Source organism: Cupriavidus sp. FW216-B1, from assembly GCF_058789195.1.
Genome location: NZ_JBYTEL010000010.1, coordinates 70,470 through 257,677, shown reverse-complemented (window position 1 = coordinate 257,677; position 187,208 = coordinate 70,470). Strand labels below are relative to the sequence as shown.

The 187,208-nt window shown below is 70.4% G+C and carries 160 protein-coding genes and 1 pseudogene; 77 read left to right on the top strand and 84 right to left on the bottom strand.

Annotated elements, in window-relative coordinates:
- Window positions 1–73: 73 nt before the first annotated feature.
- A pseudogene (gene fusA, locus AC3WXD_RS21570) lies at window positions 74–349 on the top strand (elongation factor G); the annotation flags it as partial.
- Window positions 350–464: 115 nt separating this feature from the next.
- Here fusA and AC3WXD_RS21565 read toward each other — a convergent pair.
- The 3 genes from AC3WXD_RS21565 to AC3WXD_RS21555 all read right to left on the bottom strand — a co-directional run bounded on the left by AC3WXD_RS21565 (window position 465) and on the right by AC3WXD_RS21555 (window position 2,755).
- Entirely contained in the window at window positions 465–1,217 is a 753-nt protein-coding gene (locus AC3WXD_RS21565; RefSeq protein WP_492324666.1) for a glutathione S-transferase C-terminal domain-containing protein, read from the bottom strand.
- A 107-nt stretch (window positions 1,218–1,324) separates the two neighbouring features.
- Entirely contained in the window at window positions 1,325–1,594 is a 270-nt protein-coding gene (locus AC3WXD_RS21560; protein WP_020204790.1) for a type II toxin-antitoxin system HicA family toxin, read from the bottom strand.
- A 369-nt stretch (window positions 1,595–1,963) separates the two neighbouring features.
- Complete coding sequence (locus tag AC3WXD_RS21555; protein WP_492324665.1) at window positions 1,964–2,755, bottom strand: crotonase/enoyl-CoA hydratase family protein; 792 nt, start codon at window positions 2,753–2,755, stop codon at window positions 1,964–1,966.
- Window positions 2,756–2,944: 189 nt separating this feature from the next.
- On the opposite strand from AC3WXD_RS21555, the gene AC3WXD_RS21550 reads away from it, so the two are divergent.
- The 6 genes from AC3WXD_RS21550 (at window position 2,945) to AC3WXD_RS21525 (ending at window position 9,151) form a co-directional block, all read left to right on the top strand.
- Window positions 2,945–3,742, top strand: coding sequence for a PaaX family transcriptional regulator (locus AC3WXD_RS21550; RefSeq protein WP_492324664.1), 798 nt, complete (start codon window positions 2,945–2,947; stop codon window positions 3,740–3,742).
- Between the two features lie 107 nt (window positions 3,743–3,849).
- Window positions 3,850–5,298 (top strand): glucose-6-phosphate dehydrogenase, encoded by a 1,449-nt coding sequence (gene zwf / locus AC3WXD_RS21545; protein WP_020204793.1) that lies wholly within the window; start codon window positions 3,850–3,852, stop codon window positions 5,296–5,298.
- A 107-nt stretch (window positions 5,299–5,405) separates the two neighbouring features.
- Window positions 5,406–6,086: a 6-phosphogluconolactonase gene (gene pgl / locus AC3WXD_RS21540; RefSeq protein WP_454733969.1), complete on the top strand. Its 681-nt coding sequence runs from the start codon at window positions 5,406–5,408 to the stop codon at window positions 6,084–6,086.
- A gap of 14 nt (window positions 6,087–6,100) precedes the next feature.
- Window positions 6,101–7,096, top strand: coding sequence for a glucokinase (gene glk, locus AC3WXD_RS21535; RefSeq protein ID WP_492324663.1), 996 nt, complete (start codon window positions 6,101–6,103; stop codon window positions 7,094–7,096).
- A 19-nt stretch (window positions 7,097–7,115) separates the two neighbouring features.
- Window positions 7,116–7,823, top strand: a complete 708-nt coding sequence (locus tag AC3WXD_RS21530) for a response regulator (protein ID WP_492324662.1) — start codon at window positions 7,116–7,118, stop codon at window positions 7,821–7,823.
- Entirely contained in the window at window positions 7,823–9,151 is a 1,329-nt protein-coding gene (locus AC3WXD_RS21525) for a sensor histidine kinase (protein WP_492324661.1), read from the top strand. Before AC3WXD_RS21530 ends, AC3WXD_RS21525 begins: the two co-directional genes overlap by 1 nt.
- A gap of 12 nt (window positions 9,152–9,163) precedes the next feature.
- Here AC3WXD_RS21525 and AC3WXD_RS21520 read toward each other — a convergent pair whose 3' ends face one another.
- Complete coding sequence (locus AC3WXD_RS21520) at window positions 9,164–10,099, bottom strand: 2-hydroxyacid dehydrogenase (RefSeq protein WP_492324660.1); 936 nt, start codon at window positions 10,097–10,099, stop codon at window positions 9,164–9,166.
- Between the two features lie 172 nt (window positions 10,100–10,271).
- On the opposite strand from AC3WXD_RS21520, the gene AC3WXD_RS21515 reads away from it, so the two are divergent.
- From AC3WXD_RS21515 to AC3WXD_RS21465, 11 genes are all read left to right on the top strand, one after another.
- A complete protein-coding gene (locus tag AC3WXD_RS21515; protein ID WP_492324659.1) occupies window positions 10,272–10,460 on the top strand; it encodes a hypothetical protein in 189 nt (62 codons plus the stop codon).
- 547 nt (window positions 10,461–11,007) lie between these two features.
- Window positions 11,008–12,081 carry a 4-hydroxyphenylpyruvate dioxygenase gene (gene hppD, locus AC3WXD_RS21510; protein ID WP_029043984.1) on the top strand — a complete coding sequence of 358 codons (1,074 nt, stop codon included), beginning with the start codon at window positions 11,008–11,010 and terminating at the stop codon, window positions 12,079–12,081.
- Between the two features lie 90 nt (window positions 12,082–12,171).
- On the top strand, window positions 12,172–13,371 hold the full coding sequence (locus AC3WXD_RS21505; RefSeq protein ID WP_059411981.1) for an amino acid aminotransferase: 1,200 nt from the start codon (window positions 12,172–12,174) through the stop codon (window positions 13,369–13,371).
- Window positions 13,372–13,902: 531 nt separating this feature from the next.
- Window positions 13,903–14,358, top strand: a complete 456-nt coding sequence (gene bcsD / locus AC3WXD_RS21500; protein ID WP_029043985.1) for a cellulose biosynthesis protein BcsD — start codon at window positions 13,903–13,905, stop codon at window positions 14,356–14,358.
- A gap of 60 nt (window positions 14,359–14,418) precedes the next feature.
- Window positions 14,419–15,024, top strand: a complete 606-nt coding sequence (gene bcsP, locus AC3WXD_RS21495; RefSeq protein WP_492324658.1) for a cellulose biosynthesis protein BcsP — start codon at window positions 14,419–14,421, stop codon at window positions 15,022–15,024.
- Window positions 15,021–15,794, top strand: coding sequence for a cellulose biosynthesis protein BcsQ (gene bcsQ / locus AC3WXD_RS21490; protein WP_020206412.1), 774 nt, complete (start codon window positions 15,021–15,023; stop codon window positions 15,792–15,794). Before bcsP ends, bcsQ begins: the two co-directional genes overlap by 4 nt.
- Entirely contained in the window at window positions 15,791–18,046 is a 2,256-nt protein-coding gene (bcsA, locus tag AC3WXD_RS21485; RefSeq protein WP_492324657.1) for a UDP-forming cellulose synthase catalytic subunit, read from the top strand. Before bcsQ ends, bcsA begins: the two co-directional genes overlap by 4 nt.
- Before the next feature lie 57 nt (window positions 18,047–18,103).
- On the top strand, window positions 18,104–20,449 hold the full coding sequence (gene bcsB / locus AC3WXD_RS21480; protein WP_492324656.1) for a cellulose biosynthesis cyclic di-GMP-binding regulatory protein BcsB: 2,346 nt from the start codon (window positions 18,104–18,106) through the stop codon (window positions 20,447–20,449).
- On the top strand, window positions 20,446–21,654 hold the full coding sequence (gene bcsZ / locus AC3WXD_RS21475; RefSeq protein ID WP_492324655.1) for a cellulose synthase complex periplasmic endoglucanase BcsZ: 1,209 nt from the start codon (window positions 20,446–20,448) through the stop codon (window positions 21,652–21,654). The genes bcsB and bcsZ overlap by 4 nt, the downstream gene beginning before the upstream one ends.
- Complete coding sequence (locus AC3WXD_RS21470; protein WP_492324654.1) at window positions 21,627–26,021, top strand: cellulose synthase subunit BcsC-related outer membrane protein; 4,395 nt, start codon at window positions 21,627–21,629, stop codon at window positions 26,019–26,021. Before bcsZ ends, AC3WXD_RS21470 begins: the two co-directional genes overlap by 28 nt.
- A gap of 71 nt (window positions 26,022–26,092) precedes the next feature.
- Window positions 26,093–26,422 carry a hypothetical protein gene (locus AC3WXD_RS21465; protein ID WP_020206407.1) on the top strand — a complete coding sequence of 110 codons (330 nt, stop codon included), beginning with the start codon at window positions 26,093–26,095 and terminating at the stop codon, window positions 26,420–26,422.
- A 68-nt stretch (window positions 26,423–26,490) separates the two neighbouring features.
- Here AC3WXD_RS21465 and AC3WXD_RS21460 read toward each other — a convergent pair whose 3' ends face one another.
- Window positions 26,491–28,482, bottom strand: a complete 1,992-nt coding sequence (locus AC3WXD_RS21460; RefSeq protein WP_020206406.1) for a sensor domain-containing diguanylate cyclase — start codon at window positions 28,480–28,482, stop codon at window positions 26,491–26,493.
- A 291-nt stretch (window positions 28,483–28,773) separates the two neighbouring features.
- On the opposite strand from AC3WXD_RS21460, the gene AC3WXD_RS21455 reads away from it, so the two are divergent.
- The 4 genes from AC3WXD_RS21455 (at window position 28,774) to AC3WXD_RS21440 (ending at window position 36,068) form a co-directional block, all read left to right on the top strand.
- Window positions 28,774–31,950 (top strand): bifunctional diguanylate cyclase/phosphodiesterase, encoded by a 3,177-nt coding sequence (locus AC3WXD_RS21455; RefSeq protein WP_082079524.1) that lies wholly within the window; start codon window positions 28,774–28,776, stop codon window positions 31,948–31,950.
- A 206-nt stretch (window positions 31,951–32,156) separates the two neighbouring features.
- A complete protein-coding gene (locus AC3WXD_RS21450; protein WP_492324653.1) occupies window positions 32,157–33,257 on the top strand; it encodes a putative 2-aminoethylphosphonate ABC transporter ATP-binding protein in 1,101 nt (366 codons plus the stop codon).
- Window positions 33,254–34,987, top strand: coding sequence for a putative 2-aminoethylphosphonate ABC transporter permease subunit (locus AC3WXD_RS21445; protein ID WP_059411975.1), 1,734 nt, complete (start codon window positions 33,254–33,256; stop codon window positions 34,985–34,987). Before AC3WXD_RS21450 ends, AC3WXD_RS21445 begins: the two co-directional genes overlap by 4 nt.
- Before the next feature lie 61 nt (window positions 34,988–35,048).
- Window positions 35,049–36,068, top strand: a complete 1,020-nt coding sequence (locus AC3WXD_RS21440) for a putative 2-aminoethylphosphonate ABC transporter substrate-binding protein (protein ID WP_020203810.1) — start codon at window positions 35,049–35,051, stop codon at window positions 36,066–36,068.
- A gap of 160 nt (window positions 36,069–36,228) precedes the next feature.
- Here the strand turns inward: AC3WXD_RS21440 and AC3WXD_RS21435 are convergent, their stop codons facing one another.
- Window positions 36,229–36,546 (bottom strand): PadR family transcriptional regulator, encoded by a 318-nt coding sequence (locus AC3WXD_RS21435; RefSeq protein WP_029043783.1) that lies wholly within the window; start codon window positions 36,544–36,546, stop codon window positions 36,229–36,231.
- A 356-nt stretch (window positions 36,547–36,902) separates the two neighbouring features.
- Here AC3WXD_RS21435 and AC3WXD_RS21430 point away from each other — a divergent pair, with 356 nt between their 5' ends.
- Complete coding sequence (locus tag AC3WXD_RS21430; protein ID WP_059411974.1) at window positions 36,903–37,820, top strand: DMT family transporter; 918 nt, start codon at window positions 36,903–36,905, stop codon at window positions 37,818–37,820.
- Between the two features lie 37 nt (window positions 37,821–37,857).
- On the opposite strand, the gene AC3WXD_RS21425 is transcribed toward AC3WXD_RS21430, so the two are convergent.
- From AC3WXD_RS21425 to AC3WXD_RS21335, 19 genes are all read right to left on the bottom strand, one after another.
- On the bottom strand, window positions 37,858–38,658 hold the full coding sequence (locus AC3WXD_RS21425) for a MipA/OmpV family protein (protein WP_492324652.1): 801 nt from the start codon (window positions 38,656–38,658) through the stop codon (window positions 37,858–37,860).
- Window positions 38,659–38,770: 112 nt separating this feature from the next.
- Window positions 38,771–39,046, bottom strand: coding sequence for a hypothetical protein (locus AC3WXD_RS21420; RefSeq protein WP_020203806.1), 276 nt, complete (start codon window positions 39,044–39,046; stop codon window positions 38,771–38,773).
- Window positions 39,047–39,131: 85 nt separating this feature from the next.
- Window positions 39,132–39,578 carry a ferric iron uptake transcriptional regulator gene (gene fur, locus AC3WXD_RS21415; RefSeq protein WP_020203805.1) on the bottom strand — a complete coding sequence of 149 codons (447 nt, stop codon included), beginning with the start codon at window positions 39,576–39,578 and terminating at the stop codon, window positions 39,132–39,134.
- 736 nt (window positions 39,579–40,314) lie between these two features.
- Complete coding sequence (locus AC3WXD_RS21410) at window positions 40,315–40,899, bottom strand: NADPH-dependent FMN reductase (RefSeq protein ID WP_492324651.1); 585 nt, start codon at window positions 40,897–40,899, stop codon at window positions 40,315–40,317.
- Between the two features lie 25 nt (window positions 40,900–40,924).
- A complete protein-coding gene (locus AC3WXD_RS21405) occupies window positions 40,925–41,419 on the bottom strand; it encodes a 4-hydroxylaminobenzoate lyase (RefSeq protein ID WP_020203803.1) in 495 nt (164 codons plus the stop codon).
- A gap of 43 nt (window positions 41,420–41,462) precedes the next feature.
- The gene (locus AC3WXD_RS21400; RefSeq protein ID WP_492324650.1) at window positions 41,463–42,485 is read right to left on the bottom strand and encodes an amidohydrolase family protein; all 1,023 of its coding nucleotides are present in this window, start codon (window positions 42,483–42,485) and stop codon (window positions 41,463–41,465) included.
- Between the two features lie 47 nt (window positions 42,486–42,532).
- Window positions 42,533–43,297 carry a 2-keto-4-pentenoate hydratase gene (locus tag AC3WXD_RS21395; protein WP_492324649.1) on the bottom strand — a complete coding sequence of 255 codons (765 nt, stop codon included), beginning with the start codon at window positions 43,295–43,297 and terminating at the stop codon, window positions 42,533–42,535.
- A complete protein-coding gene (gene dmpG / locus AC3WXD_RS21390; RefSeq protein ID WP_492324648.1) occupies window positions 43,294–44,337 on the bottom strand; it encodes a 4-hydroxy-2-oxovalerate aldolase in 1,044 nt (347 codons plus the stop codon). The genes AC3WXD_RS21395 and dmpG overlap by 4 nt, the downstream gene beginning before the upstream one ends.
- Window positions 44,338–44,348: 11 nt before the next feature.
- On the bottom strand, window positions 44,349–45,305 hold the full coding sequence (locus AC3WXD_RS21385) for an acetaldehyde dehydrogenase (acetylating) (RefSeq protein ID WP_492324647.1): 957 nt from the start codon (window positions 45,303–45,305) through the stop codon (window positions 44,349–44,351).
- Window positions 45,302–46,105, bottom strand: coding sequence for a 2-keto-4-pentenoate hydratase (locus AC3WXD_RS21380; RefSeq protein ID WP_020203798.1), 804 nt, complete (start codon window positions 46,103–46,105; stop codon window positions 45,302–45,304). The genes AC3WXD_RS21385 and AC3WXD_RS21380 overlap by 4 nt, the downstream gene beginning before the upstream one ends.
- 23 nt (window positions 46,106–46,128) lie before the next feature.
- Window positions 46,129–47,619, bottom strand: a complete 1,491-nt coding sequence (locus AC3WXD_RS21375) for a 2-hydroxymuconic semialdehyde dehydrogenase (RefSeq protein ID WP_020203797.1) — start codon at window positions 47,617–47,619, stop codon at window positions 46,129–46,131.
- 116 nt (window positions 47,620–47,735) lie between these two features.
- Window positions 47,736–48,818 (bottom strand): porin, encoded by a 1,083-nt coding sequence (locus AC3WXD_RS21370; protein ID WP_492324646.1) that lies wholly within the window; start codon window positions 48,816–48,818, stop codon window positions 47,736–47,738.
- Between the two features lie 235 nt (window positions 48,819–49,053).
- Window positions 49,054–50,016, bottom strand: coding sequence for a LysR family transcriptional regulator (locus tag AC3WXD_RS21365; RefSeq protein WP_492324645.1), 963 nt, complete (start codon window positions 50,014–50,016; stop codon window positions 49,054–49,056).
- 68 nt (window positions 50,017–50,084) lie between these two features.
- Entirely contained in the window at window positions 50,085–50,735 is a 651-nt protein-coding gene (locus tag AC3WXD_RS21360) for a flavin reductase family protein (protein ID WP_020203794.1), read from the bottom strand.
- Between the two features lie 31 nt (window positions 50,736–50,766).
- Window positions 50,767–51,291 carry a 3-hydroxyanthranilate 3,4-dioxygenase gene (locus tag AC3WXD_RS21355; protein ID WP_020203793.1) on the bottom strand — a complete coding sequence of 175 codons (525 nt, stop codon included), beginning with the start codon at window positions 51,289–51,291 and terminating at the stop codon, window positions 50,767–50,769.
- Between the two features lie 27 nt (window positions 51,292–51,318).
- On the bottom strand, window positions 51,319–51,753 hold the full coding sequence (locus AC3WXD_RS21350) for a RidA family protein (protein WP_059411966.1): 435 nt from the start codon (window positions 51,751–51,753) through the stop codon (window positions 51,319–51,321).
- 51 nt (window positions 51,754–51,804) lie between these two features.
- On the bottom strand, window positions 51,805–53,406 hold the full coding sequence (locus tag AC3WXD_RS21345) for an MFS transporter (protein ID WP_492324644.1): 1,602 nt from the start codon (window positions 53,404–53,406) through the stop codon (window positions 51,805–51,807).
- Between the two features lie 257 nt (window positions 53,407–53,663).
- The gene (locus AC3WXD_RS21340) at window positions 53,664–53,864 is read right to left on the bottom strand and encodes a hypothetical protein (RefSeq protein WP_155888123.1); all 201 of its coding nucleotides are present in this window, start codon (window positions 53,862–53,864) and stop codon (window positions 53,664–53,666) included.
- 59 nt (window positions 53,865–53,923) lie between these two features.
- On the bottom strand, window positions 53,924–54,685 hold the full coding sequence (locus AC3WXD_RS21335; RefSeq protein WP_492324643.1) for a sulfite exporter TauE/SafE family protein: 762 nt from the start codon (window positions 54,683–54,685) through the stop codon (window positions 53,924–53,926).
- A gap of 92 nt (window positions 54,686–54,777) precedes the next feature.
- Here AC3WXD_RS21335 and AC3WXD_RS21330 point away from each other — a divergent pair, with 92 nt between their 5' ends.
- Together AC3WXD_RS21330 and AC3WXD_RS21325 are read left to right on the top strand one after the other, a co-directional pair.
- Window positions 54,778–55,680, top strand: a complete 903-nt coding sequence (locus AC3WXD_RS21330) for a LysR family transcriptional regulator (RefSeq protein WP_492324642.1) — start codon at window positions 54,778–54,780, stop codon at window positions 55,678–55,680.
- A 354-nt stretch (window positions 55,681–56,034) separates the two neighbouring features.
- Window positions 56,035–57,000, top strand: coding sequence for a Bug family tripartite tricarboxylate transporter substrate binding protein (locus tag AC3WXD_RS21325; protein ID WP_020203788.1), 966 nt, complete (start codon window positions 56,035–56,037; stop codon window positions 56,998–57,000).
- Window positions 57,001–57,026: 26 nt separating this feature from the next.
- Here the strand turns inward: AC3WXD_RS21325 and AC3WXD_RS21320 are convergent, their stop codons facing one another.
- Complete coding sequence (locus AC3WXD_RS21320) at window positions 57,027–57,986, bottom strand: LysR substrate-binding domain-containing protein (RefSeq protein ID WP_020203787.1); 960 nt, start codon at window positions 57,984–57,986, stop codon at window positions 57,027–57,029.
- Between the two features lie 118 nt (window positions 57,987–58,104).
- Here AC3WXD_RS21320 and AC3WXD_RS21315 point away from each other — a divergent pair, with 118 nt between their 5' ends.
- The 6 genes from AC3WXD_RS21315 to AC3WXD_RS21290 all read left to right on the top strand — a co-directional run bounded on the left by AC3WXD_RS21315 (window position 58,105) and on the right by AC3WXD_RS21290 (window position 64,980).
- Window positions 58,105–59,718 carry a hydantoinase B/oxoprolinase family protein gene (locus tag AC3WXD_RS21315; protein ID WP_454733953.1) on the top strand — a complete coding sequence of 538 codons (1,614 nt, stop codon included), beginning with the start codon at window positions 58,105–58,107 and terminating at the stop codon, window positions 59,716–59,718.
- Window positions 59,719–59,820: 102 nt separating this feature from the next.
- Window positions 59,821–61,995 carry a hydantoinase/oxoprolinase family protein gene (locus AC3WXD_RS21310; protein WP_020203785.1) on the top strand — a complete coding sequence of 725 codons (2,175 nt, stop codon included), beginning with the start codon at window positions 59,821–59,823 and terminating at the stop codon, window positions 61,993–61,995.
- Window positions 61,979–62,773 carry an enoyl-CoA hydratase gene (locus AC3WXD_RS21305; RefSeq protein WP_020203784.1) on the top strand — a complete coding sequence of 265 codons (795 nt, stop codon included), beginning with the start codon at window positions 61,979–61,981 and terminating at the stop codon, window positions 62,771–62,773. The genes AC3WXD_RS21310 and AC3WXD_RS21305 overlap by 17 nt, the downstream gene beginning before the upstream one ends.
- A 10-nt stretch (window positions 62,774–62,783) precedes the next feature.
- The gene (locus AC3WXD_RS21300; RefSeq protein WP_020203783.1) at window positions 62,784–64,049 is read left to right on the top strand and encodes a CaiB/BaiF CoA transferase family protein; all 1,266 of its coding nucleotides are present in this window, start codon (window positions 62,784–62,786) and stop codon (window positions 64,047–64,049) included.
- 40 nt (window positions 64,050–64,089) lie between these two features.
- Window positions 64,090–64,527 carry an acyl-CoA thioesterase gene (locus AC3WXD_RS21295; protein ID WP_020203782.1) on the top strand — a complete coding sequence of 146 codons (438 nt, stop codon included), beginning with the start codon at window positions 64,090–64,092 and terminating at the stop codon, window positions 64,525–64,527.
- Window positions 64,528–64,566: 39 nt separating this feature from the next.
- Window positions 64,567–64,980: a VOC family protein gene (locus tag AC3WXD_RS21290; RefSeq protein ID WP_059412046.1), complete on the top strand. Its 414-nt coding sequence runs from the start codon at window positions 64,567–64,569 to the stop codon at window positions 64,978–64,980.
- A 67-nt stretch (window positions 64,981–65,047) separates the two neighbouring features.
- On the opposite strand, the gene AC3WXD_RS21285 is transcribed toward AC3WXD_RS21290, so the two are convergent.
- Window positions 65,048–66,604 (bottom strand): methyl-accepting chemotaxis protein, encoded by a 1,557-nt coding sequence (locus tag AC3WXD_RS21285; RefSeq protein WP_020423826.1) that lies wholly within the window; start codon window positions 66,602–66,604, stop codon window positions 65,048–65,050.
- 382 nt (window positions 66,605–66,986) lie between these two features.
- Between AC3WXD_RS21285 and AC3WXD_RS21280 the strand changes: the two genes are divergently transcribed.
- From AC3WXD_RS21280 to AC3WXD_RS21260, 5 genes are all read left to right on the top strand, one after another.
- Window positions 66,987–67,622, top strand: a complete 636-nt coding sequence (locus AC3WXD_RS21280) for a PepSY-associated TM helix domain-containing protein (protein ID WP_059411961.1) — start codon at window positions 66,987–66,989, stop codon at window positions 67,620–67,622.
- Window positions 67,623–67,732: 110 nt separating this feature from the next.
- A complete protein-coding gene (locus tag AC3WXD_RS21275; RefSeq protein WP_029043772.1) occupies window positions 67,733–68,257 on the top strand; it encodes a DUF2271 domain-containing protein in 525 nt (174 codons plus the stop codon).
- Window positions 68,258–68,323: 66 nt separating this feature from the next.
- On the top strand, window positions 68,324–69,151 hold the full coding sequence (locus AC3WXD_RS21270) for a DUF4198 domain-containing protein (protein WP_492324641.1): 828 nt from the start codon (window positions 68,324–68,326) through the stop codon (window positions 69,149–69,151).
- A 115-nt stretch (window positions 69,152–69,266) separates the two neighbouring features.
- Window positions 69,267–70,277 (top strand): FAD:protein FMN transferase, encoded by a 1,011-nt coding sequence (locus tag AC3WXD_RS21265; protein ID WP_492324640.1) that lies wholly within the window; start codon window positions 69,267–69,269, stop codon window positions 70,275–70,277.
- Window positions 70,274–71,986 (top strand): sulfite reductase subunit alpha, encoded by a 1,713-nt coding sequence (locus tag AC3WXD_RS21260; protein WP_492324639.1) that lies wholly within the window; start codon window positions 70,274–70,276, stop codon window positions 71,984–71,986. The genes AC3WXD_RS21265 and AC3WXD_RS21260 overlap by 4 nt, the downstream gene beginning before the upstream one ends.
- Window positions 71,987–71,998: 12 nt before the next feature.
- Here AC3WXD_RS21260 and AC3WXD_RS21255 read toward each other — a convergent pair whose 3' ends face one another.
- The 9 genes from AC3WXD_RS21255 to AC3WXD_RS21215 form a co-directional block, all read right to left on the bottom strand.
- Window positions 71,999–73,333, bottom strand: coding sequence for a hypothetical protein (locus tag AC3WXD_RS21255; RefSeq protein ID WP_492324638.1), 1,335 nt, complete (start codon window positions 73,331–73,333; stop codon window positions 71,999–72,001).
- Window positions 73,326–74,729, bottom strand: a complete 1,404-nt coding sequence (locus AC3WXD_RS21250; protein ID WP_492324637.1) for an McrB family protein — start codon at window positions 74,727–74,729, stop codon at window positions 73,326–73,328. The genes AC3WXD_RS21255 and AC3WXD_RS21250 overlap by 8 nt, the downstream gene beginning before the upstream one ends.
- A gap of 149 nt (window positions 74,730–74,878) precedes the next feature.
- A complete protein-coding gene (locus AC3WXD_RS21245; protein WP_492324636.1) occupies window positions 74,879–76,984 on the bottom strand; it encodes an acetate--CoA ligase family protein in 2,106 nt (701 codons plus the stop codon).
- A gap of 38 nt (window positions 76,985–77,022) precedes the next feature.
- Window positions 77,023–78,018 (bottom strand): tripartite tricarboxylate transporter substrate binding protein, encoded by a 996-nt coding sequence (locus AC3WXD_RS21240; RefSeq protein ID WP_020423824.1) that lies wholly within the window; start codon window positions 78,016–78,018, stop codon window positions 77,023–77,025.
- 56 nt (window positions 78,019–78,074) lie between these two features.
- Window positions 78,075–78,443 carry a Zn-ribbon domain-containing OB-fold protein gene (locus AC3WXD_RS21235; RefSeq protein WP_020203770.1) on the bottom strand — a complete coding sequence of 123 codons (369 nt, stop codon included), beginning with the start codon at window positions 78,441–78,443 and terminating at the stop codon, window positions 78,075–78,077.
- 94 nt (window positions 78,444–78,537) lie between these two features.
- Window positions 78,538–79,680, bottom strand: coding sequence for a thiolase family protein (locus tag AC3WXD_RS21230; RefSeq protein WP_020203769.1), 1,143 nt, complete (start codon window positions 79,678–79,680; stop codon window positions 78,538–78,540).
- Between the two features lie 11 nt (window positions 79,681–79,691).
- Window positions 79,692–80,942 (bottom strand): ABC transporter substrate-binding protein, encoded by a 1,251-nt coding sequence (locus tag AC3WXD_RS21225; protein WP_156173798.1) that lies wholly within the window; start codon window positions 80,940–80,942, stop codon window positions 79,692–79,694.
- 67 nt (window positions 80,943–81,009) lie between these two features.
- Window positions 81,010–82,065, bottom strand: coding sequence for a cyclase family protein (locus tag AC3WXD_RS21220; RefSeq protein WP_020203767.1), 1,056 nt, complete (start codon window positions 82,063–82,065; stop codon window positions 81,010–81,012).
- Window positions 82,066–82,068: 3 nt separating this feature from the next.
- Entirely contained in the window at window positions 82,069–82,905 is an 837-nt protein-coding gene (locus AC3WXD_RS21215) for an IclR family transcriptional regulator (RefSeq protein WP_492324635.1), read from the bottom strand.
- A gap of 287 nt (window positions 82,906–83,192) precedes the next feature.
- Between AC3WXD_RS21215 and AC3WXD_RS21210 the strand changes: the two genes are divergently transcribed.
- A complete protein-coding gene (locus AC3WXD_RS21210; protein ID WP_492324634.1) occupies window positions 83,193–85,661 on the top strand; it encodes a penicillin acylase family protein in 2,469 nt (822 codons plus the stop codon).
- Between the two features lie 40 nt (window positions 85,662–85,701).
- Here the strand turns inward: AC3WXD_RS21210 and AC3WXD_RS21205 are convergent, their stop codons facing one another.
- Genes AC3WXD_RS21205 through AC3WXD_RS21190 form a run of 4 tightly spaced genes read right to left on the bottom strand, consistent with a single transcriptional unit; the run spans window position 85,702 to window position 89,314 of the window.
- Window positions 85,702–86,988 carry a M20/M25/M40 family metallo-hydrolase gene (locus AC3WXD_RS21205; RefSeq protein WP_492324633.1) on the bottom strand — a complete coding sequence of 429 codons (1,287 nt, stop codon included), beginning with the start codon at window positions 86,986–86,988 and terminating at the stop codon, window positions 85,702–85,704.
- Between the two features lie 2 nt (window positions 86,989–86,990).
- The gene (locus AC3WXD_RS21200; RefSeq protein WP_059411953.1) at window positions 86,991–87,653 is read right to left on the bottom strand and encodes an amino acid ABC transporter permease; all 663 of its coding nucleotides are present in this window, start codon (window positions 87,651–87,653) and stop codon (window positions 86,991–86,993) included.
- A 12-nt stretch (window positions 87,654–87,665) separates the two neighbouring features.
- Complete coding sequence (locus tag AC3WXD_RS21195) at window positions 87,666–88,487, bottom strand: ABC transporter substrate-binding protein (RefSeq protein WP_020203762.1); 822 nt, start codon at window positions 88,485–88,487, stop codon at window positions 87,666–87,668.
- Between the two features lie 50 nt (window positions 88,488–88,537).
- Complete coding sequence (locus AC3WXD_RS21190) at window positions 88,538–89,314, bottom strand: amino acid ABC transporter ATP-binding protein (protein ID WP_492324632.1); 777 nt, start codon at window positions 89,312–89,314, stop codon at window positions 88,538–88,540.
- Between the two features lie 118 nt (window positions 89,315–89,432).
- On the opposite strand from AC3WXD_RS21190, the gene AC3WXD_RS21185 reads away from it, so the two are divergent.
- Both AC3WXD_RS21185 and AC3WXD_RS21180 read left to right on the top strand, forming a co-directional pair.
- Entirely contained in the window at window positions 89,433–90,326 is an 894-nt protein-coding gene (locus tag AC3WXD_RS21185) for a LysR family transcriptional regulator (protein WP_063826850.1), read from the top strand.
- Between the two features lie 167 nt (window positions 90,327–90,493).
- A complete protein-coding gene (locus tag AC3WXD_RS21180) occupies window positions 90,494–91,102 on the top strand; it encodes a helix-turn-helix domain-containing protein (protein ID WP_454733938.1) in 609 nt (202 codons plus the stop codon).
- Between the two features lie 66 nt (window positions 91,103–91,168).
- On the opposite strand, the gene AC3WXD_RS21175 is transcribed toward AC3WXD_RS21180, so the two are convergent.
- The 3 genes from AC3WXD_RS21175 to AC3WXD_RS21165 all read right to left on the bottom strand — a co-directional run bounded on the left by AC3WXD_RS21175 (window position 91,169) and on the right by AC3WXD_RS21165 (window position 95,372).
- Window positions 91,169–92,110, bottom strand: a complete 942-nt coding sequence (locus AC3WXD_RS21175) for an electron transfer flavoprotein subunit alpha/FixB family protein (protein WP_492324670.1) — start codon at window positions 92,108–92,110, stop codon at window positions 91,169–91,171.
- Window positions 92,110–92,859: an electron transfer flavoprotein subunit beta/FixA family protein gene (locus AC3WXD_RS21170; protein ID WP_492324631.1), complete on the bottom strand. Its 750-nt coding sequence runs from the start codon at window positions 92,857–92,859 to the stop codon at window positions 92,110–92,112. Before AC3WXD_RS21170 ends, AC3WXD_RS21175 begins: the two co-directional genes overlap by 1 nt.
- A gap of 62 nt (window positions 92,860–92,921) precedes the next feature.
- Window positions 92,922–95,372 (bottom strand): GcvT family protein, encoded by a 2,451-nt coding sequence (locus AC3WXD_RS21165; RefSeq protein WP_492324630.1) that lies wholly within the window; start codon window positions 95,370–95,372, stop codon window positions 92,922–92,924.
- 264 nt (window positions 95,373–95,636) lie between these two features.
- Between AC3WXD_RS21165 and purU the strand changes: the two genes are divergently transcribed.
- Entirely contained in the window at window positions 95,637–96,527 is an 891-nt protein-coding gene (purU, locus tag AC3WXD_RS21160) for a formyltetrahydrofolate deformylase (RefSeq protein ID WP_059411949.1), read from the top strand.
- Between the two features lie 96 nt (window positions 96,528–96,623).
- Here the strand turns inward: purU and AC3WXD_RS21155 are convergent, their stop codons facing one another.
- The 4 genes from AC3WXD_RS21155 to AC3WXD_RS21140 form a co-directional block, all read right to left on the bottom strand.
- Entirely contained in the window at window positions 96,624–98,381 is a 1,758-nt protein-coding gene (locus AC3WXD_RS21155; RefSeq protein WP_492324629.1) for a gamma-glutamyltransferase family protein, read from the bottom strand.
- Between the two features lie 81 nt (window positions 98,382–98,462).
- On the bottom strand, window positions 98,463–99,410 hold the full coding sequence (locus AC3WXD_RS21150; protein ID WP_492324628.1) for a Bug family tripartite tricarboxylate transporter substrate binding protein: 948 nt from the start codon (window positions 99,408–99,410) through the stop codon (window positions 98,463–98,465).
- A 500-nt stretch (window positions 99,411–99,910) separates the two neighbouring features.
- A complete protein-coding gene (locus tag AC3WXD_RS21145; protein ID WP_492324627.1) occupies window positions 99,911–100,897 on the bottom strand; it encodes a LysR substrate-binding domain-containing protein in 987 nt (328 codons plus the stop codon).
- Between the two features lie 69 nt (window positions 100,898–100,966).
- Window positions 100,967–102,838: a CocE/NonD family hydrolase gene (locus tag AC3WXD_RS21140; protein ID WP_492324626.1), complete on the bottom strand. Its 1,872-nt coding sequence runs from the start codon at window positions 102,836–102,838 to the stop codon at window positions 100,967–100,969.
- 48 nt (window positions 102,839–102,886) lie between these two features.
- Here AC3WXD_RS21140 and AC3WXD_RS21135 point away from each other — a divergent pair, with 48 nt between their 5' ends.
- Both AC3WXD_RS21135 and AC3WXD_RS21130 read left to right on the top strand, forming a co-directional pair.
- Window positions 102,887–103,198, top strand: a complete 312-nt coding sequence (locus tag AC3WXD_RS21135; protein WP_492324625.1) for a hypothetical protein — start codon at window positions 102,887–102,889, stop codon at window positions 103,196–103,198.
- Window positions 103,199–103,226: 28 nt separating this feature from the next.
- Complete coding sequence (locus AC3WXD_RS21130; RefSeq protein ID WP_029043416.1) at window positions 103,227–104,201, top strand: Bug family tripartite tricarboxylate transporter substrate binding protein; 975 nt, start codon at window positions 103,227–103,229, stop codon at window positions 104,199–104,201.
- Window positions 104,202–104,269: 68 nt separating this feature from the next.
- Here the strand turns inward: AC3WXD_RS21130 and AC3WXD_RS21125 are convergent, their stop codons facing one another.
- The 11 genes from AC3WXD_RS21125 to trhA all read right to left on the bottom strand — a co-directional run bounded on the left by AC3WXD_RS21125 (window position 104,270) and on the right by trhA (window position 115,299).
- The gene (locus AC3WXD_RS21125; protein WP_020202177.1) at window positions 104,270–105,055 is read right to left on the bottom strand and encodes an IclR family transcriptional regulator; all 786 of its coding nucleotides are present in this window, start codon (window positions 105,053–105,055) and stop codon (window positions 104,270–104,272) included.
- Between the two features lie 10 nt (window positions 105,056–105,065).
- A complete protein-coding gene (locus AC3WXD_RS21120; RefSeq protein WP_197090347.1) occupies window positions 105,066–105,809 on the bottom strand; it encodes a sulfite exporter TauE/SafE family protein in 744 nt (247 codons plus the stop codon).
- Window positions 105,802–107,082: an amidase gene (locus tag AC3WXD_RS21115; RefSeq protein WP_492324624.1), complete on the bottom strand. Its 1,281-nt coding sequence runs from the start codon at window positions 107,080–107,082 to the stop codon at window positions 105,802–105,804. Before AC3WXD_RS21115 ends, AC3WXD_RS21120 begins: the two co-directional genes overlap by 8 nt.
- Before the next feature lie 7 nt (window positions 107,083–107,089).
- Window positions 107,090–107,908, bottom strand: coding sequence for an ABC transporter ATP-binding protein (locus AC3WXD_RS21110; protein ID WP_492324623.1), 819 nt, complete (start codon window positions 107,906–107,908; stop codon window positions 107,090–107,092).
- A gap of 3 nt (window positions 107,909–107,911) precedes the next feature.
- Complete coding sequence (locus AC3WXD_RS21105) at window positions 107,912–108,679, bottom strand: ABC transporter permease (protein ID WP_020202181.1); 768 nt, start codon at window positions 108,677–108,679, stop codon at window positions 107,912–107,914.
- Window positions 108,680–108,713: 34 nt separating this feature from the next.
- On the bottom strand, window positions 108,714–109,697 hold the full coding sequence (locus AC3WXD_RS21100; protein ID WP_231586459.1) for an ABC transporter substrate-binding protein: 984 nt from the start codon (window positions 109,695–109,697) through the stop codon (window positions 108,714–108,716).
- Between the two features lie 477 nt (window positions 109,698–110,174).
- A complete protein-coding gene (locus AC3WXD_RS21095; RefSeq protein ID WP_020202183.1) occupies window positions 110,175–110,954 on the bottom strand; it encodes a DeoR/GlpR family DNA-binding transcription regulator in 780 nt (259 codons plus the stop codon).
- Window positions 110,955–111,031: 77 nt separating this feature from the next.
- Window positions 111,032–112,033 carry a 4-hydroxythreonine-4-phosphate dehydrogenase PdxA gene (pdxA, locus tag AC3WXD_RS21090; protein ID WP_020202184.1) on the bottom strand — a complete coding sequence of 334 codons (1,002 nt, stop codon included), beginning with the start codon at window positions 112,031–112,033 and terminating at the stop codon, window positions 111,032–111,034.
- Window positions 112,034–112,105: 72 nt separating this feature from the next.
- Window positions 112,106–113,335 (bottom strand): four-carbon acid sugar kinase family protein, encoded by a 1,230-nt coding sequence (locus tag AC3WXD_RS21085; RefSeq protein ID WP_492324622.1) that lies wholly within the window; start codon window positions 113,333–113,335, stop codon window positions 112,106–112,108.
- Window positions 113,332–114,318, bottom strand: coding sequence for a 2-keto-3-deoxygluconate permease (locus tag AC3WXD_RS21080; RefSeq protein ID WP_029043417.1), 987 nt, complete (start codon window positions 114,316–114,318; stop codon window positions 113,332–113,334). Before AC3WXD_RS21080 ends, AC3WXD_RS21085 begins: the two co-directional genes overlap by 4 nt.
- 363 nt (window positions 114,319–114,681) lie before the next feature.
- Window positions 114,682–115,299: a PAQR family membrane homeostasis protein TrhA gene (trhA, locus tag AC3WXD_RS21075; protein WP_020202187.1), complete on the bottom strand. Its 618-nt coding sequence runs from the start codon at window positions 115,297–115,299 to the stop codon at window positions 114,682–114,684.
- A 193-nt stretch (window positions 115,300–115,492) separates the two neighbouring features.
- On the opposite strand from trhA, the gene AC3WXD_RS21070 reads away from it, so the two are divergent.
- From AC3WXD_RS21070 to AC3WXD_RS21045, 6 genes are all read left to right on the top strand, one after another.
- Window positions 115,493–116,323: an ABC transporter substrate-binding protein gene (locus AC3WXD_RS21070; protein ID WP_059411940.1), complete on the top strand. Its 831-nt coding sequence runs from the start codon at window positions 115,493–115,495 to the stop codon at window positions 116,321–116,323.
- Between the two features lie 42 nt (window positions 116,324–116,365).
- Window positions 116,366–117,118 carry an ABC transporter permease subunit gene (locus tag AC3WXD_RS21065; RefSeq protein ID WP_020202189.1) on the top strand — a complete coding sequence of 251 codons (753 nt, stop codon included), beginning with the start codon at window positions 116,366–116,368 and terminating at the stop codon, window positions 117,116–117,118.
- The gene (locus AC3WXD_RS21060) at window positions 117,111–117,926 is read left to right on the top strand and encodes an amino acid ABC transporter permease (RefSeq protein WP_492324621.1); all 816 of its coding nucleotides are present in this window, start codon (window positions 117,111–117,113) and stop codon (window positions 117,924–117,926) included. Before AC3WXD_RS21065 ends, AC3WXD_RS21060 begins: the two co-directional genes overlap by 8 nt.
- Window positions 117,927–118,208: 282 nt before the next feature.
- Entirely contained in the window at window positions 118,209–119,066 is an 858-nt protein-coding gene (locus AC3WXD_RS21055; RefSeq protein WP_020202196.1) for a mechanosensitive ion channel family protein, read from the top strand.
- A 132-nt stretch (window positions 119,067–119,198) separates the two neighbouring features.
- The gene (locus AC3WXD_RS21050) at window positions 119,199–120,284 is read left to right on the top strand and encodes a Zn-dependent alcohol dehydrogenase (RefSeq protein ID WP_492324620.1); all 1,086 of its coding nucleotides are present in this window, start codon (window positions 119,199–119,201) and stop codon (window positions 120,282–120,284) included.
- Window positions 120,285–120,388: 104 nt separating this feature from the next.
- Window positions 120,389–121,309, top strand: a complete 921-nt coding sequence (locus AC3WXD_RS21045) for a LysR family transcriptional regulator (RefSeq protein ID WP_492324619.1) — start codon at window positions 120,389–120,391, stop codon at window positions 121,307–121,309.
- Between the two features lie 73 nt (window positions 121,310–121,382).
- Here the strand turns inward: AC3WXD_RS21045 and AC3WXD_RS21040 are convergent, their stop codons facing one another.
- The 4 genes from AC3WXD_RS21040 to AC3WXD_RS21025 form a co-directional block, all read right to left on the bottom strand.
- Entirely contained in the window at window positions 121,383–121,892 is a 510-nt protein-coding gene (locus AC3WXD_RS21040) for a DUF6630 family protein (RefSeq protein ID WP_454733924.1), read from the bottom strand.
- Window positions 121,893–122,351: 459 nt separating this feature from the next.
- Window positions 122,352–123,407: a carbon-nitrogen hydrolase family protein gene (locus tag AC3WXD_RS21035; protein ID WP_492324618.1), complete on the bottom strand. Its 1,056-nt coding sequence runs from the start codon at window positions 123,405–123,407 to the stop codon at window positions 122,352–122,354.
- A gap of 21 nt (window positions 123,408–123,428) precedes the next feature.
- The gene (locus tag AC3WXD_RS21030) at window positions 123,429–125,282 is read right to left on the bottom strand and encodes a solute symporter family protein (protein ID WP_492324617.1); all 1,854 of its coding nucleotides are present in this window, start codon (window positions 125,280–125,282) and stop codon (window positions 123,429–123,431) included.
- A 9-nt stretch (window positions 125,283–125,291) separates the two neighbouring features.
- On the bottom strand, window positions 125,292–125,642 hold the full coding sequence (locus tag AC3WXD_RS21025; RefSeq protein ID WP_492324616.1) for a DUF485 domain-containing protein: 351 nt from the start codon (window positions 125,640–125,642) through the stop codon (window positions 125,292–125,294).
- A gap of 261 nt (window positions 125,643–125,903) precedes the next feature.
- On the opposite strand from AC3WXD_RS21025, the gene AC3WXD_RS21020 reads away from it, so the two are divergent.
- On the top strand, window positions 125,904–126,827 hold the full coding sequence (locus AC3WXD_RS21020; protein WP_492324615.1) for a LysR family transcriptional regulator: 924 nt from the start codon (window positions 125,904–125,906) through the stop codon (window positions 126,825–126,827).
- Window positions 126,828–126,933: 106 nt separating this feature from the next.
- Entirely contained in the window at window positions 126,934–128,049 is a 1,116-nt protein-coding gene (locus AC3WXD_RS21015; RefSeq protein WP_492324614.1) for an extracellular catalytic domain type 1 short-chain-length polyhydroxyalkanoate depolymerase, read from the top strand.
- On the opposite strand, the gene AC3WXD_RS21010 is transcribed toward AC3WXD_RS21015, so the two are convergent.
- Both AC3WXD_RS21010 and AC3WXD_RS21005 read right to left on the bottom strand, forming a co-directional pair.
- Window positions 127,982–128,338, bottom strand: coding sequence for a 2Fe-2S iron-sulfur cluster-binding protein (locus AC3WXD_RS21010; RefSeq protein ID WP_059411917.1), 357 nt, complete (start codon window positions 128,336–128,338; stop codon window positions 127,982–127,984). The genes AC3WXD_RS21015 and AC3WXD_RS21010 overlap by 68 nt on opposite strands.
- Window positions 128,335–128,970 (bottom strand): IMPACT family protein, encoded by a 636-nt coding sequence (locus AC3WXD_RS21005; RefSeq protein WP_492324669.1) that lies wholly within the window; start codon window positions 128,968–128,970, stop codon window positions 128,335–128,337. The genes AC3WXD_RS21010 and AC3WXD_RS21005 overlap by 4 nt, the downstream gene beginning before the upstream one ends.
- A 308-nt stretch (window positions 128,971–129,278) precedes the next feature.
- Between AC3WXD_RS21005 and AC3WXD_RS21000 the strand changes: the two genes are divergently transcribed.
- The gene (locus AC3WXD_RS21000; RefSeq protein ID WP_059411916.1) at window positions 129,279–131,306 is read left to right on the top strand and encodes a PhoX family protein; all 2,028 of its coding nucleotides are present in this window, start codon (window positions 129,279–129,281) and stop codon (window positions 131,304–131,306) included.
- A 153-nt stretch (window positions 131,307–131,459) separates the two neighbouring features.
- A complete protein-coding gene (locus AC3WXD_RS20995; protein ID WP_454733904.1) occupies window positions 131,460–132,077 on the top strand; it encodes a DUF938 domain-containing protein in 618 nt (205 codons plus the stop codon).
- A gap of 372 nt (window positions 132,078–132,449) precedes the next feature.
- Here AC3WXD_RS20995 and AC3WXD_RS20990 read toward each other — a convergent pair whose 3' ends face one another.
- From AC3WXD_RS20990 to AC3WXD_RS20980, 3 genes are all read right to left on the bottom strand, one after another.
- On the bottom strand, window positions 132,450–132,929 hold the full coding sequence (locus AC3WXD_RS20990) for a hypothetical protein (protein WP_020202209.1): 480 nt from the start codon (window positions 132,927–132,929) through the stop codon (window positions 132,450–132,452).
- Between the two features lie 191 nt (window positions 132,930–133,120).
- Window positions 133,121–133,711: a DUF1439 domain-containing protein gene (locus tag AC3WXD_RS20985; protein ID WP_492324613.1), complete on the bottom strand. Its 591-nt coding sequence runs from the start codon at window positions 133,709–133,711 to the stop codon at window positions 133,121–133,123.
- Between the two features lie 80 nt (window positions 133,712–133,791).
- Window positions 133,792–133,995 carry a SlyX family protein gene (locus AC3WXD_RS20980; protein ID WP_454733902.1) on the bottom strand — a complete coding sequence of 68 codons (204 nt, stop codon included), beginning with the start codon at window positions 133,993–133,995 and terminating at the stop codon, window positions 133,792–133,794.
- Window positions 133,996–134,187: 192 nt separating this feature from the next.
- Here AC3WXD_RS20980 and AC3WXD_RS20975 point away from each other — a divergent pair, with 192 nt between their 5' ends.
- Both AC3WXD_RS20975 and AC3WXD_RS20970 read left to right on the top strand, forming a co-directional pair.
- Window positions 134,188–134,343 carry a hypothetical protein gene (locus AC3WXD_RS20975; protein ID WP_155888019.1) on the top strand — a complete coding sequence of 52 codons (156 nt, stop codon included), beginning with the start codon at window positions 134,188–134,190 and terminating at the stop codon, window positions 134,341–134,343.
- 157 nt (window positions 134,344–134,500) lie between these two features.
- Window positions 134,501–135,367 carry a DMT family transporter gene (locus tag AC3WXD_RS20970; protein ID WP_029043421.1) on the top strand — a complete coding sequence of 289 codons (867 nt, stop codon included), beginning with the start codon at window positions 134,501–134,503 and terminating at the stop codon, window positions 135,365–135,367.
- 25 nt (window positions 135,368–135,392) lie between these two features.
- On the opposite strand, the gene AC3WXD_RS20965 is transcribed toward AC3WXD_RS20970, so the two are convergent.
- Window positions 135,393–136,043 carry an HAD domain-containing protein gene (locus tag AC3WXD_RS20965; RefSeq protein WP_492324612.1) on the bottom strand — a complete coding sequence of 217 codons (651 nt, stop codon included), beginning with the start codon at window positions 136,041–136,043 and terminating at the stop codon, window positions 135,393–135,395.
- A 682-nt stretch (window positions 136,044–136,725) separates the two neighbouring features.
- Here AC3WXD_RS20965 and AC3WXD_RS20960 point away from each other — a divergent pair.
- A complete protein-coding gene (locus AC3WXD_RS20960) occupies window positions 136,726–137,211 on the top strand; it encodes a GFA family protein (protein ID WP_059411912.1) in 486 nt (161 codons plus the stop codon).
- A 30-nt stretch (window positions 137,212–137,241) separates the two neighbouring features.
- Here the strand turns inward: AC3WXD_RS20960 and AC3WXD_RS20955 are convergent, their stop codons facing one another.
- Window positions 137,242–138,006, bottom strand: a complete 765-nt coding sequence (locus AC3WXD_RS20955) for a sulfite exporter TauE/SafE family protein (protein WP_020202217.1) — start codon at window positions 138,004–138,006, stop codon at window positions 137,242–137,244.
- Window positions 138,007–138,665: 659 nt separating this feature from the next.
- Here AC3WXD_RS20955 and AC3WXD_RS20950 point away from each other — a divergent pair.
- The 3 genes from AC3WXD_RS20950 to AC3WXD_RS20940 are packed head-to-tail and all read left to right on the top strand — an operon-like array spanning window position 138,666 to window position 144,367.
- Window positions 138,666–139,967 (top strand): TolC family protein, encoded by a 1,302-nt coding sequence (locus tag AC3WXD_RS20950; RefSeq protein ID WP_052165838.1) that lies wholly within the window; start codon window positions 138,666–138,668, stop codon window positions 139,965–139,967.
- A gap of 37 nt (window positions 139,968–140,004) precedes the next feature.
- The gene (locus tag AC3WXD_RS20945) at window positions 140,005–141,228 is read left to right on the top strand and encodes an efflux RND transporter periplasmic adaptor subunit (RefSeq protein WP_052165833.1); all 1,224 of its coding nucleotides are present in this window, start codon (window positions 140,005–140,007) and stop codon (window positions 141,226–141,228) included.
- 13 nt (window positions 141,229–141,241) lie between these two features.
- Window positions 141,242–144,367, top strand: a complete 3,126-nt coding sequence (locus tag AC3WXD_RS20940) for an efflux RND transporter permease subunit (RefSeq protein ID WP_020202220.1) — start codon at window positions 141,242–141,244, stop codon at window positions 144,365–144,367.
- A gap of 619 nt (window positions 144,368–144,986) precedes the next feature.
- Here the strand turns inward: AC3WXD_RS20940 and AC3WXD_RS20935 are convergent.
- The gene (locus tag AC3WXD_RS20935; RefSeq protein WP_492324671.1) at window positions 144,987–145,274 is read right to left on the bottom strand and encodes a hypothetical protein; all 288 of its coding nucleotides are present in this window, start codon (window positions 145,272–145,274) and stop codon (window positions 144,987–144,989) included.
- On the opposite strand from AC3WXD_RS20935, the gene AC3WXD_RS20930 reads away from it, so the two are divergent.
- The 5 genes from AC3WXD_RS20930 to AC3WXD_RS20910 all read left to right on the top strand — a co-directional run bounded on the left by AC3WXD_RS20930 (window position 145,159) and on the right by AC3WXD_RS20910 (window position 151,932).
- Window positions 145,159–145,677, top strand: coding sequence for a fimbrial protein (locus tag AC3WXD_RS20930; protein WP_441602038.1), 519 nt, complete (start codon window positions 145,159–145,161; stop codon window positions 145,675–145,677). The genes AC3WXD_RS20935 and AC3WXD_RS20930 overlap by 116 nt on opposite strands.
- A 59-nt stretch (window positions 145,678–145,736) precedes the next feature.
- Complete coding sequence (locus AC3WXD_RS20925; RefSeq protein ID WP_029043423.1) at window positions 145,737–146,501, top strand: fimbria/pilus periplasmic chaperone; 765 nt, start codon at window positions 145,737–145,739, stop codon at window positions 146,499–146,501.
- A 221-nt stretch (window positions 146,502–146,722) separates the two neighbouring features.
- Window positions 146,723–149,287, top strand: coding sequence for a fimbria/pilus outer membrane usher protein (locus AC3WXD_RS20920; RefSeq protein ID WP_020202223.1), 2,565 nt, complete (start codon window positions 146,723–146,725; stop codon window positions 149,285–149,287).
- Window positions 149,288–149,388: 101 nt separating this feature from the next.
- On the top strand, window positions 149,389–150,351 hold the full coding sequence (locus tag AC3WXD_RS20915) for a fimbrial protein (RefSeq protein ID WP_155888021.1): 963 nt from the start codon (window positions 149,389–149,391) through the stop codon (window positions 150,349–150,351).
- Between the two features lie 309 nt (window positions 150,352–150,660).
- Window positions 150,661–151,932, top strand: a complete 1,272-nt coding sequence (locus AC3WXD_RS20910; protein ID WP_492324611.1) for an EAL domain-containing protein — start codon at window positions 150,661–150,663, stop codon at window positions 151,930–151,932.
- 130 nt (window positions 151,933–152,062) lie between these two features.
- Here the strand turns inward: AC3WXD_RS20910 and AC3WXD_RS20905 are convergent, their stop codons facing one another.
- Complete coding sequence (locus AC3WXD_RS20905; RefSeq protein ID WP_043366050.1) at window positions 152,063–152,767, bottom strand: LuxR C-terminal-related transcriptional regulator; 705 nt, start codon at window positions 152,765–152,767, stop codon at window positions 152,063–152,065.
- A gap of 489 nt (window positions 152,768–153,256) precedes the next feature.
- Window positions 153,257–153,928 carry a response regulator gene (locus AC3WXD_RS20900; protein WP_043366056.1) on the bottom strand — a complete coding sequence of 224 codons (672 nt, stop codon included), beginning with the start codon at window positions 153,926–153,928 and terminating at the stop codon, window positions 153,257–153,259.
- A gap of 100 nt (window positions 153,929–154,028) precedes the next feature.
- Between AC3WXD_RS20900 and AC3WXD_RS20895 the strand changes: the two genes are divergently transcribed.
- Window positions 154,029–157,121 carry an ATP-binding protein gene (locus AC3WXD_RS20895; protein WP_492324610.1) on the top strand — a complete coding sequence of 1,031 codons (3,093 nt, stop codon included), beginning with the start codon at window positions 154,029–154,031 and terminating at the stop codon, window positions 157,119–157,121.
- On the opposite strand, the gene AC3WXD_RS20890 is transcribed toward AC3WXD_RS20895, so the two are convergent.
- Complete coding sequence (locus AC3WXD_RS20890; RefSeq protein WP_492324609.1) at window positions 157,118–157,465, bottom strand: type 1 fimbrial protein; 348 nt, start codon at window positions 157,463–157,465, stop codon at window positions 157,118–157,120. The two genes, AC3WXD_RS20895 and AC3WXD_RS20890, sit on opposite strands and share 4 nt — an antisense overlap.
- A gap of 534 nt (window positions 157,466–157,999) precedes the next feature.
- Here AC3WXD_RS20890 and AC3WXD_RS20885 point away from each other — a divergent pair.
- Window positions 158,000–159,484: a metal-dependent hydrolase family protein gene (locus tag AC3WXD_RS20885; protein ID WP_492324608.1), complete on the top strand. Its 1,485-nt coding sequence runs from the start codon at window positions 158,000–158,002 to the stop codon at window positions 159,482–159,484.
- 77 nt (window positions 159,485–159,561) lie between these two features.
- On the top strand, window positions 159,562–161,196 hold the full coding sequence (locus tag AC3WXD_RS20880; protein WP_492324607.1) for a Na+/H+ antiporter: 1,635 nt from the start codon (window positions 159,562–159,564) through the stop codon (window positions 161,194–161,196).
- A 44-nt stretch (window positions 161,197–161,240) separates the two neighbouring features.
- On the opposite strand, the gene AC3WXD_RS20875 is transcribed toward AC3WXD_RS20880, so the two are convergent.
- Complete coding sequence (locus tag AC3WXD_RS20875; RefSeq protein ID WP_492324606.1) at window positions 161,241–161,564, bottom strand: antibiotic biosynthesis monooxygenase family protein; 324 nt, start codon at window positions 161,562–161,564, stop codon at window positions 161,241–161,243.
- A 100-nt stretch (window positions 161,565–161,664) separates the two neighbouring features.
- Complete coding sequence (locus AC3WXD_RS20870) at window positions 161,665–162,450, bottom strand: AraC family transcriptional regulator (RefSeq protein ID WP_059411905.1); 786 nt, start codon at window positions 162,448–162,450, stop codon at window positions 161,665–161,667.
- 202 nt (window positions 162,451–162,652) lie between these two features.
- Here AC3WXD_RS20870 and AC3WXD_RS20865 point away from each other — a divergent pair, with 202 nt between their 5' ends.
- The 7 genes from AC3WXD_RS20865 to AC3WXD_RS20835 all read left to right on the top strand — a co-directional run bounded on the left by AC3WXD_RS20865 (window position 162,653) and on the right by AC3WXD_RS20835 (window position 171,535).
- Window positions 162,653–164,107, top strand: coding sequence for an SLC13 family permease (locus tag AC3WXD_RS20865; RefSeq protein WP_492324605.1), 1,455 nt, complete (start codon window positions 162,653–162,655; stop codon window positions 164,105–164,107).
- 111 nt (window positions 164,108–164,218) lie between these two features.
- A complete protein-coding gene (locus AC3WXD_RS20860; protein WP_052165841.1) occupies window positions 164,219–165,442 on the top strand; it encodes an MFS transporter in 1,224 nt (407 codons plus the stop codon).
- Window positions 165,443–165,828: 386 nt separating this feature from the next.
- Window positions 165,829–166,869 (top strand): DUF535 family protein, encoded by a 1,041-nt coding sequence (locus AC3WXD_RS20855; protein ID WP_492324604.1) that lies wholly within the window; start codon window positions 165,829–165,831, stop codon window positions 166,867–166,869.
- Window positions 166,870–167,108: 239 nt separating this feature from the next.
- Window positions 167,109–167,927 (top strand): GntR family transcriptional regulator, encoded by an 819-nt coding sequence (locus AC3WXD_RS20850; protein WP_059411902.1) that lies wholly within the window; start codon window positions 167,109–167,111, stop codon window positions 167,925–167,927.
- A 113-nt stretch (window positions 167,928–168,040) separates the two neighbouring features.
- Window positions 168,041–169,579, top strand: a complete 1,539-nt coding sequence (locus tag AC3WXD_RS20845; RefSeq protein ID WP_492324668.1) for an acetolactate synthase large subunit — start codon at window positions 168,041–168,043, stop codon at window positions 169,577–169,579.
- A gap of 433 nt (window positions 169,580–170,012) precedes the next feature.
- Window positions 170,013–171,410, top strand: a complete 1,398-nt coding sequence (locus tag AC3WXD_RS20840) for an AAA family ATPase (RefSeq protein ID WP_492324603.1) — start codon at window positions 170,013–170,015, stop codon at window positions 171,408–171,410.
- Window positions 171,407–171,535 carry a hypothetical protein gene (locus AC3WXD_RS20835; RefSeq protein ID WP_492324602.1) on the top strand — a complete coding sequence of 43 codons (129 nt, stop codon included), beginning with the start codon at window positions 171,407–171,409 and terminating at the stop codon, window positions 171,533–171,535. The genes AC3WXD_RS20840 and AC3WXD_RS20835 overlap by 4 nt, the downstream gene beginning before the upstream one ends.
- 8 nt (window positions 171,536–171,543) lie before the next feature.
- On the opposite strand, the gene AC3WXD_RS20830 is transcribed toward AC3WXD_RS20835, so the two are convergent.
- On the bottom strand, window positions 171,544–172,671 hold the full coding sequence (locus tag AC3WXD_RS20830) for an acyl-CoA dehydrogenase family protein (protein WP_492324601.1): 1,128 nt from the start codon (window positions 172,669–172,671) through the stop codon (window positions 171,544–171,546).
- A gap of 29 nt (window positions 172,672–172,700) precedes the next feature.
- Entirely contained in the window at window positions 172,701–173,903 is a 1,203-nt protein-coding gene (locus AC3WXD_RS20825; RefSeq protein ID WP_020202243.1) for an acyl-CoA dehydrogenase family protein, read from the bottom strand.
- 343 nt (window positions 173,904–174,246) lie between these two features.
- On the opposite strand from AC3WXD_RS20825, the gene AC3WXD_RS20820 reads away from it, so the two are divergent.
- From AC3WXD_RS20820 to AC3WXD_RS20810, 3 genes are all read left to right on the top strand, one after another.
- Window positions 174,247–175,227 carry a tripartite tricarboxylate transporter substrate binding protein gene (locus AC3WXD_RS20820; RefSeq protein WP_492324600.1) on the top strand — a complete coding sequence of 327 codons (981 nt, stop codon included), beginning with the start codon at window positions 174,247–174,249 and terminating at the stop codon, window positions 175,225–175,227.
- A 73-nt stretch (window positions 175,228–175,300) separates the two neighbouring features.
- Window positions 175,301–176,854, top strand: a complete 1,554-nt coding sequence (locus AC3WXD_RS20815; protein WP_492324599.1) for a class I adenylate-forming enzyme family protein — start codon at window positions 175,301–175,303, stop codon at window positions 176,852–176,854.
- 37 nt (window positions 176,855–176,891) lie between these two features.
- Window positions 176,892–177,854: a Bug family tripartite tricarboxylate transporter substrate binding protein gene (locus AC3WXD_RS20810; protein WP_454733881.1), complete on the top strand. Its 963-nt coding sequence runs from the start codon at window positions 176,892–176,894 to the stop codon at window positions 177,852–177,854.
- Window positions 177,855–178,084: 230 nt separating this feature from the next.
- Here AC3WXD_RS20810 and AC3WXD_RS20805 read toward each other — a convergent pair whose 3' ends face one another.
- The 7 genes from AC3WXD_RS20805 to AC3WXD_RS20775 all read right to left on the bottom strand — a co-directional run bounded on the left by AC3WXD_RS20805 (window position 178,085) and on the right by AC3WXD_RS20775 (window position 185,630).
- Window positions 178,085–179,068 carry a tripartite tricarboxylate transporter substrate binding protein gene (locus AC3WXD_RS20805; RefSeq protein WP_492324598.1) on the bottom strand — a complete coding sequence of 328 codons (984 nt, stop codon included), beginning with the start codon at window positions 179,066–179,068 and terminating at the stop codon, window positions 178,085–178,087.
- Between the two features lie 85 nt (window positions 179,069–179,153).
- Window positions 179,154–180,008 (bottom strand): HTD2 family dehydratase, encoded by an 855-nt coding sequence (locus AC3WXD_RS20800; RefSeq protein ID WP_492324597.1) that lies wholly within the window; start codon window positions 180,006–180,008, stop codon window positions 179,154–179,156.
- Window positions 180,005–180,880: an HpcH/HpaI aldolase/citrate lyase family protein gene (locus AC3WXD_RS20795; protein WP_492324596.1), complete on the bottom strand. Its 876-nt coding sequence runs from the start codon at window positions 180,878–180,880 to the stop codon at window positions 180,005–180,007. Before AC3WXD_RS20795 ends, AC3WXD_RS20800 begins: the two co-directional genes overlap by 4 nt.
- A gap of 25 nt (window positions 180,881–180,905) precedes the next feature.
- Window positions 180,906–182,291: an MmgE/PrpD family protein gene (locus AC3WXD_RS20790; RefSeq protein WP_020202250.1), complete on the bottom strand. Its 1,386-nt coding sequence runs from the start codon at window positions 182,289–182,291 to the stop codon at window positions 180,906–180,908.
- Between the two features lie 588 nt (window positions 182,292–182,879).
- Window positions 182,880–183,203 (bottom strand): hypothetical protein, encoded by a 324-nt coding sequence (locus AC3WXD_RS20785; RefSeq protein ID WP_492324595.1) that lies wholly within the window; start codon window positions 183,201–183,203, stop codon window positions 182,880–182,882.
- 46 nt (window positions 183,204–183,249) lie between these two features.
- Window positions 183,250–184,449: a CaiB/BaiF CoA transferase family protein gene (locus AC3WXD_RS20780; protein ID WP_492324594.1), complete on the bottom strand. Its 1,200-nt coding sequence runs from the start codon at window positions 184,447–184,449 to the stop codon at window positions 183,250–183,252.
- 11 nt (window positions 184,450–184,460) lie between these two features.
- A complete protein-coding gene (locus tag AC3WXD_RS20775; protein WP_020206536.1) occupies window positions 184,461–185,630 on the bottom strand; it encodes an acyl-CoA dehydrogenase family protein in 1,170 nt (389 codons plus the stop codon).
- A 500-nt stretch (window positions 185,631–186,130) separates the two neighbouring features.
- Here AC3WXD_RS20775 and AC3WXD_RS20770 point away from each other — a divergent pair, with 500 nt between their 5' ends.
- The gene (locus tag AC3WXD_RS20770) at window positions 186,131–187,129 is read left to right on the top strand and encodes a tripartite tricarboxylate transporter substrate-binding protein (protein WP_029044358.1); all 999 of its coding nucleotides are present in this window, start codon (window positions 186,131–186,133) and stop codon (window positions 187,127–187,129) included.
- Window positions 187,130–187,208: the final 79 nt, after the last annotated feature.

Genomic DNA, 187,208 nt, shown 5'->3' with positions numbered 1-187,208 from the left:
CCCCCCCCCCCCCCCCCCCCCCCCCCCCCCCCCCCCCCCCCCCCCCCCCCCCCCCCCCCCCCCCCCCCCCGCGCCCGTGGTGCTGGAGCCGGTCATGGCGGTGGAAGCGAGCGCGCCCGCCGACCACGTCGGCGACGTGATCGGCGACCTGCACCGCCGCCGCGGCGTGGTGCGCGCTCAGTCGCAGCAGGGCGGCGGCGGCGCCGTGATCGAGGCGCACGTGCCGCTGGCCGGCATGTTCGGCTACATCGGCAGCCTGCGCGCGCTGACCTCGGGACGCGGCAGCTTCGGCATGCAGTTCGACCACTACGCGCCGGTGCCGGTCAAGATGGCGCAAGCGGTCGCATAGCGGCCAACGCGAGGTGAACGAAAAGCCCGCCCGGCATGACGCCGGCGCGGGCTTTTTCTTGGGGCGATGCCGGGGTCCGGCGGGTCAGTCTTCCTGCGGCATGCCGAGCGCCTGCCTAATCCCGCTTCGGAATATTCAGCCCCCGCGCCACCGCCGGCCGTGCCACGAACGCTTCCAGCACGCGCGTGACATTCGGGAAGTCCTGGATGCCCACCAGATCGCCCGCCTCGTAGAAGCCGATCAGGTTGCGCACCCACGGAAACGTGGCGACGTCGGCGATGGTGTACTGGTCGCCCATGATCCACGCGCGGCCCGCGAGGCGGGTTTCGAGCACGCCCAGCAGGCGCCGGGCCTCGGCCACGTAGCGGTCGCGCGGGCGCTTGTCCTCGTAGTCCTTGCCGGCGAACTTGTTGAAGAAACCGAGCTGCCCGAACATCGGGCCGATGCCGCCCATCTGGAACATCAGCCACTGGATGGTCTCGTAGCGGCCCGCCGCGTCCTGCGGGATCAGCTTGCCGCTCTTGTCGGCGAGGTAGAGCAGGATCGCGCCGGACTCGAACAGCGCCAGCGGCTTGCCGTCCGGGCCATCGGGGTCGAGGATCGCGGGGATCTTGTTGTTGGGATTGAGCGAGCGGAATTCCGGCGACATCTGGTCGTTGGCGTCGAAGCGCACGAGGTGCGGTTCATACGGCAGGCCGGTTTCCTCCAGCATGATGGACACCTTCACGCCGTTGGGCGTCGGCAGCGAGTAGAGCTGGATGCGCCCGGGATGCTGCGCGGGCCATTTGCGGGTGATCGGGAAATCGGACAGGGTGGCGGGCAAGGTAGCGGGCAAGGCGGCGGACGAGGAAGCGGAATGCTCGGTCATGAAGGGGGAAGATCCGGTTGGCTGAAATGGTGAGATGGTGAAATGCGATGCGCGGCGCGGGGAGGGCCTGCGGTGGTCCCATCCCGCGCTTGTTGTTTTTCCCGATGCTATTTGTCGTCGCCGGGCGGGCTCACGCCCGCGGCCGTGAGGCAATCGCGCAGGTGCTTGATTTCCTGCTTGGCGCAGACGTTGCCGTGGTGCGGATGATGCAGGTAGAACTCATGCTCGTTGAGGACCACCCGGAAGCGCGCGCCCTGGATGGGCTCGACCGTCGCGCCAAGCTGCTGCAGCAGGGTCTCCACTTCGCGCCAGTGGATGTTGTTGCTGAGCGGGTGGCTGAAGATCGACTGCAGCAGGGTCCGGGATTTGTGGCTCATGAGAGGCTCGATCGGCGTCGGCGGCAATAGCCGTAGCATACAAGAGCGGGTCGGTCAGCGCTTGGCGTCACATGACGGCGGGCGTGCCGCGGTTCACCGCCGGCATGACGCGATGTCGGCATGTGCCCGGCGCGCCGGCGCACGATGCCGCCACCTCGCGCCGAGGGCGCTTACTTGCGGTTTACCTGCGTATACCCAGCGTATACGTCATGCGGCGTTCACCGGGCACAGCGGCCGTGCGCGGGCCGCGCCGCGCAGACAGGTCCAGGCGTGGCGGCCGTCACGGGCTGGTTTCTTCGCCGTTGTTTTCATGGATCTTTTTGCGCAGAAACGGGTACGCCCGGGTTTGCGCGCGGGCGCCGCGCGCGCTCAGTCCGCGAACTTGCCGTGCCGCCCGGCGCCGCCGGCGAAGCGCGCCGCGCCGGGTATACCTTCCGCGAACACGACCGGCACGCCGCCCGCGCCTTCGGCGCGCAGCGCGTCGGCCAGCGGCAGGTCCCACTGCGCGTGGGCGGAGGCGCGGTCGGCCAGCATGCAGCGCTGCGGGAACGCGGCCAGCTCGCGCGCCAGTGCCTCGGCCGCCGCGCGCGCCTGGCCGTTTTCCACCACACGGTTGGCCAGGCCCATCGCCAGCGCTTCGCCGGCCGGCACCGCGCGCCCGGTCAGGATCATGTCGAGCGCCCGGCCCATGCCGACGATGCGCGGCAGCCGCACCGTGCCGCCGTCGATCAGCGGCATGCCCCAGCGCCGGCAGAACACGCCGAACACGGCATCGCGCTCGGCCACGCGCAGGTCCGCCAGCAGCGCCAGCTCCAGGCCGCCGGCCACCGCGTAGCCGCTCACCGCGGCGATCAGCGGCTTGGACAAGGCCATCCGGCTCGGCCCCATCGGCCCCGCGCCGCCGCCGCGCGGGTCCAGCTCGTGGCGGCGCGCGGGGTCGCCCACCGCGCCCAGGTCGGCGCCGGCGCAGAAGTGGCCGCCCGCGCCCCACAGCACCGCCACGCGCAGCGCCGGGTCGGCCTCGAAATGCGCGAAGGCCGCGCGCAGCGCCAGCGCCATCGGGCCGTCCACGGCGTTGCGCTTGTCGGCGCGGTCCAGGATGACGGTGAAGACCGGGCCGTCGGTCTCGGTCCTGACATGGGGGCTGGCGGTGCTGTCCATGCGCGCATCCTCGATGGGTGAAGTTAGCAAAGTTGTGCCAAAGTGGCGGTTTCCGTGTTTTGTCGAGCAAACCAGATATTTCGTTGAATCATATTTGTATGTCAGGCGAAGAAATATTTCTCGTATACCCCACGGCCCCACGACCCCGAGCGACCGCCAATGCCCGCTCCATCGCCGCCTTTTCCGTCCATGCATGAGATAGAGATCCGCGAGCCCTCGGCCACCGACCTGGTGATCGACCTGCTGTTCGGCCATCCGGAGCGCACGCTGCCGGTCCAGGCGCTGGCGCGCGGCGCCGAGGTCATGGGCATCGGCACGCCCAGCGTGCGGGTGGCGCTGACGCGCCTGCAGCGCCAGGGCCGCATCGTCAAGACCGAACGCGGCTGCTACGCCGCGGTGCCGGAAGGCAACCCGGTCTACAACGAGGTGGAGCACTGGTTCGAGAAGGAAAGCCGGCTGGAGCAGTGGAACGGCGGCTGGCTGGTGGTGCAGGACGCGGCCGTGGCGCGCGCCGAGAAGACCGCCTGGCGCCACCATGCGCGCGCGCTGGCGCTGTGCGGCTTCCGGCCCCTGGCGGCGGCCATCAACGTGCGGCCCGACAATCTCGCCGGCGGCGCCACCGCGATGCGCGCCAAGCTGGCGCGGCTCGGCATGGCCGGCGCCAGCCTGCTGTTCGTGGGCCGCGAGTTCGACGTGGACGCCGCCACGCGCATGGTGCAGTTGTGGGACGTGCCGGCGCTGCAGTCGGCCTACCGCCGCGCGCTCGCGCAGCTCGACCGCAGCCGCGCCAAGCTCGCGCGCATGGCGCCCGACGCCGGCGCGCGCGAGAGCATGCTGGTGGGCCGCGCCATCATCCGCGCCATCGTGCGCGACCCGCTGCTGCCCGAGGCCATCATGGATCCGGCGCCGCGCCGCGCGCTGATCGAGGCCACCCGCAGCTACCAGCTGCACGCGCGCACGCTGTGGGTGGACCTGCTGGGCACCTAGCCCCGGCCAGCCTCGCCAAGCGGCGGCGACTCACGTAAACTTGCCGGAACTCACGCGGTGCCGCGCGCCGCCATCACGCTGGTCACGACAAGGAGCTCAGGGTGAGCATGCCCGATTTCGACATGGTGCTGTTCGGCGGCACCGGGGACCTGGCGCGGCGCAAGCTGCTGCCGGCGCTGTTCGACGCGCATTGCGCCGGACTGCTGCACCCCAATGCCCGCATCCTCGCCACCGGCAGCCATCCGCTGAGCACCGCGGACTACGCCGGCTCGCTGGAGCAGAGCGTGCGCCCGGGCCTGGAGCACGCGCCGCCCGAGGCCTGGGCCGCCTTCCTCGCGCGCATCGCCTACGTGCAGGTCGACGCGCGCGAGCCCGGCCACTTCGACACGCTGGCGCGCACGGTCCTGCAGCGCGCGCCCGAGGTGGTGGTCTGCTATCTCGCCACCGGCCCGCACATCTTCGTGCCCATCTGCGAGCAACTGGCGCGAACCGGGCTCAACCAGCGCAATGTGCGCATCGTGCTGGAAAAGCCGCTGGGGCACGACCTGCAATCCTCCGACGCCATCAACTCGGCGGTGGCGCAGTTCTTCGCCGAGGACCAGATCTACCGGATCGACCACTACCTGGGCAAGGAGTCGGTGCAGAACCTGATGGCGATCCGCTTCGGCAATGCGCTGTTCGAGCCGCTGTGGCGCCGCGAGTGGGTGCAGGACGTGCAGATCACCATCGCCGAGGAGCTCGGCGTGGAGACGCGCGGCGACTTCTACGACGGCACCGGCGCGCTGCGCGACATGGTGCAGAACCACCTGCTGCAACTGCTGTGCATGGTGGCGATGGAGCCGCCCACCAGCCTGTCCGAGGACAGCATCCGCGACGAGAAGATCAAGATCCTCAAGGCGCTCAAGCCCATCCTGCCGCAGGACGTGGCCGAGAAGACCGTGCGCGGCCAGTACCGCGCGGGCGCCGCCGGCGGCAAGCCGGTGCCGGGCTACCTCGAGGAAAAGGGCATCGCCGCCGACAGCCGCACCGAGACCTTCGTCGCCATCAAGGCCGAGATCGCCAACTGGCGCTGGGCCGGCGTGCCGTTCTACCTGCGCACCGGCAAGCGCATGCAGTCGCGCGTGGCGGAGATCGTGATCCACTTCCGCGACGTGCCGCACGCGATCTTCCCGCGCCCGCTCACGCTCTCGCCGCAGAACCGGCTGGTGATCCGGCTGCAGCCCGAGGAGAGCATCCGCCTGTACTTCCTGGTCAAGCAGCCCGGCGACACGGTGGCGCTCACGCCGACCTCGCTCGACCTGGACTTCGCCAACTCGTTCAAGGTGCGCCGCGCGGGCGCCTACGAGCGCCTGCTGCTCGACGTCATCCGCGGCCGGCTGGGCCTGTTCGTGCGCCGCGACGAGCAGGCGCAGGCGTGGCGCTGGGTCGAGCCGATCCTCGACACCTGGGAGGAAAGCACGGTGCCGCCCAAGCCCTACACCGCCGGCACCTGGGGCCCGGCCGCGTCGTCCGCGCTGATGTCGCGCGACGGCGCGCTGTGGCACGAGGAGGTGTGAGCACCGCGCAGGACGGCGGCAGGAGACAGGCAGCCGACGACAGGCAGGCGCGGCCGCGCGGCAACCCGCCGCCGCGCCGCAGGCAGACCAACCCACGGGAGACCCGCATGCGACGCTTCGAACATACCTCCGAGATGGACCTGGCCGAAGCGCTGGCGATCTCGGTCGGCCATGCGCTGGAACTGGCCATCGGCGTCAACGGCTGGGCGGTGCTGGCGGTGTCGGGCGGGCGCTCGCCGGTGGCCTTCTTCGAGCGGCTGCGCTACCGCACCATCCGCTGGGAGGCGGTCACCGTCACGCTGGTCGACGAGCGCGCGGTGCCGCCGGACCATGAGGACAGCAACGGCGCGCTGGTGCGCCGCCACCTGCTGCGCGAGGCCGCCGCCAGCGCCGCCTTCGTGCCGCTGGTAAACAGCGAGGCCGAGGCGGCCGATCCCGCCAGCGCCGTGGCGCGCCTCGACGCGGCCTGGCGCCAGCCCGACGTGGTGGTGCTGGGCATGGGCGAGGACGGCCACACCGCTTCGCTGTTCCCGGAGGCGCCGGAACTGGAGCACGCGCTGTCCGAGCCGCGCCCGGGCTATCTCGTCACCCATCCGCGCGCGGCGCCGCACGCGCGCATCACGCTCAACCTCGCGGCGCTGCTGGCGGCCGAGCGCGTGTTCCTGTCGTTCGCCGGCGCGGCCAAGGCCGCCGTGTTCGCGCGCGCCTGCCAGGGGCCGACCCCGGCGTTGCCGGTCAGCCTGGTGATGAGCCGGCACCGCCACGGCACCGATGTCTTTTCCGCCTGATGCCGCCCGATACCATGCCCAGCTTCCCACGCCTGCTCGGCGACGTCGGCGGCACCAACGTGCGCTTCGCGCTGGAAACCGCGCCGCAGCGCATCGGCCCCGTGACCGCGCTCAAGGTGGCCGACTTCGCCTCGCTCGAAGCCGCCATGCGCCACTACCTCGACCGCGTGCCGCCCGGCACCGCGCGCCCGCGCCATGCCGCGGTCGGCCTCGCCAACCCGGTGACGGGCGACCGCGTCAAGCTGACCAACCACGCCTGGGCGTTCTCGATCTCGGAGATGCAGCGCGCGCTCGGGCTGGACCTGCTGGTGGCCCTCAACGACTTCACCGCGCTCGCGCTCGGCCTGCCGCACCTCGGCCCGCAGGACGTGGCGCCGCTGCGCGCCGGCACGCCGGTGCCGCACGCGCCGCTGGCGCTGGTCGGGCCCGGCACCGGGCTGGGCGTGTCCGGCCTGGTGCCGGCGCGCGCCGGCCCGGCCGTGGCGCTGGCCGGGGAGGGCGGCCACATCGAGCTGATGCCCGACACCGACGACGAATGGATCGCCTGGCGCGCCGCGCATCAGGCCTTCGGCCGCGTGTCGGCGGAGCGCCTGCTGTCGGGCATGGGGCTGTCGCTCACGCATGCCGCGCTGCACGCAGAAACGGGTACGCCCCCGGCGCGCCGGCTCGATCCGGCCGAGGTCACGGACGGCGCGCTGGTGCGCGGCGATCCGCTGTGCCGGCGCGCGCTGGCGGTGTTCTGCGGGCTGCTCGGCTCGGTGGCGGCCGACGTCGCGCTGGTGCTCGGCGCGCGCGGCGGCGTCTACCTCGGCGGCGGCATCGTGCCGCGCTTCGTGCCGGCGCTGCGCGCGTCGGCCTTCAACGCGCGCTTCGTCGCCAAGGGCCGCATGGGCGCCTACCTCGAGAGCGTGCCCGTCTACGTGATTACCGCCGGCTTCCCCGCGCTGCCGGGCCTGGCGCAGGCGCTGGCCGACGCGCTGGCGCACGGCGCGCGCGCCGACCCGGCCTGATGCTGATGCGGACCTGAACATGCGTGTATTGCTGGTGGAAGACGACGCCATGATCGGCGACAGCGTGAAAGTGGCGCTGCGCCAGGAAGGCTTTGCGGTGGACTGGGTGCAGGACGGCGAGGCGGGCCTGGCCGCGGCGACCCAGCAAGGCGGGCCGGACGGCGAGGACTGCTACGCGCTGATCCTGCTCGACCTGGGCCTGCCGCGCCGCTCCGGGCTGGAGGTGCTGGCCGCGCTGCGCGCGCGCGGCGTGGCCACGCCGGTGCTGATCCTGACCGCGCGCGACGCTGTGGCCGACCGCGTGGCGGGCCTCAACGCCGGCGCCGACGACTACCTCGTCAAGCCGTTCGACCTGCAGGAACTGGCCGCGCGCATGCACGCGCTGGTGCGCCGCGCGCAGGGCCGCGCCGAGCCGCTGCTGCGCTACGGCGAGATCGTGCTCAATCCGGTCACGCGCGAGGTCACGCTCGCCGGCGAGCCGGTCAGGCTGTCCGCGCGCGAGTTCGGCCTGCTGTCCGCGCTGCTGGCACGCCCCGGCAAGGTGTGGTCGGTGACGCAGCTCGAGGAGCGCCTGTACGGCTGGGGCGACGAGGTCGGCAGCAACACCGTGGAGGTCTACATCCACGCGCTGCGCAAGAAGTTCGGCGCGGCGCTGATCCGCAACATCCGCGGCGTGGGCTACGTGGTGCCCAGGCCGGAGGCCGCCGCGCCCGGAGACCCGGCCTGATGCGCTCCATCCAGAAGACCCTGCTGTGGTGGCTGGCGCTCGGCCTGCTGGCGGGCATCCTGATGGCCACCGCGCTGATCTACGGCCAGGCGCGCCAGGAGGCCAACGCGCTGTTCGACTACCAGATGAAGCAGGTGGCGGCGGCGCTGCCCAGCCAGTTCGCCGATCCGGTGATGCCCTCGTTCGCGCAGCCCGAGCCGGGTGCGAGCCTGTTCCACGCCGACGAGGACGTGGTGATCCACATCTGGGACGGCTCGGGCCGCAGCCTGTACCTGTCGCAGGCGCATCCGCGCCTGCCGCAGCGCGCCGAGCTCGGTTTTTCCAACGTGCGCACCGACGAGGGCGAATGGCGCATCTACAGCGTGCAGCTCGGGCCGGCCGTGGTGCAGATCGCCCAGCCCATGTCGGCGCGCAGCGAGGTGGCCGCGCGCATGGCGCTGCGCACCGTGACGCCGCTGCTGTTGCTGCTGCCGCTGCTGGGCTGGCTGGTGTGGGTGGCGGTGGGGCGCGGCCTGCGGCCGCTGCGCGAGATCGCCGCCGGGGTGCGCCAGCGCGACGCCAACGCGCTCTCGCCGCTGGCCGTGACCAGCATGCCCGACGAGATCGCGCCGCTGACCGAGGCGCTCAACCAGTTGCTGGCGCGCCTGTCGCACGCCATCGACACCCAGCGCGCCTTCGTCGCCGACGCCGCGCACGCGCTGCGCACGCCGCTGGCCGCGCTGCAACTGCAGGCGCAACTGGTGGAGCGCGCCGATTCCGCCGAGGCGCGCCGCGAAGCCGTGGGCAAGCTGCGCCAGGGCCTGGAGCGGCTCACGCACCTGGTGGCGCAGCTGCTCACGCTGGCCCGGCAGGAGCCGGGCGCGGCAGCGCCGGCGCACGAGCCGGTGGACCTGCGCGCGCTGGCCGGCGGCGTGGTGGCCGAGATGACCCAGGCCGCGCTCGACCGCGGGATCGACCTCGGCGTGGATGCCGACGGCGCGGCCGGCCCGGCGCTGGTGCGCGGCGACGCGGACGCGCTGCGCATCCTGCTGACCAACCTGGTGGACAACGCGCTGCGCTACGTGCCGCCCGGCGGCAAGGTCGACGTGGCCGCTACCGGCGGCGCCGGCTTGGTCGAGCTGGTGGTGCGCGACGACGGCCCCGGCATCCCGGCCGCCGAGCGCGAGCGCGTGTTCGACCGCTTCTACCGCGTGCCCGAGGCGCCCACCGGCGGCAGCGGGCTGGGCCTGGCCATCGTCGCCGAGATCGCGCAGTCGCACGGCGCGCGCGTCTTGCTGGAAGACGCGGCGCCGGGCCTGCGCGTGCGCGTGGTGTTTCCCGCGGCCTGAGCGGGGCCGGCTTCAGCCGACCGGCGTGAGCACCGGCTCGCCGGCGAAATGGCGGCGGCTGTTCTCGACGAACTGCCGCACCGACGCATCGATGGCCTCCGGCGACCAGCCGGCCACGTGCGGGGTCAGGACCACGTTGGGGCAGTCGAACAGCGCCACCGGCGGTTCCGGCTCGGTCTCGTAGACGTCGAGGCCGGCGCCGCCCAGCTGGCCCGCGCGCAGCGCCGCCGCCAGCGCGGCGGTATCGAGCACGCTGCCGCGCGCGATGTTGACCACGAAGCCGTGCGGCCCGAGCCGCGCCAGCACCTCGGCGCCCACCAGGTGGCGCGTGCCGGCGCCGCCGGGCGTGGCGATCACCAGGTAGTCGGCCCACTCGGCCAGCGCGCCCACGTCGCCGAAATAGCGGTAAGGCACGTCCTCGCGCGGCGAGCGGTTGTGATAGCCCACCTCCAGGTCGAAGCCCAGGCCGCGCTGCGCGATGCGCCGGCCGATGGTGCCCAGGCCCACGATGCCCAGGCGCTTGCCCGACACGTTGGGCCGCAGCGGCAGCTCGGTGCGCCACTGGCCGGCGCGCGTGGCGCGGTCCAGCGCGGGCAGCGCGCGCACCGTGGCCAGCAGCAGCGCCACGGCATGGTCCGCCACGCAGCTGTCGTTGGTGCCGGCGCCGTTGGCGACCACGATGCCGCGCGCGCGGGCATGCGCCACGGCGATGTTCTCGTAGCCCGCGCCCAGCGCGCAGACCAGCTCCAGCGCCGGCATCGCGTCGATCTCGGCGGCGCTCAGGCCGACCGAGCCGATGGTCAGCACGGCGCGGATGCGCGCGCCGTCCGCGCGGATGCGCGCGGCGCGGGCCGCGTCGTCGGGTGCGTACAGCACATCGTATTGCTCGGCGATCCAGCCGAGGTGTTCGTCTTGGACGTGGTTGAGGACCAGCAGGAGGGGCTTCATGGCGGAAGGGAGTCTTGGAGCGGTCGAGGCGATGCGCCAGCGGCCCCGGACGGGACCAAGCTGCACCGCAGCATTGTAGCGGCGGCGCGGCGTGCGTGCTGGCGCGGGCCGTGCCTGGACGCGCCGCGCCGGCCCATTATCAAATCCCTGCCAACAGTGCTTCCAATCCGGCATGGATGATCGGCCGCCGCGCAATGGCCATAATCGACGGCATGCGATTGCGATTGCGATGCGCCACGCCGCGCATCGGCGCGCTTTTTCCTCGTCTTGCTTTCGTCTTGCTTTCTCAAGGAGCCATGCCATGTTTCCCGATTTCAAGAACGCCAGGGTGCTGGTGGTCGGCGGCGGCGCGATCGGCTGAGCACGCACCGACCGCACGCAGAAACGGGTACGCTTTGCCGCCGGCGCGGGCGCGGCGCGGTCCGTTTCGGCCCCCGGCGCGCAATGCGCCACCCGCGCAGGTGGCCATGCGGGCGGTCTGGCGCCGCGCGTTCGCGCGATCCGGCGCCGCGCGCGGCGGCGCAAGACCAGCACGCAGAAACGGGTACGCTTCGAGGTTTCCGGAGCGGGCGCGGAGGGCTGCCCGGCGTTCGTCCGGCGCGGGCCATGCGCGCAGGCGCGGACCGCGGGCCGGGACAGGACGCGCATTTCCATGCTCAAATCGAAAATATCGGCGCTATTTCATGGCGGACAATAGGGTTATCCCTTCCCGATTTCGCTATTACATTCCCCGGGCTAGCCAATAAACTCTCTGCAACCTATGGTCCTGTTGACGGCGTTGCAGTCTCCGGCGCACCGGCAGGAACATGGACCAAGACAGAGACGTCCCGCGGGCCCGCGCGGCAGCCACGCCGCCTTCGCCGCTTGCCGGACGCCGCCCCCTTCCCCCGTTCATCTGGCCCCCGATCATGGCAGACCTCTTTGAAAACCCGATGCAGTTGATGGGCTTCGAATTCGTGGAATTCGCCTCGCCCACGCCCAACCTCCTGGAACCGCTGTTCGAGCAGATGGGTTTCAGCCTGGTGGCGCGCCACCGCTCCAAGGACGTGCTGCTGTACCGCCAGAACGAGATCAACTTCATCGTCAACCGCGAGCCGCACAGCCCGGCGGCGTACTTCGCGGCCGAGCACGGCCCGAGCGCGTGCGGCATGGCCTTCCGCGTGAAGGACTCGCACAAGGCCTACAAGCGCGCGCTGGAGCTGGGCGCGCAGCCGGTGGAAATCGCCACCGGCCCGATGGAGCTGCGCCTGCCCGCGATCAAGGGCATCGGCGGCGCGCCGCTGTACCTGATCGACCGCTTCGAGGACGGCAAGTCCATCTACGACATCGACTTCGAATTCGTCGAAGGCGCGGAGCGCCGCCCGCCGGGCCACGGCCTGCGCCTGATCGACCACCTGACGCACAACGTCTACCGCGGCCGCATGGCCTACTGGGCCCATTTCTACGAGAAGCTGTTCAACTTCCGCGAGATCCGCTACTTCGACATCCAGGGCGAATACACCGGCCTGACCTCCAAGGCGATGACGGCGCCGGACGGCAAGATCCGCATCCCGCTCAACGAGGAATCGTCCAAGGGCAGCGGCCAGATCGAGGAATTCCTGATGGCCTTCAACGGCGAGGGCATCCAGCACATCGCCTTCCTGACCGACAACCTGATCGAAGTCATCGACAACCTGCAGATGGCCGGCGTGCCGCTGATGACGGCGCCCAACGACTACTACTACGAAGCGCTCGACAAGCGCCTGCCGGGCCACGGCCAGCCGGTCGAGCAGCTCAAGGCGCGCGGCATCCTGCTCGACGGCACCACCGAAGGCGGCAAGCCGCGCCTGCTGCTGCAGATCTTCTCGAAGACCGCGCTCGGCCCGGTGTTCTTCGAGTTCATCGAGCGCAAGGGCGACGAAGGTTTCGGCGAAGGCAATTTCAAGGCGCTGTTCGAGTCGCTGGAGCGCGACCAGATCGAGCGCGGCACGCTGAAGGTCTGAGCGCGAGCGCCGGGGCGCCCCGCCCCGGCTGCCCGGCGCCTGTCCTACAATGCCGGCTGCATCTTCGTCGCACCACCCACTGAGCGCACCATGTTCGAACACATCGAGGCCTTCCCAGGCGATCCCATCCTCTCGCTGAACGAGAGCTTCCAGTCCGACCCCCGCACCGACAAGGTCAACCTGAGCATCGGCATCTATTTCGACGATGCGGGCCGGCTGCCGGTCATGAAGGCCGTGGCGCAGGCCGAGGCCGAACTGCTGGCCGACCTCGGCCCGCGCCCCTACCTGCCGATGGCGGGCAACGCCGCCTACCGCGACGCGGTCCAGGCGCTGGTGTTCGGCGAGCAGTGCGAGGCGCGCAAGGCCGGGCGCATCGCCACGCTGCAGACGCTCGGCGGCTCGGGCGCGCTGCGCGTCGGTGCCGATTTCCTCCGCCGCGCGTTCCCGCAGGCGCAGGTCTGGGTCAGCGACCCGAGCTGGGAAAACCACCGCGTGATCTTCGAGCGCGCCGGTTTCACCGTCAACACCTATCCCTACTACGACGACGCCACCGGCGGGCTGCGCTTCGACGCGATGATGGCGGCGCTGCGCGAGCTGCCGCGCCGCAGCATCGTGCTGCTGCACGCGTGCTGCCACAACCCCACCGGCGTGGACCTGGACCAGGATCAGTGGCGCAAGGTGATCGCGCTGCTCAAGGCCAACGACCTGCTGCCGTTCGTCGACATGGCCTACCAGGGCTTCGGCGCCGGCCTCGACGAGGACGCGTTCGCCGTGCGCGAACTGGCCGCGCAGGAAGTGCCGTGCCTGGTGGCGAATTCGTTCTCCAAGAACTTCTCGCTGTACGGCGAGCGCTGCGGTGGCCTGAGCGTGGTCTGCCGCGACGCCGACGAGGCCGGCCGCGTGCTGGGCCAGCTCACCGGCACCGTGCGCGCCAACTACAGCAACCCGCCCACCCACGGCGCCCGCGTGGTGGCCCGGGTGCTGGGCTCCCCCGCGCTGCGCGCGCAGTGGGAGGAAGAACTCAAGGCCATGTGCGGCCGCATCGCCGCCATGCGCGGGCTGATCCACGACAACCTGCGCCCGCACGTCGGCGGCGAGGCGCTGTCGCGCTACCTGACCCAGCGCGGCATGTTCACCTACACCGGCCTGACCGCGGAGCAGGTCGACGTGCTGCGCGACAAGCACGGCGTCTACCTGCTGCGCTCGGGCCGCATGTGCGTGGCGGGGCTGAACCAGGGCAACGTCGCGGCGGTGGCGCAGGCCATCGCCAGCGTGCTGGCGACCGCCTGATTCCGCCGCGGGAGGGCCGGCCTTTCCTGCCTTCCACGCCGCGCCTTCCACGCCGCGCCGCCCGCGCGCGGCTCCCCGGGGCCAGTCCGCGCGACTGGCCTCGTCGTTTCCGCCGCGCGCGGGTCTTCCCGCCGGCGGTGGCTCCGGCGGCGCAGGGTCCCGCCCGGCGTCCTTCCCGCCGCGATCCCGCTGCAATCCCGCTCCCCACCCCAAAAACACCGCCGGCCGGTGCCTTCCAGATCACCGGCGAGGCTTTCCCCGCTTCGGCGGGGGGAGACTTCCCGGGGCGTTCGTAAGCTGTCAGTCTGCTAAGACTGTTCCGATGTGGCGGGCGCCCGGGCCGTCCGGCCCGGCCCGTGACCGGGATGGCATGGACCCTAAGGGGCGGTTCGTTTGTTGTAGAGATGAAACATGGTTCGCTCCAGGGAGGCCGTTGCGCGCGCAGCATTTGCCGCCGGACATGCCTTGGACTGAAAATGGGCTTCACAATACAAAAAACGATAATTGGGAATCTGAACGGGGTTTTTGGGTGTGAATCAGGCAATTCTGCAGTATCTGAGCGAGCGGCATTGCTCCTCGCAATGGCGTGACGTTTTGTCCGCACTCGCCGAAGAACTGGCCGAGGTGACGGATCCTGCCACCCTGCGCGCGATGATGCGGCGCGTCGGTGTGCGTTTCGCGCAACGTTTCGACCCGGGGGCCTGCGCCACGCTGGCCGAATTCGAGCGGGCGATCGCCCAGATCTGGCTGGACGTGGACTGGGGCTGGGCCAGCATCGAGGACGCCGGCGGCGCGCTGGTGATCCGGCATTACTGCGCGCCGCTCAGAGTAGCGCTGGGCGAGTCAGCCGATGGCTGGTCTGCCGCGTTCCTGGAAGGGGCGTACCAGCAGTGGTTCCGCATGCTGGGCTCATCCGAATCCCTGAAAGTCAGCCAAAGCACGCCGATGGACGCGACCGGAAGCGTGGAATTCCGCTTCGGCCGCTGACGCGCGCCCGGGCCCGGAACGCAGGCGCCGGGCCACTTTCTTTCCGTGTGAGCAACAATCATGAGTCAGTCAGACGACCTGTCAAAGCTGTTCGAGCGCTTTGGCGGCAAGGCGGAAGCCTACCAGGAGATCGTGCGCGACGACGAGGCGGCGCAGGCGCGCGAGCGTTGGCCGCTGCTGTCGTCCGTGCGGGTGGACCGCGCCGCCGCGGTGCCGCCGGTGCAGCCGGCCGGCGCGCCGGCGCAGGACGGCGCCGCGGCCGCGCCGTTCTGGCGCGCCCCGGCCGAGCCGCCGGTCGCTGCCGTGGAAAAAGTGATTGGCAAGCCTCCCGTGCTGGCGCCTGCCGCGGCGATGGAGCCGCGCTTCCGCACCCCCGGCGGCACGCCGCCGCCGGCGCGCGCGGCCGATGCGGCGCCGGCCGTGGCCGCGCCGCTTCAGCCGCCGGCCTGGGAGCCTGCGCCGCCGCCCGCCCCGCCTGCGCCGCTCTTGTCGTCCATACCGTCCATATCGTCCGTGCCGTTCGCGCCCGCTGCCTCGCCGGCGCCCGCCGCGGGCACCGAGCTGTCGCGGATCTTCGCACGGCTCGAAGGCCGCCCGGAACCGGCCCCGGCTGCCGAACGCGCGCCCGGACGACGCTCATTCCTAGACCGGCTGAACCGCTCGTGAAAATCATTGCCGTCGTATCGGCCAAAGGCGGCGTGGGCAAGACCACGCTGTCGGCCAACCTTGCCGAGGCGCTGGCCGCCGCCGGCGAGCGCGTGCTCGCCGTCGACCTGGACCCGCAGAACGCGCTGCGGCTGCATTTCGGCATGCCGCCGCAGGAAGTCGGCGGCCACGCGCGCGCCACGCTGGCGGGCGAGCCCTGGGAGCCCAGCCTGTACCGCGGCCGCTCGAGCGCGCTGGTGATGCCGTTCGGCGCGCTCAACGAGGCGGACCGCTCGGCGTTCGAAGCGCATCTCGTCACCCATCCCGGCTGGCTGCGCGCGCAGCTCGGCGCGCTGGGCCTGGGCCACGACGACATCGTGGTGATCGACACCCCGCCCGGCCCCTCGCCCTACATGCGTCAGGCGCTGTCGTGCGCGCAGGTGTGCGTGATGGTGGCGCTGCCGGATGCCGCCTCCTATGCCGCGCTGCCGCTGATGGAAGACCTGATCCGCACGTATTGCGAAGGCCGGCCCGACTACGTGGGCCACGTGCTGGTGATCAACCAGGTGGACGTGAGCCGCCAGCTCGGCAAGGACGTGGTGCAGACGCTGCGCGCCCAGCTCGGCGAGCGCGTGCTCGGCGTGGTCCACCAGGACCAGGCCGTGGCCGAGGCGCTCGCCTACGACCGCAGCGTGCTCGAATACAACCCCCACAGCCAGGCCACGCACGACCTGCTGCGCTGTGCCGACCGGCTGCGCCAGGCGCTGGCCGCACATGGAGAAGCCGCGTGAAGCCCGCCAGATCCCGCAAGACCGCTGCCCGCAAGGCCGCCGCCGCCGCCGGCAAGGCCGCGGCGCCGGCGGCCACCCGCCCCAACGCGCTGTCGGCCACGGCGCGGCGCCTGGGCCTCGCCTTCGTCGAGATGCCGCTGTGGGACAGCATCCCGATGCGCGTGCTGGCGCTGGTGGTCGCGCTGTGCCTGTTCGCGCTGGTCGCCACCGTGCCGCTGGACTTCTGGCAGCAGGTGGGCTTCGCCGCGGTGTGTTTCGCGCTTGCCGTATGGCTCAACCGGCTCAAGGGCCATCTCGCCACGCTGGTGATGGTGGTGCTGTCGGTGATCGCCTCCAGCCGCTATATGTACTGGCGGCTGACCGAGACCGTGGGCCTGGGCGGCCTGTTCGACGCGGTGTTCGGCATCGGGCTGGTGCTGGCCGAGCTGTATGCCTTCACGGTGCTGATGCTGGGCTACTTCCAGACCGCGTGGCCGCTGCAGCGCCGCCCGGTGCCGATGCCGGCGGACAGCGCTACCTGGCCGACCGTGGACGTCTTCATCCCCACCTACAACGAGCCGCTCTCGGTGGTGAAGCCCACCGTGTTCGCCGCCATGTCGCTGGACTGGCCGCGCGACAAGATCAACGTCTACGTGCTCGACGACGGCCGGCGCGAGGAATTCCGCGCGTTCTGCGAGAAGGTCGGCGTCACCCACGTGACCCGCAACCACAACCGCCACGCCAAGGCCGGCAACATCAACGAGGCGCTCAAGGACACCAGCGGCGAGTACGTGGCCATCTTCGACTGCGACCACATCCCCACGCGCTCCTTCCTGCAGATCTGCATGGGCTGGTTCCTCAAGGACCGCCGGCTGTCCATGCTGCAGACGCCGCACTATTTCTTCTCGCCCGACCCGTTCGAGAAGAACCTGCAGACGTTCCAGGAAGTGCCCAACGAGGGCGAGCTGTTCTACGGCCTGGTGCAGGACGGCAACGACCTGTGGGACGCCACCTTCTTCTGCGGCTCGTGCGCCATCATCCGCCGCGCGCCGCTGCTGGAGGTGGGCGGCATCGCGGTGGAGACCGTGACCGAGGACGCGCACACCGCGCTCAAGCTGCACCGCAAGGGCTACGGCACCGCCTACCTGGCGATCCCGCAGGCGGCGGGGCTGGCCACCGAGAGCCTGTCCGGGCACGTCGGCCAGCGCATCCGCTGGGCGCGCGGCATGGCGCAGATCTGCCGGCTCGACAACCCGCTGCTCGGCCCCGGGCTGACGATCTGGCAGCGCATGTGCTACCTCAACGCCATGCTGCACTTCTTCTACGGGCTGCCGCGGCTGGTGTTCCTGACCGCGCCGCTGGCCTACCTGCTGTTCGGCGCGCACGTGATCCAGGCCTCGGCGCTGACCATCGCCACCTTCGCGCTGCCGCACCTGCTGCACGCCAACATGACCAACTCGCGCGTGCAGGGCCAGTTCCGCCATTCGTTCTGGAACGAGGTGTACGAGTCGGTGCTGGCGTGGTACATCATGCGGCCGGTGCTGGTGGCCTTCTTCAACCCGGCCGCGGGCAAGTTCAACGTCACGCCCAAGGGCGGGGTGATCGAGGAAGCCTACTTCGACTGGGAGATCTCGCGGCCCTACCTGGTGCTGCTGCTGCTCAACCTGCTGGGCATCGGGGTGGGCTTGCTGCGGCTGTTCCTGTGGAACCAGTTCGAGGCCACCACGGTGGTGCTGAACCTGATCTGGACCTGCTACAACCTCGTCATCCTCGGCGCCTCCATCGCCGTGGCCAGCGAGACGCGGCAGATCCGCGTGGCGCACCGCGTGGCGATGACGCTGCCGGCCACGCTGCATTTCGCCGACGGCCGCACCACCGTGTGCGAGACCATCGACTTCGCCGAAGGCGGCATCGGCATGCGCCTGCCGCCGGGCGTCACGGCGACGGTGGGCGAGCCGGTGCAGATCTCGCTGTACCTGCAGGACGACGAGCACATGTTCCCCGCCAAGGTGGTGTTTCAGGGCGAGTCGCACACCGGCCTGGTGCTGGGCGAGATGAGCCCGCGCGACGAGATGGCCTTCATCCAGTGCACCTTCGCGCGCGCCGACGCGTGGGTCGGCTCCTGGGGCCGCAAGCGCCTGGACGCGCCGGGGCTGGCCGCGGGCCAGATCCTGCGCATCGGCATGCTCGGCTTCCACAACATGATGTTCCATCTCGGGCGCGAGATGCGCCGGCTGCTGCGCCGCCCCGAGCCCGGCGCCTCCACCAACTGACCATCTGCCCGGGCCCGGCCCGGCACACACGCCACGGACCACCGGCTCAAGAGACGAATGCGCCTGAACCATAAACCACGCCTGCCCGCGCTGACCCGCCTGGGCGCCATCCTCGCCTTCACCCTGCTGGCGGCGCATCCCGCCGGCGCCCAGCGCGCCACGCTGCCGGACACCAGCCGCGACACCGTGGTCCCGCCGGCGCCCGCGGCGGCCACCGCCATCCCCGCCGGCGCCGCAGGTGCCGCCACCGCGCCGCGCGCGGCCAGCCGCACGGTGCAGTTCACGCTCAAGCAGCTCGGCGCCGACGCGCCGTTCCAGCTGCGCGGCGTGGACGCCATCAACGGCGTGCCGTTCTCGATCCGCGCCGACGAAGTGGTGACCGCCGCCCGGCTCAAGCTGCGCTACACCTATTCGCCGGCGCTGATCCCGGCGCTGTCGCACATCAACGTGATGGTCAACGGCGAAGTGGCCGCCAGCGTGCCCGTGCCCAAGGAGGGCGCGGGCACCAGCCAGGAGCGCGACCTCGCCATCGAGCCGCGCCTGATCACGGAATTCAACCGTCTCAACCTGGAGCTGGTCGGCCACTACACCACCGACTGCGAGGACCCGTTCCATTCCAGCCTGTGGGCCACGGTGGGCAACAGCAGCGTGCTGGAGCTGACCGTGGCGCCGGCGGCGCTGGCCAACGAGCTGTCGCTGCTGCCGCTGCCGTTCTTCGACCGCCGCGACGTCGGCCGCCTGCGGCTGCCGTTCGTGTTCGCGGGCGCGCCGTCGGCGGCCACGCTGGAGGCCGCGGGCGCGGTGTCGTCGTGGTTCGGCGCGCTGGCCGGCTACCGCGGCGCGTCGTTCGGCGCGCTGCTCAACCAGGTGCCGGCCAGCGGCAACGCGGTGGTGTTCGTCACCGGCGAGGAAAAGCCCGCCGGCGTGGCGCTGCCCGCCATCGGCGGCCCGACGCTGGCCGTGGTGCCCAATCCGGGCGACGCCAACGCCAAGCTGCTGCTGGTGATGGGCCGCGACAGCGCCGAGCTCAAGACCGCCGCGCGCGCGCTCACGCTGGGCGCGCGCGCGTTGTCCGGGCAGAGCGCCACCATCTCGCGCTTCGACGAGGTCGCGCCGCGCGTGCCCTACGACGCGCCCAACTGGATCCGCAGCGACCGCCCGGTGCGCTTCGGCGAGCTGACCGAGGTGCGCGACCTCAACGTCTCGGGCTACAACCCGGACCTGGTGCGCGTGAACTTCCGCCTGCCGCCGGACCTGTTCGGCTGGCGCGACAAGGGCATCCCGATCGACCTGCACTACCGCTACACGCCGCGCCCGGTGGTGGACAAGTCCACCCTGAACGTCAACGTCAACCGCCAGTTCCTGCGCGCCTATCCGCTGCGCGCGCTCAAGAACCAGGACGGCCGCGCCAGCCAGCTGCTGGCCAAGGTGCTGCCGGACGGCTCCGTGCCGGTGCACGAGCGCATCGCGCTGCCGCTGTTCATGCTGCCCGCGCAGTCGCAGCTGCAGTTCCATTTCTACTACGACTACCTCAAGCAGGGCGCCTGCAAGGACGTGATGCTCGACAACGTCAAGGGCGCCATCGACCCGGACTCGACCATCGACATCACCGGCCTGTCGCACTTCATCGCGCTGCCGGACCTGGCCGTGTTCGGCAACAGCGGCTTCCCGTTCACGCGCCTGGCCGACCTGTCCGAGACCGCGGTGATCCTGCCGGACAAGCCCGGCGCCGAGGATTACACGGCCTATCTCACGCTGATGGGCCGCATGGGCGAGTCCACCGGCTATCCCGCCACCGGCGTGGCCGTGTCTGGCGCGGCGCAGGTCGCCCAGCAGGCCGCGCGCGACCTGCTGGTGATCGGCACCACGCAGAACCAGCCGCTGTTCACGCAGTGGGCCGAGCGCATGCCGGTTTCGCTGGCGGGCAACGAGAAGCGCTTCACCATGTCCGACATCGTGTCCACCGTGGCGGGCTGGTGGAACGGCGCCGACGTCACGCGCGACCGCCCGGTCGAGACGCGCCTGTCGCTCACCAGTGCCGGCACCGACGCCGCGCTGAGCGCGTTCGAGTCGCCGCTGGCCTCCGGGCGCAGCGTGGTGGCGCTGGTCAGCAACGCGCCGCAGGGCCTGCAGGCGATGACCGAGGCGCTGCTCGACCCCGACCAGGTGGTCCACGTGCAGGGCAGCCTGGCGCTGGTGCACGGCAAGGACGTCGACAGCCTGGCCGCCGAGCAGAACTACTACGTGGGCAGGCTGGCGCCGTGGACCTACGTGGAATGGTGGCTGTCGCGGCGCCCGCTGGCGCTGGTGCTGATGACCGGCGCCGCCGCGCTGCTGCTGGCGACGCTGCTGTTCCTGACGCTGCGCGCGCGCGCCAACCGGCGCAACCAGGGGGTGCAATGATGGTGAACCGGTCGCGCCGGCGCTGGCTGGCGGGTCTGCCGGCGCTGGGCGCGCTGGGCGCGCTGGGTGGTTGGGCCGGCGCCGCGGCGGCCGCGCCCGCGGCCTGCCCGTGGCCGCTGTACCAGCAGTTCCTGGCGCGCTTCGTGCAAGCCGACGGCCGCGTGCTCGACCCGTCCACGCGCGAGCAGCACAGCACCTCGGAAGGCCAGTCCTACGGCATGGTGTTCGCGCTGGTCGCCAACGACCGCGCCACCTTCGACCGCCTGTGGCAGTGGAGCATCGCCAACCTCGGCGCCGGCAGCCTGCAGGACAAGCTGCCCGCGTGGCAGTGGGGCCGCCGCGGCGACGGCTCGTGGGGCGTGATCGACGCCAACGCCGCCTCCGACGCCGACCTGTGGTTCGCGTTCGCGCTGCTGGAGGCCGCGCGCCTGTGGCGCGAGCCGCGCTACGCCACGCAGGCGCGCGCGCTGCTCAAGCTGGCGGCGCAGCAGGAAGTGGCGTCGCTGCCCGGCTTCGGCGCCATGCTGCTGCCCGCTCCGCAGGGGTTTGCCGAGGGCAGCGAAGACGGCCCGCGCCAGTGGCGCCTCAATGCCAGCTACCTGCCGGTGCCGCTGCTGCGCCGGCTGGCCGGCGCCGACCCGTCCGGGCCGTGGGGCACGCTGGCCACGCAGGCCGGCCGGCTGGCCGAAGCGGTGGCCAGGCAGGGCATCGTGCCGGACTGGTCCGCCTACCGCGCCGACCAGGGCGGCACCGGCTTTCTCACCGACCCGGTCAAGGGCGACGTGAGCAGCTACGACGCCATCCGCGTCTACCTGTGGGCCGGCATGACGCCGCGCGGCGACGCCGCGGGCCGCGCGCTGATGAAGGCGCTGGCGCCGCACGCGCAGCGCATGGCGGGCCGCGCCGCGCCGCCCGAGCGCATGCACGCCGACGGCGGCGCGCTCGAAGGCGACGGCCCGGCCGGCTTCTCCGCCGCGCTGGTGCCGTTCCTGCAGGCCGCCGGCTCGCCGGCCGCGGCGGTGCAGCGCGCGCGCGCCGAGACCATGCTCGACGCCGCCGGCGGCAAGTCCGCGGCCACGTACTACGACACCGTATTGGGATTATTCGGCCTCGGCTTTGCCGAAGGCCGCTACCGGTTCGCGCCCTCGGGCCAACTGGAGCTGGAGTGGGAGAAGACATGCAGAACCGCAAGCGCCCGGCCATGAACGGACGCACGATGCCCGCGGCGCGCGGGCAGGCCGCCGGCAGGCGGCGCGCGAAGACGCTCGCGCTGAGCCTGCTGGCCGCGTTTGCCACCGCTGCCGCCGCGCAGGAAGACCCGGTCAAGCTGCTGGTGGACCAGGGCAAGTACTGGCAGGAGCGCGGCCGCGGCGACCGCGCCGCCGAAGCGTGGCAGAAGATCCTGCGGCTCAACCCGAGCCAGCCCGAGGCGCTCTACGGCATGGGCGTGTCCGAGGCCGAGGCCGGCCGCGCCGACGGCGCGCGCGCCTATCTCGAGCGCCTGAAGAAGGCCCAGCCCGGCTCGCCGCAGATCGCGCGCCTGACGCAGATCATCAGCGGCGGCGGCACCAGCCAGCAGATCGAGCAGGCCCGCCAGCTCGCGCGCAGCGGCCAGGGCGAGGAAGCGGTCAGGCGCTACCAGCAGGCCGCCGGCGGCGCCGTGCCGCAGGGCGATCTCGCGCTGGAGTATTACCAGACCCTGGGCGGCACCGCGCAGGGCTGGGAAGCGGCGCGCAAGGGCCTCGAGCAGCTGGCGCGCGCCAACCCCGCCGACAACCGCGCGCAGCTCGCGCTGGCGCAGCACCTCACCTACCGCGAGTCCACGCGCCGCGAAGGCATCCGCCAGCTCGAGGCGCTCTCGAAGGGCACCGACGTAGCCGGCCCCGCCGCGCAGAGCTGGCAGCGCGCGCTGACCTGGCTGGGCGGGCGCCCGGCCGACGCGCCGCTGTACCAGGCCTGGCTGGCCGGCCATCCGGACGACGCCGCCATCCGCGCCAAGCTCGACGCGGTCAAGGCGCAGCAGCAGCAGGAGTCCACCCGCGCGGCCGGCGCCGGTGCCGGCGCCGCCGCCAACCCGGCGCGCCAGATCGTGCAGCAGGGCTTCGACGCGCTGGACGCCGGCGACCTGGAGCGCGCCGGCGAACGCTTTCAGGCCGCGCTCGCGCAGCGCCCCGAGGATGCCGACGCGCTCGGCGGCATGGGCGTGCTGCGCCTCAAGCAGGAGAAGTTCGCCGAGGCGGTGGATTTCCTCGACCAGGCCGCCCGGCGCGGCGCCGGCACGCGCTACCGCAGCGCGCAGAACAGCGCCACCTACTGGCTGCTGTCCGAGCAGGCCACCGCCGCGCGCAACGGCGGCAACCGCGCCGAGGCGCGCCGCCTGCTCGAGCGCGCCGTCAAGCTCGACGCGCGCGAGCCGTCCGCGCAGGTGGCGCTGGCCGACGTGATGGCCGAGGACGGCCAGTACGCGCAGGCCGAGGCCGCCTACCGGCGCGTGCTCAAGCAGCAGCCCGACAACCCCGACGCCACGCGCGGGCTGGTGGGCGTGCTGTCGGCGCAGAACAAGGGCGCCGAGGCGCTCGCCATCGTGCAGGACCTGACGCCGGCCCAGCAGGAGAAAGTGGGCTCGCTCGGCAGGCTGCGCGCCGACGAGGCGCGCGGCCAGGCGCGCGCGGCCCTGCAGCGCGGCGACACCGCCGGCGCGCGGCGCGCGCTCGAAGACGCGATGGCGGCCGACCCCACCAACCCGTGGGTGCGCCTCGACGCGGCGCGCGCCTATGCGTCGATGGGCCTCAAGGAGCAGGCCCGCAGCATCATGGACGGCCTGCTGCTGTCCAACCCCAACATGCCCGACGCGCTCTACGCCAGCGCGCTGCTGAGCGCCGAGACCGGCGAATGGCAGGCCGGGCTCGACGCGCTCGAGCGCGTGCCGCCGCAGAGCCGCACGCGCGACATGGGCACCCTGCAGCGCCGCCTGTGGGTGCATGCCGAGGCCGAGCGCGCCAGCGGCCTGGCCGCCGCCGGCCAGCAATCCGCCGCGCGCGCCGTGCTGCAGGACGCCGAACGCTACGCGCAGCAGGACGCCGACCAGCTCGGCGCGCTGGCGCTGGCCTATGCCGACGCCGGCGACGAGCCGCGCGCGCTGGCGCTGATGCGCAGCGTGATGAGCCGCACGCCGCGGCCCGACACCGGCATGCAGCTGCAATACGCCGCCATCCTGCTCAAGACCCGCCAGGACGTGGAGCTGGCCGGCGTGCTGCGCCAGCTCGCCGGCGCGGCGCTGAACCCGCAGCAGCGCAAGGACTACGACGACCTGCGCGTGGCCTACATCGTGCGCCAGGCCGACGCGCTCACCGAGAGCGGCGACCTCGTGGCCGCCTACGACATGCTGGCCCCGGCGCTGTCCGAGCGCGGCGGCAACGGCGCCGTGCGCGCCAGCCTGGCGCGCATGTACGCGCAGGCCGGCGACAACAAGCAGGCGCTCGCGCTGTACGAGAGCGTGCTGGAAAAAGACCCGCGCAACCTCGACCTGATGCTGGCCGCGATCGGCACCGCCACCGCCGCCAAGGAATTCAGCTGGGCCGAGGGCACGCTGCAGATGGCGCTGGCGCAGGCGCCAAAGTCGCCCAAGGTGCTGACCGCCGCCGGGCGGCTCTACCGCGCCGAGGGCAAGACCTCGCGCGCGGCGGACTACTTCCGCGCCGCGGTGGCGGCAGAGGCCGCCGCCGGCGCGCCGCCGGGGGCGCGCGCGGGCGCCCCCGGGTTCGACCGCGTGCCGTCCAATCCCTTCGTCGGCCTGCCGGGCCAGCGCGCGGTCTCGCAACTGCCGCCGCCCGGCTCGCAGGCGCCGTATCTCGCGGTGCCGGCGCCCACGGTGGCGCAGGCCGCGCCGGCGGCGAGCGCCGGCGGCCAGGCGTATGGCCAGCCCTATATCCCGGTGCCGGCCGGCAGCGCGCCAGCCGCGGCGCCCATGCCCCAGCAGCCGCAGGCCTACTATCCGCAACAGGCGCCCGCGCCGCTGCGCGCGCGCGCAGCCACCACCGCCACGCGCGGCAAGGCCACCGCGGCCAGCCGCGCCACCGCGGCGGCGCAGGATGCCCAGTACGCGTCTCCGGCTCCGGCGCAATACCCGGTCCAGTATCCGGTGCCATATCCGGCGCAATATCCGGCGGCCCAGTACCCGAACCAGTATCCGGCGCAGGCCGCGCCCGCCGCCGTGGCCGCTGTCGCCGAACCCGCTGCCGCCGTGCCCGCGCGCCAGCCGTTCGGCGCGCAGGCGCGCGCGCCGTGGCTGGCCGACGCGGACTCGCAGGCCAGCCCGACCGGCCCCCGCACCGCGCAGCAGGAACTCGGCGAGATCGAGGCGCAGCGCGCCAGCACGCTCGCCGGCGGCCCCATGCTGCGCGGGCGCACGGGCGACTCCGGCATGAGCCAGCTCACCGAGATGCAGGTGGTGGCCGAAGCCAAGATCGCCGCCGGCAACGGCAAGCTGGCGGCGCGCGTGACCCCGGTGGCGCTGGACAGCGGCTCGGTCGGCGCCGACTTCAACAGCGCCTCGCGCTTCGGCGGCGGCCCGCTCGCCTACGGCGTGAACGGCGCGCCCGTGAACCTGGCCGGTGCGCCGCTGCGGTCGGCCTCGGCCGGCCCGCAGAACGCCTTCGGCGTGGCGCTCGGCGTGGCCTACGAATCGGAGCGCTTCACCGCCGACGTCGGCAGCACGCCGCTGGGTTTCCGCTACACCGACGTCAATGCCGGCGCCAGGCTCAACCTGCCGCTCACGCAGCGCGCCACGCTGTCGCTCGGCGCCTCGCGCCGGCCGGTGACGGACAGCCTGCTGTCCTACGCGGGCGTGCGCGACGAGCGCACCGGCCTGCAATGGGGCGGCGTGATGAACAGCAGCGCGCGCGCCGACCTCGGCTGGGACGACGGTTTCTTCGGCCTGTACGGCTACGGCGGCTATGGCCTGCTGACCGGCCACGACGTCAAGCGCAACACGCGCTGGGAGGGCGGCGGCGGCTTCTACCTGCGCGTGATCGACAAGCCGGACCAGCGCCTCATGAGCGGGGTGAACTTCACCTCGATGGGCTACGCGGACAACCTGCGCTATTTCACCTTCGGGCAGGGCGGCTATTTCAGCCCGCAGACCTATTTCGCGGTGACGGTGCCGCTGTCGCTCACCGGGCGCAGCGGCCGGCTGGCCTACCATGTGCGCGGCGCGCTGGGCATGCAGGCCTTCCGCGAGGACGATTCGAACTACTTCCCGACCGACGCCGCGGCGCAGTCGGCGGCCAACGCGGCGATGGCCACGGCCAACAGCCGGAACCTGACCAGCTCGTCCAGCGCGGTCTACCAGGGCCAGTCGAAGACCGGCCTGGCCTACAATCTGGTCGGATCGGCCGAGTACCAGGCGGCGCAGCAGCTCTACGTGGGCGGCCTGCTCGGGCTCGACAACGCGCGCGACTACCGCCAGTGGTACGCCGGCGTCTATGTGCGCTATGCGCTGCAACGCCAGACCGCGCCGATCGCGTTCCCGCCGGTGCCGCCGCAATCCGCGGTCGGCCCGCTGCCGTTCTGAGCGGCGCCGCCGGCCACAGTCAATGCTTGGAGAAAGCGCGCGCCAGCCGGCGCGCGCGAAGGAAGTGAATCATGGGTGAAGCAAAACGCCGGGGCAGCCAGGCGGAGCGCGCGGAGCAGGCCCGCGCAAAACTGGCGGCCCTGCGGCCCGCCCAACTGGTGTGCGGCGCGTGCAAGACCGCCTTCGGCACCTTCGACGCCATCGACGCGCCCAACCTGCGCGGCATCGACGCCGTGTTCGGCGGCCAGTGCCCGAATTGCGGCAACGACGTGCTGGTGTTCAAGGGCGAGCCCAACGCCGTGGCCGACGCGATGGTGGCCTGGGAAAAGATGATGGGCGCCGACACCAAGCTCGGCTACCAGTCGCGCGACGGCAAGCACGTGCCGTTCGAGGGCGAATAGAGGCCACAGAAGCCACAGAAGCCACAGAGGCCGCGGAGGCCAGAGACGCGGGAGAGAGGCCGCCGCGCCTAGAGGTCCGGCGTATCCTGCGGCCACGCGCCGCCCGCGTCCTGCGGCAGCAGCTCGGGCGGGCCGATCTCGAAGCGCCCGCGGCCCGCGGCCTTGGCGCGGTAGAGCAGGGTGTCGGCTTGGCGCATCAGCTCCTGGTCGGGCATCGGCGCGCCCTGGTAGAGCGCCACGCCGATGCTCACGTCCACGTCGGCGAACACGCCGTCGATGAAGAAGCGCCGGCTGACCGACATCACGATGGCGTTGGCGATGCGCCGCGCGTTGGCCGCGGCGCCGATATCCTCCAGCACCACGGCGAACTCGTCGCCGCCGAGCCGGGCCACCGCGTCGCGCTCGCGCACGCAGCGCTGCAGGCGCCGCCCGAACGCCTGCAGCAGCAGGTCGCCGGTGATGTGGCCGTGGAAGTCGTTGACGGCCTTGAAGCGGTCCATGTCGAGGTAGAGCAGCGCCATCAGCCGGCCGCCTTCGCGGCTGCGCGTCATGGCCGCCTGCAGCAGCGACTCGAACGCGCTGCGGTTGAGCAGCTGCGTGAGGTGGTCCAGGCGCGAGATGCGCGACAGCCGCATGGTCTCCAGCTTGCGCTGGGTCACGTCCTGCACGTGCACGTGCACGCCGATCACCTGGCTGCCGTCGGCATTCCATTCCGGGCGCAGGCTGGTTTCCATGCAGCGGTACTCGGGATCGCTGTCCTCCACCTCGAAGGTCACGGCGGTGCCCGCCAGCGCCTTCTGCAGGAACGGCCGCGCGCGCGTGTAGCGGGTCTCGCCCACGACCTCGCGCACGGTCATGCCGCGCAGCTTGTCGAGCGGGATGCCGAAGGTGCGCTCGTAGGCCGCGTTGTTGAACAGGTAGCGCTCCTCGGTGTCGATGAAGCCGAGCAGCGCGGGCAGCGTGTCGGTGACGGCGCGCAGCTGGCGCTCACTCAGGTCGAGCTGCTCGCGCCGCTCGCGCAGGTCGCGCATGAGCTGGCCGAAGGCGCGCGCGAGGTCGCCGATCTCGTCGTGCTGCTGGGCCGGCAGGCGCTCGTAGGCGGCCAGGTCGTGGGCGCTCTCGCGCACCACCTGGCGCAGGCGCGTGAGCGGCGCCAGCAGGTGCCGCACGGTCAGCCAGATCATCAGCGCCACCCCCGCCAGCGCCAGCAGCGCCAGGCACAGGAAGCGCGCCTGCATGGCGTGCAGCGGCTCGAAGGCCTCCTGCGCGGGCAGCACGGCCACCAGCTCCCAGCCGGTGCTCTCCATCAGGTAGCGCGCGATCAGCGGCCGCTCGGGCCAGAGGAACTCGATGCGCCCGTTGCGGTTGTCCGCGCCGCAGGTGTCGCCCAGCGCGCGCGCCGGCTGCATGGCGCGGGCCGGGTCGGGGTGGCGCACGTAGACCGGCGCGCGCCCGGACGAGACCAGGCAGTAGAAGCCGGTGGTGCCGAGCCGGTTGTGGGTGATCTCGACCAGGAAGTTGGCGCTGGCCAGGTTCAGCCAGCCGCCCAGCAGGCCGCGGAACTCGCCCTGCGCCGAGAGGATCGGCACCGTCACCAGCACGCCGGTGGTGCCGTTGGTGCGGGCGCGGATCGGCGCCGAGACCACCGGCTCCAGCGTGCGCGCGGCCTCGCGGAAGTAGTCGCGGTCGGCGATGCTGACCGGCACGCCAGGCTGGCCCAGCATGCGGCCCTGGGCGTCGGCGATGATGTAGGAGTTGAAGGTGCCGGGGATCGGGATGCGGCTGTCCAGCAGGCGGCGCAGCGCCGGGGTGGGCAGCGTCAGCTGGTCCGCCAGCTGCGGCGCGAGGTGGGACAGCAGCGTGATGCGGTCTTCCATCGCGGTGTCGAGCTGGCTGGCGGCCAGCTTGACGATGGAATCCTGCTGGTCCTGCAGCGCGGCGCGCAGGTCGTTGTGGGCGTAATGGAGCGAGGCCAGCACGATGCCGGTACCGAGCACGGCGGCCAGCGCCGTGGTGATCAGCGCGAGACGCGCTTTCAGGGAAAGCGAAACGAATGACATGCGAGCCGGCGGAGTCGGGGGGCGGCACGCGCCTTGCGGCCGGCCGGCCCCGCTGGGCTGCCGGGAAATCCGGCTACGACAGGGTTGCGGGTGCGGCAACCCTACCACAAGCGCCGGCCGGGCGCGAGTCCGGCATGCGCGCGCGCCGGCCGCCGCGCGTGTGCGTGTGGCGCCGCACGTTGCGCGGGCGCGCCGGGGCTGGGCGAGGCCCGGCCGCCAAGGTATAGTGCCTCGTAGCCCTGCAGCGGCAGGGCGAGGCTCCGAGGGCTTCCATCCGCGCCAGGACCATACATGAAACTGCCCTCACTTTCGCCCGTGCTGCTGTCCCTGCTGGCGGCGGCCGCCGGCGCGCTCGCCACGGGCGGTGCCTGGCACGCCATGCGCGCGCTCGAGCGCGAGGCGGCGCGCGCCGACTTCGACGGCTATTACGCGCCGGTCCACGCCGCCCTGCAGCGCCGCCTGCAGGAGAACGAGCAACTGCTGCGCGGCACCACCGGCCTGTTCGCGGCCGATCCCAACGCCACGCGCGCGCAGTGGCGCAGCTACCTGTACACCGCCCAGATCGACGACCTGCCGGCCGGCACCCATTCGATCGGCTTCGCGCGCCTGACCGCGGCGCGCGACCTCGAGCGCCTGGGCGAGACCATGCGCCGCGAGGGCCTGCCGGTGTTCGAGGTCTACCCGCGCGGCGCGCGCGAGCTGTACGCCCCGATCGTCTTCGTCGAGCCGTTTGCCGGGCGCATCACGCGCGGGCTGGGCTACGACATCCTGTCCGATCCGGCGCGCCGCGCCGCGGTGGACGCCGCCCGCGACAGCGGGGAGGCGCGCCTGACCACGCGCCTGGAACTGGTGCGCGAGAGCGAGGCGCAGATGCCGCAGCGCGGCGCCGTGCTCTACATGCCGGTGTACGCCAACGGCATGCCGCTGAACACCACCGCGCAGCGGCGCCAGGCGGTGGCCGGCTACGTCTACGCCTCGCTGCGGCTCGACGACCTGCTGCGCGGGGTCAGCCTGCCGGCGGCCGGCGCGCTCTCGCTGGCGCTCTACGACGGGCGCGACGCCACGCCGGCCGCCTTCCTGGCCGGCGACGCCGAGCCCGAGGCCGGCGCGCCCGCGCCGCAGATCGCGGCCGACCGCGACCTGGCCTTCGGCGGCCGGGTGTGGACCCTGCACGGTGCCACCACGCCCGCCTTCGAGGCCGCGCACCGGCCGCGCCGCGCCTGGCTGGTGCTGGCCGGCGGCGTGCTGGTCTCGGCACTGCTGGCCTGGCTGGTGCTGGTGCTGTCGCGCCAGCAGCGCCGCGCCTGGCAGCTGGCCGCGCGGGCGCGCCAGGCGCGCCAGTCCGACGGCGCCCTGCAGCGCGCCGGGCTGGCCAGCGCCACCGACGCCTTCATCGTGTGCGATGCCGGCGGCCACATCCAGACCGCCAGCGCCGCCGCCGCGGCGATGTTCGGCAAGGCGGCGGACCAGTTCGCCGGCGTCGCCATCGCCACCTTGCTGCCGGACGCGGCGGCGCTGGCCGCGGGCGCCCCCGAGGGCCGGCTCGACGCGGCCGCGCGCAAGGCCGACGGCACCGTGTTCCCGGCGCGCGTGACCGCCACGCCGGTGCCGGCGGCCGGCGCCGGCCGCGTGCTGTGGACGGTCACCGACCTGAGCGCGGTGCGCCGCGCCGAGCTGGCGGCGGCCGAGCAGGCCGAGCGCACCTCGCGCGTGCTCGACCACACCGCGCTGTGCGTGATTACCTTCGACCGCGACGGGCTGGTGACGGGCATCAACCGCGCCGGCCAGCGCATGCTGTGGTACCAGGCCAGCGAGGTGGCCGGGCGCATGCGCTATCTCGATTTCCTCGACGCCGACGAGGTGGCCGCGCGCGCCGCGGCGCTCACCAGCGAGCTGGGCGAGCCGGTCGCGGCGGGCCTGCCGGCCGTGACCGGCAAGGCGCGCCTGGGGCTGGCCGACGAGCAGGAATGGACCTACGTGCGCAAGGGCGGCTCGCGCCTGCCGGTGCAGCTGACGCTCACCGCGCTGCCGGGCGCGCCGGCGCCGGGGCCGGGCGCGGCGCTGGACGGCGGCGGCTATCTGGCCATCGCGCACGACCTGACCGAGCGCAAGCGCGCCGACGAGTACATCCGCCACCTGGCGCACCACGACGCGCTCACCGGCCTGCCCAACCGCGCCCAGCTGCACGCGCGTACCGAGCTGGTGCTGCAGCGCGCGCTGCGCAAGGGCGAGCGCATCGCGCTGCTGCTGCTGGACCTGGACCAGTTCAAGCGCATCAACGAGTCGCTCGGCCACCATATCGGCGACGAGGTGCTGCGCATCGTCGCCGACCGCCTCAAGGCCGCCGTGCGCCACGCCGACCTGGTCGCGCGCATGGGCGGCGACGAATTCGTGGTGGTGCTCGACGCCATCGCCCAGGACAGCGAGGCCGAGCTGGTCGCGGCCAAGATCCTGGCGCGCCTGTCGGAGGAGCTGCGCCTGGGCAGCCAGCGCCTGCGCCTGACGCCGTCGATCGGCATGGTGCTGTGCCCCGACGATGGCGACAACCTCGCCGACCTGCTCAAGAACGCCGACGCCGCCATGTACGCCGCCAAGCGCGGCGGCGGCGCGCAGTTGTGCCGCTTCTCCAGCGAGATGGCGGAGGCGTCGATGGCGCGCTTCACCATCGAGGGCCTGCTGCGGCGCGCGCTGGCCGCGCGCGCGTTCCGGCTGCGCTACCAGCCCATCGTCGATGCCGCCACGCTGCGCATCACCGGCGTGGAGGCGCTGATCCACTGGGACACGCCCGAGCGCGGCGTGATCCCGCCGGCCGAGTTCATCCCGATCGCCGAGCAGAGCGGGCTCATCATGCCGCTGGGCGAATGGATCCTGGCCACCGCCTGCCGCGAGATCCAGCAGCTGCGCGGCAAGCTGGGCCGCGAGCTGGAGGTGGCGGTCAACATCTCGCCGCTGCAGCTGCGCCAGGCCGGCTTTCCCGCGATGGTCAAGCAGTGCCTAGAGGCGGCGGGGCTGCCGGCGCGGGCGCTGACCATCGAAGTCACCGAGGGCATCCTGATCGAGGGCGGCAGCAAGACCATCGAGACCTTCGAGCGCGTGCGCGCGCTCGGCGTGGGCCTGTCGATCGACGATTTCGGCACCGGCTATTCCGGCCTGAGCTACCTGACGCGGCTGCCGATCGACAAGCTCAAGATCGACAAGTCCTTCGTCGACGACGTGGCGCACGACGAGCACCACCAGGCCGTCGCCGCCGCCATCATCGCGCTCGGCCATCAACTGCACCTGCAGGTGGTGGCCGAGGGCGTGGAGTCGCCGGCGCAGTTCGCCTTCCTGCGCGAGCGCGGCTGCGATGCCGTGCAGGGCTACCTGTTCTGCCAGGCGGTGCCGCTCGGTGGCCTGATGGAGATCTGCGCGGCGGGCGGCGAGGCCACCATGCAGGCGCGCCCGGCGCGCGTGGCGTCGAACGGGTAGGGCGCCGGCCAGCCGATCCGTTCGCCGATCCGTTCGTCAATTCGTTCGCCAGTCCGTTCGTCGATTCACCCGTCAATCCGCCCGCAAATCCGCCCCGCAAATCCGCCAATACCCGCATCGGCATTCTTTGCCCGGCTGCCACATGACTGGCACGCGCCGTCCCTAACATGCCCCCCTGTCATCATGGCATCAAGGGTTGGGCATTCATGCAAGCAGGTGAGTCCGCGCCGGGCCGCGCGTTCCTGGCGGTCGAGCAGGTCAGCAAGCGTTTCGGAGGGGCGGGCGGTTTCCAGGCGCTGGACGGCGTGTCGCTGTCGGTGGCGCAGGGCGAGCTGCTGTGCCTGCTGGGCCCGTCGGGCTGCGGCAAGACCACCCTGCTGCGCATCATCGCCGGCCTCGAGCGCGAGGACGCGGGCCGCATCCATGCCGGCGGGCGCGAGCTGACCGGTCTGCCGCCGCAGTCGCGCGACTACGGCATCCTGTTCCAGTCCTACGCGCTGTTCCCCAATCTCACGGTGAGCCAGAACGTGGCCTACGGCCTGCCGGGCCGCGGCATGGGCCGCGTCCACCGCGACGCGCGCGTGCGCGAGATGCTGGCGCTGGTGGGCCTGGACGGCAGCGAGCGCAAGTTCCCCGGCCAGCTCTCCGGCGGCCAGCAGCAGCGCGTGGCGCTGGCGCGCGCGCTGGCGCCGGCGCCTTCGCTGCTGCTGCTCGACGAGCCCATGTCCGCGCTCGACGCGCGCGTGCGCGAGCATCTGCGCCTGGAGCTGCGCCAGCTGCAGCGGCGCCTGAACGTCACCACCGTGATGGTCACGCACGACCAGGACGAAGCGATGGCGATGGCGGACCGCATCGCGGTGATGGACGGCGGGCGCATCGCCCAGGCCGGCACTCCCGGCGAGATCTACGAGCGCCCGGCCTCGGCCTTCGTCGCCGAGTTCATCGGGCAGGCCAACTGGCTCATGGGCCGGCGCAGCGGGCGCGACACCTTCCGCGTGGGCGAGGTGGAGCTGGCGGTGTCGCCGGCGTGCGCCGGCGCCGCGCCCGAGCATGCGACGCGGCTGTGCTGCCGCCCCGAGGCGGTCAGGCTGCAGCCGGCCGAGGGCGAGCCCAACCGCCTGCTGGCGCGCATCGTCGACGAGACCTATCTCGGCAGCCGCTACCGGCTGATGCTGGCCGCGGACCGCCTGCCCGGCATCACGCTGTTCGCCGACGTGCTGCGCGAGCAGCGCCACCTGCTGCCGGCGCCGGGCAGCCACAAGTTCTGGGTCGCGCTGCCGAGCCAGGCATTGCAGGTGTTCGCATGACGCGCGCGGCACCCGTGGCCGCCGCCGCGGCCGCGCCTGCCGGGCGCGCCGGCGGCGCCGGGCTGGCGCGGCGCCTCGCGCATGGCGCGCCGGCCGGCATGAAGTGGCTGTGGCTGGCGGGCCTGGCGGTGGCGCTCGCGCTGCCGCTGCTGGCGCTGTTCGGGCAGGCGTGGTTCGACCAGGCCGGCAACTGGGCCTTGCCCGCGCGCATGGCGGAGCTGGCCGCCAATCCCAATTTCGTGCCGCTGCTCGGGCGCAGCCTGGCGGTTTCGCTGACCGTGGCCGCGCTGGTGGTGCCGCTGGCGTTCGGCTTCGCCTACGCGCTGCAGCGCTCGCGCGTCGCGCTCAAGCCGCTGTGGCGCGGCATCGCGCTGCTGCCGCTGTTCGCGCCGTCGCTGCTGCCGGGCATCGCGCTGGTCTACCTGTTCGGCAACCAGGGCATCTTCAAGGGCGCCTTCGGCGCCGGCGGCATCTACGGCTTCTGGGGCATCGTGCTGGGCGAGGCCTTCTACACGTTCCCGCACGCGCTGATGGTGCTGATGGCCGCGCTCTCGCTGGCCGACGCGCGCCTGTACGAGGCCGCGCGCGCGATGGGCGCGTCGCCGTGGCGCACCTTCCTCACGGTGACGCTGCCGGGCGCGCGCCACGGCCTGTTCGGCGCGGCCTGCCTGGTGCTGACGCTGGTGGTGACGGATTTCGGCGTGCCCAAGGTGGTGGGCGGCGGTTATCCGGTGCTGGCGCTGGAGGCCTACAAGGCGGTGGTGGGGCAGCAGCAGTTCGCGCGCGGTGCGCTGATCGGCATGCTGCTGCTGTTGCCGGCGCTGCTGACCTTCGGCGTGGACGTCGCCATGCAGCGCCGCCAGCGCGCGCAGATGTCGAGCCGCGCGCAGGTCTACGTGCCGGGCCGCGACCGCCTGCGCGACGCGGCCTGCCTGCTGGTGGTGCTGGCCGTGGGCGGCGCGCTGCTGCTGGTGCTGGCCGCGGCGGTGGGCGCCTCGCTGGTCAGGCTGTGGCCGTACAACCTGCAGCTCACGCTGGCGCACTACGACTTCGACAACATGGACGGCGGCGGCTGGCTGGCCTACCGCAACAGCCTGAAGATGGCGGCGCTGACCGCGCTGGCCGGCACCGCGGCGATCTTCCTCGGCGCCTGGCTGACCGAGCGCACGCGCGGGCCGGCCTGGCTGCACGGCGCGCTGCGCGCCGGCTTCATGCTGCCGATGGCGGTGCCCGGGCTGGTGCTCGGCCTCGGCTACGTGTTCTTCTTCAACGCGCCGGCCAATCCGCTGCACGCGCTGTACGGCACCATGACGCTGCTGGTGCTCTGCAACGTGGCGCATTTCTACACCACCGGCCACCTCACCGCCGCCGCCGCGCTGCGCCAGCTCGACGGCGAGTTCGAGGCCGCGGCGCTGTCGCTCGGCGTGGCGCCGCTGGCGACCTGCTGGCGCGTCACGGTGCCGGTCTGCCTGCCGGCGCTGCTCGACATCTTCCGCTACCTGTTCGTCTCGGCCATGACCACGGTGTCGGCGGTGGTTTTCCTCTACAGCCCCGACACCGTGCTGGCCGCGATCTCCGTGCTGAACATGGACGACGCCGGCGACACCGCGTCCGCCGCGGCCATGTCCACGCTGATCCTGCTGACCTCGGCGCTGGCCTGCCTGCTGCTGCTCGGCGCCGCGCGCGGCTGGCTGCGCCGCACGCAGGCGTGGCGCGCGCCGGCGCACTGACCGGCCGGCCCGGATTTCCGAACCCGCAACACCGCATCCGCACGCATCCCAAGGAGAAACCATGCCTCATCCGTTCCGCACCGCCACCGCCGTGGCCGCCTTCGCGCTGCTGGCCGGCGCCGCCCATGCCAACACCGTGCTGACCGTCTACACGGCGCTCGAGGCCGACCAGATTGCCGCCTACAAGGCCGCCTTCGAGAAGGCCAACCCGGACATCGAGATCAAGTGGGTGCGCGACTCCACCGGCATCGTCACCGCCAAGCTGCTGGCCGAGAAGGCCGCGCCGCGCGCCGACGCGATCTGGGGCCTGGCCGGCTCCAGCCTGGCCATCCTCGACAAGGAAGGCATGCTGCAGCCGTACGCGCCGAAGAACCTGGCGGCGGTGGAGGCGCAGTACCGCAGCGCCGCCAACCCGCCGGCCTGGGTCGGCATGGACGTCTGGGGCGCGGCGATCTGCTTCAACACCGTGGAGGCGCAGAAGCAGGGCCTGCCCAAGCCGGCCTCGTGGGCAGACCTGACCAAGCCGGTGTACGCCGGCAAGATCGTCATGCCGCATCCGGCCTCGTCCGGCACCGGCTACCTCGACGTGAGCGCGTGGCTGCAGATGATGGGCGAGCAGAAGGGCTGGTCCTACATGGACGCGCTGCACAAGAACATCGGCCTGTACACGCATTCGGGCTCCAAGCCGTGCAAGATGGCCGCGCAGGGCGAGTTCCCGATCGGCATCGCGTTCGAGTACCGCGCCATGAAGACCAAGAAGGAAGGCGCGCCGATCGACATCGTGCTGCCGTCCGAGGGGCTGGGCTGGGACATCGAGGCCACCGCCATCGTCAAGGGCACCAGGAACCTGGAAGCCGCGCGCAGGCTGGCCGACTTCTCCGCCTCCGGCGAGGCGATGGCGCTGTACGAGAAGAACTTCGCGGTGCTGGCCATTCCCGGCATCGCCAAGCCCGATGCGCTGCTGCCGGCCGACTACGAGAAGCGCCTGATCAAGAACGACTTCGGCTGGGCCAGCACCAACCGCGACCGCATCCTGGCCGAGTGGAGCAAGCGCTACGAAGGCAAGGCCGAGAAGAAGTAAGGCGGCCTGACCGGCCCGCCGACGACAAAGCCCGGAGGCGCTGCCGCGTCCGGGCTTTTTTCGTCGGAGGCGGGCCGGCGCCGGCGGGCGTGGCCACGCAGAAACGGGTACGGACGGTATCGCGGCAAACGCGGCGCGGCAGGGGAGAACGGCCGGCGGGTCAGCCGTTGGAGGCTTCGGAGGGATCGTTGCGCGAGTGCAGGCGGCGGTAGAGATCGTCCACGTGCGCGCGGCTGGCGCGCAGTTCCTCGCGCCCGCGTTCGGTGATCAGGTAGACCCGCCCGATGCCGTCGCGCAGCACGCTTTCGATGTAGCCGTCCATCTGCAGCGCGCGCAGCAGCGGGCGGACGGAGCCGATATCCACCTGGAAGCCGTACTCCATCAGCATTTCGGCGAGCATGGCCACGGTGGCCGGGACCTCGACGGCGAACTGGAGGACGTAGATGCGGGCGAGCAAGCCAAGGAACTGTCGTTTCATGACGGTGCAAACGCGGGATCTCGCATTGCGGTTGACGTTGATTTATAGTTGTGGTCCACGCGCCGCAAAAAAAAGAAGCCGCCACGAGCGTGGCGGCTTGTCGGGAATGCGTCGGAGGGGTCAATTAACTCTGGCGCAGATCAGATTTTAAAATAACTTAACGCGGCTTGTCACGCCGGATTTGCGTCACCCCCCTTCCGAGGGGATCGAGAGGCTCTCCCGCCTCTAAAGTCGCGCAAATTGTGTTCAATAGATAACTTCACGCCGTCTTTTCCGGACAGGAACATGTCCGAAAGCAGCTTGCGGCCGGCCGCGGCCCCGCGTCTAATCCGGGCATCCCGGCCTTCCACCCCGCCATGAAACCCACCGATCTGCTTCGCCTGCTGTCCCTGGCCGCCATCTGGGGCGCCAGTTTCCTGTTCCTGCGCATCGGCGCGCCGGTGCTGGGGCCGTTCACGACGGCCTTCCTGCGCGTGCTGATCGGCGCGCTGACGCTGCTGGCCTGCCTGGCCCTGATGCGCGTGCGCTGGGACATGCGCGGCAAGTGGCGCGCGGTGATGGCGCTGGGCGTGATCAACTCGGGCATCCCCTTCGTCATGTATGCGTTCGCGGCGCTGTGGCTGCCGGCCGGCTATTCGGCGGTGTTCAACGCGATGACGCCGCTGATGGGCGTGCTGATCGGGGCGGTGGGCTTCGGCGAGCGCCTGACGCTGAACAAGGCCGGCGGCGTGGTGCTCGGCGTGGCCGGCGTGGCGGTGCTGACGCGCACCGGCCCGGTGGCGTTCACGCCGCAGGTGCTGCTGGGCGCCGCCGCCTGCCTGGTGGCGACGGCCTGCTACGGGCTGGCCGGCTTCCTGGCGCGGCGCTGGATCACCGCGCAGGGCGGGCTCGACAGCCGCCTGGTGGCCACCGGCAGCATGTTCGGCGCGGCGCTGTTCCTGCTGCCGTTCTGCGCCGCCGCGCTGTGGCGCGAGAACACGCTGCCGGCCGCCGGGCCGGGCGTGTGGCTGGCGATGCTCGGCGTGGGCATGTTCTGCACCGCCATCGCCTACATCCTCTACTACCGGCTGATCGCGGACCTGGGGCCGGTGCGCTCGCTGACCGTGACCTTCCTGATCCCGCCGTTCGGCATCGTGTGGGGCGCGCTGTTCCTGCACGAGCAGCTGTCGTGGGCGCATGCCGCCGGCGGCGCGCTGATCGGCGTGGCGGTGTGGCTGGTGCTGCGCCCGGCGCCCGCCGTGGCGGTGGCGCCCGCGGTGCCGGGGCGGCCCTGACGGCCCTGACGGTCCCAACGGCCCGCGCGGCGCCGCGTCAGCGGAACCGGTAGGTCAGCGCCGCCATCGCGGTCCATTGCTGGCGGCGCTCGGTGACGGGGCTGCTGGCCGCGTCGCCCTCCAGCCGGGCGAAGGTCAGCGAGCCGAGCGCGGACCAGTTGTGCGAGATCTCGTAGGTGACGATGCCGTTGGCGTGCCACTCGCGCAGCCCCGCGCCCACCGCGTGCGCGGGCAGGCCCGAGCGCGCGCTCTGGTCCGCCGTCACGCCGAAGAAGGTCTGCATGTACTTGCCGTTGGTCCAGGTCACGCCCGGGCCCAGCGTGAACAGCCACTTGCCCGCCGGCAGGCTGAACAGCACGTCGCCGTTGGCGACCAGGCCCTGCCCCTGGCCGGCGATGTCCTGCGCCACGTCGGCCGAGAAGGTGATGAACGACACCTGCGCCTGCGCGAACGCGCGCGCGCGCATGGTCATGTTGACGTTGCCGAGGCCGTCGAGCCGGTGGTCGTTCTTGCTGCGCCGCCAGGTCGGGTCGAACTGGAAGTCCGCGCCGATCTGCCAGACGTCGTTGTTGAGCGCATACACGCCGAGCAGGTCGAAGCCGCGCGAGAAGAAGCGGCCGCCGTAGTCGATGTCCTGGTAGACGATCGGGTAGACCAGCGTGCTGCGCGCGCCGGGGAAGTCGGGGGCCACGTAGACGCCGGGGCCGGCGGAGATCTTCCAGTTGCTGGCGGGAGCGGTCTGGTCCGCGGCGGCGCCGTCCGCCGCCCAGCCGGCCGGCATGCTGAGCGTGAGGGCGAGTGCCAGGAGCGCGCGGCGCGGCGCATGGATGGTGGGCATTGGTGGTCCGGCTCGATATTGTGGATCCCGTCCTGCACGCACGGGGCAGTGCGGGATTCTAGCCGGACGCGGCGCGCGTGGGCGGCGCGCGCCGTGCAAAAAAACGCGAAGGCTACGCGGTCGGCGTCAGCCGGCCGGCGCCGATGCCCTCGACGTTGAAGCGCTCCCGCACCCTGACCACCACTCGCCGCGCCAGCGGCAGGCTCCTGACCGCTTCTTCGTCGCTGCGGTCGGGGAAGTCGACCTCGGCGCTCCAGTTGCAGCCGGTGTGGTCGGGGCGGTGCACGCAGACCGCGCGCAGCTGGCAATCCTGGCAGCCGGGCTGCTCGCGCAGCCAGTGGCTCAGCAGGCGCTTGAGTTCGGGCAGGGGTTTGATCTGGCGATCCATGTCGGACTCCGGTTACGGCCCGGCGGGCGCAGCCGGGCAGGGGCCGAGGTTCCGGGTGACGGAGGACGGGGAACCGGCGGCCGTGTCAGTTGATGGCCTTGTCGGCCCGGCATCTCGGGCACAGGCCGTACAGCACCAGCATGTGTTCGCGCAGCACGAAGGCGTTGGCGGAAGCCACCTCGCGCTGGCGGGCTTCGATGGCTTCGTCGCGGAATTCCTCCACGTGGCCGCACGCCACGCAGATCAGGTGATCGTGGTGGCCGCCCTCGTTGAGCTCGAACACCGCGTGGTCGGCCTCGAAGCTGTGGCGCAGCAGGATGTTGGCCTGCACCAGCTGGTTGAGCACGCGGTAGATGGTGGACAGGCCGGCATCCACGTCCTGCGCCAGCAGGATGCGGTAGACGTCTTCGGCGCTGAGATGGCGGCGCTCGCTGGCGCGGAAGACTTCCAGCACGCGCACGCGCGGGGAAGTCGCCTTGAGGCCGGCGCGCTTCAGGTCAATCGGGTCGGTACTGTCTGGAGGCATCAGCATGCTGCGGCTTCGCGCCCATGCGGGCGCATCGATCGGAAATGGTGGTGCTCCGGCCGGCCGCGCCGCGGCGCGCTTCGCGCGAGCGTACGCTGTCCAGACCGCAGGAATGCAGCGGGCGGCATCCTGCACGGAAGGCCGCCCGCTGGCTGCAAGACGTGCTGGCACGGCTTGCGGAATAAAAAGATGGCTTGGCTTGTCGGCCGAAGACGCGATCGGGAAAGCGGGGTCTGGTTGCTTTCCCGATCTTCCGGTGACTGGCTACTGCCAAACGCTCCGCGGTACGGAGCGGTCCCCACAAAAGACGGTGATGGATGCCGCGCTTGCGCGCCACATCGAAAATTCGGTTGGCCGCGGACTTGCCGCCGGCCTTGCTGCTTGCTGCTACTTCCTGCTGCTGCTTCTGCGGTGTTCCTACTGCCTGTCGGGCCGGTGCTGCTTGCCTCGCGTCAGACAGTGATGCCATAGTAAATGGGAATTAATCTCATTACAAGAAGAATTTGCGGCTTGTCTGAAAAAAGGCGGGCGAGGCCGGGTGGGACCGGGGTCCGCCACCTCTGGCGCGTGTCGCGGGCGATCGTGGAAATGCTCGAAGCCGCGCTGACCCGCCACGGCGCCTCGGTCCGCCGGCCCGGCGCACGGCTGGCGGCCTTCGTCGTGGAGTCCACGGCCGAAGCCGCGACGCGCAAGGCGCCGATGTACGCGCCCGGCGGCATCGGGAGTGGCCAGGGCGGGCGGACTAGCCCCCCGCCGCCAGGCGCCGCGCGGTCCGGCACAGCGCCGCGCCGACATGGAGGACGGCCTTCTCGGCCGCCTTGTCCTTGAGCTCCGCCGCGTCGTCGAATGCTTCGTGCGCGAGTCCGAGCGCGAACGCATCGGGGAGCACCAGCACGCCGAGCTTGTCCAGCACCGTGCGCAGCGCCAGTTGGGAGCGCAGTCCGCCCAGCTGGCCCGGCGATGCCGAAACGAGCGCCGCGGCCTTGCCGGCGAGCAGCGCGACGCCGGAGGTGCCGTCCTGCCGCGGGCGGCTCACCCAGTCGAGCGCATTCTTCAGCGCCGCGGCATAACCGCCGTTGTATTCCGGCGTGGCGATCAGCAAGGCGTCATGCGCGGCAAAGTCCGCCTGCAGGCGCCGGGCCGCGGCGGGCACGCCCTGGTCGGCCTCGAGGTCGCCGTCGTAGAGCGGCAGCGCGTAGTCCGCCAGCCGGACCGGCGTCACGGCGGCGCCCGCGGCGCGCGCGCCGCGCGCCGCGACGTCGAGCAGTTTCTGGTTGAGCGAGCCGCGCCGCGAACTGCCGCTCACCGCAAGAATTCTGATGGTCACGAATACTCCTGGACAAAGGTTGCCGTCATCGGGCCGGCGGCGGCCGGTACTCGATCTCGCCGCCCGGCAGGAAATACATCATCAGGGCCAGGCCGTCGACGGTGGGAAAGTGCTCGCTCATCGGCGCGAAGACGCGCCATCCCGCGCCGTGCCCGCAGAACTGCGCGTCGGGCTCCAGCGGGATGATCATGTTGATCTCGCCGCGCGTGTGGCAGTGGTACTGGCCCTTCACGTCGCGCAGCAATCCGCTCTCCACGCTCATCCCGGCGGTGTCGGGCGAGGGCTCGGCGATGCGCCCGCGCCGGTACGCGGCGCCGTCGATCTCGACGTAGCCCGCCCAGCCTTCCTCGACGCCCAGCTTCAGCAGCCGGCACATCGCCTCGTATGGCGCGGTGCCCGCGCCGAACGCCTTGTTGAGGTCCGCTTCGAGGGACTCGTCGAGCGGGCGTGAACGCATCGCGTCGCACAGGCGACGCACCCATTGCAGCAACTCCTCCTTGTGTGGACCGCGCGGCAGCATGTGGCTCTCCTTGTCTGAATGAATCGGTCTGGGTCGGTCTGGATCAGCCGCCCGCGCGCGCCGGCGCGGGCAGGCCGAAGAATGCGGCGGCATTGCCGCCGAGAATGCGGCGCCTGGCCCGCTCGCTCAGGCCGCCGTGGTTTTCCACCAGCGCCCCGATCGACTGCTCGCCGAGCGGATACGGGTAGTCGGACCCCAGCAAGACCCGTTCCTCCCCCATGACGTCGACCAGCAGCGTCAGCGACTTTTCGTCGAACACCGCGCTGTCCACCGAGAAGCGGTCGACGTAGGACGACGGCAGGTGCGGGCAATCCTCCCGCACGATGTCGCGATGGCGCCAGGCATTGTCGACCCGCCCGAGCAGGAAGGCGAAGCTGCCGCCGCCGTGCGCGAAGCACAGCTTGAGCGAGCGCGGGATGCGCTCGAACGCGCCGGAGAGAATCAGCGAGAGGATGCCGAGCTGGGTCTCGGCCGGCATGGCCACGAGCCACGGCAGCATCCAGCGCTTCATGCGGCCGTCGGTCATCATGTCCCACGGATGCACGAGCACCGGGATGCCCTCGTGCGCGCAATGGCAGAGAAACCGCACCAGCGCGTCGTCGTCGAGGTCGCGCGGGCCGACATGGTTGCCGATCTGCACGCCGCGATGGCCCTGCGCGAACGCGCGGGACGCCTCCCGGCAGGCGAGGTCCACGTCCTGCAGCGGCACCTGCGCGAGCGCCATCAGCCGCGCCGGCGCCGCCGAGCAGAGTTCGAGCGCCTTGTCGTTCATGCGCTGCGCCCATTGCAGCGCCGTCGCCGCGGCGTAGCGGTAGCCGAACATGACGGGCGTCGCGCACATCAACTGGATGTCGATGCCCTGCCGGTCCATCTGCTCGAGGCGCCGCGCCGGATCCCACAAGGGCCGCTCGACGGGCCGGAAGGCCTGGTCGCCGAGCATGATCATGCCGGTCTCGCCGCCGTCGTCGACCGCCAGCCAGGGAACGCCCGGCTGGTCGATCCGTGCCGCCTCCTCCCGCGAGATGGCCGGGAAGAAGTGGGAGTGCATGTCAATTCGCAAGGTCATGGTCAGGCTATGCCTTCACTGGTGATGAGGCTACACAATCGAATCGTCTACCGGGTCGTGAACTCGACCTCGCCGACGCCGTTCACTACCGCCTGCACGTGGCTGCCCCGCGCGAGCGCGTGCGCGGCGGTCGCCGCGCCGGCCATGATGAGCGAGCCGGCCGGCAGCGCCGTCTCCGACTCGCTGGCCAGGCGCGACGCTTCCACCACGGCACGCACCGGATGGCCGAGGATGGCGGCGGTCGAGCCGACCTGCACGTCCCGGCCGTCCACGCGCAGGATCACGCCGGCGTTGCGCAGGCCGTCGAAATCGCGCGCCCAGGCGCCGACCACGAGGCCGGCGCTGGAGCAGTTGTCGGCCACCACGTCTTCGAGCGTGAAGCGGAAATCCTGGTAGCGCGAATCGATGATCTCCATGGCCGGCGCGACGGCCTCCAGATAGTCCTTCGCCTCGAGCGCCGTGAGCGGCCGGTCGATCGCGCGCCGCGTCAGGAAGCAGACCTCGGGCTCGACGCGCGGATGGATGAAGCGGCTCAGGTCGACCCCGCCGCCGTCGGCTTCGAGCATGGCGTCGGTGACCCAGCCCCAGATCAGGCTGGACACGCCCATCTGGATCATCTTGGCGCGGCTCGTGAAGCCCAGCTTGATGCCGATGCGGCGCTCGCCGCGCCGCACGCGGCGTTCAACCGAGGCGCGCTGGATGCGATAGGCGTCCACCACGGAAAAGTCGTCGCCCGCGGTCAGTTGCCGCACGGCCGTCGCGTTCAGCGCCGCCTCGTCCACCAGCCGCGCCGCGTTTTCGATGTCGATCATGCCGCCCTCGCCGGTTGCTGTTCGTTGCGTTGGGCGAGGTCGAGCGCCACGTCCACGATCATGTCCTCCTGGCCGCCCACCATGCGCCGCCGTCCGAGCTCGACGAGAATGTCGAACGCCGCGATGCCGTACTTCGCCGAGGCCGCCTCCGCATGGCGCAGGAAGCTCGAGTAGACGCCGGCGTAGCCGAGCGCGAGCGTTTCGCGGTCCACGCGCACCGGCCGCTCCTGCAGCGGGCGCACGAGGTCGTCGGCGGCGTCGATCAGCTTCCTGACGTCGCAGCCGTGCGGCAGGCCCATGCGGTCCACCGCGGCGATGAACACCTCCAGCGGCGCGTTGCCGGCGCCGGCGCCCATGCCGGCCAGCGAGGCGTCGATGCGGTCGCATCCTTCCTCGAGCGCGGTCATCGAGTTGGCGACGCCGAGCGAGAGATTGTGGTGCGCGTGCATGCCCGTCTGCGTGGCCGGGTCGAGCACCGCCTTGAGCGCGCGGAACCGCTCGGCCACGCCGCGCATGTCCAGCGCGCCGCCGGAGTCCACCACGTAGATGCACTGCGCGCCGTAGCTTTCCATCAGCCTGGCCTGCGTGGCGAGATGTCCGGGCGTGGTCATGTGGCTCATCATCAGGAAGCCCACGGTATCCATGCCCAGCGCCCGCGCGTGCTCGATGTGCTGGCGCGAGATGTCGGCCTCGGTGCAGTGCGTCGCGACCCGGACCACGCGCGCGCCGGCCTCGTAGGCCTCGCGCAGGTCGTGCACGGTGCCGATGCCCGGGATCAGCAGCGTCGCCACCCGTGCCTTGCGCACGGCGCCTGCCACGGCGGCGATCCATTCGTAGTCCGTGTGCGCGCCCAGCCCGTAGTTGAAGCTGGAGCCGGCCAGGCCGTCGCCGTGCGCGACCTCGATGCTGTCCACGCCGGCCTCGTCGAGCGCGCGCGCGATGTGCACGGCCTGGTCCACGGTGTAGCGGTGCCGGACGGCATGCATGCCGTCGCGCAGCGTCACGTCCGAGACGTAGATGTTCCTGGTGTTGTCGGTCATGGTGTGTTCCTTCAGGCGGCCAGCCGCCTTGCCGCGATCTGGTCGGCGGTGCGCAGCGCGGCCGACGTCATGATGTCGAGATTGCCGGCATACGCGGGGAGGTAGTGCGCCGCGCCCTCCACCTCGATGAATGCGCCGACCTTGATGCCGGCCGCCGGCGCGCCGGTCCTGGCGAAGCGCGCCGGCAGCTCCACGCGGTCGAACTGCACGGCCTGCTTGAGGCGGTAGCCGGGCACGTAGGCCGACACGCGCCGCACCTGGGCGTGGATCGAGGCTTCGATGCGCGCCGTGTCCGCGTCCGCGTCGACCAGGCAATAGACCGTGTCGCGCATGAGCAGCGGCGGCTCGGCCGGGTTGAGGATGATGATGGCCTTGCCGACCGTGGCGCCGCCGATGATCTCGATGGCACGCGAGGTGGTTTCGGTGAACTCGTCGATGTTGGCGCGCGTGCCCGGCCCGGCCGAGCGGCTCGAAATCGACGCGACGATCTCGCCGTAGTGGACCCTGGCCACGTCGGAGACGGCGCGCACGATCGGGATGGTGGCCTGCCCGCCGCACGTCACCATGTTGACGTTGGTCGAATCGAGGTTCGCGTCGAGGTTGACCGACGGCACCACGAACGGCCCGAGCGCCGCCGGCGTCAGGTCGACCACGGTCACGCCGTGGCTGGCCAGCACTTGCGCGTGGCGCGCGTGCGCGCCGGCGGAGGTCGCGTCGAACGCGATCCGCACGCCGCGGAATTCCGGCATCGCGACCAGGCCGTCGATGCCGCCCGCCGTCGTGGCCACGCCCAGGCGCGCGGCGCGGGCCAGGCCGTCCGAGGCGGGGTCGATGCCGGCCATGGCGGCCATGCTGAGATGGCGCGCATGGCGCAGCACCTTGATCATCAGGTCGGTGCCGATGTTGCCGGAGCCGATAATGGCAACGGGTAATCTGGTCTTGTCGTTCACGATAGCTACTCCGGTCATTGCGAGAAAGCCGCGCGCACTTCGCCCAGGCCTTCGATCCGCGCGGTGAACACGTCCCCTGGCGCGGCCGCGACCATCGGGCCGAGCGCGCCGGTCAGCACGATGTCGCCGGCCTGCAGCGGCTCGCCGGCGCGCGCCATCGTGTCGGCCAGCCAGACCGCGGCATTGAGCGGGTTGCCCAGGCACGCGGCGCCCGCGCCGACACTGACCTGTTCGCCCCCGCGCTCCATGCACATGCCGCAGCGCACGAGGTCGAGCGCGTGAAGGCCGGCCGGGCGCGTGCCGAGCACGAACAGCCCGCCCGAGGCGTTGTCAGCCACCGTGTCGAGCAGGCGGATGTTCCAGTTGGCGATGCGGCTGCCGACGATCTCGAGCGCGGGCAGCGCGTAGGCGGTGGCGCCGATGATGTCCGCCACCGTGTGGCGCGCGTGCGGCAGGTCGCGCTGGAGCACCAGCGCGATCTCGGCCTCCACCTTGGGCTGATGCGCGCGGGCGAACGGGATCTCCTCGCCGTCGCCGTACGCCATGGTGTCCAGCAGCGTGCCGAAGTCCGGCGTGTCCACGCCGAGCTGGGCCTGCACGGTCTTCGACGTCAGGCCGATCTTGCGCCCCACGCGGCGCGCGCCCGCGGCCACCTGGCGCGCGATGTTGATCTGCTGGACGCGGTACGCATTGTCGAGCGCGATGCCGCCGATTTCCGCGATTGCCTCGCGCACGGGCAGCGCGGGGCTGAACGGACGGCTGGCGTGGGCCTGCCAGAGCGCGTCGGCGATGCCTTGCAGCGGTTGTTGATGTGCCATGGTTATTCGACCTTTGTTCGACCTTATTCCACCGTCACGCAGATGTTGGTCAGCTCCGAATAGAAGTCCATCGAGTGGCGTCCGCCTTCGCGCCCGAAGCCCGACAGCTTGGCGCCGCCGAACGGGGTGCGCAGGTCGCGCGCGTACCAGGCGTTGACCCAGACGATGCCGGTCTCGATCTGCTGCGCGACGCGGTGGCCGCGCGCCAGGTGCGTGGTCCACACGCTCGCCGCCAGGCCGTACTTGCTGTCGTTGACGCGCGCCACCACCTCGTCCTCCGTGTCGAACGGCGCGACGTGGCAGACGGGACCGAACACTTCCTCGGTGACGCACCGCGCGCTGTCGGGCAGTCCGGTCCAGATCGTCGGCTGCACGAACGCGCCGCGGTCGCAGTCGTCGCCGAAGTCGGGCACGCCGCCGCCGGTCACCACGCTCGCGCCTTCCTCGCGCGCGAGCCTGAAGTAGCCCAGCACCTTGTCGCGGTGCGCCGCCGAGATCATCGGCCCGGTGGTGTTGCCGGCCACGTAGGGCGAGCCGACGCGCAGCGCCTCGGCGCCCGCCTTCAGCCCGGCGACGAAGCGCTCGAAGATCGGGCGCTCGACGTAGACGCGCTCGGTGCACATGCAGACCTGGCCCGCGTTGGTGAAGCTCGAGCGCAGCACGCCCGCCACCGCGGCGTCGAAATCCGCGTCCGCGAACACGACCGCGGCGTTCTTGCCGCCCAGCTCGAACGACACGTTCTTCACGCCGTCGGCCACGGCCTTCATGATCGTGCTGCCGGTGCGCGATTCGCCGGTGAAGGTGATGGCGTCGATCTCCGGGTGCCTGGTCAGCCATTCCCCGGCCGCGTTCGGGCCGTGGCCGTGGATCAGGTTGAACACGCCGCGCGGCAGGCCGGCGTCGCGGATGACCTCCGCGAGCAGCGTCGCGCTGGCCGGCGACTCCTCCGACGGCTTGGCCACCACGGCGTTGCCCATCGCCAGCGCGGGCGCGACCTTCCAGGTCAGCAGCAGCAGCGGCAGGTTCCACGGCGAGATCACGCCGACCACGCCCAGCGGCTTGCGCGTGACGTAGTTCAGCAGATGCGTGCCGTCGGCGCCGGTGGACTCGAAGCACTCGCCGTGCGCGGTGCTGGCGAGATCGGCGAAGGTGCGGAAGTTCGCGATGCCGCGCGCGACGTCGAGCGTCCTGGCCTGTTCGACCGGGCGGCCGGTGTCGGCCACCTCGGCGGCGACGAATTCGTCGAAGCGGCCCTGGATGCCGTCGGCGATGCGGTGCAGGGCTTCGGCCCGCTGCGCCGCCGTGAACCTGCGCCACGGCCCGCGCTGGGCGCGCCGGGCCGCGCGCACCGCGGCGTCGACCGTGGCGGCGTCGGCCTCGGCGACGCGCCAGAGCTCGCGCCCATCGACGGGGCTGAGCTTGGGAAACGAACTGGCCGGATCGACGAACTCCCCGTCGACGAAATTGCGCAATTGCCTGGGCAATTTCTCCGCGACCGCTGCGTAGTCTTCCATGGATACTCCTGCGAACTGGTGGTGAGGCAAGTTTAGGAGCGCCGCCCGGCGTTGAATAATCAATCGTTGGGCGGCTGATATAAGGGCGTGGAATAACGGGCCGGCCAGGGCCACGCTCAGAAGATGTGCTTGATGCCGACCATCGCGCCAAGCTGGTTGCCGCCGGCCCCCGGGGTGGCGGCCGGCGTGGCGCCGGAGCTGACCGACAGCGCGAGCTGCCCGCCGTTGTCGATGAAGCCGGCGGTGGCATAGACCGAGGTGCGCTTCGAGAATGCGTAGTTGGCCCGCGCGGCGTACAGCCAAGCCTTGTTCGCGCTGTCGTGGTAGCGCAGGAACAGGACTTCGCCGTCGATGCTGAAGGCCGGCGTCACGGCGTAGGACAGCCCGCCGTACCAGAGGTCGCTGCGCGGCGTGGCCGGGTTGCCGTCGTTGTCCCGCCGTATCCAGCCGCCGCCGAGCTTGGCCCGCCCGACGTTGGCAAAGCCGCTCAGCGAGAGGCGGTCGTCCTTCCTCGCGCTGCTGGTCAGGCCGCCAGCCGCGCCGGCGCCGCCGCGCAGCGAGTCGTAGGCGGCGAAGACGCCCCAGTCGCCGGTGCCGTAGCCGATTAGCGCCGACCATTCGCGGCAGGCATTGCGGTCGCCCGCGTTCTCGCCCGCGCACGGCGTGCCGGCCGGAGCCGCGTCGCGGCCGAAGCTGTAGGTGGCGCCGAGCGTCAGCCCGCCGAAGGTGCCTTTGTAGGAAATGGCGTTGTCCGTGCGCGGATTGGCCATGTAGCTGTCGAGCGACGAGGTGCCGAACGTGTTCGGGCCGAGCGTGTCGGGGTCGAGCGTCGCCCAGAACAGCATGGTGTACTGGCGGCCCAGCGCGACCTGGCCCCAGGGGCCGCTGAGCCCCACCCAGGCCTGCCGGCCGAACAGCCGCCCGGCCTGGTTCGACACGCCGGAATCGGGCGCGAAACCCGATTCCAGCACGAACGCGGACTTCAGCCCGCCGCCCAGATCCTCGGTGCCGCGCATGCCCCAGCGCGACGGCACGGTGCCCGACAGGTTGTTCATCCGCGCCAGCCCGTGGCCGCCCGCGTCCGCGTGGTTGACGTATTCGATGCCGGTGTCGATCACGCCGTACAGCGTGACGGACTGCGCGAGCGCGACGGCCGGCGCAAGCGCGAGACCCGCGCAGATGGCTTGCTTGAGTTTCACTTTCTCTCCTTCTTGGTATGGGGGCCGGTGTGGCTCCGGATGGCTCCGGATGGCTCCGTGTGGCTCGGGTGTGGACTTGCGCGAGGCGCGGCGCGCCCCGGTGTGGTCCCGGGTGGCGGGCGGTCGCTTCGGTACTGCGGGAAAAACGGGCAAAGCGCGGCCCTTCCTGCCGGCCGGGAATGGCACGTTCAAGATCGGTATCGCGGCCGCCGCCGCGGGAAGGGCGGGGGGGGCGTCAGCCGGCTTCGTCGTGTCCGGAGACTTCCCTCAGGCACTGGATGAAGACCTCGCAGGCCGGCGTGAGGTCCTTGTTGGCGCGCACCGAGTAGCCCACCGTCCCGAAGGCGCCCAGCTCGGCGATGGACAGCGTGCGCAGCAGGCCGGCCTGCACGAATTGCCGCGCCGCCACGCACGGCATGACGGCGATGCGGTTGGTGGTCAGCAGCAGCCCGAGGTTGGTCAGCACCGACATGGACTCCACCAGGTCGCGCGGCAGCTCGATGCCGGCATTGCGGAACATGCGGTCCACCGAGTAGCGCAGCGGCGAATCCGGCGTCGGCAGGATCCACGGATGCCGGCCCAGCTCGTGCAGCGAGGTGACCGACGGCCCGACGGCGTCGTTGGCGCTGCCCACCACCACGTCGAGCAGGTCCTCGAACAGTGCCTGGTGGGCCAGTGGGAACGCCTCGGAAATCGGCAGCTCCCGCTCCGGCAGGCGGCCGACGACGATATCGACCTCGCCGGTGGCCAGCGCCGGAAAGAGCTGGGCCGTGGGCCCTTCGCGCACCGTGACGACCACGTCCGGCGAGCGCTCCTTGAGCCTGGCGATGGTCGACGGCAGCAGATGGGCCGAGGCGGCGATCATGGTCCCCACCACCACGCGCCCGGCCGTGCCGAAGCGGAACTGGTCGATCTCCTCGGTCATGTAGCGGAACTCGGCCAGCAGCGACTTCACGCGGCGCGCGAGCAGCAGCCCGAGGTCGGTGGGCACCACGCCGCGGTTCGAGCGCGCGAACAGCGCGCCGTCGACGCCGGCTTCCAGCTCCTGGATGATCTTGGTGACCGCGGGCTGGGTCAGTCCCATGTCGTTGGCCGCGTGCAGGATCGAGCCGGTCTCGATGACCCGGTCGAACACCAGCAACTGGCTCAGCTTCAGGCTGCGGCTCAGCCGGATTTGCGTCAGCGGATGAATGTGCATGGCATCGCCACCTCGGACGTCACCTCAGGGAAATGCCGCGGCGGGCCTGGCCCGTTCGCGGCCGGCGTTCATTCTCTTGCCGCGCCGACCGACGGCAGGTAGGTCGGCACCGGAATGCGGATGCGGTCGGACGTGCGGCAATAGTTCGGTCCACCCAGCCGCCCGACCGGGGCGAACTCGTCCACCCGGATGCGCAGCCGCTGCTCGTCGAAAAGCGCGTCGCGCACGTACATCGCCACGATCTCGCCGAACACGATCGAGCGTTGCGCGGAAAACGCGAAGACCTTGTACAGCCTGCATTCCCAGGCGATGGGCGCCTGCGCGACGCGCGGCACCGCCACCGCCTGCGACGGCGCGAGCGACAAGCCCACCGCCTCCGCCTCGGAGAGATGGGCGGGGAAGTCGCTGCCGCACCGCACGGCCTGTTCCACGATGGGTTCGTCCACCATGTTGACGACGAATTCCTGCCGCGCCAGGATGTTCGTGAGCGTATCCTTGGCCTCGCCGGGCCGGTGGCTTTCGTCGCCGTAGCGGTCCACCGCGATGGCGAACAGCGGCGGGTCTTCGCCCATGTAGTTGAACGCGCTGTAGGGGGCGGCGTTGCACACGCCGTCCCCGCCCAGCGTGGTCACCAGCGCGACGGGGCGCGGGCCGACGCTGCCGGTGATGAGCCAGTACTTCTGCCTGGTGGTCAGGCCGGCCATCGCGATGCTTGTCATGGTGATATGCCTTGGTCCGGAGTTGTGGGGGCTAGGCGCCGCGGCCGGGGTGGAGGGTGCCGCAGCTGCGGCAATGCCGCTTTTCCTCCGATGCGTAGAACGCCTCGAACAGGGGAGGCAGGTCTTCGACGATGCTGCGCAACTGCACCTCGACGCGGTGGATCAGGCTGTCGCAGCGCGGGCAGTACCATTCGAACCCGTCCAGCGCGCCCTGCGGGCGCTGGCGCTCGATCACCAGGCACACGCTGCGCTCCTCGGGCCGCTGCGGGGAATGGCGCACGTGCGGCGGCAGCAGGAACACGTCCCCTTCGCGCAGGTCGACGCGCTCGCGCCGGCCGTCCACCATCAGGTTCAGGTGGGCGTTTCCCTCGATCTGGTAGAAGAATTCCTCGAGCGGATCGTCGTGATAGTCGGTCCGCAGGTTCGGGCCGCCGACCGCCGTCACGATGAAGTCGGCGTCCTGCCAGACCTGCCGGTTGCCGACCGGCGGCCTCAGCAGATGCCGGTGTTCGTCGATCCACCTGCCGAAATTGAAGGGCGCACCATACTGCAGCATTGTCTTCTCCGGTTCTTCCTGGCTTGGTCACTGCGCCTGCGCGCGCGGGGCGTAGGCGATGGCTTTGATCTCGATGGTCAGCAGCGGGTGCGGCAACTGATGCACGGCCACCGTCGTGCGCGTGGGGCCGCCCTCGTCGAAGTACTCGGCATACACTTCGTTATAGCCGCCGAAGTCGTGCATGCTGACCAGGAAGGCGGTGATCTCCACCACATTGCGCAGGTCGGCTCCTTCCGCGCGCAGGATGTCGCGGATGTTCTCGATCACCGCGCGCGTCTGCTGCCGGATGTCGACCGACGCGGTGCCGAATTCGTCCGCCGACGCCCCGGCGAAACTGTTGTCCGGCCGCCGCGAGCTGGTGCCCGAGACGAAGAGGAAATCGCCGGCGCGCACCACGTGCGGGAATCGCCCGCGTGGCGTGGCCTTACCTTGCACTAGTCGTGCCTGACTGGACTGCGTCATGGAGTTGCTCCGATGGGTTGAATGCCGGGAATGCCGCTTCACGGGTTCGCGTCACTGGTTCACGTCGACGTCCTTGGTCTCCTTCAGCAGGAACATGCCGAGGACCACCGAGACGCCGCCGACGACGATCGCGTACCACAGGCCGCCCAGCACGTCGCCCGACCTGACGGCGAGCGCGGTCGACATGAAGGGGGCCAGCCCGCCGAAGTAGCCCGCGCCGATGTTGTACGGAATGGAGATCGAGGTGTAGCGGATGGCCGCCGGGAACAGCTCCACGTAATAGGCGGACATCGGGCCGTAGGCCATCGCGCCCCAGATCATCAGCAGGAACAGCAGCGCGTACATCGCCGGGCGGTCGATCGCCTTGTCGTCGGCGGCGCCCGGATAACCCGCGGCCGCCAGCGCCTCCTTGTAGGCTTTCGCGTCGAAGCCCTTGAGCGGCGCGTCGCCGACGTACGTGACCAGCGGCTCGCCGGCCAGGCCGGGCTCCACGCGGTAGGACAGGCCGGCCTGGGTCAGGAAGTCGCGCGCCTTGTCGCACGGCGTGCCGGCATCGGAGAACAGGCCGCCCGAGCAGTCCGAGGCGACCACGCGGATGGCGACGGACTGCCGGAACTGCGCGAGCGCGGGATTCACGGCCTTGCTCAGTTGCGAGAAGATCGGCATGAACGTCAGCACCGCCATGCCGCAGCCGATCAGCACGATCCACTTGCGCCCGACCTTGTCCGACAGCCAGCCGAAGAACACGTAGAGCGGCAGCGAGAAGATCAGCGCGACGACGAGATAGCCGTAGGCGTCGCTGGCCGGCACCTTCAGCGTGGACGTGAGGAAATACAGCACGTAGAAGTTGCAGGTGTACCAGACCACGCCGACGGCGGCCTGCGCGCCGAACAGCATGGCCAGCATGCGCCGCACGTTCTGGCCGACCATCAGGCTGTCGCGCAGCGGCGCGCTCGAGGTCCGGTTCTCCGCCTTCATGCGCTTGAAGACCGGCGATTCCGACAGCGTCGTGCGGATGTAGGTCGACACGGCCAGCAGGAGCAGCGAGGCCAGGAACGGCACGCGCCAGCCCCACGCGGCAAAGTCTTCCGCCGAGATCCAGCCGCGGCAGATCTGCGTGACCGCGAGCGACAGCAGGAAGCCGAAGGTCGCCGTGGTCTGGAGCCAGCCGGTCGCGTAGCCGCGGCGGCCCGAGGGCGTGTGTTCGGCGATGTAGGCGGCCGCGCCGCCGTACTCGCCGCCCAGCGCCAGCCCTTGCAGCAAGCGCAGCACGACGAGGATGGCGGGGGATGCCCAGCCGAGGGTTTCGTAGGAAGGCAGCAGGCCGATGCCCGCCGTCGAGATTCCCATCAAGACCACGGTGGCGAGAAAGGTGGCCTTGCGCCCGGCTTTGTCGCCGAAGCGGCCGAATACGACGGCACCGAGTGGCCGGATAATAAAGCCGATGCCAAATGTCGCCAGCGATGCCAGATAACTGGCAGTCGAATTACCGGCCGGAAAGAAATGTGACGAAAAGAAAATCGCCAGGCTTCCGTAAAGGAAAAAGTCGTACCATTCCAGCACGGTGCCGACGCACGCGCCTGCGACTACCTTGATCTCTTCCCGCCTGGCGGTGCCGCGCGTTCGCACGTCCGCTGTCAGTTCGCTGCTCATTCGAATCTCCTCCACTATCGGCCACGGACTACGGAGCGCCGTTGCTACCGTTGAGGGAGAGTCTAAAAGCTGCATTTGGACGGCCATAATCAATCCTGCGGCCGCTGATATTCCATGCCGTTATATCAGTTCGCCGGCGGCGATGCCGGCCGTATTTCCACGCACTTCCGCGATGCGCCGCGCTGGTGCGGATAAGGGAAATCCCTCCCCCGCGCTGCACCCGAAAAATGCCCGCGCTGCCGTGCGGCGGTATTGCGTCACGCCAATGGTGCAAATTGGCCTTTTACCGGCGCATCGAAAATGAAAATAAAAAAATGGTTGCGGGAATCCGGAAAAAGAAAAACATAAAGACGGCGCTGGAAAAAACGATCCGATTTCCCGCGCGAGGCAGTCGTCTTTTTACGAGCCGGCCGGCGCCAGGCATCGTGCCCGGACAGCCGAGGTAGCGCGGAAGGCATTTTTCCACTGCCGGGCGTCCTTGCTCGCGCAGGCGCCCGACCCCCCGCGCCGATCCCGCTTACAAATACCCGGGCAGGTAAGCCCGCGCGAAAAACGCCACGGTGATGCCGGCGGTGAGCGCCAGCGTGACCGCGCGCACCACGCGGGCCGGCGCCCGGCGGCCGATCTGCGCGCCCACGTAGCCGCCCACGGTGGCCGCGGCCAGCATCACCAGCGTGCTGGGCCAGTGGACCGCGCGCGCGGCCATGAAGATCACCACCGCCATCGCGTTGGCGGCGCTGACCAGCAGCGTGCGCGGCGCATTCAGGCTCTTGAGGTCGCGGCTGTCGAGCAGGCCCCAGACGGCCATCATCATGATGCCGACGGCGCCGCCGAAGTAGCCGCCGTAGACCCCGAGGCCGAACTGGACCGCGAGCACCGCCGCCGGGCGGATGCGCGCGCGCCGGCGCAGCCATTCGCCGAGCCGGCGCCCGCACGACAGCGCGAGGCTGGCCACCAGCAGCAGCCACGGCAGCACGAAGTCGAAGGTCTTCGCGGGCGTGTACAGCAGCAGCACGGCGCCGGCCACGCCGCCGGCGAGCGTGGCCAGCAGCAGCGGGCGCAGCGGCACCGTGCCCACCGGCCCGAGGTCGTCGCGGTAGGCCCACGCGCTGGCGAGGCCGCCCGGAAACAGCGCGACCGTGCTCGAAGCATTCGCCTGAACCGATGGCACGCCGGCCGCGATCAGGGCCGGCAGGCTGACGAACGAGCCGCCGCCGGCGAGGGCGTTCATGGCGCCGGCGGTCAGGCCGGCAAGCGAGAGCAGCAGGGTAGCGTCCATGCCAGGCATCGTAGGCGGGCGCCGGCGCGCGCGCAATCTGGCAATTCCGGTGCTAGGCTTCGGTTCAACCGAAATCCGGAAAGGCAACGACGATGCGCTTCGATCTCACCGACATGCGCCTGTTTCTCAGCGTCGTGGAGCACGGCAGCCTGACCCGCGGCGCGCGCGCCACCAATCTCGCGCTGGCCTCCGCGAGCGAGCGCGTCTCCGGCATGGAGGCCGCGCTGGGCGCGCCGCTGCTGGAGCGGACCCGGCGCGGCGTGCACACCACCGCGGCCGGCGACGCGCTGGTCCGGCACGCGCGCCTGATCCTGGGGCAGGTGGAGCAGATGCGCGGAGAGCTGCGCAGCTACGCCACCGGCCTCAAGGGGCGCGTGCGGCTGCTGTCCAACACGGCGGCGCTGGCCGCGCTGCTGCCGAGCCGCCTGCGCCGCTTCCTGGCGGCGTATCCCGATCTGTCGGTCGACCTCGAGGAGCAGCCCAGCGGCGAGATCGTGCGCGCGCTTGCCGACGGGCGCGCCGACCTGGGCATCGTGGCGGACATCGCCGACCTCGCCGCGCTGCAGACGCGCCTGCTCGCGCAGGACCAGCTGGTGGTGGTGGCCAGCGGCGCGCACCGCCTCGCCCGGCAGGCGCGCGTGGCGTTCGCCGACCTTGCCGGCGAGCCTTTCGTGGGACTGGCCGATGCCGCGCTGGAGATCCACCTCGGCGAGCGCGCGGCGCGGCTCGGGCGCCAGCTTGCCTATCGCGTGCGGCTGCGCAGCGTGGCGGATGTCGGCGCGATGGTCGAGGCGGGCGTCGGCATCGCGGTTCTTTCCGAAGCTTCCGCCGCGGAACTGCGCCGCCCGGGGCTGGCGCTGCTGCCGCTGTCGGAGCCGTGGGCGCTGCGGCAGCTGCATCTGTGCGCGCGCGACTTCGCCGCGCTGACGCCGCACGCGGGCCTGCTGGCGCGCCACCTGATGGCGGGCGACGCCACCGCGCCGGCGTTGCCGTAACCTCGCCGCGGGCCGCGCAAAGCGGCTTTCCCGCCGCGCCGGCGCGTGTTCCGGCGGCACCTATTGCGGGCGCGGGCCGCCCGCGCCGCCCTCTCCTGGTGCGGTATTTCCGGCGCGCCGCACCGCATGCGGGCAGCGCGCCGGAGCGCATATCCGCGCGACATACCCTGCGCGCCTAAAAGAATTGGGCAGCCACCGGGTGCGTCCATATATTGCTTCGCAGATCGCGAGATACCGGACCGAATCCGGAAGCCGCGTGCCGCCGGCCCGCGCCAGATCGATCGCATCCGAAGCGGAAATCCCGCCGCGCCGCGCGCGGGTTTTCCCCGGCAACTCACACATCAAGGCGAAACCATGAAGAAGATAGCGCTGGCCCTCATTGCGTCGATCAGCATTCTCGCGTCCTGTCCGGCATCGGCGCAGGGCTACCCGAACAAGTCCATCCGGCTGGTCGTGCCGCTCGCGCCGGGCGGCTCGGCCGACGTGCTGGGCCGCCTGCTCGCGCAGAAGCTCAGCGAGAAATACGGCCAGACCGTGGTGGTGGACAACCGGCCCGGCGTGGGCGGCAACATCGGCGCCGAGAACGTGGCGCGCTCGGCGCCGGACGGCTACACGCTGCTGTTCGGCACGATGGGCATCCACTCGACGTACCAGGTCTATCCGAAGCTGAACTACAACCCGTCGACCGAGCTCAAGCCGATCGTGATCCTGGCGGCCATGCCCAACGTGCTGGTGGTCTCGAAGAACGTGAAGCTCAAGGACACCGGGGCCATCATCAAGGACAGCGTCTCGCACCCGGACACGCTGTTCTTCGGCTCGGCCGGCTACGGCTCGTCGACGCACATGGCGGGCGAGCTGTTCAAGTACCAGTCGGGCGCGAAGATCTCGCACGTGCCGTACAAGGGCAGCGGCCCGGCGCTGACCGACCTGGTCGGCGGCCGCCTGCAGATGATGTTCGAGAACCTGCCCACCGCGCTGCCGCTGATCAACTCGGGCGCCATCCGCGCGGTGGCGGTGACGGGCCCCAGCCGCGCCGCCAGCCTGCCCAACGTGCCGACCATCGGCGAGGACGGCCTGTCGAGCTACGTGTTTACCGCGTGGTTTACGATCGCCGCGCCGGCCGGCACGCCCGACGACATCGTGCGCAAGCTCAACCACGACATCCGCGAGATCATGCAGGCGCCCGACATGCAGCCGCGCCTGGCGGAGATGGGCGTGATTCCCGGCAACAAGGACGTGAGCGCCACCAATGCCTTCATCGCCGCCGAGACCGCCAAGTTCGGCAAGGTCATCAAGGAAGCGCACATCGTGGCGAACTGATGCCGGCGCCGCGCATCATGCCGGTGTCAGCCCCAGACTTCCTCGAAGCGGTCGAGCGAGCGGTGCATGCGCTCGATGAAGCGCGCCGCGATGCGCGACGGCGAGGTGTCGAGCGCCGTGAGCAGCAGCAGCTCGACCGGAATGCGCGGCACGAAGCGCTTGACCACCAGGCCGGCCTTGCGCAGGTGCATGGCGGCGAACGGGCTCACCAGCGCCGCGCCGTTGCCCTGCATGGCGAGCAGGCACATGGTCATCGCATACGAGGTCTCGGCGATCACGCGCGGCGTGATGCCGGCCTCGCCGAACACCTGGTCGATGGCCGCGCGCGACGCGCTGTCGCGCGACGGCAGGATCAGCGGCTGGCCGCGCAGGTCCGCCACGCCGATCTCGCGCCTGGCGCCGAGCGGATGGCCCTTGCCCATCACGCACACGGTGTTGACCGAGACCAGCGGCTCGGCGCGCACGCCGGCGGTATCGACCGACTTCAGCGCGATGCCCAGGTCGACCTTGCCCGACACCACGCTGTGGCGGATCAGGCTGGAGTTCACGGTTTCGATCAGCACCTCGAGATTGGGCTCGGCCTGCAGGAATTCGGCGGTGATGCCGGCCAGCGGGCCCATGCCGAACGAGGGCAGGCTGCCGATGATGAGGCGCCCGCTGTGGCCGCCCTGCAGCTCGGCGATGGCCTGCGCCACGTGGTCCAGGCCCACGTAGGTGCGCTCGATGGTCTTGAACAGGATGTGCGCCTCGGGCGTCGGCACCAGCCGGCTCTTGCGCAGCTCGAACAACTGGATGCCGATGCTGTGCTGGAAGCGCGCGATCAGCTTGCTGATGACCGGCTGGGTGGTGTGCATGAGCACGGCGGCCTCGGTGGCGGTGCCGCGCAACATCACGGCGCGGAACGCCTCGAGCTCGTGGATCTTGAGCGTGGCGGTAGTGACCGGCCTGGCGGGGGCGGCGCGGTCGGGCGGCGAGTCTATGTTCATCTGGAATACCGTACCGGCAAAACAGCATTGGGAATACATAGTCTAAATCGGTACATTCGATTTGTGTCAACCAACCTGCGGCGGCACCACGATGGCGCCGCCGCGCCAGGGGAAAAAAATGAGTCAACGCTTTGACGCGGTCACACTGGAGCTGCTGTGGACCCGCATGATCTCGATCGTCGACGAGGCCGCCGCCGCGATGGTGCGGACTTCGTTCTCGACCATCGTGCGCGAGTCCAACGACTTCGCGTGCGTGCTGACCACCGCGGACGGCGCCTCGATCGCCCAGGCGACCAACAGCATTCCGTCGTTCATGAACACGATGCCGCGCACCATCCGCCATTTCCTGGCGGCGTTCCCGCTGCACACGCTGGAGCCGGGCGACATCCTCATCACCAACGACATCTGGCAGGGCACCGGGCACCTGCCCGACATCTCGGTGGCCAAGCCGATCTTCCGCGACGGCGTGGTGGTGGGCTGGGCCGGCTCGGTGGCGCACGCGCCGGACATCGGCGGGCGCATCCGCTCGGCCGACGCGCGCGAGGTGTTCGAGGAAGGCCTGCAGATCCCGATCATGAAGGTGGTGCGCAAGGGCGAGATCGACGCCACCTTCGAGGCCATCCTGCGCAAGAACGTGCGCGAGCCGGACCAGGTCATGGGCGACCTGTTCGCGCAGTTCACCGCGCTGCGCATGATCGAGACCCGCGTGCTCGACCTGATGGCCGAGCGCGGGCTCGATTCGCTCGGCGAGCTGGCCGGCGAGATCCACGCGCGCTCCGAGCAGGCCATGCGCGAGGCGATCCGCCGCCTGCCCGAGGGCGTGTACCGCCGCACGGCGATCAGCGACGGGCTCGACCAGCCGGTGCGGCTGGAGTTGACCATGACGGTCAAGGACGGCGAGATCACGGTCGACTACACCGGCACCGACGCGCAGGTGCCGCGCTCGATCAACGTCTGCCTGGCCTACACCATCGCCTACACCTGCTACGGGCTGCGCGCGGTGCTGCTGCCGAACGTGCCCAACAACGAAGGCGTGATGGCGCCGATCCGCGTGACCGCGCCCGAGGGCTGCATCCTCAATTCGAAGCCGCCCGCGGCCGGCGGCGCGCGCGCGCTGATCGGCCACTTCGTGCCGATGATGGTGATCGGCGCGCTGGCCGAGGCCATGCCCGAGCGCGCCATCGCCGCGGTGGGCTCGCCGCTGTGGTGCGTGAACCTGTCCGGCGTGCGCGAGAGCGGCACGCCCTTCACCAACCTGTTCTTCATGAACGGCGGCTACGGCGGCTCGCACAAGCAGGACGGCGCCAACGTGCTGTCCTGGCCGAGCAACATCTCGTCCACGCCGGTGGAGATGATCGAGCGCATGTCGCCGCTGCGGGTGCTCAGGCGCGAGCTGCGCGCCGACGGCGGCGGCGCCGGCAAGCATCGCGGCGGCACCGGCCAGGTGATCGCCTTCGAGAACCGCAACCGCACGCCGATCGTGGTCAGCTTCATGGCCGAGCGCACGCGCGCCGAGGCGGCGGCGCAGGGCCTGGACGGCGGCGAGCCGGGCAAGCCCGGCGCGGTGCTCATCGACGGCGTCGCGGTCAACCCGAAGGTGCAGCACGTGCTCGCGCCGGGGCAGGTGGTGGAGCTGCTCACGCCCGGCGGCGGCGGCTTCGGCCCGCCCGCCGAGCGCGACGACGCGCTGCGCGAGCGCGACCGGCTCGACGGCTACGTCAGCGCGCCGTGAGGCGTGTCCCGAGGCGCGCCCCGAAGCGTGCCACGCCAGGCATCCAAAGCATACGAAGCACATGAAGTACCTGAAGCACCTGAAGCAAACAGGGGAAACTCAATGACAGCAGCAAGCTACTCCCTCGGCATCGACATCGGGGGTACGTTCACCGACATCGTGGTCTACGACAGCGTGGGCAAGACCTCGGTCTCGCACAAGGAGCTGACCACGCCGAGCGCGCCGTACGAAGGCGTGATCCGCGGCGTGAAGACGCTGTTCGGGCGCGAAGGCATGGCGTTCGCCGACGTCCATCGCGTGATCCACGCCACCACGCTGTTTACCAACGCGCTGATCGAGCGCAAGGGCGCGCTCACCGGGCTCATCACCACCGCGGGCTTCCGCGACACGCTGGAGATGGCGCGCGAGCACAAGTACGAGCTGTTCGACCTCCACATCGAGCTGCCCAGGCCGATCGTGCCGCGCAGCCTGCGGCTCGAAGTCGACGAGCGCCTGGGCCCGGACGGCAGCGTGGAGCTGGCGCTCGACCCGGCCCAGGCGGTGGCGCAGGCCGGCCGGCTGGCGGCCGCGGGCGTGACCTCCATCGCCGTCGTGTTCCTGCACGCCTATGCCAATCCGGTCCACGAGGAAATGGCGCGCGCCGCGATCCAGGCGGCGTACCCCGAGCTGTTCGTGTCGATCTCGTCCGAGGTGTCGCGGCAGATCCGCGAGTACGAGCGCACCTCCACCACCGTGGCCAACGCCTACGTGAAGCCGCTGGCCGACGGCTATCTCGACCGGCTGACCAGCGAGATCGGGGCGCTCGGCATTGCCGCGCCGCTGTTCATGATGCTGTCCAACGGCGGCCTCACGCACGTGATGGAAGCCAAGCGCGTGCCGATCCAGCTGCTCGAGTCGGGCCCCGCGGCGGGCGCGCTGGCCGGCGCGTTCTTCGGCGCGCGCTCCGGCATCGGCGACGTGCTGGCGTTCGACATGGGCGGCACCACCGCCAAGCTGGCGGTGATCGACGGCGGCGTGCCCGTGATCGCCCACCACTTCGAGGCCAGCCGCGAGAAGCGGCTGACCGAGGGCAGCGGCCTGCCGCTGTCGATCTCCACCATCGAGCTGATCGAGATCGGCGCGGGCGGCGGCAGCATCGCGCACCTCGACGCGCTGGGCCTGCTCAAGGTCGGTCCCGAGAGCGCCAGCTCCACGCCGGGGCCGGCGTGCTACGGGCGCGGCGGCACGCAGCCGACCGTGACCGATGCCAACCTGGTGCTCGGCTTCCTCGACCCGGCTTCGTTCGCGGGCGGCACCATGACCATCGACGTGGCCCGCGCCGAGGACGCGATGCGCCCGCTGGCCGAGGCCTCGGGGCTGTCGGTGGCAGACTTCGCCTGGGGCATCTACTCCATCGTCAACGAGAACATGGCGGCGGCCGCGCGCGTGCACGTGGCCGAGCGCGGCCACCACGCCGGCAGGTTCGCGCTGCTGCTGACCGGCGGCGGCGGCCCGCTGCACGGCTGCGAAGTGGCGGCCCGGCTCGGCATCGAGCGCGTGCTGTGCCCGCCGGGCGCGGGCGTGGCGTCGGCGCTCGGCCTGCTGATGGCGCCGGCCCGCATCGACCGCATGCTCAGCGTGGGCTGGACGCTCGAGCGCGTCGACTGGGACGCGCTCGAGCAGGCCTACCGCGGCATCGAGCAGGACGCCTGCGCCGTGATCGACGCCACGCTGCCGGGCCAGAGCGGCGGCGCGGCCAGGCAGCGCGCGGCCGACCTGCGCTTCGCCGGCCAGGGCTTCGAGGTCATCACCGACCTGCCGGCCGGCCCCTACGGCGCCGCCACCTACCAGGCCATCCGCGATGCCTTCCTGCGCAGCTACCTGCAGACCTTCGGCCAGGTGCCGCCGGCCGGCGACATCGAGATCGTCAACATCCGCGTGGCGGTGTCGGTGACGCCGCAGGAAAGCGAGCTGAACGTGAAGATGGCGTCGATCTCGGGCGCGCAGGCCGCGCGCGGCACGCGCCGCATGTACCTGGGCGGGCGCGGCCAGTACGCCGAGGTGCCGGTCTACGAGCGCGAGGCGCTCGGCGTCGGGCAGGCCATCGCCGGCCCGGCCATCGTGCAGGAAGCCAGCTCCACGCTGATCCTGCCCGAGGGCGCGCGCGCCAGCGTGGACGCCAGCCTCAGCCTGCTGGTGCAGCTGGCCCAGCCCGCGCCCGCCGGCAAGTCCGAACCGCAATCCGCCGCCGGCGCGCCGGCGGCCAGCCACGAGAGGCAACATGAACACGCAGACTGAAAAGATCGTCGCCAGCAAGCGCGGCGCCATCGGCTGGCTGGTCTTCAACGACCCGCAGAAGCACAACGCCATCTCGATGGACATGGCCGAGGCCGTGCCCGGCGTGATGCGCGCGTTCGAGGACGACGACGAGATCCGCGCGGTGATCGTGCAGGGCGCCGGCGAGCGGGCCTTCGCCGCGGGCTCCAACATCTCGGCGTTCGGCGCCGTGCGCGACAGCGCCGCGCAGAACCACCACTACCACCAGACCAGCGAGCGCGCCTACGACGCGATCTACCAGTGCGCCAAGCCGACCATCGCGCTGATCAAGGGCTATTGCATCGGCGGCGGGCTCGACTTCGCCGCGAGCTGCGACATCCGCATCTGCTCGGACACCGCCAGCTTCGCCATTCCGGCGGGGCGCCTCGGCGTGGGCTACGGCTATGAAGGCCAGATCCGGCTCAACCGCATCGTCGGCCCCGCGCGCGGGCGCGACATCTTCTTCAGCGCGCGCCGCTACAACGCGCAGGAAGCGCTGGCGATGGGCCTGGTGCACGAGGTGGTGCCGCTGGCCGACATCGAGCGCCACGCGCTGGCCTACGCCGAGACCGTGGCCGCCAACGCGCCGCTGACGCTGCGCGCGATCAAGCGCGCCTACCTGGAGCTCGAGGCGGCGGCGCGCGCCACCGACATGACGGCCGCGCAGGCGCTGATCGACACGTGCTTCGGCAGCGACGACTACAAGGAAGGCCGCGCCGCGTTCGCGCAGAAGCGCGCGCCGGCCTTCACCGGAAAATGAGGGCAACGAGATGAACGCGAATGCCGAAATCAAGCCACATGCCGCGCCGCAGTCGGCCGGCCAGCCAGTGGATCAACCCGCCGGCCAGTCCGCGGGCAGGGAAGGGCCGCTGAAGCGGTTCCGCGTGCTGGACCTCACGCGCGTGCGCGCCGGCCCTACCTGCGTGCGCCAGTTCGCCGACTGGGGCGCGGACGTGATCAAGATCGAGAGCCCCGAGCACATGGAGGTCAGCGACGGCTGGGGCGGCCTGCGCGACGGCCCCGATTTCCAGAACCTGCATCGCAACAAGCGCTCGCTCACCATTAACCTGAAGGAGCCGAAGGGCCGGGAGATCTTCTACGAGCTGGTCAAGAATGCCGACGTGGTGGCCGAGAACTTCCGCCCGGACGTGAAGTTCCGGCTCGGCATCGACTACGAGTCGCTGCGCAAGATCAATCCGCGCATCGTCTACGCCAGCATCTCGGGCTTCGGCCAGGACGGCCCCTACGCCCGCCGGCCGGGCTTCGACCACATCGTGCAGGGCATGGGCGGGCTGATGTCCGTCACCGGCGACCCGGCGCACGGGCCGATGCGCACCGGCATCGCGGTGGCCGACGTGGGCTCCGGGCTCTATTGCGCGATGGCGATCATGACCGCGCTGCTGGAGCGCGAGTCGTCCGGGCAGGGCCAGTGGGTGCAGGTGTCGCTGCTGCAGTCGATGATCGCCATGCTGGATTTCCAGGCCGCGCGCTGGCTGTTCCTCGGCGAGATCCCGACCCAGCCCGGCAACAACCATCCGACCTCGATCCCCACCGGCGTGTACCCGACCCGCGACGGGCACATCAACATCGCGGCCGGCGAGCAGGCCATGTTCCTGCGGCTGTGCAAGGCGCTGGGGCGACCCGACCTGATGGAGCGCGAGCCGTACAGCACGGAGCAGGGGCGCTCGGACAACCGCGACGCGCTCAACGCCGAGCTGTCCGAGATCACGCGCCAGCGCACCTCGGCCGAATGGCTGGCGGCGATGGAAGAAGGGCAGGTGGCGGCCGGGCCGATCTACACGATGGACGAGGTGTTCGCCGACTCGCAGGTCCGGCACCTGGGCATCGCGCAGCCGGTGGAGCACAAGCGGCTCGGCACGGTGGAGGTGGTCGGCCAGCCGTTCACGCTCAGCCGCACGCCCAGCCGCGTGCGGACCTCGGCGCCGGACCGCGGCGAGCACACCGACGCCGTGCTCGGCGAGCTGCACTACGGCGCGGCCGAGATCGCCGCGCTGCGCGAGGCGGGCATCGTATGAGGCGGCGCCGCGCCATGCCGGCGGCGGCGCCGGGCGCGCCATGCTGAAGCTGGCCGACGATGGCGCGCCGCCGCCGCCGGCCCTGTTCACGCTGCGGCTGGCGGCGCGCTGGGGCGACCTCGACGCCGACGGCCGCGTCAACAACGTCACCATCCTGCGCTATGTCGAGGAAGCCCGCATGCAGCTCGCCGCGCGCCTGGCGCTGGCGCGCGAGGCCCCCGGCATGATGCCGGTGGTGGCGAGCCTCGGCTGCGTGTACCGCGCGCCGGTCGGCTATCCGTGCGAGCTCGACATCCGCGTCGGCTGCGGCCACGTCGGCCGCAGCAGCGTCGGCCTGACCTTCGAGATCGCCGACGCGGGATCGGGCGCGGCATACGCGAGCGCCTGCGTGACCTGGGTCTGGGTCGACAAGGTCTCGGAAAGGCCGGTCGAGATGCCCGCGGCCCTGCGACAATTCTGTCTGAACCATTCCACTTGATGAGCTTGCCCGACCATGCCTTCCGATAACGTCACCGCGCTGCAAAGCGTATTCCACCTGGCCCTGAACATCCGCGACCTCGACGAGGCGCGCCGCTTCTACGGCAAGGTGCTGGGCTGCACCGAAGGGCGCAGCACCCAGACCTGGGTCGACTTCGACTTCTTCGGCCACCAGTTGTCGCTGCACCTCGGCGAGCCGCTGACCACCGCGTGCACCGGCCGCGTGGGCGACAAGCTCGTGCCGATGCCGCACTTCGGCATCGCGCTGCTGCTGCCCGACTGGCGCGCGATGGCGGACCGCCTGGAAGCCGCCGGCATCGACTTCGTGCTCAAGCCGCAGGTCCGCTTCGCGGGCGAGCCCGGCGAGCAGTGGACCATGTTCTTCTACGACCCGTTCGGCAACCCGATCGAAGTCAAGGGCTTCAAGTCGTTCGAGGCCGTCTACGCGGCCTGATTGCGTGGCCTGATTGCGTGGCTTGACTACGCGGCCCGATTTGCCGCCCGATCCGCCGCCGCTGCCGTCAGGCCCCCGCCAGCCGGAACGCGCCGACCGCCTTGTGCAGGGCGTCGGCCTGGTCCTCGAGCGAGGCCGCGGCGGCGGCGGCCTGCTCCACCAGCGCCGCGTTCTGCTGCGCCATCTGGTCCATCTGCGTGACCGCCTGGTTGACCTGCTCGATGCCGCCGGTCTGCTCCTCGGTGGCCGCGCGCATCTCGCCCATCAGGTCGGTCACGCGCCTGACCGCTTCCACGATCTCGTGCATGGCCTGGCCGGCAGTCTCCACCAGCGCCGCGCCGTCGTCCACGCGCTGCGCCGAGTTGCCGATCAGCCCCTTGATCTCCTTGGCGGCGGTGGCGCTGCGCTGGGCCAGGCTGCGCACCTCGCCGGCCACCACCGCGAAGCCGCGGCCCTGGTCGCCGGCGCGCGCCGCTTCCACCGCGGCGTTGAGCGCCAGGATGTTGGTCTGGAAGGCGATGCCCTCGATCACGCCGATGATGTCCACCACCTTGCCCGAGGCCGCCTTGATCTCGCCCATCGTGCTGACCACCTGGCCGACGATCTCGCCGCCGCGCACCGCGATCTCCGAGGCGCCCTCGGCCAGCCGGCTGGCCTGGCGCGCGTTGTCGGCGCTCTGGCGCACGGTGCCGGTGAGCTGCTCCATGCTGGCCGCGGTCTGCTCCAGCGAGGCCGCCTGCTCCTCGCTGCGGCGCGACAGGTCCGAGTTGCCGGCGGCGATCTCGCGCGCCGCGTTGGCGATCGAGTCGGCCGAGCCGCGGATGCTGCCGATGGCGCCAGTCAGCCGGCCCTGCATCTGCTGCATGGCGAACAGCACGCTGTGGCGGTCCCCCTGCGCGGTGCGCACCTCGCCGGCGAGGTCGCCTTCGGCGATGCGCGCGGCGATCTGCGAAGTCAGCGCCGGCTCACCGCCAAGCTGCCTGTGCAGACCGTTGGCGATGCGCATCACCACCACCGTCATGACGGTGCCGATGGCCAGCAGCAACAGCAGCGACTTCAGCAGCGCATGGCGGAAGGCCGCGTCGATGTCGTCCAGGTAGACCCCGGCGATGAAGTTCCAGTCCCACGGCTTGAACATCGCCACGTAGCTCAGCTTGGGCTGCGGCGCCTCGGCGCCGGGCTTGGCCCACAGGTAATGCACGTAGCCGTGGCCCACGCCCTTGCCGATGGCGGCGATCTCGCGGAACAGGTAGGTGCCGTCGGGGTCCTTGAGGTCGCTCATGTTCTTGCCGTTCATCTCCGGCTTGAACGGGTGCATCGCCACCACCATGTCCGAATGCATCAGCGTGAAATAACCGTCCTCGCCGAAGCGCATCGCGCGCACGCGGTCCAGCGCCTGCTGCCGCGCTTCCTCCATCGGCAGCTTGCCGCTGCGTCCCAGCGCCTCGTATTCCTGCACCACCGACAGCGCGGTATCGGTCACATGGACCAGGTCCAGCTTGCGCTCCTCCAGGCGCAGGTCGCGCATCTGCCAGGCATCCCACAGCGTCAGGCCGAGCAGGCACAGCCAGCTCAGCAGCAACGGCAACAGCAGTTTCTTCCTCAGGCTAAGACGCGCCAGCATGTTTTCCTCTCCTCGTCTTTTTAGATATCGACTCACTCCACAGACGCCATAACGGCTGCTGCAAAGCCAAACTTGACGCGGCGCGACTAGGTGGTTTCCTCAAGTGCATCAAGCCTCGCGGCGGGGTACAGGGTAAGTGTGCACTGCCGCACAAACGATCCCGATGTGTTCTCGCCGGCACCCTGTAAGCTCCTGTAATCCGGTTGTCGCCGATCCTGTCCCGCCAGCCATTGCGGTTTCAAATGAGAACCATTATCCTTTCGGCTTGTTTGCCTGAAGCGTCACCTTGCATGGCGGCGCGACGCGCGCACGCTGGACGAGGCGGCCCCACGGGCGCCACCCAGGAAGGCACGGGGAGCTTGCCGCGCGCCGGAACACCGATATGACCGAAACCACGCTGGGCGCGGGCCAGCAACGCCGGGCCTTCTGGCTCAAACACCTGCATCAGTGGCACTGGATCAGCTCGGCGCTTTGCCTGATCGGCATGCTGCTGTTCGCCGTGACCGGATTCACGCTCAACCACGCCGGCCAGATCGAGGCAAAACCGAAGGTGGTCACGCGCACGGCGAACGCGCCGGCCGCGCTGACCGACGCGCTGCGCCAGGTCAAGCATGGCGACAAGGGCCCGGTGCCGCCGCAGCTGGCGGCGTGGCTGGCGGGCACGCTGGACATCGACGCCGCCGGCCGCGAGGCCGAGTGGTCGGGCGACGAGGTCTACGTGGCGCTGCCGCGCCCGGGCGGCGACGCCTGGGTCAGCCTGGCGCTGGACAGCGGCGAGGCGCAGTACGAGCAGACCAGCCGCGGCTGGATCTCCTACCTGAACGACCTGCACAAGGGCCGCAACACGGGCCGCGCCTGGAGCCTGTTCCTCGACGTGTTCGCCGCGGCCTGCCTGATCTTCAGCGTCACCGGGCTGTTCCTGCTCAAGCTGCACGCGGGCGGGCGCATGGCGACGTGGCCGCTGGTCGGCCTGGGGCTGGCGGCGCCGCTGGTGCTGGCCCTGCTGTTCATTCACTGAACGCGCGGGCCTTCCAGCCGCCTGTCATCGCCCGCAACCGGATTCAACCGCTTTCAACGCTTTCAACGCTTTCCATCTTCACCTTCAGCAGCTAACAACGAGGTTTCGCTATGCGCCGATTGCTCACCGTCACTCTCACCGGCCTCGCCGCGGCACCGTTCGCCGCGCCGGCCGTGGCGGCCGAAATGAACGTCAAGGTCGAGATCCCGCGCCTGAACGTCGCGGAATACCACAAGCCCTACGTCTCGATCTGGATCGAGCGCGCCGACCAGAGCCCGGCCGCCACGCTGGCGGTCTGGTACGACGTCAAGCACAAGGACGGCGAAGGCACCAAGTGGCTCAAGGACATGCGCCAGTGGTGGCGCAAGGCCGGGCGCGACATGCAGATGCCGGCCGACGGCATCTCGGGCGCCACGCGCGCCGCCGGCGAGCACACGCTCACTTTCACCGACGGCAAGGCGCCGCTGGGCAAGCTGCCGGCCGGCGACTACCAACTGGTGGTCGAGGCCGCGCGCGAAGTGGGCGGCCGCGAACTGCTGCGCGTGCCGTTCGCGTGGCCGCCCAAGGCGGCCGCCTCGGCCAAGGCCGCGGGCGCGCACGAGCTCGGCACCGTCACGGTCGACCTCAAGCCCTGACGCGCCCGCGCGCCCGCCCGCCTTATTCCGTTTCCGATCTCTGGCCGCACTTCTAGGAGCATGACGATGAAGACTATCGCCACCAAACTGTCCGTCCGCGCCGCCGCGCTGGCCCTGGCCGCGCTGATGCCGCTGGCCGCCCACGCCCACCGCCAGTGGCTGCTGCCGTCGGCCACCGTGCTGTCGGGCAGCGATCCGTGGGTGACCGTGGACGCCGCCGTGTCGAACGACCTGTTCTACTTCGAGCATTTCCCGCTGCGCCTGGACAACCTCGCCGTGACCGCGCCCGACGGCGCCGCCGCCAAGGTCGAGAACGCCGGCACCGGCCGCTACCGCAGCACCTTCGACGTGCACCTGACCCAGCCCGGCACCTACAAGGTGGCGGTGGTCAACCGCGGCCTGTTCGCCAGCTACAAGGACGGCAACGGCCAGACCAAGCGCTGGCGCGGCACGGCCGAGACCTTCGCCAAGGAAGTGCCGGCCGGCGCCCAGGACCTGCAAGTGACGCAGGCCGACAGCCGCGTGGAAGCCTTCGTCACCGCCGGCAAGCCGAGCGCCAGGGTGCTGCAGACCACCGGCGTCGGCCTCGAGCTGGCGCCGGTCACGCACCCGAACGACCTCGTCGCCGGCGACGCCGCCAGCTTCCGCCTGCTGCTCGACGGCAAGCCCGCCGCCAACGTCAAGGTGGCCGTGGTGCCGGGCGGCATCCGCTACCGCGACCAGTTGCAGGAGATCGCGCTCACCACCGACGCCGACGGCAAGTTCAGCGTCAAGTGGCCGGCGCCGGGCATGTACTGGATGGAAGCCGAGGTGCGCGACGACAAGGCCGCCGTCAAGGAAGCCAAGATCCGCCGCGCCAGCTACGCGGCCACCGTGGAAGTGCTGCCGCAGTAAGCAGCGCCCCGCCCGAGCGGGCCGCCCGGCGCAAGTCCGGCGACCCGCGCAAGCCACAGGCCCCCAGCGGGCTTTTTGCGTTTTTCGCAGTCCCGTCTCGAGCAAGTTCACCCGCATGCAGCGTGTCCTGATTCCCGTTTCGCTCGGCGCGGCGCCGCCCGCGCCCGATGCCGCCGCGCGCGTGCAGCGGCTGCACGGCGAGAGCATGGGCACCACGTGGTCGGTGGCGTGGGCCGCGCCGGCGCGCGCGCCGGACGCCGCCGCGCTCGGCGCCGGCATCCGCGCGGTGCTGGCGCAGGTGGTCGCGCAGATGAGCAACTGGGAAGCCGGCTCCGACCTCAGCCGCTTCAACCGCGCCGCGCCTGGCACCTGGCAGGCGCTGCCCGAAGACTGCTTCGCCGTGCTGCAGGCCGCGCTGCAGGTGGCGCGCGACAGCGGCGGCGCCTACGACCCCAGCGCCGGCCCGCTGGTCGACCTGTGGGGCTTCGGCCCGGCGCCGCGCCGCGACACGGCGCCGGCGCTGGCCGAGATCGAGCAGGCGCGCGCGCGGTGCGGCTGGCAGCGCATCGCGCTCGACGCGCGGCACCGCCGCGCGCGCCAGCCCGGCGGCGTGCGGCTGGATTTCTGCGCCATCGCCAAGGGTTTCGGCGTCGACGCGGTGTCGCGCTACCTGGACGCGCAGGGCGTCGCCAGCCACCTCGTGGAAGTCGGCGGCGAGCTGCGCGGCCACGGCGTCAAGCCCGACGGCCTGCCGTGGTGGGTCGAGCTCGAAACGCCGCCCGCCGAGACCTCGGCGGGCACCACCGCCACGCTGGTCGCGCTGCACGGCCTGGCCGTGGCCACCTCGGGCGACTACCGGCGCTATTTCGACAGCGGCGGGCGCCGCTATGCCCACACGCTCGACCCGCGCACCGGCTATCCCGCCAGCCACGCGCTGGCCTCGGTCACGGTGCTCCATGCGCAATGCATGATGGCCGACGCGCTGTCCACCGCGCTGACCGTGCTCGGCCCCGAAGCCGGCATGGTGTTCGCGCGCCGCCACGCGCTGGCCGCGCGCTTCCTGGTCCGCCGCAGCGGCGGCTTCGATGAACGACTCTCCCCGGCCTTCGCGGCCATGCTGGCATGACCACGCCCGATAGCGCCTCCTCCCTGCCGATCGACGCGCCCGCTGGCGCGCCGCCCCGGCGCCATCCCGCCGACGGCGCGGACGGCGCCGACAGCGCCAGCCGCGCCACCCGGCGGCTCCGCGTGCTGCGCGCCGCGATCGCGCTCGGCGCGGCGGCCGGGCTGGCCGGCATCGCGCTGGGTTTCCTTGCCCCCAGCCGCGCCGGCATGGCGGCCGGCGTGGCGCTGGCCTACCTCGGCCTGAGCACCGCCGTGATCGGCCGGCACCGCGCGCGCCTGGCGCGGGCGCTGCCGGCGCCGCGCGAAGGCGCCACGCTGGTGATCTACGCCAGCCAGAGCGGGTTTGGCGGGCAGGTCGCGCAGCACACCGCGCAGGCGATGCAGGACGCCGGCGTGCCCGCGCAATGCCTGTCCTTCGACCAGGTGGAAGCCGGGCGCCTGGCCCGCTGCCCGCAGGTGCTGTTCGTGGTCAGCACCACCGGCGAGGGCGACGCGCCCGACAGCGCCGCCGGCTTCGCGCGCCGCCTGAGCGCCGCCGCCGGCGCGGGCGGCCTGCGCGAGCTGCGCTACGGCATCCTCGCGCTCGGCGACCGCAGCTACGCCAGCTTCTGCGCCTTCGGCCACGCGCTCTCGGCGTGGCTGCAGCGCCAGCACGCGCAGGCGCTGTTCGACATGGTGGAAGTCGACAACGGCGACCCCGGCGCGCTGCGCCACTGGCAGAACCACCTCAGCGCGCTCGGCGGCGGCGTCGAGATCGCCGACTGGGACAAGCCGCGCTACGCCGACTGGCAACTGGCCGAGCGCCGCCTGCTCAACGCCGGCAGCCCCGGCGCGCCGGCCTTCCACCTCGCCCTGGCGCCGCCCGCCGGCGCGCCCGCGCCGGGCTGGCAGGCCGGCGACATCGCCGAGATCGGCCCGCGCCTGTCGCCGGCCGAGGTCGCGCGCGTGCTCGGCAAGCTCAGGCTCGACGGCGCCACGCCGGTGCGCTGCGACGGCGCCGACGCCACGCTGGCGCAGGCGCTCGCCACCCGCATCGTGCTGCCCGAGCCGCACCTCGCCGCGCTCGCCGGCGTGGCGCCGCAGCGGCTGGTCGACACGCTGCCGCCGCTGCCGCACCGCGAATACTCGATCGCCTCGCTGCCGGCCGACGGCCGCCTCGAACTGCTGGTGCGCCAGACCCGCCACGACGACGGCCGCCTCGGCCTCGCCTCCGGCTGGCTGACCGAGCACGCCGCGCCCGGCGCCGCCATCGCGCTGCGCATCCGCGCCAACCGCGGCTTCCACCCGCCCGCCGACGACCGCCCGCTGATCCTGATCGGCAACGGCACCGGGCTGGCCGGCCTGCGCGCCCACCTCAAGGCGCGCGCCGCCGCCGGCCGCCACCGCAACTGGCTGCTGTTCGGCGAGCGCACCGCGCAGCACGACGCCTTCCACCACGGCGAACTCGCCGCGTGGCAGGCGGGCGGCGTGCTGGAGCGCATGGACCTGGTCTACTCGCGCGACGGCGGCGCGCTGCGCTACGTGCAGGACGCCGTGCGCGCCCACGCCGGCACGCTGCGCGAGTGGGTGGAAGACGGCGCCGCCATCTACGTGTGCGGCAGCCTCAAGGGCATGGCCGGCGGCGTCAACGACGCGCTGGCCGAAGTGCTGGGCGAGGAGGCGCTGCTGCGCCTGGGCGAGGAAGGCCGCTACCGGCGCGACGTGTATTGACGCCGCGCGCGGCTACCGCCGCGCGGGCTGCACGCGGAACAGCTTCGCGTAGTCGTCCAGCAGCGCCGCGACGGGCTGGCCCACCACGCGCAGCGGCGGCGACCACGCCGGCGCGCGCGTGAAGGCGCGCTCGTGGCGCGCCGCCGCCGGTAGCCAGAATTCCAGCGCCACCCGCGCCGCGCCGGGCTGGCCGGTGCGATGCAGATGGTCGCGCAGCAGCAGCCCGTAGAGCTCGATATTGTCGAAGTCCGCCACCTGCCTGGCCGACGCGGCGCCGTCCGGCTTCGGCCGGCGCGCGGCAAGCTCCGCATAGTATTTGAAGTCGGCGATGCGATAGCCGCCGTCCCGCCGCACCACCAGGTCCGGGCGGCGCCGGTATTCGTTCCGCGCGAAGACCGCCTCGCGGCTGGCCTGCCACGCCTGCTCGCGCTCGCGTGTGAGCAATGCCGCGGGCAGGTGCTGGTAGTCGCAGGTGAAGATGTCCCCGGGCGCATGCCGCGCGAGCGCGTGCGCCAGGCAGGCCGACTCCCACACCGACCAGAAATCCCCGATGCCCCACACCATGCCGTCGTCGCGGTCGGCCAGCCAGCCCTGCTCGAGGTAGCGGCGCAGGCCGTCGAACAGCGTGAGGAAGACCTGGCTCTTGAACGGGGTCTGCCGCTCGATGCGGAAGAGGATCTCGCGCAGGCGCTCGCGCGTGTCGGTGGCGACGAAGGCGTCGCCGCCGAACAGGCCGCTGTCCGCGTGCAGGAAGCGGTGGCGGAAATCGGCGGCCTGCGCCAGCGCCTCGCCGCTGAAGTCGCCCCATGCCTGCCCGGGCGCGAGGCCGAGGAAGCCGGTGTAGAAATCGCCGGCGACGAAGCAGTACAGCCCGACCAGATCGTGCGCGGCCAGCCGCAGCTCGCGGCGCGGGCCGCTCGCGTATTCGACGAACGGCGCGCCGTCGTCGAGATAGACGGCGCGATGCAGATGCCGGTGGAGCTTGCCGTAGTCGACGCGGCTGGTGCGCCCGCGCCGCTCGACCAGGCTCAGCAGGCCGAGCGGATCGAAGGCCTGGAACAGCGCCTCCAGCCCCAGCGTGTCATGGAACGACACGCCTTCGTCCCGCGTGCCCCGGGCCGAAGCGCCGTTGTGCTCGATGCCGTCCACGGGCGCCAGCCGCCCGGCCGCCTTGTCCGTGGTCCTGAACACGCCGAGCACCTTGTAGAGCATCGCCAGCGCGCGCACCGGCTCGCGCTCCAGGTGCGACAGGTGGTACGGCAGGCGCAGCACGGCCCGGCCCTGCCTGCGCTCCAGCCCGACGTAGCCGCCGGCCGCCTCGACCGTCAGCGTGGAGAAATCAAGCATCGGCCGCCGCTTCCGCCTCGCCGTCCTCGCCGTCCTCGTCGTTCCCGCGGTCTTCGTCGTTGCTGGCGCTCGTGGCGCCGGCGGCGGCGGCCGTCTCCGGCCGCTCGCCGTAGTCGCGCATGATCCCGCCCACGAAGGCGTCCACCTTGCCGGCGAAATCGCCGAAGGTGCGCAGCGCTTCCCGGCCGCAGCCGATCACCTCGCACAGCGGGCGGCGGTCGCGGTCGAACACGTTGTCCCACAGGTACAGGCACAGCTTGCCGGCGATGTCGTGGCGGCTGATGCGGGGCGCCAGCGCGAGCTGGCCCAGCGCCTCGACGAAATCCTCGATGACGAGCTGGCCGTCTTCCATCGTCGCGGGCTTCGTTTCCCGCGCGTAGTAGTAAGCGGACTCCAGATTGAACGGGATCCTGCCGATCTTGCGCACCTCCTGGTTCTCGTAGCGGGCGAATTCCAGCACGGCGTCGCGCATTGGCTGGGGGAGCTGTTCCGCAAACGCATGGAATTGCTCGTCGAAGGCGCGGCTAAAGTCGGCACCCCTGCGCAGCGTCGTCACCTTGGGCGCCAGCACCTTCAGTTCGCCTAGCGCGGCCGGATACTTGTCCACCAGCCGCCCCGCGCTGCGCGCCTTGATGAACCACGGCCCGACCAGCTTGTCGTCGAGCTTGGCCGCCTGGCATTTGGCCACGATGAAGCGGTTGAGCGCGGTGAGAAACGCCTCCCAGTCCGGCGCCGGCATGGTGCCGTTTTCCAGCAGCGCGGCCTTCTGCGTTGCCGGCACCGTGGCAAAATCCACGGGCACGAACTGGAAGTGCCAGCGCCGCTTGAATGCCGTGTCCATGAAATACACCGATTCGTCGCTCGAATTCATGGTGCCGACGAGATGGAGATTCGGCGGCAGGCGCAGCTTCTTCTTCCCGTACACGGCCGCGAGGTTGCCGTCGCCGCTGCCGGCGCCGTCGAACTTGTCGCGCAGCGCCTGCATGACGATCTCGGACGCCATCACCTCGTAGCTGGACCAGGCATCGTCATTGCGGTCGAGCAGCTGGAACACGTCGCCGAAGATCTCGGCGCAGTTGCCGCGGTTGATCTCGTCGATCAGCAGCAGGATCTTCCTGTCGGGCGCCGCGTATGCCCGGCCCAGCGCCTCGATGAAGGGCCCGGCGTGAACGCTGTATTCGATCCGGCTGACTCCGCCGTCGTGGCGCGACATGGGCATCAGCCTGGCGACGAAATCGCCGTAGCCGAACTCGGGGTGGAAGGTGACGGGGAAGATGTCGTCCTTGTCCACGCCCAGCACGCCGGCCAGCACGTGCAGCGCGGTATGGCTCTTGCTCGTGCCCGGCGGGCCGAACAGGATGAGTTGGTGGGGAACTTCCCCGGCGGTGAATTCCATTGCGTGCATCCGGACTGAATCGTCCGCTCATTCTAATGAGCGGACGCGGCCCGATGCACGCGGCAAGCAACGGAAAATCCGGTCTGTTCGCATTTGACAATGGCCGGAATCGGATTGCTCCGATGCGGGCCTGCCGCCCGCATCGCGCCTCAGCCCGCCACCTCCATCAGCGCGTCCACCACCACCGCCCCGCCCGCGCTCACCATCACCGGGTTGAGGTCGAGCGCGCGGATGGCGCCGCCGGCCTCGTGCATCAACCGGCCGACGCGCGCGGCGATCCGGCACAGCGCGGCCACGTCCACGGCGCTCTCGCCGCGCACGCCGGCCAGCAGCGGCGCGATGCGCAGGCCGGCCACGGCGCGCGCCACCGCGGCTTCGCTGCAGGGCGCGAGCAGCACGGCGGTGTCGCGCAGCACCTCGACGTACTTGCCGCCGTCGCCGACCACCACCACCGGCCCGAACACCGGGTCCCAGTGCGCGCCGACCATGCATTCGCGCTGGCCGCGCTCCATGCGCGCGACCACCACGCCTTCGCAGGCGGCGCCCATCTTGCGCAGGATGTCGGTCTGGACGATGTAGGCGTGCGCGACGGCGTGCTCGTCGTTGCAGTTGAGCGCCACCAGGCCGTGCTCGCTCTTGTGCGGCACCTGCGGCGAGCTGGCCTTGACGGCCACCGGGCCTTTCAATTCGCGCCAGGCCGCCACCGCTTCGTCCACGCCGTGGCACAGCTTGTGGGCCACCACCGGGATGCCGGCCGCGGCCAGGCGCGCCAGGCTGGCGGCTTCGCTGAGGGTTTGCGCCGGTGTGTTCGCCGCCGCGCGGGCCCTGGCGCGCGCGGGCGGCCGGTGCGCGGCCGCCGCGCCGTCTTCCTGCGCGGTCTCGCGCAACTGCCGCTGGTGCGTGGCCAGTTGCGCGAAGGCGGCCAGCGCGTCGGCCGCGCTGGCGTAGGTGGGCACCCCTGCGGCGCGGAACGCGGCCGCCACCGGCGCCTGCCACGCGGCCACGGCGATCGGCTTGCCGGCGCTGTCGGCAAAGCCGGCGGCGTCGCGCGCGAAGCGCGGCAGGTCGTAGCCCATGCCCGCCACCGGGATGTCGAGCAGCACCAGATCGGCGGCGGGGTCGGCGGCGACCACCGGCAGCACGTCGCCGAACAGGCCGCTGTTGGTCAGCAGCGCGGCGGTCACGTCGACCGGGTTGGCGGTGGCGGCGAAGCCGGGCAGGCGCTCGGCCAGCGCGGCCTGGGTGGCGGCCGACAGCGGCGCCAGCGCGAGGCCGAGCGGCTCGGCGGCGTCGGCGGCCATCACGCAGCTCGCGCCCGAGTTGCTGACCACCACCAGCCGGCGCCCGGCGGCCTGCCAGCCGCGCAGGTAGAGCGGCGCGCAGCGCGCCAGCGCGTGCGCGTCGTCGACGCGGAAGATGCCGTGGCGCGCCAGGAAGGCGCCCACCGCGCGGTCCTCGTTGGCGATGGCGCCGGTGTGCGAGGCCGCCGCGCGCTGGCCCGCGCTGGAGCGCCCGGCCTTCACCGCCACCATCGGCACGCCGCGCCGGCGCGCCACCGCCGCGGCCTCGGCCAGCACGGCGGGGTCGGTCAGGCTTTCCAGGTACAGCAGGATCAGCTTCACGTCGGGGTCGTGCGCCACGGCCAGCGCCAGTTCGCTGACGGTGAGGTCGGCCTCGTTGCCGGTGGCGTGCATGTGGCGCACGCCGATGCCCTGCCCGCGCAGCAGGCCGTAGACCATCGCGCACACGCCGCCGCTCTGGCTGACCACGGCCACCGGGCCGTCCTGCGGCGGCACCTCGATGAACATGGTGGAGAAGCTGGCGATGGTGCCGGTGCCGAAGTTGGCCAGCCCCTGGCTGTTGGGGCCGACCAGGCGCAGCCCGGCGCCGGCGGCCACGCGCACCATTTCGTCCTGCTGGCGGCGGCCTTCCGCGCCGGCCTCGCCGAAGCCCGAGGCGATGACGATGGCCGCGGCCACGCCCAGGCGCGCGCAGTCGCGCACGGCGGCGACGGCCGCCTCGCCGCCCACCACGATGATGGCCAGTTCGGGCACCTCGGGCAGCGCGTCGAGCGAGGCGAACGCGGGCAGGCCCTGGATGGTGTCGCGCTGCGGGTTGACCGGATAGAGCTTGCCGGCGTAGCCGTGCTCGCGCATGTAGTAGATGGGCCGGCCGCCGATCTTGTGGATGTGGTCGGAGGCGCCGATCACCGCGATCGAGCGCGGCGCCAGCAGGGCTTGCAGGGTCTGGTTCATGGTGGATTGCGGCGTGGCAGCAAAGAGAAGCGAAAGAGTCAGTCGATGGTGGCGCCGGAGGCCTTGACCACCTTGCCCCATTTGTCGATTTCGCGGGCGAGGAACTGGCCGGTGGCGGCGGGCGAGGTCCACTCGGCGGCAAAGCCCTGCGTGGCGAACTTGGCGCGCACATCGTCCTGCTCCAGCACGGTCTTGAGCGCGCTGCTGAGCGCGCCGACCACCGCGGGCGGCGTGCCGGCCGGCGCCAGCAGCGCATTCCACGCGGTGGCCTCGTAGCCGGGCAGGCCGGCCTGCGCCACGGTGGGAAGGTCGGGCGCGGCGGGCGAGCGCGCCGCGCCCGTGATCGCCAGCGCCTTGAGCCGGCCGTCGCGCACGAACGGCATGGCCGAGAGCATGGTGTCGAACATCACCGTGGCCTGCCCGCCCATCACGTCGGTCAGCGCGGGCGCGCTGCCCTTGTACGGCACGTGGGTCATGCGCGTGCCCGCCATGCTGTTGAACAGCTCGGCGGCAAGATGGGTGGACTGCCCGTTGCCCGAGCTGGCGAAGCTGACCTGTCCCGGCTTTGCCTTGGCCAGCGCGATCAGCTCGGCCACGCTGCCGGCCGGCGTGGCCGGCGCCGTCACCAGCACCAGCGGCCCGCGCGTGAGCAGCGAGACCGGCGCGAAATCCTTCTGCGTGCTGTAGCCGGGCTTGCTGAACAGCGTCATGTTGATCGCGTGCGCGGTGGTGGCCACCAGCAGCGTGTAGCCGTCGGGCGCCGACTTGGCGGTCGCTTCCGCGCCGATGTTGCCGCCCGCGCCGGGGCGGTTCTCCACCACCACCGGCTGTTTGAGCTGGTCGGCCAGCTTCTGCCCGACCACGCGCGCCACGATGTCGGTGGGGCCGCCCGGCGGGTAGGGCACGATCAGCCGCACCGGCCTGGCGGGCCAGGCCTGCGCCCGCGCCGGCGGCGCGGGCAATGCGCCCGAGAGGGCGATGGCGCCCGCCAGCAGGGCGAGCGCGGGCCGCCGAAGCGGCAAGGTTCGGTTCATGTCGGTCTCCTCGGTTGTGATGGAAGCGCCGCGCGCCGGCCGGCGCGCGCCGCGTGCTATTCGCGCAGGAAGCGCAGCAAGGTGTGTTCGCCGTGCCGCAGGAAACCGGCGCGCACGCGCTCGCCGATGGCCACGCCGGGCTCGGCATGCGCCATCACGCGCGGGCCTTCGTCGAGCGTGGCCAGCACCAGCGTGTAGGGCGCCAGCGCGCGGAACGCATCGGTCGGCGCGCGCGCGACCTCCGTCACCGAGTGGATGGTGGCGGTGCCCGCCGCGTCGCGCCAGCCCAGGCGCGTGCCGCCGCACGCGCGGCAGGCGTGGCGCTGCAAGGGCTGCCACGCGCCGCAGTCGTCGCAGGCCTGGTAGCGCACGATGCCGGCATCGAGGCCGGACTGGTAGGGATGGTCGGCTTGGTCGGTGGTCATGGCTGGTTCCGCGATGGCGCCGTGCGTTGCAGGGGGTTTGCTTCCCTCTCCCGCGAAGTGGGGGAGAAGACAAGGGGACTGGCGAGTGGCGTGGTCATTGCGCCTCCAGCACCAGGCTCACGTGCGACGACAGCACGCCGCCGTCCGCGTGGAACAGCGCGCGCCTGCGCGGCGGGAGTTGCCGCGCGCCGGCCTTGCCCGCGAGCTGCCGCCCGGCTTCGGCAAGATGCATCAGCCCGCCCGCCACGCCCGAGTGGCCGAACGCGAGCAGCCCGCCGTGCGTGTTGAGCGGCAGTGCGCCGTGGCGGCCGAAGTCGCCGGCGGCCAGCCGCCCGGGCGATTCGCCGCGCCCCGCCACGCCGAGTTCCTCGAGCAGCATGGCCAGCGTGATGGTGAAGGAGTCGTAGATCGCCAGGTAGTCGACCTCCGCGACCGTGCTGCCGGCTTCGCCGAGCGCGCGCCGCGCCGCGTCGGCCGCGCCGGTGGCGAGCACGCTGTCGAGCGTGCTCAGGTGCTGGTGGCGGTGCGCCTGCCCGGCGCCGGCGATGCGCACCGGCCGGCCGCCGCCGGGCTCGGCGGAGATCACCACCGCCACCGCGCCGTCGGAGATCGGGCAGCAGTCCGACAGCCGCAGCGGCGAGGCGATGGGCCGGGCGGCGCGCGCCGCCTCCGGCGTCATCGGCTCGCGCAGGTGGGCGTCGGGATGCCCGGCCGCGTGCTCGCGCATCAGCACCGCGAAGCCGCTCAGGTCGTCCGCGCGCAGGCCGGTCTCGAACAGGTAGCGCGAGGCCAGCAGCGCGTAGTACGCCGGCACCGAGGCGCCGTTGGGCACCTCCATCTCCGGCTCGCCGACCTGGGCCAGGGTCTGGATGGACTGGTCGCGGCTCTGGCCGCTCAGGCGGTTCTCGCCCGCCACCACCAGCACGTGGCGGCAGCGCCCGGCGCGCACCAGCTCGCGCGCCAGCATGGCCATCACGCCGCCGGTGGCGCCGCCCGAGGCCACGCCGTGCGCGTAGGCGGGATCGAGCGAGGCGTACTCGCAGAAGCGCGTGGCCAGCATCAGGTGCGGCAGCGTGGTGGCGTAGCCGCACAGCACGCCGTCGATGTCGGCGCGCGCCAGGCCGGCGTCGGCCAGCGCGGCATCGGTGGCGGCGGCCATCAGCGTCAGCGGCGTGCTGCCTTCGATGCGGCCGAAGCGCGTATTGCCGGCGCCGCGCAGGTAAGCGGGATTGAGCATGGGCGTTCCGTTCAGCGCTTCATCAGCGGGCATTGCGACCTGGCCGGCGGGATGAAGGCCTGGTCGCCCGGCACCGTGGCCAGCAGCTTGTAGTAGTCCCACGGGTACTTGGACTCGGCCGGCGTCTTGACCTCGAACAGGTACATGTCGTGGATCATGCGGCCGTCCTCGCGGATGCGGCCGTTCTTCGCGAAGAAGTCGTTGATCGGCATGGCCTTCATCTGCTTCATCACGGCGGCGGTCTCGTCGGTGCCGGCGGCCTGGATGGCCTTGAGGTAGTGCATGACGGAGGAGTAGGTGCCGGCCTGGCTCATGTTCGGCATCTTCCTGAGCTTGTCGAAGTAGCGGCGCGACCATGCGCGCGTGGCGTCGTTCATGTCCCAGTAGAAGCCTTCGGTCAGCAGCAGCCCGGAGGCGGTCTTCAGGCCGATGGCGTGGATGTCGTTGATGTACAGCAGCAGCCCGGCCATGCGCTGGTTGCCGCCGCGGGTCAGGCCGAACTCGCTGGCGGCCTTGATGGCGTTGACCGAGTCGCCGCCGGCGTTGGCCAGGCCCACCACCTGCGCCTTGCTGGCCTGCGCCTGCAGCAGGTAGGAGGCGAAGTCGCTGGCGCCGATCGGGTGGCGCGCCGCGCCCAGCACCTTGCCGCCGGTCTCGTTGATGACGGCGGTGGCGGACTCCTGCAGCGTGTGGCCGAAGGCATAGTCGGCGGTCAGGAAGAACCAGGTCTTGCCGCCGCGCTGCACCACCGCGCGCGCGGTGGAGTTGGCCAGCGCGTAGGTGTCGTAGGCGTAGTGCACCGACACCGGCGTGCACAGGTCGTTGGTGATGCGCTCGGTGCCGGGACCGGAGAACACCACGATGCGGTTCTTCTGCCTGGCCACTTCCAGCACCGCCAGCGCGGGCGCGGAGGCCGCCACGTCGAGGATGGCGTCGACGTGGCCGGTGTCGAACCACTCGCGCGCCTTGCTGGCGGCGATGTCGGCCTTGTTCTGGTGGTCGGTCACGACCAGCTCGATCTTCTTGCCGAGCACCTTGCCGCCGAAGTCGTCGATGGCCATCTGCGCGGCCACGGCGCTGCCGCGCCCGGTCACGTCGGCATACAGGCCGCTCATGTCGAGGATCAGGCCGATCTTGACTTCGTCGTCGGAAATGCCGGGTTTGGCGGCTTGCGCCACGGCCTGGCCGGCGCCGCACAGCAGGGCGGCGGCCAGCGCCAGCGCGCCGAGCGGCCGGCGCAGCCACGGATGGTTGCGGTTCATGGTTGTCTCCTCCAGCGTGGGGCCTGCATGGCCCGTTTTTTCTTGATTTCTTGAGGCGCGGGTCCGGTCAGACCGTCGCGATCGGCGTGGCGGGCGAGCCCACCGCGCCCGGCAGCCGCAGCGGCGGCGCCGTGAGCAGGAAGCGCGCGCGCCGGTTGGCGCGCAGCCAGGCGGCCAGCTCCTGCAGGTACCACAGTTCGCCCAGCGGCAGGCCGAGCTTGAACAGGCAGTGATGGTGCAGCGGCAGCAGCGGGTGGTGCGTCTCGCCGGCCGGCGCGGGCAGCGCCGGGTAGCGCTCCACCGCGTAGTTGTCGGCGATCAGCGCGGCGATGCCGGAATCGGTGATCCAGTTCAGCAGGCGGTTGTCGCGGCCGTCGAGCGCGCAGCAGGCGTGGTGCAGCACGTTCTCGTCGGGCTCGCGCCGCATCGACAGCACCACCTCGGCGAAGCCGGTGCGCAGCAGCAGCATGTCGCCGCGCTCCACCTCCACGCGGTCGGCTTCGAGCACGCGCATCAGGTCGTCGTAGCCGACGTTGCGGAAGTCCAGCCCGTAGTGGTGCGCCAGGTCCGCCAGCGCGCCGCGGCCCTGCATGCCCTTCACGGCGAAGTTCTCGATGCCGAGCGCGCGCGCCTCGCTGTGCTCGTGGCCGCAGGCGTGCGCGGCGAAATGGTCGTCCTCGGCGTAGTCCACCGGGCCGACGATGTGCTCGTTGGCGCGGTAGCCGTTGTAGTAGACGCGCTCGGCGCGGCCGTCGCCGTCGGCGTCGAACAGCGCGCCCACGTGCGCGAGCGAGTCCCACTGCGTGGAGTATTGCAGCGACAGCAGCACCTGGTCGTCGCTGATGACGTCGGTGGCGGCGGCATCGACCTTGGCCAGCGGGAAGTTCACGTAGGGGATGTCGTCGCGGAAGGTCGGGCGCAGCACCGGCGGGTGGCGGCGCGGGTTGAGCTTGTTGCCGCCCGGGTAGTCGAGCGGCAGCGACAGGCAGAACGACAGCCCGGCCTGCACCTCGAGCGCGCCCTTGCGGACCTGCTCGGGGCCGATCAGGTTGACGCGGCCAAGCTGGTCGTCGGGCCCGAAATCGCCCCAGTTGGATCCCTGCGGTCGTTGTTTCCAGCGCATGCGCTATGCCTCCGGTTGTGGTTGGACGCGCGCGGCGCCGGCCTTGCGTGGCCGCCGCGCGGTGGATGATCCGGCCGGGCCGCCCTGCGCCGCCGGCAGCCAGGCCGCGCACACGGCCTCGGCCTCGCGCCGCAGCGCGCGCGCCAGCGCCGGCTCGCGTTCGGTGATGCGCTCGTTGAGCGCGGCGATGCTGATGGCGCCGAGCGGGTGGCCGTCCGGGCCGGGCAGCGCGATGGCGATGCCACCCATGCGCTCCACCACCACGTCGAGCAGCACCGCGTAGCCGCGCGCGCGCGTGGCCTGCACCTCGCGCAGCAGCAGCGCGCCGTCGATGCGCGGATAGCGCCGCAGCGCCGGCGCGATGGCGCGCACGGTGGCTTCCACCTCGGCATCGGGCAGCGCCGCCAGCAGCGCCAGGCTGCCGGCGCCCACGCCGAGCGGACGGCGGCTGCCCACGTCGAGATAGTTGGCGCGGATCGGGAAGGTGCCCGGGCGCAGCTCCAGGCAGACCGACTCGCAGCCGCTCGGCACCGACAGGATGGCAGTGTCCTCGAACGCCTGCGCCAGCCGGATCAGCGCGGGCCGCGCGGCGGCGCGCGGGTCGATGCGGCGCACGCTGGTCGCGCGCAGCGCCAGCCATTCGGGGCCGAGCGAGAATGCCTTGGTGTCGGCGTCGCGCGCGATGAAACCCTCCGCCGCCAGCGTGTCCAGCAGGCGCAGCGCCGAAGCCTTGTCCACGCCCGTGACCGCGGCGAGGTCGGTCAGCCGCGTATTGCGCGGGTCGGACAGCGCGCGCAGCAGCTTGCAGGCTTTCTGGAGGGAGGTCGTGGGGACCGTCACGCACAGGCTCCGGGATGGGTAGTTTCGGGGAGTGAAACCGGTTCCCAGGTTATAGACGCCCGGACGCGGGGCGTCATTCTGCGCTGCATCAAAGTTTTGCGGGATAAAACATCGCGCACAAGCCGCGCACAAGCCGCGCGCAAGGCCCGCCGGGGCCTGCCGCGCGGGCCCGGCACCGCGCCGGATTTCGCCCGCGCGTGCCGTCTTCCGCTATCCTTGGCGACATTTCGCCGCGCGCCGGGCGCGCCGCCCCGCATGCAGTTCCCGCCATTCCGAGGAGATTCCAGATGGTCCGCCGTGCCCGCCGCCTTGCCGCCGTCCTTGGCCTGAGTGCCGTCCTGGGCGCCGGCGCCGCGCAGGCCGTGCCGGCGGCGGCCAACAACGCGGCCGCGGCATCCGGCACCGAGCGCTACCAGGTGGCCGGGCTGGAGAAGCCGGCCAGCATCCTGATCGACCGCTGGGGCGTGCCGCACATCTACGCGGGCACGCTGTACGACGCCTTCTACGTGCAGGGCTTCATGGCCGCGCGCGACCGCCTCTGGCAGATCGACCTGTGGCGCAAGCGCGGCCTGGGCGAGATGGCGAAGGACTTCGGCGCGGCCTACGTGGAAGGCGACCGCATGGCGCGCGCGGTGCTGTTCCGCGGCGACATGTACCGCGAGTGGCTGGCCTACGGCTCCGACGCCAAGCGCGTGGCCGAGGCCTTCGTGGCCGGCGTGAACGCCTTCGTGGCGCAGACCGAGGCGCGCCCCGAGCTGCTGCCGCCCGAATTCCGCATCCTCAACTACAAGCCCGCGCGCTGGCGCGCCGAGGACATCGTGCGCATCCGCCACCACGGCCTCACGCTCAACCTCACCGGCGAGATCGACCGCGCGCAGATCTACTGCCACGTGAAGCCCGACGCGGTGCGCGCCGACTGGGTGCGCCGCGAGCTGGACCCGCCGGTCACGCCCCGGCTGCCCGAGGGCCTGGACCCGTGCGCGCTGCCGGTGGCCGAGCTGCGCCGCGCCTACGACCTGGCCACCGCCGCGCCGCGCTTTCCCAAGGAGTGGTGGACCTCGGCCGCGGCCGGCGACATCCCGCACGAGGCGCTCTACGCGGTGCTCGACGGCAACAGCGACACCGCGCGCAGCCTCGGCTCCAACAACTGGGTCATCGCCGGCGCGCGCACCGCCACCGGCCGCCCGATCCTGGCCAACGACCCGCACCGCGCGCAGGGCGCGCCGAGCCTGCGCTACATCAGCCACCTGAACGCGCCCGGCCTGTCCGTGATCGGCGCCGGCGAGCCGTTCCTGCCCGGCATCTCGATCGGCCACAACGACACCGTGGGCTTCGGCCTGACGCGCTTCTACATGGACCAGGAAGACCTCTACGTCTACGAGACCAACCCGGCGCAGCCGCGCGAGTACCGCTACCGCGGCCGCTGGGAGCCGATGGAGACCGTGACCGAGGACATCGCCGTCAAGGGCGAGGCCGCGCCGCGCAAGGTCGGCATCGACTTCACCCGCCACGGCCCGGTGCTGTACGCCGACGCCAAGAGCGGCCGCGCCTACGTGCTGCGCGCCGCGTGGCTGGACTTCGGCATGGCGCCGTACTTCGGCTCGATGGACTACATGCGCGCCCAGAACTGGGACCAGTTCCGCGCCGCCATGAACCGCTGGGGCGCGCCCGGCGAGAACCAGGTCTACGCCGACCGCGACGGCAACATCGGCTGGCTGCCCGGCGGCCTGACGCCGATCCGCCCGAACTGGGACGGCCTCATGCCGGTGCCCGGCGACGGCCGCTACGAATGGGCCGGCTACCGCAACATGGACGAGCTGCCGTGGGCCTTCAACCCGAGCGCGGGCTACGTGGTGACGGCCAACGAGAACAACATCCCGCCCAGGCATCCCGCCGCCCGGCTCGGCATCGGCTACGAGTGGAGCGACACCGCGCGCGCGCGCCGGCTCAAGAGCCTGGTCGCGGCCAACGCGCATTCGTCGCTGGCCGACAGCATGGCCTGGCAGAACGACACCGTCTCGCTGCCCGCGCTGCGCGCGGTGGCCGTGCTGGCCAACGTGCGCAGCGACGACGCGCAGGCGCAGCGCGGCCTCGACCTGCTGCGCGGCTGGGACGGCAACGAACGCGCCGACAGCGCGCCGGCGGCGCTGTTCGAGGTGTGGTTCAGCAAGTACCTGCGCCCGGCCGTGGTGCGCGCGGCGCTCTCGCCGGACGGCGCGCGCCTGGCCGGCTACGGCGACGCCAGCCGCGTGCTGGCGGTGCTCGAGCGGCCCGAGCCGTGGATGCCGCTGGAGCGCCGCAACGAGGCCATCGTGAGCTCGCTCAAGAGCGCCATGACCGAGGTGGAGCGCAAGCTTGGCCCCGACCCCAGGGCCTGGCAATGGGGCAAGCTGCACGCCGCCGTGTTCGACCACCCGCTGCACCCGATCCTCGACGCGGCCGCGCGCCAGCGCTACGACGTCAACGCCGGCCCCATCGGAGGCTCGTCCTTCACGCCGATGAACACCAGCTATCGCAACAGCGATTTCCAGCTCACCGCCGGCGCGTCGTTCCGCATGGTGCTGGACGTGGGCAACTGGGACGCCTCGCGCGTGATCAACACGCCGGGCCAGTCGGGCAACCCGGCCAGCCCGCACTACCGCGACCTCGCGCCGCTGTGGGCCAGGGGCGAGTATTTCCCGCTGGTCTATTCGCGCAAGGCGGTGGAGAAGGAGAGCCGGGAGCGGGTGGAGCTGGTGCCGCTGGCGCCGCAGTAGCGGGGACCGCGGTTCGTGCCGCCCCCGGCCGCGGCAGCGGCTATGCCGCGGCGGCCTGGCCCAGGTAGCCGAACGCGATCAGCGTGTGGATCTGCGCGACGCTCACCAGCTCGTCGATGTAGACGTGCTCGTCGGGCCCGCCCATGCCATGCGGCGTGCAGCCCAGCACGACGGTCGGCACGCCGGCCGCGCGGTACAGGCGCGCATCCGAGGCGCCCACGCGCATGTTGGCCACCGGCGCGCCGCCCGTCACCCGCGCGGATGCCGACAAGGCGCGCCGGACGATTTCGTGGTCCGGTGAAGTGAAGCTCGGCTCGTAGCGCTGGACCACCTTCCAGCTGACGCCTTCCATCGGACCCAGCCACTGGTCCAGGCACTCGATGACCTGCCGCGTGCTGACGCCGACCGGCAGGCGGATGTCTCCCTGCGCCCGGGCCAGCGTGGGCACGAGGTTGGGCGAGACGCCGCCGTCGATGGTGCCGATGTTCACGGTGACACGCTGCAGCACCTCGCTCTCGCCGGCCCCCGACATCGGCTCGGACACGGGGGCCGCCACCGCGATGGCCGCCCCGATCTCGGCGGGCGCGTCGACGGCCAGCGACTCCAGCCGCTTGACCGCGTCCAGCGCGACGCGCAGCCGGTCGATGGCATTGACGCCCTTGTGCACGTGGGCGCCGTGGGCCGGCTCGCCGGTGGCGCTGATCTCGATCCAGAACAGGCCCTTCTCGCCGAAGCGAACCACCAGCGGGGAGCCCACGTCGCCGCTGACCATGACGTCGCCGCGGCCTTCGGGCACGTTGTCCAGCAGCCACTGGGTGCCGAGGACGCCCATGCTTTCCTCGTCGCCGGCGAGGGTCACGACGGCCTCGCCGCACCAGTCGCCGCGGCGCTCGGCCAGCACCGTGGCGGCGGCGATGGACGCGGCGATGCCGGCCTTCATGTCCGACACGCCGCGGCCGTACAGGCGCCCGTTGCGCACCACGCCGCCCAGCGGCGGGACGGTCCAGCCGAGGTCCTCGCCGATGGGGAAGGTGTCCAGGTGCCCGTTGAACACCAGCCGGCGCCCGGGCTTGCCGCTGTCGATGCGGGCCACCAGGTTGACGATGCCGGGCGCGGTCTCGTGGCGCGAGATCGCCACGCCCGGGATCGCGCTCAGCAGGCCGAAGGCCGCGTGCGCCGCGGCGGACACGTCGCCCGGGGGATTGGGCGACGCCGCCGCCACCAGCGCGCGGGTCATGTCGACCAGCAGGTCCCGGCGCGCCGCGACGGCGGCGAGCAGTTCGCTCTCCAGCGCTTGGGCAGCCTGGATTTCCGATTGATTTTGCATGTTCATTGATGCGCGAGGCGCCGTTCCCAGAGCCGGATGGCCATGGCCAGCGGCCAGCAGATGACGAAATAGACGACGGCGATGAAGGTGAAGATCTCCAGCGGCCGGAAGGCGGTGGCGGACAGCTCCATGCCCCGCCGCGTGATCTCGCTGACCGAGATCACCGAGGCCAGCGACGAGTACTTGATGAGCTGCACGAAGTTGGCCGCGATGGCCGGCAGGGTCAGCCGCACCGCCTGCGGCAGCACGATGCGGTGGAAGGTGTGCCAGGGGCTCATGCCCAGCACGAGCGCCGACTCCCGCTGGCCCAGCGGCACCGCCTGGATGCCGGCCCGGTACGCCTCCGACAGGAACGCCGAGGAGTAGACCGAGAGCGCGATGATGGCGGCCGGCAGGGCGTCGATGGAGATGTCGAACACCATCGGCAGCACGTAGTACACCCACAGGATCTGCACCAGGATCGGCGTGTTGCGGATGACCTCGCCAAAGCCCATGCCGAACCAGCGCAGGGCGCGGTGGCGCGACATGTCCAGCAGCGCGATGGCCAGCCCGCCGAAGATGGAGGCGAGCAGCGTGCACGCGCAGATCAGCAGCGTCTGGCCGAGGCCGGAGAGCAGGAAGTCCAGGTTGTTGGGGATGACATCCCAGCGGAATGCGTAGTGCATGGCCGGCTTGCCTCAGGGCGCGACGTTGCCGTCGAGCTGGTACTTCCTGGCGATGGCCGCCAGCCGCCCGTCCATCTTGGTGATGTCGATGAACTGGTTGACGAAGTTCAGCCAGATCTGGTCGCCCTGCGGAATGGCATAGGCGACCGGGGTCGGGGCCAGCTTTTTCGGCGGCTCCACGCTCTGGGCCCAGTCGAACTCCTGCTTCACGCGCAGGACCGTCGGGTAGTCCACCAGGATCACGTCGGCGCGGTTGGCCGACAGCTCGGCCTCGCGGGTCGCCGGCGGCTGGATGGAGACGATGGTGGCCTTCTTCAGGTACCCCTTCATGTAGGTCTCGATGTAGCTGCCCAGGAGGACCGCCACCTTGACGCCGGGCTTGTCGATGTCGGCCCAGGTCTTGACCTTGCCGCCCTTGCGCACCACGCCGTAGACCGACGCGTTCATGTAGGGCTTGCTGAACTCGACCGCCTGCGCGCGCTTGGTGGTCACGCCGAGCGCGAACATGCCGATCGCGCATTTGTTGGATTGCAGGTCGGCGATGAAGGTGCCGAAGCCGGACTCGACGAACTCGACCTCGGCGCCGAGCTCCTTGCCCAGCTCCCTGGCCATGTCGATGTCCAGCCCGGTCAGCGCGTTGGTCTTCGTGTCGCGAAAGGAGATGGCGTAGTACAGCGGGTAGATGCACACGGGAAGCTTCCTGCTCTTGGTGATCTCGAACAGGCGCGACTGCGTTTGCTGGGCCGACGCCGGCGCGGCGGACAGCGCGGCGGCGCCCGCCAGCAGCACGAGGGCCGTCTTGCGCAGGAAGGAGACTGGGGAGGAGATGGACATGGCGAAGCCTTTTCGGGAAGAAATTCGGTAGGAAATTCGGGCGGAAGAATTCAGGAGGAAAGCTGGCTGAGGAACCTGCGGGCGCGCTCGGTGGTGGGCGCGGAAAAGAACTGGCCCGATGGCGCGTCTTCGACGATGCGCCCGGCATCCATGAAGACCACGCGCGAGCAGACGTCGCTGGCGAAGCCCATCTCATGGGTGACCACCAGCATGGTCATGCCCTCGCGGGCCAGCTCGCGCATCACCAGCAGCACCTCCTGGCGCAGCTCGGGGTCGAGCGCGGAGGTGGGCTCGTCGAACAGCAGGATCTTGGGCGTCATGGCCAGCGCGCGGGCGATGGCCACGCGCTGCTGCTGGCCGCCGGACAGGCGCCTGGGGTATTCGTCGCGCTTGCCCAGCAGGCCGACCTTGTCGAGCAGCGGCTCGGCCTTTTTCACGGCGGCGTCGCGGTCCATGCGGCGCACGCGGATCAGCGCCTCGATGACGTTTTCCATCACCGACAGGTGCGGCCACAGGTTGAACTGCTGGAACACCATGCCGACGTCGGCCCGCACCGCCCTGGCGGCCCGGGCGATGTCGCGGCCGGGTTTGGGGCAGGCGACGCGCTGGCCTTCGACGAACACCTCGCCTTCGGTCAGCGTCTCGAGCATCGCCAGGCAGCGCAGCAGGGTCGTCTTGCCGGAGCCGCTGGGGCCGATCAGCGAAACGACTTCGCCGCGGGCCACGGAAAAGTCGATGCCATGCAGCACCGGCTTGCCGCCGGGAAACGTCTTGACGACGCCGCGGGCCGACATGAGGAGGTTGGGGAAATCTGCGTCGGACGTCATCACGGCTCACATATTGAAGTTGAATCTACCTTGCAATCTGCGTGCCATCCTCGCCGCGCCGTGTTTTTCGATCCATTGATTTTGCTGGGTTTTCAATCCATAATCGATTCATATGGATATGCTCGAAATCAGGCAGCTTGAGGTCTTTCGCACCGTCATGGAGCGCGGCTCCGCCACCCTTGCCGCACAGGTTCTGGGCATCAGCCAGCCCGCCGTCAGCACCCTGCTCAACAAACTGGAAGAGGCCGTGGGCTATGCGCTGTTCGTTCGCGAGCACCGCCGGCTGACGCCGACGGCCGAAGCCATCGCGCTGGTCGGGGAGGTCGCCGAGGTGCTGGACCGGCACGCCCAGCTGTCGCGCACGGCGCACGACATCCACGAAACCCGGGCCGGCTCGCTCACCATCGCCAGCCACCCGGGGCCGAGCATTTCCTGGCTGCCTCCGGTCATCGCGCGCTTCGTGGCGACGCGGCCGGGCGTCACGGTCAAGCTGATCTCGCGCCAGTCGCAGGGCGTGCGCGACCTCATCCCCTCGCGCGCATTCGACCTCGCCGTGGCCGAGCTGCCGGTCGAGCATCCGCTGGTCGCCGTCAATCGCTACCAGATGTCGTTCGTGGCGGTGCTGCACCGTGACAATCCGCTGGCGAAGCATCCCGTGCTCACCCCGCGCCTGCTCGACGGCACGCCCTTCATCGGCATGTTCCGGGGCCATGCCGCCCAGCTGGGCGCCAGCAAGGTGTTCGACGAGGCGGGCGCGCACCTGCGCATCGTCGCCGAGTGCGACTACTTCGCCAGCGCGATCTCGCTCGCGGCGCGCGGCGTCGGCGTCGCGCTGGTGGACCCGATCAGCGCCGAGGACATGAAATCGGATGCGCTGCTCGTGCGCCCGTTCTCGCCGCCGCTGGCCTATCACTTCGCGGTCTTCCATCCGCACGACCGGCCGATGTCGAAGCTGGCCTACGCCTTTGCCGCCGAGTTCGACGAATATCTGCTGGCGCACGGCGCCTTGTGATCCGGCGAATGTGACCGAGGCGAGGCCTGGCGGCCGGGCGCGAATCGAGCGGGCAGACGTCGGGAAGGCGCCAGGAATCTTTGTGGGTAAAAAAATGGAGTAGAATTTTTCCATCCGAAAAAATGGAAAAATTCAGGGTGGCTCTCTCCGTGGGGCTCGAACGAACCATGCCAGAACATCCGCAAGCCATGAATGTCGTTGAACAGGCCGACGGGCCCGTGCTGGATACCGCTGCGCTGGGCGCGGAGATTCGCAAGCTGCGCAAGGCCAGGGGGAAGACCCTGGCGGACCTCGCCGGAGCGGCGGGCCGCTCGACGAGCTTCATGAGCCAGCTGGAAAGAGGGCGCGCCGAAATGTCCATCTCGGACCTCAAGCGGGTGGCGCTGACGCTGGGGGTGCCGCTCGGCTGGTTCTTCGTGAGCGAATCGAAGCCGGCCGCGGAAGTGGGGCGGGTCCAGCGCGCCGGCTCGCGGCGGCGGCTGGGCACCGTCACGGACGGCCTTGTCGAAGAACTGCTGTCGCCGAACATCGGCGGTTCGTTCGAGACGTTCCTCAGCACGTTCGAGCCGGGAGCGATGCTGCTGGAACCGAGCCTGCGCGATACGGAGGAAGAGGGCTATCTCGTGAAGGGACGGCTCGACGTCTGGATCGGCGAGCACTTCTTCGAGCTCAATGCCGGCGACAGTTTCCGCATCGAGCGCGAGCCGTTCCGCTGGGCGAATCGCGGCAGGATCGAGGCGGTGGTGGTGTGGGTGATCGCGCCACCCACGTACTGAACCGGCATTTCCAGGGGGCCACCCCACGTCCCTTCTGCGCCCCTTCCCCGCCCCTTCCCCGCCCCGCTAGCCCGCGGCGTCCAGCGCCTGCGTCAGGGCAGGCAAGACGTCAAACAGATCGCCCACCAGGCCGATGTTGGCCACCTGGAAGATGGGCGCGTCGGCATCCTTGTTGATGGCCACGATGGTCTTCGAATCCTTCATGCCGGCGAGGTGCTGAATCGCGCCTGAGATGCCGACGGCAATGTACAGGTCCGCGGCGACGACCTTCCCGGTCTGCCCCACCTGCGCGTCGCTGGGTGCGAAGCCGGCATCGACCGCCGCGCGCGAAGCGCCTATCGCCGCGTTGAGCTTGTCCGCGAGGGACTCCAGCAGCCGGAAGTTCTCCCTGGAGGCCATGCCGCGTCCCCCGGACACCACGACCGAGGCCGTGGTGAGTTCCGGACGGCCGCTCGTCGTCGCGGTGCCGCGGATGAACTTCGCGAGTCCCGGGCCTTCGTTCCACGACAGCGGGACGATCTCGGCGGCGACGTCGGACTGGCCCGCCGGGGCGAATCTGGTGGCGCGGACGGTGACGACCTTTTTCGCGTCGGCCGAGCGCACCACGGCGTTGGCATTGCCCGCGTAGACCGGGCGCTCGAACGTATCGGGAGAGACGACCGCGCTGATCTCCGAAATCTGCGAGACGTCGAGCAGCGCGGCCGCCCTGGGAAGGACATTCTTGCCGGCGCTGGTCGCGGCGGCGACGATGTAGTCGTAATCGGCGGCAAGCGTCACGAGCAGCGGCGCCACGTCCTCGGGAAGCTGGTTCGCCAGCGACGGGGCCTGCGCCTGGAGGACGCGCCGAACGCCCTGGAGATGCGCCGCCTGCCCGGCCGCCGCGCGGCAGTCCGCGCCGCAGACCAGGATATCGACGTCGGCGCTCATCTGCCGCGCGGCAGTGACGGCGTTGCGCGCGGCGGGATTCAGTCCTCCCGCGCCGGTCTCGGCAAAGACGAGTGCGGCCATCATGCGTCCTCCAGAACGGCGCTGATTTCACTGGCCAGTTCGGCAACGCCGCGGACTTTCCGTCCGGCCTTGCGTTCTTCCGGCGGGCGCACTTCCAGGACGGACAGGCGCGGCGCCACGTCGACACCGAGGCTGTCCGGCGTCACGGACGCGATCTCTTTCTTCCTGGCCTTCATGATGCTCGGCAGCGACGCATGCCTGGGATCGTTGAGGCGCAGGTCCACGGAGACCACCGCCGGCAACGCCAGTTCGAGTTCCTCGGTGCCCGCGTCGACCTCTCGCGTGACCTGCAGGACATCCCCGGCAAGGCGCAATGCCGAGGCCGACGTGCCTTGAGGCCATCCCAGCAGCCCGGCCGCCATCTGCGCGGTCTGGTTGCAGTCGTCGTCGATGGCCTGCTTCCCCAGGAGCACGAGCCGCGGCGCTTCCCGCGCCACCAGGGCCGCGATCACCTTCGCCACGGCCAGCGGTTCCGTGGCCTGGTCCGTCTGCACCAGGATCCCGCGATCCGCGCCCATCGCCAGGGCCGTGCGTATCGTCTCGGCCGCGCGGTCGGGGCCCACGGAGAAGACGATGACCTCGGCGGCGGCGCCGGCCTCCTTGAGGCGCACGGCCTGCTCCACGGCCACTTCGTCAAACGGGTTGATGGACATCTTGACGTTGTCGGTGTCCACGCCGGAGCGGTCGGACCTGACACGGACGTTCACGTTGAAGTCCACCACCCTCTTCACGCCAACCAGGACTTTCATCTGTTGCACCGTCATACGTGGAATACGTTGAGTAGGTTGAGTACGTGGATCGAGGCTGTTCCCTAGCACTTGATGCGCAGGTTCCTGGGGTCGTAGAAGGGCGACAGGCTCGCCTGTGCGGGGATGCGCTGCCACGCCACTTCGATCTCGAAGGTGTTCCGCGCGAGCCAGTCCGCGGTGACGCCGTCGGGGTTCGTCACATACCCCATGCCCAGCGAGGCGCCGAGGCGGTGTCCGAACATGCCGGAGGTAATCGAGCCGACGATCCTGCCATCGCACCAGATCGGTTCTTCGTGATGGAGAAGCCTGCCCGGGTCCGCCAGCTGGAACTGGACCAGCCGCCTCTTGAGCGGACCGGCCGCCCTGGCCTGCCGCAGGGCGTCGTCGCCAATGAAGCCGCCCGGCTTTTCCCATGCCACGCAGAAGCCGAGACCCGCTTCGAGCGGGTTGTCCTCGATGGTGAGGTCATGCCCCCAATGCCGGTAGCCCTTCTCCGTGCGGCAGCTGTTCATGGCGTGGTAGCCGGCCAGGGTGAGGCCGAATTCGCCGCCCGCGGCGCTGAGCGTCTCGAACACATGCAGGGCGAACTCGGTCGGGATATAGAGTTCCCATCCGAGCTCCCCGACGAACGTGATCCGGCTGGCCCGCACGCGCGCGTATCCGATCTGGATTTCCCGGGAGGTGGCGAAGGGGAACGCCTCGTTGGAGAGGTCCTCTTCCGAAACCTTCTGCAACAGCGCGCGCGCGTTCGGTCCCATGACGCCAAGGACCGCCATGCCGGAAGACACGTCGGTGGCGACGCAGCGGCAGTCGGCGGGAATGTTCCGCTCGAGCCAGGAGAAGTCCCTGGTCTGCGTGGCGCCGGCGGTCACGACGAGGTAGGACTGGAGGCCGGTGCGGGTGATGGTCAGGTCCGCCTCGATGCCGCCGTGCGGGTTGAGCCACTGGGTGTACACCATCTTGCCCACGGGGACGTCGACATCGGACACCGAGATCCGGTTCAGCGCCCGCGTCGCATCGGGACCCTGCACGAGGAATTTGGCGAACGACGTCTGATCGAACAGCGCGACCGCGTCGCGGACCGCGCGGCATTCGCGCGCGGCGTTCTCGGACCAGTTCTGCGGTCCCCACGAGTACGCGTACTTCGCCCGCGCGCCCGGCTCGGCGTACCAGTTCGCGCGTTCCCAGCCGGACACTTCGCCCATGACCGCGCCCGCCGCCACGAGGCGGTCATGCAGCGGCGAGCGGCGGGCGCCGCGGGCGGTCTCGAACTGGCGGAACGGCCAGTGCATCGCGTAGAGCAGGCCGAGGGTCTCGGTCGTGCGCTCGCGAAGATAGGTTCGCGTGCCCTGGAAGGGATGCATGCGGCGCACGTCCACGTCGGACAGGTCGACCGGCGGCCGGCGGTCGCGGATCCATTCGGCGAGCGCCTTGCCCGCGCCGCCGGAGCTCTGGATGCCGATGGAGTTGAATCCGCAGGCAACGAACAGGTCCTTGACCTCCGCGGTTTCGCCCAGCAGATACCGGTCGTCGGGCGTGAAGCTCTCCGGGCCGTTGAAGAAGGTCTTGATCCCGGTGGTCTGCAGGACGGGAACCCGCTCCGCGGCGCTCGTCAGGATCGGCTCGAAGTGGTCGAAGTCGTCGGGCAGGGCATCGAAGCAGAAATCCTCGGGGATGCCCTTCATCCCCCAGGGCTTCGCCACGGGTTCGAACGCGCCCAGCAGGAGTTTCCCGGCGTCTTCCTTGTAGTAGGCGCATTCGTCGGGCACGCGCAGGACCGGAAGGTTGCCGGGCAGGCCGTCGATGGCTTCGGTCACGATGTAGAAGTGCTCCGCGGCATGGAGCGGGATCGACACGCCGACCTGCGCCGCCAGCTCCCGGGACCACATGCCGGCGGCAAGCACCACGGTGCCGGCCTTGATGACGCCTTCTTCGGTCTGCACGCCGACCGCCTTGCCGTTCTCGACGAGCAGCTTCTCGACCTTCAGGTTCTCCACGACCTTGGCGCCGCGCATGCGGGCCCCCTTGGCGAAGGCCTGGGTGATGTCGGTGGGGTTTGCCTGCCCGTCCTTGGGCAGGAACACGCCGCCCACGGCGTCCTTGAGGTCGAGCATGGGCCACAGCCCCTTGATGTCGGACGGGCCGACGACCTGCACATCGAGGCCGAAGTTCTTCGCCATCGACGCGCCGCGCCTGAGCTCTTCGAAACGGGCCGCATTGAGCGCCAGGCTGATCGAGCCATTCTGCTTGAAGCCGGTGGCCTGCCCGGTTTCGCGCTCGAGCTCGTAGAGCAGGTCGGACGTGTACTTTGCCAGCTCCGTCATTTGCCGGCTGTTCCGCAGCTGGCCGATGAGGCCGGCGGCGTGCCAGGTCGTGCCGCAAGTCAGTTGCCTGCGCTCGAGCAGGACGACATCGGTGATGCCGAGCCTGGTCAGGTGGTATGCGATCGAGCATCCCACGATACCGCCACCGACGATGACGACTTCTGCCTGGGCAGGAACTCTGTTTGCCATGAATGGATCCTTGTGGTTCCGAGAAGTCCCGACGCAAGGCTTCACCACGCCGCGCTCCCGGAAGATGCCTTGCCGGGCACCGTTCCACGCGGTCCCCGGGCGCATGCCGCGGGCGCGGATGTTGCGATGGTCAGGTCCAGAATTTCTTTTGATGACTATAAATCTACAAAAAACTTCTCGCAAGAAAAATTTAGTGATATATTTTTTTCACACAAGGAATCAGAAAAATCCGGCCGACCAACCCTCTTTCATCCGCCAACGCCCATGCAATCCCATTCCCCAGCACGCCAAGCGTCCGTCCCCAGCTCCTATGTGCTCAAGGTGGCGTGTCCCGGCACGCGCGGCATCGTCGCCGCCATCGGCAACTTCCTTGCGGACCGGGGCTGCAACATCACGGAGATGGCCCAGTACGACGACGAGAACCAGGGCCGCTACTTTTCCCGGGTCGTGTTCCGCACGGACACCACTCCGGCGCCCTCGCTGGAGGAGCTGCGCGACGCGTTCAAGGCGACCGCGGCACGTTTCGACATGGAGTGGAACCTGCGGTCCCGGGACGAGCGGGCGCGGGTCCTCGTGATGGTGTCGAAGTTCGACCACTGCCTGGAAGATCTGCTGTATCGCCAGCGGACGGGAGAGCTGCCCATGACCATCACCGCGGTGGTGTCGAACCACGAGGCCCTCAGGCATCTCGTGGAGCGGCACGACATCCCGTTCCACGTCCTGCCCGTGACGCCCGAGACGAAGTCGGAACAGGAAGCCAGGCTGCTGCAGCTCGTCGCGCAGACGCGCAGCGAGCTGGTGGTGCTGGCGCGCTACATGCAGGTGCTGTCGGACGAGCTGTGCCGCGCGCTGTCCGGCAAAGCGATCAACATCCACCACTCGTTCCTGCCCGGGTTCAAGGGCGCGAAGCCGTATCACCAGGCATACGAGCGCGGCGTGAAGCTGATCGGCGCAACGGCGCACTACGTCACCGGCGACCTCGACGAGGGTCCCATCATCGAACAGGTCGTGGAGCGCGTCGATCACGTCTTTGGCCCCGACCTGCTGGTCGCGGCCGGACGGGACTCCGAAAAGGTGGCGCTCGCGCGCGCCGTGAAATTCCATATCGAGAGCCGCGTATTCCTGAACGGCAACAAGACGATCGTCTTCAGGTAAGCGACGAACGGGCCGCGGTGGCTGCCGCGCCCCGGCGTCGGGAAGCCAGCCCGAAGGGTTGACCTCCCGAAGCCCCGCGCGCGTCCGGTCCCGGCCTTACCAGCCGAGCGCCGACGAAGCGGCCCGCCGGGGATCCGCGCCGGCTTCGTACACGCCGCGCTCGAGGTCGTGCCGCACCGTGCAGACCCCGCCCGCGCGCCAGAGGCGGTCCGGCCAGATGACCACCTCATGCCCCAGGTCCGAAAGCGCCTGCGCCGTGGCCTGCGCGATGCGGCCCTCTAGGCAGAGCCGGCCGGGAAAGGCCTTGTGCGGGGAAAACGAGTCCGGATGGCTGTACGTGATGAAGCGCGGGGCTTCGATGGCGGTCTGCGGATCCATGCCGAAGACTTCCATATTGAGAAGGACCTGGATATTGGCCTGCGTCTGGCTGTCGCCGCCCGGGCTGCCGATGGGCATGACCATTTTTCCGGGCCGCATGACCAGGGCCGGACTTGGCGTGAGCCGGGGCCGCTTCCCCGGGGCGAGGCAGGAGGCGTGCCCGCTCAGCGCCCAGGACTGCGAGCCGCGCGAAGATGGCGCGAGGCCCGTTCCCGGGATGACCGGGGTGTCGCTGCACACGTCGCTCGGGGCGATGCAGATCGCGTTGCCGGCGTGGTCGACCACGGTGACGCAGGACGTATCGAACGGGCCGCCTGCCTGGCCACCGGGGTCGCCGCTGGCGGCCGGCCGGGTGTTCGCCCCCGATGGCGGAAGACCGGGCCAGGCGCGGTCCTCGCGGATGAGCTTGCGCCTTTCGTCGGCATAGCGGTCGGACAGCAGCCAGTCGGCCGGCGTGTCGTTGAATCGCGGATCGCCATAGAATGCCTCCCGGTCCGCGAAGACCAGCTTGAGTGCTTCGGCGACGTGGTGGATATAGGCCGGGGTGTTGTGCCCCATCTGCTTGAGATCGAAACCCTTGAGCAGGTTCAGCGCCTGGCCCAGCGTCGGTCCCTGGCACCAGAAGCCGCACGCATGGATTTCCAGGTCGTGGTAGCGCGTCACCACGGGCCGTTCGAACTTCACCTCGAAGTTCGCCATGTCCTCGGGCGTGAGCCAGCCCCCGTGGGCGGCATGGTAGCCGGTTATCTTCTTCGCGATGTCGCCCTTGTAGAAGGCGTCGCGCGCGGCCTGCAATCCCGCCAGCCGGCTGCCGCCACGCGCCAGCGCGGCATGCTCTTCGTCGATCAGATACTGGATGCTGCCGGCAAGGTCGCTCTGGACGAAAAGCGCCCCCACCGCGGGGACGTCCCCGCCGGGCAGGTAGATGTCGCGGTTGGACGGCCATCGCTCGAGCTTGTGCTTCACCATCTGCAACTGCTCGTGCATGAACGGATACATCAGGAAGCCTTCGCGGGCGAAGCGCAGGGCGAAAGAAGCGACCGTGCCGAACGAAAGCGTGCCGAAGTCGCCGAGCGCCTTGATGAATGCCGCGGGCGCGGCCGGCACCACGGTTCTGAGGAGGCCCTCGGGGATCTCGCCGCCATGCGCCTTCCTGATGTGCTCGAGGCTCGCGGCCGCGGGCCACACGCCAAGGCCGTCGATCGTCACCACTTCGCGGCGGTTGGCGAGGTAGATGATCATCGGCGCGACGCCCGCGATGTTCACCTGGTCGCTGTGCACCACGCCGAGCACCAGGCCCGCGGCGACGCCGGCGTCTATGGCGTTGCCTCCCGCCTCGAGTATCTGGAAGGCAGCCTGGGTGGCGAGGTAGTGGCCGGTCGACACGCAATGGCGGCGCGCGGCAATGACGGCGCGGCCCGCCTTGTACGCGCTTTCGACACTCGAGCCCGACTGGGAAACGGAATCAACCGACATAGCTCCTCGATCCTTTGCATGCTGCCCGCATCGGGCTTCGATGACGGGAATTCGAACAGGAAAAACAGCCGGTGACGGCCATCATTCGATCTTGATACCCGCGCTCTTGATCAGGGTACCTTGCTGGTCAAACTGCTGTTTCACGAACGTCTCGAAATCGCTGCCGTACCGGTTGGCGGGCTCCGTGCCGAGCGCGCGGAGCTTCTGCTGCACCTCGGGCTGGGTCAGGGCTTTCTGCAGCGCGTCGACCAGGCGTTTCGTCACGTTGGGCGGGAGGCCCGCGGGGCCCCAGATGCCCTGCCAGTTCGAGTAGCTGAAATCCTTGAGGCCGAGTTCCGCCAATGTGGGAAGCTCGGGATTGTTCAGCGTGCGGGCGGGGCTCGTGACGGCAAGCGCGCGGAGCTGGCCGCTCTTCAGGAAGGGCGCGACCGAGGGGCCCTGCTCGAACATGATCTGCACCTGGCCACCCACGAGGTCGGTAAGGGCCGGGGCGCTCCCCTTGTAGGGAATGTGCCGCATCTCGATGCCCGCGGCCCGCGCGAACAGCTCCGCGGCCATATGCGAGGCAGACCCCGCGCTGTTGGTGGCGAAGTTGATCTGCCCCGGATGCGCCTTTGCGTAAGCGATGAGCTCCGGCACGGTCTTGTATGGCAGATCCTTGTTTGCGACCAGCACGAACGGAATGCTGTTGACCTGCGCGAGCGGCGTGAAGTCCTTGATCGCGTCGTTCGGCACCTTGGTCAGATGCGGAAGGATGGTGTGGATCGAGGTGTTCAGGAGCAGCGTGTTGCCGTCCGGGGCCGAGCGCACCACCGTGCCGGCCCCGATCGAGCCGCTCGCGCCGGCGCGGTTGTCGATGATCACCGTCTGGTCGAGCGCCGCGCCCAAGGCCGGCGCGACGGTCCGGGCAACGATATCGGTGGGTCCCCCGGCGGGGTAGGGCACGATGAGCCGCAGCGGCACGCCGCTTGCCGACCACGCCTGGCCCGCGAGCCCGAGGGTGAGGCCTAGGAGAATGCTGGACAACATCTGGAAAACTGGGGACCGCATCGTGAAGCTCCTTCAACGTAGCCAATCTGAACGGACGCAGCCAGGTGTGAGCTACCTGGAAGTACAAGAGAAATTCTGTGTACTCAAGTTTTCTGTGCAAAAATTATGCCACGTTTTTTTCTCGAATAGCGTGCTGATATGTTAGTTTTTTTCGTCATGCCGCACCAAACCGGGGCCGGGGGACGTGCGCGGGCGCCCGCCGCCGTGCGGCAATGGCGGAACGGCGCCCGTCGGGCGCGGGCGTCGTGACGGCCGGCGGGCATGTCCGCGCGGCATGTGGCGCGGCATGCGGCGCGCGCGATTCTCTTGCGGATCATCGGCGGGGCGAACCGGTTCACCGCGCGTGGGCGGGAAGGTCTTGCGCCGTGGCTATGGCACGAATGGCGTCCCCATGCGCGCGGCCGGGGCGGAGATGCGGGGCGCGAAGCGCGCGCTTTCGCTGCGCGGCGAGGCCGGCGCATCCGCGGCAACGCGCCGGGCTAGCCGCCCCCGCCGTCCCCGTTGCCCTCGCCGCCCTCGCTGCCCTCGTCGCGCTGGCCCAGCAGGCGGCTCAGCGGGCTGACGCCTTTCCAGGTGCGCGTGGCGATGGCCTCGCCGATCAGCCGGAGCAGGGCGTCTTCCACGGTCTTGCAGGCCAGGCTCAGGCGCGCGGAGCCCGCCACGCACAGGAACACGCGCCGCACCAGCGACGAATCGGAAATCGGCACGCAGGCGAATGCGTCCGGGTGCTCGGTCGCCAGCGCGCTCCACGGCAGGATCGTCCATCCCATGCCGGCGCGGACCGCGGCAAGCAGGACCGAGGTCGCGCTGGTTTCCGCCACGAGTTTGAGTTCGAGTCCGGCGGCGACGAACGCCCGGTCCGTCAGCACCCGGATCGAATTGGGAAAGCTCGGCAGCAGCAACGGCAGCGCCGCCATTTCAGCCAGCGTCAGCGCCGTGTCGCGCTGCGCCGGGGCGGGGCCGACGGCCATGAGGTCTTCGTCGAGCAGCGGCACCAGATGCATGTTGGGACGCTGCTGGGCATCCATCGCGATGCAGAGATCGAGCTTCTGCGCCGTCACCAGTTCCGCCAGGTCGGCGCTGCTGCCCTCGACGATCTCGACGGTCACGTCGGGGACGCTGCCGCTGACGAATTGCAGCAGCGGCACGGCCAGCACGCGGGAGGTGCTGGTGGGCAGGCCGACCCGGACGTGGCCCGACGGCACGTCGCGTCCGTGGCGCACGGCGGCGTGCGCTTCCTCCATCTGGCGCAGGACCATCTTGGCGTGCCGGTACAGGATCTGGCCGGTCTCGGTGGGGCGCGCGCCGAACGGTCCGCGCACCAGCAGCTTCGCGCCCAGTTCGGCTTCGAGGTTGACCACGTGCTGGCTCAGCGACGGCTGGGCGATATGCAGCGCATCGGCTGCCGCGGTGATGCTCTCGAGTTCGACGATGCGCGCGAAATAGCGAAGCTGCCGGAAGTCCATGACGGGGGCGGAGGGAAGGACGGATGCCCACTCTAGCACCTCGGGTGGCGGGCGGGCATCGGGCCGGCGCTAGCGCCCGCCGGCAGGGTCGTCGGCGGGACCCGCGGCAGGATCCGCCACCGGCACGTCGAGATGGCAGCCTTCGCCGCCGCCCATCGTCAGGGTCAGCAGCGGCGGGCGGCCGAGCGGAACCGGCGGGAAATGGCCGCGGTCGGCCCCGGCGACGGACACGCGCAGGCGGCTGCCGGCCGCCAGCGTCCACGCCACCGGCAGGAGCGCGAACGTGAGCGGCACGGCGGCGCCGGGCGTCAGGAGCTCGGCCTCGGCGCGGCGGTGCGCGCGATATGGCCACGTGGTGCGGTACTCCGCGGGGCACGGCTCCAGCTTCCGGTGGGACGCGCGCAGCATGCCCTCGGTGATGTAGCGGACCGCGCCGTTCGCTTCCACCTCCGACAGGTAGACGAAGAGCGCCGCGTCGGGCTGCGACGACGCCACGCGGAGATGGGCCACCACGTGGCCGGCGATCGCCAGCGGCGACGCCAGCGGCGCGGAATCGAAGTGGGGCAGCGCGGCTTCGCGCCGGCCCCAGTCGGCGTAGTAGTCCTCGATGTTGAGCGCGCCCAGGCGCTCGTAGCGCGTCTGCCGGCCGGTGGTCCAGTCGAAGCTGACCTGGACGCGCACTTCCGTCGGCGCGGGCGCCGGCGTGTCGGCAAGCGTGCCGTCCCCGGCCAGGTAGAGCCGCGTGGCATCCGGCGCCGGCGGCCACGTGTCCGCCGGCTGCCAGCGGTCGTCGTGGATGCTGTGGTAGTGCACGGGGGCTTCGCGTTCGAGGCCGGTCGGCAGGCCGAGCAGGTGGTGATCGAAGAATCGCAGGACTTCGCCCAGCAGCGGGAAATCCGACGCGGCGTGGTCGCGCCACGGCGAGACGTTGGTGCGCGCCCCGTGGTCCCACGGGCCCAGCAGCAGGCGGCTGTCGTTCGACGGCAGCGACAGGAAGCGCGTGATGGCGCCGTTGGCGTAGCCGCCGCCGTCATACCAGCCCGAGATCGAATACACCGACACGTCCGGCGCGATGCCGTCCAGGTAGCGATAGGGGCTGCAGCTTCCCGAGTCGAGCGACGCATCGTGGAACGCCGCGCCGTCGCGGAAGGCGAATTCCGGCGCCAGGTCGGCCAGCGTGAAGTTGTTGCGGTGCTCGGCGATGGCCGCCGCGACGAGCGTGCCGTCCACGTCCTCGTCGCAGCGCTCGGGGCCCGCGAAGCGCGGGTCGTCGAAATAAGGGAACCCGGCCACCAGGTCGCGGCGGTCCTGGTCTAGCGCGAGCATCAGCTCGTCGTAGGCTTCCACCCAGACCTTGGACAGCATGCCGCCCGGATAGAGCTGCTCGCTGTAGATGTCGGACACCGAGAACAGCGGCGCGATCGCCTTGACCGCGGGGTGGCCCGTGCTGGCGAGAAAGCACGCGGCGGCGCCCAGGTAGGAAATGCCCGTGGAGCCGATCTTCCCGTTCGACCAGGGCTGGCCGGCGATCCATTCGGCCACTTCGTAATAGTCGTCGCGTTCGGTGGGCGAGCGCAGCGCGTCGCGCGTGCCGAAGCTCGCGCCGGTGCCGCGCACGTCCACCACCACGACCGCATAGCCCCTGGGCACGAACGCATCGCGGTACTTCGCGGTGTTGGGGCTGGGCTCGGCGCCCGCGCCCGACAGGCGGAAGCGCCGGTAGTACGGCGTGAAGATGACGACGGTCGGGAACGTCCGCGGCGCGGCTTGGCCCGGCAGCGGCTGCGGGACGTAGATGTCGGCGGCGAGGCGGCAGCCGTCCCGCATCGGCAGGTAGCGCGACGCCGGGCGGGCCGGAACGGAGAAGGTGGACGGGCGGCTTGCCAGGTAGGCGGACGGTGGCGTCTGCCACGCGTTGCCGCGGGTATCGATGTCGGACATGACTTGTGCGCTCTTGCGTGAGGGCCGAGGGCCCGGGGAGGGCCCGGGATGACGGCAGTCATGGTACGGAGCGCGGCGCGCCATCCGGAAAGACGAAATTCCGATCCGGTCATAGGCTGGTCCTATGACGATACGGTTTCGTGGGCGCCCGCGCGCCGGAGCATGACTGGCCTCGCGCATTCGCGCACTCGTTCTGTGCGCCGCGCCGCGGGGCTGCATTGCAATGGCGCGTCCGTGCCCCACCGCCGGGCAGGCGCGTCATGGTTTCCCGGGGGCATAGCCTTTGCCTATGTTGGCATCGACAATCCGTATTGGTTGTTCGGCGTGCGTATCCATACCATCGCTATGAAAATTCCGTGATTGGCTTCGCTTCGATGGGAGAGTGTTGATGTACCGACGTTTGATTGCTTCTGCGTTCATTGCCTCGGCGGCCATGTGCCATGGCGCCGCGCAGGCCGAGGATGCGTTTCCGAGCCGGCCGATCCGGATGATCGTGCCGCAGTCCGCGGGCTCGGGCGGCGACGTCGTGGCGCGGCTGCTTTCCGACCGCCTGTCGCAGGACCTCGGGCAGACCATCGTCGTCGACAACCGGCCGGGCGCGAACGGCATCGTCGCCATGAGCACGGTCGCCAAGGCGCAGCCGGATGGCTATACCGTGCTGCTCACGGGCGTGTCGCAGATCAGCTTCAACCCGCACCTGTATGCGTCGCTGCCGTACAACCCGCAGAAGGACTACACGTTCATCTCGCCGGTCGTCGACACGCCGTTCGTGCTGGTGGCCAGCAAGGCCAGCGGCATCACGTCGGCGCGGAGCTTCATCGACAAGGCCCGGCAGAAGCCGGGCGGGCTGACGTTCAGCAGCGCCGGTGTCGGCAACTCCACGCACCTGGCGATGGAAGTCGTGGCGGACAAGCTGGACCTGAAGATGACCCACGTCGCCTACAAGGGCTCCGGTCCGGCGCTGACCGGCGTGGTGGCGGGCGAGGTGGATGCGATGGTCAGCGTGCTCGGCGCGGCGCTGCCGCAGGTGACGGGAGGGACGGTGGTGCCGGTCGCGATCGTCGGGCCGCACCGCGTCAAGGAGCTGCCGAACGTGCCGACGCTGAAGGAGGCCGGCATCGACGCGCCGCTCATGCCGAGCTGGTACGCGCTGGTGGGCCCGGCCGGCATGGACCCGAAGGTCGTGACCCGCCTGAACGCCGCCGTGCAGTCCGCGCTGGCGGACCCGCAGATCAAGGCGAAGCTGGCTTCGCTCTACCTCTTCCCGGTCGTGGGCTCGGCCGAGGCCATCAGGCAGCGCGCCGTGTCCGAGTCGAAGGTCTGGGGCGACTTCATCCGCAAGCGGGGCATCCAGAGTTCGTGACGCGGCGCGCGGGGGGCGCCCGCGCTTCGCGTCGACGCGCGCCGCCTCGCGTCGCGCGCGCCGGGCGCTCAGGCGTTGAACAGCACCGACGCCACCCGGCCGGCCGCGGCCTCCAGCAGCGGGCGCCGGGCCAGCATCTCGTCGAGCGGCAGCCGCGCGCTGGGCGCGTGGACCGCGAGCCCCGCCAGCACCTTGCCCGCCGCGTCGCGCACCGGCACCGCCATCGCGTTGAGGCCGAGCGAGTCTTCCTCCTGGTTGATGGCGTAACCCTGGCTGCGGATCTGCGCCAGCGCGGCTTCGAGCGCCGGCACGGTGGCGAGCGTATTGCGCGTGTAGGCGGTCAGCGCGAGGCGCGGCAGCAGCTCGCGGCGCTGCGCGCCGGACAGGTGGGCGAGCAGCAGCTTGCCGATCGCGGTGCAGTGGGACGGCACGCGGCTGCCCGGGCGCAGCTGCACGCGCAGCGGCCAGTGGCATTCGACGCGGTCGACGTACAGGACTTCCTCCCCGTCGAGCACGCCGATGTTGCAGGTCTCGCCGATCTCGTCCACCAGCTCGGTGAGGATCTGGCGCGTGGCCAGCGACTGGCGCGGCGCCGACAGCGCCGCCACGCCGAGCTGGCGCAGGCGGGCGCCGAAGATGAAGCGGTCGCCGCCGGCCTCGCGCGCGAGCAGGTCCAGCTCCTCGAGCTGGCGCACGATGCGGTGCACGGTCTGCTTCGGCATGCCGGTGAATTCGGCCAGTTCGGCCAGGCTCAGGCCGCGCACCTGCTCTCCCAGCGTCTCCAGGATGCCCACCGCCTTTTCGAGCGCCGAACCCGTGGTGCGGGCGCGCTCCTGGTCTTCCATATCCATCATCAACAAGATCCTATCGCCACAAAGGCGCCAGCGTCAGCAGCGCGGACGCGAACAATACCAGCAATACGTAACGGCGGAAGCCGGCCGCGCCGGCCAGCGCGAACAGCCGTTCCCCGGCCAGATGGCCGCCCACCATGCCCGCGGTGGCGATCGCGTAGCTGCCCGGCGCCATGACGCCGAAGGCGCCATGCCACCCCAGCGTGGCGACCGACACCAGCCCGAGGATCAGGAACACCGAGGTGGCGGTGAGCCGGATGGTACGCGGGTCGAGCCCGGGCATCGCCATCAGGCCCGCCATCAGCGGCGGCCCCGACACCCCGGCCATGCCCTGCGCGACGCCGGCGCACAGGCCCACCAGCAGGATGCGCGCCGGCGTCATGTTGCGGATCAAGCGCCGCCCCACCACGATGAGCGCCACCGACAGCAGCAGGATGGCCGCCAGCGCCACGCGCATCGCGGGCTCGGGCAGCCATTGCAGCAGGGCGAGCCCGGGCAGCATGCCGGCCAGCCCGCCCGCGCAGATGCGCGCGAGCAGGCGCCAGTCGATGTCGCGGTATTCGGCCGCGACCAGCGGCAGCGCGCTCAGCGTCTGGAACAGCACGGCGATGGCCACGGCCTGGGCCGGCGTCCAGACCAGCGACAGCAGCGGCACGGCGACGAGCGAGAAGCCGAGCCCCGAGACCGCCCGCACGAGCGTGCCCGAGAACACGATCAGGGTGGTTGCCGCCAGCGGCATCCAGGCCGGGCTAGCCATGAGACGCGGCGCCGAGCACGGCTTCGATGCGCGCGGCGGCGGCCAGCAGCGCGGCATCCTCGCCACGGCGGCCGATCAGTTGCAGGCCCACCGGCAGGCCGCCGTGCGTGCCCGCCGGCAGCGTCAGCGCCGGCATGCCGGCCAGCGTCCACAGCCGCTGCGGCGCGCGCGAGCCGGAGCCCTCCGGCAGCAGCGGCGCGGTGCCCACCGTGGCCGGCGCCAGCGCGATCTCGCCGGGGCGCAGCATGGCGTCGAGGCGCGCCGACAGCGCGGCCTGCTCGCGCACGGCTTCGTCGAAGCGCGCCTCGCTCACGCGCGCGCCGCGCTCGGCCATAGCCAGCAGCTTCGCCGACACCTTGTCGGGTGCCGCGCGCAGCGCGGCGCCGTGGCGCCGGGCCAGCTCGAAGGTCAGCAGCGTGTCGGTCAGGCCGGTCTCGGCGGCGGCGATGCCGGCGTCCACCGACAGCGGCGCGAGGCCGAAGCCGGCGCCGCGCAGGCGCTGGTATGCGCCGTCGAGCGTCGACGACACCGCCGCGGACACCTCCTCGCCGAACCACGGCTGGAGCACGCGCAGCGCGGGGGTGGCGCCATGCGCTGCCGCTAGCAGTGACGCCGGCGCCGCGATGCCGGCCAGCACCGCGTCCGCGGCGATCACGTCGGCCACGCGCGCGGCCAGCACGCCGGCGTGGTCGAGCCGCGCCGAGAGGCAGAGGATGCCATCGGTGGGATAGCGCCCGAAGCTCGGCTTGAACCCCACCACGCCGCAATAGGCCGCGGGGCGGATGACCGAGCCAATGGTCTGCGTGCCGAGCGCGAGCGGCACCAGCCCGGCGCCGACCGCCGCGGCGGAGCCGCTCGAGGACGCGCCCGGCGAGCGCCGCGCGTCGCGCGGATGCACGGTCGCGGCGGCCGCCGCCAGCGCGTATTCGGTGGAGGCGGTGACGCCGACCGGCACCGCGCCGGCCGCGGCCAGGCGCTGTACCAGCAGCGCATCCCGCGCGGGCCGGCGCCCCGCGTGCAGCGGCGAGCCCCACGCGCACAGCGCGCCGGCCATGTCGATGATCTCCTTCACGGCCACGGGCATGCCGTGCAGCGGGCCGCGCGCGCGCGGCGGCAGGGCGTCGAGTTCCGCCGCGCGGCGCGCGGCGCGCGCCGCATCGAGCTCGATGAAGGCGTGCAGCGTGCGGTCGCGCTGGCGCGCGCGCACCAGCGTGGCGGCGATGCGCTCGCGCACGCTGGCCGGCGCGGGCTGGAATGAATCTTGGGAAAGCATGTCGTGGTCAGTCCGATACCATCGCCGGCGCGCTGCCGTAGGTCTTGCGCAGCTCGTCGTCGAGCGCGGTCAGGATATTGGCCTCCAGTTCGCGGAAGCCGGGCGTGGCGAGCGTGCGCGGGTAGGGCAGGTCCACGCGCTGGTCGAGCTTGATGCGCCCGGGCCGGCTGGTCATGACCACCACGCGCGTGGCCAGGAACAGCGCTTCCTGCACCGAGTGCGTCACCAGCAGCACCGTCTTGCGGTGCTCGCGCCAGATGCGCAGCAGTTCCTGCTGCAGGAAGCCGCGCGTGAGCGCGTCGAGCGCGCCGAACGGCTCGTCCATCAGGATCGTGCTCGGCTCGGTGGCGAACACCCGCGCCAGCGCCACGCGCTGCTTCATGCCGCCGGAGAGCGCGTCGGGGCGCGCGTCGCCGAACTCGGCCAGCCCCACCAGTTCGAGGTAGCGGTTGGCCACCGCCTCGCGCTCCTTGCGCGGCATGCCCTGCTGGCGCAGGCCGAAGGCGATGTTGTCGCGGATGCTGAGCCACGGGAACAGCGCGTACTGCTGGAACACCATGCCGCGCCGCATGTCGGGCCGCACGACCTTGTCGCCGTCGACCAGCACCGAGCCGGCGCTGGGCGCCTCGAAGCCGGCCACGATATTGAGCAGCGTGCTCTTGCCGCAGCCCGACGGGCCGATCAGCGCGACGAACTCGCCCGCGGCGATGTCCAGCGAGACCGGGCGCAGCGCCTCGACGGCGTCGCCCGCGCGCGTGTAGTACAGCTTGGAAACGTTGTTGATGGCCACGCCCTCGCGGGGCGCGGCGGCCGCAGTGCGGTCCATGTCTTACTCCTTGAAGCCCAGCCGCTGGCCGAGAATGCGAAAGCCGGTGTCGATGAGAATGCCCAGCAACGCGATGATGACCATGCCCGCCAGCACCTGGTCCGAGCGCAGGATTTCCATGCCGTTGGCGATCAGGTAGCCCAGCCCCTTGTTGGCCGCGACCAGCTCCGCGGCGATGATCGCGGCCCAGCCGATGCCGAACGAGATGCGCAGGCCGACCAGGATGGTCGGCATGGCGGCGGGCAGGATCACCTGCCAGAACAGCCGCGCGTCCGAATTGCAGCCCAGCACGCGGCCGGCGCGCACCAGCACCGGATCGACCGCCTTGACGCCCGACACCGTGTTGAGCAGGATCGGGAAGAAGGTGGCGATGAAGATGATGAACACCTTGCCCGCCTCGCCGATGCCGAACCAGAGGATCGCCATCGGGATCCACGCCAGCGGCGAGATCGGCCGGAACAGCTCCACCAGCGGCTCCAGCACGCGCGCCAGCCGCGGCCGCGTGCCCTGCAGCAGGCCGAGCGGAATCGCCAGGCACGCCGCCAGCAGCCAGGCGGCCAGCACCCGGCCGAGGCTGGCGCCGATGTCGCGGAAGATCGTGCCCGACGCGAACAGGCCGTACAGCGTGCGCGCGGTCAGCTCCGGCGACGGCAGCACCGCCGGACTCGGATGGGTCAGCACGACCACGAGCTCCCACACCAGCACCACCGCGAGCATCGCGGCGAGGTAAGGGAACACGCGGCTCGCCGCCGACCGGAAAAACGAAGCCATCGGCTTCTCCTCTGAAGGAAAGTGGAAAGGGGAATCAGGGCTTCTCGGCCGCCAGCGCCTGGCGCGCGGGCTCGGGCGCGAGCTTGGGCTCGTCGCCGTCCTGCAGGATCGCCGCCTGCTTGAGGAACGAGGCGTAGACCTTCATGGTCTGCGCGTCAGGCACCATGTCGGTCGAGTACACCGAGATGCCTTCCTTGAGCGAATACTCGATCACCTTGGGCGGGAAGCCGATTTCCTTGCTCCACATCTCCACGGCCTTCTGCGGCGTCTTGTTGATGAGCTTGATGGCGCGGATCTGCGCGGCCATGATGTCGCGCACCAGGTCGGGATGGGCATCGATGAACTCGGTGCGGCCGTAGAAGCCGTCGCCGACGTAATGGCCGTTCTTGAGCGGCAGGATCTTCTCGGCCTTCAGCAGCACGCGGGTCTTGCCGCCGGCGAGCGCCACCGAGATGTGCGGGTCCCAGGTGATGCCGGCGTCCACGCTGTGCTGCTCGACCAGCGTGCCGACCTGCGAGCCGGAGGTCTTGAACAACTGCACGTCCGCCACCTTCAGGCCCGCCTTCTGCAGGGCGTTGAGCAGGAGCGGATATTGCTGGGAACCCTCGCCGGGGTAGGCGATGCGCTTGCCCTTGAGATCGGCGATCGTGTGGACCGGCGAGTCGGAGGGGACCACGATGGCGGTCTGCTCCAGGATGGTGATGCCGAGCAGCTTGACCGGCAGCCGCGCCGACGCGACCACCGCCGGCCCCATGCCCGCCGAGGCGAGGTCGAGATTGCCGGCCGCCATCGCCTGGTTCTCCGGCGCGCCGTAGGGGAAGCTGTGGAATTCGAACTTGACGTCGTACTTGGCCTCCAGCGGCGCCAGGTAGCCGGCTGCCTTGGCGATGTAGATCGGTTGGGTGGCGGGCTGGACGCCGATGTTGACGACCTGGGCGGCGCCGGCCGACAAGCTGGTGGCGGTCAGCGCCAGGCCCAGAACGGCACGTGCGCGGCGGGTCATGGAACGGAGAAACATGCGGACTCCTGGCGCACGGTTTCTGGGGCGTGCGCAAATGTTGAGTGGAAATTCAAATTTTCGGGACGATACGTCTCTAAAATTTGAATTTCAATACGCAAGAGTCGGGCCAACCCGAGAAAATCGCCGGAACGGCGGGGGAAACCGGCGCCGTGCGCCGAAAGCGGGAATGCGGGCCCGTCCGCAGGCCCGTTTCTGGGGCGGGATGCTGGCGCGTGGGGCGCGGCGGGCCGTGGCGCGCCGCGAAACGGGCGCAATGGGTGAAACAGGCGCAATGGGTGGAACAGGTGGAACGGGCAGAACAGGCGATCCTGCCGGTTGGGTTCTGGTTGGGTTCTCTACGCGGATGAGCGGGCCGCGCGGGCGGCGGCCATCGGGAAGAAGCGAAGAAGGGAAGAAAGGAAGACGCGCCGGGACTGCCCGCGCCAGCCGCGGCGCGGGCGGACGCGAAGCGGACCGGCCGTGGACCGGCCGCCGTCAGGCCGGCGCGAGCGCCACGCGCACGTGCTTGAGCGCGCGGAACGCTTCGAGCTGCGCCGCGGAGGCGCCGTCGTCGGTGACGAGCGTCCACGGCCGCTCGAGCGGCGTCCAGTGCTGCTGGCGCGCGCGGCCGAGCTTGGTGGCGTCCGCCAGCACGAAGATCTCGGCCGACTGGCGCACGATGCATTCTTTCAGGTAGGCCTGCTCGGCCGTGGCCTCGCACAGGCCGACGCCCGCCACCACGCCGTCGGCGCCGAGGAAGGCCTTGTCCACGCTGATGCGCGCCAGCGTCATCTGCGCCAGCGGGCCGATGGTGCCCATGCTGGACGGGCGCACGTCGCCGCCGACCAGCGTGATGCGCATGCCGGGCACGCCGGCCAGCGCGCCGACCACCAGCAGGTTGGTGGTGTAGACGTGCAGGTCCGCGCGCGCGGCCAGCTGCCGCGCCAGCGCGGTGGCGGTGCTGCCGCTGTCGAGCAGGATGGCGTCGCCGTCGTGGACGAAGCCGGCGGCGACGGCCGCGATGGCCTCTTTCTGCGCGCGCTGGATGACGTTGCGCTCTTCCAGCGGGGTTTCCGGCTCGTGCGCGCCGATCTGCGTGAGCGCCGCGGCGCCGCCGTAGGTCCGCACGATGCGGCCCTCGCGCGCGAGCGCGGCGAGGTCGCGGCGCACCGTGGCCTCGGACACGCCGAGGCTGCCGGTAAGCTGCTCGACGCTCGATTCGCTGCCTGACAGCACGAGTTCGAGGATGGCACGGCGGCGATCGGCGGCGTTCATTGGCAGCGGGGGCATCGGCAAGGTGGCGGGCAAAGCGAAATCATACAGCCACCGGCGCCACCCGCCCGCGCCGCCGCTCAGCCCCGGCGCGTGGCCAGCTCCGCGCCCTGGCGCAGCGCCTCGAGCAGGCTGCGCTCGTCGGCGATGCCCTTGCCGGCGATGTCGAACGCGGTGCCGTGGTCGACCGAGGTGCGGATGACAGGCAGCCCCACGGTGATGTTGACGCCCGCTTCCAGGCCCAGCACCTTGACCGGGCCGTGGCCCTGGTCGTGGTACATCGCCACCACCAGGTCGAAATCGCCGCGCCCGGCGCGGAAGAACAGGGTGTCGGCCGGCAGCGGGCCTTCCACGTTCCAGCCGCGCTCGCGCAGCGCCAGCACCGCGGGAATGATCTTCTCTTCTTCCTCGCCGCAGCCGAACAGCCCGTTCTCGCCCGCGTGCGGGTTGATGCCGCACACGCCGATGCGCGGCTCGGCGATGCCGGCGCGCACCAGCGTCTCGTGGCCGCGCTCGATGGTCCGCTGCACCAGCCCGGTGTCGATCTTGCGGATCGCGTGGAGCAGGCCGATGTGGGTGGTCACGTGGATCACGCGCAGGTTCGGCGCCACCAGCATCATCGACACTTCCGGCGTGCCGGTCAGGTGCGCCAGCATCTCGGTGTGGCCCGGGAACTTGTGGCCGCCCGCGTGCAGCGCTTCCTTGTTCAGCGGCGCGGTGCAGATGGCGTCGATCTGGTCCTGCTGCGTCAGCGCCACGGCCCGCTCGATATAGCGGAACGCGGCGTCGCCGGCGACCGGCGAGAGCTTGCCGAACGGCAGGTCGGCCGGAATCAGGCCGAGGTCGATGCAGTCCACCGTGCCTTGCGCGTATTGCGCCTGGGCCGGGTTGTCGATCGCGCGCACGGCGAGCGGGCTGCCGACCAGCTTGCCGGCCAGCTCGAGCCGCCTGGCGTCGCCGATGACGAGCGGGCGCGACTGGGCGTAGACGCTGGCGTGCGCCAGGCTCTTCATGATCACTTCAGGCCCGACGCCACTGGCATCGCCCATGGTGATGCCGATGATGGGGAGGTAATCGCTCATGTTTCGCTTCAGGTTCGTGGTTGGCGTCGACGCCAACCGGGGGTCATTGTCTGGTCGTCCCGCGCGCGCGGCTCAGGCCTCGCGCACGGCCTGCCATGCGAGCCACAGCGCGGCCTCGCTGCCGAATGCGCCGGCCTTGGTCACTACGCGCCGGGCCGGCCCGCCGAGCGTCTTCGAGAGCGGCACGCCGGGCTCGATCTCGCGCACCAGCGCCAGCGCGCGGATTCCGGCGGCTTCCAGCATCGCGCGCGCGGTCTCGCCGCCGGTGGCGATCAGGCTGCCCACGCAATGGAAATGCGGCGCGATCAGGCTGGCCAGGGCCGCGCTCAGGCGCGGGCCTTCGTCCGCGCTGAAGTGCTCGTCGCGGCCGATGCCGGCCAGCACGTCGTGCCCCGCGAGCAGCGGCAGCGCCACGCGGTCCTGCCAGCGGGCCCAGTCTGCATGCGCGGGGCCGGCGCGCAGCACCTGCGGCGGGATCACCACGCTTTCGACCTGGCCGCGCTCGCACAGGCACGCCGCCTGCCGCGCCGAGACGCCCGACAGGCTGCCCACCAGCGTCAGCACCGGGCCGCGCACGGGCGGCAGCGGCGCGTTGCCGTGGCCTGCCTGCGCCGCCCGCGTGTGCGCGTCGCCGGCCGACAGCGCGCGCGCCATGCCGCCCGAGCCGACCCAGAAGGCCGGCACGCCGAGGTCCGCGCTGGCGGCCGCGAGCCTGTCGAGATCGTCCTGCGTCTGCGCGTCGCAGATCACCGCCTGCACGCCCTGGCGGGCCAGCGCGGCGAGGCGGTCGCGCAGGGCGTCGGCGCAGCGCATGGCGCCACCGGTCTCCAGCCGTTCGGCGCGCAGGCCCTGCGCGGCCAGCAGCGCGGTGACGTCCGCGCGGCCGGCGAGCCCTTCCAGGCGCCAGATGTCGGTGGTTTCGAGCGGCTCGCCATGCACGTACACGCAGCCGTCGCGCAGGGTGCGGCCGGCGTCCGGGAACGCCGGCGCGACGATGGCCAGCCCGGCGACGCGCTGCAGCGCCGCGGTTTCCGCCGCCCAGTTGCCGCGCAGCGTGGAATCGATCTTCTTGTACAGGCGCCGGCCGGCGCCGCCGAAGCGGTTCCAGGCGGCGACGTTGCGCGCCGCGGCGGTGGCCGGGTCCTGGCGCCGGCTGTCGACGTCGGCCGCGATCACGTCGGCCTGGAACGCGGGGCCGGCGTGGGCGTCGAGCGTCACGACCGTGCTGGTGCTGGGCGACGTGAACCCGATTGCGCAGTCGGCCGCGCCGGACAGGTCGTCGGCGATGACGAGCCAGCTCACGGCGCGCTCCGCGCGGCGCCCGCGGGTGCCGCCAGCGCGCCGCGCCGGGCCACCCAGGCGGTCAGCACCGGGGTCAGGATCGCCGTCACCACCACGCACGCGGCAACCAGCAGCGTGGCGCTCTTGGCGGCCTCGGTGTAGACCGGATTGGCCGCCGCGATCAGGGTCGGCACCGCGGCGGCGTTGCCGGCCGTGCTGGCCGCCGCCACGCCCGCCACGCCGTTGCCGCCGCTCAGGCGGTCGGCCAGGTAGAGCGTGGTCCCGGTGATGGCCACCACCGCGATGCCCAGGCCGATGCCGAGCATGCCGGCCTGCCACACCTTGTGCAGGTCGAGGCTGGCGCCGAGGGCCAGCGCGAAGAACGGGATCATGACCGGCACCGCGCGCGAGAGGAAGTCGCGCATCTCGCGATCCAGGTTGCCGAGCAGCATGCCCAGCAGCAGCGGCAGGATGCTGCCGACCATCGTCGGCCAGGGGAACGCCGCCAGCCCGGCCACGCCCAGCGTCACCATCGTCAGGAACGGCCCCGATTCGAGCGACATGATGCTGTAGGCGCCCACGTCCTCGGGGCGCCCGTATTGCCCCATCAGCGCCATGTACAGGCCGCCGTTGGTGTCGTTCATGGCGGCCACCACGGCGAGCGTCGACAGGCCGGCGAACACGCCCGCGGAAACCGGCGATTCGCCGAGGAAATGGCCCAGGATCACGCCGAGCAGCACGGCGGTGCCGACCTTGGTGCCGAACAGCACGCCGCCCTTCTTGAGGATGTAGGGCGTGGCCTTGATATTGATGCTCGCGCCCATGCAGACGTAGAACACCGCCAGCACCGGCAGCGCGCCGGTAAACAGCGCGCCGGTGAACGAGCCGAAGAACTTGGGTGTGTCGGGCGCGAACGTCGCCACCAGGGAGCCGATCAGCAGCGGCACGATCATCATGCCGCCGGGAACGCGCTCGATCGCGCGCTTGATTCGTATCTGCATCATTGTCTCCTGTCGCTTTTTGTGCGTATCAGTCGTGTTGACGATGATCGATTCAATCATCGTGTGACCGGAATTCTAGGACAGTGCGCGAATTTTGACTAGTTCAATCACAAATTGTGATTGAATCGATCATCTTGGCCGGGTGATGCGGACGGCGCCCGGAGCCAAAACGACTGCGTCCGTCTGGGGAACGTCCACCCGGGGCAGCGGATGGCAGGGAAGGGAATCGACCGCCGCGGGCGGGGAGCCGGCGCGCCGGGCTGGCCGGCAAGCGGCTGGCCGCATGTTATTGGGCGGCGGCGGCGGGGGCGCGGCACGCGCGGGCAAGGCGGGCCGCCCTGCCCCGGCATCGGGAAGGCGGGCGCCCTAGCCCACGTACCAGAAGATGCTCACGAACTGGCAGGCGCTCCCCGCCAGCACGAACAGGTGCCAGATCCCGTGAAAGTGCCGCACCTTCTCGTCGAACAGGAAGAACCCGATCCCCGCCGTGTACAGCGTGCCGCCGGCCACCAGCCAGTACAGCCCTCCGGCGGGCAGCGCGGCCACCAGCGGGCCGAACGCGAACAGCACCAGCCAGCCCATCAGCACGTAGATCAGCAGCGAGAAGATGCGCGTGCGCTTGCCGATCCACAGCTCCTGCGCGATGCCGATCACCGCCAGCCCCCAGTTCACGCCGAACAGCGTCCAGCCCCACGGCCCGCGCAGCGTGACCAGCGCGAACGGCGTGTAGCTGCCGGCGATCAGCAGGTAGATGGCGCAGTAGTCCAGCCGGCGCAGGATGTCCTTGGGCCGGCCGCGCAGGCTGTGATAGAGCGTGGAGATGGTGTAGAGGAACACCAGCGTGCTGCCGTAGACCACCGAGCTGACGACCTTCCAGGCGTCGTGGTACAGGGCGGAGGAGGTGACGAGGACGGCGGAGCCGGCGGCGGCGAGGATGGCGCCGGCGAGGTGGCTGTAGCCGTTGAAGCGCTCTCCGTGATACATGGATTCTGGCTCTCCTGTTGGTCGCCGCGGCATCCGCGGCGACGGTCTTCAGGGACATTCTTGCGCCACACAGTGTTTGCTGCGGTGCGCCAAGCTAGTATTTTTGCACGGAATAACCATCTGCAAAACCCTTCGTTCCCTTGGGGTCAAGGGATCGCTATCGTCTCGCCAACACAACCATCGCGAGACATCCATGCGAATTTCCTCCCCGCTGATCAAGGCCGCGCTGAGCCTGGCGCTCGGCATCTCGGTGCTGGCCTCGGGCGCGGCCCGCGCCGACCGGCTCGACGACATCAAGAAGGCCGGCGTGCTGCGCGTGGGCGTGTTCGACGCCAACCCGCCGTTCGGCTTCGTCGAGGCGGGCAGCACCACGCCGGCGGGCCTCGACGTGGACTACGCCACCGAGATCGCCAGGCGCCTGGGCGTGAAGACCGAGTTCCGCGCCACCAACCCGGCCAACCGCATCCCGCTGCTGGCCTCGCAGAAGGTGGACATCGTCGCCGCCAACTTCACCATCACCGACGAGCGCCGCCAGCAGATCGGCTTTTCCACGCCGTATTTCGCCAGCGGCCTGCAGCTGATCGCCAGGAAGGGCACGCTCAAGCAGCCGGACGACCTCAAGACCTGGCGCCTGGGCGTGGACAAGGGCACCACGCAGGAAACCACGCTGCGCCAGAAGTACCCGGACGCGCGCGTGATCGCCTATGACGACTCCCCGCTGGCGCTGACCGCGCTGCGCAGCGGCGCGATCCAGGCCTTCGCGCAGGACGGCGCCAAGCTCGGCGCGCTGCTGGCCACCCTGCCCAACAAGGACCAGTTCGAGATTTCCTCGTTCACGCTGACGCGCGAGTACATGGGCGTGGGCGTGCCCAAGGGCGAGGACCGCCTGACCGCCGAGATCGACCGCATCCTGCTGGCGCTGGAAAAGGACGGCACCGCCGCGCGCATCTACGACAAGTGGTTCGGCCCCAAGAGCGCCGCGCCGCTGGCGCGCGACTTCACCATCGGCAGCACGGTGAAGTGACGCGGCCGGCTTGCCCCTGCCGCGTGACGGATGGCGTGAAGGATGGCCATGCCGGTGCTTGACATCCTGATGCAGCCCCTGCCGGCGAAGTACGTCGGCTGGATCGTCTCCGGCTTCGGCCTCACGGTGGCGCTGTCGGCCGCCGTGTTCGCGCTTGGCTGCGTGCTGGCCGCGGTCTGGCTGGCACTGGCGCTGGTGCCGTTCGCGCCGCTGCGGCTGGCCGCGCGCGGCGCGGTCGGCTTCCTGCGCCGCACGCCGCTGCTGGTGCAGTTGTTCTTCTGGTATTTCGGCGCGGCGCAACTGCTCGGCGACGCCGCCATCGGCGCCTTGTACGACTGGCAGGGCGTGCGGCTCGGCGCCATCCACCTGCCCGCGCCGTCGCTCGAGGCGCTGGCCAGCCTGATCGGCATCGGCCTGTATGCCAGCGCGTTCTACGCGCGCGAGCTGGAGGCCGGGTTGGCCAACGTGCCCGCCGGGCAGGGCGCCGCGGCGCTGGCGCTGGGCTTCACGCCGGCGGCGGCGTTCTGGCGCGTGGTTCTGCCGCAGGCGCTGCGCATCGCCGCGCGGCCGATGGTGGGGCAGCTCTGCCAGACCATCAAGAACACCTCGCTGGCGATGGCGATCGGCTTTGCCGAGATGTCCTACGCCGCGCGCCAGGTCGAGACCGACAGCCTGATGACCTTCCAGGCCTTCGGCCTGGCCACCTTGCTGTACGCGGCGCTGATCCTGCTGCTGCAGGCCGCCGCGCCGCCGCTGCTGCGCCGGCTCGGCTGGACGGAGGCGGCCCGTGCCTGACGCGCTTGCCGGCGGCTGGGCGGTGGTGCTGGCCCAGCTGCCCTACCTGCTCAAGGGCACCTTCCCCGACGGCCCGCTGGCCGGCGCCGCGCTGACGCTGTGGATCGCCGTGCTGGCCTGCGCCGGCGCCACCGTGCTCGGCATCGGGCTGGCCATGCTGCTCGAGCTGATGCCCGCCGCGCCGGCGCGGCCGCTGCGCGCGCTGCTCGCCGGCCTGCGCGCGATCCCGGTGCTGATGCTGATCTTCTGGACCTACTTCCTGCTGCCGATGCTGGCCGGCGTGCACGTCGGCGAGGTGCGCACCGTGGTGCTGGCGCTCGCGCTGATCGGCGCGGCGTACATCGCCCAGGTCATGGAAGCGGGCTTCGACGCGATCGGGCGCGGCCAGCGCCAGGCCGCGCTGGCGCTCGGCATGACGCCGCCGCAGGCACTGTGGCAGATCGTGCTGCCGCAGACGCTGCGCGCCATGCTGCCGTCGCTGGGCAACGTGTGGGTGTCGCTGGCCAAGGACACGTCGCTGGCCTACATCGTCGGCGTGGTGGAACTGTCCACGGCGGCGGCGCAGGTCAACGGGCGCAGCATGGGCTACGCCGCGCAGGTGTTCGGCGCGGTGGCGCTGCTGTACTTCCTCATCTGCATGGGCATCGAAGGCGTGGCCGCGCTGCTGCTGGCCGCCGCGCGCGGCCGGCATGGCTTGCCGCGCGCGTCGCGCGCGGCGCGCATGCCCCGCTTGTTCCGCGCGCGCGCCGGCCGGCCTCCGGTCGCGGCGCCGCGCGCGTCTTCACCGTCCCGTCCGGCGCCGCCCTGACAGGCCGCGCGCGTCCGGCGCGCGGAAACCCACGTCAGGCAGGCTTTGCATCCGTCGCCTGGTACGGAGCGGCATCCCAGGAGAGAAAACGTCCGCCGGGGAACGTCTCGCCATGCCGCGCCATGCCGCGCCATGCCACGACGAGGCGCGCTCGCGCCGGCCCCGCCACGCGCGGCGGCCGGGTTTTGCGGCCCGGCCACGCGGCATGGCTAGAATCGGGGGTTTGCTCATGGCGCGCCGCCTTGCCGGCGGTGCCGCCCGGCCGTATTCGGACATGTCTCAATGAATCTGCCCTTCAACGACAGTTATCTGCTGCATATCGGACTGAGCGCGGCCATCGTGCTTGCCGGCATGGTGGTGGTGAAGTTCGTCAACCGCTTCTTCCAGGGCCGCCAGCTCGCCGACAAGGAGAACCGCGGCAGCTACCGCACCTGGACCGTGGCCACGCGCAATGCCATCGCGGCGGTGGTGTTCCTGCTGCTGCTGGGCATCTGGGTGTCGGAGCTCAAGAGCGTGGCGATCTCGCTGACCGCCTTCGCGGTGGCGCTGGTGATCGGCGGCAAGGAACTGGTGATGTGCTTCCTCGGCGCGTTCCTGCGCATGATGGCGCGCCCGTTCCAGCTCGGCGATCTGGTGGAGATCGGGCCGCACTCGGGCGAGGTGGTGGACATGGACGTGCTCACCACCACGCTGGCGGAGATCGCCGGCACGCGCCAGTTCACCGGCTCCACCGTGCAGGTGCCCAACAGCATGCTGCTGACCGTGGCGGTGCGCAATCACTCGCAGGCTGGCAGGTACACGCAGGACACGCTGCGCATCCCGCTGCCCGAGAAGTCCGACCCGGACCGCGTGGAGGCCGAGCTGCTGGCGATCACCGAGGCGGTGTGCGCGCCGTTCCTGGCCGAGGCGCGGCACAGCCTGCAGGAATATGGCGGCTCGCGCTTCATGGACCTGTCGCAGTTCGAGCCGCGCGTGCTGTTCGAGCCGGTGGCCGCCGACAAGCTCGACGCGCTGGTGCGCTTCCCGGTGCCGGTGGCCTCGCGCATGACGGTCGGGCAGCAGATCCTGCGCCGCTACCACCGCCAGCGCAGCGAGGTCCTGGCGGCGCAGCAGGACGGCAAGGCGGCGGCGCGGTCCTGAGCACAGCGGGGTGGGCCGGGCGCTTCACCGAATCGCGTTTCGGCGGTATGGTAGGCGCTGCCGCGCAGCGAGACACACCGCGGCCACAGCGAGACCACAGTGAGGCCACAACGAGACCAGCCGAGGAGACCCATGAAAGCCGCCGTCATGCATCAACCCAGGACCCCGCTCGTGATCGAGGACGTCGCCATCGGCAAGCCGGGGCCGCGCGAGGTGCTGCTGCGCACGGCGGCGGTGGGCGTGTGCCACTCCGACCTGCACTTCCTCGACGGCGCCTACCCGTTCCCGACGCCGGTGGTGCTCGGCCACGAGGCCGCCGGCATCGTCGAGCAAGTTGGCTCCGAGGTGCGCACGGTCAAGCCCGGCGATCACGTCATCACCTGCCTGTCGGCCTACTGCGGCCATTGCGAGCACTGCCTGACCGGCCACCTGTCGCTGTGCGTGGAGCCGGACACCAAACGCCGCGAAGGCGAGGAACCGCGCCTGCTGGCCAGGGGCGCGCCGATGAACCAGTTCCTCAACCTGTCGGCCTTCGCCGAGCAGATGCTGGTGCACGAGCACGCGCTGGTGGCGATCCGCCCCGAGATGCCGCTCGACCGCGCCGCGCTGATCGGCTGCGCCGTGACCACCGGCGTGGGCGCCGTGGTGCACACCGCGCGCGTGCAGCCGGGCGAGACCGTGGCGGTGATCGGCTGCGGCGGCATCGGCCTGGCCACCATCAACGGCGCGGCCATCGCCGGCGCGGGCCGCATCATCGCCATCGACCGCGTGCCCGGCAAGCTGGCGCTGGCGAAGCAGTTCGGCGCCACCGACGTGGTCGACGCCGCCGACGCCGACGTGGTGGACGCCGTGCGCGCGCTCACGCGCGGCGGCGTGCACCACGCCTTCGAGGCCATCGGCCTCAAGCAGACCGCCGAGCAGGCCTTCTCGATGCTGCGCCGCGGCGGCACCGCCACCGTGATCGGCATGATCGCGCCGGGCGTGAAGATCGAGCTCAAGGGCACCGACTTCCTCGCCGAGAAACGCATCCAGGGCTCGATGATGGGCTCCAACCGCTTCCCGGTGGACATGCCGCGGCTGGTGGACTTCTACCTGTCCGGCAAGCTCAAGCTCGACCAACTGATCTCGCGGCGCATGCCGCTGCAAAACATCAACGACGCCTTCGACGAACTGCGCCGCGGCGAGCTGGCGCGCTCGGTGATCCTGTTCGGGGATTGAGCGGGGGACGCCCGCGTGCAATCGCTCGTTATTGTTCGCCCTGTGGGACAATGGCCCGGCGCGCGCGCACGGCGCGCCATCGGGCACGGAGAGCGGAACGGCGCATGAAGACGATCGAGTGGAAGGACTGGGAGATTTTCTGCCGCGTGGTGGAAGGCGCCGGCTTCACCAGGGGCGCCGAGCTGGCCGAGGTGCCGAAGTCGTCCGCCAGCGCCGCCGTGTCCCGCCTCGAGACGCAGCTCGGCGTGCGGCTGTTCGAGCGCACCACGCGCCGCGTGCGCGTGACCGAGCGCGGCCAGCAGCTTTACGACCGCGTCGCGCCGCTGTTCACGGAGCTGCGCGAGATCAGCGCCGAGGCGCTGTCCGTCAGCGAGCAGGTCAGCGGCACCCTGCGCATCTCCACGCCCTACGAGGTCGGCTCGCTGCATCTTTCGCCCAGCCTCACGCGGCTGCTGCGGCTGCACCCGGACCTGCGCGTGGAAGTGGACGTGACCTGGGACCAGCCCGACCTGATCGAGCGCGGCTACGATCTCGCCTTCGTCATGACCAACACCGGCCTGCACGACAGCTCCTTCGCCAGCAAGCGCGTGGTGCTGATCGAGCGCGGTTTCTTCGCCGCGCCTTCGCTGATCCGCGCGCGCGGGCTGCCGCGCACGCCGCAGGACATGGGCGGCTGGCCCACGCTGGGCAACGCCGAAGACCGCCGCTGGGAATTCCTGCGCGACGGCAAGGAGGTGTTCAGCCTCCAGGTGGACCCGCGCATGCGCACGCAGAACGCCGAGATCCGGCTCAAGGCGGCGATGGACGGGCTGGGCGTGGCGCGGCTGTCGCCGCGCTACGTGCAGGAGGAACTGGACCAGGGGCGGCTGGTGCGGGTGCTGCCCGGCTATACCACGTCGCCGCTGAAGGTCTTCGTGCTGATGCCGGCGCGCAAGCTGATGCCGGCCAGCGTCAGGGTGTTCCTCGACGTGCTGGAAGAAACGCTGGGCCGGATCGACCCGCGGCTGTCGCCGCCGCGGGTCTGACATGCCCGTGCCGGGGGGATGAAGCGGCAAGCCCGGCGGATTCCGCGATGCCGGCATCGGATGCCGGCGGTCATCAATACGGCTGGTCCCCGGGCCGGATGTCCAGCCCCAGCACTTCCGCCACCGTCATCATCTCCTCGTCGTCCTCGCCGCGGGCGATCCATCCCGCGTAGGCATCGCCTTCCGTGTTCCAGTTCCACAAGGTGAAGCCCGCCACCCGCAACTGCTCGAACGCCAGCTCCATCAGTTCGGGCACGCTGGTGCTCTCGAGGAAATCCTCGTCCTCCGGGTCCTCCGCGCCCCAGTCGAGCGTGACGTCGACGCGCGCGCACAGCGCGTCCATGCAGCCGATGAAGGACGCGCAGTCCTTCCAGTCCACGTAGAAGCCCGATTCCCAGTCGATCACGTCCTTGAGGATCCACAGCAGCTCCTGGCCCTCGATCTCGTCGGCATCGTCGGCGTCGGCCAGCTCCTCGTCGAACAGCGTCTGCTGCTTCTCGATCATGGCCGCGTCGTCGAAGTTGATCAGCTCGATCAGGCGCCAGAGTGCCTGGCGCGCTTCGTCGTTCAGTCCGTCGCTCATTGCATCTGCCTCCTTCGGTGCGGCGCCTCGCGGCGCATGGCTGGGGAAAACAACGTGGCTGGCGCCGGTTTGCGCTCAACCGGCGCTCAACCGGCGCTCAACCGGCGGCGAGCTGGCTGATGCCGGGTGCGTATTCGATCGTTCAGCCCGCAGTGAAATGATGATCGTAGTATAGGGCGGGCTGGGGGTGGCTGACCTCGGACATCGAAGATCCTGCAGAACATCGATGCGCTTGCGAAATGTACTCTCAGGTGTCGCGTCCCAATTCCCCGGGCCGTCCTTGGAATGCACTCCCCACGCGCGGCCCCTCGTTCCGGGGGCCGCCAGTTGCAGTGTGTTCTCCTCCGCGCGAATACCGCTTCGTCCTGGCCGCCTTGGTCGCCTGCCGCTCCCCGATGTTCTTCTTGCCATACCGGAGCGTCGAATCACATCGGCGGGGAATTTCCGGGCAGGCGCCAATCAGGCCATGTCTTCCATCGTTGCCTCAGGCGCGCCGGTCCGTTCGCCGTTCGATTGCGCGCGGGGTGCGCTCGCCGTCTCGGCCGAGAATTTCGCCGGGCTCAGGCGGCGACGGTCGATTTCGATGTTGAAGACATCGAAGCGATTGTAGTAGCCCACGATGTCGTGAAACTGTTTGGGTTCGATGCAGGCGTTGATGTCGAATGTCGCATAGGCGATGCCTTCCTCCGTTTGCAGCGTATCGCCGATCACGGCCCCCGTCGGATCCAGGAATTGCGTGGCTGCGCGAGGCGTGTTCTCCAGGACCTCGATGGCCTGGCGATCGCCACTGGCCGCGAGTTGATCGAACATGGTCTTATCCATGAATCCGGCATTGAGAATGCCGAATGCCTTGGCTTCGAACGAGTGGCCGCCTGCCCGGATGCGATTGGCTGCGAGATTGTCGAAGTTCTGACCCGAGCCAGGCATGCGGGTCGGCCAGATTGCCGGCCACGCGGAGATATGAATCTGCTCCCCTTGAGCCGCGAGCGCGTATCGGGCCAACGGGTTGGTGTTCTCGCCGCAGATCAGCGCGCCGATGCGTCCGATGCGCGTGTTGCTCACCCTCAGGCCGTGACCATCGCCAGGCGCCCAGACCATTTTTTCGTAGAAGGTGGGAACGAGCTTTCGATGATGGTTGAGGAGTGTGCCGTCGTCGCCGATGAGGGCGTTGGAGTTCCAGATGCAGCCCACGCTGGCCTCCGTGCTCTCGCTGAACCCGATCGAGACGAAGACGCCGTTGCGCCGGGCCGCCGCCTGAATCTGCGCCATCTCGGGGCCATCGACGAGGATGCTGTTCAACACCATGCGGCGGAACCAGTCGTGATTGTAGATGGGTGCCCACAATGCAGCCCAGACGGGAAAGCCCGGGATGAACGACTCGGGAAAGGCGACAAGTTCCGCCCCCTGGCGGGCGGCTTCGTCGATCAGCGATACGGCTTTGGATACCGTTGCCGCCGCATTCATGTAGACGGGGGCGGCGTGTACGGCCGCGACTTTGACGATGGGAAGATTCATGATTGTTCGTTCCAGACCAGATTAGTGCGATACGGCTTGCGCCGCGCCGATGCCGGTTTCACGGCGCACGGAAAGCTCGGCCCAACGCGCCTCGGAAAGGCGGCTGCGGCTGAGCAGGGAGAAGAGGAAGACAAGAAGAAAGCCAAACGGGATGGAGATGATTCCGGGGTTGCGCAGTTCGATGAGCGGCCTGCGCAGCCCAACGATGCTGCGGGCGTCATCCGGGATGGAAGCCGTGAGCGCCTGCTCGGTCGCAAGTCGGCTGCCGAGCTTCTGGCGAACGTTCTCATCGTGCGCATCGGCGATCTGCCTGGACAGCGCTGTCACGGTTTTCATCGCCGCTTCCTTTTGCAGAAGCGGGTAAGTCATATTGGGCGATACGAGCACCAGGCCGATGGAGAGAATCGTTCCACCCACCACGCCGGCCACGACACCGGCGGTGTTGCAGCGGCGCCAGTACAGCGTGCAGACCAGCGCGGGCAGATTTGCCGAAGCGGCGACCGCGTAGCCCAGCCCCACGAGCTGGGCGACGTTCTGGCCCTTGGCGGCAATGCCGGCCCCCACCGAGATGGCGGCCATGAGCAAGGTGGCGATGCGGGCCGCCGCGACCTGCTCCCGTTCGGTCGCGACGCCATTCTTGATCGCGCCGACATAGACGTCGTGCGCGAGCGCCGACGCCGCCGCCAGGGTCAGGCCAGCCACCACCGCCACGATCGTCGCGAATGAAACGGCGGCAACGATGGCGAGCATGAAGTTCCCGAGCAGGCTGTCGGGACCGCCGCCAAGGAACTGCGCCAGCATCGGCGCGGCAAGATTTCCCCCCTTGTCCATCGCCAGGATGGCCTTGGGTCCCACGTTCAGTGCCGCGGAGAAGCCGATGACGACAATCAGGAGATGGCACATGCCAATGGCGAACATTGCATATAGTGCCGACTTGCGCGCCGCTTTCGCGTCGGGCACCGTGAAGAAACGCATCAGGATGTGGGGCATCGCCGCTGTCCCGAGAACGAGTGCCATGCCGAGGGACACTTGCTCCAGAGGATTCTTCAGGTACAGGCCGGGTGCCAGCAGTCTCTGGCCGGCATCCGCGACGCTCAACGCCGACGTGCCGGCGAGCAACCCCTGGACGTGCTGTCGAATGGCGGCATCGGAGACCACGCCGTGGAAGAATCCTTCGATATTGAATCCGTAGGGCAGCCAGGAAAGGATGACGAGGATCAGGCAGAAGGCGATCAGAAGCAGGGCCTTGAGAACCTGCACCGATGTGGTTGCGCGCATGCCGCCGAACAGCACGTACATCAGCATCAAGGCACCCACGGCGATGACCGACATCTCGTAAGGAATGCCGATCAGCGCCCGCACGATCACGGCGCCGCCGACGATCTGCGGCACCATGTAGAAGAGCGCGACCAGGATGCTGGACACCGCCACCACCAGCTTGGTGGCCCGGAAGTGGTTGCGGAACGCGAGCACGTCGCCGAGCGTGAACTTTCCAAGGTTGCGGCAAGGCTCGGCGATGAGAATGAGCACCGGAATGAAGGATACGAAGAAGCCAACCACGTAGCTGATGCCATCCAGGCCGTACAGCGCGATAAGCCCGGAGACACCAAGGAACGCCGCCGCGGAGAGATAGTCCCCGGCAATGGCGAGTCCGTTCATCCGCGCGCTGATGCCTCCGCCGGCCGTGTAGAAATCGCTTGCCGTCGAATTGCGTCGGGAGGCAACCCATGTAATGCCGAGCGTGAGCAGGAAAAGCACCGCGAAGACGCCGAAGGTCAGCCCGCGATTGTCGGCGCTGACCAGCGTGGGGTTGTCCGCGAGCGCGGCGCTGCTGGCGACCGCAAGCGGCAGCGCGTAGAGGAGTCGTTTGATCATGGCTGTCCTTCAGGCGATGGCGCGCCGCGCGGCGGCGGCATGGCTCGTCGGGCTGACTTGCCCGGCGCCACGGGTGAGGGCCGCGGCCGCGGCATCGAGACGCCTGAGCTGAACCGCATAGCGCCAGGCGATGGCGCCGCCGATGAAGTACTGGGCCACGTTGTACCAAAGACCAAGTGTGGTGGACGGCGTGACCCGGATGAGGAGGAGTTGGGGCGCAAACGTCGATACCAGCGGCAGCGAGAAGAAAAACGCCATGCTGATGACGAATAGCCTGACGACGACGATCCGGCGCTGGCGCACGAGCGCGGCAAAATCCGGGTGATCGAAGAGCGCGTGATAGTCGGTTTGTTTGGACATGGCGAACCTCAACGGTTGGAGAAATGCCAGTCGCGGCCCGAAAAATCGGGGATGCGAGGCTGGGCGTTCGGGAGGACAGAAACGAACCAAGGTTAGGGGCGCCCGCCGGATGTGGAAAGCGGAACTTCCGCGCAGTGCCTTGCAAATCTGCAAGGCACTGCGCGCCCTTATCTGGGGCGGGCTGCACAGGGAAAGTGCCGAGCTGGTTTTCGGTGGATTCGCGGTTATTCTTGCAAAAACCCCTGTAGCGGCTTTCGCGCGATGTCCAAAATCAATCCGAACTGGAACGACCTGAAAATTTTCCTCGAGGTGGCGCGTTCGGGGACGCTTGGCGGTGCCGCGCGCCGCCTGAAGTGCGACCAATCGACGATCAGTCGCCACATCAGCCGCCTGGAGGAGGCGATCAACGCGCCGGTTTTCGAGCGTGACAACCAAGGCCTGCACATCACGGTCCGCGGCCAGGCGTTGCTCGAGTACGTCGAGGCCATGGAGTCAAACGTGGTGGCGCTCGGCGAGTTCCTGGGCGGCTCGCACAAGGAACCGTCCGGTACCGTCAGGGTCGGCACCATGGAAGGGATCGCTTCTCTGTACCTCGCCGGCGAGTTCGTGACGTTCTCGCGCCGATTTCAGAAGATCGCCGTGGAACTCGTCACAACGACTCAGCAGATGCACGTGAACCAACGCGAGGCGGACGTGTTCCTGAGCTTCTTTCCGCCAGACGGCAAGTCGCTGGATGTCGTGCCTACCGGCGCATTTCCGCTGCACCTTTATGCGGCGCCGGCATACCTGTCCAAACACGGCACGCCGGCGGGACTGGCAGACTTGCCCGACCACCAGTTCTCCACGTACGTGGATGACCTGATCCAGCTCGACACGGTGAGGTGGCTGGATGAGGCGATCACCAGACCCAAGATCGGGTTCCAGTCGTCGAGCATGATCGCGCAATTGTTTGCCGCGGTCGCCGGAGCCGGCATCGTGATGCTTCCGTCTTTCGCGAACGCGGAGCGCTTTGGCCTGGTGAAGATTCTCGACGGCCAGGTAAAGGTGAGCAGGACGATATGGATGACCGTGCATAGAGACCTGCAATACCTGCCGCGCATCAAAGCCGTCACGAGATTCCTGCAGGAGACCATTTCGCGCGACTATCCGCTGCCGCGAAGCGCGCAGATCCGCATCGGCGCCTAGCGGGCCGGCCGCACCACGCGACAAAGCTGGCGGGAACGGCGCCCGGGGCGGCATACTACGGCGCATCCTCACCCGCAAGAAGGGACTCCCTCATGGCAGGCCTCCGATGACACGCCGCCGGACGAGCAGCGGCGCGAAGCTCTGGAACACGCTCAGCAAGATCGCCACGCGCAACGTGCGGCGCGCGCAGCGCACCGTCACGCGCAGCGCGATCCAGTCGGCGGTCAGGCAGGGCGAGGCGATGAGCAAGGCCGCGCAGCGCGTGCTCAGCGGCGTGGCCTCGCCGGTGGCGGCGCCGGTGAGCCGGGCCGGCGGGCGCTGGGAGGAGGGCAGCTGGGGGCTGGGGCCGCTGGTGCAGCGCCGCTACCGGCTGTTCGTGCCGAGCGGCGTGAGCGCGGCGCGCCCGGCGCCGTTGCTGGTGCTGCTGCATGGCTGCGGGCAGGATTCGGCCAGCTTCGCCGCCTGCACGCGCGCCGCGGCGCTGGCGCGCGGCGCGCGCTGCGTGGTGCTGATGCCGGAGCAGTCCTCGCACGCCAATGCGCAGCGCTGCTGGAACTGGTTCCGCTCGGCGGCGCGCGTGGCGACCGAGGCGGCCCTGCTGATGGCCATCGTCGACCACGTCTGCGAGCAGCGCCTGGTGCGGCCAGCCGAGGTGTTCGCGCTGGGCCTGTCGGCCGGCGGCGCGATGGCGCAGATCCTGGGCCTGCGCTATCCGGACCGCTTCGCCTCGGTCGGCTCGCACTCGGGCGCGGTGGCGCTCAGCGCCGGCAATGCCGCGCAGGCGGCGCGCGTCATGCAGGGCAAGGGCCAGCCCGACCTGCAGGCCGCGCGCCTGTTGCTGGCGGGACGCCGGCCGCCGCCGCTGCTGTTGCTGCACGGCAGTGCCGACCATGTGGTGGATTTCGACAACGCGCTGGCCGCCGCCGCGCTCTGGCAGCAACTGCTGCCGGCCGCGCCGCTGGCCGCCGCGCCGCGCCGCGTTCAGCGCGGCCAGCGCCGGCCCTTCGACGTGTTCGCGTGGTCGGACGCGGGCCGGCCCTATGTCCGGCTGGTGCGCATCGAAGGGCTGGGCCATGCGTGGAGCGGCGGGCCGTCCAGCCAGGCCTTCAGCGATCCCGCCGGCCCCGATGCGCTGCGCATCGCGTGGCAGTTCTTCATGCAGTGCCTGGCGGCGGCGGAGGCGGCTCGCCGTCCCGCAGCCGGGCAAGCGGCGCTTGCATGACCACGTCGCTTTCCGGGTACGCCACGCACGGCAGGATGTAGCCCTCGTCGCGCTCGTCGAAGCTCACGCCCGGCCACGCGATGCGGTAGCCCACGTGCCCGGCCGAGAGCCGGCACAGGCAGGCGCGGCAGGTGCCGTTGCGGCACGAGCTGGGCAGTTGCACGCCGGCCTGCAGCGCGGCCTGCAGCAGCGTCTGCGCGCCCGGCGCGGCGAAGCCCCGGCCCAGCGGTTCCACGCGCGCGTGGAAGACCGGCGCCGCTGGTGTTTCTGCTGGCGTTTCCGCGCTCACGGCTGCGCTCCGTTCTCGCCGTCGCCCCCGCCGTCGCCCTCATCGGGATCGGGAAAGCGCGCGCGCCCGTGGGTGGCGTCGCGCAGCGCGGCGCGCGCGGCGTCCAGCTCGCTGGCCGGCAGCCGGATCGTCAGGCGCGCGGCGGCGCCGTGCTCGCCGTGCGTCAGCGTGTGGCCGGCCTGTTCGATCCAGCGGCGCACGCGCGCCTCGTCGGCGTAGTCCACCTCCACCATCAGCCCGGCATAGGCGATGCGCTCGATGCGCTGCGCGTCCTTCAGCGCCACCGCGATGGCGTCCGTGTAGGCGCGCACGAGGCCGCCCGCGCCCAGCTTGATGCCGCCGTAGTAGCGCACCACGGCCGCCAGCACGCCCTCCAGCTCATGGTGGCGCAGCACTTCCAGGATCGGCCGGCCGGCGGTGCCGGACGGCTCGCCGTCGTCGGACATGCCCGAATGCCCCCCGGCCAGCAGGGCCCAGCAGACATGGGTGGCGCCGGGATGTTCGGCGCGCAGGCGCTGCAGCTCGGCGGCGGCGGCGGCGCGGTCGGCCACCGGGATGGCGTAGCCGATGAAGCGGCTCTTGCGGATTTCCAGTTCGGCCTGGAGCGGAAAGGCGAGGGTGTAGGTCGGCACTGATCGGGCCACGCCGGGCTGCGGCGGCGGGCGGAAAAAACGGAAGGACGGCGCCGCGGGCTGCGGGCGTGCGCCAGTGTACCGCAGCGGGCCGCCCGGCCCGGCCTGGTGCGCCGCGCGGGGGCGCCGCGCAGATGCGGCGGGCCGCCTGGATGTCTGCAAAGTAAGTCAGTTTAAACAAGCTGTCACAAATGGTTCATAGCATGCGACTCGGCCTGATCGCTGCGCGGCCGTTGTCCCCATCGGCGCGCGGCACGGTGGCGCCACGTGCGTCGCTCACCCACTCACAAAATAAACGGGAAAGAAGAATGATCGACAAACCGGATGCTTCCCGCCGCAAGGCACTCAAATTCCTGGCCGGCGCACCGATGCTGCCGCTCGGCCTTGGCGCGACCGCGCTGCTGGCCGGCTGCGGCGGCGGCGACGATGCCGTGGCCGCGCCCGCTCCCGCCGCGCCCGCGGCGCCGGGCACGCCCGCCGCGACCTTCAGCACCGCCGAATTCACCGGCATGTCCGCGCCGGCGCTGTCCAACCCGGCCGCGATGGCGACCACCACGGTCGGCTCGAGCCTGAAGGTGTCGTTCAGCGACGGCAGCAGCCAGACCTACAAGCTGGCCTACCAGCCGTTCTTCATGACCGGCGACACCGTGGCCGACGTCAAGGGCGGCCAGATCCTGGCCGGCGGCTACTTCGACATCAACAACCAGCCGATCATCGACAAGTCCGTGGCCGGCAAGGAACGCCAGTTCTTCTCCGACTCGCCGGACGGCACCTCGCTGCTGAAGATCGACGGCGCCAAGGTGGACGGCGTGAAGGGCAACACGGTGTTCGCCGTGGTGCAGTTCGAGTACACCACCCGCAACCAGGCGAACGCCACCATGTACGGCCGCCTGCCGTCGCCGATCGCCGTGCTGACGCTGGACCAGGATCCCGCCACCGGCAAGCTGAGCCTGGTCAAGTACCACAACGTCGACACCTCGTCGGCCAACGGCCTGTGGATCACCTGCGGCGCGAGCCTGTCGCCGTGGAACACGCACCTGTCGAGCGAGGAATACGAGCCGGACGCGTTCCTCAACGCGACCAACCCGCTCGACGCCACCTACCTCGACCTGGTCGACCAGTACGCCAAGTACGCCGCGAATCTCTACGGCAACGCGAGCATCCCGCTCAACCCGTATCTCTACGGCCACTTGCCCGAGGTCACGGTCAACCCGGACGGCACCGCCAGCATCAAGAAGCACTACTGCCTGGGCCGCATCTCGCACGAGCTGGTGCAGGTGATGCCGGACAACCGCACGGTGCTGATGGGCGACGACGCCACCAACAGCGGCCTGTTCCTGTTCGTGGCCGACAAGGAGAAGGATCTCTCCGCGGGCACGCTGTACGTGGGCAAGGTCGGCACCGGCTTCTCCATCGATCCCGCCGCCGCCGGCGCCGACCTGACCTGGGTCAAGCTCGGCCACGCCACCAGCGCGGAAGTCGAGGCGATGGCCAAGTCGCACCGCCCGGCCGACATCATGGACGTGGTGTACGCCGATCCGCTCGACAACACCTACACCAAGATCTTCGCCAACGGCGCGGCCCAGTGGATCAAGGTCGTGCCGGGCAAGGAGCGGGTCGCCGCGTTCCTGGAAACCCACCGCTACGCCTTCCTCAAGGGCGGCAGCATGGGCTTCACCAAGATGGAAGGCACCACCGTCAACATCAAGGACAAGATCGCCTACTCCGCGCTGCAGAACATCCAGGACTCGATGGTGAAGAACAACGCCAAGGGCTGGAACGCGCAGAGCAACATCTCGGTCGACGCGGCGCTCAAGGCCGGCGGCGTGATGCAGCACAAGCTGGCCGGCGGCCAGAAGGACCTGGACGGCGCCGCGATCAACAGCGAATGGGTGCCGGTGCACACCAGCGCGCTGCTCGTGGGCAAGGACATCGCCGCCGATGCGCTGGGCAACACGGCCGACCCGGACCTCGTCGCCAACCCGGACAACCTGAAGTTCTCGGAAAAGATGCGCACCCTGTTCATCGGCGAGGACAGCGGCCAGCACATCAACAACTTCCTGTGGGCCTACAACGTCGACACCAAGAAGCTGGCCCGCGTGCTGTCCACCCCGTCGGGCGCCGAATCGACCGGCCTGCATGCGGTCGACGAGCTCAACGGCTGGACCTACATCATGAACAACTTCCAGCACGCCGGCGACTGGAATGCCACCTTCCACGCCAAGGTACAGCCCACGCTGGACCCGCTGGTGCGCGCCAACTACAAGGACAGGTTCGGCGCGGCGGTCGGCTACCTGACCGCCGAGGCCACCAGCGTCAAGACGAGCAAGGCCTGAGCGCAATAGCCTGACCCGTGGCCGCGAGGCCGCGGGCCGGGCCCGCGGCAAAATGCCCCCGGCGAGCGATCGCCGGGGGCATTTTGTTTTGCGCCGCCGGGCATGCCTGCTAACCTTGCGGCACGCTGCCCCACAAAAAACAGGAGATACACGATGCCGACACGAGACGAGCAACTCCAGGCGCGCCGCATGGCCCCGGCCACCGACCGCAACCGCGACGCCATCCTGGCGGTGCTGCGCCGCGTCCTGCCGTCCAGCGGCCTGGTGCTGGAGATCGCCAGCGGCACCGGCCAGCACGCGGCGCATTTCGCCGCGGCGCTGCCGGGCCTGACCTGGCAGCCGAGCGACCCGGAGCCGGCCGCGCGCGACTCGATCGCGGGCTGGACCGCGCACGCCGGGCTGGCCAACGTGCTGCCGCCGCTGGCGCTGGACGTGCGCCAGCAGCCGTGGGGCATCGAGGCCGCGCAGGCGCTGGTCTGCATCAACATGGTCCACATCGCGCCGTGGTCGGCGGCCGAGGCGCTGTTCGCCGGCGCCGGCCGCCTGCTGCCGGCCGGCGGCGTGCTTTACCTGTATGGCCCCTATCGCCGCAACGGCGAGCACACGGCGCCGAGCAATGCTGCCTTCGACGCGCAATTGCGCAGCGCGGACGCGCAATGGGGCGTGCGCAATATGGAAGATATTGCCGCGCTCGGCGAAGCGGAAGGCTTTCGCCTGGACGAGCCAATCCCGATGCCGGCGAATAATTTCAGTCTGGTATTCCGCAAATAGGGGAAATGCCGGAATGCGCCGGGAATGCGCGGCCGCAATCAGTGGCGGTGCGGCCGGGCGCGAGCGCCGCGCGAATGCGCGGGGCAATAGGGGAAACGGCTAAGGCGGAGTTAAGGCGGGATTCAGGCGCGGCCAAGGCGTGGCTGCAGCGCGGCGGGAGTGCGGCTAAAACACAGCGGAAGGAAGACCAGGCCGTGCGCGCGGAGAGCGCGGGCAGGAGGGCGGACAGAAAGGCGGGCAGGAAAAGCGGCAATGCCGGGCTGGCGTGCCGGCCGGCCAGGCGCCAGCCGGTCTGCACGAGCAAGGTGCGCGGCGCGGAGCATGGCGCGGATCGCCGCGCGCATCTCCGGGCCGCGCCGGGCCCAGCGCGATTTACTTCGCTGCGACGGGCGCTGCTTCTGCTTCGGTCTTCACGGCGGCGGCCTTCCTGGGTGCTGCCGGCTTCTTTGCGACGGCCTTCTTGGCTGCCTTGGGAGCGGCCTTCGGTGCTGCTGCCTTCGGCGCTGCCGGCTTGGCGGCGGCCTTCTTGGCGGCGGCCTTCACTGCCGGCTTCTTGGCGGCGGGCTTGGCCTTGGCCTTTGCCTTTTGCGCGGCCAGCTTTTCCTTGGCGATCTGCTTCTCGGCCAGCAGGGCCTTCTTCACGGCTTCGGCGACCTGCACGATGTCGCGCTTGGCGGTCTCGATGGCCTTCTTCGAATCTGCGCGCAGCTTCAGCAGGGCCTTCTTGGCGGCGGCCAGTTCGCGCGACAGGACGCTGGCCTTCTTCGCGGGCACGGCGGCCTTCTTGGCGGCGGCCGGCTTGGCCTTTGCTGCTGCGTTGGTCTTTACAACTTTCTTGGTGGTCACGGCCATGATGATTTACCCGTTAGTTTGTGGAGCGCGGAGTATAACCTTTCGCGCGCCATGACTTCCACGCGTTCAAATAAATGCGGTTGATTTCCAACGGAAAAACGTGCGCCGATACAACGCCCTTATCCGGACCCGGCGCGCGCCGAAGATGAAAATATGGCCCACGTATGGGCCTTTTCGTAATTTCGCCGGTTTCAGCGGGTATTGATCCGGACCTTGATGCCGTCCGGCAGCACGGTGATCGCGCCGGGCTCTATATCCTTGCCGGCCACGCGCAATTGTTCCGGCGTGAACGTGTAAAGCGGGTAATCGCGCAGCACCTGCTGCGCCACCACGGCGCCGATCGCGTTCAATTGCTCGCCGTATTGCGCCGGCATGCCGTCGACCTGCACGCGCTCGACGGACGGATTGTCCAGCAGCACCGCGCGCTTGTCCGGGTCGTAGCGCAGGCCGCTGCTGAGCGACAGCTTGCCGGTGATCGGCGGCGCGGGCAGCAGCGTGTTGCTGACCTGCGCGTCCATCTGCGTGCTCACGCGGTTGCCGGCGTCGTCGAGGACCAGGCGCGGATTGGCCAGCCGCACGTCGAGCACCTGGCCGTAGCGCAGCCGCGCGGGAAAGCGCTTGTCGATGGCCTCCTGCAGCTCCTGGCGCGAGAACGTGTAGTCGCCGGTCCAGACGTTGTAGCCGGCCCGGGCGCCGGCGCTGCCGAGCGCGGCAAGCGCGCCGCACAGCACGAAGCGCGCGGCGGCGCGGATGGCGCGGATGGCGTTCGGCTTCGTTTTCATGCGGCTCCTCCGGGTTGGCGCGCGGGTTCAGGGTCAGACGCGGCGGCGGCGGGGATGTTCCTGTCCCGTGTCGCCGGCGCTCAGTAATGCGGCGGGATTTCGTGCTGCGGGCCGTTGTCGGCACCGCCCGGGCCGCCCGAGCGCATCTGCTGGTAGAGCGCCTGGAGCTGTTCCTGCAGCAGGTCGATCTGGCGCTGCTGGCGCGCCACGGCGAGGTTCAGCGTCTCGAGCAGGTCGTCCTGGAAGGCGACCTTGATCTCCAGTTCGGTCAGGCGGGATTCCATCGCGCGTTCTCCGTATTCGTTTCGGTGTGCATGCCGCTGCCGCTGCCGGCTGTGTTCCGGCACGGGAGGCGCCGCGCATTGTAAGGCAGGCCCCGGCTTGCTTCTCGCTTGCCTCTCGCGCCGCGCCGGTGTAACGTTGCGCATCCACCGGCCGATCCAGTATGGCGATCCGCGCCGGGCACACGGACCATCATGACCGCAGCCACGCACTTCCAGCTTGCCGCCGACGCTCCCCTCGCGGGCGCGGCGCTGCCGTGCGCGGTCTTCATCGCCTCGCCTCCTCCTGTCGCCTCCCCGCCGCGCGCGCGGGCCGGCACCGCGCCGCCGCCGCCGTCCACGCGGGGCTGACCGGGCCGGGCCCCGACTCCCGGCCCGTCTTTCCATCTTCGGCTTTTTCCCTGCCGCACGCACGGCGCGTGACCGGCACCGGCTTGCCGAAGGTTTTCGACGCGAAGTCTTCGAGGGCATCCGGCCACGGGCCGGATGCCCGCGACAGGTGAACATCATGACATTGAACAAAACCGCCCTGGGCGCGCATGGCTCGACCGCGCTCTTCGTGCTGCTGTGGAGCAGCGGCGCGATCTTCGCGCGGCTCGGGCTCGAGTATGCATCCGCCTTTGCCCTGCTGGCCGCGCGTTTCGCGCTCGCGCTGCTGGTGCTGCTGGCGCTGGCCGCGTGGCGGCGGCGCTGGCTGCCGGCGCCGGGCACGCGCCTGCGCGTGATGGCCGCCGGCCTGCTGATGACCGGCGCCTATTCGATCTGCTACCTGCTCGCGCTGGCGCGCGGCGTGACGCCGGGCGTGCTGGCCACCGTGCTGGGCGCGCAGCCGGTGCTGACCTTGCTGTTGGTGGAGCGGCGCTATCCGCTGCGCCGGCTGGCGGGCCTCGCGGCCGCGCTGTGCGGGCTGGTGCTGGTGGTGTCGGCGAGCATCGGCCGCGCGCGGCTGTCGCCGACCGGCGTGGGCTTCGCGCTGGCCGCGCTGGCCTGCATGACGTTCGGCGCGATCCTGCAGAAAGGCATCCGGCAGGCGCCGCTCGACGTGCTGCCGCTGCAATACGGCGCCGGGCTGGCGCTGTGCCTGCTGTTCGTGCCGTTCCAGCCGATGACGGCCACGCCGGCGGCGGGCCTGCTGCTCTCGCTGGCGTGGCTCGCGCTGGTGATCTCGGTGGGCGCCACGCTGCTGCTGTACCGGCTGATCCAGGCCGGCAACCTCGTCAGCGTGACCAGCCTGTTCTACCTCGTGCCCGCCGTGACGGCGCTGCTGGACTACCTGTTCCTCGGCAACCGGCTCACGGCGTCCACCCTCGCGGGCATGGGCGCCATCGTGGCCGGGCTCGCGCTGGTGTTCGGGCGAGCGGCCGGCCAGCGCTAGCGCCGGGCGGCGGCGCGCCGCGCCGTCACGCGTGCGCCACTGCCGGGGCGACGACCTGCGCCGGCAGGACCAGCTCGGGCACGCCCTGCAGCAGCGGCGTGGCGATCGCGCCCGGCGCGAAGCGCGTGGGGGCTTCGCGGGCCAGCCGGCGCAGGCGCTGCAGGCGCGCTTCGAGGCCGGCGTCGGGCTGCGTGTCGAGGCTCAGCGTGGACGGGCAGGCCACGCCGAGCACGTCCAGCGCCTGCTTGAAGTTGGCGGGCGTGAGGCCCTCGGCCGGATTCACGGCGACCGTGTGCGGGCGCAGGTAGGCGTATTGCTCGTCCCGCAGCGAAGCGGTGTCGCAGGTCAGGATGGCGAACGCCTGCGGCGCGGGGCGCTTGGCGAAATAGGCGGCGACGCGCGCGGCATGGCCGCCGGGCACGTCGGGCGTCATGCCTTCGACCTGCAGGTCGAGCTGCTGCAGGATCGCCGCGGGCACGCCGCGGCGCCACGCTTCGGAGACCACCACGCGCGCGCCGGCGAGGCCGAACAGGCGGCGCACGAAGCCGAGCGCGAGCGGATCGAAGAAACGGACGTCGCGCAGGGTGCCGGTATCGGGAATCCCGCCCAGCCGGGCCTCGGAGCGGCCCGAATAGAGGACACCGGGGACGTCGAGCATGATGAGGCGTTCTGACATGATTTCCTGTTCTGGTGGCAGCGCCGTGGTTGGCACGTGTTGAAGATTACGACGCGGGCCGGGAAATCTGCAGTGCGCTATGCGGCCTAATGTGCAACATATCTGTAACTTGAGATGCGGCTTCGTAAATTTCATCCGTTCGCCGCGGCGAGTTGTTTCGCGCCGAAACAACTCGCCCAGCTCGCCCGCGCGGGACGCCGGCGCCGGTGCGCGGCGTCCCGCGGCTTCACAGGTTGATGAGCAGGTAGGCCACGGCGACGGCGCCGATGGCGCAGAGGGTCTTGCGGTAGATCGAGGACATTGGCTGTTCTCCCGGTTGCACGTTGGACAAAGGGCGCGCGCGCCCGCTGGCAAGGTGCCGTGCGGAGAGATCAGGACAGCATGGCGATGTCCCGCCTTCCCCGCACGGCGAGGAAAAGCACGGCGGCGAGACCCCGGGGGGCCGCCGCGCGCGCGCAGGCCGGCGCGGCCTGCGGGGCAGGCGGGAGGGCGGCGCGCGGAGCGGTCGGGACGATGGGCATGCGGCGTTCGGGCCGGGTTCGGGTTGGCGGTTGGCGTACGGCCGCAATCTCGGGCCGCCGCCGGACTGGTCCTTATGCCATAGCGGGCATGTCCTGTCCAGCCGGCCCCGCGCTGGCGGCGTTGCCTAGAATGGACTTTCCCCCAACCAGCAGGAGGTCCCATGCATCTCGAAGGTTCCTGTCACTGCGGCGCCGTCGGCTTCAGCCTCGAGGCCGATTCCCCTTATCCGTTCATGCACTGCCATTGCTCGATCTGCCGCAAGACGGCCGGCGGCGGCGGTTATGCCATCAACCTCGGCGGCGACGCTGCCACGCTCAAGGTCCGCGGCAGGAAGCACGTCGGCATCTATCACGCCGTGATGCGCGAGCCGGGCCGGCGCGCGTACCGCTCGCAGGCGCAGCGGCATTTCTGCCTCAAGTGCGGCAGCGCGCTGTGGCTGTGGGACCCGCGCTGGCCGGAGCTGGTGCACCCGCAGGCGTCGGCCATCGACACGCCACTGCCCAGGCCGCCCGAAGTGGTGGAGGCCGCGCTGGACTACGCCGCGCCGTGGGTGGACGTGCCTACGGGCCGCGGCCACGTGCATTGCGGCACGTGGCCGGCGGAGTCGCTGGCCGAGTGGCACCGGCGCAAGGGCCTGCTGGGGTAGGCGTTCAGGCGGGGAGGCGGATGGCGGCGCTCAGCCGCGCACCAGCATGATCGCCGCGGTGGCGATCAGGCACAGCGAGAACAGCGCGCGCAGGCGCCGCTCGGGCATGCGGTGGGCCAGCGCCACGCCCCACGAGATGGTCAGCATGCCGCCCAGCGAGAGCGGGATGCCGCTGGCCCAGTCGACGTGGCCGGCGCTGGCGTAGGTGGCCAGCGCCACCACCGCGCCGGGCGTGACCAGCGCCAGCGCCAGCCCCTGCGCCGCCGCCTGCCGGAAGCCGAACAGGCCGACCAGCGCGGGCGCGGCCACCACGCCGCCGCCCACGCTGAAAAAGCCCGAGAACGCGCCGCCCACGGCGCCCAGCGCGGGCATCCAGCGCGGCGACAGGCGCGCCCGCTGCACGGTGGCGGCGCGTCCCGGCAGCAGGCGCCACAGGAAATACAGCGCCATGCCGATCATGAAGCAGGCGAAGATGCGGCGCAGCAGCACGGCATCCATCGCGGTCGCGGCGCGGGCCGCCAGATAGGTGGCCAGCACCGCCGACAGGCCCAGCACCACGGCCGTGCGCAGCGCGATGTCGGCGCGGCGGCGGTACTGCCAGAAGCCGATCAGCACGTTGGGCGCGATCATCACCAGCGCGGTGCCCTGCGCCAGCTGCTGGTCCATGCCGTACAGCAGGCCCAGCGCCGGAATCGCGATCAGCCCGCCGCCGATGCCGAACAGGCCGCCCACGGCGCCCAGCGCCCCGCCAAGGCCGAAGATCATCAGGGAGGACAGCAGGGAATGGTCGGGCATGGGAACGGAGGGCTGGGGGAATGGCGAAATGGCGAAATGGCGAAACGGCGCCGGCAACACGGGCAACGCGGCGCCATACAGGGCAGCACGGAACGATGCCGCGGACGGTGCCGGGCGGCCTAGCCGGACAATATGACCGCCCCGGGACAGGGCGGCCGAAAGCCGGGAAACCAGCCAGGAAGCAAGCCGGGAAACGGCGGGCCGATGCGGCACTGCAACACCCATTTCCATGCCGGCGCGCTGCCCCTGTCTCGCGGACGCAAAGTGCGTAATCATACGAGCCTTTGCCGATGGCTGCCGCCCGCGCGTGCTTTCCTCACGAAAGTGGCGCTTTCGTCAGGGTTTTCCCTCGAAATCGGCGCGTTCCTACGATTACGCCGGCTTTTACTGCGCTGATGAAAGCCGTTTGTAATGCGTTTCAGTTTGAATGCGCACGGGATATGTCGCGCCCCTTCGGCCGACCGGCGCCTGTTTGCGGATGCCGGCACGAACGCGGCATGTTTCATGGAGATAAGTGAAAGTTCGCGGCCGCGGTGCACCGATCGGCCGTCATGGTCGTTTACCGCACACTAAAGTCGAACCGAGCCTGATTGATCGTGTCATTTTCCTTTCCACGTTTCTTGCTGACGAGCCTGCTCAGCGCCCTTGCCGGCGTCGCCGTGGCTGGCTCGGATGTCCCCCCGAGCGCGCCGCTGCCGGCGGACGGCCCGTGCGTGGCGCCGCCCGCCAGGGCCGCGCTGACCCTGGCGCAGGTGCGCCTCGACGCGGTGCGCTGCAACCGCGACATCATCGCCGCGCGCCGCAATGAAGAGGCCAGCCAGGCCGACATCCAGATCGCCTCGCAGCGGCCCAACCCGGTGCTCAGCCTGGGCGTGGCCAACATCAACCCGCACCAGGGCTTCAACTCCGGCGGCCCGCGCAGCAAGACCGTGGATTCCACGCTGCGCGTGGACCAGGTGATCGAGACCGCCAACAAGGGCAACCTGCGCGTGGAAAGCGCGCGCGCCTCCAGCCGCGCCGCCGGCGAGATGCTGGAAGCGGTCATCACCCAGCAGTCCAGCGCGGTCGACCAGGCGTTCTTCGCGGCGCTGGTCAGCCAGGAGCGCGTGGCCGTGCTCAACGAGACGCTGGCCCTGTACGGCCGCACCCAGCAGGCCAACGAGGTGCGCCTGAAGGCGGGCGACGTGTCGCGCGCCGACGTGACCAAGCTCCAGCTCGACGTGCTGCGCGCGCAATCCGACCTGCGCGCGGCGACGGCCGGCTACGCCAGCGACAAGGCCGCGCTGGCGCAGGCCGTCGGCGTGCCCGGCACGCTGGCCGACAACCGGCTGGTGGCCGACTGGCCCGAGCTCGGCGTGCCGGTGCCGGAACCCGACGCCGACACCGTGCAGCGCCGCCCCGACGTGGCCGCCGCCGAGGCTCGCCTGGCCGCCGCCGCCAGCGCGCGCGACCTGGCCCGCGCCGGGCGCGTGCCGGACGTCACCGTGGGCGCGCAGGCCGAGCACTATCCGGTCTCCGACGCCAACCAGACCGGCAGCGGCAACAGCTTCGGCGTGTTCGTGTCGATCCCGCTGTTCGTGCGCCACAGCTTCGGCGGCGAGGCCCGCCGCGCCGAGGTGGACTACTACGCCGCGCTGGACGACCGCAACCGCGTGCTGCTCGAGGCGCAGAACGAGCTGGAGCGCTCGCGCAGCCAGCTCGAGGCCGCGCGCCTGTCGCTCAAGCAGATGGTCGAGAGCGTGGTGCCCGCCGCCGAAAGCGTGGCCGGCAGTGCCGAGTTCGCCTATTCCAGGGGCGCCAGCGGCGTGCTGGACCTGCTCGACGCGCGCCGCGCGCTGCGCCAGACCCGCCTCGACGCGGTGGCCGCGCGGGGCGAGTACGCCAAGTCGCTGTCGGCCTACCGCGCCGCCCTGCAGTCCTCACCCAATGCCCAGGCTCGTACCGATGTGCCGCGCCCTTAATCCCGTGTCCGCTCCGATGTCTGCTTCGATGTCCCCGATGACTGCTACGCCCGCTTCGATCTCTCCCGCCCGGCCGGGCCTGCGCGTGCGCCTGGCCACGCTTTCGCTGGTCGCGCTGGCGCTGGCCGCCTGCGGCAAGCAGGAAGCCCCGCCGCCCAGCGACGACCCCAAGGTCGCCGGCAACGTGGTCGAATTCCCCGCTTCCGTGAAGACCCTGCCCGGCATCGCCGGCGAAGCGGTCAAGAGCGGCGGCGAGCGCATGCTGAGCCTGCCCGGCCGCCTGGTGTGGAACGAAGACCGCACCGTGCGCGTGTCCAGCCCGTTCGCCGGGCGCGTGACCGAGGTGCTGGCGCAGCCGGGCACCGGCGTGAAGGCCGGCCAGGTGCTGGCCACGCTGACCTCGACCGACTTCGGCATGGCCCAGGCCGACGCGCGCAAGGCCGCCGCCGATGCCGCCTACGCCGGCAAGGCGCTGGCGCGCCAGCGCGAGCTGTTCGCGGCCGGCGTGGTGGCGCAGAAGGACCTGGAGCAGACCCAGGCCGACGCCGCGCGCGCCAGCGCCGACCTGCAGCGCACCCAGGCCGCGCTGCGCCAGTACGGCGCCCCCGCCCAGGGCGACGGCGCGGTCAACCGCTTCGCCCTGCGCACGCCGATCGACGGCCTGCTGGTGGAGCGCAACATCAACGTCGGCATGGAGCTGCGTCCCGACCAGCCGCCCGCCGCGCCGCTGTTCCTGGTCACCGACCCGACCGAGCTGTGGGCCCAGGTGGACGCCGCCGAGGCCGACCTCGCCTTGTTCAAGCCCGGCGTGAGCGTGCAGCTGGTGTCGAGCGCCTATCCCGGCGAGACCTTCCCCGGCAAGGTGGTCAAGGTCGCCGACTACGTCGATCCGGTCGCGCGCAGCATCAAGGTGCGGCTGTCGGTGCCCAACGCGGACCGCCGCCTGAAGGCCGAGATGTTCGTCACGGCCCGGCTGCCGGCGGCCTCGTTCCAGGGCATCTCGGTGCCGTCCAAGGCCGTGTTCCTGGCCGACAACCGCCACTACGTGTTCGTGCGCGCCGCGCAGAACCGCTTCGAGCGCCGCCCGGTCAGGCTGGGCGTGTCGCTGCCCGGCACCACCGAGGTGGTGGACGGCCTCAAGGCGGGCGACGTGGTGGTGACCGACGGCAACCTGTACCTGCAGGACATCCTGCGCGACGCCACCGCGGTGAACGCCGCGCGTGCCGGCGAAGCCGGCGGCAGCTCCGGCGCGAAGCAGTGAGGAAGACCGCCACATGATTTCGCGTATCGTTCATTTCGCGCTGCACCAGAAGCTGTTCGTCTGGCTCGGCCTCGCCATCTTCATCGGGGGTGGCCTGGCGGCCTTCAAGAACCTGCCGATCGAAGCCTTCCCGGACGTCTCCGACATCCAGGTCAACGTCATCACGCTGTACCCGGGCCGCGCCGCCGAGGAAGTCGAGCGCCAGGTCACGATCCCGATCGAGACCGCGCTGGCGGGCACGCCGAATTCCGTGCGGGTGTTCTCGCACACCCAGTTCGGCCTGTCCTTCCTGATGGTCACGTTCAACGACAAGGCCACCGACGTGGTGGCGCGCCAGCAGGTCATCGAGCGCCTGCGCGGCGTGGACCTGCCCGACGGCGTGCAGCCGGACCTGGCGCCGCTGTCCACCGCCATCGGCGAGATCTTCCGCTTCCGCCTGACCGGCAAGGGCTACACCGCGCAGGAGCTGCGCACGCTGCAGGACTGGGTGGTGGAGAAGAACCTGCGCCAGGTGCCCGGCGTGGCCGACCTCGTCACCATCGGCGGCACCATCAAGCAGTACGAGGTGAACCCCAACCTGGCGAAGATGCGCGACGCCAAGATCTCGCTGGCGCAACTGTTCACCGCGCTGCAGCGCGCCAACTCCAACGCCGGCGGCGGCGCCGTGGCCAACGGGCGCCAGCAGTTCCTGCTGCGCTCGCTGGGCAGCTTCCGCACCTCGGCCGACATCGCCAGCGTGGTGGTGACGGAAGTCAACGGCACGCCGATCCTGGTCAGGGACATCGCCGACGTGAAGGTCGGCGCGGCGCCGCCGCAGGGCCTGATGGGCCAGGACGACGAGGACGACATCGTCTCGGGCATCGTGGTGATGCGCAAGGGCGAGAACCCCTCGCTGGTGCTGGAGGCGCTCAAGAAGAAGATCGAGCTGCTGGACAATCAGATCCTGCCCAAGGGCGTGAAGATCGTGCCGTACTACGACCGCTCCACGCTGATCGACAAGACCCTGCACACCGTGTTCGGCAACCTGGTCGAGGGCGCGCTGCTGGTGATGGCGGTGCTGTACCTGTTCCTGGCCAACGTGCGCGCCGCGGCCATCGTGGCGCTGGTGATCCCGCTGGCGCTGCTGTCCACGTTCATCGGCCTGACCTGGGTGGGCATCCCGGCCAACCTGCTGTCGCTCGGCGCGATGGACTTCGGCATCATCGTCGACGGCGCCGTGATCGTGGTGGAGAACATCTTCAAGCGCCTCGGCGAGCTCAAGGAGCAGCAGATCAAGGACAGCCGCGCGCGCATGCACGCGATCCTGCAGGCCACCACCGAGGTGGGCCGCCCGACCGTGTTCTCGATGATCATCATCATCGCCGCGCACATCCCGATCTTCACGCTGCAGCGCCACGAAGGGAAGATCTTCGCGCCGATGGCCTACACCGTGACCGGCGCGCTGATCGGCTCGCTGATCATCTCGCTGACGGTGGTGCCGCTGCTGTGCCACCTGCTGCTGACCAAGAACATCGCGCACGACGACAACTTCGTGGTCCGCCACAGCAAGCGCATCTACGAGCCGATGCTGGCCTGGGCGCTCGACCACAAGCGCACCGTGGTGGGCATCGCGCTGGGCCTGCTGGTGGCCACCGTGGGCGTGGGCAAGTTCCTCGGCAGCGAGTTCCTGCCCGAGCTCGACGAAGGCTCGATGTGGGTCAGCTTCGACCTGCCGGCCTCGGTCTCGCTCGACGAGGCGCGCGACCAGGCGCGCCGCCTGCGCGGCGTGATCCGCAAGACGCCCGAGGTCAACACCACCATCTCCAAGGTGGGCCGCCCCGACGACGGCACCGATCCCAAGCTGATCAACACCGTCGAGATCCTGGTGGACCTGAAGCCGGACAAGCAGTGGCGCGCCGGCTACGACAAGCGCAAGATCATCAACGAGATCAACGCCAACCTGCGCCAGCTGCCCGGCATCGAGCCCAATTTCTCGCAGCCGGTGCGCGACAACATCCTCGAGAGCATCTCCCAGATCAAGGGCCAGATCGTGATCAAGGTGCAGAGCGACAGCCTCGAGCACAACAAGCAGGTGGCCGACCAGATCCTGGCCAACGTGCAGTCGGTCCAGGGCGTGATGCGCGCGTTCATCGACCGCGACGGCGAACTGCCGCAGTACGTGCTGGAATTCGACCGCGCCCAGGCCGCGCGCTACGGCATCAACGTGGGCGACGTGCAGGACCTGATGGAAACCGCGCTGGCCGGCAAGGCCGCCACCGAGCTGTGGGAAGGCGAGAAGCACTTCAGCGTGGTCGTGCGCCTGAAGCCGGGCGAGCGCGAGCTGCCCAACCTGCCGAACATCTTCATGCAGACCGCGGACGGCGCGCAGGTGCCGCTGTCGCAGCTGGTGCACTTCCGCGCGGCATCGGGCGCGATGAACATCAGCCGCGAGAACGGCCAGCGCACCACCTCCATCGGCATCTTCATCCACGACCGCGACATGGGCAGCGTGGTCAAGGACATGCAGGCGCTGGTGGCCAAGAACGTCAAGGCCGACGACGTCAAGATCAGCTGGTCCGGCGAGTTCGAGAACCAGGAGCGCGCGATGGCGCGCCTGTCGATCGTGGTGCCGCTGTCGGTGCTGGTGATCTTCCTGCTGCTGTTCAACGCGTTCAAGTCGTTCAAGAGCGCCACGCTGATCATCTCGAACATCCCGTTCGCGCTGATCGGCGGCGTGTTCGCGCTGTTCCTCACCGGCATTCCGCTGTCGGTGTCGGCGGCCATCGGCTTCATCGCGCTGTTCGGCCAGGCCGTGCTCAACGGCGTGGTGATGGTGACGTATTTCAACCAGCTGCGCGACGAAGGCATGCCGGTGCGCCAGGCCGTGCTGACCGGCTCGATGGACCGCCTGCGCACGGTGCTGATGACCGCGCTGCTGGCCATGCTGGGCCTGTTCCCGATGGCCATCTCGCGCGCCATCGGCTCCGAGACGCAGCGCCCGCTGGCCATCGTCATCATCGGCGGCCTGATCACCGCCACGCTGCTCACGCTGATCGTGCTGCCCACGCTGTACGAATGGATGGTCGGCCGCAACTGGCCGGACGAAGAAGGCGGCGGCAACGGCGACGAGAACCGCCTGTCGGATTCGGTGCCGGCCTGATCCGCGCGGCAAAGCGGCATCCGGGTTTGCCGCCGGTTGGCTCTCCTCTCCCGCTTGCGGGTGAGGGGGGCCACAAGCCGTAAGCCGACCTTGTCAGCAGGGCCTGTGCCGTCTTACGGCACAGGCCTTTTTTGTCGTTGGCGCCGGATTTCCCGGCCTGTGCCGGGCCGGCGCCCGCCGGTTTATCGCTCGGTATTTTCTGATCGCCCCGTCGGATTTATTTCCCGGCATTATCGGAATATGGTGATTCCCATCGCGGCCATCGCCGCGCGGGTCACTGCCGAAAATCCGAAAACACGAGATAGTTCCGATATTGATTCGGAATAAACCGAGCAACGGAAAACCGGCCAGCCTCCGGGTGTATAACGCGGCACCCCGCTACGCCGGATCGGAAAACCCGGTCCGGAACGGGTTTGCGCCGTCCGCTCCACCCGCCCGCGGACTTGCCTCGCCGCCACAGCACCCCCGAATCCGCTCTCATCTTCTTCGAAAACCCCCGCAGGATGCGCGATCCGGGTCGCGATCTTCATGATGCGCGCCCAAATCATGGGTCTTAATAGGCCCTTGCCGTGCTTTTAGTACGATTACTAAATGGCTGTAAATAGCTTTCGCGGCAGTCCTATTTCGCCAAAAACGCAAGGTTGCCACAATCTGGGCTGGCGTTGAAATGACACGCCGTCAGCGTCCCCCCGATCCGGGGGAGTTCACTATGCAGGCATATAAAGACAGGTAAGGCAAAAATGAAAATCAACACGAATTCCATTTTCAAGGCATTGGCGATCGCCGCGGCAGTGGCGTCGGCTCCGGCGGCAATGGCGGCGGATGGTGAGATCACCTTCAGCGGCCAGGTGCTGTCGACCACGTGCACCATCACCGGCGGCGGCGGCGCGACCGGCACCAGCAACATGACGGTGAAGCTGCCGACCGTGTCGGTGTCCTCGCTGGGCAGCTCCGGCGACACCGCGGGCCGCACGCCGTTCTCGATCAACCTGAGCGGCTGCACCGCCGGCTCCACCAAGGTCTCGACCTACTTCGAGGCCGGCAACACGGTCGACCAGGCATCGGGCCAGATCAACCTGATCGACGACGGCAGCGGCAAGCCGGTGGCGGCGAACGTCCGCATCCGCCTGCTGAACAACGCGCAGAACCCGATCGTGGCCGGCGCGCCCGTGGGCACGCAGAACTCGCAGACGGTCGACCTGAACGGCGGCGCCGCGTCGCTGCAGTACTACGCCGAATACGTGGCCACCGGCAAGGCGACCGCCGGCACCGCGGATTCGCGCATCCAGTACTCGCTGAACTACCAGTAAGTCCACGAAAGCGGCGGGCGGCGGCAGCCGCCCGCCCGATGACCAGAAAGGAGTAGCAGATGAGTCGATGGGTATCCAAGGCAGTTGCCATGCTGGCTCTGAGCGCAACCGTTCTGAGCGGCATGGCCCAGGCAAGCGTGGTGATCACCGGAACGCGCGTGGTGTTTCCGGGCGACAGCCGCGAAGTGACCGTCCGGCTTCTGAACGACGGGAACACGCCCGCGCTGGTTCAGACCTGGATGGACACGGGCGACGAGAAGGCGGCGCCGGAGTCGATCAAGGTGCCGTTCATCCTGACGCCGTCGATGTTCCGGATCGATCCCGAGAAGGGACAGACGTTGCGCATGTTTTACACGGGCGAACCATTGCCCACGGACAAGGAATCGCTGTTCTGGCTGAACGTGCTGGAAGTCCCGCCCAAGGCGCGCGACGACGAGGCAGCCAACAAGATCCAGCTGGCGTTCCGCTCGCGGATCAAGGTGATGTACCGGCCGGCCGGGCTGGCCGGCAACGCGGAAGATGCCGCGCGGCAGTTGCGGTGGGAGATCGTGCGCCGCGACGACAGCGGCGAGCATGAGCTGAAGGTGTCGAATCCCAGCCCCTACGTGGTGAACCTGGGCAGCGTGACGCTCGAGGCGGCGGGGCAGAAATACGAGGTCGAACCGACCTACGTCCGCGCGAAAGACGCGGCCCGCATGCCGCTTCCCCGCCTCGCCACGGGTCCCGTGGGCGGCGCGAGCGTGACGTTCAGCAGCATCGACGACTGGGGCGTGATCCGCCCGGCCGCCGCGGCCAGCGTCACCAGGAGCGACGCGCTCCACTGACGCGCCCGCGCGCCGGCATCCCGGGCGCACCGCCCGCCCCCGTTTCATCCATTCGCCCTTGCAGGCCCCGACAGCGGCCGGCGGGGCGGGTGTTCGCCCATTGCCCGGCTACGTGGTCCCGCTTTGCCCGGTGCCCCGCGGCTTTATCGGCCTCCGGTCTCAAGAGACATCTCAGGAGTCATATGACATTGTTTTGCCACGGTGGCATCGACGGTGGTCGGGTGCCACGACTGAACCCGCTGTACCTGGCCGTCCTGTCCACGCTGCTGCTGTGGCAAGGGCAGGCCGAGGCCGCGCCCGCGGGCCGCCAGGGCGCCGCGGCGAGCACGCAGCCCGCCGCCACCGACGTCCAGTTCGACAGCGGCTTCCTGGTGCACGCCGACCAGCAGCGCATCGACCTGAGCCGCTTCGAGAAAAGCAATGGCGTGCTGCCCGGGGACTACCGCGTCGACCTCTACGTCAACGGCGACAGCGTCACGCGCGCGCAGGTGCCGTTCCGCGCCGCCGCCGACGGCAAGGACGCGCAGCCCTGCTTCAGCAGGGCGCTGCTGGAGGAGCTCGGCGTCGACCTGCTGAAGCTGCCCGACGACGTGCGCGACCGGCTCAAGGCGGACGACGCGTGCGTCGGGCTGCCCGAGGCCATCGCCGACGCGAGCGCGGCATTCGTGTTCGACGAGCAGCGCCTGTCGCTCAGCATTCCGCAGGGCGTGCTGCGCCGCACGCCGCGCGGCTACGTCTCGCCGGAGCGCTGGGAAGCCGGCGTGACCACCGGCATGCTGAACTACAGCGCCGACCTGTACACCACGCGCAACAACGACGGTCCGTCGCTGACGCAGGGCTTCGCCGGCCTGACGGCGGGCTTCAACGTGGGCAACTGGCATTTCCGCCACCAGGGCTCGTATAGCTGGTCGAACAACAACGGCGGGCATTACCAGGACATCGCCACCTACGTGCAGCGCGACCTGCCCAGGCTCACCTCGCAACTGACCATCGGCGAAGCCTACACGTCGGGCGAGCTGTTCGACTCCACGCAGTTCCGCGGCGTCAAGCTGTCGACCGACGAACGGATGATGCCGGACTCGGCGCGCGGCTACGCGCCGGTCCTGCGCGGCATCGCCCGCAGCAACGCGCGCGTCACCGTCAGCCAGAACGGCGTCAAGATCTACGAGACCACCGTGGCGCCGGGCGCGTTCGAGATCGACGACCTCTACGCGACCGGCTACGGCGGCGACCTGAACGTCTCGGTCAAGGAAGCCGACGGCTCGGTCCACGAGTTTTCCGTGCCGTACGCGGCGGTGCCGCTGGCGCTGCGCCCGGGCACGCACCGCTACAGCTTCGTGGCCGGCGCGGTGCGCACCGCGCAGAGCAGCCGCAACCCGCTGTTCATGCAGGGCACGTGGCGGCAGGGCCTCACCAACCTGGTGACGGGCTACGGCGGCGTGACCGCGGCGCAGGGCTACCTGTCGTTCATGCTGGGCAGCGCGCTCAACACCTCGGTGGGCGCGTTCGGCGTGGACGTCACGCAGGCGACCACGGTGGCGCCCGGCACCCGGCGCTTTCACGGCACCAGCGCGCGCGTGAGCTATGCGAAGTCGATCACGCAGACCTCCACCGACATCGCCATCGCCGCGTACCGCTATTCGACGAGCGGCTATTTCGGCCTCAACGACGCCATGCTCATGCGCGACCAGGTGGAGCGCGGCGGCTCGCCCGACGACATCGCCCGGCAGCGCAGCCGCGCGTCGCTGTCGGTCAACCAGAACCTGGGCGCCCGCTTCGGGCAGTTCGGCATGACGCTGTCGGGGAGCAATTACTGGAACCGTCCCGGCTCGGACATCACCTATGCCGCCTCGTATTCGAACGTGTTCCGCCGGATCACCTACCGGCTGTCGGTAACGCGCGAGAACGGCAGCCTGGGCAACCGCAACACGACGTTCTACGCGAGCGTGAGCATTCCGCTGGGCAGGGAGCGCCCGGTCATCGCGTCCTCGGCGCTGTCGTTCGACACCAACGGGCGCGCGCAGGCGCAGGCCACGCTGTCGGGCAGCGCCGGGCGCGACGATGCGCTGTTCTACAGCGTGTCGGGCAACCACGCGTCGCAGGACGGCGGCGCCTCGACCAACGGCAGCGGCACGGTCGTGTATCGCGCGCCGTATGCCGAGCTCACGGCGAGCGCCGGCGTCGGCCAGGGCTACCAGCAGGCTTCGGTCGGCGCGCGCGGCGGGGTGGTCGTCCATCCCGGCGGCGTCACGCTGTCGCAGCCGCTGTCCGACACCTTCGCCGTGGTCGAGGCGCCGGGCTCGGCCGGCGCGCGCGTGCTCAATTCGCAAGGGGTGCGCATGGACAGCCGCGGTTATGCCGTGGTGCCGATGCTCACGCCGTACTCGATCAACGAGGTCGAGCTCGATCCCACGGGGCTGCCGCTCGACGTCGAGCTGAGCGTGACCGCGCAGCAGGTGGTGCCGCGCGCGGGCGCGGTGCCGCTGATCCGCTTCCCGACGGTGGTCGGCCGCGCGGCGCTGATCGCCGCGCGCCAGGCCGGTGGCGAGGCCCTGCCGTTCGGCGCCCAGGTGCTCAACGCGGCGGGCACCGAGGTCGGCGTGGTCGGCCAGGGCGGCCGCATCCTGGCGCGCGGCCTCGACGAGCACGGCACGCTGACCGTGCGCTGGGGCAACGAGGGCGGCGCGTCGTGCGCCATGCCGTACACGCTGGCGGCGGCGAAGGGGCAGCAGCCCGCGCGCAGCTACCAGCAGATCGAGACGACCTGCGGGCCCGCCGCCGACTGACGGCGGCCGAAGGCAACGGCAGGTGGCGGCGCCGCGCAACCGGCGCGCCACACGCCGCGTCCCGCAATCCGGGTGTAGTTCAAACAGACAGGAACCCAAGCATGAACAGACTTCTTTCCATCGTCATGCGCGCGGCCCGGGCGGCCGCGCGGATCGCGCCCGCCCGCTGGGCGAGGAACGGCCTCGTGGCCGCCGGGCTGATGGCCGCGCTGTCGTCGCCGGCATTCGCCCAGTACGTGTTCGGCCAGTCCACCATCACGGTGCCGGCCAGCGTCGCCGGCGGCACCGTGGTCGCGCGCGACTACCTGACGCCGTCGCAGCTTTGCTACGGGACGACCTGCACGCTGACGTACATCGAGATGTACAAGTACGGCGGCGCCGAACGGGTGCCGGGACCGGACGTCCTGACCACCGTCACCGGGCTCTCGACGCGTCTGATCATCAACGGGCAGACGATGATGGCCGGGCCCAGCACCGTCTCCTTTTCGCGGCCCATCGAGATCCAGCTGGTGTCCAACGGGACCAAGGTGGTCGGCGGCCCGCTCAAGGCCAACGGCGCCACCCTCTCCCCCGCGTACTACATCCTGTATTTCTCGAACGGGAACACGAAATACCAGATCTTCCTGGCGGCGACGGTGCAGACCATCGACGGGACCTGCTCCACGCCGAGCCAGGCCGTCACCCTGCCGCCGATCGCGCTCGGCAAGCTCGGCGCCGTGGGCAGCAGCGCCGGCGGCGTGGATTTCAACGTCCGGCTGAACAACTGCCCGGCGGGCTTCAACCGCGTGGGCTACAGCTTCGTGCCGGTCGGCTCCGAGACCAGCGCCTACACCGGGGTATTGCCGCTCGGCGCGGACTCCACCGCCACCGGCGTGCGCATACGGATCACCGACGCCAACGGCACGCCCGCCACGTTCAATCAGTCGATCAAGCTCAATGCTTACAGCAAGACGACCGGCGGCTCGTACGCGGTTCCGTACAAGGCGACATACATCAAGACGGCGGACCCGGTGACGGTCGGCAGCGTGAAGGGCAGCGTGATGGTGCTGGTCGACTATCAGTAGATGGCGCGCGCGGATGGACAGCCAGCACGGAAGGAAAAGCGGAAGGAAAAGCGGAAGGAAAACCAAAAGGGAAAGCGAACGGGCGATGGCGTCATCCCTGTTCGCAGGACTGGGAGGATGCTCATGAAAGCGACGGTGGAAAGCAGGAACGAGGACCGGGTCCGCGCGCGCGCGGCCGGTATGGCCGGTGTGGCGGATATGATCCGGGCGCGCGGCTGTGGCAACGCGCGGCACGCGCCGGCATCCGGCCGGCGCATGGCGCCGGGCGCGCCGCCCGCCCGCACGGGAGAGGGCGGCGCCGCGCGCCGGATGCCCGGCGCCCACACGCAACTGGTCGTCCTGGCCGCGCCGGGCGACGTGCCGGCGTGGCTCGGCGCCGCGCTGCGCTGGCTGTCCGGCGTCACGGTCGAGTTCGCGGGTTCGACGGATGCCTTGCTCGCACTGCTGGCATCCGGCATGCGCACCGTCGTCTTCGCGCAGCTCTGCCGGGACAACGGCGAAGGCCTGTTCCTGCCCTCGCGCCTTGCCGCCGCGCGCGACGAAGGCCGGCTGGCGGCGGTGCCGCCGGTGGTCTACGCGACCGAGCTGTCGCGGCAGGCGCTGGCGTCGCACGCGCGGCTCGCCGGGGAGGCGGGCGTTCCGGTCCATATCCTGTGCGAGCGCTCGCCGCACGCGGTTGCCGGTGCGCTCAGGCAGGTCATCGCATCGTTGCCCGACGTCCCGCATGGCGCCGCGGCGGACCGGCAGCAAGGCTGCGAGGCCGCGTTCGTCGACGCGCTGGCGCGGGACGAGGGCTTCAGGATCGTGGTCCAGCCGCAGTTCTCGCTGCGCGACGGCCGCATCGTCGGCGCCGAGGCGCTGTCGCGCTGGAGCCATCCCGAGTTCGGCGCCGTGTCGCCGGCCACGTTCATCCCGTGGACGCAGGACGCGGCCCGCGCGCAGCGCTTCTTCTTCCTGCAACTGGGCCGCGTCGTCGCGGTGCTCGAGCGCGCGGCCCGGCTGGGCCGGGCCGTGCCCGTCGCGGTCAACGTTCCCTGTGCGCTGTTGTCGTCGGCCGGTTTCGTGCCGGCCTTCGAGCGCGCGCTGGCGCAGGCCTCGCTGCCCGCCTCGCTCATCAAGCTGGAGCTGACCGAAAGCGAGCCGGTGCTCGACGAGCTGGCCTTGTCGTCCTCCATCCACTGGCTGCGCGCCAGGGGATTCGGCGTGTCGATGGACGATTTCGGCACCGGCGCGGCGTCGCTGAAGATGCTGTGCGACATGCCGTTCGACGAGATGAAGATCGATGGCGCGCTGGTGCGCCGCATGGCGGACAGCCCGGCCCTCGGCGGCGCGCTGGCCGCCACGGTCCATCTGGGGCTGGCGCGGGGCATGACGGTGGTGGCCGAGGGCATCGAGTCCGTGCAGGCGGTCGCCGCGCTGCGCGCGGCGGGCTGCTCGGCGGGACAGGGTTATGCGCTGTGCCGGCCGCTGGAAGCGGCGGACTACCTGCAGCGCCTCGCGGCGGGCGGCGGATTGTCCGGGCTGGGCGCGAGCGTTCCGGCAAGCCGGCACCCCGCCGTCGAGAGCGGGGAAGGCCTGTAGGCTTTTCCCCCGCAGCAAGGCCGATTGCCTGGCTGCCCGTAAACGCAAACGTCCCCGCAATGGCGGGGACGCGCTTTTTGGGGGCGGGACAACCGCGTCCGCCCCCGTCAGGCATCAGGGGTTCAGGGGTTCAGGGAATCTCCCTCGCGTGCGCGCCGGACAGGTCGTCCGCCGGAAAGAGCAGCGAGGCGCCTTCATTGCCTCCGTTCAGCACGAACGTGATGAGCTCCACGTCGTTCGACGCGCCCACCTTGCGCATGGCGCTTCGTTTCTGCGAGCTGATGGTCTGCTTGCTGCGTTTCAGGTGTTCCGCAATATCGGTCACGGTATTGCCCGACGCGAACAGCCGCACCACCTCCGCCTCGCGCGGCGACAGTTCGGTGGCGAGGTCGGCCGAGCCTTTGTTCAGGGTGGTCGCGATGGCCCTGATGGTCGGTGACGTGTACGTCCCGCCCGCGAAGCTGGCGTGGACCGCGGTGATGATGTGGCCGGTCGAGTCCGCCATGCTGATGAACGACAGGCCGCTGTGCGCGGCCAATGTCCGTATCACGGCGGGATTCCTGATCGTCGTCAGCACGACAAGCCCGATATTCGGAAAATTCCTCTGCAAATAACCGAGCAGCGCCATGCCGTCGCCATATTCGCCATCGGACATCGTGTAATCGCAGATCACGACGTCGCAGGCGACATGCTGCAGCAGTTCGACGAGTTCGGTGGTGTTCAGGCAAGTGCCGACGAGCTCTATGTGGCCCGCGCTCTCGAGAACCTGCTGCAGTCCGATCAGAACCGCGGGGTGGCTGTCGGCGATCACAACGCGGATTGAGAATTTATTCATGCCATTTAATCCGTTGAGTAATGGGCGCGCGCGACAAGGGCATGGGTATCCCGTTTCCCGGTGAGGGAACGGGTACGGCGGCGACTGGGCGGCAATGCGAAGCTCGGCCCGTCGGGGGTACGGTGCCCTTGTCGTCGCAACCAGTCCTGGCGGATGCCTTCCGTTTGCGCCTCGCGTGGTTCACACAAGGGACTGGTGCAATGGGGAAGCCGCCGAAGTCAGTTTAATAATAGGAATGGATGGCGCCAATCATACGATTGATCGACTTTACTTATTTTGATTAGTACTCGTACGAAATTCATTCCAGACCGAAAAAATCAATGTTTTTTGGCACTGAAATTAAGATTTTGGCTAAAAGCGGAGATAAAAACAGGATAAAAAAGAAAAGGCATGGCGCGGGCATCTCCCATCCCCATTGCGAAGCGATGGCGTGATGGCGCGGTAGCATTCGGCGACAAGCCGGCGCGCCGCCGGCAGGCAGAGAAGCGCCTATTTGCCGTCTTTACCGGGCGAAGCGACGAGCCCGCCTTCGATCGCGTAGCGGATCAGCTCGACGTCGTTCGCGATGCCGAGCTTGCGCATGGCCATCACTTTCTGCGTGCTGACGGTCTGCTTGCTGCGGTTGAGCCGCTTCGCGATATCCGTCATCGACAGCCCCGAGGCGAACAGCCGCGCCACCTCCAGCTCGCGCGGCGAAAGCGGCTGGCCGGTGCCCGCGCCCTCGCTGCCGGCCACGACCTTCTCGATGGTCGGCGACAGGTACGAGCCGCCGGCGTAGCTGCTGTGAATCGCGGTGATGATGTGGCCGGTCGCGTCCGACTTGCTCAGGATGGTGGTGATGCCCGCCGCCAGGAGCGCGCGGATGACCGCCGGGCTGTCCATGACCGTCAGCGCGACGATGCCGACCTTCGGATAATGGCGCCGCAGGTATTCGAACAGCGCCAGCCCGTCGCTGTGCTCGCCGCCCGGCATCGCATAATCGGAAACCACCACGTCGCACGGCTGCTTCTCGAGCGCGGCGATCAGCTCGGTGGCGTTGCGGCAGGTCGCGACGATTTCGGTCGTGCCGATCGGCTCCAGCGTATGGACGAGACCGCGCAATACGGTAGGATGGTCGTCGGCGATCACGACCTTGATCGAAAACTGGTTGTCAGCGCTCACGATTTCTCCGCCATGCCATGCGTTGTCCCTGTGCCGCGGGCCGTTGCCGCGTGCCTGGATCCCGATGCGCGAACGCATCAAAGAGCAACGGTAATCTACCATGCCTGCATCGTCGTCTCCCAGCTTGCTCGCCCGCGTCCGCGGCCATCAGCGCATCGTCCTGTTCATCGGCTCGGCGGCGCTGACGCTCCTGATCCTGCTGGCGTTCGCGCTGGGTCTCGCCGGTCTCGTGCGCGAGGACCTCAACGACGAGCGGCAGGCGTTCCAGCGCGACCTGGGGCGCGTGATGGACGTCGTCAGGGCGAGCGAGACGCGGGTGCGCATCGCCGCCGTCGGGATCGAGACCGCCTGGGAGGGCACCGGCGCCGCCGATGCCGCCGACGTGAGCGCGTTCGAGGCGCAGGACGGCCGCATCGTGTTCCCCGTCACGCCGGACTCGCGCGGCGCGCTGGTCCTGCGGCTGGCGCGCGGGCAGGGCGCCGGCGGCGAGGCGGCCGGCCATTTTCTCGCGGTGGCGCGGAGCACCGCGGGCGCGGGCAGCAGCCTGGTCAAGACCATGAACGACGCGGTCGGGCTGCCGTGGGGGCTGAGCGGCTATTTCGTGGCGCCGGCGGCCGCGCTGGTGGGCATCAGCCCGCTGCCCGACCTGGCCGGCGCGCCGCTGCCGCGCATCGCGGCCGATCCGGCCAGCCTGTCCGCCTACTACGGCGCGGGCCTCGAGCAACTCGCCTCGTGGTCCGCGGCGCCGCGCGGCGCCAGCCGGCCGCTGCGCTGGCTGCGCCCGCGGGCCGATCCGCTCACCGGGCGGCCGCGCCTGCGCGTGCTCGCGCCCATGACGGCGCACGGGCGGCCGATCGGCATCGTCGCCGGCGAGTTCAGCCCGGAGCGGCTGCTCGAGCGGCTGGAGCCGGGCTCGTTTTCCGGGGCCTACCGCGTGGCCGACGAGCGCGCCGAGGCGGTGACGGGCAGCGCGTCCGGCCCGGCGGCGCCGCCGCCGGCCGGCGCCGGGGCGGCGCAGTGCCGCGGGCCTGCCGCGCCCGGCGCCGCCGGGACCTATCGCGACGGCATGCTGCTGCTGTGCGCGCCGCTCGGCGACACCGGCTGGACGCTGGCCTACGCGGTGCCGGGCCGGGTCATCGCCGCGCGCGTGGCGCGGGACGGCGCCGCGCCGGCCATCGCCACCGGCCTGGCCATCGCGCTGCTGTGGACCTTCGTGCTGCTTTTCAACCGCAAGATCCTCGTGCCGCTGTTCGCGCGCTCCGAGCGCGTGTTCGACAGCGAGCACCTGAGCCGCACGCTGATCGAGACCGTGCCGGTCGGCCTCGCGCTCGTCAACGCGAACGACAACACCGTGCTGCTGGAAAGCGCGCACATGCAGGCGCTGGAGCGGCGCATCGGCACGACGGCCGACGGGCAGCTCGGCGACGTGCTCCGGCGGCACGCGCCGGCCGCGTTCGGCGCGCCGGGCGGCCGCGCGGCGGCGGCGCTCGACGTGGAGCTGAACCTGCCCACCGGGGACGGCGGCACCATCGACGTGGCCGCGAAGCTGGCGCCGTCGCACTACCAGGGGCAGCCGGTGGTGGTGGCGACGCTGGCGGACGTCACCACCGAGCGCCAGCTCGCGCGCCAGCTGTCCGCGGCGAAGCAGGCGGCGGACAGCGCCAACGCGGCGAAGAGCGCTTTCCTCGCGGCGATGAGCCATGAGATCCGCACTCCGCTCAACGCGATCCTGGGGCATCTCGAATTGCTCGAGCGGCTGCCGCAGGCGGCGCCCGTGGCGCCGCGCGTGCGCACCATCGCGTCGTCGTCGCGGGCATTGCTGGACATCCTCAACGACATCCTCGACTTCTCCAAGATCGAGGCCGGCGAGATGCGCTTCGAGCCGATCCGCTTCGACGTGGCGGCGCTGATCCGCGAAACGGTGGCGATGTTCATGCCGCTGGCGCAGCGCAAGGGACTCGCGCTGGAGGCGCATTTCGACGCGGCGCTGCCGCGCTGGTACACGGGAGACCCGGGCCGGGTCCGCCAGATCGTGGCGAACCTGCTGGGCAACGCCATCAAGTTCACCGAGCGGGGGCGCGTGTCGGTCGACGTCGATGCGGCAGCCGATGGCACGGATGGCGCGGACAGCGCGGCGGCGCCGCTGCGGATCCGCGTGGCCGACACCGGCATCGGCATCGCGGCTGCGCAGCAGGCGCGCATCTTCGATGCGTTCGACCAGGTCGACGTGTCGGTCACGCGCCGCTTCGGCGGAACGGGGCTGGGGCTCGCGCTGTGCCGGCGCATCGCCGGGGCAATGGGCGGCACCATCGCGGTGGCGAGCGAGCCGGGCCGCGGCAGCACCTTCACGGTGACGCTGCCGCTGCGGCCGGCCGCGGGCGGCGCGCCCGCGCATGACGACGCCTCGCCCGCGGCCGGCGACGGGCACGACGCGCGCGGCATCCACGTGCTGGTGGCCGAAGACCACGAAGTCAACCGCGAGCTGATCCGCGACCAGCTCGACGCGCTGGGCTATACCGGCGACATCGTCGAGAACGGCCTGGTCGCGCTGCGCCATTTCAACGAGCGCCACTACGATCTGGTGCTGACCGACCTGTCGATGCCGGTCATGGATGGCTACACGCTCGCCACGTGCCTGCGCAACCAGGGCGCGCGCACGCCGATCGTGGCGATCACCGCGGACGTCACGGCCGCCGATTCGCAGCGCCTGCGCGACGCGGGCATCTCCGGCGTGCTGCTCAAGCCGATGTCGCTGGCCTCCATCGACGCCGCGGCGCGGCGCTACCTGAGCCTGGCGGCCGACCCGCGCGCCGAGGCCGCCATCGAGGCGGACGCCGCGGGCGCCGATGCCGCGTTGTCCGAGATGCTGCTCGGCACGCTGGAGCAGCGCACCGCGCAGTCGCTTCAGGCGGCCGCGAGCGCGATCACGCGAGGCGACCGGGCAACCGTGTCGGCGGAGGCCCATTCCATCAAGGGCGCGTTCGCGATGCTGCATGCCACGGACGTGGTCGAGGCCTGCTCGCGGCTGGAAGCGCTGCTGGCGGACCGGCCCGACGCCGCTTCCGGCGTCACCTCCGGCGCCACCCCCGGCGAGCTCGCGCAGGCGCTCGCCGAGGTGCGCAGCCGGGCATCGTCGGCGCTCGCGCGCATGGCGCGCGATGCCGGGTTCGGGCGGGTCGATGCCGGCGGCTAGCGGTAGGTGATGACCGCGGTCATCCGGGAATGGCGCGCGGCGGCGAGCGCCGGCAGGCCGATCGACTGCGTGCGGTGCGTGAACCCGACGTGGCGCGCCGGGAGGTGGCCGGGCGTGCCGGTGAAGGCGACCTTGCCGGCGACCGGGCGCGGGCAGGCCGTGTGGAACCGCATCCGCTCGCTGTCCGCGGGATGCACGCTGAATGAACAGGGCGGCTCGACCAGCGCGCCGCTGAAGCGGATGGTCCCGCCCGTCTGCGCGCTGGCGGCGGCGCAGGAGAGGAGCAGCGCTGCGAACAGCGACGAGGCAAGGATGGTGTGAGAGACGATCGAACGGCGTGCCATGGAAACCTCCGCGAGATGAGGTGCGTCGCGGCAATCGACATGTCCGTCGGAAGACTGGCGATTAGCCGCTGCACATGGAAATCGAGATCATGCCTGGTAATTGAATGACCGGTTGAGTGACCGATTGAGTGGTTGATAGAATGGTTTAATGAATGAAAAATCGATGCGCCGGGATTTAAAGATTAATCATTGCCCGGTTGAATAAATTCTGTGCGCATCATGAAATGACCGCAAGCAGGGCAATCCCTAGGCATTCCGTGTCATAAAAAAATTGAACCAATTCGCGGTGAAAGGCGCGGCGGGCTTATGGCGATGGATCGTGGTCATGCATATCGTTCTTTTTCGCATTGGCCGACGTTGTCCTATCGCACATATCCGATTCACTGCGCCCCAATCCGGTGCGTTATGTCCGCAGTGTGTCAAACCGGCGCGCATGCCGGCGCGGTATCGCGCCATCGCGAAATCCAGTTTGCGAAAGATTCGCCGGCAGTGAGAGAATGCAGCCTGCTGCCACAGCAAGCCGCGGAGAACGGAATGACGAACATGATTGGCAATGAGAGTCAGCGTCTGGCGTACAACTCCCGGTGCCGTTGCCGGAGTGACCTGACGCATGCGGTCCTGCGGCGGCTCGGCGAGGCGGCATCGGGCCGCCTGCCCATGCAGGAGCTCGCGGCCGGCGCCGCGGCGGGCGGGCCCGCGCTGGCGGGGCCGGGGCCGGGGCCGGGGCCGGTGCCGGCGCAGGCCGCGGCGCGCCCGACGCGGCTCAGGGGCGCGCGGATCTTCGACGGCAAGTCGGACGCGCTCCTGCAGGGCCTCGACGTGATCGTCGCGGGCAACCGCATCGAGGGCCTCGTTCCGGCCGGGCAGGACGCGGGCGATGCGCAGGTGATCGACTGCGCGGGGCACGTCGTCATGCCCGGCATGATCGATGCGCACTGGCATTCGATTCTCGCCGCGGTGCCGCTGAACGTGGCGATGACGGCCGACATCACCTACATCTACCTTCTCGCGGCGCAGGAAGCCGAGCGGACCGTCCTGCGCGGCTTCACCACCGTGCGCGACGTGGGCGGGCCGTCGTTCTCGCTCAAGCAGGCGATCGACGAGCACCGCATCGCGGGCCCGCGCATCTTTCCTTCGGGCGCGATGATCTCCCAGACCTCCGGGCACGGCGACTTCCGCCGGCGCGGCGAGCTGCCGCGCACGGCGCTGTGCTCGCTGAGCGCGGCGGAAGTGGCGGGCATCTCGTCGATCGCCGACGGCGTGCCGGAGATGCTGCGGCGCGTGCGCGAGCAGCTCATGCTGGGCGCCAGCCAGATCAAGATCATGGCCGGCGGGGGTGTGTCGTCGATGTTCGATCCGCTCGACTCGGTCCAGTACACGGAGGACGAGATGCGCGCCGCCGTCGCCGCCGCGTCGGACTGGGGCACCTACGTCTGCGCCCACGTGTACACCTCGGCCGGCATCCGCAGGGCCATCGCGTGCGGCGTGAAATCGATCGAGCATGGCCAGCTCGCGGACGAAGAGACCGTGCGCCGGATCGCCGACGCCGGCGCGTGGTGGAGCCTGCAGCCGTTCCTGGCCGACGACGACGCCAACCCGAAGGCGACCGACGCGCAGCGGCTGCAGCAGAAGGCGATCGCAGAAGGCACGGTGCGCGCGTTCGAGCTTGGCCAGAAGCACGGCGTGAACATGGCGTGGGGCACCGACGTCCTGTTCAATCCCGCGGGCGCGCTGACGCAGGGCAAGCAACTGGCCAAGCTGGCCCGCTGGTTCGGTCCCGCCGACGTGCTGCGGCTCGGCACCAGCCGCAACGCCGCGCTGCTCGGCCTGTCGGGCGCCCGCAGCCCCTATCCCGGCGCGCTGGGCGTCATCGAGCCGGGCGCGTTCGCCGACATGCTGGTGATCGGCGGCAACCCGCTCGAAGACATCACGCTGATCGCGGACCCGGCCAGGAACATGAAGATCATCATGAAGGACGGCCGCATCCACAAGAACACGCTGGGCGTGCCGTACCACTAGCCGGCCAGGCGAGGGGACGCGAACGGACATGCAAGGCCGCGGCGCGGCGCGGATACGGGGCAGCCAAAGGGGGCGCATTGGAAAGCATCAATATTGCCATTGCCATGCTGGGCGCGGTGCTGGTGAGCGGCGCGGCGGTGCGGGTCATCCCGTGGCCGGTGCCGCTGCCGCTGCTCCAGATCGCGCTGGGTTTCCTGATCGCCGGCGTGTTCGAGCGCGGCGTCAGGCTCGACCCCGACGTCTTCTTCCTGCTGTTCCTGCCGCCGCTGCTGTTTCTCGACGGATGGCACATCCCCAAGGACATGCTGCGGCGGGACAAGCTGGGCATCTTCCAGCTTTCCGTGGTGCTGGTCGTCATGACCGTGGTCGGCGCCGGCTACGCCATCCACTGGATGATTCCGTCGATGCCGCTGGCCGTCGCGTTCGCGCTGGCCGCCATCATCTCGCCGACCGATCCGGTGGCGGTGGCCGGCATCACGCGCCGCCTGACCGTGCCGCGCCGCATCACCTCGATCCTCGAAGGCGAGGCGCTGTTCAACGACGCCAGCGGGCTGGTCGCGTTCCGCATCGCCATCGCGGCGGCGATGACCGGCGCGTTCTCGCTCTCGTCGGCGGTGATGTCGTTTCTCTGGGTGGCGGGCGCGGGGCTGGGGACCGGCGCGCTCGTCACGGCGGCCGTCATGCGGCTGCGCGACGGCTTCACGAAGCGCTTCGGCGAGGAGCCGCGCTCCGAGGTGCTGCTGAGCCTGCTGATCCCGTTCGCCGCGTATTTCCTTGCCGAGCACGTCGGCGCCTCGGGCATCCTGGCCGCCGTGGCCGCCGGCGTGACCATGAGCTACGCGGAGTTGTCGGGGCGCGTCAGCGCGTTCGCGCGCATGCAGCGCCAGGCGGTGTGGGACATGGTGCAGTTCGTCCTCAACGGGATCATGTTCGTGCTGCTCGGCGAGCAGTTGCCGCGGGTGTTCCGCGCGGCGGCGCGGACCGTGACGCAGGCCGGGGACGACCCGTGGCTGCTGCCGGTGTACGCGCTGCTGATCTGGCTCATGCTGGCGGCCCTGCGCCTGGCGTGCATCTTCGTCTCGGTCAGGCTGGCGCGGATCGTGCGCAATGCCACGCCGCCGCCCGAGGCGCGCGCCACGCCGCGCATCATGCTCGCGCTGTCGCTGGGCGGCGTGCGCGGCGCGGTGACGCTGGCCGGCGTCATGACGCTGCCGCTGCTGCTGCCCGGCGGCGAGGCGTTCCCCGCGCGCGACCTCGCGATCTTCCTCGCCGCGGCCGTGATCATCATCTCGCTGGTCGGCGCGAGCATCGGCATGCCGCGCCTGCTCAAGGGCATCGAGCCGGCGCGGTCCTCGCCGCACCAGCGGCAGCGGGAATTCGCGCGGCAGGCCGCGCACCGGGCGGCGGTGAACCGCATCTCGACCATCCTCGACGCGCAGCGCGAAGAGGATTCCTCGCTGGAGGCGCGCCGCTACATGGACGTGGTCGACCAGGTGCTGGCAGGGCTGCACGAGCCGCTCGGCCATGCCGCGGAGCCGGCGGGCGACGGCCACAAGCCGGTGCGGCGGGACGTCGAGCGGGCCATGCGGCGGGCCGCGATCGAGGCATCGCGCGAAGCCATCTACAAGCTCGCGCGCGAGCGCGAAATCTCGGACGAGGTGGCGCGCGACATGGTCCGGCTGCTGGACCTGGAGGAAGTGCGGCTGGCCTGACCCGCGCCGGCGCGGGCGGAGTGCGCGGTGTCGGTTGCGCGGTATCAGTCCAGCGAGAAATCGTAGTCGCGCTCGACCCGGCAGATGCGGGTCTTGTAGGCCGCGTACCAGCGCTCGCGGCCGAGCCGCTGCGCCATCAGGTGCGCGGCGTCGCGCTTCCACGCCGCGATCGCTTCGAGGCTTTCCCAGTAGGACACCGTGATGCCGATGTCCTCGCGCGCCGACTCGACGCCGAGAAAGCCGGGCTGCCGCGACGCGGAGGCTTCCATCGCCTCGGCCATCGCGCCGTAGCCGTTGTCGGCCCCGGTGCGGATGGAGGTGAAGATCACGGCGTAATAAGGGGTGGCGCGGGTCTCGGCAATGGGCATCGGGGGCCTCTCGTCGCGTGGGAAGGGGACTGGCCGGCCATCTTACCAAGGCCCCGCCGGGCCGGGTGCCATTGGCCCATGCATCGGCCGACGCATCGGCCTACGTGTCGGCCCGGTGCGCCATGAAATCGCGCGGCGCCTGTCCCAGCGCGCGCCGGAACATGGTGGAGAACGCGCCGGCATTGGCGTAGCCGGTCTCGGCCGCGACGTGCCCGAGCGGCTTGCCGCGGCTCATCAGGTCCACCGCGTGGGCCAGCCGCAACTGCTGGCGCCAGGCGGCGAAGCTGGTGTGCAGCTCGGTGCGGAACAGGCGCGCCAGCGTGCGCTCGCTGGCGCCCGTGCGCGCCGCCCACTGCGCCAGGCTCAAGGCCGAGCCGGGCGCTTCCATCAGCGCGTCGCACAGCGCCTTGAGGCGGCGGTCGGCCGGCAGCGCCAGCCCGGGCCACAGCGCGGGCGCCGCGCGCAGCTCCTCGATCAGCAGCTCGGCGCTCAACTGCCGCCGGCGCGGCGACAGGTCCGCCGCGCCGGCGAGGGCGACCAGCAGCTGCCGCATCAGCGCCGACACCTCCAGCACCGTGCAGCTCGCAAGCGACAGCGGCGCCGCGGCCGGCAGCACGTAGCAGGCATGCAGCGCGGCATCGCCGAGCGTGACGGTCTCGTGCTCCACGTCCGGCGGGATCCACACCGCGCGCATGGGCGGCACCACCCAGGTGGTGTCCCCGGCCGTCACCCGCATGCTGCCGCGCAGCGGCAGCGTGACCTGTCCCCATGCGTGGCGGTGGCGGCGGATGATGGCGTTGGGCGGCGGCAGGCGCAGGTGCACGACGACCGGCTGCGCGGCGGTCGGTTCGGTCAGCGGGATGGGCTGGTAGGTGGTGCGCGTCATCGGCGGGTGTCTCGTCGCGGGGATTCCCGGGGCAGATCCTGCGCCGGGTCCGGCGTGATTTTCGGTGCGAATTCCGGTGCGAATTCCGGTGCGATTGCCGGCGGTGGCCGGAATTCATAAGAAATTGCCCGGAAAGTGTAACTCCGCCAAACGCGCGCGGCCTAGCATGACCGGCATGCCAAGGCGCCACGGAGCCCGCCCCATGAGCAACACCATCAGCAACACCAGTCCGGCCACCGCCGCGGCCCGGCCCGCGGCCAGCCCGCCGCCCGCCGGCAAGCTTTCCGACAGCGCGCGCGCCGCGGCGGTCATCGCCGTGTGCGTGGCCGCCGTGTGGCTGGCGGGGCGCGCCGCCGGCCTGCCGGCCCCGCTGGTGACGGCCGCGGCGCTGGTGGCGTCCACCGTGTGCTGCTGGGCGCTCGGCGTGCTGCCGGAGCCCGTCACCACGCTGCTGTTCTTTCTGTGCGCGGTGCTGCTGCACGTGGCGCCGCCCGCGGTGGCGTTCTCCGGCTTCGCCTCCACCGCGTGGTGGCTGATGTTCGGCGGCGCAGTGACCGGCGTGGCCTTGCGCCACACCGGGCTGGCGCAGCGCCTGGCGGCCATCGTCTTTCGCGGGCGCACGGGCAGCTACCGGCAGGTGATCGCCACCGTGGCGCTGAGCGCGGTCGGCCTGGCCTTCCTGATGCCGTCGACCACCGGGCGCGTGCTGCTGCTGATGCCCATCGTGCTGGCGCTGGCGGACCGCCTCGGCTACGCGCCCGGCTCGAACGGGCGCATCGGCATGGTGCTGACGGTGGCGCTGGCCAGCTACATGCCGCCCACCACCATCCTGCCGGCCAACATTCCCAACAGCGTGCTGCTCGGCGCGGCCGGCTCGCTGTATGGCATCAACCTCAGCTACGGCAGCTATCTGCTGCTGCATTTCCCCATCCTCGGCGCGCTCAAGACCGTGCTGCTGGTGTGGCTGGTGTGCCGGCTGTTCCCGGAAGCGGGGCGTCCCGCCGCGCCGCCGCCGCAGGACGCGGGCGCGCCGGGCCGGCAGGAAACCGTGCTGGCGGCGATCCTGGCGCTGGCCGTGGCCGGCTTCGCCACCGACGCGCTGCACGGCATCTCGCCGGCGTGGATCTCGCTGGCGGCCTGCATCGTGTGCCTGCTGCCCGGCGTGGGGCTGGTGTCGCCGCGCATGCTGGCCGAGCAGGTGCACCTGACGCCACTGATCTACGTGGCCGGCTTCCTCGGCCTGGGCGCGGTGGTGGAGTCGACCGGGCTGGGCCTGGCGATCAGCAGGGCGCTGCTGCAATGGCTGCCGCTGGCTCCCGGGCACGACGCCGCCAACGTGGCGGCGCTCGGCGCGATGGGCGCGGCCCTGGGGCTGGTGGCCACGCTGCCCGCGCTGCCCGCCGTGCTCACGCCGCTGGCCGGGGAGCTGGCGCAGGCCACCGGCCTGCCGCTGGAAAGCGTGCTGATGCTGCAGGTGCCGGTGTTCTCCACGGTGTTCTTCCCGTACCAGTCGCCGCCCATCGTGATCGCCATGCAGCTCGGCGGCGTGGGGCTGCGCGCCGGCAGCCGGCTGTGCCTGGCGCTGGCCGCGCCGACCCTGCTGGTGCTGCTGCCGCTGGACTACTTCTGGTGGCGGCTGCTCGGCTACCTGCCCTGAGCGCGGCGATGGCCTGCAAGCTCGGGCCATCTGAGGCATGATCTCGACCTTCGATCCGTGGCTCGCCCGAATGCGGGACCGGCCCGGCTCAACCGTAGGAATGCAATCGACATGACGACAAGAGCAGACTGTGCCGCGGCAACGCAAGCCGGCCCGGTGGGCGGCGCCAGCTGGATGACGCTGCTGCTGGCCACGGCCTGCGGGCTGATCGTGGCCAACCTGTATTACGCCCAGCCGCTGATCGGCCCGATCGGCCACGCGCTGGGGCTGTCGCCGCAGGCCGCCGGGCTGATCGTGACGCTGATCCAGGCCGGCTACGGCCTGGGCCTGCTGCTGATCGTGCCGCTGGGCGACATCATCGAGAACCGCCGCCTGATCTGCACGCTGCTGGCGGCCAGCGCGGTGGCGATGGCGGTCGCGGCGCTGGCCGGCCACGCCAGCGTGTTCCTGGCCGCGGCCGTGTGCATCGGGCTGAGCTCGGTGGCGGCGCAGGTGCTGGTGCCGTTTGCGGCGCACCTGGCGCCCGAGCACGTGCGCGGCCGGGTGGTGGGCAACGTGATGAGCGGGCTGATGCTCGGCATCATGCTGGCGCGGCCGGTCTCCAGCCTGGTCACCGACCTGTTCGGCTGGCACGCCATCTTCGCCGGCTCGGCGGTCGGCATGGCCGTGCTGACCGCCGTGCTGGCGCGGCTGCTGCCCGACCGCCGCCCGGTGCCGGTGCGCTACGGCGCCTTGCTGGCATCGATGTGGGAACTGCTGCGCACCCAGCCCGTGCTGCGCCGGCGCGCGGCCTACCAGGCCTGCATGTTCGGCGCCTTCAGCCTGTTCTGGACCACCGTGCCGCTGTGGCTGGCGGGACCGGAGTTCGGCCTGAGCCAGAAGGGCATCGCCCTGTTCGCGCTGGCCGGCGTGGCCGGCGCCGTGGCCGCGCCCATCGCCGGGCGCCTGGCCGACCGCGGCCTGGGCCGCCCCACCACCGCGCTGGCGATGGCGCTGGCGGCCGGCGCCTTCCTGCTGGGCATGGCCGGCACGCCCGGCTCGATGCCGGCGCTGGCCGCGCTCACCATCGCCGCCATCACGCTCGACTTCGGCGTGGCGGCCAACCTCGTGGTCGGCCAGCGCGCCATCTTCTCGCTCGGCGGCGCCATCCGCGGGCGGCTCAACGGCGTCTTCATGGCAATCTTCTTCGCCGGTGGCGCCATTGCCTCCGCGCTGGGGGCCTGGGCCTTCGCCCACGGCGGCTGGATGCTGACCAGCTGGATCGGGTTCGGGCTGCCGGTGCTGGCGGGGCTGTATTTCGCGACGGAGCGGCGGCCGGCGGCGGCACACCGCTGAGCCGGGGCCGGATTGGTCCCGGATTGTCCGGACTGCCGCGGAATGGGCGAGGGTAGGCGCTGACTTCGTGATGGCGCCGGCGCTTTCCCGGTGCCTTCCTTTGCCCGCGCGGGGAGGGAAACAGCAAGTGGCGAGCTGATCTTGTCGAGCGCGCGAGGCCGGCCCCAAGCCGGCCTTTTTTGTTGTCCGCAGAAATTCCCCACTTTCCTGTCAACGGGAACTATTACTGTTCGTTACGAAATATTACGAGCCGGATACATTTGCCTGGCCTCCCGTCCGTCGGGAGTCCTGCCGTCTCGTAAACATCGTGTCAGATGCCGCGGACAGACAAGACCGGTTATCGGCTTAGCTGCGGAACAGGGGAGCTTCAAGCCGTGCAGGGACCAGTGTCGAGCCTTCAATGGCTCTCGGCAATCCACGCCCGTGGTTTATTCCGTGACTTCGGGCCGTTTTTCTACTTCCGCTATCTGGCGACATTGAGCGCGCTGGCGGTGTTCTGTCATCCGCAATATGGCGCGCGCTCGCGTCTCAAGCGCCTGAAACTGTTCTGCCGCTCGGCGTTCCGCTTCGCGGCGGTGCGCGCCTGGCTGCAGGCGGTGGATGCCTGCGCGCTGATGCGGTGCGTGGCGGTGGCCAGGCCGGCGCTGCTGGAGCGCCCGTACCGCCCGCTGGGTGTGTCCGGGCTGGGCTTCCGCGCGCGCATGGACACGGTGCTGGACCACTATCGCACCCTGCGCGCGCTGGTGCCGATGGCGCTGTGCGAGCGCATCTACGTGCATGGCGGGCTGGCCTGCGCGTTTGGCGAGGCGCGCTATGCGCTGCGCCTGGCCGACTCGGGGCCCAACCCCAAGGAAGGCGAACTGGCCTTCTACTGGCAGGACACCGCCAGCGGCACCTGCCTGAGCCAGCTCAGCTTCTACCTCCGGCAGGGCAAGGATGGCGCGGAGGTCTTCGTCGGCGGCCTGCAGGGCCCGATGGGCGAGCACAGCCGCGACCTGATCCGCGAATCGACCAAGGCCTGCGATGGCCTGCGCCCCAAGGACACGGTCATGGCAGCGCTGCTCGCCCTGGCGGCGGCGCTCGGCGCGCGCCGCATCGTGGGGGTATCCCGGCGCAACCACGTCGGACGCCAGCGCCATACGCCGCGCGCGATCCTGTGCGACTACGAAAGCTTCTGGGCGGAGTACGGCGGCGTGCCGCTCGGCTGCGGCAACATCGGCATGCCGGTCGACCAGCCGCGCCGCGACGTGATGGAACTGCCCTCCAGGAAGCGCGCCGCCTATCGTCGCAAGCAGGCGCAGGCCGACGGCATCCAGGCGGCCGTGCAAGGCTGGCTGACCGCACCCGACGCCATGCCGGCCACCATGCATGCGCCGGCCCTGATGCAGGTCAGGCCGGCGGAAGGCTCGTCGCCGATGGCGGCCTGAAGGCGGCATCAGGACGGCCGGCGGCGAGGCGGCGCCGCGCCGGATGCCACCAGGACGAGCGCAAAGCGCGGGAATTCTCCCGCGCTTTTTTTCGTGTCCGGCGCGGGTCCGCTAGTTAACCCTAGTAGTCTAGGTTTGTAGACCTTACTAAAGTAGCTCGCTTGCAGCCAGGCTGCGCCCGCCGCTCGCGCGGCTTGCCGAGCTTTCCGCCGCTCCTTTCGCCGCTCCTCCCGCCGAACATGCAGAACTCCGCGCTGCCCCCAGCCTTTGCCGCCTCCGGCGATCTGCTTTCGCGCAGCCGTCAGCCCGTCTACCTCCAGCTCGCCACCATCTTCCGCCGCCATATCGAGAGCGGCGAGTGGCGGCCCGGCGAGCGCATTCCCTCGCTCGAACAGCTTTGCCGCGAATTCGGCGTGGCGCGCATGACGATGCACAACGCGCTAACCCTGCTGGACGAGGAAGGCCTGCTGATCCGCGAGCGCGGCCGCGGCACCTTCGTCAAGGCCGGCTGCCGCGAGCGCCGCCCGCTGACGCTGCCGGTCAGCTGGGATCAGGCCGTGGCGGTGGGCGAGCGGCTCGGCACCGAGGCGCTCGGCGAATCCGACGGCCTGGTGCCGCTGCCCGATGAGCTCGGCCTGCCGTGCAGCGCCGCGCGCGCGCCGGGCTACCGCTTCCTGCGCCGCCTGCACCGCATCGAGCACAAGCCGTTCGCGCTGAGCGAGGTGTACATCGAGGCCGGCGTGTTCGCGCGCGAGCCGGAGGCGTTCCGCCAGGGCGCCTCGGTGCCGGTGCTGGACCGCTTCCCGCAGCTCAAGGTCACGGCCGCCCGCCAGCGCCTGTCCGTCATTGCCGCCGGCGCGGAAACCGCGGCCCGGCTGGCGCTGCCGGTCGGCGCGCCGGTGGCCGAGCTGCGCCGCCATGCCTGCGTGGACGGCGTGATCGTCTATTACGCGCGCATCGAATTCCCGAGCGAGTTCGTCTGCCTCGACTTCGACCTGCTCGCGCCCGGCGCGGGCGCCGTCCCCGCTTATCCGCCACGTCCGGCCGCGCAGCCGTGACCGCGGCGGCCGTCCCGATTCAGCACCCTCATCCTGCAACCCAACCGGAAACCAAGCCAATGCAGACAACCGAGCGCAACCAGCCGAACCACGCAGACAACGGGCAGGGCGAACTGAACGGCGCCGAAAGCCTGGTCAAGACGCTGCTGGCGTGCGGCGTGGATACTTGTTTTGCCAATCCCGGCACCAGCGAAATGCACTTCGTGGCCGCGCTCGACCGCATCCCCGGCATGCGCTGCGTGCTCGGCCTGTTCGAAGGCGTGGTGACAGGCGCGGCCGACGGCTACGCGCGCATGGCCGACAAGCCCGCGGCCACGCTGCTGCACTGCGGCCCGGGCCTGGCCAACGGCCTGGCCAACCTGCACAACGCGCGCCGCGCGCAGACGCCGGTGGTCAACATCGTCGGCGACCAGGCCACCTACCACCGCCCGTTCGACGCGCCGCTGACCACCGACACCGAAGGCTGGGCACGCCCGGTCTCGGTCTGGACCCGCACCGCCACGCACGCCGCCTCGGTCGGCGCCGATGCCGCCGCCGCGGTACAGGCCGCGCTCGGCGCGCCGGGCGGCGTGGCCAGCCTGATCCTGCCCTCCGACGTGTGCTGGGACGCCGGCGGCAAGGTCGCCGCGCCGCTGCCGCCGCTGCCGGTGCCCAAGGTCTCGCCCGACGCCGTGCAGCAGGCCGCGCGCGTGCTGCGCTCCGGCCAGCCCACGCTGATCGTGCTGGCCGGCGCCGCGCTGCGCGAAGCGCCGCTGGCCGACGCACACCGCATCGCCGCCGCCACCGACGCGCGCCTGATCACGCCGATGTCCAACGCGCGCGTGTCGCGCGGCCGCGGCCGCTTCAACGTCGACCGCGTGCCGTACTCCGGCGACGTGGCGCGCGCCAAGCTGGCCGGCATCCGCAACGTCATCCTGGTCGGCGCGCCGCCGCCCGTGACCTTCTTCGCCTATCCCGGCAAGTCGCCGCGCCCGTACCCGGAAGACGCCGACGTGCTCGTGCTCGCCCGCCCCGAGCAGGACCTCGCCGAAGCGCTCGCGCGCCTGGCCGACGAACTCGGCGCGCCCGCCGTCGCGCTGCCGGCCTCCGCTGCGTCGCACGAAATCGCCAAGGGCGCCGTGACCTCCGAAGCCGTGGCGCAGACGCTGACCGCGCTGCTGCCCGAGCAGGCCATCGTGGTGGAAGAAAGCGTGAGCTTCGGCCGCGCCTTCTATCCCGGCACCGTGCACGCCGCGCCGCACGACTGGCTGCAGCTCACCGGCGGCGCCATCGGCGACGGCCTGCCGCTGGCCACCGGCGCCGCCGTCGCCGCGCCCGGCCGCCGCGTGGTCGCGCTGCAGGCCGACGGCTCCGGCATGTACACGCTGCAATCGCTGTGGACGATGGCACGCGAAAAGCTCGACGTGACCGTGGTGGTGCTGGCCAACCGCAAATACGCGATCCTGCTCGGCGAACTCGCCGGCGTCGGCGCCAATCCCGGCAAGACCGCGCTCGACATGCTCGACATCGGCAACCCCGATCTCGACTGGGTGAAGCTGGCCAACGGCATGGGGGTGGAAGGCGCGCGCGCGGTGGATATGGAGGGGTTTGCGGCGCTGTTCGCGGCGGCCAATGCGAAGGCGGGGCCGTTCTTGATTGAGTTGGTGATTTGAGCTGTTGGCCGGCGCGCCCGATGGGGAATCCGTTGGAACAGGCATATCGTGGACTGGCCACCGTGCGGTATCGGGCCAGCCACGGCAGGCAATCGCGAAGATGGATTGTTCCAGGGAATCCGTCATGTCCTGCCACGCTGCGTTCCCGGCAGCGTGCCGGCGGAAGTATCGGATGTGATTGGATGTATTATTGGCGGCAATGATCGTCAACAGGCTGCGGCATAAAGGAAGCAGGAAGAGAAACATCCCAATGCCGCATCACCTTTCCAGTACATCGTCGACTACCACTTTGCCATCTCCTGATCGACGGGGTGGCGCTGTGGATCCAACACGTATCCTCGGTTTCGATGAAGGCCTTCCGCTTGGTTGCCGATGCGTCGGTGAGCGGCGAGAGGTCATTCGTTAGCGGAATTTGAGAAGGGAACATCCGCCGATGCTGAACCATCTTCATATCAAGAACTTCAAAGCCTGGAAAGACACGGGTCCGATTCGTCTGGCGCCATTGACGGTGATTTTCGGCGCCAACAGCGCGGGTAAAAGCAGCCTCGGGCACTTGTTGCTGGCTCTGCAGCAAACGGCGCGCTCGACAGATCGAAAACGGGCTCTGCATCTGGGAGATACCTCCTCACTCATCGATCTGGGCACCTTCGCAGACTGCCTGCACGGCCATGACTTGACGCAGTCACTGGAGTTCGAGATCGGCTGGTCTTTGCCCAGGGCGCTGGAGGTGCGCGATCCACTGCAAGCCGCGGTGCGTTACCAGGGCGACCATATGCGGCTGGCGGTGGAACTGGTTGCCGGCAAGTCCGCCCAGCCCGAGGTGCAGGCACTGAGTTATGTACTGGGCTCGGATGCGGAAGACGTTCTCGATGTGTCGCTGCGGCGAGATGACAAGCGGAAATTCACGCTGTCATCGCAGCGCTACGGGTTCAAGATGGCCGACGGCCGCAAATGGCCTCTCGAGGAGCCGGAGAAGTTCTATCGCCTGTCGGACGTCAGCAATGCGCGCTTCAAGAACGCGGGCTTCCTGGCGGACTTCGCGCTGGCCACCGAGGCCATGCTGGATAGCCTGTCCTATCTGGGGCCTCTGCGCAATCATCCCCAGCGGATCTATCAGTGGTCGGGAGATACGCCTTCGAGCGTGGGGCAGATGGGCGAGTACGCCATCGCGGCAATCCTGGCGGCACAGAGCGAAGGGCGCATGCTCAATCGTGGCCCGAAGCGGGCCAAGCAGGGATTTGCCACGTTCATTGCCGCCTGGCTGAAAGACCTGGGCGTGATACATGATTTTTCCGTCAAGCCCGTGGCAGAAGGGCGCAAGGAATACGAAGTCCTGGTCAGGACGCATGCCAAGGCGCCGGAGGTCAAGATCACCGATGTCGGGTTCGGCGTGTCGCAGGTGCTTCCGGCTTTGGTGCAGGCTTTCTATTGCCCGCCGAACTCCACGGTGTGGATGGAGCAGCCCGAGATTCATCTGCACCCGCAGGTGCAGGCCGAACTGGCGGACGTATTCATTTCGGCGACGCAGGCGCGTGAAAACGGCAGGGCGCGTCATGTTCAACTGATCGTGGAAAGCCACTCCGAGCATTTCCTCAACCGCCTGCAGCGCCGCGTGGCCGAGGGCGCCGTTGCACCCGAGGACGTGGCGGTGTACTTCTGCCGTCGTGCCGGCGCCGCCACCGAACTGGAGCCGCTGCAGTTGAACATGTTCGGCGAAATCGAGAACTGGCCGGAGCACTTCTTCGGCGACGAGATGGCCGACATCGCGGGCCGCACCCTGGCAGCGATGCAGCGCAGGCGTGAGTTGGACCAGAAGGACAGGGCAGAATGAAGGCTGTCATCGATACCAACGTCCTGCTGGTTGCGAATGGGCTGCATGCCGACGTGTCGGCCGATTGTGTCATCAAGTGCAAGTGGCGCCTGCCGGGCCGCGCGACGATGCCAGGATCGTCTTGAGACGACCCCTACCCCACCATCACCTCCCCATACCGCTGCACATGAAAATCGCTATCTCCCAGCAGCGGGTCGATCATCGTCAGCCGCTTGAAGTAGTCCCCCACCTCGAGTTCGTCCGTCATCCCCATCCCGCCGTGTAGCTGCACCGCCTGCTGGCCGACGAAGCGGCCGGCCCTGGCGACCACCACCTTGGCGCCGCTGAGCATGCGGCGGCGCTGCGCGGGGTCGGTTTCGTCCAGCGCCTGGGCGGCGACGTAGGCCATCGACAGCGCCAGTTCCTTCTGCACCAGCATGTCGGCCATGCGGTGCTGCAGCGCCTGGAACGCGGCCAGCGGCTTGCCGAACTGCTGGCGCGTGCGCAGGTATTCGCCGGTGATCTCGATCAGCCGTTCCATTGCGCCGGCGGCTTCGGCGCACAGCGCGGCGATGCCGTGGTCGATGCCGTGCGTGAGCGCGGCCAGGCCGTTGCCTTCGCTGCCGACCAGCGCGGCGGCGCCGACCGTGGCGTTGTGCAGCGTGATGTCGGCGGCGCGCAGGCCGTCCATCGTGGGATAGCCGTGCACGCTCAGGCCGGGCGTGTCCCCGGGCACCAGGAACAGCGACAGTTCGTTGCTGCCGGCGAGGCGCGCGCTGACCAGGAAGGCGTCGGCGGCTTCGCCATGCCAGGCGAGGGTCTTGGTGCCGTTGAGCTGGTAGCCGTCGCCCTTGCGCTCGGCCGCCGCGCGCGCGCTTTCGGCGCGGTAGCGCGTGGTGGGCTCGAGGTAGGCGAGGGTGACGATGCGCTCGCCGCCGGCGATGGCGGGCAGCCATGCTTCTTTCTGCGCCGCGCTGCCGTAGGCGCTCAGCACGGCGGTGGAGATGACCGCGGCGGGCGTGACCGGCTCGAGCACGAGGCCGCGGCCGAGTTCGCGCTGCACCACCAGCTGGCTGGCGGCGCTTTCGCCGAAGCCGCCGTATTCGGCGGGCACGGTCAGGCCGAGCACGCCCATCTCGGCGAGCTGGGCCCACGCGGCGCGGTCGAGGCTGTTGCCGCCGCGCGCGCTGGCGCGGCGCCGGGCGAAGGTGTATTCGGTGTCGATGAAGCGGCGCAGGCTGTCGGCCAGCATCTGCTGTTCTTCGCTGTAGTTGAAGTCCATGACTGTGCTTGTTCCTTCCGTCCCGGCGTTCAGAAACCCAGGATCATCTTGGAGATGATGTTCTTCTGCACTTCGGTGGCGCCGCCGTAGATGGAGGTCTTGCGCATGTCGAAGTAGGTGGAGGCCGCGGGCGCGGCCCAGGCCGGCGCGTGCGTCGGCAGGTCCGCCGGCGTCTCGCCGGCCTCGAGCCAGCGCGGCGAATACGGCCAGGCGCCGGGGCCGGCCACTTCCATCTGCAGCATGGCCAGGTCCTGCTGGATCTCGGAGCCGCGGATCTTGACGATGGAGGCTTCGGGGCCGGGCTGGCCGGCGGACTGCGTGGCCACGCGCAGCAGCAGCATTTCCAGCGCCATGATGTCCATCTCGATGCGCGCGATCTTGTCGCGCATGCGCACGTCGTCGATCAGCGGGCGGCCGGCGCCGTCGGTGGCCTGCGCGGCGTAGTGCTTGAGCTGGCGCAGTTCGCGGTTGCAGTGGCCGATGCCGGCGATGCCGGTGCGCTCGTGGCCGAGCAGGTACTTGGCGTAGGTCCAGCCGCGGTTCTCTTCGCCGAGCAGGTTGGCCGCCGGCACTTCCACGTCCTCGAACCACACTTCGTTGACGTCGTGGCCGCCGTCGAGCGTGACGATCGGGCGCACCGTCACGCCCGGCGTCTTCATGTCGATCAGCAGCATGGAGATGCCTTCCTGCGCCTTGGCCTCGGTGTCGGTGCGCACCAGGCAGAAGATCCAGTCGGCGAAATGCGCCATCGTGGTCCAGGTCTTCTGGCCATTGACGATGTAGCGGTCGCCGTGGCGCACCGCGCGCGTCTTGAGCGAGGCCAGGTCCGAGCCGGAGCCCGGTTCCGAATAGCCCTGGCACCAGAAATCTTCCACCGTGGGGATGCGCGGCAGGAAGCGTTCCTGGTGCTCGGGGCTGGCGTACTTCATCAGCACCGGGCCGATCATGGTCAGGCCGAACGGCAGCAGGCGCGGCGCGCCGGCGCGGAAGGTCTCGATCTCGAAGATCAGGCGCTGCAGCGGCGTCCAGCCGGTGCCGCCCCATTGCTTCGGCCATGTCGGCGCGCCCCAGCCGTGCGCGTGCAGCACGCGGTGCCAGCGCACGTAGTCGTCCTTCTCCACGCGCTGGTGGGCCAGTACCTTGTCGCGGATGTCCGCCGGCAGGCTGGCCTGCACGAAGGTCCGAACCTCTTCGCGGAACGACTGCTCCGCGGCGTTGAAACGCAAATCCATCTGCTTGTCCCCTCGGTTGGGAAGGCTGGCCGCGTCGCGGCGGCGGCATGCCGGCGCAACGCGGCTGCCTCCACGATACGGTGAGACGATTCTATGTGCGGCGCGTGGTTCGGAGTTTCCGCAATGGCAAAGCCGCACTTCGGCAGGCACAAAGCGTTGTGCGGCTGTTGTCCCCGCATTCCTGACAAGGGTTTCCCCCAGTGCGCGGATGGCGGAGCATGCCATTCACGCCAGCCTGAAGGCGGCCTTAGCCAAATCCAAATGGCGTGCCCGCGGCGGCTGGCCCAAACTGGCGCCGTGCCATCGCAGCACAAAACAGAAATCACGCCGAGGAGACAGGCGCATGTCACGCTGGACCCAACGATGCACCAGGCTGCTCGCGCTATGCGGCGGACTGCTGGCCGCCGCGAGCGCGTTCGCGGCTTATCCCGACAAGCCGGTGCGGCTGGTCGTGCCCTTTCCGCCGGGCGGCGCCACCGACCTGCTGGCGCGCGAGATCAGCCATGCGCTGTCGGTGCGGCTGGGGCAGCCGGTGGTGATCGAGAACCGGCCCGGCGCGGGCGGCAATATCGCCGCGGTGTCGGTGGCGCGCGCGCCGGCCGATGGCTACACGCTGTTCTTCGGCACCTTCGGCTCGCTGGCCGTCAACAAGAGCCTGTACGACAGGCCGGGCTACGACCCGCTCAAGGATTTCGCGCCGGTGGCGTCGGTGGCCTACCTGCCCAACGTGCTGGTGGTGCACCCGTCGGTGCCCGCGCGCAACGTGGCCGAACTGATCGCGCTGGCCAAGCGCGAGCCCGGCAAGCTGAGCTACGGCTCGTTCGGCAACGGCTCGTCCTCGCACCTGGCGGGCGAGTTGTTTACCCACATGGCGGGCGTGCGCATCGACCACGTGCCGTACAAGGGCAGCGCGCCGGCCATGACCGACCTGATCGGCGGGCGCCTGACCATGATGTTCGACAGCATTTCCACGGCGCTGCCCTATGTGCGCGACGGCCGCGTGCGCGCGCTCGGCGTGACCACCGCGAAGGCGTCGGACCAGTTGCCCGGCGTGCCCACGCTGGCCGCCGCGGGCGTGCCCGGCTACGAGCTGACCGCGTGGTTCGGCGTGGCCGCGCCGGCCAACACGCCGCCGGCGGTGGTCGACCGCCTCAATGCCGAGATCGTGGCCGCGCTGGCGCAGCCCGAGCTGGCCGCGCGGCTGGCGGCGCAGGGCACGGTGCCGTTCCCGTCCACGCCGGCGCAGTTCGGCGCCTACATGCGCAGCCAGTACCAGAAGTGGGACGGGCTGATCAAGTCGGCCGGCATCCACCTGGACCAGTAGCTTTGCCCGTGGCCGGCGCTTCGCGGCGCCGGCTTCCTCCTGTCAGCGTCATCCGCATTACATCGCCCGCATCATGCCTTCCTTCCGCCCTGAGTTCATCCACGACATCCCCAAGCACTGGGCCGAGCGCGCGCCCGACGCACCCTGCCTGCACCTGGCCGGCGGGATCCTGAGCTACGGCGCGCTGTGGCAGCGCATCGCCGCCGCGCGCGACTGGCTGGCCGCGCGCGGCGTGGGCCAGGGCGACCGCGTGATGGTGGTGGGCGAGAACTGCACCGAGATGGTGGTCATGCTGTTTGCGTGCAGCACGCTGCATGCGTGGCCGATCCAGGTCAACGCGCGGCTCTCGCCGCGCGAGATCGACGGCATCCGCGCGCATGCGGAGCCGCTGCTGACCTTCTTCACCAGCAACGTGTCCGACGTGGCCGCCGCGCACGCGGCCCGCCTCGGCGCGCAGCCGTCGGACTGCGCCGCGCTCGACCCGAACTTCACGGTGCTGTGCGCGGAGCACGCGCCGCAGCGCGTGGACGCCGCCGAGGCGCGCGACATCGCCACGCTGATCTATACCTCGGGCACCACCGGCGCGCCCAAGGGCGTGATGGTGCCGCACGCGGGCCTGACGGTGTTCGCGCGCATCTCCGCCACCTCGCGCGACCTCGGCCCGGACGACATCGCCTACGGCGCGCTGCCGCTGTCGCATATCTTCGGCATCGCCACGGTGCTGATGGCCACGCTCTATGCCGGCGCCAGCCTGGTGATGCGCCCGCGCTTCGACGCGGCCGACGTGTTCGCGGCGCTGCGCTCGCCCGGCCTCACCATGCTGCAGGGCGTGCCGACCATGTTCACGCGCATCATGGCGCTGGCGCGCGAGATGACCGCGCGCACCGGCCAGACCGGTGCCACGGCCTTCCCGCGCCTGCGCTACCTGTACACCGGCGGCGCGCCGCTGGACCCCACGCTCAAGCGCGACACCGAGGCGTGGTTCGGCCAGCCGCTGCACCACGGCTACGGCATCACGGAGTACGCCGGCTCGCTGTTCATCACGCGCAAGGACGCGCCGCGCGCGGACTGCTCGGCCGGCTACATCGTCGAAGGCGTGGAGATCGCCATCACCGACGAGCAGGGCCAGCCGATGCCGCCCGGCGAACGCGGCCAGATCCGCGTGCGCGGGCCCGGCGTGATGCGCGGTTATTTCCGCAACGCCGGGCAGACTGCCGAGGCGCTGCTGCCCGGCGGCTGGCTCAACACCGGCGACCTGGGCTATCTCGACGCGGACGGCGCGCTGTTCATCGTCGGCCGCTCGAAGGACCTGATCATCCGCTCGGGCTTCAACGTCTACCCGATCGAGGTGGAGTCGGTCATCAATGCCTTCCCCGGCGTGCGCCAGTCCGCCGTGGTGGGCCGCGCGGCCGCCGACGGCAACGAGGAAGTGGTGGCCTTTATCGAAACCCAGCCCGGCACCACGCTCGACGTGCCCGCGCTGCAGGCCTACCTGCGCGAGAGCCTGGCGCCGTACAAGCGGCCCGCGCAGGTGCGCGTGATCGAGACCATTCCCACCACCGCCAGCGGCAAGCTGCTCAAGCAGCCGCTGCGTGCCCTGGTGGAGGGCAACGCGGCGGCGGCCTGAACGCGCGCCGGCGCAAACACAAGAAGGAGGAGACACGATGAAACGATGGATGATGGCCGGCCTGCTGCTGGCCGCGGCGCACGGCGCCGCCTGGGCCGACGCCTACCCGGCGCGCCCGGTCAAGCTGCTGGTGGGCTACGCGCCCGGCGGCCCGGTCGACACCGCCGCGCGCATCTACGCCGACTACCTCGGCCGCGTGCTCAAGCAGCCGGTGGTGGTGGACAATCGCGCCGGCGCCAGCGGCGCCATCGCCGCGGACCTGACCGCGAAGTCCACGCCGGACGGCTACACGCTGTACTTCGTGGCCAGCCCGACCATGACCATGACGCCGCTGATCCAGAAGTCGGTGAACTTCAACCCCACCAAGGACTTCAGCTACATCGGCCTGATCACCGACTACACCAACGTCCTGCTGATCAACAAGGAATTCCCCGCCAAGGACGTGGGCGAGCTGGTGGACTACGCGCGCAAGCATCCCGAAGGCGTGAGCTTCGGCTCGGCCGGCGTGGGCGCCTCCAACCACCTGTCGGCGGAACTGCTGGCGGAGATGGGCGGCGTGAAGATGCTGCACGTGCCGTACAAGGGCAACTCGCCGGCGATGGCCGACGTGATCGGCGGCAAGGTGACGTTCATGTTCGACATCACCGGCACCGCCATCGGCTATATCCAGGGCGGCAAGGTGCGCGCGCTGGCGGTCACGTCGAAGGCCCGCAACGCCGCGCTGCCCAACGTGCCGACCATGATCGAGTCCGGCCTGAAGAACTACGACGTCACCGGCTGGTACGCGCTGGTGGGCCCGCCCAGGCTGCCCGCCGAGGTGGTGGACAAGCTGGTCAAGGCGCAGAAGGCGATCGGCGACGATCCGGCTTTCCAGCAGCGCATGACGCAGGGCGGCTACGACCTCAACATCACCGGGCCGAAGCCGCTGTCGGACCGTATCCAGAAGGAGCTGGCCTTGTGGGGCGGCGTGGTGAAGACGGCGAAGATCCAGGTGGAGTGAGGATGCGCTGAGTTTGTGTTGCTGGGAGGAAAGCGGCTCTGGTGGGCCGCTTTTTTTTTGCTGCCGTTTTTTATCTGGCGGGGAAGCGCGGGTTGCGGTTCGCGGTGGTGGTGACTTCGTGGCGGCGCCTGGCCCTCTCCCCCGGCCCCTCTCCCGCAGGCGGGAGAGGGGAGACAACCTGCGTAGCAGGTGATATCACGCACCACCACGCGCCCCCGCAAACCGCCAGGTCAGTCCGCCTTGATGCCAAGCCGTTCCACCAGCGCCTTCTCGCTGGCGATCTGCTGCATGGCGTAGCGCGTGTAGCTCGCGCTGTCGAGGTACATCAGGTCCTGGTCCTGCTGCCTGAGCGCGGCGAGGTGCTGCGGGTCCTCGGCGGCGCGTTTGAGCGCGGCTTCGAGGATGCGCACCACGTGCGGGTCCATGTCTTTCGGCCCGGCCACGCCGTAGGGCGAATTGGAGACGATGTCGTAGCCGAGCTCGCGCAGCGTGGGCACGCCGGGCCAGCGCGACGAGCGCTGCGCGGTCCACAGGTTGAGCCAGCGCAGCTTGCCGGCGTCCACCAGCGTGCCGGCCGAGTTGCCCGCGGCGCACAGTTGCACGTGGTTGCCCATCAGCGAGTTGATGCAGTCGGCGTCGCCCTTGAACGGTACGTGGTTGACGGCCAGGTTTTCCTTGCCGGCCAGTTCCATCATGGTGAGGTGCGGCGAGGAGAACTGGCCCGGCGAGCCGTAGCCGAGCGTGCCGGGCCGTGCGCGCGCGGCGGCGAGGAAGTCATGCCAGTCCCGCCACGGCGAATCGGCGCGCACCACCGCGCCGAAGGTATAGCCGGTGATGCGCGCGAGGTAGGTGAAGTCACGCGCCGGGTCGAAGGTGGTCTTCTGGATGAAGGGCTGGCGGAATACCGTGACCGGCATGACGGCGAGCGTGTAGCCGTCGGGCCGGGCCTGCCTGATGGCCATCGCGCCCATCGTGCCCGAGACGCCGGGCTTGTTTTCCACCATCACGTTCTGGCCGAGCGCCTGTTGCAGGGCCACGGCGAACTGGCGCGCCACCACGTCGGTGGTGCCGCCCGCCGCGTAGGGGACGATCAGCGTGACGGGCCGCGCCGGATAGGGCGGCTGCGCCCGCGCGGACGCGGCGCAGAGCACGGCGATGGCGCCGCAGACGGCGAGGCGGCGGGCGCGCCGCCCGGCCTTTCGGGATGCATGCATAGGAAGTCTCCATTTATCGTGGTTCCCCGCTGATCCCGATGTTGTATTGGTGTGCCGCGCCGGTCAGCCTGCGTCGTCCCTCCCGTCAGGCCTCCACCTCGGCCCAGGCTTCCATCGCCTGGCCGCCGGCGTCGTCGCCGGTCCACAGCGCGATCCTGCCGGGCGTGGCGGCGTCCGGTGCGCCGCCCACGGTCACGGTGTCGTGGTGGAACAGCGGCGCCAGCCCGCGGAAGCCGAAGCGGCGCACCTTGGCCGCCGGCATCTCGCGCGCCAGCAGGTCGAGCGTGAGCACGGCCTGCAGCGGGCCGTGCACCACCAGCCCGGGATAGCCTTCCACGTCGCGCACGTAGTCGTGGTCGTAGTGGATGCGGTGGCCGTTGAAGGTCAGCGCCGAGAAGCGGAACAGCATGACCGGGCCGGCCTGGAGCTGGCGCTGCCACGCTGGCGCGTGCGCCAGGCGCGGGCGCGGCGGCAGCGGCTGGCCGGGCTCGGGCATGGCGCGGTAGACCAGGTCGTGGCGCTCGGTCAGCGCGGTCTCGCCGCCGACGGTGAGCACGTGCTCCACGGTGACGAACCACAGCTCGCCGCTGCGGCCGGTCTTGTATTCGACGTTGCGCACGGTGGAGGTGCGCGTGACGGTGTCGCCCACGCGCAGCGCGCGTTTGAAGTCGAGCTCGCCGCCGGCCCACATGCGGCGCGGCAGCGGCACCGGCGGCATGAAGCCGCCCAGCGCGGGGTGGCCGTCGCGGCCGAGCTCGCGCTGCGGCGCGCGCGGCAGGAAATACAGCCAGTGCCACAGCGGCGGCAGCGGGCCGCGCACGAGCGCGTCGGCGTCGAGGTCGAGCGTGGCGGCCAGGCCGATCACGGGTTCGGGGGAAAGGGTCTCGGTGCGGCTTTCGCTGCGGCCGATCCAGGTGCGCAGGTGTTCGAGCTGGGTCATGACGGATTGGCTTGCTGGGTTTCGGGGTGGCCGGCGAGCGCGAGCAGGCGCCGGGCTTGTTCGATGACGGGGCGGTCGACCATCTTGCCGTCGACCTGCACCGCGTGGCTGCCGCTGGCGGTGGCGGCCAGCACGCGCCGCGCCCAGTCGAGCTGCTGCGCGGTGGGCAGGAACCCGGCGCGCACCGCGGCGAGCTGGGCCGGGTGGATGCACAGCTTGGCGGCGAAGCCGAGCGCGCGCGCGTGGGCCACGTCGTCGGCCAGCACGGCCTCGTCCTTGAGCGCGGTGGTGACGCCGTCCACGGGCGGCGGCAGGCCGGCCACGCGCGCGGCCAGCACGATGCGCGAGCGCGCCAGCAGCAGCGCTTCGCGCGTGTGCGCGCAGCCCAGGTCCACGGCGAAGTCGAGCGAGCCGAAGGCCAGGCGCGACACGCCCGGCGCGGCGGCCACCGCGTCGACGCCGTGCAGCCCGCGCGCGCTTTCGATGATGGCCACCATGCGGCCCTGCGGGTTGACCTGGGCCAGCGCCTGGGCGATCTCGCCGAGCGCGACCGGGTCTTCGGCCTTGGGCACCAGCAGGCCGGCCAGCGGCGTGTCCGGCGGCAGCGCGCGCAGCCAGTCCATGTCGGCGGCGAAGGCGGGCGAGCTGGCGTCGTTGATGCGCACGTAGGCGTGCGCGTGCGCGCCGCACTCGCGCAGCCACGCGGCGATGGCGCCGCGCGCGGCCGGCTTGGCGTCCGGGTGCACGGCGTCCTCGAGGTCGAGGATCAGCGCGTCGGGCGCGGCGGCGGCGGCCTTGTCGAAGCGTTCGGGCCGGTCGCCCGGCACGAACAGGTAGGTGATGGCGGTGGCGGCGGTGGAGACTGAGGACATCGGTATTTCCCGGGAAGGTGAGGCGTCAGCGCGCGAGCGGCAGCCAGCCGTTGACGTCCGGCTGCTTTTCCAGCGCCCACACGCGCGCGATGATGGCGCGCATCTCCGCCTCGCCGGCGCCGTGGCGGAAGGCGCCGAGCTGGATCGCCTTGGCTTCGAGCTCCGGGCGCGACAGCGTGTTGCCGGGGTCGCCCTTGGGCACGTCCACGCGCGCGCCGAGCGTGCGGCCATCGGTGGTCCGCACGGTGACGCGGCCGATCCACTGGCGCGGATAGGCCGCGTTGATCTCGTCGTCGAGCGCCATCTCCACCTTGTCGCGGAAGGCGGCCACCTGCGCGTCCTGCAAGGCGTGGTCCTCGAACTCGCCGAGGCCGGCATGCGCGTGCAGCGCCACCAGGCCGAGCACGGTGCCCATCGAGAACTTGGCCTGGTGGATGGTCCTGGGATCGGTCACGGGGCCGAGCACGTCGATCGCGCCCTGGTGCACGTGCGCGGTCACGGCGGCGATCTGGTCCGCGCGGATCTGCTCGCGCAGCATCAGCGCCTTGAGCGCGTCGGCCGCCGGATGCGTGTGGCGGCACGAGGCGAAGAACTTGAACGAGGTCTCGGCCGTGGCCCAGCGCGTGCCCAGGCCATCGGTCAGCGCGGCCGGGTTGGCGTCGCTCGACATGCCCGCGGCCATGCCCTGCGCGCCCTCCAGGATGCGCTTCGCGCCGGTGAAGCCCGCGCGCGCGATCCACGCCGACATCAGGCCGTCCGCCGCCGCCTTGGCCGTGTGCAACTGCTTGGAGTCCGCCGCGTCGCGCAGGAACTCCCACAAGCCGGCGGCCTGCGTGCCGGCCGAGCCGAGCGCCTGGTTGATGCCCTCGGCATCCATGCCGTACAGTTTGGCCACCGCCGCCGCCGCCGCCAGCGTGCCGACCGTGCCGGTGGTGTGGAATACGCGGTAGTGCGAGCGGCCCATGAACTCGCCGATGCGGATGCCGGCCTCATAGCCGGCGATGGAGGCCAGCAGCACGTCCGCGCCGCTCTTGCCCTCGGCCTGCGCGGCGGCGATCACCGCCGGGAATACCACCGCGGCCGGGTGCAGCACCGAGCCGTTGTGCACGTCGTCCTGCTCCACCACGTGGGAGGACGCGCCGTTGATCAGCGCGGCGAAATACGGGGAGGTGCGGCGGCGGTCGACGAAGACTTCGGAGGGGCCTTGCTGCGGGCCCATCGCCGCGGCGAATTCCTGCAGTTTGCGGATGGCGGGGGCGTCCTTGCCGGCGATGGCGGAGGCGATCCAGTCGAGGAAGAGGTCTTTGGTTTTTTCTATGACTTCCTGGGGGATTTGTTCTAGTTTCAGAGTGGCGAGGAAGTCGCAGAGTTGGCGGGTTGGGTAGGTTTGGGTGTCGGGTTGTTGGGTCATTTTTTTGCTCTGGGTTGTTCGTTTTTGGATAGTTTTTTACTTTAAAGTCAAGAGTTATTTTGGCTTAAAGTCAAAGTCAAAGTCAAAGTCAAAGTCAACTTCAAAGTCAAAGTCAAAGGCTTTCGCTCCCCCGGAGCGACCTACTTTCTTTTCCCCGAAAAGAAAGTAGGCAAAGAAAGCGGGCTGCCTGGCCGGCAGGGGCAGAAACGTTGGGGTTTCTAGTGTTTCTGGTTTCGTGGTGGGGCCTGTGGTTCTGCTGGCATCCTGCCGTTACCGGTGCGAGCGGCCACGATCTGGCTGGCGGTATGGGTTTCGGGGTCAGACCTATGATGGCCGGCACACTGCTGGTTCGGGCATCTGCCGTTACCGGTTTTGGCGGTCACGGCGTAGCACCGGCACTGGTTTCGTGGTGGGCGTGGTGGATCCAGCGCGGGTGTGTTGGGTTGCTGGAACCGGGATTGCTTTTCAACTGTTCGGCACCGCGCTCGAACAGGGGCCACCACGCCCACCACGAAACCAGCACCGTCCCTACGACGATCCCCTCCGCCCCGGTCGCGGCAGCAGCCCGAAGAGCCTGGGCCTCCGTCATCATGCAGCGCCACCACGAATCGAACACCACCCGAGAGAACGTGACCGCCAAAACCGGTACCGGCAGAACCCCAGCAGAACCACCACCCCCACCACGAAACCACCAACAACCAGCAACCCTGTTCGGCTCTGCCCCTGCCGGCCAGGCAGCCCGCTTTCTTTGCCTACTTTCTTTTCGGGGAAAAGAAAGTAGGTCGCTCCGGGGGAGCGAAAGCCTTTGACTTTGAAGTTGACTTTGAAGTTAAAGCCTCTAAAGCCATTAACTTCGAAGCCGAAGCCAACCTTGAAGCCAAACAGTGCAAATGACCAACCCACAAAACCCAAGCCGCCAGACCCACAGCCACAAGCGCATCTCCAAAACCCAAAAAAACTAAACCACCTTCCTTTCCTTCAACTCCCCAATCCTCCCCTCCGAATACCCCAATTCAGCAAGAATAGCCGCACTATGCGCGCCCAGCGCCGGTATATCCCCCATCACCGGCTCGACGCCGGAGAGATTGGCCGGCGGCAGCAGCGCCCCGATCACGCCGCCCGGACTGTTCACTTCCCGCCACCGCCCGCGCGCGGCAAGCTGCGGATGGTTCCAGACGGCTTCGATGTCGTTCATCGGCGCGTTGGCGATCTGCGCCGCGTCGAGCAGTGCTTCGACCTCGGCTACCGTCATCGCCGCGAAGCGGGCTTCGATCAGCGCGGTGAGTTCGGCGCGGTTTTTCACGCGGCCGGAGTTGGAGGTGAAGCGTTCGTCCTCGAGCAGGCCGGGCTGGTCCAGCACCTTCTCGCAGAAGGCCTGCCATTCGCGCTCGTTCTGCAGGCCGAAGATGACGCTGCCGCCGTCGCCGGTGCGGTGCACGCCGTAGGGCGCGATGGCCGGGTGCGAGGCGCCGAAGCGTGCCGGCGCCTTGCCGCCGTAGTGGCCGAAGTACAGCGCGTAGTTCATCCACTCGGTGAGCGCTTCCAGCATGGTCACTTCCACGCGCAGGCCGGTGCCGGTGCGCCCGCGCTGCAGCAGCGCGGACAGGATGCCGGTGTAGGCGTACATGCCGGCGGCGATGTCGGCGATGGAGACGCCGGCGCGCGACGGCTCGTCGGCGCCGCCGGTGATGCCGATCAGGCCGGCGGCGGCCTGGATCAGCAGGTCGTAGGCTTTCTTGTCGCGGTAGGGGCCGGCATCGCCGTAGCCGGAGATGTCGCAGACGATGAGCTTGCCGTAGCGCGGGTGCAGGGTGTCGAAGTCCAGCCCCATGCGCGCGGCGGCGCCGGGGGCGAGGTTTTGCACCAGCACGTCGGCGTCGGCCAGCAGGCGATGCAGCACGGCCTGCGCTTCGTCGTGCTTGAGGTCGAGCGTGAGGCTTTCCTTGCCGCGGTTGAGCCAGACGAAGTGCGAGGCCTGGCCGTTGACGGTCTCGTCGTAGCCGCGCGCGAAGTCGCCCACGCCGGGGCGCTCCACCTTGATCACGCGCGCGCCGAGGTCGGCGAGCTGGCGCGTGGCGAACGGCGCGGCCACGGCGTGCTCGAGCGAGACCACGCGGATGCCGTCGAGCGGGCGGATGCCCTGGTGCGAAGCGAACATGGGCGCGATCCTCAGAACGAACGCGGCAGCTCGAGCACGTGCTCGGCCACGTAGGACAGGATCAGGTTGGTGGAGATCGGCGCCACCTGGTACAGGCGCGTCTCGCGGAACTTGCGCTCGATGTCGTACTCGGCGGCGAAGCCGAAGCCGCCGTGCGTCTGCAGGCAGACGTTGGCAGCTTCCCACGAGGCGTCGGCGGCCAGCAGCTTGGAGATGTTGGCTTCCTTGCCGCAGGCCTTGCCGGCGTCGAACAGCGCGGCGGCCTTGTAGCGCATCAGGCTGGCGGCCTCCACGTTGACGTAGGCGCGCGCGATCGGGAACTGCACGCCCTGGTTCTGGCCGATCGGGCGGTCGAACACGATGCGGTCGCGCGCGTAGTTGCTGGCGCGCTCGATGAACCAGTAGCCGTCGCCGATGCACTCCGCGGCGATCAGGATGCGCTCGGCGTTGAGGCCGTCGAGGATGTACTTGAGGCCTTTGCCTTCCTCGCCGATCAGGTTCTCGGCCGGCACTTCCAGGTTGTCGAAGAACAGCTCGTTGGTCTCGTGGTTGACCATATTGCGGATCGGGCGCACGGTCAGGCCCTTGCCGATGGCTTCGCGCAGGTCCACCACGAATACCGACAGGCCCTCGGACTTGCGCTTGACCTGGTCCAGCGGCGTGGTGCGCGCCAGCAGCAGCATTAGGTCGGAGTGCTGCACGCGCGAGATCCACACCTTCTGGCCGTTGATGACGTAGCGGTCGCCCTTCTTCTCGGCCGTGGTCTTGAGCTTGGTGGTGTCGGTGCCGGTGGTCGGCTCGGTCACGGCCATCGACTGCATGCGCAGCTCGCCCGAGGCGATGCCGGGCAGCCAGCGCTGCTTCTGCTCGGCCGAGCCGTGGCGCAGCAGGCAGCCCATCACGTACATCTGGCCGTGGCAGGCGCCGGAGTTGCCGCCGGTGCGGTTGATTTCCTCCATGATGACGGAGGCCGCGGTCAGCGGCAGGCCGGAGCCGCCGTATTCCTCGGGGATCAGCGCCGACAGCCAGCCGGCCTTGGTCAATGCCTGCACGAACTCCTCGGGGAAGGCGTTCTGCTCTTCCACGCGCTGCCAGTAGGCGGAGTCGAAGCCCGTGCATAGCGCACGCACGGCTTCGCGGATGTCGGGATACGGCTGGTCGTGCGTCTGCTCTGCGAACATGAAAAATGCCCCGTTATCGGATTTAGCTTGCGGCCATTATTCCCGAGGCCCCTTCCCGCCGTAATTCGGATTTGCGAAAGAGCGGCTTAGCGCCCCCGGAAGCGGCGGCGCGGGGCGCCTTCCCGCGCCGCCGGGGCGGCGCCGGCACCACCTTCGCCGGGGCGTCCGGGGGCCCCGCCTGCCGCGCGCCCGTCGCTTTACCCCCACCCCTCGCCCCCGCTCCTTCCAGCGCGCCTTGCTCACCCTTCGGGAAATCCGTATTGCCGCTGTGGCGCTTTGCCGCCACGCTTGGCGCCACAACCAGAAAGCCGCGCGCCCGGTCCCGGGCCGACGCAGGCAAGGCCGGCCGCATCGCCGCCCCGTACCAGGCCGGCCGGACATATCAACCATAGGAGACACAGGCAATGGCACACAGCAAGGCACAACGGCAGGAATGGCGGACCGGCGGCAATGGCGGGAGCGAGGACAGGGACGAGGGCAAAGGCAAGAGCGGGGGCGGCATGGCGGGACCGGCGCCCCGGCGCGCGATGGCGCTGGCCGCGCTCGGGCTGGCGGCGGCGCTGGCGCTGCCGTGCGCGGCGCGCGCGGCCGACGCCTATCCGTCCAGGCCGATCACGATGGTGGTGCCGTTCGCCGCGGGCGGCCCGACCGACGTGGTGGCGCGCACGCTGGCCGCGGCCATGTCGAAGAACCTCGGCCAGAGCGTGGTGATCGAGAACCGGCTCGGCGCCGGCGGTACCGTTTCCGCGGCCTACGTGGCCAAGGCCGCGCCGGACGGCTACACCATCCTGATCCACCACAACGGCATGGCCACCGCGCCGGCGCTGTACAGCAAGCTGCCGTACAAGCCGCTGACGGACTTCAGCTTCGTCGGCCAGGTGGCGGACGTGCCGATGACCCTGCTGGGCCGCCACGACCTGCCGCCCAGGACCCTGCCGGAGCTGGTGGCCTACATCCGCCAGAACCAGGGCAAGCTCAACCTGGCCAACGCGGGCCTCGGCGCGGTGTCGCAACTGTGCGGCATGCTGTTCCAGAAGGCCATCGGCGTGGACCTGACCGCGATCCCGTACCAGGGCACGGCGCCCGCGCTGACGGCGCTGCTGGGCGGGCAAGTCGACATCCTGTGCGACCAGACCACGCAGACGCTGCCCCATATCAAGGCCGACAAGGTCAAGCTCTACGGCGTGACCACCACCCAGCGCATCAAGGCGCTGCCCAACACGCCCACGTTGTCCGAGGGCGGGCTCAAGGGCTTCGAGGTGAAGGTGTGGCACGGCGTCTACGCCCCGCGCGGCACCCCGCCGGCGGTGATCGACCGGCTCAACGCGGCGATGCGCGCCGGCCTCAAGGACCCGGCCGTGGCCGCCCGCCTGGCCGAGCTGGGCGCGGAGATCGTGCCCGAGGACAAGCAGACCCCGGAGGGCCTGCGCACGTGGCTGCAGTCGGAAATCGAGAAGTGGTCGCCCATCATCAAGGCGGCCGGCGTGCAGGCGGATTAAGCCAGCACGGAGCGGGCTGGCGGCGGCGCGGGGGGGCCCCCCCCCCACCACCGCGTTCGCGCTGTTCCAGGCGCTCGGC

Coding starts and splice junctions, on each gene's coding strand:
- AC3WXD_RS20955 (WP_020202217.1), bottom strand. CDS start 138,006: ATGCCCGACCATTCCCTGCTGTCCTCCCTGATGATCTTCGGCCTTGGC.
- AC3WXD_RS21555 (WP_492324665.1), bottom strand. CDS start 2,755: ATGGACAGCACCGCCAGCCCCCATGTCAGGACCGAGACCGACGGCCCG.
- fur (WP_020203805.1), bottom strand. CDS start 39,578: ATGCTGATGCCTCCAGACAGTACCGACCCGATTGACCTGAAGCGCGCC.
- AC3WXD_RS21190 (WP_492324632.1), bottom strand. CDS start 89,314: ATGACGTCCGACGCAGATTTCCCCAACCTCCTCATGTCGGCCCGCGGC.
- AC3WXD_RS20895 (WP_492324610.1), top strand. CDS start 154,029: ATGCCTGCATCGTCGTCTCCCAGCTTGCTCGCCCGCGTCCGCGGCCAT.
- pgl (WP_454733969.1), top strand. CDS start 5,406: ATGCGACGCTTCGAACATACCTCCGAGATGGACCTGGCCGAAGCGCTG.
- zwf (WP_020204793.1), top strand. CDS start 3,850: ATGCCCGATTTCGACATGGTGCTGTTCGGCGGCACCGGGGACCTGGCG.
- AC3WXD_RS21020 (WP_492324615.1), top strand. CDS start 125,904: ATGTCCAAAATCAATCCGAACTGGAACGACCTGAAAATTTTCCTCGAG.
- AC3WXD_RS21420 (WP_020203806.1), bottom strand. CDS start 39,046: ATGGATCGCCAGATCAAACCCCTGCCCGAACTCAAGCGCCTGCTGAGC.
- AC3WXD_RS21460 (WP_020206406.1), bottom strand. CDS start 28,482: ATGTCATTCGTTTCGCTTTCCCTGAAAGCGCGTCTCGCGCTGATCACC.
- AC3WXD_RS20990 (WP_020202209.1), bottom strand. CDS start 132,929: ATGGCCGTGACCACCAAGAAAGTTGTAAAGACCAACGCAGCAGCAAAG.
- AC3WXD_RS21435 (WP_029043783.1), bottom strand. CDS start 36,546: ATGAAACGACAGTTCCTTGGCTTGCTCGCCCGCATCTACGTCCTCCAG.
- AC3WXD_RS21315 (WP_454733953.1), top strand. CDS start 58,105: ATGAGTCAACGCTTTGACGCGGTCACACTGGAGCTGCTGTGGACCCGC.
- AC3WXD_RS21470 (WP_492324654.1), top strand. CDS start 21,627: ATGCAGAACCGCAAGCGCCCGGCCATGAACGGACGCACGATGCCCGCG.
- AC3WXD_RS20875 (WP_492324606.1), bottom strand. CDS start 161,564: ATGCCCATTGCCGAGACCCGCGCCACCCCTTATTACGCCGTGATCTTC.
- AC3WXD_RS20985 (WP_492324613.1), bottom strand. CDS start 133,711: ATGAAAACGAAGCCGAACGCCATCCGCGCCATCCGCGCCGCCGCGCGC.
- AC3WXD_RS21285 (WP_020423826.1), bottom strand. CDS start 66,604: ATGCTGGCGCGTCTTAGCCTGAGGAAGAAACTGCTGTTGCCGTTGCTG.
- AC3WXD_RS21265 (WP_492324640.1), top strand. CDS start 69,267: ATGCAGCGTGTCCTGATTCCCGTTTCGCTCGGCGCGGCGCCGCCCGCG.
- AC3WXD_RS20775 (WP_020206536.1), bottom strand. CDS start 185,630: ATGTTCGCAGAGCAGACGCACGACCAGCCGTATCCCGACATCCGCGAA.
- AC3WXD_RS21445 (WP_059411975.1), top strand. CDS start 33,254: ATGACGCGCGCGGCACCCGTGGCCGCCGCCGCGGCCGCGCCTGCCGGG.
- AC3WXD_RS20940 (WP_020202220.1), top strand. CDS start 141,242: ATGATTTCGCGTATCGTTCATTTCGCGCTGCACCAGAAGCTGTTCGTC.
- AC3WXD_RS21340 (WP_155888123.1), bottom strand. CDS start 53,864: ATGCCTTCCGCGCTACCTCGGCTGTCCGGGCACGATGCCTGGCGCCGG.
- AC3WXD_RS20980 (WP_454733902.1), bottom strand. CDS start 133,995: ATGGAATCCCGCCTGACCGAACTGGAGATCAAGGTCGCCTTCCAGGAC.
- AC3WXD_RS20780 (WP_492324594.1), bottom strand. CDS start 184,449: ATGTTCGCTTCGCACCAGGGCATCCGCCCGCTCGACGGCATCCGCGTG.
- AC3WXD_RS21180 (WP_454733938.1), top strand. CDS start 90,494: ATGCCAGAACATCCGCAAGCCATGAATGTCGTTGAACAGGCCGACGGG.
- glk (WP_492324663.1), top strand. CDS start 6,101: ATGCCCAGCTTCCCACGCCTGCTCGGCGACGTCGGCGGCACCAACGTG.
- AC3WXD_RS20935 (WP_492324671.1), bottom strand. CDS start 145,274: ATGTTGCTGGTGCCGGTCGCGCCGCCGCCGCCGGTGATGGTGCACGTG.
- AC3WXD_RS21405 (WP_020203803.1), bottom strand. CDS start 41,419: ATGCTGCCGCGCGGTCCACACAAGGAGGAGTTGCTGCAATGGGTGCGT.
- purU (WP_059411949.1), top strand. CDS start 95,637: ATGCAATCCCATTCCCCAGCACGCCAAGCGTCCGTCCCCAGCTCCTAT.
- AC3WXD_RS20770 (WP_029044358.1), top strand. CDS start 186,131: ATGGCGGGACCGGCGCCCCGGCGCGCGATGGCGCTGGCCGCGCTCGGG.
- AC3WXD_RS20800 (WP_492324597.1), bottom strand. CDS start 180,008: ATGACCCAGCTCGAACACCTGCGCACCTGGATCGGCCGCAGCGAAAGC.
- AC3WXD_RS21080 (WP_029043417.1), bottom strand. CDS start 114,318: ATGATGCAGATACGAATCAAGCGCGCGATCGAGCGCGTTCCCGGCGGC.
- AC3WXD_RS21200 (WP_059411953.1), bottom strand. CDS start 87,653: ATGCACTACGCATTCCGCTGGGATGTCATCCCCAACAACCTGGACTTC.
- AC3WXD_RS21250 (WP_492324637.1), bottom strand. CDS start 74,729: ATGGAATTCACCGCCGGGGAAGTTCCCCACCAACTCATCCTGTTCGGC.
- AC3WXD_RS21300 (WP_020203783.1), top strand. CDS start 62,784: ATGAACGCGAATGCCGAAATCAAGCCACATGCCGCGCCGCAGTCGGCC.
- AC3WXD_RS21230 (WP_020203769.1), bottom strand. CDS start 79,680: ATGCTCAATCCCGCTTACCTGCGCGGCGCCGGCAATACGCGCTTCGGC.
- AC3WXD_RS21465 (WP_020206407.1), top strand. CDS start 26,093: ATGGGTGAAGCAAAACGCCGGGGCAGCCAGGCGGAGCGCGCGGAGCAG.
- AC3WXD_RS20865 (WP_492324605.1), top strand. CDS start 162,653: ATGAGCAACACCATCAGCAACACCAGTCCGGCCACCGCCGCGGCCCGG.
- AC3WXD_RS20870 (WP_059411905.1), bottom strand. CDS start 162,450: ATGACGCGCACCACCTACCAGCCCATCCCGCTGACCGAACCGACCGCC.
- AC3WXD_RS21330 (WP_492324642.1), top strand. CDS start 54,778: ATGCGCTTCGATCTCACCGACATGCGCCTGTTTCTCAGCGTCGTGGAG.
- AC3WXD_RS20795 (WP_492324596.1), bottom strand. CDS start 180,880: ATGTCCTCAGTCTCCACCGCCGCCACCGCCATCACCTACCTGTTCGTG.
- AC3WXD_RS21040 (WP_454733924.1), bottom strand. CDS start 121,892: ATGAGCGACGGACTGAACGACGAAGCGCGCCAGGCACTCTGGCGCCTG.
- AC3WXD_RS20860 (WP_052165841.1), top strand. CDS start 164,219: ATGACGACAAGAGCAGACTGTGCCGCGGCAACGCAAGCCGGCCCGGTG.
- AC3WXD_RS21550 (WP_492324664.1), top strand. CDS start 2,945: ATGCATGAGATAGAGATCCGCGAGCCCTCGGCCACCGACCTGGTGATC.
- AC3WXD_RS21235 (WP_020203770.1), bottom strand. CDS start 78,443: ATGACCACCGACCAAGCCGACCATCCCTACCAGTCCGGCCTCGATGCC.
- AC3WXD_RS21115 (WP_492324624.1), bottom strand. CDS start 107,082: ATGCTTTCCCAAGATTCATTCCAGCCCGCGCCGGCCAGCGTGCGCGAG.
- AC3WXD_RS21380 (WP_020203798.1), bottom strand. CDS start 46,105: ATGGCACATCAACAACCGCTGCAAGGCATCGCCGACGCGCTCTGGCAG.
- AC3WXD_RS21185 (WP_063826850.1), top strand. CDS start 89,433: ATGCTCGAAATCAGGCAGCTTGAGGTCTTTCGCACCGTCATGGAGCGC.
- AC3WXD_RS21045 (WP_492324619.1), top strand. CDS start 120,389: ATGAAGACGATCGAGTGGAAGGACTGGGAGATTTTCTGCCGCGTGGTG.
- AC3WXD_RS21360 (WP_020203794.1), bottom strand. CDS start 50,735: ATGACAAGCATCGCGATGGCCGGCCTGACCACCAGGCAGAAGTACTGG.
- dmpG (WP_492324648.1), bottom strand. CDS start 44,337: ATGACCGACAACACCAGGAACATCTACGTCTCGGACGTGACGCTGCGC.
- AC3WXD_RS21345 (WP_492324644.1), bottom strand. CDS start 53,406: ATGAGCAGCGAACTGACAGCGGACGTGCGAACGCGCGGCACCGCCAGG.
- AC3WXD_RS21225 (WP_156173798.1), bottom strand. CDS start 80,942: ATGAACCGCAACCATCCGTGGCTGCGCCGGCCGCTCGGCGCGCTGGCG.
- AC3WXD_RS21120 (WP_197090347.1), bottom strand. CDS start 105,809: ATGGCTAGCCCGGCCTGGATGCCGCTGGCGGCAACCACCCTGATCGTG.
- AC3WXD_RS20925 (WP_029043423.1), top strand. CDS start 145,737: ATGAGTCGATGGGTATCCAAGGCAGTTGCCATGCTGGCTCTGAGCGCA.
- AC3WXD_RS21565 (WP_492324666.1), bottom strand. CDS start 1,217: ATGACCGAGCATTCCGCTTCCTCGTCCGCCGCCTTGCCCGCTACCTTG.
- AC3WXD_RS21110 (WP_492324623.1), bottom strand. CDS start 107,908: ATGGACCGCACTGCGGCCGCCGCGCCCCGCGAGGGCGTGGCCATCAAC.
- AC3WXD_RS21515 (WP_492324659.1), top strand. CDS start 10,272: ATGGATGATCGGCCGCCGCGCAATGGCCATAATCGACGGCATGCGATT.
- AC3WXD_RS21525 (WP_492324661.1), top strand. CDS start 7,823: ATGCGCTCCATCCAGAAGACCCTGCTGTGGTGGCTGGCGCTCGGCCTG.
- AC3WXD_RS21100 (WP_231586459.1), bottom strand. CDS start 109,697: ATGTTTCTCCGTTCCATGACCCGCCGCGCACGTGCCGTTCTGGGCCTG.
- AC3WXD_RS21350 (WP_059411966.1), bottom strand. CDS start 51,753: ATGACGCAGTCCAGTCAGGCACGACTAGTGCAAGGTAAGGCCACGCCA.
- AC3WXD_RS20910 (WP_492324611.1), top strand. CDS start 150,661: ATGCCCGGCGCCCACACGCAACTGGTCGTCCTGGCCGCGCCGGGCGAC.
- AC3WXD_RS21055 (WP_020202196.1), top strand. CDS start 118,209: ATGAATCTGCCCTTCAACGACAGTTATCTGCTGCATATCGGACTGAGC.
- AC3WXD_RS21065 (WP_020202189.1), top strand. CDS start 116,366: ATGGCCATGCCGGTGCTTGACATCCTGATGCAGCCCCTGCCGGCGAAG.
- AC3WXD_RS21050 (WP_492324620.1), top strand. CDS start 119,199: ATGAAAGCCGCCGTCATGCATCAACCCAGGACCCCGCTCGTGATCGAG.
- AC3WXD_RS21105 (WP_020202181.1), bottom strand. CDS start 108,679: ATGGCTTCGTTTTTCCGGTCGGCGGCGAGCCGCGTGTTCCCTTACCTC.
- AC3WXD_RS21245 (WP_492324636.1), bottom strand. CDS start 76,984: ATGAACCAGACCCTGCAAGCCCTGCTGGCGCCGCGCTCGATCGCGGTG.
- AC3WXD_RS20995 (WP_454733904.1), top strand. CDS start 131,460: ATGCCGACACGAGACGAGCAACTCCAGGCGCGCCGCATGGCCCCGGCC.
- AC3WXD_RS20830 (WP_492324601.1), bottom strand. CDS start 172,671: ATGGACTTCAACTACAGCGAAGAACAGCAGATGCTGGCCGACAGCCTG.
- AC3WXD_RS21385 (WP_492324647.1), bottom strand. CDS start 45,305: ATGACCGGAGTAGCTATCGTGAACGACAAGACCAGATTACCCGTTGCC.
- bcsB (WP_492324656.1), top strand. CDS start 18,104: ATGCGCCTGAACCATAAACCACGCCTGCCCGCGCTGACCCGCCTGGGC.
- AC3WXD_RS20965 (WP_492324612.1), bottom strand. CDS start 136,043: ATGTCAGAACGCCTCATCATGCTCGACGTCCCCGGTGTCCTCTATTCG.
- AC3WXD_RS21310 (WP_020203785.1), top strand. CDS start 59,821: ATGACAGCAGCAAGCTACTCCCTCGGCATCGACATCGGGGGTACGTTC.
- AC3WXD_RS21440 (WP_020203810.1), top strand. CDS start 35,049: ATGCCTCATCCGTTCCGCACCGCCACCGCCGTGGCCGCCTTCGCGCTG.
- bcsP (WP_492324658.1), top strand. CDS start 14,419: ATGAGTCAGTCAGACGACCTGTCAAAGCTGTTCGAGCGCTTTGGCGGC.
- trhA (WP_020202187.1), bottom strand. CDS start 115,299: ATGTATCACGGAGAGCGCTTCAACGGCTACAGCCACCTCGCCGGCGCC.
- AC3WXD_RS21140 (WP_492324626.1), bottom strand. CDS start 102,838: ATGTCCGACATCGATACCCGCGGCAACGCGTGGCAGACGCCACCGTCC.
- AC3WXD_RS21175 (WP_492324670.1), bottom strand. CDS start 92,110: ATGGCCGCACTCGTCTTTGCCGAGACCGGCGCGGGAGGACTGAATCCC.
- AC3WXD_RS21150 (WP_492324628.1), bottom strand. CDS start 99,410: ATGTTGTCCAGCATTCTCCTAGGCCTCACCCTCGGGCTCGCGGGCCAG.
- AC3WXD_RS21135 (WP_492324625.1), top strand. CDS start 102,887: ATGACGGCAGTCATGGTACGGAGCGCGGCGCGCCATCCGGAAAGACGA.
- AC3WXD_RS21305 (WP_020203784.1), top strand. CDS start 61,979: ATGAACACGCAGACTGAAAAGATCGTCGCCAGCAAGCGCGGCGCCATC.
- AC3WXD_RS20960 (WP_059411912.1), top strand. CDS start 136,726: ATGCATCTCGAAGGTTCCTGTCACTGCGGCGCCGTCGGCTTCAGCCTC.
- AC3WXD_RS21035 (WP_492324618.1), bottom strand. CDS start 123,407: ATGAATCTTCCCATCGTCAAAGTCGCGGCCGTACACGCCGCCCCCGTC.
- AC3WXD_RS21025 (WP_492324616.1), bottom strand. CDS start 125,642: ATGTCCAAACAAACCGACTATCACGCGCTCTTCGATCACCCGGATTTT.
- AC3WXD_RS21170 (WP_492324631.1), bottom strand. CDS start 92,859: ATGAAAGTCCTGGTTGGCGTGAAGAGGGTGGTGGACTTCAACGTGAAC.
- AC3WXD_RS21210 (WP_492324634.1), top strand. CDS start 83,193: ATGGTCCGCCGTGCCCGCCGCCTTGCCGCCGTCCTTGGCCTGAGTGCC.
- AC3WXD_RS21505 (WP_059411981.1), top strand. CDS start 12,172: ATGTTCGAACACATCGAGGCCTTCCCAGGCGATCCCATCCTCTCGCTG.
- AC3WXD_RS21270 (WP_492324641.1), top strand. CDS start 68,324: ATGAAGACTATCGCCACCAAACTGTCCGTCCGCGCCGCCGCGCTGGCC.
- AC3WXD_RS20820 (WP_492324600.1), top strand. CDS start 174,247: ATGTCACGCTGGACCCAACGATGCACCAGGCTGCTCGCGCTATGCGGC.
- AC3WXD_RS20825 (WP_020202243.1), bottom strand. CDS start 173,903: ATGGATTTGCGTTTCAACGCCGCGGAGCAGTCGTTCCGCGAAGAGGTT.
- AC3WXD_RS20885 (WP_492324608.1), top strand. CDS start 158,000: ATGACGAACATGATTGGCAATGAGAGTCAGCGTCTGGCGTACAACTCC.
- AC3WXD_RS21125 (WP_020202177.1), bottom strand. CDS start 105,055: ATGATGGATATGGAAGACCAGGAGCGCGCCCGCACCACGGGTTCGGCG.
- AC3WXD_RS21560 (WP_020204790.1), bottom strand. CDS start 1,594: ATGAGCCACAAATCCCGGACCCTGCTGCAGTCGATCTTCAGCCACCCG.
- AC3WXD_RS20970 (WP_029043421.1), top strand. CDS start 134,501: ATGACATTGAACAAAACCGCCCTGGGCGCGCATGGCTCGACCGCGCTC.
- AC3WXD_RS21280 (WP_059411961.1), top strand. CDS start 66,987: ATGACCGAAACCACGCTGGGCGCGGGCCAGCAACGCCGGGCCTTCTGG.
- AC3WXD_RS20850 (WP_059411902.1), top strand. CDS start 167,109: ATGCAGAACTCCGCGCTGCCCCCAGCCTTTGCCGCCTCCGGCGATCTG.
- AC3WXD_RS21240 (WP_020423824.1), bottom strand. CDS start 78,018: ATGAACCGAACCTTGCCGCTTCGGCGGCCCGCGCTCGCCCTGCTGGCG.
- AC3WXD_RS20945 (WP_052165833.1), top strand. CDS start 140,005: ATGACTGCTACGCCCGCTTCGATCTCTCCCGCCCGGCCGGGCCTGCGC.
- AC3WXD_RS21425 (WP_492324652.1), bottom strand. CDS start 38,658: ATGCCCACCATCCATGCGCCGCGCCGCGCGCTCCTGGCACTCGCCCTC.
- AC3WXD_RS21395 (WP_492324649.1), bottom strand. CDS start 43,297: ATGATCGACATCGAAAACGCGGCGCGGCTGGTGGACGAGGCGGCGCTG.
- AC3WXD_RS21260 (WP_492324639.1), top strand. CDS start 70,274: ATGACCACGCCCGATAGCGCCTCCTCCCTGCCGATCGACGCGCCCGCT.
- AC3WXD_RS21130 (WP_029043416.1), top strand. CDS start 103,227: ATGTACCGACGTTTGATTGCTTCTGCGTTCATTGCCTCGGCGGCCATG.
- AC3WXD_RS20840 (WP_492324603.1), top strand. CDS start 170,013: ATGCTGAACCATCTTCATATCAAGAACTTCAAAGCCTGGAAAGACACG.
- AC3WXD_RS21320 (WP_020203787.1), bottom strand. CDS start 57,986: ATGAACATAGACTCGCCGCCCGACCGCGCCGCCCCCGCCAGGCCGGTC.
- AC3WXD_RS21000 (WP_059411916.1), top strand. CDS start 129,279: ATGATCGACAAACCGGATGCTTCCCGCCGCAAGGCACTCAAATTCCTG.
- AC3WXD_RS21070 (WP_059411940.1), top strand. CDS start 115,493: ATGCGAATTTCCTCCCCGCTGATCAAGGCCGCGCTGAGCCTGGCGCTC.
- AC3WXD_RS20915 (WP_155888021.1), top strand. CDS start 149,389: ATGAACAGACTTCTTTCCATCGTCATGCGCGCGGCCCGGGCGGCCGCG.
- AC3WXD_RS21220 (WP_020203767.1), bottom strand. CDS start 82,065: ATGCGCTGGAAACAACGACCGCAGGGATCCAACTGGGGCGATTTCGGG.
- AC3WXD_RS20790 (WP_020202250.1), bottom strand. CDS start 182,291: ATGACCCAACAACCCGACACCCAAACCTACCCAACCCGCCAACTCTGC.
- AC3WXD_RS20810 (WP_454733881.1), top strand. CDS start 176,892: ATGAAACGATGGATGATGGCCGGCCTGCTGCTGGCCGCGGCGCACGGC.
- AC3WXD_RS21295 (WP_020203782.1), top strand. CDS start 64,090: ATGCTGAAGCTGGCCGACGATGGCGCGCCGCCGCCGCCGGCCCTGTTC.
- AC3WXD_RS21400 (WP_492324650.1), bottom strand. CDS start 42,485: ATGACCTTGCGAATTGACATGCACTCCCACTTCTTCCCGGCCATCTCG.
- AC3WXD_RS21030 (WP_492324617.1), bottom strand. CDS start 125,282: ATGATCAAACGACTCCTCTACGCGCTGCCGCTTGCGGTCGCCAGCAGC.
- AC3WXD_RS21375 (WP_020203797.1), bottom strand. CDS start 47,619: ATGGAAGACTACGCAGCGGTCGCGGAGAAATTGCCCAGGCAATTGCGC.
- AC3WXD_RS20975 (WP_155888019.1), top strand. CDS start 134,188: ATGACCGCAGCCACGCACTTCCAGCTTGCCGCCGACGCTCCCCTCGCG.
- AC3WXD_RS21275 (WP_029043772.1), top strand. CDS start 67,733: ATGCGCCGATTGCTCACCGTCACTCTCACCGGCCTCGCCGCGGCACCG.
- AC3WXD_RS21455 (WP_082079524.1), top strand. CDS start 28,774: ATGAAACTGCCCTCACTTTCGCCCGTGCTGCTGTCCCTGCTGGCGGCG.
- AC3WXD_RS20905 (WP_043366050.1), bottom strand. CDS start 152,767: ATGAATAAATTCTCAATCCGCGTTGTGATCGCCGACAGCCACCCCGCG.
- AC3WXD_RS20835 (WP_492324602.1), top strand. CDS start 171,407: ATGAAGGCTGTCATCGATACCAACGTCCTGCTGGTTGCGAATGGGCTG.
- AC3WXD_RS21095 (WP_020202183.1), bottom strand. CDS start 110,954: ATGAACGCCGCCGATCGCCGCCGTGCCATCCTCGAACTCGTGCTGTCA.
- AC3WXD_RS20815 (WP_492324599.1), top strand. CDS start 175,301: ATGCCTTCCTTCCGCCCTGAGTTCATCCACGACATCCCCAAGCACTGG.
- bcsZ (WP_492324655.1), top strand. CDS start 20,446: ATGATGGTGAACCGGTCGCGCCGGCGCTGGCTGGCGGGTCTGCCGGCG.
- AC3WXD_RS20805 (WP_492324598.1), bottom strand. CDS start 179,068: ATGCATGCATCCCGAAAGGCCGGGCGGCGCGCCCGCCGCCTCGCCGTC.
- AC3WXD_RS21520 (WP_492324660.1), bottom strand. CDS start 10,099: ATGAAGCCCCTCCTGCTGGTCCTCAACCACGTCCAAGACGAACACCTC.
- AC3WXD_RS21430 (WP_059411974.1), top strand. CDS start 36,903: ATGAAACCCACCGATCTGCTTCGCCTGCTGTCCCTGGCCGCCATCTGG.
- AC3WXD_RS21165 (WP_492324630.1), bottom strand. CDS start 95,372: ATGGCAAACAGAGTTCCTGCCCAGGCAGAAGTCGTCATCGTCGGTGGC.
- AC3WXD_RS21145 (WP_492324627.1), bottom strand. CDS start 100,897: ATGGACTTCCGGCAGCTTCGCTATTTCGCGCGCATCGTCGAACTCGAG.
- AC3WXD_RS21335 (WP_492324643.1), bottom strand. CDS start 54,685: ATGGACGCTACCCTGCTGCTCTCGCTTGCCGGCCTGACCGCCGGCGCC.
- AC3WXD_RS21195 (WP_020203762.1), bottom strand. CDS start 88,487: ATGTCCATCTCCTCCCCAGTCTCCTTCCTGCGCAAGACGGCCCTCGTG.
- pdxA (WP_020202184.1), bottom strand. CDS start 112,033: ATGAGCGATTACCTCCCCATCATCGGCATCACCATGGGCGATGCCAGT.
- hppD (WP_029043984.1), top strand. CDS start 11,008: ATGGCAGACCTCTTTGAAAACCCGATGCAGTTGATGGGCTTCGAATTC.
- AC3WXD_RS21530 (WP_492324662.1), top strand. CDS start 7,116: ATGCGTGTATTGCTGGTGGAAGACGACGCCATGATCGGCGACAGCGTG.
- AC3WXD_RS21155 (WP_492324629.1), bottom strand. CDS start 98,381: ATGTCGGTTGATTCCGTTTCCCAGTCGGGCTCGAGTGTCGAAAGCGCG.
- AC3WXD_RS21015 (WP_492324614.1), top strand. CDS start 126,934: ATGACACGCCGCCGGACGAGCAGCGGCGCGAAGCTCTGGAACACGCTC.
- AC3WXD_RS20890 (WP_492324609.1), bottom strand. CDS start 157,465: ATGGCACGCCGTTCGATCGTCTCTCACACCATCCTTGCCTCGTCGCTG.
- AC3WXD_RS21355 (WP_020203793.1), bottom strand. CDS start 51,291: ATGCTGCAGTATGGTGCGCCCTTCAATTTCGGCAGGTGGATCGACGAA.
- AC3WXD_RS21205 (WP_492324633.1), bottom strand. CDS start 86,988: ATGCAAAATCAATCGGAAATCCAGGCTGCCCAAGCGCTGGAGAGCGAA.
- AC3WXD_RS21255 (WP_492324638.1), bottom strand. CDS start 73,333: ATGCTTGATTTCTCCACGCTGACGGTCGAGGCGGCCGGCGGCTACGTC.
- AC3WXD_RS21325 (WP_020203788.1), top strand. CDS start 56,035: ATGAAGAAGATAGCGCTGGCCCTCATTGCGTCGATCAGCATTCTCGCG.
- AC3WXD_RS21365 (WP_492324645.1), bottom strand. CDS start 50,016: ATGCACATTCATCCGCTGACGCAAATCCGGCTGAGCCGCAGCCTGAAG.
- AC3WXD_RS21450 (WP_492324653.1), top strand. CDS start 32,157: ATGCAAGCAGGTGAGTCCGCGCCGGGCCGCGCGTTCCTGGCGGTCGAG.